At 68.8% G+C, this 219,723-nt stretch carries 230 protein-coding genes, 4 tRNA genes and 1 pseudogene (1 of these 235 cut by a window edge); 90 read left to right on the plus strand and 145 right to left on the minus strand.

Annotated features, from left to right (window positions below; all coding sequences use genetic code 11):
• Nucleotides 1-28: 28 nt before the first annotated feature.
• Both LCF40_RS01850 and LCF40_RS01855 read right to left on the minus strand, forming a co-directional pair.
• On the minus strand, nt 29-382 hold the full coding sequence (locus LCF40_RS01850) for a winged helix-turn-helix transcriptional regulator (RefSeq protein WP_114577366.1): 354 nt from the start codon (nt 380-382) through the stop codon (nt 29-31).
• Nucleotides 383-460: 78 nt separating this feature from the next.
• Nucleotides 461-1,045 (minus strand): DUF8159 domain-containing protein, encoded by a 585-nt coding sequence (locus LCF40_RS01855; protein WP_224827144.1) that lies wholly within the window; start codon nt 1,043-1,045, stop codon nt 461-463.
• 78 nt (nt 1,046-1,123) lie between these two features.
• Between LCF40_RS01855 and LCF40_RS01860 the strand changes: the two genes are divergently transcribed.
• The 7 genes from LCF40_RS01860 (at nt 1,124) to npdG (ending at nt 7,469) form a co-directional block, all read left to right on the plus strand.
• Nucleotides 1,124-2,383: a cation:proton antiporter gene (locus tag LCF40_RS01860; RefSeq protein ID WP_224827145.1), complete on the plus strand. Its 1,260-nt coding sequence runs from the start codon at nt 1,124-1,126 to the stop codon at nt 2,381-2,383.
• Nucleotides 2,384-2,452: 69 nt separating this feature from the next.
• Nucleotides 2,453-2,683: an Rdx family protein gene (locus LCF40_RS01865; protein ID WP_224827146.1), complete on the plus strand. Its 231-nt coding sequence runs from the start codon at nt 2,453-2,455 to the stop codon at nt 2,681-2,683.
• Nucleotides 2,684-2,788: 105 nt separating this feature from the next.
• A complete protein-coding gene (locus tag LCF40_RS01870) occupies nt 2,789-3,670 on the plus strand; it encodes an aldo/keto reductase (protein WP_224827147.1) in 882 nt (293 codons plus the stop codon).
• Nucleotides 3,671-4,378 carry a class I SAM-dependent methyltransferase gene (locus LCF40_RS01875; protein WP_224827148.1) on the plus strand — a complete coding sequence of 236 codons (708 nt, stop codon included), beginning with the start codon at nt 3,671-3,673 and terminating at the stop codon, nt 4,376-4,378.
• A gap of 38 nt (nt 4,379-4,416) precedes the next feature.
• Nucleotides 4,417-5,391 carry a Gfo/Idh/MocA family protein gene (locus LCF40_RS01880; protein WP_224827149.1) on the plus strand — a complete coding sequence of 325 codons (975 nt, stop codon included), beginning with the start codon at nt 4,417-4,419 and terminating at the stop codon, nt 5,389-5,391.
• A gap of 41 nt (nt 5,392-5,432) precedes the next feature.
• Entirely contained in the window at nt 5,433-6,770 is a 1,338-nt protein-coding gene (locus LCF40_RS01885) for a 5'-deoxyadenosine deaminase (protein WP_114577359.1), read from the plus strand.
• 30 nt (nt 6,771-6,800) lie between these two features.
• On the plus strand, nt 6,801-7,469 hold the full coding sequence (gene npdG, locus LCF40_RS01890; protein WP_224827150.1) for an NADPH-dependent F420 reductase: 669 nt from the start codon (nt 6,801-6,803) through the stop codon (nt 7,467-7,469).
• 8 nt (nt 7,470-7,477) lie between these two features.
• Here npdG and LCF40_RS01895 read toward each other — a convergent pair whose 3' ends face one another.
• Nucleotides 7,478-7,858, minus strand: coding sequence for a Rid family detoxifying hydrolase (locus LCF40_RS01895; protein ID WP_224827151.1), 381 nt, complete (start codon nt 7,856-7,858; stop codon nt 7,478-7,480).
• Between the two features lie 99 nt (nt 7,859-7,957).
• Between LCF40_RS01895 and LCF40_RS01900 the strand changes: the two genes are divergently transcribed.
• Nucleotides 7,958-9,355, plus strand: a complete 1,398-nt coding sequence (locus LCF40_RS01900; RefSeq protein ID WP_114577356.1) for an NCS2 family permease — start codon at nt 7,958-7,960, stop codon at nt 9,353-9,355.
• 40 nt (nt 9,356-9,395) lie between these two features.
• Here the strand turns inward: LCF40_RS01900 and LCF40_RS01905 are convergent, their stop codons facing one another.
• The 4 genes from LCF40_RS01905 to LCF40_RS01920 all read right to left on the minus strand — a co-directional run bounded on the left by LCF40_RS01905 (nt 9,396) and on the right by LCF40_RS01920 (nt 11,885).
• On the minus strand, nt 9,396-9,650 hold the full coding sequence (locus tag LCF40_RS01905; protein WP_114577355.1) for a hypothetical protein: 255 nt from the start codon (nt 9,648-9,650) through the stop codon (nt 9,396-9,398).
• A 100-nt stretch (nt 9,651-9,750) separates the two neighbouring features.
• Complete coding sequence (locus LCF40_RS01910) at nt 9,751-10,464, minus strand: DUF1028 domain-containing protein (protein ID WP_224827152.1); 714 nt, start codon at nt 10,462-10,464, stop codon at nt 9,751-9,753.
• On the minus strand, nt 10,461-10,844 hold the full coding sequence (locus LCF40_RS01915) for a TRAM domain-containing protein (protein WP_114577353.1): 384 nt from the start codon (nt 10,842-10,844) through the stop codon (nt 10,461-10,463). The genes LCF40_RS01910 and LCF40_RS01915 overlap by 4 nt, the downstream gene beginning before the upstream one ends.
• A gap of 75 nt (nt 10,845-10,919) precedes the next feature.
• On the minus strand, nt 10,920-11,885 hold the full coding sequence (locus LCF40_RS01920; protein ID WP_114577352.1) for a transcription initiation factor IIB: 966 nt from the start codon (nt 11,883-11,885) through the stop codon (nt 10,920-10,922).
• Nucleotides 11,886-12,147: 262 nt separating this feature from the next.
• Between LCF40_RS01920 and LCF40_RS01925 the strand changes: the two genes are divergently transcribed.
• Nucleotides 12,148-13,275, plus strand: coding sequence for a polysaccharide deacetylase family protein (locus LCF40_RS01925; RefSeq protein WP_224827153.1), 1,128 nt, complete (start codon nt 12,148-12,150; stop codon nt 13,273-13,275).
• A 39-nt stretch (nt 13,276-13,314) separates the two neighbouring features.
• Here the strand turns inward: LCF40_RS01925 and LCF40_RS01930 are convergent, their stop codons facing one another.
• The 13 genes from LCF40_RS01930 to trpD form a co-directional block, all read right to left on the minus strand.
• A complete protein-coding gene (locus LCF40_RS01930) occupies nt 13,315-14,022 on the minus strand; it encodes an HAD family hydrolase (RefSeq protein WP_114577481.1) in 708 nt (235 codons plus the stop codon).
• A 58-nt stretch (nt 14,023-14,080) separates the two neighbouring features.
• On the minus strand, nt 14,081-14,641 hold the full coding sequence (locus LCF40_RS01935) for a methyltransferase domain-containing protein (protein WP_224827155.1): 561 nt from the start codon (nt 14,639-14,641) through the stop codon (nt 14,081-14,083).
• 2 nt (nt 14,642-14,643) lie between these two features.
• Entirely contained in the window at nt 14,644-15,084 is a 441-nt protein-coding gene (locus LCF40_RS01940; protein ID WP_224827156.1) for a DUF302 domain-containing protein, read from the minus strand.
• Nucleotides 15,085-15,203: 119 nt separating this feature from the next.
• Nucleotides 15,204-16,127, minus strand: a complete 924-nt coding sequence (locus LCF40_RS01945; RefSeq protein ID WP_224827157.1) for an SDR family NAD(P)-dependent oxidoreductase — start codon at nt 16,125-16,127, stop codon at nt 15,204-15,206.
• A 110-nt stretch (nt 16,128-16,237) separates the two neighbouring features.
• Nucleotides 16,238-16,379, minus strand: a tRNA-Met gene (locus tag LCF40_RS01950).
• 94 nt (nt 16,380-16,473) lie between these two features.
• Nucleotides 16,474-16,833, minus strand: coding sequence for a DUF5830 family protein (locus tag LCF40_RS01955; RefSeq protein ID WP_224827158.1), 360 nt, complete (start codon nt 16,831-16,833; stop codon nt 16,474-16,476).
• Nucleotides 16,834-16,876: 43 nt separating this feature from the next.
• Complete coding sequence (locus tag LCF40_RS01960) at nt 16,877-17,050, minus strand: HVO_2523 family zinc finger protein (RefSeq protein WP_224827159.1); 174 nt, start codon at nt 17,048-17,050, stop codon at nt 16,877-16,879.
• Nucleotides 17,051-17,103: 53 nt separating this feature from the next.
• Complete coding sequence (locus tag LCF40_RS01965; protein ID WP_114577347.1) at nt 17,104-17,415, minus strand: carboxypeptidase regulatory-like domain-containing protein; 312 nt, start codon at nt 17,413-17,415, stop codon at nt 17,104-17,106.
• A 61-nt stretch (nt 17,416-17,476) separates the two neighbouring features.
• Entirely contained in the window at nt 17,477-20,614 is a 3,138-nt protein-coding gene (locus tag LCF40_RS01970; RefSeq protein WP_224827160.1) for an adenosylcobalamin-dependent ribonucleoside-diphosphate reductase, read from the minus strand.
• Between the two features lie 297 nt (nt 20,615-20,911).
• Nucleotides 20,912-21,556 carry an anthranilate synthase component II gene (gene trpG, locus LCF40_RS01975; RefSeq protein ID WP_224827161.1) on the minus strand — a complete coding sequence of 215 codons (645 nt, stop codon included), beginning with the start codon at nt 21,554-21,556 and terminating at the stop codon, nt 20,912-20,914.
• Nucleotides 21,553-23,232, minus strand: coding sequence for an anthranilate synthase component I (gene trpE / locus LCF40_RS01980; protein WP_224827162.1), 1,680 nt, complete (start codon nt 23,230-23,232; stop codon nt 21,553-21,555). Before trpE ends, trpG begins: the two co-directional genes overlap by 4 nt.
• On the minus strand, nt 23,229-23,903 hold the full coding sequence (locus LCF40_RS01985) for a phosphoribosylanthranilate isomerase (RefSeq protein WP_224827163.1): 675 nt from the start codon (nt 23,901-23,903) through the stop codon (nt 23,229-23,231). Before LCF40_RS01985 ends, trpE begins: the two co-directional genes overlap by 4 nt.
• A complete protein-coding gene (gene trpD, locus LCF40_RS01990) occupies nt 23,900-24,898 on the minus strand; it encodes an anthranilate phosphoribosyltransferase (protein WP_224827164.1) in 999 nt (332 codons plus the stop codon). The genes LCF40_RS01985 and trpD overlap by 4 nt, the downstream gene beginning before the upstream one ends.
• A gap of 156 nt (nt 24,899-25,054) precedes the next feature.
• On the opposite strand from trpD, the gene LCF40_RS01995 reads away from it, so the two are divergent.
• Nucleotides 25,055-25,129, plus strand: a tRNA-Val gene (locus LCF40_RS01995).
• A 344-nt stretch (nt 25,130-25,473) separates the two neighbouring features.
• On the opposite strand, the gene LCF40_RS02000 is transcribed toward LCF40_RS01995, so the two are convergent.
• The 4 genes from LCF40_RS02000 to LCF40_RS02015 all read right to left on the minus strand — a co-directional run bounded on the left by LCF40_RS02000 (nt 25,474) and on the right by LCF40_RS02015 (nt 28,575).
• Nucleotides 25,474-26,592, minus strand: coding sequence for an inorganic phosphate transporter (locus tag LCF40_RS02000; RefSeq protein WP_114577341.1), 1,119 nt, complete (start codon nt 26,590-26,592; stop codon nt 25,474-25,476).
• Nucleotides 26,593-26,644: 52 nt separating this feature from the next.
• A complete protein-coding gene (locus tag LCF40_RS02005) occupies nt 26,645-27,421 on the minus strand; it encodes a YihY/virulence factor BrkB family protein (RefSeq protein ID WP_224827165.1) in 777 nt (258 codons plus the stop codon).
• Between the two features lie 72 nt (nt 27,422-27,493).
• A complete protein-coding gene (locus LCF40_RS02010) occupies nt 27,494-28,222 on the minus strand; it encodes a CAP domain-containing protein (protein ID WP_224827166.1) in 729 nt (242 codons plus the stop codon).
• A 29-nt stretch (nt 28,223-28,251) separates the two neighbouring features.
• The gene (locus tag LCF40_RS02015; RefSeq protein ID WP_114577338.1) at nt 28,252-28,575 is read right to left on the minus strand and encodes a lycopene cyclase domain-containing protein; all 324 of its coding nucleotides are present in this window, start codon (nt 28,573-28,575) and stop codon (nt 28,252-28,254) included.
• 160 nt (nt 28,576-28,735) lie between these two features.
• On the opposite strand from LCF40_RS02015, the gene LCF40_RS02020 reads away from it, so the two are divergent.
• Nucleotides 28,736-29,893 (plus strand): CBS domain-containing protein, encoded by a 1,158-nt coding sequence (locus LCF40_RS02020; protein ID WP_114577337.1) that lies wholly within the window; start codon nt 28,736-28,738, stop codon nt 29,891-29,893.
• 51 nt (nt 29,894-29,944) lie between these two features.
• Nucleotides 29,945-31,840 carry a formate/nitrite transporter family protein gene (locus tag LCF40_RS02025; RefSeq protein ID WP_114577336.1) on the plus strand — a complete coding sequence of 632 codons (1,896 nt, stop codon included), beginning with the start codon at nt 29,945-29,947 and terminating at the stop codon, nt 31,838-31,840.
• A gap of 9 nt (nt 31,841-31,849) precedes the next feature.
• On the opposite strand, the pseudogene radB reads toward LCF40_RS02025, so the two are convergent.
• Together radB and ilvD are read right to left on the minus strand one after the other, a co-directional pair.
• Nucleotides 31,850-32,593 (minus strand): annotated as a pseudogene (radB, locus tag LCF40_RS02030) (DNA repair and recombination protein RadB); the annotation flags it as partial.
• Between the two features lie 10 nt (nt 32,594-32,603).
• Nucleotides 32,604-34,373 (minus strand): dihydroxy-acid dehydratase, encoded by a 1,770-nt coding sequence (gene ilvD / locus LCF40_RS02035; protein ID WP_224827168.1) that lies wholly within the window; start codon nt 34,371-34,373, stop codon nt 32,604-32,606.
• A gap of 81 nt (nt 34,374-34,454) precedes the next feature.
• On the opposite strand from ilvD, the gene LCF40_RS02040 reads away from it, so the two are divergent.
• Nucleotides 34,455-35,426, plus strand: a complete 972-nt coding sequence (locus tag LCF40_RS02040) for a beta-ribofuranosylaminobenzene 5'-phosphate synthase family protein (protein ID WP_224827169.1) — start codon at nt 34,455-34,457, stop codon at nt 35,424-35,426.
• A gap of 1 nt (nt 35,427) precedes the next feature.
• Here LCF40_RS02040 and LCF40_RS02045 read toward each other — a convergent pair whose 3' ends face one another.
• On the minus strand, nt 35,428-36,249 hold the full coding sequence (locus tag LCF40_RS02045) for a histidine kinase (protein ID WP_224827170.1): 822 nt from the start codon (nt 36,247-36,249) through the stop codon (nt 35,428-35,430).
• 84 nt (nt 36,250-36,333) lie between these two features.
• Between LCF40_RS02045 and LCF40_RS02050 the strand changes: the two genes are divergently transcribed.
• Nucleotides 36,334-36,657: a transcription factor S gene (locus LCF40_RS02050; protein WP_114577332.1), complete on the plus strand. Its 324-nt coding sequence runs from the start codon at nt 36,334-36,336 to the stop codon at nt 36,655-36,657.
• A gap of 9 nt (nt 36,658-36,666) precedes the next feature.
• Here the strand turns inward: LCF40_RS02050 and LCF40_RS02055 are convergent, their stop codons facing one another.
• Nucleotides 36,667-36,921, minus strand: a complete 255-nt coding sequence (locus LCF40_RS02055; RefSeq protein WP_114577331.1) for an amphi-Trp domain-containing protein — start codon at nt 36,919-36,921, stop codon at nt 36,667-36,669.
• A gap of 191 nt (nt 36,922-37,112) precedes the next feature.
• On the opposite strand from LCF40_RS02055, the gene ppc reads away from it, so the two are divergent.
• Together ppc and LCF40_RS02065 are read left to right on the plus strand one after the other, a co-directional pair.
• Nucleotides 37,113-39,803, plus strand: a complete 2,691-nt coding sequence (gene ppc / locus LCF40_RS02060; protein ID WP_224827171.1) for a phosphoenolpyruvate carboxylase — start codon at nt 37,113-37,115, stop codon at nt 39,801-39,803.
• Between the two features lie 7 nt (nt 39,804-39,810).
• Nucleotides 39,811-40,002, plus strand: coding sequence for a glycine zipper domain-containing protein (locus LCF40_RS02065; protein ID WP_114577329.1), 192 nt, complete (start codon nt 39,811-39,813; stop codon nt 40,000-40,002).
• Between the two features lie 7 nt (nt 40,003-40,009).
• Here the strand turns inward: LCF40_RS02065 and LCF40_RS02070 are convergent, their stop codons facing one another.
• Complete coding sequence (locus LCF40_RS02070) at nt 40,010-40,960, minus strand: AAA family ATPase (RefSeq protein WP_114577328.1); 951 nt, start codon at nt 40,958-40,960, stop codon at nt 40,010-40,012.
• A 124-nt stretch (nt 40,961-41,084) separates the two neighbouring features.
• On the opposite strand from LCF40_RS02070, the gene LCF40_RS02075 reads away from it, so the two are divergent.
• Nucleotides 41,085-41,169 (plus strand) — tRNA-Ser (locus LCF40_RS02075).
• Nucleotides 41,170-41,328: 159 nt separating this feature from the next.
• Here LCF40_RS02075 and LCF40_RS02080 read toward each other — a convergent pair.
• The 10 genes from LCF40_RS02080 to LCF40_RS02125 all read right to left on the minus strand — a co-directional run bounded on the left by LCF40_RS02080 (nt 41,329) and on the right by LCF40_RS02125 (nt 51,842).
• A complete protein-coding gene (locus tag LCF40_RS02080; protein WP_224827172.1) occupies nt 41,329-42,318 on the minus strand; it encodes a DUF7972 family membrane protein in 990 nt (329 codons plus the stop codon).
• Between the two features lie 70 nt (nt 42,319-42,388).
• The gene (locus LCF40_RS02085) at nt 42,389-42,586 is read right to left on the minus strand and encodes a DUF4177 domain-containing protein (protein WP_114577478.1); all 198 of its coding nucleotides are present in this window, start codon (nt 42,584-42,586) and stop codon (nt 42,389-42,391) included.
• 51 nt (nt 42,587-42,637) lie between these two features.
• Complete coding sequence (locus LCF40_RS02090; protein WP_224827173.1) at nt 42,638-43,993, minus strand: glutamate-cysteine ligase family protein; 1,356 nt, start codon at nt 43,991-43,993, stop codon at nt 42,638-42,640.
• 251 nt (nt 43,994-44,244) lie between these two features.
• A complete protein-coding gene (locus tag LCF40_RS02095) occupies nt 44,245-45,423 on the minus strand; it encodes a redox-regulated ATPase YchF (protein WP_114577324.1) in 1,179 nt (392 codons plus the stop codon).
• Between the two features lie 93 nt (nt 45,424-45,516).
• On the minus strand, nt 45,517-46,248 hold the full coding sequence (locus LCF40_RS02100) for a GNAT family N-acetyltransferase (RefSeq protein ID WP_114577323.1): 732 nt from the start codon (nt 46,246-46,248) through the stop codon (nt 45,517-45,519).
• A gap of 36 nt (nt 46,249-46,284) precedes the next feature.
• Complete coding sequence (locus LCF40_RS02105) at nt 46,285-46,650, minus strand: DUF8055 family protein (protein ID WP_224827174.1); 366 nt, start codon at nt 46,648-46,650, stop codon at nt 46,285-46,287.
• Nucleotides 46,651-46,654: 4 nt separating this feature from the next.
• Complete coding sequence (locus LCF40_RS02110; RefSeq protein ID WP_224827175.1) at nt 46,655-48,349, minus strand: FAD-dependent oxidoreductase; 1,695 nt, start codon at nt 48,347-48,349, stop codon at nt 46,655-46,657.
• A complete protein-coding gene (locus tag LCF40_RS02115) occupies nt 48,346-49,911 on the minus strand; it encodes an electron transfer flavoprotein subunit alpha/FixB family protein (RefSeq protein WP_224827570.1) in 1,566 nt (521 codons plus the stop codon). Before LCF40_RS02115 ends, LCF40_RS02110 begins: the two co-directional genes overlap by 4 nt.
• Nucleotides 49,908-50,774: an electron transfer flavoprotein subunit beta/FixA family protein gene (locus LCF40_RS02120; RefSeq protein ID WP_224827176.1), complete on the minus strand. Its 867-nt coding sequence runs from the start codon at nt 50,772-50,774 to the stop codon at nt 49,908-49,910. Before LCF40_RS02120 ends, LCF40_RS02115 begins: the two co-directional genes overlap by 4 nt.
• 99 nt (nt 50,775-50,873) lie before the next feature.
• Complete coding sequence (locus LCF40_RS02125) at nt 50,874-51,842, minus strand: polymer-forming cytoskeletal protein (protein ID WP_224827177.1); 969 nt, start codon at nt 51,840-51,842, stop codon at nt 50,874-50,876.
• Between the two features lie 83 nt (nt 51,843-51,925).
• On the opposite strand from LCF40_RS02125, the gene LCF40_RS02130 reads away from it, so the two are divergent.
• Nucleotides 51,926-52,123, plus strand: coding sequence for a DUF5800 family protein (locus LCF40_RS02130; protein ID WP_114577317.1), 198 nt, complete (start codon nt 51,926-51,928; stop codon nt 52,121-52,123).
• Here the strand turns inward: LCF40_RS02130 and LCF40_RS02135 are convergent.
• Nucleotides 52,120-52,707 carry a DUF7097 family protein gene (locus LCF40_RS02135; RefSeq protein ID WP_224827571.1) on the minus strand — a complete coding sequence of 196 codons (588 nt, stop codon included), beginning with the start codon at nt 52,705-52,707 and terminating at the stop codon, nt 52,120-52,122. The two genes, LCF40_RS02130 and LCF40_RS02135, sit on opposite strands and share 4 nt — an antisense overlap.
• An 80-nt stretch (nt 52,708-52,787) precedes the next feature.
• On the opposite strand from LCF40_RS02135, the gene LCF40_RS02140 reads away from it, so the two are divergent.
• The gene (locus tag LCF40_RS02140; protein ID WP_114577316.1) at nt 52,788-53,192 is read left to right on the plus strand and encodes a DUF192 domain-containing protein; all 405 of its coding nucleotides are present in this window, start codon (nt 52,788-52,790) and stop codon (nt 53,190-53,192) included.
• A gap of 120 nt (nt 53,193-53,312) precedes the next feature.
• Nucleotides 53,313-54,833: a 2-isopropylmalate synthase gene (locus tag LCF40_RS02145; RefSeq protein WP_224827178.1), complete on the plus strand. Its 1,521-nt coding sequence runs from the start codon at nt 53,313-53,315 to the stop codon at nt 54,831-54,833.
• A gap of 101 nt (nt 54,834-54,934) precedes the next feature.
• Here LCF40_RS02145 and LCF40_RS02150 read toward each other — a convergent pair whose 3' ends face one another.
• The 3 genes from LCF40_RS02150 to LCF40_RS02160 are packed head-to-tail and all read right to left on the minus strand — an operon-like array spanning nt 54,935 to nt 56,997.
• Nucleotides 54,935-55,174 (minus strand): DUF2061 domain-containing protein, encoded by a 240-nt coding sequence (locus LCF40_RS02150; RefSeq protein WP_224827179.1) that lies wholly within the window; start codon nt 55,172-55,174, stop codon nt 54,935-54,937.
• 60 nt (nt 55,175-55,234) lie between these two features.
• Entirely contained in the window at nt 55,235-56,083 is an 849-nt protein-coding gene (locus LCF40_RS02155; RefSeq protein ID WP_224827180.1) for a hypothetical protein, read from the minus strand.
• 53 nt (nt 56,084-56,136) lie between these two features.
• Nucleotides 56,137-56,997: a UbiA family prenyltransferase gene (locus LCF40_RS02160; RefSeq protein ID WP_224827181.1), complete on the minus strand. Its 861-nt coding sequence runs from the start codon at nt 56,995-56,997 to the stop codon at nt 56,137-56,139.
• A 91-nt stretch (nt 56,998-57,088) separates the two neighbouring features.
• Between LCF40_RS02160 and LCF40_RS02165 the strand changes: the two genes are divergently transcribed.
• Both LCF40_RS02165 and LCF40_RS02170 read left to right on the plus strand, forming a co-directional pair.
• Complete coding sequence (locus tag LCF40_RS02165; protein ID WP_224827182.1) at nt 57,089-57,385, plus strand: DUF8152 family protein; 297 nt, start codon at nt 57,089-57,091, stop codon at nt 57,383-57,385.
• Between the two features lie 140 nt (nt 57,386-57,525).
• Entirely contained in the window at nt 57,526-57,972 is a 447-nt protein-coding gene (locus tag LCF40_RS02170; RefSeq protein ID WP_224827183.1) for a hypothetical protein, read from the plus strand.
• A gap of 27 nt (nt 57,973-57,999) precedes the next feature.
• Here the strand turns inward: LCF40_RS02170 and LCF40_RS02175 are convergent, their stop codons facing one another.
• The 6 genes from LCF40_RS02175 to LCF40_RS23655 all read right to left on the minus strand — a co-directional run bounded on the left by LCF40_RS02175 (nt 58,000) and on the right by LCF40_RS23655 (nt 63,583).
• Nucleotides 58,000-58,179: a hypothetical protein gene (locus LCF40_RS02175; protein ID WP_224827184.1), complete on the minus strand. Its 180-nt coding sequence runs from the start codon at nt 58,177-58,179 to the stop codon at nt 58,000-58,002.
• Nucleotides 58,180-58,347: 168 nt separating this feature from the next.
• Entirely contained in the window at nt 58,348-59,469 is a 1,122-nt protein-coding gene (locus LCF40_RS02180; protein WP_224827185.1) for a pyridoxal phosphate-dependent aminotransferase, read from the minus strand.
• Between the two features lie 37 nt (nt 59,470-59,506).
• On the minus strand, nt 59,507-60,271 hold the full coding sequence (locus LCF40_RS02185) for a mechanosensitive ion channel domain-containing protein (RefSeq protein ID WP_224827186.1): 765 nt from the start codon (nt 60,269-60,271) through the stop codon (nt 59,507-59,509).
• A gap of 2 nt (nt 60,272-60,273) precedes the next feature.
• On the minus strand, nt 60,274-61,086 hold the full coding sequence (dacZ, locus tag LCF40_RS02190) for a diadenylate cyclase DacZ (RefSeq protein ID WP_114577307.1): 813 nt from the start codon (nt 61,084-61,086) through the stop codon (nt 60,274-60,276).
• 111 nt (nt 61,087-61,197) lie between these two features.
• On the minus strand, nt 61,198-63,033 hold the full coding sequence (locus tag LCF40_RS02195) for an acetyl-CoA carboxylase biotin carboxylase subunit (RefSeq protein WP_224827187.1): 1,836 nt from the start codon (nt 63,031-63,033) through the stop codon (nt 61,198-61,200).
• A 352-nt stretch (nt 63,034-63,385) separates the two neighbouring features.
• Complete coding sequence (locus LCF40_RS23655; protein WP_380683183.1) at nt 63,386-63,583, minus strand: hypothetical protein; 198 nt, start codon at nt 63,581-63,583, stop codon at nt 63,386-63,388.
• 30 nt (nt 63,584-63,613) lie between these two features.
• Here LCF40_RS23655 and LCF40_RS02200 point away from each other — a divergent pair, with 30 nt between their 5' ends.
• Nucleotides 63,614-64,594: a S8 family peptidase gene (locus LCF40_RS02200; RefSeq protein ID WP_380683185.1), complete on the plus strand. Its 981-nt coding sequence runs from the start codon at nt 63,614-63,616 to the stop codon at nt 64,592-64,594.
• Nucleotides 64,595-64,692: 98 nt separating this feature from the next.
• Here the strand turns inward: LCF40_RS02200 and LCF40_RS02205 are convergent, their stop codons facing one another.
• Nucleotides 64,693-65,001 carry a DUF8022 family protein gene (locus LCF40_RS02205; protein WP_114577304.1) on the minus strand — a complete coding sequence of 103 codons (309 nt, stop codon included), beginning with the start codon at nt 64,999-65,001 and terminating at the stop codon, nt 64,693-64,695.
• Nucleotides 64,998-66,542: an acyl-CoA carboxylase subunit beta gene (locus LCF40_RS02210; RefSeq protein ID WP_114577476.1), complete on the minus strand. Its 1,545-nt coding sequence runs from the start codon at nt 66,540-66,542 to the stop codon at nt 64,998-65,000. The genes LCF40_RS02205 and LCF40_RS02210 overlap by 4 nt, the downstream gene beginning before the upstream one ends.
• 164 nt (nt 66,543-66,706) lie before the next feature.
• Here LCF40_RS02210 and LCF40_RS02215 point away from each other — a divergent pair, with 164 nt between their 5' ends.
• Nucleotides 66,707-68,179, plus strand: a complete 1,473-nt coding sequence (locus LCF40_RS02215; protein WP_114577303.1) for an ABC transporter substrate-binding protein — start codon at nt 66,707-66,709, stop codon at nt 68,177-68,179.
• A gap of 27 nt (nt 68,180-68,206) precedes the next feature.
• Here LCF40_RS02215 and LCF40_RS02220 read toward each other — a convergent pair whose 3' ends face one another.
• The 8 genes from LCF40_RS02220 to LCF40_RS02255 form a co-directional block, all read right to left on the minus strand.
• Nucleotides 68,207-68,911 (minus strand): ABC transporter ATP-binding protein, encoded by a 705-nt coding sequence (locus LCF40_RS02220; RefSeq protein WP_224827188.1) that lies wholly within the window; start codon nt 68,909-68,911, stop codon nt 68,207-68,209.
• Nucleotides 68,911-69,723, minus strand: coding sequence for an ABC transporter ATP-binding protein (locus tag LCF40_RS02225; protein WP_114577301.1), 813 nt, complete (start codon nt 69,721-69,723; stop codon nt 68,911-68,913). Before LCF40_RS02225 ends, LCF40_RS02220 begins: the two co-directional genes overlap by 1 nt.
• Nucleotides 69,720-71,018, minus strand: coding sequence for a branched-chain amino acid ABC transporter permease (locus tag LCF40_RS02230; protein ID WP_224827189.1), 1,299 nt, complete (start codon nt 71,016-71,018; stop codon nt 69,720-69,722). Before LCF40_RS02230 ends, LCF40_RS02225 begins: the two co-directional genes overlap by 4 nt.
• Nucleotides 71,015-72,121, minus strand: coding sequence for a branched-chain amino acid ABC transporter permease (locus tag LCF40_RS02235; RefSeq protein ID WP_114577299.1), 1,107 nt, complete (start codon nt 72,119-72,121; stop codon nt 71,015-71,017). Before LCF40_RS02235 ends, LCF40_RS02230 begins: the two co-directional genes overlap by 4 nt.
• A gap of 139 nt (nt 72,122-72,260) precedes the next feature.
• On the minus strand, nt 72,261-72,449 hold the full coding sequence (locus LCF40_RS02240; protein ID WP_114577298.1) for a multidrug transporter: 189 nt from the start codon (nt 72,447-72,449) through the stop codon (nt 72,261-72,263).
• 75 nt (nt 72,450-72,524) lie between these two features.
• Entirely contained in the window at nt 72,525-73,241 is a 717-nt protein-coding gene (locus LCF40_RS02245) for an SDR family oxidoreductase (protein WP_224827190.1), read from the minus strand.
• Between the two features lie 46 nt (nt 73,242-73,287).
• Nucleotides 73,288-75,045: a DNA polymerase/3'-5' exonuclease PolX gene (gene polX, locus LCF40_RS02250; protein WP_224827191.1), complete on the minus strand. Its 1,758-nt coding sequence runs from the start codon at nt 75,043-75,045 to the stop codon at nt 73,288-73,290.
• Nucleotides 75,045-75,488, minus strand: coding sequence for a DUF5788 family protein (locus tag LCF40_RS02255; RefSeq protein ID WP_224827192.1), 444 nt, complete (start codon nt 75,486-75,488; stop codon nt 75,045-75,047). The genes polX and LCF40_RS02255 overlap by 1 nt, the downstream gene beginning before the upstream one ends.
• A gap of 118 nt (nt 75,489-75,606) precedes the next feature.
• Here LCF40_RS02255 and LCF40_RS02260 point away from each other — a divergent pair, with 118 nt between their 5' ends.
• Both LCF40_RS02260 and LCF40_RS02265 read left to right on the plus strand, forming a co-directional pair.
• Complete coding sequence (locus tag LCF40_RS02260) at nt 75,607-75,786, plus strand: HVO_2753 family zinc finger protein (protein ID WP_114577294.1); 180 nt, start codon at nt 75,607-75,609, stop codon at nt 75,784-75,786.
• A gap of 2 nt (nt 75,787-75,788) precedes the next feature.
• Nucleotides 75,789-76,055, plus strand: coding sequence for an elongation factor 1-beta (locus tag LCF40_RS02265; protein WP_114577293.1), 267 nt, complete (start codon nt 75,789-75,791; stop codon nt 76,053-76,055).
• 333 nt (nt 76,056-76,388) lie between these two features.
• Here the strand turns inward: LCF40_RS02265 and LCF40_RS02270 are convergent, their stop codons facing one another.
• Together LCF40_RS02270 and LCF40_RS02275 are read right to left on the minus strand one after the other, a co-directional pair.
• The gene (locus LCF40_RS02270; protein ID WP_224827193.1) at nt 76,389-77,585 is read right to left on the minus strand and encodes a cystathionine gamma-synthase; all 1,197 of its coding nucleotides are present in this window, start codon (nt 77,583-77,585) and stop codon (nt 76,389-76,391) included.
• Between the two features lie 31 nt (nt 77,586-77,616).
• Nucleotides 77,617-78,162 carry a GNAT family N-acetyltransferase gene (locus LCF40_RS02275; protein WP_224827194.1) on the minus strand — a complete coding sequence of 182 codons (546 nt, stop codon included), beginning with the start codon at nt 78,160-78,162 and terminating at the stop codon, nt 77,617-77,619.
• A gap of 129 nt (nt 78,163-78,291) precedes the next feature.
• On the opposite strand from LCF40_RS02275, the gene LCF40_RS02280 reads away from it, so the two are divergent.
• The 3 genes from LCF40_RS02280 to LCF40_RS02290 are packed head-to-tail and all read left to right on the plus strand — an operon-like array spanning nt 78,292 to nt 79,600.
• Nucleotides 78,292-78,618, plus strand: a complete 327-nt coding sequence (locus tag LCF40_RS02280) for a 50S ribosomal protein L21e (protein WP_114577290.1) — start codon at nt 78,292-78,294, stop codon at nt 78,616-78,618.
• Nucleotides 78,615-78,971, plus strand: coding sequence for an RNA polymerase Rpb4 family protein (locus LCF40_RS02285; protein WP_114577289.1), 357 nt, complete (start codon nt 78,615-78,617; stop codon nt 78,969-78,971). The genes LCF40_RS02280 and LCF40_RS02285 overlap by 4 nt, the downstream gene beginning before the upstream one ends.
• A 47-nt stretch (nt 78,972-79,018) precedes the next feature.
• Nucleotides 79,019-79,600: a DUF655 domain-containing protein gene (locus LCF40_RS02290; RefSeq protein ID WP_114577288.1), complete on the plus strand. Its 582-nt coding sequence runs from the start codon at nt 79,019-79,021 to the stop codon at nt 79,598-79,600.
• A 61-nt stretch (nt 79,601-79,661) separates the two neighbouring features.
• Here the strand turns inward: LCF40_RS02290 and LCF40_RS02295 are convergent, their stop codons facing one another.
• The 8 genes from LCF40_RS02295 to LCF40_RS02330 all read right to left on the minus strand — a co-directional run bounded on the left by LCF40_RS02295 (nt 79,662) and on the right by LCF40_RS02330 (nt 85,966).
• Nucleotides 79,662-80,138 (minus strand): 50S ribosomal protein L11, encoded by a 477-nt coding sequence (locus tag LCF40_RS02295; RefSeq protein WP_224827195.1) that lies wholly within the window; start codon nt 80,136-80,138, stop codon nt 79,662-79,664.
• A gap of 218 nt (nt 80,139-80,356) precedes the next feature.
• The gene (locus LCF40_RS02300) at nt 80,357-80,542 is read right to left on the minus strand and encodes an HEWD family protein (protein ID WP_114577286.1); all 186 of its coding nucleotides are present in this window, start codon (nt 80,540-80,542) and stop codon (nt 80,357-80,359) included.
• A 193-nt stretch (nt 80,543-80,735) separates the two neighbouring features.
• Entirely contained in the window at nt 80,736-81,380 is a 645-nt protein-coding gene (locus LCF40_RS02305; protein WP_224827196.1) for a uracil-DNA glycosylase, read from the minus strand.
• Nucleotides 81,381-81,417: 37 nt separating this feature from the next.
• A complete protein-coding gene (locus LCF40_RS02310) occupies nt 81,418-81,906 on the minus strand; it encodes a DUF7519 family protein (protein WP_224827197.1) in 489 nt (162 codons plus the stop codon).
• Nucleotides 81,903-83,810, minus strand: a complete 1,908-nt coding sequence (locus LCF40_RS02315) for a DUF58 domain-containing protein (RefSeq protein ID WP_224827198.1) — start codon at nt 83,808-83,810, stop codon at nt 81,903-81,905. Before LCF40_RS02315 ends, LCF40_RS02310 begins: the two co-directional genes overlap by 4 nt.
• Entirely contained in the window at nt 83,807-84,469 is a 663-nt protein-coding gene (locus LCF40_RS23660; RefSeq protein WP_224827199.1) for a DUF4129 domain-containing protein, read from the minus strand. The genes LCF40_RS02315 and LCF40_RS23660 overlap by 4 nt, the downstream gene beginning before the upstream one ends.
• Before the next feature lie 83 nt (nt 84,470-84,552).
• Complete coding sequence (locus LCF40_RS02325; protein ID WP_224827200.1) at nt 84,553-85,620, minus strand: Mrp/NBP35 family ATP-binding protein; 1,068 nt, start codon at nt 85,618-85,620, stop codon at nt 84,553-84,555.
• A gap of 43 nt (nt 85,621-85,663) precedes the next feature.
• The gene (locus LCF40_RS02330) at nt 85,664-85,966 is read right to left on the minus strand and encodes a DUF7969 family protein (protein ID WP_224827201.1); all 303 of its coding nucleotides are present in this window, start codon (nt 85,964-85,966) and stop codon (nt 85,664-85,666) included.
• A 74-nt stretch (nt 85,967-86,040) separates the two neighbouring features.
• Between LCF40_RS02330 and LCF40_RS02335 the strand changes: the two genes are divergently transcribed.
• Entirely contained in the window at nt 86,041-86,892 is an 852-nt protein-coding gene (locus LCF40_RS02335; RefSeq protein WP_114577279.1) for an eIF2B alpha/beta/delta subunit family protein, read from the plus strand.
• 206 nt (nt 86,893-87,098) lie between these two features.
• Nucleotides 87,099-88,220: a Gfo/Idh/MocA family protein gene (locus LCF40_RS02340; RefSeq protein ID WP_224827202.1), complete on the plus strand. Its 1,122-nt coding sequence runs from the start codon at nt 87,099-87,101 to the stop codon at nt 88,218-88,220.
• 13 nt (nt 88,221-88,233) lie between these two features.
• Here the strand turns inward: LCF40_RS02340 and LCF40_RS02345 are convergent, their stop codons facing one another.
• The 4 genes from LCF40_RS02345 to LCF40_RS02360 all read right to left on the minus strand — a co-directional run bounded on the left by LCF40_RS02345 (nt 88,234) and on the right by LCF40_RS02360 (nt 91,288).
• Nucleotides 88,234-88,593: an Ig-like domain-containing protein gene (locus tag LCF40_RS02345; protein WP_224827203.1), complete on the minus strand. Its 360-nt coding sequence runs from the start codon at nt 88,591-88,593 to the stop codon at nt 88,234-88,236.
• Nucleotides 88,594-88,887: 294 nt separating this feature from the next.
• Nucleotides 88,888-89,637, minus strand: a complete 750-nt coding sequence (gene psmB / locus LCF40_RS02350; RefSeq protein WP_114577276.1) for an archaeal proteasome endopeptidase complex subunit beta — start codon at nt 89,635-89,637, stop codon at nt 88,888-88,890.
• A 71-nt stretch (nt 89,638-89,708) separates the two neighbouring features.
• Entirely contained in the window at nt 89,709-90,059 is a 351-nt protein-coding gene (locus LCF40_RS02355) for an OB-fold domain-containing protein (RefSeq protein ID WP_198667907.1), read from the minus strand.
• 71 nt (nt 90,060-90,130) lie between these two features.
• Nucleotides 90,131-91,288, minus strand: coding sequence for a thiolase family protein (locus tag LCF40_RS02360; RefSeq protein WP_224827204.1), 1,158 nt, complete (start codon nt 91,286-91,288; stop codon nt 90,131-90,133).
• Nucleotides 91,289-91,434: 146 nt separating this feature from the next.
• Here LCF40_RS02360 and LCF40_RS02365 point away from each other — a divergent pair, with 146 nt between their 5' ends.
• Nucleotides 91,435-93,930: a heavy metal translocating P-type ATPase gene (locus tag LCF40_RS02365; RefSeq protein WP_224827205.1), complete on the plus strand. Its 2,496-nt coding sequence runs from the start codon at nt 91,435-91,437 to the stop codon at nt 93,928-93,930.
• 6 nt (nt 93,931-93,936) lie between these two features.
• On the opposite strand, the gene hflX (LCF40_RS02370) is transcribed toward LCF40_RS02365, so the two are convergent.
• On the minus strand, nt 93,937-95,247 hold the full coding sequence (hflX, locus tag LCF40_RS02370; protein ID WP_114577273.1) for a GTPase HflX: 1,311 nt from the start codon (nt 95,245-95,247) through the stop codon (nt 93,937-93,939).
• A 191-nt stretch (nt 95,248-95,438) separates the two neighbouring features.
• Between hflX (LCF40_RS02370) and LCF40_RS02375 the strand changes: the two genes are divergently transcribed.
• Complete coding sequence (locus LCF40_RS02375) at nt 95,439-95,744, plus strand: FUN14 domain-containing protein (protein WP_114577272.1); 306 nt, start codon at nt 95,439-95,441, stop codon at nt 95,742-95,744.
• On the opposite strand, the gene gfcR is transcribed toward LCF40_RS02375, so the two are convergent.
• The gene (gene gfcR / locus LCF40_RS02380; protein WP_114577271.1) at nt 95,745-96,380 is read right to left on the minus strand and encodes a transcriptional regulator GfcR; all 636 of its coding nucleotides are present in this window, start codon (nt 96,378-96,380) and stop codon (nt 95,745-95,747) included.
• Between the two features lie 277 nt (nt 96,381-96,657).
• Between gfcR and LCF40_RS02385 the strand changes: the two genes are divergently transcribed.
• Genes LCF40_RS02385 through LCF40_RS02395 form a run of 3 tightly spaced genes read left to right on the plus strand, consistent with a single transcriptional unit; the run spans nt 96,658 to nt 99,092 of the window.
• Nucleotides 96,658-97,335, plus strand: a complete 678-nt coding sequence (locus tag LCF40_RS02385; RefSeq protein ID WP_114577270.1) for a helix-turn-helix domain-containing protein — start codon at nt 96,658-96,660, stop codon at nt 97,333-97,335.
• Nucleotides 97,336-97,393: 58 nt separating this feature from the next.
• A complete protein-coding gene (locus LCF40_RS02390) occupies nt 97,394-98,518 on the plus strand; it encodes an acyl-CoA dehydrogenase family protein (RefSeq protein WP_224827206.1) in 1,125 nt (374 codons plus the stop codon).
• Nucleotides 98,519-98,561: 43 nt separating this feature from the next.
• Nucleotides 98,562-99,092, plus strand: coding sequence for an HAD family hydrolase (locus LCF40_RS02395; RefSeq protein ID WP_114577268.1), 531 nt, complete (start codon nt 98,562-98,564; stop codon nt 99,090-99,092).
• Here LCF40_RS02395 and LCF40_RS02400 read toward each other — a convergent pair.
• The 10 genes from LCF40_RS02400 to LCF40_RS02445 all read right to left on the minus strand — a co-directional run bounded on the left by LCF40_RS02400 (nt 99,089) and on the right by LCF40_RS02445 (nt 106,503).
• Nucleotides 99,089-99,322, minus strand: coding sequence for a DUF5822 domain-containing protein (locus LCF40_RS02400; protein WP_114577267.1), 234 nt, complete (start codon nt 99,320-99,322; stop codon nt 99,089-99,091). The two genes, LCF40_RS02395 and LCF40_RS02400, sit on opposite strands and share 4 nt — an antisense overlap.
• A gap of 53 nt (nt 99,323-99,375) precedes the next feature.
• A complete protein-coding gene (locus LCF40_RS02405; RefSeq protein WP_114577266.1) occupies nt 99,376-100,146 on the minus strand; it encodes an alpha/beta fold hydrolase in 771 nt (256 codons plus the stop codon).
• A gap of 50 nt (nt 100,147-100,196) precedes the next feature.
• Nucleotides 100,197-101,018, minus strand: a complete 822-nt coding sequence (locus LCF40_RS02410; protein ID WP_224827207.1) for a hypothetical protein — start codon at nt 101,016-101,018, stop codon at nt 100,197-100,199.
• A gap of 48 nt (nt 101,019-101,066) precedes the next feature.
• On the minus strand, nt 101,067-101,876 hold the full coding sequence (locus LCF40_RS02415; RefSeq protein ID WP_224827208.1) for a hypothetical protein: 810 nt from the start codon (nt 101,874-101,876) through the stop codon (nt 101,067-101,069).
• Nucleotides 101,877-101,906: 30 nt separating this feature from the next.
• A complete protein-coding gene (locus tag LCF40_RS02420) occupies nt 101,907-102,260 on the minus strand; it encodes a hypothetical protein (protein ID WP_114577263.1) in 354 nt (117 codons plus the stop codon).
• The gene (locus LCF40_RS02425) at nt 102,257-103,120 is read right to left on the minus strand and encodes a hypothetical protein (protein ID WP_224827209.1); all 864 of its coding nucleotides are present in this window, start codon (nt 103,118-103,120) and stop codon (nt 102,257-102,259) included. Before LCF40_RS02425 ends, LCF40_RS02420 begins: the two co-directional genes overlap by 4 nt.
• A gap of 55 nt (nt 103,121-103,175) precedes the next feature.
• Nucleotides 103,176-104,240 carry a DNA-methyltransferase gene (locus LCF40_RS02430; RefSeq protein WP_224827210.1) on the minus strand — a complete coding sequence of 355 codons (1,065 nt, stop codon included), beginning with the start codon at nt 104,238-104,240 and terminating at the stop codon, nt 103,176-103,178.
• Between the two features lie 144 nt (nt 104,241-104,384).
• The gene (locus LCF40_RS02435; protein ID WP_224827211.1) at nt 104,385-104,966 is read right to left on the minus strand and encodes a hypothetical protein; all 582 of its coding nucleotides are present in this window, start codon (nt 104,964-104,966) and stop codon (nt 104,385-104,387) included.
• Nucleotides 104,967-105,137: 171 nt separating this feature from the next.
• Nucleotides 105,138-105,737 (minus strand): YIP1 family protein, encoded by a 600-nt coding sequence (locus LCF40_RS02440; RefSeq protein ID WP_224827212.1) that lies wholly within the window; start codon nt 105,735-105,737, stop codon nt 105,138-105,140.
• A gap of 127 nt (nt 105,738-105,864) precedes the next feature.
• Entirely contained in the window at nt 105,865-106,503 is a 639-nt protein-coding gene (locus LCF40_RS02445; protein WP_224827213.1) for an NADPH-dependent FMN reductase, read from the minus strand.
• A gap of 122 nt (nt 106,504-106,625) precedes the next feature.
• Here LCF40_RS02445 and LCF40_RS02450 point away from each other — a divergent pair, with 122 nt between their 5' ends.
• A complete protein-coding gene (locus LCF40_RS02450; protein ID WP_114575867.1) occupies nt 106,626-106,844 on the plus strand; it encodes a hypothetical protein in 219 nt (72 codons plus the stop codon).
• A gap of 29 nt (nt 106,845-106,873) precedes the next feature.
• On the opposite strand, the gene LCF40_RS02455 is transcribed toward LCF40_RS02450, so the two are convergent.
• Nucleotides 106,874-107,812, minus strand: a complete 939-nt coding sequence (locus LCF40_RS02455; protein WP_224827214.1) for an HhH-GPD family protein — start codon at nt 107,810-107,812, stop codon at nt 106,874-106,876.
• Between the two features lie 89 nt (nt 107,813-107,901).
• On the opposite strand from LCF40_RS02455, the gene LCF40_RS02460 reads away from it, so the two are divergent.
• A complete protein-coding gene (locus LCF40_RS02460) occupies nt 107,902-108,225 on the plus strand; it encodes a ribbon-helix-helix protein (protein ID WP_224827215.1) in 324 nt (107 codons plus the stop codon).
• On the opposite strand, the gene LCF40_RS02465 is transcribed toward LCF40_RS02460, so the two are convergent.
• Genes LCF40_RS02465 through LCF40_RS02480 form a run of 4 tightly spaced genes read right to left on the minus strand, consistent with a single transcriptional unit; the run spans nt 108,222 to nt 111,390 of the window.
• The gene (locus LCF40_RS02465) at nt 108,222-108,911 is read right to left on the minus strand and encodes a helix-turn-helix domain-containing protein (RefSeq protein WP_224827216.1); all 690 of its coding nucleotides are present in this window, start codon (nt 108,909-108,911) and stop codon (nt 108,222-108,224) included. The two genes, LCF40_RS02460 and LCF40_RS02465, sit on opposite strands and share 4 nt — an antisense overlap.
• Before the next feature lie 50 nt (nt 108,912-108,961).
• The gene (locus tag LCF40_RS02470; RefSeq protein WP_224827217.1) at nt 108,962-109,999 is read right to left on the minus strand and encodes a dipeptide epimerase; all 1,038 of its coding nucleotides are present in this window, start codon (nt 109,997-109,999) and stop codon (nt 108,962-108,964) included.
• Nucleotides 109,996-111,009, minus strand: coding sequence for an N-acetyltransferase DgcN family protein (locus LCF40_RS02475; RefSeq protein WP_224827218.1), 1,014 nt, complete (start codon nt 111,007-111,009; stop codon nt 109,996-109,998). Before LCF40_RS02475 ends, LCF40_RS02470 begins: the two co-directional genes overlap by 4 nt.
• A 42-nt stretch (nt 111,010-111,051) precedes the next feature.
• Complete coding sequence (locus LCF40_RS02480; RefSeq protein WP_114575861.1) at nt 111,052-111,390, minus strand: DUF5802 family protein; 339 nt, start codon at nt 111,388-111,390, stop codon at nt 111,052-111,054.
• 275 nt (nt 111,391-111,665) lie between these two features.
• On the opposite strand from LCF40_RS02480, the gene LCF40_RS02485 reads away from it, so the two are divergent.
• Nucleotides 111,666-112,220: a hypothetical protein gene (locus LCF40_RS02485; protein WP_114575860.1), complete on the plus strand. Its 555-nt coding sequence runs from the start codon at nt 111,666-111,668 to the stop codon at nt 112,218-112,220.
• 61 nt (nt 112,221-112,281) lie between these two features.
• A complete protein-coding gene (locus LCF40_RS02490; RefSeq protein ID WP_224827219.1) occupies nt 112,282-112,968 on the plus strand; it encodes an ArsR/SmtB family transcription factor in 687 nt (228 codons plus the stop codon).
• A gap of 10 nt (nt 112,969-112,978) precedes the next feature.
• Here LCF40_RS02490 and thiE read toward each other — a convergent pair whose 3' ends face one another.
• Both thiE and LCF40_RS02500 read right to left on the minus strand, forming a co-directional pair.
• Nucleotides 112,979-113,620 carry a thiamine phosphate synthase gene (thiE, locus tag LCF40_RS02495; protein ID WP_224827220.1) on the minus strand — a complete coding sequence of 214 codons (642 nt, stop codon included), beginning with the start codon at nt 113,618-113,620 and terminating at the stop codon, nt 112,979-112,981.
• 22 nt (nt 113,621-113,642) lie between these two features.
• Nucleotides 113,643-114,074, minus strand: a complete 432-nt coding sequence (locus LCF40_RS02500) for a hypothetical protein (RefSeq protein WP_114575857.1) — start codon at nt 114,072-114,074, stop codon at nt 113,643-113,645.
• A gap of 93 nt (nt 114,075-114,167) precedes the next feature.
• Between LCF40_RS02500 and gatD the strand changes: the two genes are divergently transcribed.
• The 4 genes from gatD (at nt 114,168) to LCF40_RS02520 (ending at nt 118,393) form a co-directional block, all read left to right on the plus strand.
• Entirely contained in the window at nt 114,168-115,415 is a 1,248-nt protein-coding gene (gatD, locus tag LCF40_RS02505) for a Glu-tRNA(Gln) amidotransferase subunit GatD (protein WP_224827221.1), read from the plus strand.
• Complete coding sequence (locus tag LCF40_RS02510) at nt 115,412-116,320, plus strand: GNAT family N-acetyltransferase (protein WP_224827222.1); 909 nt, start codon at nt 115,412-115,414, stop codon at nt 116,318-116,320. Before gatD ends, LCF40_RS02510 begins: the two co-directional genes overlap by 4 nt.
• Before the next feature lie 152 nt (nt 116,321-116,472).
• The gene (locus LCF40_RS02515; protein ID WP_224827223.1) at nt 116,473-117,963 is read left to right on the plus strand and encodes a molybdopterin-dependent oxidoreductase; all 1,491 of its coding nucleotides are present in this window, start codon (nt 116,473-116,475) and stop codon (nt 117,961-117,963) included.
• Nucleotides 117,964-118,024: 61 nt separating this feature from the next.
• Nucleotides 118,025-118,393 carry a cupin domain-containing protein gene (locus LCF40_RS02520; protein ID WP_224827224.1) on the plus strand — a complete coding sequence of 123 codons (369 nt, stop codon included), beginning with the start codon at nt 118,025-118,027 and terminating at the stop codon, nt 118,391-118,393.
• 12 nt (nt 118,394-118,405) lie between these two features.
• Here the strand turns inward: LCF40_RS02520 and LCF40_RS02525 are convergent, their stop codons facing one another.
• Nucleotides 118,406-119,017: a translation initiation factor IF-2 subunit beta gene (locus tag LCF40_RS02525; RefSeq protein ID WP_114575853.1), complete on the minus strand. Its 612-nt coding sequence runs from the start codon at nt 119,015-119,017 to the stop codon at nt 118,406-118,408.
• A gap of 45 nt (nt 119,018-119,062) precedes the next feature.
• A complete protein-coding gene (locus tag LCF40_RS02530) occupies nt 119,063-119,446 on the minus strand; it encodes a DUF5789 family protein (protein WP_114575852.1) in 384 nt (127 codons plus the stop codon).
• On the opposite strand from LCF40_RS02530, the gene LCF40_RS23110 reads away from it, so the two are divergent.
• Both LCF40_RS23110 and LCF40_RS02535 read left to right on the plus strand, forming a co-directional pair.
• Nucleotides 119,445-119,573 carry a hypothetical protein gene (locus tag LCF40_RS23110; RefSeq protein ID WP_263623529.1) on the plus strand — a complete coding sequence of 43 codons (129 nt, stop codon included), beginning with the start codon at nt 119,445-119,447 and terminating at the stop codon, nt 119,571-119,573. The genes LCF40_RS02530 and LCF40_RS23110 overlap by 2 nt on opposite strands.
• Nucleotides 119,574-119,756: 183 nt before the next feature.
• Nucleotides 119,757-119,966 carry a hypothetical protein gene (locus LCF40_RS02535; protein ID WP_224827225.1) on the plus strand — a complete coding sequence of 70 codons (210 nt, stop codon included), beginning with the start codon at nt 119,757-119,759 and terminating at the stop codon, nt 119,964-119,966.
• A 16-nt stretch (nt 119,967-119,982) separates the two neighbouring features.
• Here the strand turns inward: LCF40_RS02535 and trpB are convergent, their stop codons facing one another.
• The 7 genes from trpB to rpl7ae all read right to left on the minus strand — a co-directional run bounded on the left by trpB (nt 119,983) and on the right by rpl7ae (nt 123,631).
• Nucleotides 119,983-121,137, minus strand: coding sequence for a tryptophan synthase subunit beta (gene trpB / locus LCF40_RS02540; RefSeq protein ID WP_114575850.1), 1,155 nt, complete (start codon nt 121,135-121,137; stop codon nt 119,983-119,985).
• 38 nt (nt 121,138-121,175) lie between these two features.
• The gene (locus LCF40_RS02545) at nt 121,176-121,541 is read right to left on the minus strand and encodes a VOC family protein (protein ID WP_224827226.1); all 366 of its coding nucleotides are present in this window, start codon (nt 121,539-121,541) and stop codon (nt 121,176-121,178) included.
• A gap of 37 nt (nt 121,542-121,578) precedes the next feature.
• Entirely contained in the window at nt 121,579-121,932 is a 354-nt protein-coding gene (locus tag LCF40_RS02550; protein ID WP_224827227.1) for a DUF7344 domain-containing protein, read from the minus strand.
• 260 nt (nt 121,933-122,192) lie between these two features.
• Nucleotides 122,193-122,657 (minus strand): nucleoside-diphosphate kinase, encoded by a 465-nt coding sequence (gene ndk, locus LCF40_RS02555; RefSeq protein ID WP_114575847.1) that lies wholly within the window; start codon nt 122,655-122,657, stop codon nt 122,193-122,195.
• Nucleotides 122,654-123,031: a 50S ribosomal protein L24e gene (locus LCF40_RS02560; protein ID WP_114575846.1), complete on the minus strand. Its 378-nt coding sequence runs from the start codon at nt 123,029-123,031 to the stop codon at nt 122,654-122,656. Before LCF40_RS02560 ends, ndk begins: the two co-directional genes overlap by 4 nt.
• Nucleotide 123,032: 1 nt before the next feature.
• On the minus strand, nt 123,033-123,257 hold the full coding sequence (locus tag LCF40_RS02565) for a 30S ribosomal protein S28e (RefSeq protein WP_114575845.1): 225 nt from the start codon (nt 123,255-123,257) through the stop codon (nt 123,033-123,035).
• 11 nt (nt 123,258-123,268) lie between these two features.
• Complete coding sequence (gene rpl7ae / locus LCF40_RS02570) at nt 123,269-123,631, minus strand: 50S ribosomal protein L7Ae (RefSeq protein WP_114575899.1); 363 nt, start codon at nt 123,629-123,631, stop codon at nt 123,269-123,271.
• A gap of 286 nt (nt 123,632-123,917) precedes the next feature.
• On the opposite strand from rpl7ae, the gene tmcA reads away from it, so the two are divergent.
• The 6 genes from tmcA (at nt 123,918) to LCF40_RS02600 (ending at nt 130,198) form a co-directional block, all read left to right on the plus strand.
• Nucleotides 123,918-126,158 carry a tRNA(Met) cytidine acetyltransferase TmcA gene (gene tmcA, locus LCF40_RS02575; RefSeq protein ID WP_224827228.1) on the plus strand — a complete coding sequence of 747 codons (2,241 nt, stop codon included), beginning with the start codon at nt 123,918-123,920 and terminating at the stop codon, nt 126,156-126,158.
• 54 nt (nt 126,159-126,212) lie between these two features.
• Nucleotides 126,213-126,611, plus strand: coding sequence for a hypothetical protein (locus tag LCF40_RS02580; RefSeq protein WP_224827229.1), 399 nt, complete (start codon nt 126,213-126,215; stop codon nt 126,609-126,611).
• A 75-nt stretch (nt 126,612-126,686) separates the two neighbouring features.
• Nucleotides 126,687-128,030 (plus strand): alkaline phosphatase family protein, encoded by a 1,344-nt coding sequence (locus tag LCF40_RS02585; protein WP_224827230.1) that lies wholly within the window; start codon nt 126,687-126,689, stop codon nt 128,028-128,030.
• 41 nt (nt 128,031-128,071) lie between these two features.
• Nucleotides 128,072-128,485 carry a DUF371 domain-containing protein gene (locus LCF40_RS02590; protein WP_224827231.1) on the plus strand — a complete coding sequence of 138 codons (414 nt, stop codon included), beginning with the start codon at nt 128,072-128,074 and terminating at the stop codon, nt 128,483-128,485.
• A gap of 49 nt (nt 128,486-128,534) precedes the next feature.
• Complete coding sequence (locus LCF40_RS02595) at nt 128,535-129,380, plus strand: endonuclease III domain-containing protein (protein ID WP_224827232.1); 846 nt, start codon at nt 128,535-128,537, stop codon at nt 129,378-129,380.
• Between the two features lie 53 nt (nt 129,381-129,433).
• Nucleotides 129,434-130,198 (plus strand): hypothetical protein, encoded by a 765-nt coding sequence (locus tag LCF40_RS02600; RefSeq protein ID WP_224827233.1) that lies wholly within the window; start codon nt 129,434-129,436, stop codon nt 130,196-130,198.
• A 1-nt stretch (nt 130,199) separates the two neighbouring features.
• Here LCF40_RS02600 and larC read toward each other — a convergent pair whose 3' ends face one another.
• On the minus strand, nt 130,200-131,579 hold the full coding sequence (gene larC / locus LCF40_RS02605) for a nickel pincer cofactor biosynthesis protein LarC (protein ID WP_224827234.1): 1,380 nt from the start codon (nt 131,577-131,579) through the stop codon (nt 130,200-130,202).
• Nucleotides 131,580-131,780: 201 nt separating this feature from the next.
• Between larC and LCF40_RS02610 the strand changes: the two genes are divergently transcribed.
• Nucleotides 131,781-134,009, plus strand: a complete 2,229-nt coding sequence (locus LCF40_RS02610) for a CDC48 family AAA ATPase (protein WP_114575836.1) — start codon at nt 131,781-131,783, stop codon at nt 134,007-134,009.
• A gap of 206 nt (nt 134,010-134,215) precedes the next feature.
• Nucleotides 134,216-134,485: a DUF8028 family protein gene (locus tag LCF40_RS02615; RefSeq protein ID WP_114575835.1), complete on the plus strand. Its 270-nt coding sequence runs from the start codon at nt 134,216-134,218 to the stop codon at nt 134,483-134,485.
• On the opposite strand, the gene LCF40_RS02620 is transcribed toward LCF40_RS02615, so the two are convergent.
• The 6 genes from LCF40_RS02620 to LCF40_RS02645 all read right to left on the minus strand — a co-directional run bounded on the left by LCF40_RS02620 (nt 134,478) and on the right by LCF40_RS02645 (nt 141,870).
• Nucleotides 134,478-135,377, minus strand: coding sequence for a DMT family transporter (locus LCF40_RS02620; RefSeq protein ID WP_224827235.1), 900 nt, complete (start codon nt 135,375-135,377; stop codon nt 134,478-134,480). The genes LCF40_RS02615 and LCF40_RS02620 overlap by 8 nt on opposite strands.
• A 44-nt stretch (nt 135,378-135,421) precedes the next feature.
• Nucleotides 135,422-136,696 carry an ABC transporter ATP-binding protein gene (locus LCF40_RS02625; protein WP_224827236.1) on the minus strand — a complete coding sequence of 425 codons (1,275 nt, stop codon included), beginning with the start codon at nt 136,694-136,696 and terminating at the stop codon, nt 135,422-135,424.
• Nucleotides 136,693-137,949: an ABC transporter ATP-binding protein gene (locus tag LCF40_RS02630; RefSeq protein ID WP_224827237.1), complete on the minus strand. Its 1,257-nt coding sequence runs from the start codon at nt 137,947-137,949 to the stop codon at nt 136,693-136,695. Before LCF40_RS02630 ends, LCF40_RS02625 begins: the two co-directional genes overlap by 4 nt.
• Before the next feature lies 1 nt (nt 137,950).
• Nucleotides 137,951-138,952: an ABC transporter permease gene (locus LCF40_RS02635; protein WP_114575831.1), complete on the minus strand. Its 1,002-nt coding sequence runs from the start codon at nt 138,950-138,952 to the stop codon at nt 137,951-137,953.
• On the minus strand, nt 138,949-139,995 hold the full coding sequence (locus LCF40_RS02640; RefSeq protein WP_224827238.1) for an ABC transporter permease: 1,047 nt from the start codon (nt 139,993-139,995) through the stop codon (nt 138,949-138,951). Before LCF40_RS02640 ends, LCF40_RS02635 begins: the two co-directional genes overlap by 4 nt.
• A 108-nt stretch (nt 139,996-140,103) precedes the next feature.
• Nucleotides 140,104-141,870 carry an ABC transporter substrate-binding protein gene (locus LCF40_RS02645; RefSeq protein WP_224827239.1) on the minus strand — a complete coding sequence of 589 codons (1,767 nt, stop codon included), beginning with the start codon at nt 141,868-141,870 and terminating at the stop codon, nt 140,104-140,106.
• Between the two features lie 305 nt (nt 141,871-142,175).
• On the opposite strand from LCF40_RS02645, the gene LCF40_RS02650 reads away from it, so the two are divergent.
• The gene (locus tag LCF40_RS02650; RefSeq protein WP_114575829.1) at nt 142,176-142,841 is read left to right on the plus strand and encodes a ribonuclease H; all 666 of its coding nucleotides are present in this window, start codon (nt 142,176-142,178) and stop codon (nt 142,839-142,841) included.
• Between the two features lie 139 nt (nt 142,842-142,980).
• Complete coding sequence (gene gltB / locus LCF40_RS02655) at nt 142,981-147,537, plus strand: glutamate synthase large subunit (RefSeq protein ID WP_224827240.1); 4,557 nt, start codon at nt 142,981-142,983, stop codon at nt 147,535-147,537.
• Between the two features lie 514 nt (nt 147,538-148,051).
• On the opposite strand, the gene LCF40_RS02660 is transcribed toward gltB, so the two are convergent.
• Both LCF40_RS02660 and LCF40_RS02665 read right to left on the minus strand, forming a co-directional pair.
• Nucleotides 148,052-148,456, minus strand: coding sequence for a GIY-YIG nuclease family protein (locus tag LCF40_RS02660; RefSeq protein WP_224827241.1), 405 nt, complete (start codon nt 148,454-148,456; stop codon nt 148,052-148,054).
• Between the two features lie 38 nt (nt 148,457-148,494).
• Nucleotides 148,495-149,565, minus strand: a complete 1,071-nt coding sequence (locus LCF40_RS02665; protein WP_224827242.1) for a phosphotransferase family protein — start codon at nt 149,563-149,565, stop codon at nt 148,495-148,497.
• Between the two features lie 115 nt (nt 149,566-149,680).
• On the opposite strand from LCF40_RS02665, the gene LCF40_RS02670 reads away from it, so the two are divergent.
• The gene (locus LCF40_RS02670; protein ID WP_224827243.1) at nt 149,681-150,487 is read left to right on the plus strand and encodes an SDR family NAD(P)-dependent oxidoreductase; all 807 of its coding nucleotides are present in this window, start codon (nt 149,681-149,683) and stop codon (nt 150,485-150,487) included.
• A 19-nt stretch (nt 150,488-150,506) separates the two neighbouring features.
• Here LCF40_RS02670 and hflX (LCF40_RS02675) read toward each other — a convergent pair whose 3' ends face one another.
• A complete protein-coding gene (gene hflX, locus LCF40_RS02675) occupies nt 150,507-151,802 on the minus strand; it encodes a GTPase HflX (protein ID WP_224827244.1) in 1,296 nt (431 codons plus the stop codon).
• Nucleotides 151,803-152,041: 239 nt separating this feature from the next.
• Between hflX (LCF40_RS02675) and LCF40_RS02680 the strand changes: the two genes are divergently transcribed.
• Nucleotides 152,042-152,203: a DUF1059 domain-containing protein gene (locus LCF40_RS02680; RefSeq protein WP_114575822.1), complete on the plus strand. Its 162-nt coding sequence runs from the start codon at nt 152,042-152,044 to the stop codon at nt 152,201-152,203.
• On the opposite strand, the gene LCF40_RS02685 is transcribed toward LCF40_RS02680, so the two are convergent.
• Nucleotides 152,204-153,127, minus strand: coding sequence for a WD40/YVTN/BNR-like repeat-containing protein (locus tag LCF40_RS02685; RefSeq protein WP_263623565.1), 924 nt, complete (start codon nt 153,125-153,127; stop codon nt 152,204-152,206). It abuts the gene before it with no gap.
• 153 nt (nt 153,128-153,280) lie between these two features.
• A complete protein-coding gene (locus LCF40_RS02690) occupies nt 153,281-154,030 on the minus strand; it encodes a pirin family protein (RefSeq protein WP_224827246.1) in 750 nt (249 codons plus the stop codon).
• A gap of 148 nt (nt 154,031-154,178) precedes the next feature.
• On the opposite strand from LCF40_RS02690, the gene LCF40_RS02695 reads away from it, so the two are divergent.
• Genes LCF40_RS02695 through LCF40_RS02705 form a run of 3 tightly spaced genes read left to right on the plus strand, consistent with a single transcriptional unit; the run spans nt 154,179 to nt 156,835 of the window.
• Entirely contained in the window at nt 154,179-154,610 is a 432-nt protein-coding gene (locus LCF40_RS02695) for a hypothetical protein (protein WP_224827572.1), read from the plus strand.
• 46 nt (nt 154,611-154,656) lie between these two features.
• Nucleotides 154,657-155,691: a lysylphosphatidylglycerol synthase transmembrane domain-containing protein gene (locus LCF40_RS02700; protein WP_224827247.1), complete on the plus strand. Its 1,035-nt coding sequence runs from the start codon at nt 154,657-154,659 to the stop codon at nt 155,689-155,691.
• Between the two features lie 37 nt (nt 155,692-155,728).
• Nucleotides 155,729-156,835, plus strand: coding sequence for a glycosyltransferase (locus LCF40_RS02705; protein ID WP_224827248.1), 1,107 nt, complete (start codon nt 155,729-155,731; stop codon nt 156,833-156,835).
• A 295-nt stretch (nt 156,836-157,130) separates the two neighbouring features.
• Here LCF40_RS02705 and LCF40_RS02710 read toward each other — a convergent pair whose 3' ends face one another.
• Nucleotides 157,131-157,283: a hypothetical protein gene (locus LCF40_RS02710; protein WP_157972304.1), complete on the minus strand. Its 153-nt coding sequence runs from the start codon at nt 157,281-157,283 to the stop codon at nt 157,131-157,133.
• 231 nt (nt 157,284-157,514) lie between these two features.
• Between LCF40_RS02710 and LCF40_RS02715 the strand changes: the two genes are divergently transcribed.
• Nucleotides 157,515-158,324, plus strand: a complete 810-nt coding sequence (locus LCF40_RS02715) for a helix-turn-helix transcriptional regulator (protein WP_224827249.1) — start codon at nt 157,515-157,517, stop codon at nt 158,322-158,324.
• A 29-nt stretch (nt 158,325-158,353) separates the two neighbouring features.
• Here LCF40_RS02715 and LCF40_RS02720 read toward each other — a convergent pair whose 3' ends face one another.
• Nucleotides 158,354-159,550, minus strand: coding sequence for a carboxylate--amine ligase (locus tag LCF40_RS02720; protein ID WP_224827250.1), 1,197 nt, complete (start codon nt 159,548-159,550; stop codon nt 158,354-158,356).
• Nucleotides 159,543-161,492: an asparagine synthase-related protein gene (locus LCF40_RS02725; protein ID WP_224827251.1), complete on the minus strand. Its 1,950-nt coding sequence runs from the start codon at nt 161,490-161,492 to the stop codon at nt 159,543-159,545. Before LCF40_RS02725 ends, LCF40_RS02720 begins: the two co-directional genes overlap by 8 nt.
• A 309-nt stretch (nt 161,493-161,801) precedes the next feature.
• Between LCF40_RS02725 and LCF40_RS02730 the strand changes: the two genes are divergently transcribed.
• Entirely contained in the window at nt 161,802-162,788 is a 987-nt protein-coding gene (locus LCF40_RS02730; protein ID WP_224827573.1) for an NAD-dependent epimerase/dehydratase family protein, read from the plus strand.
• 15 nt (nt 162,789-162,803) lie between these two features.
• On the opposite strand, the gene LCF40_RS02735 is transcribed toward LCF40_RS02730, so the two are convergent.
• A complete protein-coding gene (locus LCF40_RS02735) occupies nt 162,804-163,871 on the minus strand; it encodes a glutamate-cysteine ligase family protein (protein ID WP_224827252.1) in 1,068 nt (355 codons plus the stop codon).
• Nucleotides 163,872-164,054: 183 nt separating this feature from the next.
• Here LCF40_RS02735 and LCF40_RS02740 point away from each other — a divergent pair, with 183 nt between their 5' ends.
• Together LCF40_RS02740 and LCF40_RS02745 are read left to right on the plus strand one after the other, a co-directional pair.
• On the plus strand, nt 164,055-164,966 hold the full coding sequence (locus LCF40_RS02740) for an O-methyltransferase (protein WP_224827253.1): 912 nt from the start codon (nt 164,055-164,057) through the stop codon (nt 164,964-164,966).
• A 40-nt stretch (nt 164,967-165,006) separates the two neighbouring features.
• Nucleotides 165,007-166,065, plus strand: a complete 1,059-nt coding sequence (locus LCF40_RS02745; protein ID WP_224827254.1) for an NAD(P)-dependent glycerol-1-phosphate dehydrogenase — start codon at nt 165,007-165,009, stop codon at nt 166,063-166,065.
• 8 nt (nt 166,066-166,073) lie between these two features.
• On the opposite strand, the gene LCF40_RS02750 is transcribed toward LCF40_RS02745, so the two are convergent.
• From LCF40_RS02750 to LCF40_RS02760, 3 genes are all read right to left on the minus strand, one after another.
• Nucleotides 166,074-166,892, minus strand: coding sequence for an ABC transporter permease subunit (locus LCF40_RS02750; RefSeq protein WP_114575811.1), 819 nt, complete (start codon nt 166,890-166,892; stop codon nt 166,074-166,076).
• Complete coding sequence (locus tag LCF40_RS02755) at nt 166,889-167,827, minus strand: ABC transporter ATP-binding protein (protein ID WP_224827255.1); 939 nt, start codon at nt 167,825-167,827, stop codon at nt 166,889-166,891. The genes LCF40_RS02750 and LCF40_RS02755 overlap by 4 nt, the downstream gene beginning before the upstream one ends.
• 93 nt (nt 167,828-167,920) lie before the next feature.
• On the minus strand, nt 167,921-169,762 hold the full coding sequence (locus tag LCF40_RS02760) for a S9 family peptidase (protein ID WP_224827256.1): 1,842 nt from the start codon (nt 169,760-169,762) through the stop codon (nt 167,921-167,923).
• Between the two features lie 116 nt (nt 169,763-169,878).
• Here LCF40_RS02760 and LCF40_RS02765 point away from each other — a divergent pair, with 116 nt between their 5' ends.
• The gene (locus LCF40_RS02765; RefSeq protein ID WP_224827257.1) at nt 169,879-170,211 is read left to right on the plus strand and encodes a hypothetical protein; all 333 of its coding nucleotides are present in this window, start codon (nt 169,879-169,881) and stop codon (nt 170,209-170,211) included.
• On the opposite strand, the gene folP is transcribed toward LCF40_RS02765, so the two are convergent.
• From folP to LCF40_RS02790, 5 genes are all read right to left on the minus strand, one after another.
• Nucleotides 170,195-172,678 carry a dihydropteroate synthase gene (folP, locus tag LCF40_RS02770; protein WP_224827258.1) on the minus strand — a complete coding sequence of 828 codons (2,484 nt, stop codon included), beginning with the start codon at nt 172,676-172,678 and terminating at the stop codon, nt 170,195-170,197. The two genes, LCF40_RS02765 and folP, sit on opposite strands and share 17 nt — an antisense overlap.
• A gap of 73 nt (nt 172,679-172,751) precedes the next feature.
• Nucleotides 172,752-175,979, minus strand: a complete 3,228-nt coding sequence (gene carB / locus LCF40_RS02775; protein WP_224827259.1) for a carbamoyl-phosphate synthase large subunit — start codon at nt 175,977-175,979, stop codon at nt 172,752-172,754.
• Nucleotides 175,980-176,138: 159 nt separating this feature from the next.
• Complete coding sequence (locus tag LCF40_RS02780; RefSeq protein WP_224827260.1) at nt 176,139-176,669, minus strand: DUF5815 family protein; 531 nt, start codon at nt 176,667-176,669, stop codon at nt 176,139-176,141.
• Between the two features lie 39 nt (nt 176,670-176,708).
• On the minus strand, nt 176,709-177,518 hold the full coding sequence (locus LCF40_RS02785) for a DUF7847 domain-containing protein (RefSeq protein ID WP_224827261.1): 810 nt from the start codon (nt 177,516-177,518) through the stop codon (nt 176,709-176,711).
• 1 nt (nt 177,519) lies between these two features.
• Nucleotides 177,520-177,927, minus strand: a complete 408-nt coding sequence (locus LCF40_RS02790; protein ID WP_224827262.1) for a DUF7124 domain-containing protein — start codon at nt 177,925-177,927, stop codon at nt 177,520-177,522.
• A 221-nt stretch (nt 177,928-178,148) separates the two neighbouring features.
• Between LCF40_RS02790 and LCF40_RS02795 the strand changes: the two genes are divergently transcribed.
• Nucleotides 178,149-179,024 carry a DUF7537 family lipoprotein gene (locus LCF40_RS02795; protein WP_425504224.1) on the plus strand — a complete coding sequence of 292 codons (876 nt, stop codon included), beginning with the start codon at nt 178,149-178,151 and terminating at the stop codon, nt 179,022-179,024.
• A 77-nt stretch (nt 179,025-179,101) separates the two neighbouring features.
• Here LCF40_RS02795 and LCF40_RS02800 read toward each other — a convergent pair whose 3' ends face one another.
• On the minus strand, nt 179,102-180,343 hold the full coding sequence (locus LCF40_RS02800; protein WP_114575802.1) for an NAD(P)/FAD-dependent oxidoreductase: 1,242 nt from the start codon (nt 180,341-180,343) through the stop codon (nt 179,102-179,104).
• A gap of 128 nt (nt 180,344-180,471) precedes the next feature.
• Between LCF40_RS02800 and LCF40_RS02805 the strand changes: the two genes are divergently transcribed.
• The 4 genes from LCF40_RS02805 to LCF40_RS02820 all read left to right on the plus strand — a co-directional run bounded on the left by LCF40_RS02805 (nt 180,472) and on the right by LCF40_RS02820 (nt 184,523).
• Nucleotides 180,472-181,077: a DUF6149 family protein gene (locus tag LCF40_RS02805; RefSeq protein ID WP_224827264.1), complete on the plus strand. Its 606-nt coding sequence runs from the start codon at nt 180,472-180,474 to the stop codon at nt 181,075-181,077.
• A gap of 172 nt (nt 181,078-181,249) precedes the next feature.
• Complete coding sequence (locus LCF40_RS02810) at nt 181,250-182,071, plus strand: aldo/keto reductase (protein WP_224827265.1); 822 nt, start codon at nt 181,250-181,252, stop codon at nt 182,069-182,071.
• Between the two features lie 66 nt (nt 182,072-182,137).
• Nucleotides 182,138-183,154, plus strand: coding sequence for an NAD-dependent epimerase/dehydratase family protein (locus tag LCF40_RS02815; RefSeq protein ID WP_224827266.1), 1,017 nt, complete (start codon nt 182,138-182,140; stop codon nt 183,152-183,154).
• Nucleotides 183,155-183,251: 97 nt separating this feature from the next.
• On the plus strand, nt 183,252-184,523 hold the full coding sequence (locus LCF40_RS02820) for an MFS transporter (protein WP_224827267.1): 1,272 nt from the start codon (nt 183,252-183,254) through the stop codon (nt 184,521-184,523).
• Nucleotides 184,524-184,526: 3 nt separating this feature from the next.
• Here the strand turns inward: LCF40_RS02820 and LCF40_RS02825 are convergent, their stop codons facing one another.
• Nucleotides 184,527-186,002: a M23 family metallopeptidase gene (locus tag LCF40_RS02825; protein WP_224827268.1), complete on the minus strand. Its 1,476-nt coding sequence runs from the start codon at nt 186,000-186,002 to the stop codon at nt 184,527-184,529.
• Between the two features lie 238 nt (nt 186,003-186,240).
• Here LCF40_RS02825 and LCF40_RS02830 point away from each other — a divergent pair, with 238 nt between their 5' ends.
• Complete coding sequence (locus LCF40_RS02830; protein WP_224827269.1) at nt 186,241-187,095, plus strand: DUF7351 domain-containing protein; 855 nt, start codon at nt 186,241-186,243, stop codon at nt 187,093-187,095.
• A gap of 17 nt (nt 187,096-187,112) precedes the next feature.
• Here the strand turns inward: LCF40_RS02830 and LCF40_RS02835 are convergent, their stop codons facing one another.
• Entirely contained in the window at nt 187,113-188,420 is a 1,308-nt protein-coding gene (locus LCF40_RS02835) for an NAD(P)/FAD-dependent oxidoreductase (RefSeq protein ID WP_224827270.1), read from the minus strand.
• A 177-nt stretch (nt 188,421-188,597) separates the two neighbouring features.
• On the opposite strand from LCF40_RS02835, the gene LCF40_RS02840 reads away from it, so the two are divergent.
• Genes LCF40_RS02840 through LCF40_RS02850 form a run of 3 tightly spaced genes read left to right on the plus strand, consistent with a single transcriptional unit; the run spans nt 188,598 to nt 190,129 of the window.
• Nucleotides 188,598-189,476 carry a homoserine kinase gene (locus tag LCF40_RS02840; RefSeq protein WP_114575794.1) on the plus strand — a complete coding sequence of 293 codons (879 nt, stop codon included), beginning with the start codon at nt 188,598-188,600 and terminating at the stop codon, nt 189,474-189,476.
• The gene (locus LCF40_RS02845; RefSeq protein WP_224827271.1) at nt 189,473-189,814 is read left to right on the plus strand and encodes a hypothetical protein; all 342 of its coding nucleotides are present in this window, start codon (nt 189,473-189,475) and stop codon (nt 189,812-189,814) included. Before LCF40_RS02840 ends, LCF40_RS02845 begins: the two co-directional genes overlap by 4 nt.
• 42 nt (nt 189,815-189,856) lie before the next feature.
• Entirely contained in the window at nt 189,857-190,129 is a 273-nt protein-coding gene (locus tag LCF40_RS02850; RefSeq protein ID WP_224827272.1) for a hypothetical protein, read from the plus strand.
• 131 nt (nt 190,130-190,260) lie between these two features.
• Here the strand turns inward: LCF40_RS02850 and LCF40_RS02855 are convergent, their stop codons facing one another.
• The 3 genes from LCF40_RS02855 to LCF40_RS02865 form a co-directional block, all read right to left on the minus strand.
• Nucleotides 190,261-192,588 (minus strand): amino acid permease, encoded by a 2,328-nt coding sequence (locus tag LCF40_RS02855; RefSeq protein ID WP_224827273.1) that lies wholly within the window; start codon nt 192,586-192,588, stop codon nt 190,261-190,263.
• Between the two features lie 291 nt (nt 192,589-192,879).
• The gene (gene pdxS, locus LCF40_RS02860; RefSeq protein WP_224827274.1) at nt 192,880-193,818 is read right to left on the minus strand and encodes a pyridoxal 5'-phosphate synthase lyase subunit PdxS; all 939 of its coding nucleotides are present in this window, start codon (nt 193,816-193,818) and stop codon (nt 192,880-192,882) included.
• A gap of 119 nt (nt 193,819-193,937) precedes the next feature.
• On the minus strand, nt 193,938-194,285 hold the full coding sequence (locus LCF40_RS02865) for an avidin-fold protein (RefSeq protein WP_224827275.1): 348 nt from the start codon (nt 194,283-194,285) through the stop codon (nt 193,938-193,940).
• 130 nt (nt 194,286-194,415) lie between these two features.
• Here LCF40_RS02865 and LCF40_RS02870 point away from each other — a divergent pair, with 130 nt between their 5' ends.
• The 4 genes from LCF40_RS02870 to LCF40_RS02885 are packed head-to-tail and all read left to right on the plus strand — an operon-like array spanning nt 194,416 to nt 197,780.
• Nucleotides 194,416-195,111 (plus strand): DUF1405 domain-containing protein, encoded by a 696-nt coding sequence (locus LCF40_RS02870; RefSeq protein WP_224827276.1) that lies wholly within the window; start codon nt 194,416-194,418, stop codon nt 195,109-195,111.
• Nucleotides 195,112-195,144: 33 nt separating this feature from the next.
• Entirely contained in the window at nt 195,145-196,329 is a 1,185-nt protein-coding gene (locus LCF40_RS02875; RefSeq protein ID WP_224827277.1) for a tRNA sulfurtransferase, read from the plus strand.
• A 45-nt stretch (nt 196,330-196,374) separates the two neighbouring features.
• A complete protein-coding gene (locus LCF40_RS02880) occupies nt 196,375-196,902 on the plus strand; it encodes a DUF5804 family protein (protein ID WP_224827278.1) in 528 nt (175 codons plus the stop codon).
• Complete coding sequence (locus LCF40_RS02885; RefSeq protein WP_224827279.1) at nt 196,899-197,780, plus strand: alpha/beta fold hydrolase; 882 nt, start codon at nt 196,899-196,901, stop codon at nt 197,778-197,780. The genes LCF40_RS02880 and LCF40_RS02885 overlap by 4 nt, the downstream gene beginning before the upstream one ends.
• On the opposite strand, the gene LCF40_RS02890 is transcribed toward LCF40_RS02885, so the two are convergent.
• On the minus strand, nt 197,777-198,775 hold the full coding sequence (locus LCF40_RS02890; protein ID WP_224827574.1) for a PLP-dependent cysteine synthase family protein: 999 nt from the start codon (nt 198,773-198,775) through the stop codon (nt 197,777-197,779). The genes LCF40_RS02885 and LCF40_RS02890 overlap by 4 nt on opposite strands.
• Before the next feature lie 121 nt (nt 198,776-198,896).
• On the opposite strand from LCF40_RS02890, the gene LCF40_RS02895 reads away from it, so the two are divergent.
• Nucleotides 198,897-199,274 (plus strand): TlpA family protein disulfide reductase, encoded by a 378-nt coding sequence (locus LCF40_RS02895; protein ID WP_224827280.1) that lies wholly within the window; start codon nt 198,897-198,899, stop codon nt 199,272-199,274.
• Here the strand turns inward: LCF40_RS02895 and LCF40_RS02900 are convergent.
• Both LCF40_RS02900 and LCF40_RS02905 read right to left on the minus strand, forming a co-directional pair.
• Nucleotides 199,271-201,475 (minus strand): thioredoxin domain-containing protein, encoded by a 2,205-nt coding sequence (locus tag LCF40_RS02900; protein WP_224827281.1) that lies wholly within the window; start codon nt 201,473-201,475, stop codon nt 199,271-199,273. The two genes, LCF40_RS02895 and LCF40_RS02900, sit on opposite strands and share 4 nt — an antisense overlap.
• A gap of 223 nt (nt 201,476-201,698) precedes the next feature.
• Nucleotides 201,699-201,772 (minus strand) — tRNA-Tyr (locus LCF40_RS02905).
• A 130-nt stretch (nt 201,773-201,902) separates the two neighbouring features.
• On the opposite strand from LCF40_RS02905, the gene LCF40_RS02910 reads away from it, so the two are divergent.
• The 3 genes from LCF40_RS02910 to ftsZ all read left to right on the plus strand — a co-directional run bounded on the left by LCF40_RS02910 (nt 201,903) and on the right by ftsZ (nt 204,011).
• On the plus strand, nt 201,903-202,457 hold the full coding sequence (locus LCF40_RS02910; RefSeq protein ID WP_224827282.1) for a double zinc ribbon domain-containing protein: 555 nt from the start codon (nt 201,903-201,905) through the stop codon (nt 202,455-202,457).
• Nucleotides 202,458-202,646: 189 nt separating this feature from the next.
• Complete coding sequence (locus LCF40_RS02915) at nt 202,647-202,829, plus strand: ribbon-helix-helix domain-containing protein (RefSeq protein WP_114575781.1); 183 nt, start codon at nt 202,647-202,649, stop codon at nt 202,827-202,829.
• A 3-nt stretch (nt 202,830-202,832) separates the two neighbouring features.
• A complete protein-coding gene (gene ftsZ / locus LCF40_RS02920; protein ID WP_114575780.1) occupies nt 202,833-204,011 on the plus strand; it encodes a cell division protein FtsZ in 1,179 nt (392 codons plus the stop codon).
• Nucleotides 204,012-204,134: 123 nt separating this feature from the next.
• Here the strand turns inward: ftsZ and ncsA are convergent, their stop codons facing one another.
• The gene (gene ncsA, locus LCF40_RS02925; RefSeq protein ID WP_224827283.1) at nt 204,135-205,100 is read right to left on the minus strand and encodes a tRNA 2-thiolation protein NcsA; all 966 of its coding nucleotides are present in this window, start codon (nt 205,098-205,100) and stop codon (nt 204,135-204,137) included.
• Between the two features lie 42 nt (nt 205,101-205,142).
• Nucleotides 205,143-205,862 (minus strand): alpha/beta fold hydrolase, encoded by a 720-nt coding sequence (locus LCF40_RS02930; protein ID WP_224827284.1) that lies wholly within the window; start codon nt 205,860-205,862, stop codon nt 205,143-205,145.
• A 194-nt stretch (nt 205,863-206,056) separates the two neighbouring features.
• Between LCF40_RS02930 and LCF40_RS02935 the strand changes: the two genes are divergently transcribed.
• On the plus strand, nt 206,057-206,713 hold the full coding sequence (locus LCF40_RS02935; protein WP_224827285.1) for a DUF7095 family protein: 657 nt from the start codon (nt 206,057-206,059) through the stop codon (nt 206,711-206,713).
• On the opposite strand, the gene LCF40_RS02940 is transcribed toward LCF40_RS02935, so the two are convergent.
• Nucleotides 206,710-207,795: an aminopeptidase gene (locus LCF40_RS02940; protein WP_224827286.1), complete on the minus strand. Its 1,086-nt coding sequence runs from the start codon at nt 207,793-207,795 to the stop codon at nt 206,710-206,712. The two genes, LCF40_RS02935 and LCF40_RS02940, sit on opposite strands and share 4 nt — an antisense overlap.
• Nucleotides 207,796-207,949: 154 nt before the next feature.
• Between LCF40_RS02940 and LCF40_RS02945 the strand changes: the two genes are divergently transcribed.
• Complete coding sequence (locus LCF40_RS02945; protein ID WP_224827287.1) at nt 207,950-208,159, plus strand: hypothetical protein; 210 nt, start codon at nt 207,950-207,952, stop codon at nt 208,157-208,159.
• A 14-nt stretch (nt 208,160-208,173) separates the two neighbouring features.
• Here LCF40_RS02945 and LCF40_RS02950 read toward each other — a convergent pair whose 3' ends face one another.
• Nucleotides 208,174-208,986 carry a class I SAM-dependent methyltransferase gene (locus tag LCF40_RS02950; RefSeq protein WP_224827288.1) on the minus strand — a complete coding sequence of 271 codons (813 nt, stop codon included), beginning with the start codon at nt 208,984-208,986 and terminating at the stop codon, nt 208,174-208,176.
• Between the two features lie 106 nt (nt 208,987-209,092).
• Between LCF40_RS02950 and LCF40_RS02955 the strand changes: the two genes are divergently transcribed.
• Nucleotides 209,093-209,527: a hypothetical protein gene (locus tag LCF40_RS02955; protein WP_114575773.1), complete on the plus strand. Its 435-nt coding sequence runs from the start codon at nt 209,093-209,095 to the stop codon at nt 209,525-209,527.
• Nucleotides 209,528-209,545: 18 nt separating this feature from the next.
• On the opposite strand, the gene LCF40_RS02960 is transcribed toward LCF40_RS02955, so the two are convergent.
• Nucleotides 209,546-210,418 (minus strand): deoxyribonuclease IV, encoded by an 873-nt coding sequence (locus tag LCF40_RS02960; RefSeq protein WP_224827289.1) that lies wholly within the window; start codon nt 210,416-210,418, stop codon nt 209,546-209,548.
• Between the two features lie 44 nt (nt 210,419-210,462).
• Complete coding sequence (locus LCF40_RS02965) at nt 210,463-211,281, minus strand: lipoate--protein ligase family protein (protein ID WP_224827290.1); 819 nt, start codon at nt 211,279-211,281, stop codon at nt 210,463-210,465.
• Between the two features lie 165 nt (nt 211,282-211,446).
• Between LCF40_RS02965 and LCF40_RS02970 the strand changes: the two genes are divergently transcribed.
• Nucleotides 211,447-212,355: an RIO1 family regulatory kinase/ATPase domain-containing protein gene (locus LCF40_RS02970; RefSeq protein WP_224827291.1), complete on the plus strand. Its 909-nt coding sequence runs from the start codon at nt 211,447-211,449 to the stop codon at nt 212,353-212,355.
• 84 nt (nt 212,356-212,439) lie between these two features.
• Here the strand turns inward: LCF40_RS02970 and LCF40_RS02975 are convergent, their stop codons facing one another.
• The 5 genes from LCF40_RS02975 to LCF40_RS02995 all read right to left on the minus strand — a co-directional run bounded on the left by LCF40_RS02975 (nt 212,440) and on the right by LCF40_RS02995 (nt 216,954).
• Nucleotides 212,440-213,339 carry a class I SAM-dependent methyltransferase gene (locus LCF40_RS02975; RefSeq protein ID WP_224827292.1) on the minus strand — a complete coding sequence of 300 codons (900 nt, stop codon included), beginning with the start codon at nt 213,337-213,339 and terminating at the stop codon, nt 212,440-212,442.
• Entirely contained in the window at nt 213,336-214,394 is a 1,059-nt protein-coding gene (locus tag LCF40_RS02980; RefSeq protein ID WP_224827293.1) for a glycosyltransferase family 4 protein, read from the minus strand. Before LCF40_RS02980 ends, LCF40_RS02975 begins: the two co-directional genes overlap by 4 nt.
• Nucleotides 214,391-214,768 (minus strand): 6-pyruvoyl trahydropterin synthase family protein, encoded by a 378-nt coding sequence (locus LCF40_RS02985; protein WP_224827575.1) that lies wholly within the window; start codon nt 214,766-214,768, stop codon nt 214,391-214,393. The genes LCF40_RS02980 and LCF40_RS02985 overlap by 4 nt, the downstream gene beginning before the upstream one ends.
• A 214-nt stretch (nt 214,769-214,982) precedes the next feature.
• Nucleotides 214,983-215,969: a zinc-binding dehydrogenase gene (locus LCF40_RS02990; RefSeq protein WP_224827294.1), complete on the minus strand. Its 987-nt coding sequence runs from the start codon at nt 215,967-215,969 to the stop codon at nt 214,983-214,985.
• Between the two features lie 115 nt (nt 215,970-216,084).
• Nucleotides 216,085-216,954: a sulfatase-like hydrolase/transferase gene (locus LCF40_RS02995; protein ID WP_345777840.1), complete on the minus strand. Its 870-nt coding sequence runs from the start codon at nt 216,952-216,954 to the stop codon at nt 216,085-216,087.
• Between the two features lie 106 nt (nt 216,955-217,060).
• Here LCF40_RS02995 and LCF40_RS03000 point away from each other — a divergent pair, with 106 nt between their 5' ends.
• From LCF40_RS03000 to LCF40_RS03010, 3 genes are all read left to right on the plus strand, one after another.
• The gene (locus LCF40_RS03000; RefSeq protein ID WP_224827296.1) at nt 217,061-219,034 is read left to right on the plus strand and encodes an aldo/keto reductase; all 1,974 of its coding nucleotides are present in this window, start codon (nt 217,061-217,063) and stop codon (nt 219,032-219,034) included.
• Nucleotides 219,035-219,076: 42 nt separating this feature from the next.
• Nucleotides 219,077-219,463, plus strand: a complete 387-nt coding sequence (locus LCF40_RS03005; RefSeq protein WP_224827297.1) for a DUF7475 family protein — start codon at nt 219,077-219,079, stop codon at nt 219,461-219,463.
• A 126-nt stretch (nt 219,464-219,589) separates the two neighbouring features.
• Nucleotides 219,590-219,723 carry the 5' portion of a CDP-alcohol phosphatidyltransferase family protein gene (locus tag LCF40_RS03010; protein ID WP_224827298.1) on the plus strand. 616 nt of this gene lie beyond the right edge of the window, so only the first 134 of its 750 coding nucleotides appear in the window; its start codon is at nt 219,590-219,592; its stop codon lies off the right edge, out of view.

A 219,723-nucleotide genomic window follows, 5' to 3' on the forward strand; every position in this document is an offset into this window, starting at 1 on the left:
TGGCCGTCCGTTCGAAACCGCCGAGAAACTACTCGTCGGTTTCGTCTTCGGGTTCGGGTTCGCCGCGGACGAAGGCGGCCTCGGCGCTTTCCTGGCCGGCGTCGGCGGTGGGTCCTTCGAGGAGGGTCGCGAAGTCGTCGACCTCGTCGTACTGGTCCCGGTAGACCAGCGCGGCTTTCCCCGTTTGAGTGATCTCGTAGAGGCCCGAGCGTTCGGCGGGGCCGATCTTTCTGACCAGTCCGTAGTCCTCGAGGACGGGCAGGCGGGTATTGATGTTCTTGCGGCTCTTGTCCGTGTGGGCCTGGAGGTTCGTCGCGACGTTGCGTCCCGTCTCCTCTAAGGCCGCCAGGATCAGGAAGTCCGTGGGTCGTCGGAGTTTCATGGCCGAAAACAGGCGTTCTGATCGAATAGGTCTTCCGGCTATCCACGTCGGGTACCGCCACCGGTTATCGGCGGGCGGTCACTCCGTGGAGGCGCCGACCTCCGGCGGGTGACGTCTCGACTCGATCCCCGCGACCACCAGTTCGGCGTACTCGTCGACGGAGTAGGTCCCCCGGTCGAAGCGCTCGGCCCACGCCGCCTCTACCTCCGCGGTCCCGAACGATTCGGGCGCCGTATCGAGGATCGTGATCTCGAGGAACTCGCTGTCCTCGCCCGCGCCGACGAGCGCCGCGTAGGCGCCCGCGATCGGGCCGATGCCGTGGAGGATCCCCTCCTCGTAGAGCTCCCCGGAGACGTACTCGACCGTCAGCACGTCGGCCGTCCGCTCGATCGTGTGGATCTCGAGGTCCCGGGCCTCGAGGACGGCGGCGAGGTCGTCCTCGTCGACGATCTCCCGGTCGGCGGTCGCCTCGATCCCGTCGGCGACGACGTCCGTCGGTTTCGTGACGGGGAGGTCGGGAAGCCACGCCGAGACGGGCGTCTTCGTGTTCGGCGGGAACTCCTCGCCGACGTCCGCGGTACACCCTGCGAGCGCCGTACTCGCCGCCGCGCCGGCGAGAGCGAGCAGCCGCCGACGCGACGGGGAGCGGTCGAAGCCGTCCATACCTCCCCTTCGTCCGGCCGGCCTTGGGACTGTCCCTGCACGGCCCACCCTTTTGGGGGCCGCCCCGCTACCGGGGGTATGGTCCTCGAGCTGTACGAGGTCGGCCTGGTCGTCGTCGGCGCTCTCCTCTTCGGCGTCGCGGTGCTCCCGCGGTACGTCACCCAACGAGCGATCTCGCTGCCGCTTTTCTTCGTCGGGTTCGGGATGGTCGTCTTCGCGCTTCCGATCGGACTCCCGGCGCCCGATCCCCTGGAACAGGGCGAGACGACCGAGCGGCTCGCGGAGTTCGTCGTCGTCGTCGCGCTGATGGCGATCGGGCTGAAGATCGACCGCCCGCCCGGGCTCCGGGAGTGGGCCTCGACGTGGCGGCTGCTCGCGATCACGATGCCGCTGTCGATCGCCGGTGCGGCCGTCCTGGGCCGGTGGCTCGTCGGCCTCGTCGTCCCCTCGGCGATCCTGCTGGGGGCGGTCATCGCGCCGACCGACCCCGTGTTGGCCTCGGAGGTCCAGGTCGAAGAGCCCGGCGAGGGCGAGGAGGAAGGCGCCGACGTGCCGGCCGAGGAGCGCGGGGACGAGGTCCGGTTCGCGCTCTCCTCGGAGGCCGGGCTCAACGACGGGCTGGCCTTCCCGTTTACGAACCTGGCGATCGCGGTCGCGCTCGTCGGCGCCGCCCCGGGCAACTGGCTCGGCGAGTGGCTCCTCGTCGAGGTCTTCTACCGGATCGTCGTCGGGGTCGTCCTCGGGGCCGGCCTGGGCTGGCTGATCGCGCGCGTGGTCTTCGGGGCCTCGCCGGAGACCCGGATCGCCGAGTCGGTCCAGGGTCTGGAGGCGGTCGCCGGCACGCTCCTCGTCTACGGAGCCACCGAACTCGTCGGCGGCTACGGGTTCATCGCCGTCTTCGTCGCCGCCCTCTCGCTCCGGAGCTACGAGCGCTCCCACGACTACAACGAGGCCCTCCACGAGGTGAGCGAGCTGGCCGAACAGGTCGCGATGGGGCTGCTCATGCTCTTTTTCGGCGGCGCGATCGTCGGCGGGCTGCTGGCGCCCCTGACCGTCGAGGCCGCGCTCGCGGCCGTCGCCATCGTCTTCGTCGTCCGCCCGCTGGCGGGACTGGTCGGACTGATCGGGTTCGATCGGGACCTCCTCGAGCGGGGGACCATCGCGTTCTTCGGGATTCGCGGCATCGGCTCGTTTTACTACCTCGCCCACGCGCTCACCGAGGCCGCCTTTGCCGACGCGGACCTGCTGTGGGCGCTCGTCGGCGCGGTCGTCCTGCTCTCGGTCGTCGTCCATGGGATCACGGCGACGCCGGTCGTCGATCGGCTCGACGGACGCTGACTCCGCCGGGACCCGCGACCGGGTTCCGGAACCCGAACGACTACCCGGACGGGCGACCATCGGGAACGTATGACAACCGTCGAGATCGAATACTGCGTCCCGTGTGGCCACCTCGACCGGGCTCAGGACCTCCAGGAGGAGCTGTTGACGACGTTCGGTCGGGATCTCGAGTCGGTCGCGCTCGTGACCGAGGACGGAGGAACCTTCCGGGTCCACGTCGACGACGAGTTGGTCTTCGACGTCGACGAGGAGGGGTACGACGCCGACGCGATCGTCGACCGGGTCCGCGATCGGCTGTAGGCGGGGTGGCCGGGCGAGCGCCGGTCGCCCGCGGCCGGTGTCGACGCTGGTGACTCCGGACGGGCCCCCGAGACAGCTTTATGCCCGGACCCCGACGCTCGTGGTATGCGAACGCGTCCGCTGGGAGAGACAGGCCAGGAGAGTACCGTCATGACCTTCGGCGCCATCGCGCTCAACTGGCTCGAACAGGAGGGCGCCGACCAGATGGTCGAACTCGTTCTCGATCGGGGGATCAACCATTTCGACGTCGCTCCGACGTACGGCGACGCCGAACTCAAACTCGCGCCGAAACTCGGCGAGTACCGCGAGGAGATCTTTCTGGGCTGTAAGACCCAGGAACGGGACTACGACGGGGCGCGCGAGAAGCTCGAGGCCTCGCTCGACCGCCTCGAGGTCGACCACATCGACCTCTACCAGGTCCACGGCCTCGAATACGAGTCCGAACTCGACGAGATCACCAGGGAAGGGGGCGCGCTCGCCGCCTTTCGCGACGCGAAAGACGAGGGGCTGGTCGACCACATCGGGCTCACCAGCCACGGCAATCCCCAGCTCATTCTCGACGCGATCGACCGGATCGACGATCTGGAGACGCTGATGTTCCCGATGAACCCCGTCGTCGCGGGGAAAGAGGGTCCCGACCACGACTACGCCGCGGTGCTCGAGCGCGCGAGCGAGGAGGGGATCGGAACGCTGGGGATCAAGGCGTTCGCGAAGGGGCCCTGGCCCGAGGACCTTTCCGAGGACGAACGGCCGTACGCCAACTGGTACGAACCCGTCGACACCCCCGAGGAGACGAGAGAACGGTTCGACTTCGCGCTTTCCCAGGGCCTCTCGAGCGTCATCAACGCGGGCGACCCGAAGCTGGTCGCGATGGCGCTGGACGCCGCCGAGCGGTTCGAAGGGGAGATGGACGACCCCGCCCAGCGCTCGCTGATCGAGCGCCTGCGCCACGCCGAGAGCCCGGTTCCCGAACAGCTCCACCACTAGATGGTCCCCACGACCGTCTCGACCGCCCTCGCCGACCGGCCGGTCGCGGGGACGGTCTGTCTCGAGGCGGGCGCCGGAACCGGCAACACGACCGCTGGACTGCTCGCGGCCGGCGCCGACCGGGTGTACGCACTCACGGACGACCCCGAGCACGCGCGACTGGTCGCCGACCGGTTCGCCGACGCCGGGGACCGCCTCGCGACCGTCGAGGCCGACCTCCGGGAGTGCCCGCTCGCCGACGATTCCGTCGAACTGATCACGGCCCACGCGCTCTGTAACCTCCTCGAACCCGTTGCACTCGAGGCCGTCGCCGCCGAGTTGACGCGGGTCGCGGCCCCCGGCGCCCACCTCCTGGTCGACGACTACGCGCCGCCGCCCGAGGACGCCGCCGTCGGGCGGCTGTTCGCCGTAGAGAACGCGGCCGCCTCGCTGGCGACCGGCCGCCCGGCGCTCACCTTCTACCCGTCGTCGGTCCTGCGGGCGGCGTTTTCGGCCCACGGCTGGACCGTCGACCGGGAGCTGACCCTGCTGGATCCGGTTCCCTGGACGGCGAGCCATATCGAAGCCCACGCCGAGGCCGTCCGGTCTGCGGCCGCCTCGCTTTCCCCGACATCGCGGGAGGCGCTGCTCGCCGAACTCGAGGGGGTTCTCGACGACATCGAGCCGGAGTCCGTCGGCGAGATGTACGGGCTCGCGATGCGGTACTGAACGATGGGTTCTTTGGGCCCGCCAGAGGGGAGTGAGGTATGCGATTCGGAATCCTGAGCACGGCCGACATCGCCACCGGCTCGATGATCCCCGCGATCGAGGACTCGCCCCACACGGTCGCCGCCATCGCCTCCCGCGACGAGGAACGCGCCCGGGAGGCCGCCGACGGGATCGACGCCGCTCCTGAAACGTACGGGAGCTACGAGGCGCTGTTCGACGCCGATATCGACGCGGTCTACAACCCGCTTCCCAACGCCCTCCACGCCCAGTGGAGCCGGCGGGCCGCCGACGCCGGCCTCGACGTCCTCTGTGAGAAACCTCTCGCCGTCGATACCGAGGAGGCCGAGGCGCTGTTCGACCACTGTGCCGACGAGGGCGTCGCGCTGATGGAGGCGTTCATGTACCAGTTCCATCCCCGAACCGAGCGGGCCCGGGAGATCGTCCGCGAGGAGCTCGAAACGGTCCGAAACGTTGCCTCGACGTTCACCTTCTCGCTTCGGGGCGACCCCGATGACATCCGGCTTTCCCCGGAGCTCGCCGGCGGGAGCCTGATGGACGTCGGCTGCTATCCTGTCAGCGCCGCGCGGGGCTTCCTCGGCGAGCCGGAGCGCGCGAGCGCCCACGCGCTGGACACCCGCGACTGTGGCGTCGACACCGAACTGGCTGCCCGCCTCGAGTACGACGAGGCCCACGCACAGCTCAGGTGTGGGTTCGACACCCCGCACCGCCAGTGCTACCGGGTGGACGCCGAGAACGGCTGGCTCGCAGCCGAGAACGTCTACAATCCCAGCGGCGCCGACGTCTCGATCACCTACAGCGTCGAGGGCGAGGAGCGCACGGAGGAGTTCGAGGGCGTGGACGCCTACCGTCTCGAGGTCGAGGCGTTCGCCGACGCGGTCGAGTCCGGCGACGAGCCGCCGATCGGCCGCGAGGAGACGCTCGCGAACATGCGGGTCATCGACGCCATCTACGGAAGCGCCGACCGCGGCGAGCGGGTCCCCGTCGACGAGTAGGGGATCGACAGCCGTTTGGGCTCCGACGCCCGTTTTCGGGTATGCTGCTTTCGGGTACGGTGATCGCCGATTCGGAGACGGTGATCGACGAGGGTGGGGTCGTCGTCTCCGGCTCCCGGATCGAGGCCGTCGGCCCCCGCGCTGAGCTTCGGGATCGCTACCCCGACCACGAGGAGCGCTCGTTCGACCTGCTCGCGCCGGGGATGGTCGGTGCCCACGTCCACTCCGTCCAGAGCCTCGGGCGGGGGATCGCCGACGATTCGGAACTGCTCGAGTGGCTGTTCGACCACGTTCTCCCGATGGAGGCCTCCCTGTCGGCGGCGGAGATGGAGGTCGCGGCAACACTGGGCTACCTCGAGATGGTCGAGAGCGGGACGACGACGGCCATCGATCACCTCTCGGTCAACCACGCCGACCGGGCGTTCGAGGCCGCAGGCGAGGTCGGGATCCGGGGACTGCTCGGGAAGGTGCTGATGGACCGACGGTCGCCGGAGGGTCTGTGCGAGGACACCGACGAGGCCTTGGCGGAGAGCGAGCGGCTCATCGAGGAGTACCACGGCGCGTTCGACGACCGCATCCGGTACGCGGTGACGCCCCGCTTTGCGGTCTCCTGTAGCGAGGAGTGTCTCCGGGGCGCTCGCTCCCTCGCAGACCGGTACGACGGGGTCCGAATCCACACCCACGCGAGCGAGAACCGCCGGGAGATCGAGACCGTCGAGGCCGACACGGGAATGCGAAACGTCCGCTGGCTCGACGAGGTCGGACTCACGGGCGAGGACACGGTCCTCGCACACTGCGTCCACACCGACGAGGCCGAACGCGAGATCCTGGCCGAAACCGGGACTCACGTCACCCACTGCCCGTCCTCGAACATGAAACTCGCGAGCGGGATCGCACCGATCGGCGACTACCGGGAGCGGGGGATCAACGTCGCGCTGGGCAACGACGGGCCGCCGTGTAACAACACCCTCGACCCGTTCACCGAGATGCGCCAGGGGAGCCTCCTCCAGAAGGTAGACCGTCTGGACCCGGTCGCCGCCCCCGCCGAGACGCTGTTCGAGATGGCGACGGTAAACGGCGCCCGTGCGGCGGGGTTCGAGGACGTCGGCGCGCTCCGTGAGGAGTGGCGCGCGGACGTGATCGGGCTCACGACCGACGTGACGCGGGCGACGCCGGTCTACGACCCGCTCTCGCATCTCGTCTTTGCGGCCCACGGCGACGACGTCGTCTTCACGATGGTCGACGGCGAGGTCGTCGTCGAGGACGGCGAGGCCCGGACCGTCGATCCCGAAGCGATCCGCCGACGGGCACGGGAGGTCGCCCGCGGGCTCGACGCGGCCGACGGCCCGGATAGGAGCGACGTTTCCCTCGACGGGTAGTTCTATTACGGTGGCCCGGCTCCACTCGCCATGGAAATCGCACTCCTCGGGGGCACCGGGGACATCGGGAAGGGACTCGCCCTGCGGTGGGCGCTTGACACCGACCACTCGATCGTCATCGGCTCGCGAGAGCCCGAGAAGGCGGCCGAGCAGGCGGATCGGTACGCGACGCTGCTGGCCGACCGGGGTCGGGACCCGGAGATCACGGGCGTCGGGAACGGGGAGGCGGCCGCGGGCGCGGACGTCGTCGTTCTGAGTGTCCCGCCGGAGTACGCGAGGTCGACGGTCGAGGCCGTCGCCGACCGACTCGAGCCGGGGACGACCCTCGTCAGTCCCGTCGTGCCGATGGACCGCACCGCTGGCGGGTTCCAGTACGACCCGCCGGGAACCGGGTCGATCGCCGAGGCGATCGCGGCGGCGACTCCGGAGGACGTCCCCGTCGTCGGGGCGTTCCAGAACCTCGCTGCGGGCGCGCTCTCGGATCTCGACAACGACCTCACTGCAGACGTCGTCGTCACCGGCGACGACGCAGAGGCCAAGGACCTCGTGCGGGAGTTGGCCGACGAGATCGAGGGGATCCGCGCGTTAGACGGCGGTCCGCTGGCCGCGACCGCGGTCGTCGAGAGCCTGACGCCGCTGCTGGTCAACCTCGCGGTCAACAACGACGGAATGCACGACCTCGGCGTCCGCTTCCAGTAGCGTCCGTCTCAGTCGGTCGTCGCGACCGCCTCGATCTCGACGCCGACGCCCTTGGGGAGGTTCGCGACCTCGAGGGCGCTTCTGGCGGGGGGCTCGGCCTCGAAGAACTCGGCGTACGTGTCGTTCATCGCCTCGAAGTCGTCGATGTCGTCGAGGAAGACGGTGACCTTGAGAACGTCGCCCATCCCGCAGCCGGCCTCGGTGAGGACGGACTCGACGTTCGTAAGCGCCTGCTCGGTCTGGTCGGCGATCGGCGCGTCGTCGAGGAGGTCGCCCTCCGGCGTCATCGGGATCTGTCCGGCGGTAAAGACGAGGTCGTCGGTTGCTGTCGCCTGGCTGTAGGCGCCGACCGCGGCGGGCGCGTCGTCGGTGCTGATGATCCGTTTCATGCCCCGTCCATCCCGGGTCGGGCGCTTAAACGCCACGGTGGCGACCGATACGACGCCGATGGCGCAGCTATATAACGGCCCGATCTGATAGCCTCGCCTATGGCAGGCTCGAGCGGCGGGCGGTCCCGGTTGGGGGAGTACTTCGGGTTCGACGAACACGAGACGGACCTTCGGACCGAACTGATCGCGGGCGTGACGACGTTCCTGACGATGTCCTACATCATCGTCGTCAACCCGACGATCCTCGCGGAGGCGATCGCCATCGAGGGCTACTCCCAGGGGGAGATCGAACAGATGATCGCGATCGCGACGATCGTCTCGTCGGTCGCCGCGATCCTCGTGATGGCCCTGTACGCGAACCGCCCGTTCGGGCTGGCGCCGGGGATGGGGCTCAACGCCTACTTCGCGTTCACGGTCGTGATCGTCCTCGGGGTGCCCTGGCAGACGGCGCTCGCCGCGGTCTTCGTCGAGGGTATCCTCTTCATGGTGCTGACGGCGGTCGGCGCGCGCCGGTACGTCATCGAGCTCTTCCCCGAACCCGTCAAGTTCGCCGTCGGCGCCGGGATCGGCCTCTTCTTGCTCCTCCTGGGACTGACGGAGATGAACGTCGTCGCCGCCTCCGAGTCGACGCTCGTGCAGTTGAACGACGTCGCGGCCGACCCCGTCGCCCTCCTCGCGCTGTCTGGGCTGATGCTCACCTTCGTCCTCTACGCCCGCGGCACCACCGGCGCCATCGTCGTCGGCATCCTCACGACGGCGCTCGCGGGCTGGGCGCTCACGTTCGCCGGCGTCGTCGATCGGGGCGTCCTCGCGCCCACCGATATCTCCGGGGCCCAGTACGACATCACGCCCCTGGCGGGCGCCTTCCTCGATGGGTTCTCGGGGATCGAGCCCGCGACCTTCCTCCTGGTCGTCTTCACGTTCTTCTTCGTGGACTTCTTCGACACCGCGGGCACCCTCGTCGGCGTCTCGCAGTTCGGGGGCTTTCTCGACGAGGAGGGGAACCTCCCCGAGATGGAGAAACCCCTGATGGCCGACGCCGTCGGGACGACCGTCGGCGCGATGGTCGGCACCTCGACGGTGACGACCTACATCGAGTCCTCGACGGGGATCGAGGAGGGCGGGCGCACGGGGATGACCGCGCTGACGGTCGCCGCCTGCTTCGCGCTCTCGCTCGCGGCGGTGCCGCTGATCGCCGCGATCCCGAACTACGCCTCCTACCTCGCGCTCGTCGTCGTCGGCATCATCATGCTCCAGGGGGTCCGCGACATCGACTGGGACCACCCCGCCTGGCTCATTTCGGGCGGGCTCACGATCACCGTCATGCCCCTCACGGCCTCGATCGCCGACGGCCTCGCCGCCGGGATCATCACCTACCCGGTCATCAAGGCCGCGACCGGCGAGGCCGACGACGTCCACCCCGGGCAGTGGGCGCTGGCCGCCGCCTTCGTCGTCTACTACTACGTCTCCGCGGGCGGCGTGATCGGCGGAAGCTGACCCGTCCGCGTTCCCATCGGGGGGCGATCCCGGCGTGCGATCACGGTTCCCCGATCTCGACCCCGTCCAGGTCGTCGGCGTAGCCGAGCGTCGCCCGCTCCTCCCAGTGATCCCGGACGCGGACCTCGAGGACGATCCGCCACTCGCCCTCGAAGCCGTCGTACCGGCCGACCCGAACCCGCCTCGCTGCCCGTTCGTCCTCCCGGTCCCACACCGGCCACTTGAGGAGGACGTGGTTCTCCTCGTCGGCGTCGCCGGGTCGCTCGCGCCTCCCGACGGTACCGTCGGCGTCCACACCTACACCCATACCTGGTCTTTCGTGGGACGTGACCTGTATCTTTGCCCGATTTTCAGGCTCGGAACACGCTTCGTGGGATAGAACACGATTCGCCCGGTTAGCCCAACTCGCCCATCTCGTCGTCCTCGTAGGCCTCCTCGTAGCGTTCCATCGCGTCCTCGTGGCCCCGGACCGCCAGTTCGTACGTCTCCTGGAGCTCCTCGATCGGGGACTCGGTCGCGTCCACCCGGAGGTCGTTGTACGCCGGCTCGGTCGCCCCGTCGTCGCCCTCGGTCGTGGCGACGCGGAGGGCGGCGCTCTGGACCGAAAGCTCCTCGCGTTTGTCCCCGCCCTCGGCGTGGCCCGCGGCGAGCGCGTCGATCAGCCGCTCGGCCAAGTGCCGGTCGCCCTCCCGATCGGCCTCGTACGCCTCGGCGGTCGCGTCGACGACGGCCTCGCCGGTCAGGAGGTTCCCCGCGACGGTGTAGTTCTCGCCGACGCGGTGGCCGTACCACGGCTTGCACTCCTCGCCGGAGAAGGCATAGGTCCCCTCGCGGTCGACGCCGTGGAGCTGTCGGTTCTCCCGGCCGTCGTCGGCCGCGAGCAGCGCCTCGAGGGCGTCCTCGACGGCCACCCCGTCGGCGAGGTACTCGAGTCCCCGCCGGCCGAGGTCGACGTTGACCAGGCTCTGGGTCGCCACCGCGCCGTCCTCGCTCGCGAACGGACAGAGCCGGCCGACGCCGGCCAGTCGGGTCGTCACCGCGACGCCGAATCGCAGGTGCTCGTCGCCGTCCTCGACGTACTCCTCGCGGACGCAGATGCTAAAGGTCATACGATCCGGGCGAAGGCGACGTTCTCCCGGACCTGTTCGATCTCGATCTCCACCCGGTCTCCCTCCTCGCCCTCGGGGACGATGACCACGTAGCCGCGCTCGACGCGGGCGATCCCGTCGCCCTGGTCGCCGATCGTCTCGATCTCGACGGTGCGTTGCTCGCCGGTCTCGACGGGCGGACCCGACCGCGGGCGGTCGTCACCCGCCGTCTCGACGGTCGACTCCGCCCGCTCGGGGGTGAACAGCCCGACGCGGTAGACCTTCCCCGGCTCGACGTCGCCGAGTTCGATCTCGTGGGCCGGAACCTCGATCACGTACGAGTCGCCCTTGGCGTCGATTTCGGCAGTATACAGACAACTGAGCTGCTCCGAGATTTCCATGATGGGAACGTGTCACCCACTAACTAATGATGGCGCCTTGAGTCTATCGGTCCCGCCGCCGGCGGTCGCCCCCGGTTACGTCGAGAGCCCGACGGCCTCGATCTGTTCTTGATACCGGTTTCGGATCGTCACTTCGGTCACCTGCGCGACGTCTGCGACCTCGCGCTGGGTCTTCTTCTCGTTACAGAGCAGGGCGGCGGCGTAGATCGCCGCGGCGGCGTACCCCGTCGGGGACTTGCCCGAGAGCAACCCTTCCTCGGCGGTGGTCTCGATGATCTCGTTTGCCTTCGCCTCGACCTCCTCGCTTACCCCCAGTCCCGAACAGAACCGGGGGACGTAGTCGGTCGGATCGACCGGCTTCATCTCGAGGGAGAGCTCCTGGGCGACGTAGCGATACGTTCGGCCGATCTCCTTCTGTTCGACCCGGGAGACGTCTGCGACCTCGTCCAGACTCCGCGGAATCCCCTCCTGGCGACAGGCGGCGTACAGACAGCTGGTCGCGACGCCCTCGATCGAGCGCCCGCGGATCAGGTCCTCCGAGAGCGCGCGCCGATAGATCACGCTCGCGACCTCCCGGACCGATCGGGGGACGCCCAGTGCCGACGCCATCCGGTCGATCTCGCTGAGCGCGAACTGGAGGTTGCGCTCGCCCGCGTCCTTCGTCCGGATGCGTTCCTGCCACTTTCGCAAGCGGTTCATCTGGGAGCGTTTCTCCGAGGAGATCGACCGGCCGTAGGCGTCCTTGTCCTTCCAGTCGATGGTGGTCGTCAGCCCCTTGTCGTGCATCGTCTGGGTCGTCGGCGCGCCCACGCGGGACTTGTTGTCGCGCTCGGTCGCGTTGAACGCGCGCCACTCGGGGCCCCGGTCGATGTTTCGCTCCTCGACGACCAGCCCGCAGTCCTCACAGACGAGTTCGCCCTGGTCCCCGCTGGTGACGAGGTCGGTCGAGCCACACTCCTCGCAGGTCCGTTCGTCCGTGTCCTCCGCCTTCGTCGTGGTTCCTTCCGAGTCACGTTCGCGTTGGCGGGTGGGACGTTCCATGATAGGAGTGGTATCGGTCAGAGGGACTTAAGACCTCCTACCGCTGACCGGACAGGTTTCCCGAAAACGGGGGGTGTTTCGTGAGCCCGCCGGAGCCGACGCGTCTCGAATCCTCCCCGCTTGCGGGAGTAGGCCGCGGTTATACGCCGTCGCTTCCGGCCAGCCTCTCGTTAACTATTCGCCGATTCCGCGGACGACAACCATGGCGAACGGACTGTCACGTCGAGCGGTACTGAGTGCGTGCGGCGGCACACTGGCCGGAGTGGTCGGCTCCCTCGAGGGGAGCGACGTCGCGAGCGGCCGGGGACACGCCGCGCCGGCGACCGCCGAACTCCCGCCCGGCGGCTCCGGCGGCGACGGCTGGCAGGACAGAGTCGACGGCGGGCCCGCCGAGCAGGCGACCGCCCCGTCGTCGAGATCGGGCCCGGCGGAGTCCGGAACGGAGGCGTCCGGTTCGGGAGGGTCGGGAGAGCCCGACTGGAACGACGCCGACGGCTCCCGACGATCCGCCCGACCCGAAAACGGGGCGGTGGTGATCGTCTACGACGACGGACCGATCGAGGACTACACGCAGGCGCTCCCGGCCCACCGCGAGTTCGACGTTCCCGCCGTCTCCGGAGTCGTCACCGAGTGGATCGGCCGCGAGGACCACCTCGGCACCGACCGGATGACCCTCTCCCAGCTCGAGGAACTCGCCGACGCCGGCTGGGAGATCGCCTCCCACACGACCGACCACACCGCCGTCGGCACGGCCGCGCTCAGGGCCGACGCGGCCCCCGGCGACGCGCGGCTCTACCCCGACCACGTCCGCCACGGCTTCCACGGCGGGCTGACGGTCGAGGTCGCCGACGGCGACCGGATCGTCCGCGAGAGCGTCGCCGGCCACGGCTCCGACGGCGACGGAGCGTACGTCGAACTCGAGGGGACCCTCGGCGAGGCGTTCCCGGCCGGAAGCGCCCTCAGATACCCCCCCGAGCAGGTGCGAACGACCGTTGCGGAGTCGAAGGGCGAACTCGAGGCCCTCGGGTTCGACGTCGAGACCTTCCTGGCACCTTACGACGTGTTCGACGACTACTCGCGGCCCTTCGTCGCCGAGCGCTACGGCGGCGTCGTCAACGCCCGTCCGGGGTCGCCGATCAACGACCCCGAGGGGTTCGATCCCCTCCGGACCCGCCGGGACTACTTCATCGAGTACACCACGCCCGAGGCCGTCAGGGGACGGCTCGACGAGGTCGCCGACCGGGGCGCCCTCGGCGTGATCGGCGCCCACACGTTCAAACCCGAGGTCACCACCGAACGGATCCGGGAGACGCTGGGCTGGATCGACGAGCGCGACATCGAGGTGCTCACCATGCGAGAGGCCTGCGAGACGTACGCCGACGGCCGGTGATCGGCGGAGCGGCCACCGCGTCTCTCTCGCCAGCCCGGATCACGTCCTCGACGCGGCGTCCTCGATCCACGGGGGTGGAGACAGGTCGGCGACCGAGTCGACCCGGTAGGTCGGATCCTGGCCCCGGGCGTCGGGATCCGCCGACACCCAGACGGAGTCGAGGCCGGCGGCGGCCGCGCCGGCGACGTCGGTCTCGAGGGAGTCGCCGACGTGGACCGCGGTCGCAGACGCCGCGCCGAGGGCACCGAGCGCGCGCTCGAACGGCCGCGGGTCCGGCTTCGGCGGCGTCTCCGCGCCCGCGACGACGACCGCGTCGATCCAGCGTTCGAGGCCGACGGCCTCCATCTTCGTCCGCTGGGCGTCCCGCGCGCCGTTGGTGACGACGCCCAGCCGGTGCTCCCGGCCCAGTTCCTCGAGCACGCGGGCGGCTCCCGGCAGTAGTTCGACGTTCGACTGGTCGCGCTCGTCGGCGAACGCCGCCGCGACCTCGCGTCCGAGGCGCTTCGGGTGGCCGTTGTCGGCGGCCAGCGCCGCGAAGCAGGCCGACCGGAGTTCGGCCATCGAGCCCGAGCGTTCGGCGAACTCGTCGTAGCGCGCGTAGTACTCCTCGACGGCGAAGAGGGGCTCGACACCGACGCTCTCGAAGGCCGCCTCGAGGACCGTTCCGGGCGAGCGCTCGTACCGGAGGAGCGTTCGGTCGAGGTCGAACGTGACCGCCTCGATTCCGCCCGTTCTCTCGACTCCCATCTCGATGTCGTCGGTTCGTCCGTCGACGGCCATCAAGCTACCGGCAAGCTACCGGGGGCTACTCGAGGGTCGCGATCAGCAGGAACGTCTCGGGCCGGACCGCCTCGTGGCGGACGGCGAACCCGGTCTCGTCGAGCGCGCTCGCGGCCTCGTCGGCGCCGTACCGTTCCTCTACGGGCGGGCCGTACTCGCCGGTACCGCTTACCGCCCAGTCGGCGACGACGAGGCGGCCGTCGGGGGCGAGGACCCGCCGGATCTCCGCGAGCGCCGCGTCGCTGGCGAACTCGTGGTAGGTCATCGTCGAGAACGCGACGTCGACGGCGCCGTTCGCGAGGGGCAGGTCGCCCACGTCGCTCGTGACGAGCGAGACGTTCTCGGGGACGCCCTTCTCCCGGTAGTAGTCGTGCATCGCCGCCTGAACGTCGACCGCGTGGACCGTGTCGACGTGTGGGGCGACGTCGTCGGTGAAGAAGCCGGTCCCGCTGCCGAGGTCGGCGACGACGTCCTCCGGTGTGGGCGAGAGCGCCCACAGCAGTTCCTCGGCCGAGAGAAAGCGGTATCGCCGTCCGGCATCCTCCAGTCTGTCCGCCCTTGAGACGTCGAACGTGTGGTGGCCCACCGTTACAGCTCCTCGAACGCCGCGTCGACGAGTTCGCCGGTCTCGGCGACGATGTCGGCCATTTCCTCGTCGTCGGGCGCCATCCCGACCAGCCGCGCGATCCGCATGATCGAGACGTGGTAGACGCGCTGTCGGCCGGGTTCTTCCTCCCAGACGACGACGTTACACGGGAACAGCGCGCCGAGTTGACCGTTGCTGGCGTCGAGGGCGCGGTCGGCGACGGCGGGATTGCACGCGCCGAGGACGTAGTAGGGGTCGCGGTCGGCATCGACTTTCTCGTTGAGCAGGTCCGAGGGAGAGAACTCGACGGGAACGCCGAAGCCGGCGTCGGTGAACACCTCGCGGACGTGTTCGATCGCCTCCTCGTGGCCCATGGAGAGGACGGCCTCCTTCTCGCCGATGTCCTCGGGATCCAGCCGTGCGGGGTCGATTGGGAGCGTCATTCGTGGACAGTTGTGGGTGCGTCACGAAAACCTCTTCCGGATCCGCCGCTCCTCTCCGGTGGAGGGCTACCGTCGATCACGGCCGAGCGAGGGCCGGACCACGGGGTCCCCGACGGAGGCTACGGCCAGTCGGGATCGACGCCGGCCAGGGTCGCACACGTCGACCAGAGCCGAGCCCGGAGTTCGGGGTCACCCACCCGCGGATCGGGTTCCGTCCGTTCGGTCCCGTGGAAGTAGGCGCCCGTCACGTCCTCGACTGCCGTACTGTCGCTCAGGTGAACGATCCCCTCCGCGCCCTCGGCGACGCTCGTCGCGACGAACGGGAGCACGCGGGCGGCGGTGACGACCACTCGGAACAGCGGACCGACGTGGCGGTAGAGTCCGCTTCCGGGCACGAATCCGGGGTGGAAGGCGTTGACGGAGACGCCGACGTCCCCGAAGCGGTCGGCGAGTTCGACCGCAAAGAGGAGGTTGGCGAGCTTCGACCGTGCGTAGGCGTCGAGAGCGTCGTAGTCGCCGGTACAGTCGATCCCCTTCTCGAGATCGAGGTCGCCCCGCGAGTGGACGGCCGAGGAGGTGACGACCACGCGGGCGGGCGCCGACGCCCGCAGGAGGCTGGCCAGCTCGTGGGCGAGCAGGTAGGGCGCGAGCTGGTTGACCGCGAAGGTCTCCTCGACGCCGTCCCACGCGAGCCGACACTCCTCCCGAGCGAGGGCAGCGTTGAGACCGAGCGTGTCGAGCCGATCGGTTCGGTCGCGGACGGTCGCTGCGAGGTCGCGGACGGCGGCGGGCGAGGCGAGGTCCGCCCGGAGGAACTCGGCCTCTCCGCCGGCCGCCCGGATGCGGTCGGCAACCGACTCGCCACGGCGCCGGTCGCGGCCGTGGACGTAGACCTTCCAGCCGCGGGCCCCGAGTTCGACCGCAGCGGCGGTCCCGATCCCGTCGGTCGAACCGGTGAGGAGGGCGGTCGGCGTCCTCTCTACCGTCCGGCCGAGGCCGGTGTCGTCCGCCGATCCCATGGCTCGAGCGAGCGCCTCGCTCATCATATCTCTTTCTCCGGGCCCCGACCGGTTCGTTTCCCGGCGGTGAGGCCGTTTTTCTCGCCCCGCTCGGTGCGTTTCGTGGACGCGTCGCTCGATCGTCGTTTGAGTAGTGCCCGGGGAGGGCTCCGAACCCTCGATCTCCGCATGTCCCAGGTTCGAGGCTCGGCGGTCCTCGAGGGACACGGGGCGGCAACCGCACCGAATCTCTGAACCCTATGAGTGCGGCGCTATGTCCAGCTAAGCCACCCGGGCTCGGTTTCGGGTAGTGCGGTCGCTTTCTTTAAGCTTTGTATTCGCCCGCGGGGTGAAACGGAGCGACACCCGCTCGTGGCTGCCATCGAACCGATCACTCCCGGCCGAGGACCTTCCGGAGACAGGTCGGGCCGAACGGTCCGAGTTCGTCGGTCTCGAGGTCGACGAAGTGGCCCGTCGAGAGGCCCGCGCCACAGCGTCGACACTCGAACTCGCCCTCCCTGTGGACGACCTGGCTCCCGAAATCGACGCGCCGGCGGCTCCCTGGACGGATGATTCCGTCCTCGCGCTCGACGAGCCCCCGGAGTTCGGCCTCGTCCAGGATCGTCCGCGTCACCGTCGGGTCGTTCGTCACGCTCTCGAGCCGGTCGACGGCCTCGGGAAGCGGGAGGCGCTCGTCCTCTGCGTGCGCGAGGAGTGCGAGCCCCAGTTCGACGCGGTCGTCGGTCGCCATCGTTCGGGGGTGGCGTTCACGGGGAGATAAACGTTGTCTCCCGCTACCGGAAGGGGTCGCTGCAGTCGATTACGACCCCGTGGTTCGGACAGACGTACTTGCAGTGGCGTGCGTACATCGCTCGCCCGCAGTGGGGACACGCTGGCGGGCCGCCCGTCCGATCCGTGCTTCCTCTCGTATCGCCGTCCGCACCCCGATCACTACTCCCGTCGGTCATACCCGGTTTTTCGTCGGGAGCATGCTAAGGGATGCGGGTCGGGGGCGACGGCGCTACCGGACGTCGGTCGCGATTCCGGGGAGCCGTCCCCTCGAGGCGGCTTCGGTGACCGCGTGGACGAGCGCCGTCGCCGGCTCGTAGGCGACGTAGTCGTCCGCGGGCTTGAACGCGGCGACCTTCCAGAAGCCCGGCGCTCGAAAGGTCAACTCGCATCGACCCGTCCGGTCGGTGACTGCCGTGTCAGTATGGCTGACGACCCTGACGCCCTCGACGGGTTTGTGCCAGTCTCTGACCCGGAACGCGACCGGATCGCCGACGACGACCTCGCCTGCGGTCTCGAGGACGAGCGGGCGACGATCGATCATGCGACTAGTTGGCGCCCGACGAGCAAAAACCCGTCACCCGAACTCGAAAGCCGTTACCCCGTCAGCACTCGCTCCAGCCACACGACTCGCAGGTCTTACAGCCTTCCGAGAAGTAAAGTGTCATCGAGCCACACTCGGGACACTCGGGGCTCTCGCCGGCGTCGATGAGGTCCTGGGTCGCGTCTGCGGCTTCGTGCTCCTCGGACCCGGGAGCGTCGGGTGCAGCGGTGTCGGTCACTGCGCCGCCGTCGGTCTCGGGTCCCTCGATCCCGTCCGGTGCCACCTCGTCGGCGCCTGCCGACTCCTCTAGGGTCTGCTGGGTGGGGTAGGTTTTGTCGAGTTCGCCGTCGAGATACCGCCGGAGGGCGGTCCCGAAGGCGTCGGGGATCGACTGGATCTGCTCGCCCTTGTCCCAGGCGACCTTCGGCGACCGGATCCCCTCTAACTTGTCTACGATCTCGTAGGGATCGACGCCCGAGCGGAGCGCGACCGAGATCGTCTTCGCCAGCGCCTCCGTAAAGGAGCCGGTGAAGCCGCCGCTGTTGCCCGTGTTCGCGAACAGCTCGAACGGCTGGCCGGTCTCGGGGTCCTCGTTGAGCGTGATGTAGACCTTGCCGTAGCCGGTCTCGATGCGCTGGCTGACCCCTCGGAGGGTGTCGGGGCGCGCCCGCTTTTCTGCGTACTCGACGTCCTCGCCGATCAGCGCCTCGGCGGATACGTCGGCGAGCTCGCGGACGTCCTCGCTCTCGAGGAACGTCTCCATGTCGCCGAAGACCTCCTCGATCTGGGCGACGATCGCTTCTGCGGCCTCGCCCTCGTCGGCGAAGTCGGCGTTGTCCGCCCGGGTCGTGAGCACCTGTTTGGTCCGCGTGCCGTCGCGGTAATAGGTGACGCCTTTCCCGCCGTGGTCGTAGACCCACTCGAAGACGTCCTTTGCGTCCTCCAGACTGGAGTCGTTGGGGGCGTTGACGGTCTTCGAGATGGCCGAGTCCACGCCCTCCTGGCAGGCACACTGGACCGCGGCGTGTTGTTTCGCGGTGAGGTCTCCCGTGATGACGAACAGTTCGCCGATGGCGTCGGGCACGGTTTGGAGCCCTTCGACGCCGTCGAACTCGTTGCTGCTCATCTGCTCTTGGGCTTCCTCCTTGACGGCGTCCACGTCGATGCCGTTCTCCTCTAACACTCTGAGGAAGTAGTCGTCGAACTCCACGAGCATCTCGTCGCCCTGGACGTCGTCGGTGACGTTCTTGTAGTAGGCGACGTTGTAGATGGGCTCGCAGCCGCCGGTGGTGTTGCCGACCATCGACGTGGTTCCGGTGGGCGCGATGGTCGTCACGTTGTGGTTGCGGATCGGGAACCCCTCCGCCCAGTCGTCGGCGCTCTCGCCGGTCTGGCGCTCGAACCACTCGCGGTACTCGGTGGGGTTCGCGTACTTCGACTCGCCCCAGTCGGCGAACGATCCTCGCTCCTCGGCGAGTTCGTGGCTTTTTGCCTTCGCGCCGTGGTTGATGTGGGTCATCAGCTGGCGGGCGACCTCGTTGCCCTCGTCGCTGCCGTACTCGATGCCCAGCTGGATGTAGAGTTGGGCGAGACCCATGATCCCCAGCCCGATCTTGCGCATGTCCCGGACGGTCTCTTCGATCTCCTCGACCGGGAAGTCCGACATCGTGACGACGTTCTCCAAAAAGCGCGTGCCATAGGAGATGCGCTCGTCGAACTCCGACCAGTCGATGGCCTCCGAGAGGAACGCCTCGATGGCTGCCTCGTGGCTGTCGTACTCCGCGCCGTGTTCGTCGGCCCAGACGCGCCAGTCGGGGGCGTCGAGCGCGGCGAGCGTCGAGAGGTTGATGTGGCCGAGGTTGCAGGCCTCGTACTCCTCCAGGGGCTGCTCGCCGCAGGGGTTCGTCGCCAGAATCCGGTGGTCCGGCTCCGCCTCGACGTCGAAGGAGTGTTCCTCGTTGACCCGCTCTAAGTAGATCACGCCGGGTTCGCCGTTCTCGTGGGCGCCCGAGACGATGCGCTCCCAGACGATCTCGGCGGGAATCGAGAGCGGTTCGCCGACCTCGACGTGGTCGCCGAGGTCGTAGCGCTCGTACATCTCCTTGGTCTCGGCGGTCGCGACGTGGGGCTCCTCGGTACGGGGGTTGGTGAACGTGTACTCCTCGCCCGCCCTGAGGGCCTCCATGAAGCCGTCGGTGACTCCCACGGAGATGTTGAAGTTCGAGAGGTGGCCCTCGACGGCGTTCCGGAGGTGTTTGGGGACCTTCCCGTCGTCGTCGATCAGCTCGCGGGCCTCCTCTAAGGCCTCGCCGAAGGTCGTGTAGGTGTAGTCGTCGGGGTCGTTGAGCCGCAGCGAGTGGGCAAGCGAGACGTCCTTGTTCTTGGCGTGGATGAACTCGATGACGTCGGGGTGGGAGACCCGCATGATCCCCATCTGGGCGCCCCGGCGGGTGCCCCCCTGGGCGATGGTCTCACAGAGCTGGTCGTACGTCCGCATGAACGTGATCGGGCCCGACGCGATGCCGCCCGTCGAGCCGACGCTGTCGCCGTAGGGGCGAAGCTGCCAGAAGCCGTAGCCGACGCCACCGCCCGACTGGAAGACCTCGGCGGCCTTCTTTGCGGTCTCGTGGATGTCCGCCAGATCGTCGTCGGGGCTCATGACGAAACACGCCGAGAGCTGCTGGAGCTCGTCGCCGGCGTTCATCAGCGTCGGCGAATTCGGCATGAAGGAGAGGTGCTCCATGCCATCGACGAACGTGTCGGCGACGCCCTCGACGTGTTCCCGTACCTCCGCGGGGAGTTCGGGAACGATCGTCTCGTAGGCGAATTTGTTGACGTTCTCCTCGGTGAGCGCCGTCTCGACGTCTGTGTCCTCGGCGGTGACGCCCTCGCCGAAGACCTCCTCGGCCAACTCGTCCCGGCGCGGATGGTCGGGCTTGAGCTGGTCGGGCGTGACGCTGACTTCGACGCCCTGGCGATCCGCCTCGTAGACGGCTTCGGCGAGCGCGACGTTGCGCCCGACGCGGGTGAACAGTTCCTCCTGGCTCTCGACGAGTTCGCCGTCGCTGTCCTTCCGAAGGTATCGAGCGGGCAGGACGTTGTGGTAGGCATTGTCGGTCATCCGCTCTTCCAGCGTGTCCCCCTCGGTGCGTTTCACCGGCAGGGTGAGTTCGCCCGCGCCGGGGTCGGCGTCGCTCATGCGCGAGCCACCTCGGCGGAAATCCCGGAATTCCCGTCGGTTTCGATCTGAATATAACTACGGCGTCCCATCATCTGTGACGAAGGTTCGGTGTTCATGTGTGATCTTAAAACTGCGGGTTTGGTTGTGTTAGGACAATACTGGTTGCATAGCTGCGGCTGGACTCTCGAATCTCTCCTTCCCTGGGACGGCCGGAGGGCCGTCGCCGCTTCGTGACGGCCTACGCGTCCCCCCGACTTAACGGTTGGTAGAGCGGATCGGAAGTGGTCGGAACGGTCACTTCGACGGGAGACCGGGCTACGGCTCGAGTCCGTCGAGGAAGTTCTCGATCACGTCGTGGCCGACCGCCGTGAGCACGCTCTCGGGGTGAAACTGGACGCATTCGAGTGGGTACTCGCGGTGGCGCACGCCCATCACGAGTTCGGTGCCGTCGTGGTCGGCCGTCGCCGTCACCGTAAAGCACTCCGGCACCGCGGTCGCGATCAGCGAGTGGTACCGGCCCGCGCGAAAGCCCTGCTCGAGTCCCGCGAAGACCCCTTCGCCGTCGTGGTCGACCGCGGAGGCCTTCCCGTGAATCGGTTCGGGCGCCCGTCCCACGGAGCCGCCGTACTCGTAGACCGCGGCCTCCAAGCCGAGACAGACCCCGAGCGTCGGCACCTCCGGACTCACTTCCCGCAGGACCTCCATCGTGAGGCCGACGTCCCGGTCGTTCTTCGGGTGGCCCGGACCCGGACTGATGACGACGGCGTCGGGATCGATTTCCCGAACCGCTTCCAGCGACCCGGTGTTCTTCAGCACTTCCGTCTCGGCGTAGGCGCTGACGTACTCCACCAGGTTGTACGTAAACGAGTCGAAGTTGTCGACGAAGAGGACGGTCCGACGATCCTCGCCGCCGGCGTCGCCTCCCGCCACGTCCTCGAGTTCGTGGGGCGCGGCGCTCATCTTCCCACCTCGGGTTCGGCTTCGGTCTCCCGGTCGGACCCCGCGGGTTCGAACTCCGTCTCGGACCCGCCCTCGCCGTCCTCGATCCGTTCTATGGCCGCGAGCGTCCCGCCCATCTTCTGTTCGGTCTCTTCGTACTCGGCCTCGGGGTCGCTGTCGGCGACCAGGCCCGCGCCCGCGCGGACGGTGATCCGGTCCTCGCTTTCCCCCTCCGGGCCGGCGACCGCTCCGCGTTCGACCGTCGCCGTCCGGATCACGATGGCGAAGTCGGCGTCGCCGGTCCAGGAGTAGTAGCCGACGCCGCCGCCGTACAGTCCACGAGGTTCGCTTTCGAGGTCGTCGATGATCTCCATCGCACGCACCTTCGGGGCCCCCGAGAGCGTGCCCGCGGGGAAGGCCGCCCGGGTCGCGTCGAAGGCGTCGGCATCCGCCGCAAGGGTCCCCGTGACGGTCGATTCGATGTGCTGGACGTGGCTGTATTTGAGGACGTTCATGAACTCCTCGACGCGGACCGACCCCGCCTCCCCGACGCGGCGGACGTCGTTTCGGGCCAGATCGACCAGCATCGTGTGTTCGGCACGTTCCTTCGCGTCGGCGAGCATCTCGCCGGCCAGCCGGCGGTCCTCGACGGGGCTGGCGCCCCGATCACAGGTGCCCGCGATCGGGTTCGAGACGACCGTCTCCCCCCGGACCGAGACGAGCGTCTCGGGACTGGCGCCGACGACCGCGAGGTCGTCGTGCTCGAGGAGATACATGTATGGCGAGGGATTGACCTCCCGGAGCGCCCGGTAGAATCCCAGGGTGTCGACGTCGCCGTACAGCTCTCTGGTCCGCGAGATCACCCCCTGGTAGATGTCGCCGTCGAGGACGTGTTCTTTCGCCCGGCGGACGCTCTCCTCGTAGGCCTCTCGAGGGCCCGCCCGTTCTCCCGACCGGGCGAATCCGCCCGTCTCGGGTTCGGCGGCGTCGGCGAGTACCCCCGCTACCCGTTCGGCCTCCCGTTCGAGGTCGTCGTAGACGCTCTCGGGGTCCGACTCCGGGATGAGGATGGGCGTGAAGACGAGCGAGACGGTGCCCGCGCGCTCGTCGAACGCCAGCGTTCGGGTGGTGAGGACGAACTGGGCGTCCGGAAATCGCGAGTCGGGACGCTCTTTGCCGACCTCGGAGAGCCAGAGGTCGTAGACGGCGTCGTAAGCGAGGAAGCCGACCAGCCCGCCCTCGAGATGCTGGCGGTCGTCGCCGGCCGGGAAGTTCGCTCGCCGGACGTCGGGGAGGGTCGCCCGCAGGGAGTCGACGACGTCGCCCTCCCCGTCCCCCAGGATCCCGACCGGCGCGTCCTCGTTCAGAGCCTCGACCTCGGTTCCCTCGGGACCGACCGTGATCACGGCCTCGGGGTCGTAGCCGACGTACGAAAAGCGAGCGTGGCGGTCGGGCGAGGCCGCGTTCGGCCGGAACGCGCCGTCGGGGTCGCTCGAGGCCGTCTTCTCGGCGCTCTCTAAGAGGAAGGCGTACTCCGAGGGCTCCTCGCCGCCCCCGTCGCGGCCGGTCAGGGCGGCGTACGCTGCCAGAGGGGTCGTCTCGCTTGCGACATCGGCGACGACCCGGACGACGGCGGGGCGCTCGCCGTCGGCGTGGTCGAGAAACGTCGCCCGGTCGAGATCCAGGGCAGGAGTCATCGCTGACCCTCCCCGGGGGCGCCCTCCGCGCCGGTCGCGCGCTCGACGAACGCCTCGACGGCGGCGGGGTCCTTGCGTCCCGGCTCGCTCTCGACGCCGCTGGCGACGTCGACGGCGAACGGCTCGACCGTTCGAACCGCGTCCGTGACGTTGTGGGGCGTGAGCCCGCCCGCGAGCACGACAGGGGCCTCCAGACCCGCGGTCGCCGCCCGCGTGCGCTCCCAGTCGTGGGTCTCGCCGGTGCCGCCGGCGCCCTCCTCGTCGGTCGAGTCGACGATCAGGGCGTCGACTCGCCCCTCGTAGCGCCCGATTCCCTCGAGGTGGTCCGTGCCCACCGAAAGCAGGAGGTCGGCGCCCGCCGCCCGGATCGCCTCGCAGGCGGCGGGGTCGGGCCGGCCGTGAATCTGGATCGCGTCGGGGCCGATCCGCTCGACGAGATCGATCGCGTCCTCCGGATCGTCGGTCATCGTCACGAGAGTCGCAGCTATGAACGGAGGGACGTCCGCGAGGAGGTCCGCCGCCAGTTCGGGGTCGACCTCGCGGGGCGTGTCTACGGGAACCTCCGTGATGACGCCGACCGCGTCGGCGCCGGCCCGGACCGCGCCCGCGACGTCCTCCGGGTGGGTGAGCCCGCAGATCTTCACCCGGGTCCGCGTGCCCTCCCCGTTCATGTGTCGGCTCCCAGTCGGTCGAGGACGGCTCCCGCCCCGCCGGAGTCGATCGCCTCGCGGGCGGCCTCGACGCCCTCCCGGAGGCTCCCCGCTTCGCCGGCGACGTAGATCGCCGCGCCCGCGTTCGCGAGGATCACGTCTCGTTTGGCGCCCCCGAGTTCGCCCGTGACGATCCCCTCCAAGTCGGCGGCGTTCTCTTCGGGAGTGCCTCCGCCGATCGCCTCGATCGGGTGGGTCTCGAGACCGAGATCCGCCGGCTCGACGGTGTACTCCTCGACGTCCTCGCCGTCGAGTTCGGCGACGCTACTCTCGCCGTGGATCGCGATCTCGTCGGTGCCCGAGCCGTGGACGACCAGGGCTCGCTCCACGTCCATCCGCGCGAGCGCCCGGGCGAGCACGGGGACGAGGTCGGGGTCGTAGACGCCGACGACCTGGGCGTCGGCGCCCGCGGGATTCGTGAGGGGGCCGAGCAGGTTGAAGATCGTCCGCATCCCCAGCTCGCGGCGGGGACCGATGACGGCCTTCATCGCGGGGTGGAAGGCGGGCGCGTGCATGTAGCCGATCCCGCGCTCCTCGATGGCGCGCTCGACCGACTCGGGATCGGCCTCGAGATCGACGCCGAGTTCCTCGAGAACGTCCGAACTACCCGACGAGGACGACACCGAGTAGTTGCCGTGTTTGGCGACCGGGACGCCCGCGCCCGCGACGACGATGGCGCTCGTCGTCGAGACGTTGATCGTGTCGTGGTCGTCGCCGCCGGTGCCACAGGTATCGACCAGGGGCTCGCGGTCGGGGTCGATCGTCCGGGCGGCCTCGCGCATCCCCTCGGCGAAGCCGGCGATCTCGGCCTCGGTCTCGCCTTTCGCCCGCAACGCAGCGAGCAGGGCACCGATCTGTGACTCGGTCGCGCCCTCGAAGACCGCCCGGGAGGCGGCCCGAGCCTCCGTCTGTGTGAGGTCGTTGCCGTCGGTGACGTGTTCGACGTGTTCCTGCATAGTGAGACACCAATGTACGTTGTTGTCTTGTAGTGCCCAAATAAGTACATCGTATTAAGCGTGTCGTACCGCGGGGCCGCCTCGCGGGCGTCCGATTCGAAACCTTCAATTACGGCGGCGGCGAATCGAGGGATGCGAAGAACGATACCGGGCGGCGGGTTGGTGGTCTAGTCCGGTTATGACACCTCCTTGACATGGAGGAGATCGGCAGTTCAATTCTGCCCCAACCCATTTTTGGACGATAATTCGAGGAGCGTAGCGACGAGTCCATCGCCCGAAAATGGTAGCCAAAGAATTGAACGACGCGAGTCGCGCGCAGCGAAAGCGCGGTCGCAAAGCGACCGCGAGTGCGAACGGCGAAGCCGTGAGCGAGCACGTCTCGCAGCAGTTCAATTCTGCCCCAACCCACTGATTTTGCGCCGAACGACTCGTGAGGCGCAAATCCGTTACGTTTGGGCGAATTGAACCAGGGAGTGAAGCGGAGCGAAACGACCGTGGTTCGATTCTGCCCCAACCGGTTTCCGGGCGATGACTCGAGGCTCACGGAAGCCGCCGATTCCGGGACGGTGACGCGTTCAGACCAGGAAGATAACCGACGTCACGTAGGCGCCGAACGTCGCGAACGCGGGGATGGTGTGCTGGAGGGCGACGACGCGTGCGGTCGTCCCCGGGTCGAAGTCGATCTCCGCGTCGTCCTCGCCCGGGTTCGGGCCGCTTCCGTCGGTCCGGTGGCCGCCACCGATCATCGAGGCGACGTCCGACCCGTTTCGAAGCGAGCGCCCGAACCCGATGCCGGCGATCGAGAGCGTCGCGATGATGACGAAGCTCGCGGGGATGCCGAGCATCGAAAGGATCACCACGAGGAGCGCACTGACGGGCGCGACGACGACCGCCGCCGGCAGGGGGAGTTCGGTGATCTCGTTGCCGAGCGTCTCCAGGGTCCGGCGGGCGATCGTCAGCGCCCCGGCGGCGACGGCGATCGAACCGAGGACGATCCCGGGGTTGATCTCGACGGAGCCGCTGCCGACCAGCGGCGCGATCACGTTCGCGATGTTCGACGACCCCGAGGAGAAGGCCATCAGACAGCCGACTCCGAGGACGATCCCCCCGCCGACGAGTTCGTCGCTGTGGCTCGCCGAGAGCCGGATCGAGGGGACGGTCCCCGACCGGTCGACCGTGAGGAGGTGGCCGTCGGCCTCGTGGACGTCCATCCACTCCTCGACGCGGGGGTAGTAGTAGCGGCCGATCGCCACGGCGACGCCGAAGCCCACGAGCGGGGCGACGACCCACCAGACGACGATCTCGCCGAGCACCGTCCAGTCGAGGTCGCCGGAGGCCATCCCGAGGCCGGCGATGGCCCCGACGGTCGTCATCGACGTTGAGGCGGGGACCTCGAAGCGGTTGCCGACGAACAGCGCGAGGCCGATAAAGCCGAGGACGACGACGCTGGCCCGGACGGTGAACACGTCCGCGCCCCCGACCAGGCTGTTCCCGAGCGTATCGACCACGCGACGGCCGATCGTCCAGGCGCCGACCCCGAAAAACGCCGCCATCAGCCCACCCGCGAGCCCCTTCGAGACGAGCGAGGCCCCGACGGCCGGCCCGAAGGCGGGTGCCGTCGTCGCGCCGCCGATGTTGAACCCGACGAAGGCGGCCGCGAGGAGGGCGATCGCGAGCAGGAGGAGTTCGCTCATTGATTGCTCTCGATAGCGGGTGCAAATAAGGGTTCGTACCTGCAAGAGCCGGCTACGCCGTCGCGTTGATCGCCCGATCCGAGAGGACGACGTTGACGACGGCACCGAGCGTGATCAGGATGCCGGCGAAGTAGAGCCAGGTGACGAGGACGAGGACCGCGCCGACGGCGCCATAGGCCTCGTACTGGCCGGCGTTGGCTGCGTAGATCTGGAACCCGACCTGGAGGACGACCCAGCCGACCGCCGCGAGTGCAGCACCGGGGAGGGCCTCGCGGACGGTGACCGGGACCGGGGGGAGCCGGTAGTAGATCGGAAGGAAGGCGAAGAAGAGCCCGACGAGTAAGACGGCCCAGCTCAGCAGGCCGGCGAAGGGGATCCGTACGAAACCAATGGCGACGCCCAGCGCGATCATGAGCGCGAGCGCGGCGGCGACCGCGAGGACGGCGATGAGGCCGTCTACGACCTGTTCGACGATCGAGTCGTCGGCCGCGCTCGCATAGACGGTGTCGAACGCCGTGCTCAACCCCCGGAACACCTTGATCGCACCCCAGGCGGCGACCGCGAGCGCGACGACGGTTGCCTCCGCCCGGCCGGACTCGGTGGTCAGGACGTCGGTCAGGAGTTCGTCGCCGGCCGCGGGCATGAGGTCGCCTGCCGACGTGACCAGCCGTTCGGCCAGGTCCTCGCCGCCGACGATCGAGCCGGCGACGATCGCGAGGATGACCAGCGGAATGAGCGAGACGAACGCGTAGTAGGCGAAGCCGGCGGCCAGAAAGGTGATGTCGCGGTCCTGTGCCGTCGCGTAGATCGACGTCAGCGTCTCCCTCATGCCGACGCCTACGCCCCCCCTCGTGATGAGTGTTGGACCTGCATCCCCCCGATGGCCCACGGTGGGCAGTCCTTACCGTACGGTACAGAAGTTGTGTGTCGCGTACACTTCGCCCTCCGCCGAGAGGTAGACGCCGACGCCGCCCCGGTCCCAGCGATCGGAGAGGATCGCCTCGCGGTGGGGCGGGGAGTTCATCCACTGTTCGACGAGGCCCTCCGCGAGCTCCTCGGGCGAGCGATAGCGGACGACGCCACCCTCTGGCTCGCGGACGCGCCGGTCGGCGACGGTCATCGCGATGTTCTCGCCGTAGGCCCGACAGTAGTCGCCGACCTCGCCGAAGCGGTCGAACGGGCTCTCGCCGTCGGGGTTCTCGTGGGCGAAGTACTCGCGCTCGTGCATGTCGGCGCTGTGGGCCCGCGAGACCGAGGCGATCGTCCCGTCCCACTTGAGGGGCTCCAGATCGTGTTCGGCCCGGCGGTCGTTGACGGCGTGGTGGACGAAGTCCTCGACGTCCGCGGAGTCGAAGGTGGCCTGGGTGCCCTCGTAGGCCGAGGCGTTCGGGTCGCCGGGGTCGGTCGTCTCCGGGTTGCGCTCGCCCGCGGGCGGCGGATCGGCGGTGCTGATCGGGTTGGCGTAGGCGTCGAGTTCCGCGACCAGCGTCGGGCCGGCGAGGATCGCGAGGGCGGCGGCCCCGATCAGTGCACAGAGGACGAGCAGCGAGAGGAGGGTTCGGAGGAGGCCGAAGACGCCGAGCAGACCTCGATCGGGGGCGTCGGCCGTCGGTCGGCGAGGACGGTCCATTCGTTCCCAGTTGGTGCCCGTCGAATAAGTCAGTCGTGGTCCGCTTCGTCTCCCGCGACCGAAAACAGCGTCTCGTGAAAGCCGAGCACCAGCCCGGGAACGACGGCCATGAAGAGGTGTTCTTCCAGGGGGATGCCGGCGATCTCGACCCCCGTCCGGAGGTCGATGCTGAAGACGCCGACGGCCAGGGTGTACCGGTCCCAGACGTAGGCGATCGGGTACAGCGCGCCGATCGTGACGGCGGCCCGCCCGAGCGCCCCCGCCCGACGGAGGAGCGAGAAGGCGACGGCTCCCCAGAAGAGTTCGGTGGCGAGGTAGGTGTACCGGCCGAGAACGCTGATGTCGGGTCGCATGGTCGGCGTTCGTTCCGGGGACGAAAAAGCGTGTGCGTCGCGGGTGTGGGGGCGAACGGGGGTCGGCCCGTCCGGGGTCGGCCGGCGGCGTGGCTGGCTCTCCCGTCGACCCAATGGCGGTATCTTAAATATCGTCGCGGGAGTACGTCGAGCCAGATCGATGAATATCTCTGATATCGCGACGACGGAGTACATCGAAGTCGACGTCGGGACGCGGATGGGGAAGGTCCGCTCGACCTTCGAGAACGGCAACCCGAAGGGGATCATCGTCACCGACGACGGCGCCTACGAGGGCGTCATCGGCGAACGGGAGGTCCTCCAGTCCCACGTCGAGGACGACGCGAAGGTCTCGGCGCTCACCAAACCCAGCCGGAACGACCCCGCGCCGAAGGTCGACCGCTACGAGGACGTCCGCGAGGTCGCCCGGATGTTAGTCGAGGGCAACACCAAGGTCGCGCCCGTCTTCGAGAACGACGAGCTCTGGGGCGTCGTCACCGAGGACGCCATCCTCGAGGCGGTCCTCGAGAACCTGGATGCGCTCACGGTCGCCGACATCTACACCGACGAACCCTACACCCTCCGGGAGGACGACGGCATCGGGAAGGCGATCAACCGGCTCCGCGAGCACAACATCTCCCGGATCCCCGTGCTGAACGAGAACGGCTACCTCACGGGAGTCGTCACGACCCACGACATCGCCGACTTCGTCATCCGGGAGAACCACAAGACGACGACCGGCGACCGGGTCGGCGATACCGACCGACTGCTCGACGTTCCCCTCTACGACATCATGGCGAGCCCCGTCGAGACGACGACCGTCGAGACCTCCGGTCGGGAGGCCGTCGAGCGAATGCTCGAGAACGACTACGGCGGGCTCGTGGTCACGCCCGCCGAGGACGACCGGGTCGTCTCCGGCGTCGTCACGAAGACCGACGTCCTGCGGGCGCTCACCTTCACCGAGGAGGAACACATGGACGTCCAGATCACGAACGTCTCCCTGCTCGATACGGTCACCCGAGAGGGGATCGTCGAGGCGATCGAGGAGGTCGCCGACAAGTACGCCGAGATGCAGGTGATGCACGCCCACGTTCGTTTCCACGAACACAAGGAGAAGCTCCGAGGGACGCCGCTGATCCAGTGTCAGATCCGCCTCCGGACGAACAAGGGCCAGATCGCGGGCAGCGGCGAGGGCTACGGTGCCGCCAACGCGTTCCGGGTCGCCATCGACAAGCTAGAGCGCAACGTCTTGGAGAAGAAGGGCGTCCAGAGCGACGAGGAGTACCGGGGCCAGCTCCTCCGGAAGTTAAACGAGCTGTAAGGGCCGCCCAAACGACAAACGATTAGTCGGTCCGGTGACTCGACCCGCTCAATGAGCGACTCCGATCCCGTCGAGGAGCCCGACCGGTCGGGTCCGCCCGATGCGGCCGGCGGCTCCGATTCCTCCGAGCCATCCCCACGCCCCGACCCGGAGCGGGCCCGTTCGAGCGAGGAGGGGACGGTCCGGGACGCCGTCGAACGCTCCAGAAGCGGCGCGCCGGCAGTGGGTGCGGTCGTCCGGGACCGCTTTTCCTCCGACGAGGTCTTCCAGCGCATCGTCGCCGTCGCCGACGAGGAGATCACCTCCGGTGGCCGGGAGCTCTTTTTCAGCGGGCTCGCCGCCGGCTTCGCCATCTCGATTACGTTCCTACTGTACGTCTCGCTGTACGCGTCGACAGACGGCCACCCGATCCTGAGCGCCCTCCTCTACCCTCTGGGATTCGTCTACATCATCATCGGGGGCTACCAGCTCTACACCGAGAACACCCTGCCGCCGGTCGCCCTGACCCTCGAACGGCTCGCGAGCGTTCCCGCCCTCCTTCGCCACTGGCTGATCGTGCTCGCGGGCAACTTCGCGGGCGGAGCCGTCGGCGCGGCCGTGTTGACCTGGGGCGGGGTCTTCGATGAGCCGACGGCGGCGGCGGCGACGTCGATCGCCGAACACGGCATCGAGACGGCGTGGTGGAGCCTCTTTTTCAAGGCCGCCTTCGCCGGGCTGATCGTCGCGGGCGTCGTCTGGATGGTGTACGCCTCCCGCGATACGATCTCGCGGATCGTGGTCGTCTACATGGCCTTTCTCGCGATCCCGGTCGGGAACCTGTTTCACGTCGTGGTCTCTTTCACCGAGATGCTCTATCTCGTCTTCGCGGGGGCGCTCTCGCCGCTGGTCGGACTGACCGAGTTCGTCCTGCCGGTCCTCCTGGGGAACACGATCGGCGGGATCCTGCTGGTCACCGTCGTCAACTACTACCAGACGAGCGAACACCGCCTCGCGTCGGCGCGCTTCGAGGGGGTAGATCGCCGGCTTTCCGTCCAGGAGTGGGTCATGGGAAGCGCCGCCGGCCGGTCGTACGTCCCCCTGATCGACACCGGCGAGACGTCGGTCCCCGACGGCCGATACCGGGTGCTGGTCCCGATCTCGAACCCCCGAACCGAGGCGGGGCTCGTCGAACTCGCCGCCGCCGTCGCCGCCCAGCACGGCCCCGCAGTCGTCCACGTCGCCCACGTCGTCCAGGTGCCCGACGTGAAGTACGGCACCGGCCAGCGCGACCGGATCGTCGCCGAGTCCGAGCGCCTCCTCTCGGAGGTCACCGGGCCGGTCGAGGACCGCGAGGTCGACGTCGAGACGTCGACGGTCGTCTCCCACCGGTCAGTCGAGGAGGTCTTCGAGGCGGCCGACCGCGAGGACGCCGACCTCGTCGTGATGGGATGGGGCCGGGACGACCAGCTCTGGGGCAGCCCCCGCGCCGAGGGCGTCGTCGAGGAACTTACCAGTCGGCTCCCCTGTGACTTCCTCGTGCTCGAGGGATCCGAACTCGACACCTCGCGGATCCTGCTGCCGACCGCCGGCGGTCCCGACTCGGAGTTAAGCGCCGAGGTCGCCCGGACGCTCCGATCCGCGGCGGGATCGGCGGTCACCCTGCTGTACGTCGCAGAGGAGGGCGAACGCGAGGCCGGCGAGGCGTTCCTCGAGGAGTGGGCCGACGACCACGATCTGGCGGACGCCGAGATCGTCGTCGACGACTCCGGGGACGTCGAGCGCGCGATCGCCCGCGAGGCCGAAGCCCACACGCTCGTCCTCCTGGGGGCGACCGAGCGGGGCTTTCTCGCGCGGCTCGTCTCGGAGTCGGTCCACCCGGCGGTCGTCAGCGGCGTCGACTGTTCGGTGTTGCTCGCCGAACGGCCCGGGAACCGGGGCCTGTTCGCGCGGCTGTTCGGCCGGCGGTAGCGAGGGGAGTTACGCCTCGGCGGCGTCGTCGCTCCCCTCGAGGCCCGCGTCGGTGATCCGGAACCGGGCGCTCTCGCCGGCCGGCTTCGAACGGTGTTTTTCCAGCGTCGCCCGGCGGTTCCCGCCCCGAAAGCGCTCGATCCGGAGGATCGTGCCGGTCCAGTGCTCCAAGGTGTTGCCCCCGAGTGCCCGGGTCCGGTCGCTCTCGGAGTCGGGGTCGGCGAACACCTGGTTGGTGAGGACGACCGCGAGGTCGTGTTTGCGCGCCAGCGAGAGCAGGTGGGTGACCTGGCGGGCGACCGCCCGGAGCGCCCCCCCGCCGTCCTCCCTATCGCGCTCGAGGCGGTAGAAGCCGGTCGCGCTGTCGACGACGATCAGGTCCGCCCGGTCGGCGAACGCCTCGCTGTCCCGGACGGCCTCCTCCTGCTCGGCGAAGTCGTGGGCCTCCTCGATGACGATCCGGGACGCGGCGTCGGAGACGTCGTCCGTTCGCGCAGCCAGAAGCTGTTCGAAGCGATCCCCCGAGACGCCCTCGGTGTCGACGAACACCGCGAGCCCGCCGGCGACGGCCGTCTCGACTGCGGCGGCGAGCGCGAGGTTGGTCTTGCCCGCCGCGGGCGGGCCGTAGAGCTGGGTGACGGTCCCGCGCTCGAACCCGCCGCCCAGCAGCGCATCGATCGACTCGCAGCCGGTCGGGATCGCCTCGTCGTTCACGCCCGTCCTTTCGCCGGACCGGGGAAAAAGACCCCGGAACCGGGAGTAGCTATTCCCGTTCGCGAACCAAGCCGGGGTTGGTCACCGCACCGTCGGCCGCCGAGCCGAAGTCCCGGCCGTACTTCGCGAGCACGCCGCCCGCGTAGGCGGGCTCGGGCGGCTCCCACTCCGCTTGCCGGCGGGCGAGTTCGTCGTCGCTCGCATCGACCTCGAGCACCCGTTGTTCGACGTCGATCCGGACGACGTCGCCGTCCTCCAGGAGCCCGATGGGACCGCCGACCGCGGCCTCGGGGGCGACGTGGCCGATCGAGAAGCCGCGGGTGGCACCCGAGAAGCGCCCGTCCGTAAAGAGCGCGACGTCGTCGGCGTGGCCCTGGCCCGCCACCGCGCTCGTGACCCCGAGCATCTCGCGCATTCCGGGGCCGCCGCGGGGTCCCTCGTTGCGGATACAGAGGACGTCGCCGGACTCCACTTTCCCTTCCTGGACGTACTTCATCGCGGGTTCCTCCGCCTCGAACACTCGCACCGGTCCCTCGTGGACCGGGTCCTCCTCGCCCGTGACCTTGATCACCGCGCCGTCGGGCGCGAGGTTGCCCGTGAGGATCCGGATCGCTCCCTGCTCGTCCTTCGGGTCGGAGACGGGATACAGGTAGTCGGCGTCGAGATCCGAGATGGCGGGCGGATCGAGCGCCTCGAGTTCCTCGCCGATCGTGTTCCCCGTGACCGTCATCGCCTCGCCCGCGAGGAGGTCGGCCTCGTAGAGCGCCGACAGGACGACCGGGACGCCGCCGACCTCGTGGAGGTCGTTCATGACGCGCTCGCCGCCGGGCTGGAGGTCGGCGATCTTCGGCGTCCGTCGGGAGATCTCGTCGAACTCCTCGATCGAGAGCTCGACGCCCGCCTCGGCGGCGAGGGCAAGCAGGTGGAGCACGCCGTTGGTCGACCCCCCGACCGCGACCTGGAGGGCGATCGCGTTCTCGAAGGAGGCCTTCGAGAGGAACGTCGAGGGCCGCCGATCGGCCTCGACCGCTTCGACGGCGAGTTCGCCGGCTTCCCGGGCGACCTCCTCGCGTTCTTCGGACTCGGCGGGCGGGCTCGCGCTGCCGAGAGGCGCGAAACCGAGCGCCTCCGAGAGCGAGGCCATCGTGTTCGCGGTGAACATCCCGCCACAGGAGCCGGCGCCGGGACAGGCCTGGCGCTCGAGTTCGTCGAGTTCCTCCGGGCTCATCTCGCCGTCGGAAACGCTCCCGACGCCCTCGAAGACGTTCTGGATCGTCACTTCCCTCCCGTCGTGTTCGCCGGGCATGATCGAACCGCCGTAGAGGAAGACCGAGGGGAGATCCGTTCGGATCGCGGCCATCATCATCCCCGGGAGGTTCTTGTCACAGCCCGCGACGGTAACCAGGCCGTCGATGCGCTCGCCGAAGGCGACGAGTTCGACGCTGTCGGCGATCACCTCCCTGGAGATCAGGGAGGCCTTCATCCCCTCCGTGCCCATCGAGATCGCATCCGAAATGGTGATCGTGCCGAATTCGATGGGCATCCCCCCGCCGCCGTCGACTCCCTCTATGGCGCCGTCGGCGACGTCGTCCAGGTGAACGTTACAGGGCGTGACGTCGGCCGCGGGGTTCGGGACGCCGATCATCGGCGAGCCCATGTCCTCGTCGGTAAACCCCATCGCGCGGAACATCGCGCGGTGGGGCGCGCGCTCGGCGCCCTCGGTGACCTCCCGGCTTCGCAGCTCCTCGGGCTTGCTGTGGTCGAACTCCTCCTCGTCGGCCGGCGGCCCGACCTCCTCCCCGTCCGTGCTCTCGCTCATATCCGGCCGGTGGGTCCCGGGGGACATAAGTCACCCTCCCGAGGCGAAATCCCCTTGCGAGCGGGGGGCCTACGACCGGCAATGACGAGCGTCGCGGTCACGGCGGGCGCGCGGATCCACGTCGGCTTCCAGAACCTCTCGCTTGCCCGCCCGCGCCTCTACGGCGGGATCGGGATCGGGCTTGCCGAGCCCCGGGCCACCGTCCGGGCAGAGCCCGCCGAGGGAGTCGAGGCCGACGACCTCCTCGTGCCCTATGCCCGCCGTGCCGTCGGTCTCCTGAGAGTCCCGGGCGCGGCGGTTTCCCTCGAAGCCGGGCTGGCCCGCCACGCCGGCCTCGGCAGCGGCACCCGACTCGCGCTCGCGACCTACGCGGCCATCGCGCACGCTCACGGGATCGAACCCCGTCCCCGGGAGCACGCCCCCAGTCTCGGCCGGGGCGGGCGAAGCGGCGTCGGCGTCGCGACCTTCGAGGACGGCGGGTTCGTCGTCGACGCGGGCCACCCGACCGAGCGCTTCACGAGCGAGCCGCCCGAGGACGGCGACTGGACGGTCCCCCGGGTCGTCGCCCGCCACGACCTCCCCGAGAGCTGGCGGGTACTCCTCGTGATCCCCGACTCCGAGCCGGGCCGAAGCGGCGAGAGCGAGGACGCGAGCATGCGTCGGGTCGTCGAGCGCGCCGACCCGACCGTCGCCGACGAGATCGCGGGGATCGTCACCCGACGGCTCCTTCCCGCCGCCGCGGAGGGCCGTCTTGAGCCCTTCGGCGACGCCGTGAGCACGATCGGACGGAAGAACGGCGCCTGGTACGCCGACGCCCAGGGCGGGGTCTACCGCCCGCCCGCGGGCGAACTGATCGACGCGCTCGCGGACTGTCCCGCGCTCGTCGGCGTGGGCCAGTCATCGTGGGGCCCCGCCGTCTATGGCTTCGCCGACCGAGAGGAAGTCGGGCGGGCGCGGGAGGCTGCCCGGGAGGCACTCGGGGAGCGAGGTCTCTCGGGACGGGTGCTCGTCTCGGCGGTCGCCGACGGAGGTGCCCGGCTCGAGTCGGGGTGAGCTACAGTTCGCCCGCGATGTGGTCGTCGATCTCCTGAACCGTCTCCGGGTCGGTCGTCCAGAACCCCTCCCAGACCCCCGGCCCGTCCTCGATGGCGACCTGAGCGGCTCCCGTCGGGACCTCCCCGTCGGACTCCTCCACCGTCTCCCCCGTCGGTGGCCGGAAGACGACGAACCACGACCGGCGGTAGGCCGGGCTCGTCCCCCGGTGGACGCTCCCCAGCCGATCGAGGCGCTCGCTCCCGCCCGCGCCGTAGAGGTGGACCGCGAGGTCGGTCCCGGCGAGGGTCTCGTAGGCCTCCCGGGTGCCGACCTCGTCGTCGATCCGCGAGAGCTCCTGGAACGCCGACCGAAGGGTTCCCCTCCCCCGTACCCAGGCCAGGCGCTCGATCCACCGGGAGACGACGATCAACAACAGCTTCTCCTTGCCCGCGCGGGGATATCCCCGCAGACCGAACCGGTGGCCCTCCAGGCCGGCGAACACCGCCGGCAGGCCGACGTCTTCGATCCCGCGGGCGCCGGTCACGAACAGGTCGGAGTTGATCCCCAACACGGCGTCGTACACCGTACTCATCGGCGAGGTCGCCTCGATCCGGTCGCCCTCGAGCAGGACCACCGTCGGCTCGTCCTCGGGGAGCCGGTCGGTCGTTTCGATCCCGTGGGTCTCCGGAGCCGTCTCGACGTCGATCGAGGAGCCGAACGTCTCGGCGAGCATCGCCGCGAGCGGGTCGTCGGCGTCGGCGCCGACGACGACGAGGCGCCGGTCGGGCGGATCGGTACGGGAGACGAACTGCTCGAGGCTCACGCGGATCTCACTCGACACGAACGCCTCTCCCAAAACGTATAAACGTCCCGTCATCCCCTCTCGGGGGAGGGCACTTTTGGGCTTCGACCGCCAACTCCGGCCATGCAGTTTTGCGACGACTGTGGCTCGATGATGAAAGCGGAGGGCGACCGGATGGTCTGTGGCTCCTGTGGCGCCGAAAGCGCCCGCGACGCCGACCGCGAGGCTGAGTTCGTCACCACCGACGAGCAGACGGGAGAGGACGTGATCGAGTCCGAGGAGGGCGCCGATTTCGAGGGCAAACCCCGCGCGACCGACGTCCGCTGTGACGGCTGTGGCAACGAGGAGGCGTGGTACACGATCAAGCAGACCGCCTCCGCCGACGAGGCGCCGACTCGCTTCTTCAAGTGTACCGAGTGTGGGAAGCGGTGGCGCGAGTACAACTGACCTCGCCCGTTACTCGGTCCTCTCCCGGTCGGGTTTCCAGTCCATCCGGATCGTGATCGATTCTCGATTTCCGCGGAGGATCGACCCTCGCTCGCGGACGGTCAGTTCGTAACCGACGTCGTCGGTTGGCTCGAGTTCCACCGTTTTGTTCCCGGTGCGGGCGACGACTTCGCCGCCGGACTCGAACTCCTCGGCCAGGTCGTGGAGGCGGTTTGCGATCTCCTCGCGGGTCATCTCCTCGGGGACCGCGGTCTTCTGTGACATGGCCGCGTCTTGCTCGCGTTTTCCAATAAATCTCCGGCCTACTCGCGACGTCCGACGGAGGGGGAGAGTTCGATCCCATGACTGCGACGAATTCCACATAATCGATGTAGGGCGTCGGAGCGAACCGAAACCGGGCGGCAAACTTTCGCGCGGTAGGGGTATTTTTGATCCGGGGCGCGTAGGGTGCCGGTATGCAACTGCACAACAGGGAGGTACGCCAGGACGTCCGCGAGCTGGGGGCGCTGCTCGGCGACGTACTGGAGGATCAGACCTCCCGGCGGGCGTTCGAGACCGTCGAGTCCTGCCGGACGGCGGCGATCGACTACCGCTCGGGCGAGGCCGACTCGCGTCGCCCGCTCGCGACCGAACTCGAGGGGCTCTCGCCCAACCACCAGCGGGTCGTCGCGCGGGCGTTTACCACCTACTTCGAGCTGATCAACCTGGCCGAGGAACGCGAGCGCGTCCGGTCGATCCGGGAGGGCTCCCAGGAGGACGATCTGGACGATAGCCTCGAGACTGCGGCCGAGGAACTCGCCGAGGAGGACGTCGAGACCGTCGAGGAGATCCTGGACGACGTCCTCATCGAGCCGACGTTCACCGCTCACCCGACGGAGGCTCGCCGAAAGACCGTCAAGGCCAAACTCCGGACGGTCGCGACCCACCTCGAGACCCTCGACGAGCGCCTGCTGACCGACAAGGAGTCGAGCCAGATCTGGCGCGATCTCGACGGCGAGGTCACGAGCCTCTGGCAGACCCCGCAGGTCCGCAAGCGCCAGCCCGAACCCGAAGACGAGGCCAGAAACGTCCAGTGGTACCTCGAGAACACGCTGTTCGACGTCGTCGGCGAGGTGTACGACGAACTCGCCGACGCCCTGGAGACCGAACTCGACGCGACCGTGGACGTCCCCAAGCTGTTCGAGTTCCGGTCGTGGGCCGGCAGCGACCGCGACGGCAACCCCTTCGTGACCCCCGAGGTGACCGCGAACACCCTGGAGCGCCAGCGCGAGGTCATCGTCGAGCGCTACCACGACCAGCTCAAACGCCTTTCCGGAGTCTTGAGCCAGGACGGGAGCCGGATCGACGTCGGCGAGACCTTCGAGGCCTCCCTCGAGGCCGATCGCGAGGACCTCCCGGGGACCGCCCGAACGGCCGAGGAGCGGTATCCCGGAGAACCCTACCGCCAGAAGCTCAGACACATGCGCGAGCGCCTGCGCCGCGTCGGGGACGTCCGGCCCGGCGGGTACGCCGACGGCAAGGAACTCCACGACGACCTGGACGTCATCGCGAAGAGTCTCCGGCAGAACGGCGCGGAGACCGTCGTCGAGGCCCACGTCGATCCGCTTCGTCGACAGGTCGCGACCTTCGGCTTCTCGCTGGCCAGCCTCGACCTGCGGGACCACCGCCAGAAACACACCGACGCGATCGGCGAAGCCCTCGAACGCGACGGGATCGACTACGACGCGCTCTCGGAGGACGAACGCGTCGACCTACTGACCGACGCGATCCTCCAGGACGAGCAGGTGATCGACTTGGAGAACAGGGAGGGACTCACCGAGGAGTCCGCCCGGGTGCTGGAGCTGTTCGACCGCCTCGCCGGCTGGCAGGCCGAGTACGGCGTCCACGCCATCGACACTTACGCCATCTCGATGACCGACGAGCCGAGCCACGTCCTCGAGGTGCTCTTCCTGGCCGACCAGGCCGGGATCGTTTCTCTTCCGGAGCACTGCGGGGTAGACGTCGTCCCCCTGCTCGAGACCGAGTACGCCCTCTCGGGGGCCCGACGGATCATGGGGACGCTGTTCGAGAACGAGGCCTACACCCAGGCCCTGGAGGCCCGCGGGCGAACCCAGGAGATCATGCTGGGGTACTCGGACTCGAACAAGGAAAACGGGTTTCTGGCCGCGAACTGGTCGCTCTACGAGAACCAGCTCCACCTCGCGGAGATCTGTGACGATTACGACGTGACGATGCGGCTGTTCCACGGCCGCGGCGGCTCGATCTCCCGTGGCGGCGGCCCGATGAACGAGGCCCTGCTCGCGTTGCCCAACAGCACGATCACGGGCCAGGTGAAGTTCACCGAGCAGGGGGAGGCCATCGCCGAGAAGTACGGCAATCCACGGATCGCCGAGCGAAACATCGAGCAGATGGTCAACGCCCAGCTTCGGGCGCGAAAGGACGCCATCGAGAACCCCGAAGAGGAGATCGACGAGGAGTGGATCGAGGCGATGGACACGATGGCCGACGCCGCCAGGACGGAGTACCGCGACCTCCTCGAAACGGAGGGGTTCGTCAGCTACTTCGAGGAGGCGACGCCGATCACCGTCATCGAGGACCTCGCGCTGGGCTCGCGGCCGGCCTCCCGGTCGGGCGAGCGAAGCGTCGAGGACCTCCGGGCGATTCCCTGGGTGTTCTCGTGGACCCAGTCGCGGTGCATTCTGCCGGGCTGGTACGCGATCGCCTCGGGGATCGACGCCTATCTGGAGGAGGGAGGCGAGATCGAGACCCTCCGGGAGATGTACGAGGAGTGGCCGTTCTTCCGGACGACGCTCGACAACGCCGCACTCTCGCTCTCGCGGACCGACTTGGAGATCGCCGCGGAGTACGCCGACCTCGCGACCGAGGAGCGCCGGGATCGCTTCTTCCCGCGGCTGACCGAGGAGTACGAACGCGCTGCCGACCTCGTTACCACGATCGGCCGGCGCGAGGACCTCCACACCAGAGACTGGCTCGGCGAGAACCTGGAGCGCCGGAACCCCTACGTGGATCCGCTGAACCTGCTCCAGACCCACCTGCTGGGTCGGACCCACCTGACCGACGTCGAGGAACGGACTCTGCGCCTGACCGTGAAGGGAATCGCCGCGGGGATGAAGAACACGGGCTGACCACCGAATGGCGAACGACACTGACGGCGAACCCGGCGACGCGGACGGCGACACCGATGGGAACGGGCTTGCGGTCGGGATGGGTATCGGGATCGCACTGGGAACCGCGATCGGCGTCGCAACCGACGATCTCGGGCTCTGGCTCGCTCTGGGGGTCGCTCTCGGAGCGGGGATCGGCGCGGCCATGGAGAACGGGTAGTCGGAGCCTACTCGACGGTCGGCACCGGCACCGACTCGAGGACGGAGTCGATAATCCCGCTTTTCTCGACGTTGTTGACGGTCGCGTCGGGGGTAAGCACGAGGCGGTGGGCGAGCGCGGGGCGGGCGACGCGCTTGATGTCGTCGGGGGTGACGTACTCCCGGCCGACGATCGTCGCGTAGGCGCGGGCGGCCTCGAACAGCCGCTGGGTGCCCCGCGGGGAGACGCCGACCTCGACGCGGCCGTCCGCGCGGGTCTCGCGGGCGATTGCGACGACGTACTCCACGAGGTCGTCGTCCACCCGAACGGTCTCTGGCACCCGCCGGAGTTTGGCGACGTCCTCGGGGTCGATGACGGTCTCGACGGTCGGACTCATCGAGTCCCGGCCCCGTCGGCGCTCGATGAGCTCGATCTCGCCTGCCTCGTCGGGGTAGCCCATCGCGGTCTTGACGAGGAAGCGATCGACCTGCGCTTCGGGAAGCGGGAACGTCCCCTCCTGTTCGACGGGGTTCTGGGTCGCGATCACGAAGAAGGGATCGGGGAGCTGGCGGGTCTCGCCGTCGGTGGTCACCTGTCCCTCCTCCATCGCCTCGAGCAGCGCGGCCTGGGTTTTCGGGGGTGCCCGGTTGATCTCGTCTGCGAGCACGACGTTCGCGAAGATCGGCCCCTCGTTGAACTCGAACTCGCGTTCGCGCTCGTTGAAAACGTGGGTGCCGGTGACGTCGGCGGGCAACAGGTCGGGCGTGAACTGGATCCGCGAGAAGGAGAGGCCGAGCGCCGTCGCGAAGCTGTTCGCCGTGAGCGTCTTTCCGGTTCCCGGCACGTCCTCCAGGAGGACGTGGCCGCGGCCGACGACGCCGACGAGGACCGTCTCGAGGAACTCCCGGTCGGCGATCACCGCGGCGCCGATCTCCGAGAGGACGGTCTCGCACTCCGCGCTCGCCTGAGTGACGTCCATGCGAGTGTCTCCGTCTCACGGCGTATAGGTCTTCCCTTCGGTTGTCACGTTCTCCGTGGAGCCGGCTCCCACGCCTGCCCGGAACCGAAACGGCTAACAAGCCGACCCGGCTACCCTCGGGTGAGCCGAGATAGCCTAGCCCGGCCAAGGCGGTAGATTCGAAATCTACTGTCCTCACGGACTCGGGAGTTCAAATCTCCCTCTCGGCGCTTTTCACGACGCACCACGGCGAGCGAAGCGAGCCGCCGCGTCGTGAAAACGCGAACGGCGAGATTTGTACGAAACCGAGGGTCTGCGAACGGAGTGAGCAGGTTCTCGGGGGTGGTTCAAGTCTCCCTCTCGGGGAGCCGTCGGTCGATTCCGTCGAGTCACTCCCGCAGGATCAGCGGCCCGATGGCGGCGGTTCGTTTCGCGATCGTCGCGAGCCGGACGATGTAGCTCGTAAAGAGGAGAAAGGGGAGGACACAGACGGTGTAGGCGAGACAGACGACCCACAGCAGGGCGTCGATCCCGAGGACCGTTCCGGTGACCGTCGAGGTGTCGACGAGAAAGACCATCCCGCCGGCGACCACGATCGCCGGGATCGCCAGCGCGAGGATTCCCTGGGAGAGCTTGACCAGCGACCACTGGAAGTACAGCGTCTTAACGTGCTCGCGGGCGGGCCCGTACATCGCGAGGGCGGTCATCGTCTCCTTGCCCGTCCGGCGTTGCTCGTCGGTCAGGCGCTCGTCGTACTCCGAGAGCAGCCAGCGCAGGTCGTACAGTTTCCGGTCGTAGTTGTAGTTCAACGCCGCGTTCATCACCGAGTACGTCCCGAACTCGGCTTCCTCTAGCTGTTCGGTCGCGGTCTCTGCGTTCTCCAGAAGGTCGGAGACGTAGGCCTCGATCCCCTCGCGAAGCTCCTCGTCGTCGCTTCCCTCGAGCGCGGACTCGAAGGCCCGGGCGCGGTCGCTGGTCGCGTCGATGATCTCCTTCATGAACAGCCCGGGGCTCGCGGGGCTGGGGACGTCGAGGAGGTCGTCGGTGTTCTGGTAGAAGTCCATCGCGCGGTCCATCCGTTCGCGTTGCCCGCCCAGCGGGCCGATCTCCTGGGAGAGCACGAGTTGGTTGATCGAGACGACGAGCGTCGTTCCCGTGATGAGCGCGCCGATCAGGGCCTGGAACGTCGTCTCGACGACGTCCGTCCTCGCCATCAGGCCCCGGATCGAGGGCGACCGCGTGACCCCCCAAATCATCAGCGCGAGGAAGACGCCGGCAGCCAGGGCCGCCGTCAGCAGCCGCCGGTCGGCGTTGAGCACCACCCAGAGGGTGTAGCGGTGTCTGTCGCCGCGTTCGCGCATCGTGTTCGCGGTGCTCATGTCCTTCACGGCGACCGCCCTCCCTCCAGCGATCGGCGACGATCGACTTCCGCTTCCCGATCGAGGACCATTATTCGTCCTCGAGCGGCCGCTCGAAGATCAGGAACTTGGTGCCGCCGCCGTCGTAGGAGACCGTCTCGACGAGTCGCCACCCCTCCCGGCCGAGTTCGGTCATCCGCGTCTCGGGGTTGGCCGACTCCCGCTTCGTGAGCTCGGTCGGCGGCTCGACCGCGCGATACTCCCATCGACGGGGCGCCTCCGTGGACATACCCATCGGTTGGGCGGCCGGGCGTGTGATTCTATCCCTTTCGAGCCGGGATCACTCCGGATCCCGGTCGATGGGCGGATGGAGATAACAGGTATCGACGATCACGAGGATCCCGATGGCCGCCGGAAACAGCAACAGCCCGATCGACCGGAGACCGATCGCGAACGTGACGACCGCCGTCGCCACGAACGCGGCCAGGATGACCCCGAGGGCGACGTCGTAGCGGGTCGCCGTGATCGGTTCCGCCAGAGCCGACAGCGGGTCCGGAACGTCCTCGGGCAGGGGGAGCGCCTCCGACATCGTCACCCGGACCGGGTCACTGCCGGCCGGGACGGCGCGGGGGTCGTGAGAAGGCCGACTTCCCCTTCGAGACGGTCTGCGTACCGGAGCCGGATCCGCCGGGCCTGATGGGTCGTCAGCCGGGAGACGCCCTGGAGATCCATCGAGAGGGGGCGGTAGCTCGCGGGATCGAACCCCATCGCGTCCAGATAGCCCTCGACGGCGGGTGATTCGAGGCCGTCGTCGATCGCCGCTTCCACCGTCCAGCCGGTCGAACTCGGGGACCGTCACGCCGTCGGCGGAAATGCCGAGCTCCCCGCCGATCTCGAGGCCGCCGTCGACCGTCGCCTCCAGGGCGTTCTCGAGGTCGGCGACGAGCCGGAGCAACTGATCGGGCAGGGCGACGTCGGGGCCGCGCCACTCGATCGTGTCGAACTCCTCGCGGACGCGGATCGGCGTCCACGTGGAGTCCTCGGGCGCGAAGTTGGCATCGAAAGCGTCCGGATCGACGCCCTCGGAGAGCGCCGTCGCCCGGAACCCCTCGAAGGAGGCGGCCGTTCGCTCCTCGTGTTCGGCGACGCTCCCGACGTAGGGCCGGAGTCGGCCGAGTTCGGGGTGGTCGCCGTAACAGCCCCGCCGGTAAACGTGGGCGCGCGCGCAGGCGGCGACGTTCTCTCCCCGGTGGTGGGCCGAACTCGAGACGAGCGCGAACGCCGGATCGAGCGCGGTCAGCAGGTTCACCTGGTCGGTCTCGGCGCCGTCGATCCGGTCTACGTGGAGATGGGTGCCCGCACATCGGGTGGCGTTCGCGAAGTCGTCGCCGAGGACCCGGCGCTGGACCTGCGTCCGGGGGCCGTCGTCCGTCCCGATCGGACCCGTGTTGAGCGGCGTCGCGAGGGGAACGAGCCGTCGCCCTTCCTCCCGGGCGACCCGGATCGCCTCCCGGAGCCTGCGGGTGACCTCCCCGCGGAGTTCGGCGACGTCGTCGCAGGGATCGGTGACGACCTCGAGCATCGGATCGGCGCTCTCGGCGTCGAGGTCGTCGATGCGCTTTACGACCGGTGCTGCCGGGGCGAGCGCACCCGTGTCGTCGACGGTCCAGTACTCGAGTTCGAGACTGAGTTGCATTGGTGTGGGTCGGTATGAAACGCGCCTGGCGGTTGCGCCTCGATGCGTCGCCGACGCGGGACCGATCCCGAAAATCGTCGGTGCGTCGTTCGTCTACCCGATCCAACACGAGCCACGGGAAAAGACGCTTGCCTTGAACAGTCAAGCCGATCGCTTCTACGGCGGGTTCGGAGGGGTCAGCGGCGATCTACTGGACGTTCCCGGTCTCTCGCGAGCGGATCGGTCGGCGGAACCGCCTCACGAACGCGCTCTCAGGCCGTACTCACGATCTTGATCACGTCGCCCTCCTCGAGTTCGTACCCCTCGCCGATCTCGCGGGAGGAGCGGGCGTCGACGGCGTGGAGGTAGCCCTCGCCGATGTCGGAGTGGACGGCGTAGGCGAGATCGACCGGTGTCGAGCCCCGCGGGAGCAAGAGGGCGTCGGGGAGGACGGTACCGGTCCCGTCGGTCCACTTCGAGACGTCCTGGACGGGGTAGGCGGTGACGTGATCGAGGAGGTCGTAGACGGCGTAGTCGAGGGCAGCCTGAACCCCCGTCCCCCCGAAGCGGTCCATCGTTTCGGCGAGCCCCGCCAAGGCCTCGCGCTGGGAGTCGCTGACGCCGTCACCGATTACGACCTCCGAATCGCCGGGGTCGTAGTCAACGAGTCCCCCCTCGGCGGCCCGCCGGAGCGCGAGTTCGCCCTCCGCCGTTGTGGGAACGACGGGTTTCTCGAGATCGAGCAGGGCCTCGACGTTTCCCTCGGGCGCGATATCGATCTTGTTGGCGGCGACGACGATCGGCTTCGTCCGTTCGCGCACTTCGCGCGCGAGGGTCTCGCGGTGGTCGTCGGTCCACTGGATCGGGTCCTCGGGGTAGTCGATCTCCCGGAGGACGCGTGCGACCTGGGTCGGTGAGGCGCCGAAGCCCGAGAGCATGTCGGCGAGGGCGTCGTCGATGTCGAAGCCGGGCGAGCGGGACTGGCGTTCGATCCCCTCCCAGTTTCGCTCGACGATCCCCGCGAGCCAGAGGTCCATCTCCTCCTCGATGAAGTCGATGTCCCCCATGGGGTCGTGGCTCCCGACGTCGACCGGCTCCCCTTTCTCCGTGGTCCCCCCCGAGGCGTCGACGACGTTGATGATGACGTCGGCATCCGTGAGCGCGTCGAGAAACTGGTTGCCCAGTCCCTTCCCCTCGTGGGCGCCCGGCACGAGGCCGGCGACGTCGATCAACTCGACGGGGACGTACCGTTTGCCCTCCTCGCAGTTGTCGGCGTCACAGCGCTCCTCGCGCTCGAGGCAGGGACACTCCGTCCGGACGTAGCTCACCCCCCGGTTGGCGTCGATCGTCGTAAACGGGTAGTTGGCGACGTCGACCTCGGCCATCGTCGCCGCGGTATAGAAGGTGGACTTGCCGGCGTTTGGCTTCCCGGCAAGCGCGATCGAGAGCATACTGTCGGTTGCGTACTGGCGGAAAACTGTCTTTCGATCGTCCCACATCCGACGGGCCCACTGGGTTCGACGACGGGAGAGTCCCGATTCCACCTACAGTTCGACCGCCATCATCACCTCGTCGACGTAGTGGCCGTTGAGCTTGTAGTGGTCCTCGCGGACGGCCTCGGTCTTCCAGCCCTGGCCCTCGAGGAAGCCGATCGCGTCCTCGTTGGTCGAGGGCACCGACTGATAGACCTTCTCGTAGCCCCGCGAGCCCGCCCACTCGAGCCCGCGGGCCAGCAGGTGCGAGCCGATCCCGTTCCCGCGGTACTCCTCGATGACGCCGACGGTGAGTTCGGCCGTGTGGGCGAGCTTCTCGAGTTCGGGCGCGTTGAGGTGGACCCAGCCGACGACCTCGCGGCCGACCGTCGCGACGAAGAACATCCGGGACTCGATCTCGTTGTGGCGAAGCAGGGCCTCCTCGTGGTCGACCTCGTCGGCGACGGTCTCGGCGACGATGTACGTTCGTTCCTCCGCGACCTGGCGGATCGCGCCGACGATCCCCGCCAGGTCCTCCTGGCGGGCCGGCCGGATGTGGAACTCGAGGTCGCCCTCGCGGTACTCCTCCTCGGCGCCCGCCTCGAGGGCGACCCGGAGCTTTCCCCCGGCCATCTCGAGGCGACCGTCGCGTTTGAGGATCGCGACGTGGTGGCGAAACCCCCCCGGATCGATCCGGAGTTCGTCTCTCGCCTCGTCGGGATCGACCGCCCCGTGGCGCTCGACGTGCTCGTAGATCCGCTTTCTGTCCTCGTGGCCGAACTCCCGTTCCTCGGCGAACGTCATGCGAGAGGGTACCACCCCACGCTACTTAATCGTTTATCAGGCAGGTTTCCGGGATGGGACCCGCGTCAGAAGCTGTGCCGTATCCCGGACGTTCCGGGTCTCGAGGAGGAGTTTGGCGGCCTCCCGCACCGTGAACTCGGCGTCAAGGTCGACGCCGTAGCAGGCGGCATAACACTCGAGCCAGTCGTTCATCGCCCCTCGAAGCGCCGCGAGTTCGGCCTCCGAGTAGGGGACCAGGCGGCCGCCGGTGCGACCCTCGACGTAGAGCCAGATCGCCCGGCCCGCTCCGTCCCGGAGGTACTCCATCGCGTCGTCGGGGGTAGCGTCCGCGGTCTCCACGGCTGCTCGCTCGCGGTCGGCCCGCCGGGCGAGGGCGGCGATCCGGGGGCCGTAGCGGCTCACTGGGTCAGCCCTCGCGGAACTCGACGCCCTTCCCGCCGCGGGGATGTTCCCACTCGGTGTCGGCGACGACCGCACACGTGCCACACTCGACGCAGGGCTGGGTGTCGAGGCTCACCAGGCGCTCCTCGCTCCCGTTGGTTTCGACGACCTCCGACCGGTAACAGCCGCCGCCGAACTCCTCGGCGCTCACGGGACAGGCGTAGACCGCCGCGCCGCTCGCCTCGAAGGACTCGTCGCGCAGTCGGATGTGGGGGTTGCCGACGTCGGTGTCGTAGGTCAGGTCGCCGATCCGATCAGCCAAGGAAGGGGGTTCGATCTCGTTGTCCCAGTGGATCGTCCGGCCGTGTTCGGCGCCGATGATCGAGGGGAGGGTGACGTAGCCGGTCTCCGTATCGGGGAGCATCCCGACCAGCCCCGGGGAGTTGTACGCCCGCCGGAGCAGCCGATCCGCGATCCGGTTGCCGACCGCGGCCGATCCCACTCGAGAGTTGAGGACGCCCTCGACGGCCCTCGTCGTCAGCGAACGCTCGCTGACCCGGCTCGAGTACTCGTAGCGTTTGGGCCGGAGTTTCTCCATCGTCCCGGACTTCTCGAGCATCGAGGCGTACCGCCGTCCGGCCGCTTCGGCGTCGCCCTCACCCTGGGCGAGCGCGACGGCGTCGGCCGCCAGCGCCCCGGCGGTGACGGCGTGGTTCATCCCCTTGATGATCGGTCCCTGGGCCTGCATCTGGCCGCCGGCGTCGCCCACCAGCAGCAGGCGGTCCCGATAGGGCTCCCGAAGGGCGACCTTCTTCGAGTCCGGAACCAGCTTCGCGGAGTATTCGCGTTCATCGTAGGAGTCCCCGAGCCACTTCGCCAGCAGCGGGTGCGTGAGGAGGGCGTCGAGCAACTCGTGGGGCTCGGCCTCTTCCTCGACCAAGCTATCGAGATGGAAGACGGTTCCAATGGAGAGGGAGTCCTCGTTGGTGTAGAGGAAGCCACCGCCCCGGACGTCGGAGAAGAGATCGCCCGAGAAGAGGTGGGCGGCGCCCTCCCCCTCCGAAATATCGAAGCGGTCGTTGACCGTCTCGGGGTCCATGTCGACCACCGCCTTGACGCCCTGGAACCAGTCCTCTGGCTCCTCCCAGTCCATCAGCCCGGCGTCGCGGGCGAGTTCGGAGTTGACGCCGTCGGCCGCGATGACCACGTCGGCGGTGATCGGATCGATCTCGTCGAAGGTGACGCCGATTATCTCGCCGTTTTCACGCAGAAGGCCGTTCGCGCGAACCCCCGACAGGACGCCGCCGCCCGTCTCGCTGGTCATCTCGTGGACTCGATCCTCGAGCCAGGAGTCCATCGGGCGCCGGAGGACGGCGTCACACCAGTCGGTGTCGTGTTCGTGGAGGCCTGTCAGGTCGTAGCTCTTGACCTGGCGACCCGAGACGTTGTGGATCCGGTAGTCCGTGACCGGCCGTTCGGACGCCTCTTGCCGGAAGTCCGGAAAGAGATCGTCGATCGTGTACGGCGCCGAATCCTCGGCGTAGATCAATCCTCCCGAAACGTTCTTCGAGCCGGCCTCGACGCCCCGTTCGAGGACGAGGGTCTCGACGCCGTGGTCGGCCAGCCGCGAGGCCGCGGCCGCACCCCCCGGACCGCAGCCGACGACGACGGCCTCGTAGTGTTCGTAGCCGGCGTCGTCGGACGCGAGGTCGGTGCTCATCGGTGTTCACCCCCGTCGGCGACGGCCTCGACGTCCAACTCTCCGCTCTCCAGTGCGTCGGTCAGCCGGGGGAGGACGTCGAAGAGGTCGCCCTCGACGAAGTAGTCGCTGAAGTCCCGAATGCGGGCGTCGGGATCGGTGTTGATCGCGACGACGACGTCGGACTCGTCCATCCCGACCTTGTGCTGGACCGCCCCCGAGACGCCCGCCGCGACGTAGAGGTCGGGCGCGACGACCTGGCCGGTCTCGCCGATCTGGCGTTCCTCCTTCGAGTACTGCTCGACGTGGCCCTCGAACTGGTAGGACGAGGTGACGATTCCTCTCGTGATCCCCAGGGCGGCGTCCTCGAAGGCGTCGGCCAGATCGAGTCCGAGCTCCATTCCGAGGGTGGGGTCGTCAGCGATCCCCCGGCCGAGACAGACGACGACCTCGTGGCCGGTGAGATCGACGCCCGCATCCAACCGGTCGTGTTCGGTGATCTCGACGTCGAACCACTCCTCGTCGAGTTCCATGTCGTGTTCGACGACGAGCCCCTCGCGGTCGTAGTCGGGCTCCATCGGCTCGAAGCTCCCCGGAATGACCGAACAGCCCTGCGGATGGAACTCCCGGCCGGGGTTGTCCAGACAGAGGATCGTCGAGTACTCGAACCCGGAGAAGTCCGGGCGCTTCATGTGGAGCACGCGCTCGAACGTCTTCTTGACGCCCGGCTCGCCTGTCTTGACGGGGTTCGAGATCTCGGTCGCCTCGATGTAGAGGTCCGAACAGTCGCTCGCCAGCCCCGAATCGAGTTCGGCCTGGACCTGCGCCGAGAGGTCCCGCCCGTTGTTCGTCGCCGGAAAGAGGACGTAGCGGGGCTTGTCGTACTCGCGCCAGTCGGTGCTTTCGGTGGTTCCCTCCCCGCGGGCCATGTGCGAGGAGACCTCCGTGTAGGGCGTGTGCAGGAAGCGTTCCAGCCTATCGTCGTCGTGGTAGACCGCGACGTCGGCGCCGTAGGCGACGGCCTCCTCGGCCAGCCCCTCGCAGTCGTCGCCCATCAGGAAGGCGACGACGTTCTCTTCCTCATAGTCCTCGGCGTAGTCGTCCATCAGCTCCCGGGCCTTCCCGAGCATCTCCTTCGAGACGTCGAGTAGCTCCCCGCCCTGGGTCTCACAGAACACCCACATGTCCTCGTAGTGGCCGTCCTCCAAGGCCCGGACGTGGCGCTTGTCGGCCGTGGGATGGGAGAGCCCGTCGTCTTCCTCCTCGGCTTCCGCCTCGTCCTCATCCGCATCCTCCTCGTCTACGTCGGCGTCGATCGCCTCGTCGCCCGCTTCGGCCTCCTCGCCGACGGTTTCCTCGGTGTCCTCGTACTCGCCTTCGGTCTCGGTGTCGCCCTCGAGGCCCTCGCTCTCGTCGCCATCCAAGACGTCGATCCGTTTTCGGATCGCCTCCTGGGCCGTTTTGCGATCCTTGCCGGCGCGTTCGGCCTCGAGGACCGCGTTCAACTCCTCGACGTCCTCGACGGTGTCGAGTTCGTCCTCGAGTTCGCGTACGGTGTGTTCGTCGGGATCGACCACGGTCAGTCACCCCTCGCGGCCGCGAACTCGTTCATCTCCCCGAACAGTTCCTCCATCCCTTCCCCGCCGGGTTCGATCACCGTCGCCTCCCGCTCGGATGGGGCCTTCGGGATCGGATCGACCGAGGAGACGATCGTCGGCGAGCCGTCGAGGCCGATGTACTCGGGATCGAGGTTGAGGTCCTGCTGGTTCCAGGTCGTCATGTGCTCTTCGTACTCCTCGGCGCGTTCTCGTGTCTCGGCCCGGAGCCGTTTGTGGGTGAGCCGGTGGGACGCCTTCCGGTAGGTCGGCGAGAACTCCGGGTCCGCGATGACGACACACGGCAGGGGTGCCTCGACGGTCTCGATCTCGTCTCTGTCGCCCTCGACGAGCCGCTTGGCCCGCAGGCGCCGTTCGTCGGGGTCGATGTCGAGTGCGAGAACGTGGGTGACGATCGGCCACTCGAGTCCCCAACAGGTCTGGGGTCCGGTCTGGCCGGTCTCGCCGTCGGCGGTCTTGAAGCCCGCGAAGACGAGGTCGACGCCGCCGATCTCGTCGGCGTACTTCTCGATGCCCGTACAGAGCGTGATCGCCGTCGCCCACGTGTCCGAGGCCGCGAGTTCGCGGTCGGAGAGGAGATAGAGGTCGTCGGCGTACACCTCCTCCATCGCCTCGCCCAGCACCTCGCCGTAGCCCGGCGGGCCCATGCTCATCCCGCTGACGTGGCCGCCGTGGCGTACCTTCGTCTGGAGGGCGGCCTGGAGGGCCTTCTCGTCGTTGGGGTTCATCACCGTCGGGGTCTTTCCCCGCTCGAGGTGGCCGTCCTCGTCGAAGGAGACCGCCCCCTCGCTGAAGTCGGGGACCCCCTTCGTGAGGACTATCGATCGCATCGGTTCCCCCGTCGATCGCGGCGTGGTATGGTTGTCCGACCCATGGCTATCCCGCACATCGTAACACTGACTCTTAAGAATAGGGGTGGATAGTGGCGGCTACTCGTCGGGCCGATCGCCCGTCGCCATCGTGATCTCGCCGCCGGCTCGCATCGTGCCGTCGACCTCGGCGCCGGGGCCGAGTTCGAGGTCCGTACAGGAGACGTCGCCGAGGACGCGGCTCTCGGGACCGAGCGTCACTGACCCGTCCTTGGTCGTGAGGTCGCCGTGGATCGTGGTTCCTTCGCCGACCGTCACGTCGCCGCGAGCCCGGAGGCTCCCGAAGACGTCGTTTCCCTCGCCGACCGCGATCGACTCCGCGCGGACGTTGCCGTGGAGCCGACAGTCGTCGCCGATCGTCGCCGGCGCCGAGACCCGCCAGGCCGTGTCGCTGATCGAGGCCCCACCCGGAACCACGAGCGGGTCGCTTCCGCCGTCGGCCTTCCCTCCGTCCTCTCCGTCGTTTCCCGCGTCGGTGTCGGCCGCGCTCTCGCCGCCCTCGTCCTCGCTTCCCTCGCCGTTCCCGTCATCCCCGTCATCGTCGTCGGGCCCGCTCTCGCCGCCTGCGAGCCGGGAGAGAAGCGTGTTCGCCGTGTCCTCCTCGCCGACGACGAACAGGTGTTTGAGGTAGGCAAAGAGAAAGACCATCGTCGGCATCGGGTTCCGGATGACGATCCAGCCGTTGGCCTCGAACCCCTCCTCGACGTCGACGTCGTCGCCGATGTCGAGGTCGCCCGCGACACGGAGTTCGCCCTCGATATGGGTTCGTTCGCCGACGTAGGCGTCGCCGCCGACGAGGACGTTTTCGGCGACCTCACACCACATGTCCAGCCGGCAGTCGCCCTCGGCCTCGAGGTCGCCGCCGAACTCGACTCCCTCGCCGGCGAGGACGTCTCCCGCTCGAAGCCCGAGATCGATCGTCGAGCGCGCGCCGACGATGGCGTCGCCGTCGGTCGAAAGCGTTCGTTCCCGGGCACGGGTGCCGTCGGGAATCCGTAATTCTTCTAACTGCTCCCTGCTGAACGCCACACCCCCATCCACCCAGTCCCGGCTAATAAATCCCGCGAGGCCGATCCCGCGGGCTTTTGGCTACCCACGGTCTACGAGGTGCCATGACGACGCTCGCGTTCGATGACGAGGGAGTCGACGTGGTCTACGAGGGCACCGAGTTCCGCCTCGAGAAGGTCCTGATCGAGGAGGCCGTAGAGAAGTCCTACTACGACGTCACTGACCACGAGGTCCTCCAGATGGTCGCAGAACACCCCGACCTCGAGGGCGAACCCCGGCGGATCGGCGACATCCTCGATTAGTCGGAGTCGTAGCGTTCGGCGGCGGTCGAGAACTCCCCTTCGGCCATCTCCTTTCCCCGGCGCTCCTCCCGGGCGGCGACGGCCTCGGTCGGCGGCGAGGCGTCGTCGTCGATCCGGGCCCACGAGCCGTGGACCTTCGCGTGACACCATCGACAGAGCGAGACCGTGATCTCGTGGGAGGGGTCGTCGGTCCCGTCGTCGCCGTTTCCGTCCGTAGCGTCCGCGTTGGTTCCGCCGCTCCCGCTGCGGGCGTATGAGAGGTGGTGTTCTTCCAGCAGCGGCCGCTCCTCGGAGAGCCCGGCCGGCCGCTCCGCCAAGCCACACCGAGCACACTCCCGGTCGTCGGCCCGAAAGCGGTAGTGAGGGCAGTCGGCCCACCGGGGCTCCTCGCCAGCGGCCTCCGCGTCGGCGGCGACCGGGCAGGCGTACCCCTCGCGTGCGCGCTCCCGGGCGAACTCGGGGTCGGCCTCGGCGTGCTCGATGGCGTACCGACACCGGCCCTCGCCCGTGAGGTGGTCACAGACCCCGGCGTGGTCGTAGGGGTCGTCGACGCCGACGGCGGTCCCCCGGGGCGTCTTCTCCATCGGGTTTTCGAACGGGGTCCCGGACATTGAATCCTCCGCCCCACCGAGAGCTTTTTGTCCCGACTCCGGGAGGTCCGCCCGTGGAACTCGTACGCGAACCCGAGAACGGGAACGAAGACCGGACGGTGGTCGCGAGCCGCGTCGAGTTCGCGGACTCCCCGCTCGAACGGGCGAGGGGGCTGATGTTCCGGTCGGTCCCCGCCGACTACGCGCTGGTCTTCGACTTCCCGGAGGTCCGCCGGCGCGGGATCCATACCCTCTTCGTCCCCGACACGATCGGCGTCTGCTGGCTCGTAGCGGGGAGCGTCGAGCGCATCGAGCGGATGCGCCCCTTCCGCGGGTTCGGGTTCGCCCGCGCGGACAGGGTGGTCGAACTCCCCGCTGGCGGCGCCGACGGGCTCTCGGTCGGGGATCGACTCGTCCTCGAGGATCGGGCGGACGACGGTCCAGGGGCCGGCAGATGTTTCGACAACCGGCAGGGTTAAGCGAGGGCCGACCCAGGTTGAGGGTAGACATGGCACGAGAGCCCATGGAGGATAGAGGAAGTCGCCACACGGCGGCTGGCCGCGAAATTCGCGGGCAGTAGGAGCAGGGACGATTCTTCAATGTTCGGCGCACACGCGATCGACGACGACCGGCAGGTATCGCTTCTGGACACGACCCTTCGGGACGGCGAGCAGGCCCCCGGAATCTCGCTTTCGCCCGACGAAAAGGCCGAGATCGCGCGCGAACTCGACCGGGCGGGCGTCCCCGTCATCGAGGCCGGCAGTGCCTGTACCGGCCCCGGCGAGCGCCGGACGATCTCACGGGTCACGGACCTCGACCTCGACGCTCGAGTCACCAGCTTCTGCCGGGGAATCCGGAACGACGTCGACCTCGCCGTCGACTGTGGCGTCGACGGGATCCACCTCGTCGTCCCCGCGAGCGACCGCCACGTCGAGGGGAAGGTCGGAAGCACCCGCGGGGACGTCCGGGAGACGACCGCCGATCTCGTCGCCTATGCGAAGGCGGAGGGCCTCTGGGTCGAGGTCATCGGCGAGGACGGCTCCCGGGCCGACCTCGACTATCTCGAGGAGCTGATGGCGACCGCGCTCGAGGCGGGCGCCGACCGGGTCTGTTTCGCCGACACCGTCGGCCACACCGGTCCCGAACGCACCCACGAGGCCGTTTCCCGGCTGTCGGAGTTGGGGCCCGTGAGTGCCCACACCCACGACGACCTCGGGCTGGGGGTCACGAACGCGCTCGCGGCGATCGCGGCGGGGGCGGACCTCGTCCACTGCACCGTAAACGGGGTCGGCGAGCGCGCGGGCAACGTCGCCCTGGAGGAGGTCGCGATCGCGCTCTCGCACGTCTACGGGATCGAGACGGTCGAGCTCGAGCGGCTGTACGACCTCGCACAGCTGGTCTCCCGAACCACGGGGGTCCCGCTGCCCCCGAACAAGGCCGTCGTCGGCGAGAACGCCTTCACCCACGAGAGCGGGATCCACACCGACGGCACGCTGAAGGACGAGGCGATGTACGAGCCCTACCCGCCCGAAACCGTCGGCCGGGAGCGCCGGCTCGCGCTCGGGAAACACGCCGGACGGGCCGGCGTTCGGGCGGCGCTAGACGAACACGACGTCGCCGCGAGCGACGGGGAGGTCGGCGAGATCGCCGATCGCGTGACGGAACTGGGCGACCGTGGCCGGCGGGTCACCGACGCGGACCTGCTGGCGGTCGCCGAGGACGTCACCGGCGGCGACCGCGAGCGCACCGTCGAACTGCTCGACCTCTCGGCGACCAGCGGCGGCCCCGTCCCGACCGCGAGCGTCCGTCTGGACGTCGCCGGCGAGGAGCGAGTCGCAAGCGGCACCGGCTCGGGCCCCGTAGACGCCGCCGTCGCCGCCGTCAGGGAGGCGCTGGGTCCGGCGGGCGACGCCGAACTCGAGTCCTACCACGTCGACGCCGTCACCGGCGGTACCGACGCCGTCGTCACCGTCGAGGTCACCATGGGCCGGGACGACCGCTCGGTGAGCGTCGCCAGAAGCGAGGCCGATATCACTCGCGCGAGCGTCGTCGCGATGGTTGACGCGCTGGACCGACTCCTCGAGACCGAAGGGGAGACTCCGGCGGTCGCCGACGACTGATAGGGTCGGAGACGAGTCATTGCACCGTCGGTCGGAGTACGTCGTCGCGACCGAACGGTAAATCGTCGTCTCCGACCCTATGACACGGGGCCACTCCGCTCTCAGTCCGCGGCCACTCCCCAGGCGATGTGGTCCCAGACGCGCTCGTAGCCGTAGTAGGTGAAGGTCTTGGCGACGTTCGTGACGAGGCCGATGCTGACCGCGTCGGCCGTGTTCCCGGTGACGAAGAGGGCGACGCCGATCGTGATGAGGACCATGAACAGCCGGTAGCAGAGGGTCTTGACGATCGCACGCCGGCGCCGCTGGAACGGCCGCCACGTGACGAGCTCTCGAAGCGACATCGATACTGGCTACGCTCGGCGACGAACGTAAACGTATTCCTCGACCCCGTGGGGAGGAGTCTAGCCGGGCTCCCGGCGACGTCGGGCCGAGGGCCCGGACCGAGCGGCCAGCCCCCGCCAGGCGATCCAGACGAGCCAGGAGAGCGCGAAGCCCGCGAGCAGGCCGACGAAGTGGGGCTCGATCCCGACCACGCCCCGCCGTGGCGGGAAGAGGTCGCTCGCCGCGCCCAGGAAGGTCGCGAGGGCGGTCATCGAGAGGGCGACCTCGAGGACGGGCCGACGTCGGTACGACCGGACGAGAACCCCTGTGCCGTAGGCGAGTGCGGCCGCTCCGAGGAGGGTGGCGACCGCGGCAGGTACCCGGGGAGCGTCGTACCGGATCGCGGGGACCGCGAGCGCGACCGAGAACAGCGCCGGGGCCGCCAGTTCCGGCGGGAGCGGTCCCGCCAGGCGGTCGGCCTGGTGGACGGCGACCGCGACGGCGAGCAGGCCGACGAGCCCGGCGGTCACCAGGGAAAAGCCCGCGCCGCGATAGCTGCCGATCGCCGCCGAGGCGGTCCGGGCGAGCAGCGGTTCCATGACGACCGCCGCGATCGGCGGGACGACCAGAAAGAGGACGGCGACGGAGGCGTAGTAGAGCCGCCGGCGGGGCGCGAGCAGGCAGAGCGCGAGCAGCGAGACCAGGAGATAGCCGGCGACGTTGCCCGCGAGGTGGACGGCGTTGGCGTGGCCCAGCAGGGAGAGGTAGGCCTCCCGGGGCCCGCTCGTGGCGGGCCGGAACAGGAACTCGGTGTAGGGGATCGGCGCGAGGTAGACCCCGATCAGGACGGCGGCGACGGCGGCGTGGACCGCGAGGTCCCCCGGATGGAGGCGGGCCCGGAGGAACGGTCGGACGCGGGGATCGCTCACCGGATGTGGTCCGCAACCCCGACGTATTACCCTGTCGGCGCGAGCGCCGCCGGTCAGCCGAGCGTGGCGAGGGGCTCGAACCGGACCGCGGCGACGAGGACGGCGAGGAAGACGTACGATCCCCGCACTAACAGCATCGTCGCGATCTCGGGGTCGGCCCGGCGGGCGATCGCGGCGACGGCCCCGAAGGCGGCCGCGGCCAGCGCCGCCGTCGGCGGGAAGAGCTCGAGCGCGGCGCCCGCGACGACCGCGAGCAGCGCCGCGGCCATCAACCCGTAAGCGACCGCGTACGCCCGCGAGGGGCCGAGGGCGACCGCGACGGTTCGCTTTCGGATCGAGCGGTCGTAGTCGTAGTCCTGGGCGTCGTCGATCACCTTGATCCCCGAGAGGAGCACGAGGAAGACGACGGCGAACGCGAGGGCGAGCGGACTCACGGTTCCTGCCTGGACGGCAACGCCCCCCAGTATGGAGAGGGCGATCCCGAGGGGGTAGCCCGTCGTCGTCGTCAGCGGGTTGGTGTCGAGTTGGGGCGCGTGGAGGTAGCCGATCGCCCACGTCGGAAGCGTGAGCGCGACGGCGAGCGGGGTCGCGAGGGCCCACAGCGCGAGCACGCAGCCCGAAAAGAGCGCGGTCGAGCCCGCGAGACCGACCCGACAGCCCCGCGCCGTAAGGGGATGGCTCTCGTCCTCGCCGCGGCCGTAGAAATCGACGTAGCCGTCCTTCACGTGGGCGGTGTAGACCGCCGCAAAGATCGCGACGGCGTGGACGGCCGCCGCGAGGGGATCGATCCCGTCGGCGAGGACGGCGCCGAACAGGGAGGCGGCGATCGGCGGCGTCATGAAGACGGGGTGGACCTGCGAGGCGTACGCCCGCAGGGTTGCCCCCTTCCCGGACCCGCCGGTCGCGAGTGCCATACCCCTCGTTCCACGGTCGGGCGTATAATACCGCGGCCTACTTCGCACCTTCCGGCCCAACCGTAACGGGTCTTGACGCCGAACCCCGACCATGGTCCCCGACCACGACGACGGTGGCGACTCCCTCGAACTCCGGCTCAACGGACTGTACGCCGCCCTCGAGGCCACGAGCGAACTGCCGATCGACCGGGAGGCCAACCGCTGGCTCGGCGAGGCCGAGGCGGTCGCCCGCGACGCCGCGATGAACGATCTGGAGACGACGGTCGCCCGCGAGCGGGTCCGGGAGGTCGATCGGCTGCTCTCCGAGGTCGGCGAGGTGGATTCCGAGCGGGCACGCGAACGCGTCGCGGAGGCGAAGCGGCTCTGTGGGGAGATCCTCGAGGGATGAGGTTCGTGAGTCGCCGAGCGACTGCGCTGGATACGCCTGCAAAACACCCTCCGGTGGATCGTATCGAGACGTCATCACCTCAGGGGTCGATAAATCCGTCCCGTAAACTTAACTTCCAGTAAATTGATGACTCGGCAACCGTGCCATCGTACCACGTCGGGCGGCGGGAGGCGCTCGGGGCGTTCGGCGGGTTGTTGGTGACCTCTTCGGGATGTCTGTCTACTGTGGGGTTTCGCTCCGAGAACGGCGGCGTGGTGGTGACGAGGCTATCGATCGAGAACGACACCGAGAACTCGTACGACGTCCTGTTGGAACTGACCGCTGACGGCGATCGAATCCATTCCGACCGGTACGCGATCGGTCCACGGGACGACGGGGCTCTGGGCGGGCAAGTCGTCGACGCGGACCTCCCTGGCGAACCCGGTCCCGTCGTGATCCGTGCAGAGACGGACGGACGAAGTGCGGAGATCGACCTCACGGACCGGTACGACGACCGGTGTGTGGCCGTTCAGACGTGGATCGAGTCGGACGGTGAATTGACGTTCTGGACGGCCGATCAAGGGACCGGTTGTTACGGGGACGACTGAACCCGGCCGTCGGTCAGGCGCGTGTTTTCAGAGGATGAGTCCGAGGATATCCAGGAGAACGACGAACGCCACGTCGACCACGAAGACGCCCGCCGCGTACTTCGCGCCTCCGATCGTGTATCCGAGATAAACAGTCGTGACGAGACAGACGAGTATCATTCCGAGAAGCAACTGTCGCATGACCAGGACGTAGACCAGCAGTACCACGGATACCAGCGCGACGATCGAATCGGTCGCTCTCAGGCTGGGACCGTAAATTCCGTTCCGTTGAATACAGTGATGTGACACGATTCGTGGTCCCGGAGTGATAACCGTTGTGCAACAGGGGGTCGCCGGACGGATCGGCGATCCCTGCCGACCACGAGCGACCGCGGCCTACCGGACCGCCCGCGTCGCGCCGTCGATGATCTCTATGGCCTCCTTCAGCTCCTCGGTCCCCGCCGCGTAGGAGAGGCGGGCGTACCCCTCGCCGGCCGCGCCGAACGCCTCGCCGGGGACGACGACGACGCCCCGGTCGATCACTTCCGAACACCACCCCTCGGGGACCCGGGGCATCGCGTAGAAGGCGCCCTGGGGCGTCGGCACCTCCAGACCGGCGTCGGTCAGGCCGTCGACGACGAGGTCCCGGCGGGTCTCGAAGGCGTCGACCATCTCCCCGACCCGCTTTTGGGGACCCGAAAGGGCGGCCTCGGCGGCGTACTGGGCCGGCGCCGACGCACACGCCTGGGCGTACTGGTGGACCCGAAGCATCCGCTCGATCCGTCGGGTCGAGGCGATCACCCAGCCCAGCCGCCAGCCGGTCATCGAGTACGTCTTCGAGCAGGCGCTTACGACCACCACGTTGTCCGTCTCGGCGAACTCCATCGGCGACCGGTGGGCGCCCTCGTAGACGATGTGTTCGTACACCTCGTCGCTGATACAGAGGACGTCGTGTTCGTCCGCGATCCGGGCGAACTCGCGCATGTCCGCCTCGCTCTGGACCGCGCCCGTCGGGTTCGCGGGGCTGTTGACGACGAAGACCGCGGTGTCGTCGGTGATCGCCGCCTCAACGGCGGCGGGGTCCATCGTGAGGTCCTCGCGGAGTTCGACCGGGACCGGTTTCCCGCCTGCGATCTCGGTCAGGGCGTCGTAGGAGACGAAGCCCGGGTCCGGGAAGATCACGTCCTGACCGGGGTCGACGTGGGCCTGCAAGGCGAGATGTAAGGCCTCGCTTCCCCCCGAGGTCGCGATGGCGTCGCCGGGGTCCACTGAAAGGGAGTGGTCCCGGTCGTACTTCGCGGCGATGGCCTCCCGAAGCTTCCGGGTCCCCTTGTTTGAGGTGTAGCCGTCGACCGCGCCCGAGGCGATGGCGTCGGCGGCGGCCTCCCGGACGTGGTCGGGCGTCGGGAAGTCGGGCTGGCCCAGTCCGAGGTTGATCGCGTCGGCACCCGCGGCCTCGAAGACCTCCCGGATCCCGCTGATCGACACCGCCTCGACTCGCCGGGCGAACTCGGTCATGAGGTATGGCGGGAAGCGGGCCGGGATAACTCTTGGGTCAGTCCCGGACGCGGGCCATCCCGTCCTCGAAGACCTTCCGGTTGGGGACGACGTACTCCTCGGCGTCGCTCTCGATCTTGGTGACGAAGAGGTCGACCTCCTGGACGATCCCCACCTGATCCCCGATTCTGATCTCGTCGCCGATGCCGTACGGTTGGTTGAGAAGGAGGTAGATCCCGACGGCACTAGAGACCAGAAAGTGTCTGAACGCGACGGTGCCGACGACGATGATCCCGGCGGCGTAGACGGCCAGCAGGATCAGGAGCGCGGTGACGTTGACCCCGACCTGGCCCAGAGCGATGACGACGGCGACGTAGAGGATCGAGTACTTGACGACCTGTGGGATCAGGGATACCTCGGGGAGCTTGACGCTCCGGAGGCGTTCGCCGACGACGAGTTCCGCCTTGTCGGCGACGATGAGCCCACCGATGAGGACGATGACGGCGACGAACAGCCGGGGGACGAACTGGGTCAGACGGATCCAGAAGTCGTCGGTGTCGAGGATCTGTGCGATGTGGATCGCCGTCAGGACGGCGATGCCGTAGATGAACCACGAGCTCACCCTGGCGACGAGTTCGACCGTCGAGGTCCCCAGGCTCTGGGCCGATCGCTCGAAGGGAGTGCCCTCGACGGCCTCTCCCAGCCCCGCGGCGGTCAACAGCTCCTTGTTCAGCTTGCCGACGAGGTAGCCCACGGCGACTCCCAGGATCAACACCGCGGCTGCTACCACCACGGGTTCCTCGATGAGGACCTGCAACTCCATCGTCAGTACGCCTCCGGGTCGACCTCCATGATGATCTCCCCTCCCTTGAACGCCCGCACCAGCCCGTCGCTCTCGGAGAGAACGATCGTGATCGCGTTCGTGTCCCGCGTGATCGCGCCACCGGCCATGTGGCGGGTGCCGAGCCCCTTCGGGATGTCCACCCCCTCAGCGGAGGGTTCGAGATATCGGTAGGCCGAGACGATCTTGCCCGCGTCGCTGATGACGAACGCGCCGTCGAGCCGCGAGAACTCCTTGAGCATCACGTTGACGATGGGGTCGCCGACGTGGACGTGGGACTTCTCGAAGGGGTTGTAGGAAAGCGGCCGGGACTTGTTCATCACCTTCCCGGCGTCGCCGACGACGAACAGCGCCCCCACCGGTTTCCCCTTCTGGCCTTTCTTCCCGAGTTCGATCACGAGCTCGAGGACCGACTTGATCACCTCGGGCTCGGCGCGGGACTTCGCGAAGAGGTCGTAGATCCCCAGCCGGTCGTCCTCGTCGGCGCGCACCCGCGAGACGGTGTCGATGCTACCGTCGAAGACCTCCGTCGCACACGCGAGCACGTCGCCGTCGTCGATCAGCTCTTGTTCTAGGGCGCCCTCGATGCCGAACTTGACCCGCTCTTCGACCTCGTCGAACTCGATGGGGAGTTCGACGAAGGCGTCGGCACCGACGTCGTTCTCGGTCGCGAACACGATCACGTCGACCTCCTCGTCGGCGCCGATCAGCCGCTCGTAGTAGGAGCCACTCGGGGAGAACAGCGCGACCGCGTCGACGTTCGCGTAGATGTCGCCGAAAACGTCGTCCAGGGCCATTGGTAGTACAAGCCCGGCGCGCTCGAATAAGCGTTGTGGAGCGTCCGGCGGGCGTCGGCCGTCGCCGGCGGGTAGTTTTCGGGTCCTCTCGGAGCCCGCCCCGCGGGGGCGCTACTCGAGAACGACGAGCGTATCGCCCATGTCGACGCTCTCGTCTTCGCTCACGGCGATCTGTGTCACGGTTCCTCCGCGGGAGGCGACGACGTCGTTTTCCATCTTCATCGCCTCCAGGACGACCAGCACGTCGCCCGCTTCGACCTCGTCGCCCTCCTCGACCTCGACGGAGAGGATGGTCCCCTGCATCTCGGCTTCGACGCGTTCGCCGTCGCCCTCAATCGCGTCGTCGTCGCCGGTGTCGGCCCGTTCGGGCGGGTCGGCACGGCCGCCGCCACCGCCCGCGTCGGCTCCGCCGACCGCGATCGGTCCCGCGCCCCGCTCTTCTAGGTTCACTTCGAAGCGCTTGCCGTTGACCTCGACGGTGAACTCGCGTTCGACGACCTCCTCGTCGTCTCCCCCGTCGGCGGGCTCGGTCCCCCACTGTGCCTGGGCCTCCTCGATCCGGGCCGGGTCGAGTTCCTCGTCTAGATACCTCGTGGTGTGGGTCCCGTCGACGAACGCCTGATCGGTCAGCATCAGCCGGTGGAACGGAACGATCGTCTCGACGCCCTCGATCCCGTACTCTCTGAGCGCCCGCAGCGACCGCGAGATACACTCCTCGCGGTCGCTTCCGTAGACGATCAGCTTCGCGATCATCGAGTCGTAGTCGGTGACGATCGAGTCGCCCTGGCGCAAGGCGTCGTCGAGGCGGACGCCGATCCCGCCCGGCGGGTCGTAGGTGACGAGTTTTCCGCCGGTCGCCGGCTGGAACTCCGCCGCCGCGTTCTCGGCGTTGATCCGGAACTCCATCGCGTGGCCGTCGATCCCCACCTCGTCCTGGGCGAAGCCGAGCTCCTCGCCGTCGGCGACCCGGAGCTGCCACTTCACGATGTCGATCCCCGTGATCTCCTCGGTGACGGTGTGTTCGACCTGGATCCTGGTGTTGACCTCGAGGAAGTAGAAGTTCGTGTCGGGACCGAGCAACTCCCCACCCTCCCGCTCGGGGTCCTCCTCGACCAGGAACTCGACGGTGCCGGCGTTGACGTAGTCCGATTCCCTGACCCCGCGACGGGCCGCCTCGCCGATCCGCTCGCGGAGGGCGTCATCGAGGGCGGGCGAGGGCCCCTCCTCGATGACCTTCTGATGGCGGCGCTGGAGCGAGCAGTCGCGCTCCCCGAGATGGCGGACGTTGCCGTGTTCGTCGGCGACGATCTGGACCTCGACGTGGCGGGGGTTCTCGAGGAAGCGCTCGAGGTAGACCGAGTCGTTGTCGAAGTACGCCTCGCCCTCGCGGCGGGCGCTCTCGAGGGACTCCTCGACCTCCTCCTCGCCCTCGACGACTTTCATCCCGCGGCCGCCGCCGCCGCCTTCGGCCTTGATCGCGACGGGGTAGCCGTGTTCGGCGCCGAACGCCCGGACCTCTTCGGGGTCGGTAACGGGTTCGGTCGTCCCCGGGACGATGGGGACGTCCGCCGCGTCCATCACCCGTCGGGCGTTGGTCTTCTCGCCCAACTGCTCCATCGACTCCCCCGTGGGTCCGACCCAGGTGATCCCTTCCTCGGCCTCGACCTTTCGTGCGAACTCGGCGTTTTCCGCGAGGAAGCCGTAACCGGGGTGGATCGCGTCGGCGTCGGCCTTCCGGGCGGCCTCGATGACCGCCTCGTGGTCGAGATAGGAGTCCGCCGCCCGCGCGGGCCCGACGTTGTAGGCCTCGTCCGCGTACCTGACGTGGCCCGACTCCGAGTCGGCCTCCGAGTAGATCGCGACCGTTCCGACGTTCAACTCCTCGCAGGCCCGCATCACTCGCACCGCGATCTCGCCACGGTTGGCTACCAGAACCTTCCGGAACATTACTGTTCGTTCCGTTGCAAGGCGGCCACCTTACTTTTTCGCAACCCGTATCGTCATCCCGGAGAGCGTTCGGGTTGACGAACGTCGGAACCGTTCCGAATAGACACCGATAGACATGAGTGTACGACATTTTTATCAGCAATTCCGACCGTCTTTCGTACGAACAACTTACCAGATTGGGTTTAATTCTCTAAATATGGTTAATCCATAAATATTACCTGTCCTATCGTCGGAGTGGGTGTGGAGCAATGTCAGACCACACATCGACGCGTCGGCGAGTACTCCAGGGAATCGCGGCCTCCGGCCTCACGGTCGGCTTCGTCGGGACCGGGAGCGCGGGATCGGCGACCACCTACGTCGTCACCGGGGGCTCGCGCCGGAAACTCGAATCGGCGGGCTTCTCGGTCACCCGCGAACTCGCGGGCGGCTCGGTGACCATCGTCTCGGGACCCGAAGACGCCGAGGGCGAACTCGACTCCGTCGGCGGCGTCAGCGGCGTGACGGAGGACTTCGAGGTCGATTTCGCCGAACCGATCGCGGAGGACCACATCACGGACGACGCGGCGTTTACCGACCTCCAGTGGGACAAGGAGATCACCGACACGTTCGAGGCCCACCACCACGCGACCGGCGAGGGAACGCGGATCGTCGTCGCCGACACCGGCGTCGACGGCACCCATCAGGACCTCGCGGGCAACTTCAACGAGGAGCTGAGCGTCTCGTTCGTCAACGGCGGCGAGGAGGGACCACACATCGGCGACAGCGGCGACCACGGGACCCACGCGCGGGGACCGCGGCGGCGACCGGCGGCGTCGGCGTCACCGGCACCGCCCCCGACGCCGAACTCGTCTCCGTGCGGGTGCTCGGCCCGGACAGCAGTTCGTTCGCGGACGTCCTCGCGGGCGCGGAGTACGCCGCCGACATCGGTGCCGACGCCGCGAACTTCAGCCTCGGCGCGGGGCCCTACGAGCCACGAGCCAACAGCGACGGCCTGCGCGTCGCGACCCAGAAGGTGATGCAGGACGTCGCCCGCCGCGGGACGGTCCTGACGGTTTCCTCGGGCAACGCCGAGACCAACCTCCAGCAGGGCGGACGCTTCTACGTCCCGGGGACCGTCCAGGGCGTGATGACCGTCTCCGCGACGGGACCCAACGACGAAATGGCGTTCTACTCGAACTACGGCACCAACGAGATCGAGGTCGGCGCTCCCGGCGGCGGCTACGAGACCCAGGCGAAGACGGTCGATCCCGAGGCGGACGTCGAGTATCTGTATCCGACGAACCTCGTCTACTCAAGCGTGCCCGGCGATGGGTACGGCTGGAAGGCCGGCACGTCGATGGCCGCCCCGCAGGTCGCCGGCCTCGTCGGCCTCGTCCGTGAACTCGAGCCCGATATGAACGTCAAGCGAGTCGAGAGCAACATCGCCCACGGAGCGGACCTCGTTCAGGGTCGTTCCAGTCCGGAACTCGGTGCCGGCCGCATCAACGTCCTCGATACGGTCGAACGCGTCGGCGGGAACGGCGGAAACGGGAACGGCCGCGGCAACGGAAACGGCCGCTAATCGCTCGCGACGGACCCGGCTTCTTTCTCGGAACGACTCGAGCCGACGAGCGTCGTCGATCGCCCCGAACACACCGACCCTCCTGGGGACGACCGCAATCAGAACCGATCGGTCCGTCCCGCCGCTGCCCAGGGATCGGTCGGCGCCTCCCGGGGCACGCGGGCATGGCGGCGCTGCTGGGCGCGGATCCGCCCCGAAAAGGCCCACCGCTTCCCGTCCCACGTCTCCTCCGTGTCGGCGGCGGCCGCCGCTGCCGCGGCCTCCCGATCCCGGAGGTGGGCACCGACGGCGGCGGCGATGGCGGCAGCCTCGTCGTCGCCGGCGTCGTCGGGGATGACGAGATCGTATCTGGGGTCCTCTCCCTCGGTTTCGCCCTCGACTCCGGAGTCGGCGTCGTCCCCCGTCACAGCGGGATGTTCCCGTGTTTCTTGTCGGGGCTCTCCTCGCGTTTCGTCTCGAGCATCTCGAGGTCGTCGATCAGCCGCGGGCGGGTCTCGGTGGGCTGGATGACGTCGTCGAGAAAGCCCTTGTCGGTCGCCGTGTAGGGGTTGGCGAACTCCTCGCGGTACTCCTCGATGAGTTCGTCCCGGAGTCGGTCGGGCTCGTCGGCTTCGGCGAGTTCTTCCCGGTAGAGGATGTTGACGGCGCCCTGGGGGCCCATGACGGCGATCTCCGCGGTGGGCCAGGCGTAGTTGATGTCCGCACCCAGGTTCTTCGAGGCCATCACGCAGTAGGCGCCGCCGTAGGCCTTCCGGGTGATCACGGTGAGGAGGGGCACCGTCGCCTCCGCGTACGCGTAGAGGAGTTTGGCACCGTGGCGGATGATTCCCCGGTGCTCCTGGTCGGTGCCGGGCATGTAGCCGGGGACGTCCACGAAGGTGACGATGGGGATGTTAAAAGAATCACAGAAGCGGACGAACCGCGAGCCCTTCATCGAGGCGTCGACGGTGAGCGTGCCGGCGTTGACCCGGGGCTGGTTGGCCACGAGGCCCACGGAACGGCCGTCGAGGCGGCCGAAGCCGACGACGATGTTCTTCGCGAAGTTCTCCGCGACCTCGAAAAAGGAGCCCTCGTCCACGACCGAATCGATCACGTTCGTCATGTCGTAGGGTTTCTGGGGACTGCTCGGAACGATCGATTTCAGGGCGTCGTCCCGGCGGTCGGGGTCGTCCCAGGGCTCGACGCGCGGGGGGTCCTCGACGTTGTTCTGTGGGAGATAGGAGAGCAGCCGTCTGATGTCGTCGAGGGCCTCCTCCTCGTCCTCGCAGGCGAACTGGGCGACCCCGGTCCGATCGGCGTGGGTCATCGCGCCGCCGAGTTCCTCGTGGGTCACCTGCTCGCCGGTGACCGTCTCGGTGACCCCGGGGCCGGTGATGTACATGTGGCTCGTGTCCTTGACCATGAAGATGAAGTCGGTGATCGAGGGGGAGTAGACCGCCCCGCCCGCACACGGCCCCATGATTCCCGAGATCTGGGGGATTACGCCGCTTGCCTGCTGGTTGCGCTGGAAGATCTCCGTAAAGCCCGCCAGGCTCTTGACGCCCTCCTGGATGCGCGCGCCCGCGGAGTCGTTGAGCCCGACGATCGGCGCGCCGACCTCCATCGCCTGGTCCATCACCTTCGTGATCTTCTCGGCGAACACCTCGCCCAGCGACCCTCCGAAGACGGTGAAGTCGTGGGCGAAGACGAAGACGGTGCGCCCGTCGACCTTCCCGTAGCCGGTGACGACGCCGTCGCCCAGGATCTTGCGTTCTTCCATCCCGAAGTTGCTCTCCTGGTGGGTCCGGAGCTGGTCGAACTCGGTGAAGGTGTCGTCGTCGAGGAAGTAGTCGATCCGCTCGCGGGCGGTCATCTTCCCCTTCTCGTGTTGGCGCTCGATCCTGGCCTCGCCGCCGCCGACGAGCGCCTCCTCGCGGAGCGCCTCGAGTTCCTCGATCCGGTCTTCCATCGTCATGCGACTCGCCCCTCCCGGCTCGCGGTCATTGGCGGGCCAACGGCCACGGGCACAAAAAGCGTTCTGGGACTCCACGACGACGCCGGGACCGGTGCTTGCTTCGCACGAATTCGAACTCCCCACAACTGATTTATGCTATCCCTCTCTCTGTACCGGGTATGGCGCGGAAAATAGACAGACGTGACGTTCTCCGTGGGATCGGTGCTGCGGGCGTGACCGGAACGATCGGGCTCGCCGGCTGCCTCGACGGCGGAGGCGGCAATGGAAATGGCAATGGCAACGGAAACGGCAACGGCGAGGACGAGGAGGCCGCCGACGCCGGCAACGGCGAGGACACCGGCAACGGTAACGACACGGAGGGGACCGAAACCGAAGCGGAAACCGAAAACGGGACTGAGGAGACCGACGGCAACGAAACGGAGGACAACGGGACCGACGACAACGAGTCGGAGGGCAACGAAACCGGCGGCAACGAGACCGCCGAGGACGTCGAGATCGACATCGGCCGCGAGGTCATGGTCGGCGTCCTCCAGCCGACGACCGGCGATCTGGGCGACCTCGGCGGACCCATCCGGGACGGCGCGATCCTGCCGGGCGCCCAGCTCGAGGGCACTGGCCTGGAACTCGACATCCGCGAGGAGGACACCCAGACCGACACCGAGGCCGGCCTCAGCGCGGCCCAGGCGCTCGTCGACGCGGGCTACCCGGGGATCACGGGCGCTGCGGCGTCCTCGACGACGATCCCGGTCGCGACGGACGTCCTCGCGCCCAACCAGGTCGTCGGCATCTCCCCGGCGAGTACGGCCCCGGGGATCACGGACTTGGAGGACGACGACTTCCTGTTTCGGACCTGCCCGAGCGACGCGCTCCAGGGCGAGGTGATGGCCGAACTCGCCGACGAGGAGGGGTTCGAGACCGCCGCCTCCTTCCACCTCAACAACGACTACGGCCAGCAGCTCTCCGAATCGTTCGTCTCGGCGTTCGAGGAACTCGGGGGGGAGGTCAGCCAGACCGTCGCCTTCGAGGCCGAACAGCCCTCCTACTCCTCAGTGCTGGAGACCGCGCTGGCCGACGATCCCGACCTGATGATCGTCATCGGCTACCCCGCGAGCGGCCAGCAGATCTTCCGGGACTACTACGCCGACTTCGACGACGGCGAGACGACGATCATGGTCACCGACGGGCTCCGGGACGACGGCCTTCCGGGCAACGTCGACAACGAGATGGCCAACGTGATCGGGACGGCACCGCTGGCCGCGGGTCCACAGGTCGAGGCGTTCACCGAGATGTACGAGGAGGAGTACGGCTCCTCGCCCGGCGTCTTCACCGCACAGGCCTACGACGCCACCGCGGTCCTGATCCTCGCGAACGTCGCGGCCGGCGAGAACGACGGCACCGCCGTCCGGGACAACATCCGGGCGGTCGCAAACCCCGAGGGCGAGGTCGTCGGCCCGGAGAACCTGGCCCAGGGGGTCTCGATGGTCGCCGACGGCGAGGAAGTCCAGTACGAGGGCGCCTCGAGCGGCGTCGACTTCGACGACAACGGCGACATGCAGGCGGTTACCTACGAGATCTTCGAGTTCAGCATGGACGGCGTCGAGACGGTCGACGAGATCGACTACGAAGCCTGACTCACGGATCCTCGTTTTTTGATTCAGTCAGCCGCCCAGGAACTCCCGGCGGACCTGCTCGTCGGAGAGGAGGGCGTCGCCGCTGTCCTCGTAGCGGTTCTGGCCCTGGACGAGCACGTACCCCCGGTCACAGCGAGCGAGGGCCTCCTTGGCGTTCTGTTCGACCAGCAAGACGGCGGTCCCGTCCGCATTGATCCGGTCGATCCGGTCGAACATCTCCGAGACGAGGTCGGGGGCCAGCCCGGCGCTCGGCTCGTCGAGCATGAGGAGTTCGGGATCGAGCATCAGCGCCCGTCCCATCGCGAGCATCTGGCGTTGGCCCCCCGAGAGCGACCCCGCCTTCTGGCCGGCCCGCTCCTCGAGGATGGGAAACCGGCCGTACACCCGCTGGATCCGGTCTTCGGGGACGTCCTCGAGGATGTACGCGCCCATCTCCAGGTTCTCCCGGACCGAAAGCGACGGGAAGACGTTGTCGTTCTGGGGGACGTAGCCGATCCCGGTCGTGATGATCTCCTCGGGGCGGCGGCCGGTGATTCCCTCGCCGTCGAACGTAATCCGCCCGCCCATCACCGTCGTCAGCCCGAAGACCGACTTCATCACCGTCGACTTCCCCGCGCCGTTCGGGCCGACGATGCTGACGTACTCGCCGTCTTCGACCGTCATGTCGACGCCCTCCAGGACCTGTAACTCGCCGTAGCCCGCGTCCAGATCGGCGACCTCGAGGGCGGCCATCAGTTCTCACCCCCGAGGTAGGCCTCGATCACCCGTTCGTCCTCCTTGATCGCGGCGGGTTCGCCCTCGGCGAGGACCGAGCCCTGGTGCATGACGATCACTCGTTCGCAGTGGTTCATGATGACGTCCATGTCGTGTTCGACGATGAGGAAGGTGTATCCCCGCTCCTGGAGGTCGTGGACCCGCTCTAAGAGCTTCTTCTCCAGCGAGGGGTTGACGCCGGCCATCGGCTCGTCGAGTAGGAGCATCGAGGGCTCCGTCTGGAGGGCCCGCGCGAGCTCCAGGAGCTTTCGCTGGCCCCCCGAGAGCGTGCCGGCGTACTCGCGGGCGAGGTGATCGATCTCGAAGAACTCGAGGGTCTCCCAGGCCTGTTCGACGAGTTCCTCCTCCTGTTCGACGACCTCCCGGCGAGCGATCGGGGCGACCGAGCGCCACAGCGACTCGCCGAGCTGGTCTTTGGGCGCGAGCAACACGTTCTCCAACACGGTCATCTCGGGGAACTCCCGGGCGATCTGGAACGTGCGGACGAGCCCGCGGTCGGCGATCGCGGGGGGTGACCGGCCGGTGATCTCCTCGCCGTCGAAGGTGACGGTGCCGGCGTCGGGCGTGTACACTCCCGTAATGCAGTCGAAGGTGGTCGACTTCCCCGCGCCGTTGGGTCCGATCAGCCCGGTGATCGTCCCCCGCTCGACCGAGAAGCTGGCGTCGTCGACGGCGACGATCCCGCCGAAGGTCTTCCGGAGGTTCTCGACCGCGAGCAGCGCCTCGCCGGCATCTCGCTGCTCGGCCGGGGCCTCGCTCGTCTCGCTCATGGGTCTCCCCCCTCCTCGACCCCTTCCCGTCCGGCCCGCCGGGAGGGCCGCGAGAGGTCGGTGGCGGCGGCGATCTCCTTGCGGTGGCCGAGCAGGCCGTCGGGACGCCACAGCATGAGGACGACGAGGACGATCCCGACGATCATGAAGCGGATCTCGTCTAAACTCCCGACGAGGTAGCCCACGAGCGGGAGCACGTCCAGATCGGCGAGCGGAAGCAGGGCGTCGTAGATCGTCGTCGGGGTGCTCACGTCCATGTTCGCCCGGATGATCCGGCGGACGAACGGTGGCCCCTCCCAGAGCGCGGCGGCGAAGACCAGACCGCCGACGATGCTGCCGGCGTTCGAGCCCGAGCCGCCGACGATGAGCGCGACGAAGACGTAGAAGGTGACGATCGGCATGAACTGGCTCGGCGTCACCGTCCCGCGGCTTCCCTGCCAGAGCATCCCCGCCAGGCCCATCAGCGCACAGCCGAGCATGAAGACCTTGATCTTCGCCGTGTTCGTGTGTTTCCCCAGGGATCGGGCGGCGACCTCGTCCTCGCGGATCCCCTTTAGTACGCGGCCGAACGGGGAGGCCCCGATCCGCGAGAGGACCAGGTAGAAGGCGATCACGAAGACGACCAGCAGGGCGGTGTAGACACTCGAGCGCACGACCGAGGGCTGGATCCCGACGGTTTCGGCGAGCGGGAAGAGCAGGCTGCCGAGCAGGGCGGGGTCGCCCCCGCGCTCGGCGCCGGCGTAGAGGACGTAGTCGACCACGCCCTCGGTCGCGGGAAACCCGATCCCGCTGCCGCCGCCCGTTCCCAGGCTCTGCCCGCCGATTTCGAACTCCCGGAGCGACGAGGAGAGCAGTGCCCGCCGTATGATTTCCGAGAGCCCGAGGGTGACGATCGCGAAGTAGTCCGCCCGGAGGCGCAGGGCGGGCAGGGCCGCGAGCAGTCCGACGAGGGCGGCCGCGATCATCCCCCCGACGACGCCGATCCACAGCGGGAGCCCGAACCCCTGTTCGGCCGAGGAGAGAAGTCCCATCGCGTAGACGCCGACGGCCATAAAGCCCGCGACGCCGATGTTGAACAGTCCCGTATACCCCCAGTGGAGGTTGAGCGCGAGCGCGAGCAGGGCGTAGACCGCCGCGAAGAAGGTGACCCGCTGGAGGGTGCTCACGATCCCGTTTACGTCGAGGCCGAGGACCAGCCCGAAGACGGTGAAGACGGCGTACGTCGCGAGCAGGGCGCCGCCGATCAGGAGCGCGTCGGTCACCCACTGGGGCCGCGAATCCCCGTGCTCGCTCATGCCGTCTCCACCCCCCCGAACAGCCCCTGGGGACGGACGAGCAAGACGAGGATCATCAGCCCGAACGCCGCGATCTCGTTCATGTCGCTCGGGATCCAGACCAGCGAGACGTTGATCGTGAGCCCGATGATCAGGGCACCGACGATCGCGCCGTAGATCGAGCCGATCCCGCCGAGGATGACCGCGGCGAAGATGAGGAGGAGGAGAAACCAGCCGAGGTTGATCGTGATTGTTCCCCGATCGAGGACGATCAGGTAGCCTGCGACGCCGGCGAGGCCGGCGCCGATCATCCAGGTCGCACGGACGACGCGCTCGGTCGGGATCCCGGTGATCAGCGCGAGGTCCCTGTTGTCGGCCATCGCCCGCATCGAGGTCCCCAGTTTCGTGTACTGGAGGAGGAGGTGGATCCCGACCATCAACACCGTCGCGGAGACGACCATCGTGAGTTCGTGGACGTTGACCCCCTCGGTCCAGAAGAAGACGGGCGAGCTCCACTCGGGCGAGGAGGCGGTGACCGCCCGGTTCTGGGAGGTGTAGACCAGCGCGATGAAGTATCGCAAGGCGAGGGCGACCCCGACGCTCGCGATCAGCAGCGGGATCCCGCCGGCGTCACGCAGTGGGCGGTAGACCACCCGGTCGATCGCGAGGGCGATCAGGACCGTGAGGAGGGCGGCGACGACCAATCCGGCGAGGATCGCGATCGGCTCGCCGAGGATCTGGAGATCGAGTTGGCCCGGCGGTGCCCCCCCGTCGGCCCGAAGCAGGAGCCGGCTGCTCGTGTCGGCGATCCCCGCACCGGCGATCAGGTACGCGACCGTCCACCCCGAGAACGCCCCCGTCGTCAGCAGGTCTCCGTGCGAGAAGTTCGCAAACCGGAGGATGCTGTAGGTCATCGAGAGCCCGATCCCCGCCAGCCCGAAGACGAGGCCGTCGACGATCCCGTTCCAGAGGTAGAACCCGAGCGTTCCGAGCGTCAGCGAGCCGGTGTAGATGCGACGGACGAGATCGAGCGCGAGGACGACGGCGGCGACGACGACGAGCGCGCGAACCGTCCGCTCGGACGTCAGCCTCGAGATCCCCCCTCCGAGATCGACTGTACTCATACTCGTGCGGAGTGTGAGCCGGAGCCGCCATATAGTTCACGCACTCCAGGGCCCGAAGACCGATCATACGTCTATCAGAACCCGCGAGAACGGGTATCGTCGGATGTCCGCTGGCGCGCGCCTTCGGCCCCCGGACCCCTCAGCCCGACAGCCGGCGGAGAACGGCCACGACGGCGATCCCGGCCACGACGACGCCGACGAGCGTCGGGACGAGCTGCCCGGAACCCCATTCCCAACCCAGAACCTGCGTGCCGACGATCGCGACGACGGCGACGGCGAGTCCGAACGCGGCGACCAGCGGCGATCGGTCGCGGTACCCGAGTGCCATACCGTCGTGTTGGCGCGCCGTCGTGAAAAGCGTGTGTGACGATGTTCTCCGTCGGAAACCCGGTTCCAACCCCACTCAGTAGGCGTCGCCGTACACCGGCACCGCCGCCCCGCTGGTCACGGCCGTCGCATCGCTACAGAGCGCGAGCATGGTCTCGCCGATCTCGCCCGGATCGACCCACTCGTCGTGGTCGGCGTCGGGCATCATCTCCCGGTTCGCCGGCGTGTCGATCACGCTCGGCATGACGCAGTTCGCACGCACGGAGCCGACGTTCTCGGCGGCGATCGTCTCCGTCAGCAGCCGGATTCCGGCCTTCGTCGCCCGGTAGAGTCCGTCACCCTCCCCGCCGGAGAGCGAGGACTTCGCGCTGACGCTCACGATCGACCCCTCTCGCTCCTGGAGGTGGGGGAGGGCGTGTTTCGAGGCGAGAAACGCCGTTTTGAGGTTGACGTCGACGAGGAGGTCGAACGTCTCGAGGGCGGTCTCCTCTACGGGGTCGCCGCCGCGCCAGGTGCCGGCGATGTTGAGCAGGTGGTCGATCCCGCCGTGGTCGTCTGCGATTTCCTCGACCACTCTCTCGACTTCCCCCTCGTCGGTGAGGTCCGCCTCCCGGAAGTCGATTCCCTCCGCGGACAGGAGGGCGTCCTCGTCGTCGGGGGCGACGACGTCGATCGCACACACCGTCGCGCCCGCCGCGTCGAAGCGCTCGGCGACCGCGCTCCCCAGCGCGCCGCTCGCGCCCGTCACGACTGCGACCGATCCCTCGAAGTCGAAGCTGGCTGTCGGGGCCATACCGACGCTTCGACTCGCGAGGGGATCAAACCGGGGGCTCCGGCAGTCACTCGAGGAACGCCCGAAGCTCCCGTTCCTCGAAGCAGTTGATGACGTCGCCGGGTTCAGCCCACCCGCGCCGGGCGGTGTGGACGCCCCAGCGCATGTACTCCTGGGTCGCCGGCCGGTGGGCGTCCGTGTCGATAGCGATTTTTGCCCCCGCCTCGATCGCCGCCTGGACGGCGCTTCCCCAGAGGTCGAGCCGGCTCGGGTTGGCGTTTACCTCCAGTGCCGTCCCGTGGTCGGCTGCGGCCTCGCCCAACACCGAGGCGTCGAACGAAAGCCCCTCGCGCTGGTTCAGGAGTCGGCCGCTGGGATGGCCGATAATGTCGACCGCGGGGTTCTCGATCGCCGCGAGCAGCCGGTCGGTCGCCGCCCCCGAGTCCTGATCGAGGGCGCTGTGGGGGGAGGCAACGACGAGGTCCAGTTTCTTGACGATCTCTTCGGGAAGGTCGACCTCGCCCTCGGCGTCGACGTTCGCCTCGATCCCCGCGAACACCGTGATCTCCCGCTCTGCGTCCACCGCCCGGATCTCGGCGATCTGGTCGTCGATCTCCGCGGGCGAGAGGCCGACGTCGGCGACGACGCCCGGCCCCTCGGCGTGGTCGGCGATCGCGTAGTAGTCGTACCCCCGATCGGCGGCAGCCTCGACCATCTCCTCGATCGGGGTGGTCCCGTCCGACCAGTCGGTGTGGGTGTGGAGGTCACCCCGGACGTCCTCGCGAGTAAGGAGGTCGGGAAGCTGGCCTGCAGCGGCGGCGGCGATCTCTCCCCGATCCTCGCGGAGTTCGGGCGGGATCCACGGGAGGTCGAGGGCCTCGTACATGCCCTCTTCGGTCTCGCCGGCGACGCGCTCGCCGACTCGTTGTCCGGAATCGGGATCCTCGACCCCGTTGACGTCGAAGGTGCCGTACTCGTTTACCTTCAGCCCCCGGTCAATCGCGTAATTTCGGAGTCGGACGTTGTGGTCCTTGCTCCCCGTGAAGTACTGCAGCGCGGAGCCGAACTCCTCGGGGACCACCACCCGGAGATCGACACGGACCTCGCCCACCCGGACGGAGGCCTTCTCGGGACCGGATTCGATCTCGTCGTCCACGGAGTCCCAGCCGACGAACGCGCCGACGACCGCCTCGCCGTCCTCACTGGCGACAAGGACGTCGACGTCGCCGATCGTCTCGCGCCACCGGCGGATCGAGCCCGCGACGTCGAGCCGAGAGACGGCGTCGACGCCTTCGAGGAAGGCGAGCACGTCGTCGGCCAGTGGCCGTGCCTCCCCAAGCAACTGACGTTCCCCCACCGTCCGGGCGAACTCGATACCCTCCGCGATGTTTCGTTCGGTTTTCTCGCCGAACCCCTTCACCTCCCGGATCTCGCCGGCCTCGGCCGCCGCTTCGAGGTCGTCTAAATTTCGTACGCCCAGTTCCTCGTAGAGCGTGCCGACGGTCTTCGGGCCGACGCCCTCGACGCGGGTCAGGGCGGCCATATCCACGGGCAACTCCTCGCGGAGGCCCTCGAGTTCCTCGATCTCCCCCGTCTCGACGTACTCCTCGATCTTCGCCGAGATGGCGTCGCCGACGCCCTCGATCCCCTCGACGGCCTCCTCGTTGCCCGACTCAATCAGGTCCGCGATCGGTGCGGGATGGGCCGCGACCGCCTCCGCCGCCCGGCGGTAGGCTCGGGGCTTGTACTCGACGTCCTGTGCCTCCAGCAGGTCGGCGAACTCCTCGAAGCGGGCGGCGAGTTCGGCGTTGGTGGCGCGGGCCATCACCGCCCCCGCCGGCTCGGGCCGTCGTCTCTCCCCAGCGCCTTCTTCAGGAACGAGGTCCAGCGCTTCTTGTCGGCTGCCTCCTGGGCCTTCGACTCGGCCTCGAGGTCAGTCGGTCCCAGGCTCTCTAAGGCGTTCAGCGCCCGGTCGATGCCGATGATCGAGCCCGCGAGTTCCTCGCCCTCGGCGCGGTCGATGTCGCCCTCTTCGATGCGCTCGACCCGGCGCAGGCGCTCCCGGCGGAGGTTGCGCTTTGCGTGCTCGACGCGCTCGCGCTCGCGCTCGCCCTCCGGAACCGTCTCTCGGCGTTTGATCTCGAAGACGAACTCTTGGAGGTCTATCTCCTCGCCGGCGATCTCGATCCGGTCGGGGATCTCCGCGCCGACGGTCGCGCCCTCGCGCTCGACGCGCTCGAGGAGCTGTTTGCGTTCGTACGCTTGCACACCCCAACTGGGTGGCGGGGAGCCAAAAATGTACGTCCCCCCGGGGCCGACCGCGGCGCCGGCCCGCCGGGACGCGCCGAAAGACAACCGTTAAAAGCGAACGGACGAACGGAAGGGTATGAGCACGACCGACGAGCAGGGCACGCGTTCGTGTGTCTCCTGTGGGATCAGCGTCGCCGGGACGAACGCCGCCCGGTTCAAGTGTCCCGACTGTGGCACCGTCATCTACCGCTGTGCGAAGTGCCGAAAGCAGAGCAACCTCTATGAGTGTCCCGACTGCGGCTTCCTGGGTCCCTGACCATGGCGAAGGTCGCAGCCAAACTCAAGGTGATGCCGACCAGCCCCGAGGTCGACCTGGACGCCCTCCAGGAGCGACTCGAGACCTCCCTTCCCGAGGGCGCGAAGATCAACGGCGTCGAACGCGAGGAGGTCGCCTTCGGCCTCGTCTCGCTTCACCCCACCGTGATCGTCCCCGACGACGCCGGCGGCACCGAAACCGTCGAGGAGGAGTTCGCGGGCCTGGAGGACGTCGAGAGCGTCGAAGTCGAGAACGTCGGCCGAATCTAAGCCGTTCTCGATCCGGACACCCATCAGTTTTGTAAACAATCGCGCTCTGTACCGTTGGGGAGGCTATCGGCTTCTGCGAACGAATCGAACACCCTCGTTACGTAGAGGGGAGACGGCTATCAGTACTCCTGCTGTGGGCGCTGCCGGTGTCGGTCTCCAAAAAACCGTTTCAATGCCAGCGTTGTTCCAGCGTATGACGCGACAACCACACCTACGAGTGACAACACCCCGAGGAAAATACTCGTACTGAGGAGCGCTTCTAATATCATGGGAGATAAACATATTTAACCAACAAAAGACTACTGGTCGTTTAGTTCACGGTTGGGACCGTCTCTACTCGAGCCCCGACTCGATCGCGCCCTCGAGGTCGGCGACCAGATCGTCGGCGTGTTCGATCCCGACCGAGACGCGGATGAGGGCGTCGCTGAGCCCGGCGGCAAGGCGCTCTTCGCGGGGGATCGCGGCGTGGGTCATCGGCGCGGGCTGTTCGATGAGGCTCTCGACGCCGCCGAGACTCTCGGCGAGGGTGAACACCTCGGTCGCGGAGACGACCTCGCCCGCCTCTTCCAAGGTCGCGTCGAGTTCGAAGCTGAGCATCCCGCCGAAGTCGTCCATCTGCTCGGCGGCGAGGTCGTGGCCCGGGTGAGAGTCCAGGCCGGGGTAGTGGACCCGATCGACGTCGGGGTGAGAGTCGAGGAATTCGGCGACCCGGTGGGCGTTCTCGCAGTGGCGGTCCATCCGGACCGGGAGGGTCTTGGTGCCCCGGAGGACCAGGAAGGACTCGAAGGGACCCGGCGTCGCGCCCACGGAGTTCTGGTAGAAGCCGAACCGCTCGTCGAGGTCGGGGTCGTTCGTTACGAGCGCGCCGCCGACGACGTCGGAGTGGCCCCCGAGGTACTTCGTCAGCGAGTGCGAGACGATATCGGCCCCGAGATCGAGCGGCCGCTGCAGATAGGGGGTCGCGAACGTGTTGTCGATCGCACAGAGCGCGTCGTTCGCGTGGGCGATCTCCGCGGCGCCCTCGATGTCGGCGATCGACATGAGCGGGTTGGTGGGCGTCTCGAGCCAGAGCAGTTCGGTCTCCTCGCGGAACGCGCCTTCGATCGCCTCCAGGTCGGTCATATCGACGAACGAGAACTCGAGGTCGTACTCCTCGTAGACCTGCGTAAAGAGGCGGTGGGTGCCGCCGTAGACGTCGTTGCCGGTGACGACGTGATCGCCCGCCTCGAGGAGGTTACAGACGGTGTTGATCGAGGCCATCCCGCTGGCGAACGCGCGGCCGAAGTCGGCGTTCTCCAGGTCGGCGAGGTTCGCCTCCAGATCCGTCCGGGTCGGGTTCCCCGTTCGGGAGTATTCGTAGCCCCGATGGGCGCCGGGGGCGTCCTGTTCGTACGTCGAGTTCGCGAAGATCGGCGTCATCAGCGCGCCGGTCTCGGGGTCGGGGGCCTGACCGGCGTGGACCGATCGGGTCTCGATCCGGAACCGCTCCGTGGGGCCGTCGCGTTCGGGGTCGGCGTCGTGGTCGTCCATACCGGGCCGAGGCAGCGGAGGTAGGTTATCCTTACCCCTTCTCCCACTCCTCGCGGCCCAACCCGTAGACCGCACAGTCGACGTGTGCGCCGTCGACGTACATGAACCCGCGGAGGACGCCCTCCTGGGTGAAGCCGAGCGACTCCAGCAGCCCGCGGGAGGCGTCGTTGGGCGCGTACGCCCGCGCGCTCACCACGGGGGTGTCGTACGTTCGGAAGGCGTACCCGACGGCCAGGGAGACGGCTTCTTTCCCGTAGCCCTCGCCGTGGACCTCCGGGACGAGCCAGTAGGTCAGTTCGGGGCGCTTCCAGCCGGCGTCCTCGACCGTGACCGCGCCGATCGGCCGGGTGTCCCCTTCAGGCTGGCCGGGACCGGCGTCGGAGTCGTCGAGACAGACCAGAAACCGGTCGGCCTCGTCCTCGAGCGACGCTTCGATCTCCTCGCGACTCCGGAGACGGGCGCCCATCGGGTACCTGATCTCGGGGTTTGCGGACCCGCGCTGGAGGAAGTCCCTGTCCTCGCGTTCGACCGTCCGGAGGGTGACCCGGTCGCCGACGGCGGCGCGTGCTCCCGGCATGTCGACACCGACTCGAGGCCCGGGGATAAGCGTGGTCCCGGTCAGGGACGGACCCGCACGCCCATCGCCCGCGACGCCCGTGGAACGTGTCTTTTATAGTCGTTACCGGATAAGAGGGGGCCAACGACCATGCCCCACTCCGACGGACCCCGCCAAGGAACCAGGGAAACGCTCTCGAACGACCCCCGCGACCGGGGGACCTCGCCGCCACAGCGCGCGATCCAGGAGTACGAGGTCGGCCAGAAGGTCCACCTCAAGATCGATCCCAGCGTCCCCGACGGCCGCTACCACCCCCGCTTCGACGGCCAGACCGGCGAGGTCCTCGGCAAGCAAGGGAAGTCGTTCAAGGTCTCGATCACCGACGGCGGCAAGGAGAAGACCCTGATCGTCTCGGCGGCCCACCTCCGGGGACAGGATCCCGACGCGGTGAGCCTCCAGAGCCAGGACCAGGAATGACGATCTTCAAGGAGATCAGAAGCGAGGAGTACCTCACCATCCCCGAGACCAAGGAACTGCTCGCCGACCTCGAGGCCGAACGCTCCGTAGACGAGGACCGCGAACTCCCCTACGAACTGGCCCGAGCCATCGAACACGCCAACCGGTTTTCGGTCCTCTCGCCCGAGGAGTCCCGCGAACTCGTCTCCGAGCTTCGCGACATAGAGAAGGTCGACGAGCCGACGGCCTACAAGATCGCGAACCTGCTTCCACGCGACCGCGACGAGCTCCGATCCGTCTACGCCCAGCAGCGCTACACCCTCTCGGGTGACGAACTGGACGAGATCCTGAACGTCGTCACCCGGTACGCGTAGGCGGGCCGGCAGACTCTTTAAGTAGACGGTCGCCGTATCCGCGGGCAATGACCGACGCCGAGAGCGACGAGCCGACCGTACGTCACGCCGTCGTGTTGGACTACCTCCCCCACGGCCTCTCCGACGACGGCCGTCCCCAGTACCAGAAGTCGCCCGCGGGGTACGCCCTCGGCCTCGAGAACTTCCGGCTCTACGAGGTCGCCTTCGACGAGGACGAGCGGCTCACGATCGGGACCCGGGTCGTCGTCGAGCCGGCCGAGGAGCGGGACGTGGTCGTCGATTTCCGAGAGGTCACGTACGACGACCTGACCTCGGGAGCCGAGTCCGAACTCGAGTACGTCGTCGCCGACCTGGTCGAGGAGGAAGAAGAGCGGTTCGTCGGCTTCTACAACGACGCCCAGCCGATCACGCTCCGGCTCCACCAGCTCAACCTCCTCCCGGGGATCGGGAAGAAACTGCGCAACTCGATCCTCGACGAACGAAAGCGCAAGCCCTTCGAGAGCTTCGAGGAGTTAGAGGAGCGGGTCTCGGGCCTCCACGACCCCGCCGAGGTGTTAGTCGAGCGGATCCTCGAGGAACTGCGCGACGAGGACCTGAAGTACAAGACGTTCGTCGGTCGGGAGGCATAGGGGTCGCGGCGCCGTCGGTGAGGCTACTCTCGAGGCCGGGTCCGGGAAAAACGGGAGCCGATCAGGCCGCGAGCCGGTCGTCGTACTCGCCCGCGTCCACTTTCGCTTTGAACTCGCGGGCGTCCTCGCCCTCGATGGTGACGCCCAGCGAGGCACAGGTGCCGACGACCTCCTTGGCGGCGTTTTTCGTGTCGTAGGCGAGCAGGTCGGGTCGTTTCTGCTCGGCGATCGTCTTCACCTGCTCGATCGAGAGGTCGGCGACGAACTCCTTTTGGGGCTCGCCGCTGCCCGTCTCGAAGCCGGCTTCGTCCTTGATCAGCGCCGCCGTCGGCGGGACACCGACCTCGATCTCGAAGGAGCCGTCGTCCTCGTAGGTGACGGTGACGGGCACCTCGGTGCCGTCGAACGCTTCGGTCTGGTCGTTGATCTCGCCGACGACCGCCTGGACGTCGACGGGCGTCGGTCCGAGCTCGGGGCCGAGCGGCGGGCCAGGGTTGGCCTGGCCACCCGGGACGAGCACTTCGATGGTTCCAGCCATATCCCAACGAACCGCCGCGCGCGTGTTAAGGGTTGCTTTTTCGGGCAGTTCGACGGCCTCGTGTGGCGGCGACTCCGACGGATCACCCGCCGGCCGCTGTCGCCGACGGGTTCCTCCTCACGCCGCGATCGCCGTGGAGACGTCCCCGCCGTCCTCTCGGATGCCGGACGAACCCGACCGAACACGGAGAGCCCCTACGGATCGGGTCGAACCCGCGGCTAGCTGTCCGAGATCGGGTTGAACGATCCGTTGATGTCCCACTCGTGGATGCAATGTGGGTTTCCCGCCCGCCGTTCCCCCTCGACTCGACCGATCTGCCAGGCCCCGAGGTCGCCGTCCCAGCGCTCGAGGCGACCACAGAGTTCGCATTCCCGGGCGGTAGGCCGGTTTACGCGCACGCTCATTGGTGGAGGTAGGCGGCCCCACCCTCATAACGGTGTCCGTGTGCGGCAATCTCTGCCACGATCGTTCACGATCGTTGTGGCGGGATCGCCGGAGACCCACTCGTCGTGTTGGATGCACAGGATGCACAATCCGAAGGGCGCCGGAGGCACGCATCCGCTAATAGCCGCCGTGTTCCCGATGATTCCGGCAGCGTTACCGGCTCCGACGCCCCTTGGTCTGGCGGTAGTCGCCGGCCATCAGCGCCGAAAACTCCTCGACCCACTCCTGGGTCCGGTCGTCGCTTTGGTCGGCGGGGTCGACCATCGGAACCAGTTCGAACCCGCGCCCGCGGATCGCCCGCCCGTGATCCGCGACGATATCGAGGTCGGAGGCGGGCGTCGTCGTGTACTCCTCGCCGAGTTCCGCCAGGGCGCGTTCGCCGATCGGAACCAGGATCTCGGGGTTTATCATCCTGATCTCGGCGTTGAGGTAGGGTTCGCAGGTCGAAATCTCCTCGTCGGTCGGCGCCCGGTCGGGGTGGCGACACCGGGTCAGGTTCGTGACGAAGGCGTTTACGATCTCGGGGCGTTCGGGATCGGAGTCGGCGACCAGAAGCCCCAGCCGTCGGAGGATCGACTGGAGCTTCTCGCCCCGCTCGTCGCCGTCCTCGCCGCCCGGGAAGGGCACGCCGATCTCGTCGGCGCCGGGACCGGGGCGCTCGCCGACGAACAGGAAGTCCGCGCCGACGTCGCCGTAGCCGTGGACGACCTGGCTCCGGCTCTCGACGAGCGCGGGGCAGTTCGGACACTCCTCGTCCATCCCGAAGGGGTTCTCCCGGGTCTCCTGGTTCGCGTCCACGGGCGGGGTTCGGGCGAGAGCTACAAAAACGGCGCGCTCACGCCCGCCGGGCGAACAGCAAGGCGAGAACGCAGCCACAGAGTAAGAGGACGGCAAACGCCGGGAGGGCGACCGAAAGCGATCGAGAAAGGCCGTAGGCGATCCCGACGCTGAACGCGCCGACGGCCCCGCTCGCGGCCGCGTGGTGGAGTTCGAGCCGGAGCGCGTCGGCCTCCCGGCCGAGCTGGACCCCCAGCGTGATCGATCGCCGGCCGGCGTCCCACGCGAGGACCGCACAGAGGGACCCCAGGAGGACGGGCTCGGTCGGCGTGCCGGCGATCGCCCCGGCGGCGATCGCGACCACGAACGCCCCGAACCCGACGCCCGGGAGCGACCGCGAGCGCCGGTACAGCCCCGCGGCCACGCAGGCCGTTCCAAGGAGAGCCGCCAGAGACGCCACCGGGTGCCAGGTCGTCGCCAGAACCGTGAGGAGGGCGCTCGAGCCGAGCGCGATCGCCGCGCTCGCCCGCGTCGGCCGCCCGGTCATCTCGACCACCGGGTCGTGGCCCGCCGGAGGGCGGTCTCCAGGGGGTCGTCGGCTCCCCAATCGACGACCCGAACCCCCGCGCGCCGGAGGTCGTACAGCCGGACGCGGCGCTCCAGGTCGGCGACCCGTCCGCCGGGGGTCGAACTTCCTGTGGAATCCGGACTGAGCACCGTCACCGGGTAGCCGTAGGCGTCGAGCGACCGCGCGAGGCGGGCCGCCTCGGCGTCCCGGAGCGGCGAGACGAACAGGACCTGGGCGGCGGGGGTCCGGGCTCGAAACGACTCGAGCCACTCGCGGGTGTCACAGTAGTCCTCGGGCGGGCGCTGGCCGAAGGCGGGATGGGTCGAAAGCGCCTCCTCGAGCCGTGGCCCGGTCTCGCCCGCGGCGCTCGGCGCGAGCCAGCAGGGCGTCGGCGAGAGCCCGGCCAGCCCGACGGCGTGGCCCTCGGCGAGCAGCGCCGGGAGGAGCCGGGCCGTCGCGGCCACGCCCCGATCGCACGCCGGCTCACCCCCCTTCGGCGCAGCGTACGCCGGAGTCCGGCAGTCGACGACGGCGACGACCGTGGTCGCGCGCTCCTCGCGGAAGGCGACCGTCGAGAGTTCTCGAGTCCGAGCGAGGCGCCGCCAGTCGATTCTGGCCATCGGATCGCCCCGACGATACTCCCTGGTCGAGTGGAACTCGATGCCGTCGCCGCCCGCCTCCGTCGGGAGCGCCCCGACGAACCGCGTCACCGCCGGCTGGAGCGAGAGCTCGGCCGCCGCCGCGGACTCCGGCCGGCAGACGAGTTCGGTCTCGGCCGGCACGGTCAGGTCGTGTTCGACCGTCTCGGCCGCGTCGCGGGCGAGCACCCGGACCGGGCCGAACCCGTGGCGCCCGCGCCGGGCCCGCACCGTGTACGCGAGCGTCGTCTCGCCTCCGGCGGGCAGCGGGGTGCCCCGGCGGGGCGAGCCCGCGACGACCTCCAGAGTCTCGGGGACGCCGTCGATCAGCCGCACGTCGGGGAGGGGGGCCTCGCCCTCGTTTCGGACCGTGAGGGTGACCGTCAGCTCCTCGCCCGCAGCGGGCTCCTCGGGATCGACCGATCGCGTCGCCGAGAGCTGCGGGACGCCCCCAAGCTCGCTGCGGGCGTAGGCCGCGTAGCCGACACCCGCCGCGGCGACCAGGGCGAGCGCCGGCTCTCCGACGGCGACCCCGCCGCCGAGGCCGACGAGCGCGAGCGCGCTCACCCCGTGCCATCGGTCGGTCGCCCTGACCGTCGCTTCCGCCGGCTCGACGGTGTACCCCGCCGGCTCCGGCTCCCGCGGTCGGAGCCGGTCGAGCAGCCGGCGCCCGATCCCCGCCGCCGGCTCCCGCGAGGGTATCCGGCCGGTCGCCCGGACGAGTTCGTCGATCGTCCGTTCGACCGCCTCGCGGACATCGCTCGCGCCGTCGCGGATCGCCCTGGCGTCGGCCAGGTCGTCGGACGCGTGGCCGAGGAAGGCGGCCGCGACGGGGTCGTCGGTCCACGACCTGCTCTCGAGGCGCTCCGTGGCTTCGGCCGGCGTGAGCCGCCCGTGGGCGACGAGGGTCTCGACCGCGACCTCCCGCAGCCGTCCGTGGAGGCGCTTCAGCGCGTAGGAGGTCCGGCCGCGCTCGATGGCGGCGTCCGCGAGCAACGAGTCGACGCGCTCGCCCGGCGTCTCGACCGGGGCCCGGCGTTCGGGCGTCGGGAGCGACGGCCGCTCGGTCTCGCGGCCGATCCGCCGGACGAACAGGAGGGGGATCCCGACGCCGACCGCGAGGAACAGAAAGACCAGGGCGGTCCCCGCGGGGGGAGTCGGATCGACGTAGCGAGGCCCGAGGAGTCCGGCGAGGCCGAGCGCGGCGGCGATCCCCACCGCGACCGAAAACCGGCACCGGCTCACGACCGATCACGCTCGTCGGCGCCCTCGATCCGGCGGAGCGCCTCGATCGCCCGGCGCTCGTCGTCCTCGGTCGGCTCCCGGCCGCCGTACCGGACGTCCTCGAAGAGTTCCGTGAGGACCTCCACGTCCCGCTCGTCGATCCCGGCCCGGACCGCCGCTCGGGCGAACTCCCCGGTGGTCCTCGCCCGCCGGTTCGACACCGAGAGCGCCCGCGTCATCTCCCGCCACGCGCGATGGACGTCGTTCTCGACGGCGTCGCCTTCGAGACGGTCGGCGGCGGCTCCGGCGGCCTCCGCGACGGTCTCGAGCGGTTCCTCGTCGTCCGGATCGTCGGATTCCTCGGATCCGTCGAGGGGGTCGGGACTCCCTTCGACCGAGACGTCCTGATCGGCCGGCCGGCGGAGCATCCGGTAGACGGTCGCCAGGGCGAGGAGTCCGGCGAACAGGAACGCGATGGGGAGGAGGAGTTCCCAGGGTACGAGTCCGGTGGCCCCGACGGGTTCGCGGGAGTCGTCGTCCTCCGGGTGGACGTCCGATCCGTCGGCGGTCACGTCGGGGCCGTCGGCCGGGACGTATGCCGGAAGGGACGACGCGACGACGGCGAGGACGACCAGCGAGACCAGCGCGATAACGGCTCCCGTCGCGTTATCGCGGCCCATGGCGTGGTCGTGTCAGCGGACGGTATTAATAACCATCCATACGTATCTTGCCGGGAGAACGCGCTCGGGGTCTTCGAACGATCTCACTCGGTCGGCGGGCTCCGCTCGGCGACCGCCGCCGACGCGGCCCGCCGGTGGACGATCCCGGTGTTGTTCGCGACGGTTTCCGTGAGTTCGCGGAGCGCGTCGCCGGTTTCCCCCTCCGCGAGGACGGAGGGCTCGCCCTCGTCGCCGCCCTTCCGGATCGCCGGGTCGAGCGGGATCGAACCGAGGAACGGGAGGTCGTGCTCGTCGGTGAACTCCCTTCCCCCGCCCTCGCCGAAGATGTCGTGTTCGCTCCCGCAGTCCGGACAGACGAACGTCGCCATGTTCTCGGCGATCCCCAGCACGACGGTGTCGTGGCGTGCGAACATCTGGAGCCCCTTCCTGGCGTCGTCCAGGGCGACGTCCTGGGGCGTCGTGACGATCACGCTCCCGGTGACGGGCATCGTCTGGAGCATCGTCAGCTGGGTGTCACCGGTTCCGGGCGGGAGGTCCACGACGAGGTAGTCGAGGTGACCCCACTCGACGTCCTCCGTCAGTTGAGTGATCACCTTGTGGACCATCGGCCCCCGCCAGATGACGGGGTCGTCCTCGCCGACCAGAAAGGCCATGCTCATCAGCTTCACGCCGTGTTTCTCCGGGGGAACCAGGGTATCGGACTCGGTCGTCATCGGCGGCTCGTCGGCGTCGACCATCCGGGGGACGTTCGGGCCGTAGACGTCGGCGTCGAACAGGCCGACGCGAGCACCCAGATCCGAAAGCCCCGCCGCGATGTTGACCGCGATCGTCGACTTCCCGACGCCGCCTTTCCCGCTCGAGACGGCGATCACGTTCTTGACGTTCGGGAGGACCGCCTCCTCGCCGCCCGAATCGCGGTCGGGGACGCTCGCCGAGAGCTCGGGATCGATCCCCTCCTCGCCGAGGACCGCCCGGACCTCGCCGGCAATCGCCGTCTCGGTCGGGGAGTACGGCGCCCCGAGCGCGAGGTCGATCGCCACGTCGTCGCCGTCGACGGTGACCTCGTTTACGAGCCCCAGCGAGACGATGTCGTCGCCGAGATCGGGGTCCTCGACGGTCCGAAGCAGGTCGAAAACGGCGTCGTCGTCCATGGCGGGGATGGGCGACGGCCGTCGAAAAGGGTTGTGCTGTGGGTCAGGGCCGGAAGTCAAAGCGCGGTCCGCCGAACTCGGCGGGATCGGGCTCGAGTTCGACCCCGCTCTCGAACCGAACGAAGTTGAGGTAAAACGGGCGGCCACATCCCTCCGTCCGTTCTCGCTCCCCGCACTCGAAGACGATCCCGTCGGCGGCCTCGCGCGCTTCGAGGGGGTCGTCGAGGGTCGCGTACTCCCACCCCGGCTGGGCCGTAAGCGTCACCGACCGGTCGGCGATCTCGGGCGGGCGCTCGACATCGATCACGGCCCCGCAGTGAGGACAGGTGTAGCTGACCGAAACCATACCCCTCCTACCCGTCGACGGACCCTAAGCCCTCGCACCAGAACACCTTTTGCTCGCCCCGCGGAGACCCTCGTATGATCGACGAAACGGTCGAGGAGCTCCGCGAGATGCAGACCCACAGCTCCTCGGTCGTCGCCGTAAAGGCGACGCGCTCGCTCGAGGAACTCCTAGAGCGGGAGTTCGCCACCGTCGAGGAGTACGTCAGGGACCTGGAGCGAAACGGCGCGGTGTTGCGCCGGTCGAACCCCTCGCATGCCTCCCTCCAGAACGCCGTCCGCGAGGTCGTCGAGACGGTCGCCGACGCCGACTGTGGCTCCGTCGAGGAGGCCAAGGAACTCACCCGGGAGCGGATCGACGCCGTCGTCACTCGCGTCGAGAACGGGAAGGAACGCGCCGCCGAAAACGCTGCCGACTTCCTTGCCGACGGCGCGACCCTGTTGACCCACGACTACTCCTCGACGGTCGAGGCCGCTCTCGCGGGCGCGACCGCGGACGGAAAGAGCTTCGAGGTCTACGTCACCGAGGCCCGCCCGCGCTACGTCGGCCGCAAGACCGCCCGCAAGCTTTCCGCGATCGACGGCATCGACGTCACCCTCATCACCGACAGCGCGAGCGGCTACTTCCTCGAGGACTGTGACCGGGTCGTCGTCGGAATGGACTGCATCGTCGGCGAGACCCTCTACAACCGGATCGGCACCTTCCCGATCACCGCCGCCGCGAACCAACTCGAGGTGCCGGTGACGGTGCTCGGCTCGGCCGCGAAGATCATCACCGACGGGTTCGCGTTCGAAAACGAGTTTCGCCCCCCGAGCGAGGTCATGTTAGAGCCCACGGAGGGGTTTTCGATCGAGAACCCCAACTACGACGCGACGCCGATCGACCTGCTCTCGGGCGTGGTCACCGACGACGGTTACCTCTCGTTTTGACCGTCGAAACCACTGGTTACTCGCGGGCCGAACGGATCGGTAACCGAACAGTCACTGATCTTCACAGAAGATCAGTCACAACCCTTATTCCGGTCGGATCCTCCAGTTCTACCAATGAAGCGTCGGCACAGTTCTCGAACGACAGTACAACTGACGATTGGCTGCTCTCCGCTCTCCCGTCGACCGAATAAATCGGAGGTTTCGTCGTGAAATTCGACGACATCGGCGTCGGGGTCGTCGGCCTGGGGGGGATGGGGCAACTCCACGCCAACAGCATGCACGATCTCGGCGCGAGCGTCGTCGCGGGCGCCGACGTCTCCCCGCCCCAGCGCGAGCGCTTCGGACGCGAGTTCGGGGTCCCGACCTACGAGGACCACGACGACCTCGTCGCCGACGAACACGTCGACGCCGTCGTCGTGACGACCCCGAACCGGTTTCACGAGCCGATCGCCGTCGCGGCCCTGGAGGCCGGTCGCGACGTCCTGGTCGAGAAACCCCTCGCACACACCTTAGAAAGCGCCGAACGGATCGTAGCGGCCGCGAGAAAGGCCGACGCCGAGTGCATGGTCGGTTTCCACAACCGCCACACGGCCGGAACGACGATGCTCACCGAACAACACGCCCGCGGGCGCTTTGGCCCCCTCACCCACGTCGAGGCGAACTACGTCCGCCGCCGGGGAATCCCCGGTCCCGGCTCGTGGTTTACGAACGCCGACCTCGCGGGCGGGGGTGCACTGATCGACATCGGGGTCCACGCGTTGGACCTCTCGCTGTACGTCCTCGGCTTCCCGGAGGTCGTCGAGGTCAGCGCCACGACCCGTTCGACGTTCGGCGGGGAGGAGAGCTATGCCGACCCGGACGGCTTCGGGGAGAACTGGTCGGCCGACTCCGGAACCTACGACGTCGACGACTCCGTCTCCGCGTTCATCCGGTGTGCGGACGGCCGGACGATCAGTCTCGAAGCCGCGTGGGCGACCAACCGCGAGCCCAGTTCCGAACTTCACGTCCGGGGAACGCAAGCGGGCGCACGCATGGAGATCGGCGGCACCGACCTCTCGATCCTCGAGACCGGCACCGTCGGCTGTGACCACTACGCCGACACCGACCTGACCGGGGACGCCTCGATCACGGGCTATAAGCAACAGGACCGCGAGTTCCTCGCCTGCGTCGCCTCCGGCCACGAGCCAGCGACGAACACGGTCGGGGAGGCTCTGACCGTCCAGCGCGTGATCGACGCCATCTACCGCTCGAGCGAAACCGGGCGGGCCGTCGAGGTCGAACGCCGCGAACACGAGGCCGCGCCGACGATCCGCCGGGAGTCCTCCTGATCGCCGTCGCCCATCACATGTGGCCGGCTCTATTGCTGGACAACTCCCCTGACTCGGAGATTCCGATGATCCACCCCGGGCCACCCTCTCCCACGTACCGTTCTTGGAGCGTCCACGTTTCTACGATCGTCTCCGAACCGGATAGCGTCGCCCGTATGGTATACTTCCCGGAGCGATCGAAGACGTCCTCCTCCACCGTCGTATCTCGTGGTGCAAGCGAGAGATCATCCGCGTATACAGTCTCGGCGTCTTCGAACACGACCTCTATCGAGAGGTTCTGAGACTCACCCCCGTCGTTGATCAGCTCTAAATCGGCCGGGTGGGTACTGACGTAACATTTCGGGACGTTCGGATCGACGCCGTCCGGGTACACGCAGTCCTCGTCTTCCGGAGGATCATCCGGATACCCGTATGGACTCCCGATACATCCGGCTCCGACTACCAATAGCAGACAGAGACAGACCCGGATGGTACGTCTTGGCACGTATGATGGTCCCGGACGGTCCCCATCATTTTTGCGGTGGCTGAGGTACTCGCAGCGGCCTCGCCATGGTTCGGCGGTCGCCGTCGCCGTCTCCGAGGTCGTCACTACCGCTTTCCGGACCCATCGATGCCGTCCTCGAAAACGAACCCATCCGAAATCCCGCGGGAACTGACGCCGGACCGTCTACAGGACGTCGTCGAAGTCGCTGTGGCCGTGGATGTCGACGCCATCCTCGGTGATTTCACAGAGGAAGACGCCGTTGCCGCTGCCGGTGTCGCGCTCGACGGCCGACTTGATCCCGCGGGCGGCGATCTCCATCGCCTCCTCGTTCGAGAGTCCCTCCTCGTACTCCTGTTCGAGCAGGCCGTAGGCGAGTTGCATCCCGCTGCCGGTGACGGTGTAGTCGTCCTCCATCACGCCGCCCGCGGGGTCGATGCTGAAGACGTGGCTGCCCTCCTCGTCGACGCCGCCCAGGATCGGGTGGATCGCGAAGAACGGGCCGCCGCGGGCGAAGTTGCCCGCGAGCGTCGCCAGCGCCTCGATGCTCAGGTTCTCGCCGTTGCGGGCTTCATAGAGGTTGACCTCCGCGCGGAGGCTCTTGATGAACGACTGGGCGCCGCCGACGCTGCCGACAAGGGTGAGCGCCGCGGTCGGGTGGATCTGCTCGACCTTCTGGACGTTCTTGTTCGAGACGAACCGGCCGCCGAGGCTCGCGCGCATGTCCGTCGCGATGACGACGCCCTCCTCGGTCGTCAGCCCGATCGTCGTCGTCCCGGTCTTGTTGACGTTGTCGAGGTCCGCCCGGCTGAACTCGTTTTCGGGCAGCTCCCCCAGTTCGGGCTCGTAGGGGCTCGTCGCCCGCTGGCCGGAGGTGTCGCCGTCGAGTTGACCGATCCGGTCGGTCGGGTCGGAACCGTGGGTAGGCGTTCGCATTGGCAGTCATTACGCTCGGGCGCATATAAATCATCGGCGTTCCGTTCCGACGGGCCGGAACCCTGGCCCTTTTAAACCGGCTCGAACCGGTAGCCGTCCCACTCCTGGCTCTCGGGTTCCTTGATTCCCGCCCCGGGATCGCGAAGTTCCTCGGCGTAGACCGGCCGAACTTCCGTCCCGCTCTCGACCGGTTCGGTCAGTTGGCCGATTGCGCGGACCGGCTCGCCCTCTACAGTGAACTCGACGATCGCGACGTGGTTCGGTTCGCGGACGCCCGGCGGCGTCGCGTGGGAGGTCGTCCAGGTGACGACCCGCGCGGTGTGCTCGCTCAGATCGACGGTGCCGACGGGCTCCTCGCCGTCGGGCCCCAGCGGGTGGGGCGGGTAGCCGAGCGAGCCATCGGCGTAGCGGGCGGCCGCCATCGGCGGCTCGCCGTTCTCGCTATCGTCCGTCCCGTCGGCACCCGCGGCCTCCCCGCTCTCGCCGGCGCCGCTCATACGCCCGCCTCCATGATCGTCGTGATGACGCAGTTGCCGAAGCCGCCGACGTTACAACAGAGGCCGACGTCCGCCTCGACCTGGCGCGGGCCGGCCTCGCCGACCAGTTGCTCGTAGACCTCGACCGCCTGGGCGACGCCGCTCGCTCCGAGGGGATGGCCCTTCGATTTGAGCCCGCCGGAGGTGTTGATCGGGAACTCGCCGTCACGGTCGGTGTACCCCTCGTCGACGAGTTGCCAGGACTCGCCCTGCTCTGCGAAGCCCAGCCCCTCCATCTGGAGGAATTCGAGGATGGTGAACATGTCGTGGAGTTCGGCGACGTCGATCTCCTCGGGACCGTAGCCGCTCATTTCGTAGGCCTCCCGGCCGCTCTCGACGACCCCTCCCATCACCGTCGGGTCGGGCCGTTCGTGGACGACGTGGGTGTCGGTCGCGCCCGAAATGCCCGAGATCAGGGCGTAGTCGTCCGTGTACTCCCGGGCCACGGATTCCGGGCACAAGAGGAGGGCGGCCGAGCCGTCGGTGATCGGACAGAAGTCGTAGAGTCTGAGGGGATCGGCGACCATCGGGCTCTCGAGGACGGTCTCCAGATCCACTTCCTTCCGGAACTGGGCGTTGGGGTTGTCCACCCCGTTTCTGTGATTTTTCACTGCTACTTTCCCCAGGCTCTCGCGAGGTGCGTCGAACCGTTCGAGGTAGTGCCTGGCGGTCATTCCCGCGAACGACGGGAGGGTGAGCCCGTGTTTGTACTCGCAGGGATGGGTGATCGAGGCGATGACGTCCGTGCTCTCGCCGGTCGTCCGATGGGTCATCTTCTCGCCGCCCACCAGCAGGGTCATCTCGCTCGCGCCGCTCGCGATCGACTGCCAGGCGGCGTGGATCCCCGCGCCGCCACTCGAACTCGTCTGATCGATCCGGGCGGCATAGGCCGGCATCGCTCCCAGGTCGTGAGCGAGGGCGTTCATCGTCCCGCCCTGGCCCTCGAACTCGCCGCTGGCCATGTTCGAGACGTAGAGGTGCTCGAGTTCCCCGGGCTCGACGCCGGCGTCCTCGAGACAGGCGACCCCGGCCTCGGCGAGCAAGTCGAGGATCCACTCGCCCTCCCGATTCCCGAAGGGGGTCATCGAGGCACCGATCACTGCGACTGGTTCCATACTCGACGGCACTCGGGTCAGCGATTTATAGGTGAGGGTCGGGCGGGCCGCCGCCGGTGAAAACCTGCTTATTCCTTCGGGGCCAACGCCGCCCCATGGAACGGAGAGCCGGGGATCCTGCCGCCGTCTCCCGGAGGGGATAGCCCGTGTCCGGACCCGATCGGGACGCGGACGCCTCCGTGGACGCCACGTGTTATCTGTGTGGCCGCACGATCCCCTCCTCCGGGGTCGAGGACGGGGAGAGGACGTTCTGTTCGACCGGCTGTCTGGACGTGGCGACGACGCTCGGGGCCCCTGCGACGACCGGGGAACCGAACACTGACGATAGCGGTGATCCCGACGGGGACGAGGGCACGCGGGAGGACCTCGCCCGCACCTTCCTCCGGATCGACGGCATGCACTCGGCGACCTGCGAGGCGTTCCTCGAGTCGGTCGCCGAGGGCTGCGAGGGCGTCGTCGACGCCGAGGCGAGCTACGTGACGGAGACGATGCGGGTCACGCACGACCCCGACCGCGTCTCGGACGCTGAACTCCGGGACGCGGCGAGCACGCTCGGGTACACGGCGTATCTCCGGTCGGAGGCGACCGAGGAGGGGGAGTCGGCCGGCGCGACGCGCCGGTCCCGGGAGATGACGGGCATGCGGAAACGCCGGGACGACCGGTTGCTCGAGCTTCGGTACGCCGCCGGCCTCCTCTTCGGCGCATTCCTGTTGCTCCCCTACGTCGCCGTCCTCTATCCGGCCCATCTCGCCTCGGTTACGGAGCTGGCCCTGCTCTCGGGGTTCGAGCGGTCCTTCCGGCTGAACGGCGCCGGCGGCCTCATGTTTCTGCGGCTCTCGCTCGTCCTGGCCGGGATCGTCCTCCTCTTTACCGGGTTGCCGGTGTTGCGCGGGGCCTACGTCGGCCTCCGAATGCGCCGGCCCAACACGGACCTGCTCGTCGCGACGACGGTGACGGCCGCCTTCGTCTACAGCACGGCCGCCGCGTTGCTGGGCCGAACCGACGTCTTCTACGACCTGGCGGTGGTGGTCGCCGCCGCGGTGACGGCCGCGACGTTCTACGAGTCCTCGGTCAAGCAACGCGCCCTCGAGGAACTCACCGACCTCACCGTCTCGCAGGTCGAGGCCGCCCGCCTGTACGAACCCGACGGGACGACAGCGGAGATCCCGGTCGAGGAACTCGAGGCGGGCGATCGCGTGCTCGTCCGTGCCGGCGAGCGAGTTCCGGTCGACGGGGTCGTCGAGAGCGAGTGTACGGTCGACGAGGCGATCGTGACCGGCGAGTCCCTCCCGGTGGGCAAGGAGGAGGGCGACGACGCGGTCGGCGGCTCGGTCGTTACCGACGGTGCGGCGGTCGTCCGGGCCGGACCAGAGGCGACGAGCAGCATCGACCGGATCACGACCGCCCTCTGGAGCCTCCAGAGCGGGAATCACGGCGTCCAGCGCCGGGCCGATCGGCTGGCAGCCCGTGCCGTCGCGGTCGTCGCCAGCGCGGCCGTCCTCGCCGGGCTCGTGGCGGCCGCGAGCGGGTCGGGGGCCACGAACGCCGCCCTTCGTTCGCTGACCGTCCTGCTCGTGGGGTCCCCGTGGCTCATCGGGTTCGCGACGCCGCTGTCGGTCGCGACCGGCATCGAGGAGGCCCTCCGGCGGGGGATCGTCGTCTTCGACGAGACCGTCCTCGAGCGGCTCCGGGGCGTCGATACCGTCGTCTTCGACAAGACGGGAACGCTCACGACCGGGGAGATGGAGGTCGTCGAGGCCGACGCGCCCCCGGGCCTGCTGGACGCTGCCGCGGCGCTCGAGGCGCGGGCGTCCCATCCCGCCGCGGCGGCGATCGTGGCGGCGTTCGGCCGCAATTCTGACTTTCACGACGGAAGAGGAGGCGACGAGTGCGGCGACGACCCGACCGACCGGATGAGCGAATTCGACACCCATTTGAGCGGGGTCGAGGGGGTCGTCGACGGGACGCCGGTCCTGGTCGGCGATCTCGACCTCTTCGCCGATCGGGGGTGGGCAATCGAGGAGGGTATCGAGTCGCGAGTCGCCGAGGCCCGCGGCTTCGGCCGCCTTCCGGTCGTCGTCGGCCGGGACGGCGCCGCCGAGGGCCTCGTCGTCGTCGGCGACGAGCCCCGCGAGGGGTGGGCGGGGACGATCGCCGGTCTCGGGGAGCGGGGGATCGAGGTCGTGGTCCTGACCGGCGACGACGAGGCGGCCACGGAGTTCTTCGCCCGCCACGAGGACGTCGCGCACGTGTTCGCGGGCGTCCCGCCCGAGGGAAAGACCGCGACGGTCGAGCGCCTCGCGGGCCGGGTTGCGATGGTCGGTGACGGCACCAACGACGCGCCGGCGCTGGCCGCGGCCGACCTCGGGCTCTCGCTGGGCGGCGGGACCGACCTGGCGGCCGACGCGGCCGACGTCGCGATCGCCGACGACGACATTGGGTCGGTCGAGACGGCGTTCGATCTGGCGAGCGCGGCCCGCCGGCGAGTCCGGCAGAACAACCGGCTCGCGCTGGGGTACAACGCGATCGCGATCCCCGCCGCCGTGGCCGGCGTCTTCAACCCCCTGACGGCCATGTTCGCGGCAGTCGTGGGCGGGGCGCTCGTCGGGGCGAACTGTCTGCGGGATCTGGCCGACGAGTAGGGCGGGTCAGGCGGATTCGGCGGCCGTCGGCAACTCGCCGGCCCGCGAACGGGCCTGCGAGATCACCGCGGGGCGGGCCGAAAACGAGACCTGTACGTCCTCGTCGCCGTAGGTGACGTCCTCGACGCGGGCGTTGTCGTGGAGCCAGGAGACCAGGCTCATCGTCTCCTCGGCCATCGGGAGCACGAGTCGTTCGTCCTCCCAGTCGGGGAGTTCGGCGTCGATCCGCTCTCTCAAGGCCTCAAGCCCGGTCCCCTCGCGGGCGCTGACCGCGACCGGGTTCGGCGCGAGCGCCGACAGCGCCTCGCCTTTCTCCTCGAGTTCCGCCTCGCTCACCCGGTCGGTCTTGTTCAGAACGGTGACGATCGGTGCCTCGTTTCGCTCGTAGAGGGTGTCGTGGGAGGTGACGAGTTTCTCGTGGATCTCGTCGATGGGCTCGCTGACGTCCACCACCAGAAGCACGAGGTCGGCCCGGTAGACCGAGTCCAGCGTCGACTTGAACGACTCGACGAGCCAATGGGGCAGATCGGAGATGAACCCCACCGTATCCGTGACGAGCACGTCCCGAGGCTCCATGTCGGCCCGCCGGGTCGTCGTCCCGAGGGTGGTAAACAGCCGGTCCTGGGACTCGGCGGTCGTCTCCAAGTCCTCGTGGCGCTCGTCGTTTTCGTCGACGGAGTGGTCGGCCGCGAGCCGCCGGAGCAGGGTCGATTTTCCGGCGTTGGTGTAGCCCGCGAGCGCGACGAGGTCGAACCCCGAATCGCGCCGGCGTTCCCGGCGGTCCTCTTCGGTGCGCTCGATCGTCTCGAGTTCGTCGGTGATCCGGCTGATCCGCGCTTTGATGTCGCGTTCGCGGCTCTCGTCGTACTCCCCCAGGCCCATGAACCCGGGGTGTTCGCCGCGCTTTGCGAGGCTCGTCTTCGCCTCCGCCCGCGGGAGTTCGTACCGCAGTTCGGCGAGTTCGACCTGGAGCTGGGCGGTCCTGGTTCGAGCGCGCTGGCCGAAGATCTCGAGGATGAGGGTGAAGCGATCGAGGACCTCGACGTCCTCGGGAAGCTTCCCTCCGAGGTTGTACATCTGGTAGGGACCCAGCCGGTTGTCGAAGATCACCGCCGACGCCTCGGCGGACTCGACCGTCCGGGCGAGTTCCCCGGCTTTCCCCTCGCCGATCTGGAGGGCGGGATCGGCCTCCCTGGTCTGGGTGAGTTCGCCGACGACGTCGTAGCCGGCGGACTCCGCGAGGTGGATTATCTCGCCGGTGTCCGCAGTCCCGGAATCGACCCGTTTCGCGACGATCGCGCGCTGTGGTGGGCTCATGTGAGGTGGGTGGTGAGCGCCCGACCCGACGGCCCGCGACACCCGAACGCCGAGTCGCTACGGACGCCGGCCGGTCACCTCCGGCGCGAGTGGGACGCTCATGGGCGCCGGTAGGTCCCCCAGTATCTTCAATCCAGTGGCGCTCGTGGGACGACCGGAAGGATCATACTCCCCCGCGAGAACGGGCCCATATGCTCGATCTCGACCCGGCCACCATCGGCCTCGAGTTCGGTGGCGGGGCCACTGCCGGATTCATCGGGGGTTACGTGGCGAAGAAGGCCACGAAGCTCGTCGCCGTGCTCGTCGGCCTCCAGCTTGCGGGCCTGCGATACCTTGAGAGCGAGGGGATCCTCGCGGTCGACTGGGAGGCGTTGGGGTCGGAGATCGCCGCGCTCTCTGCGTACGCCGATCCGGCCTACCTCGAGGGCGCCGTTTCGACGCTCTCGATCGGCGCCGGCGTCACGGGCGGGTTCGTACTCGGCTTCCGCCGTGGATGATCAGTCGTCTTTCCTGACGCTGATGACCTGCAAAAGCGAGTAGACCGGGACGCCCTCAAGCTCGTCGATCCCCTGTTTGTCCGCGAGCACGATACAGGCGAGAGGGTCGCCGTCCTCCGCGCGAACGGCCTCGATCGTCTCGCGCATCGTCGTCCCGCTGGTGATCGTGTCGTCGACGATGTAACACTCCCGGTCGCGGATGCCCGCGAAGTTCCGGGAGAAGGTTCCCCCGAGGTCGGCGATGTCGCCTTCCTCCCACTGGTGTTTCGCGGGCGTGTAGCTCCCCAGGTCGGTCTCGAGTTCGCGGGCGATCAGCGTCGCGATCGGCGTCCCCGCCTTCTCGATCCCGATGGTGAGATCGACGCCCTCGCCGTGTTTGGCGAGCATGTCCGCCATCGCGGTCGCGATCGCGCTCATCCGTTTGCTGTCCCGGCCGACCGCGGACCAGTCGACGTGGATGTCCCCCGGACTGCTCGCCGGCTCCTCCCGGTTCGCCGTCGGCGCGCCGCCGCTTCGCTCGACGAGCCAGCTCGCCGTCTCCCGGGAGACGTTGAGTTCGTCCGCGATCTCGCCCTTGGAGAGGCCGCGATCGGCGAGATCGGCCGCGCTCTCGATCAGGTCGTCGACGTCCTTCATGCCTTCGAGTTCGGAGGCCGTTTTTATAGTCGTATCGTCACCGACCGCCGACCGTGTCGTCGCCGGGCGCTATCTCACCCTATATAAACCGCTGGAACAGTCAGGGCCACAAGGCAACCGAGCGGGTAGCGTATCGAAAGACAGGATCGATCCGGGTGGCCACGCGGTGTCGGCCCGGCAACCTATCCGTTCCAACCATGATCCACACTGATATAGTCGACAGTCGAGGTCCGTCGCTCGCGCATCGGTCATCCGGTCGAACGGAGGGTGAGACGGCGTGACGACCGTCACCGAACTCGCGCTTACCTCCGAGGACGTCGCGCTCGCCGAGACGTTCGAGGCCCTGCCCGACCTCGAGATCCGGATCAAAAGCGTCGTCGCCGAAGGCCCCCTCCAGACGATGCCGCTGGTCTGGATCGCCGGCGAGCCCCGGGCGGAGATCGAAGAGGCGCTCGAGGCGGACTCCTCGGTTTCGGAGTTCGACCGCCTCCTCGAGGACGACGGGGGCTCCGAGTGGCTCTACCGCATCGAGTACGCCGCGGGCGTCGGCAACATGTGTTCGGCGATCTTCTCGAACGACGGGACGATCCTCGACGCGCAGTGTTCGGCCAGCAACTGGACGTTCCGCCTCCTGTTTCCCCAGCGGGACCTCCTCTCGGAAGCCGTGGGCGAACTCGAGGATCAGGGGATCACCGTCGACGTCAAACGGATGGTCGAGGCCGGCCGCAACGCCGACCTGGAGGCGACCGCGGCGCTCACCGAGCCCCAGGAGGAGGCGATCAGCGAGGCCTACGACCGCGGCTACTACGACGTCCCGCGCCGGATCTCGCTCGAGGATCTCGCGACCGAACTCGACATCTCCCACCAGGCGCTCTCCGAACGCCTCCGCCGGGCGAACAAGGTCCTGGCGAGCGAGCAGATCGGCGAACCCGGCCAGGACGGCATCGTTCACTGATCTCTCCTCCCGCTGGCGCCGGACCCACCTTTTTGCCCTCCCCTCCCCCAGACGGGGTATGGATTCCGACTTGACGGACGAGCAGGCCGCCGTGGGCGACGTCGTCCGCGAGTTCGCCCGCGAGGAGATCCGCCCGCTGGCCGCCGAGGCCGACCGCGAGGAGACGTTTCCCGAGACGGTCTGGGACGGGCTCGCCGACCTCGATCTCACGGGATTGACCGTACCGGAGGAGTACGGCGGCTACGACGCCGATCCGGTCACCTACGCCGTCGTCAACGAGGCGGTCGCCGGCGGGATGCTCGCCGTCGCGACCGCCCTCTCGGTGCACTGTCTGGCGACCGCCTGCATCGCCGAGTTCGCGGGCGAGGGCGTCCGCGAGGAGTGGCTTCCGGAGATGGCCGAGGGCCGTCCCGTCGGCGCGTTCGCGCTCTCGGAGCCGGGGGCGGGCTCGAACCCGGCGGAAATGACCACCCAGGCCCGAAAAGAGGGCGACGCCTACGTTCTCGACGGCGAGAAACAGTGGATCACGAACGGCAATCGGGCAGGGGCGATCGTCTGTTTCGCGAAGGTCGACGGGGACGACGGGGTCACCCAGTTCTTGATTCCCGGCGACGTCGACGGGCTCTCGGTCGGCGACCCCGAGGAGAAACTCGGGCTCCGCGCGAGCGACACGACCTCGCTCACCCTCGATGGCGTCCGGGTCCCCGCGGAGTACCGCCTGACGCCCGTCGGCGACGGGCTCTCGGCGGCGTTTCACGTCCTCACCGACGGCCGGATCGCCATCGCGGCCCAGGCCGTCGGCGTCGCGTCCCACGCCCTGGAGGAAGCCCGCGGGTACGCCGGCGAGCGCGAGCAGTTCGGCGGCCCGATCGGCGACATCCAGAGCGTCCAGCACACGCTCGCCGAGATGGCGACGGAAACCGAGGCCGCCCGGCAGCTGACCCGCTACGCCGCCCGCCGGCGGGCGGACGGCGAGGGCGCGATGGCCGCGAGCATGGCGAAGTACTTCGCGAGCGAAACCGCGACCGAGGTCGCGGGCGAAGCCGTCCAGCTCCACGGCGGCTACGGCTACGTCACGGAGGGCGGGGTCGAACGCCTCTATCGCGACGCGAAGATCACCGAGATCTACGAGGGAACCACACAGATCCAGAAGACGATCATCGCCAGACACCTCCTCGAGTGAGACGACCGAAGCGGCTATACCGCCGTCGTCCGACCAAAAACGCATGTCCGGAGCCGACTACGACGCCGTCGTCTACGACCTCGACGGCACCCTTGTCGACCTCGACGTCGACTGGGAGGCGACCGCCGTCGATGTCCGCGAGGTGTACGCCGCCGCGGCGGTCGACGTGCCGGCCGGCGATCTCTGGGAGTTGCTCGCGGCTGCCGCCGACCACGACCTCGCGCCCGAGGTCGAGGCGGCGATCGCGGCCCGCGAACGCGAGGGTGCCCGGAGGGCCGCCCGGCTCCCCCTTGCCGAGGAACTCCTCGCGTGTTCGGTGCCCGCGGGGATCTGTTCGCTGAACTGCGAGGAGGCCTGCCGGATCGCTCTCGACTCCCACGACCTCCTCGAGGCGGTCGACGCGGTCGTCGGCCGCGACACGGTTGGGAGCCGCAAGCCCGACCCCGAGCCGCTGCTGGAGGCGGTTTCCCGCATCGGCGCGACTCCCGGGCGGACGCTGTTCGTCGGCGACTCCGAGCGCGACGCACGCACTGCCGAACGGGCGGGGACCGCGTTTGAGTACGTCGACGGTTAGCGGTTTCGGCGATACGCGTAGACGTAGACCGAAAGCGCTGTCAGGATCCAGATCACCGCGCCGACCCGGACCGCGAAGCCGACGCGGGCGTTCCAGGTCGGCAACGTTGCCGTCGTCGAGAGGACCGCGACCGTCGGCGCGCCAAGCAGGATCGTCGTCACGAACGTCACCTGCATCACCCAGCCGTAGTCGACTCCCTCGGGGTCGGTCCGCTCGACGCGTGTCGGCACGGGCGTTTCTCTCGGCGCAGCGCCCTTAAGCCCGCCGTTGCCCGGTCGGGTCGTTACTCGACGTCGGCGAGAAAGGCCTCGACGCGGTCGGCGAACGCCCGCGGCCGCTCGACCATCGCCAGGTGGGCCGCCTCCGGAACCGCCGCGAGGCTCCCCTCGGGGACCTCCTCGGCGATGTACTCGTGGTACCACGGCGGCGTCAGCTGATCGCGTTCGCCGTAGACGGCGAGGACCGGCACGTCGATCTCCCCGAGGCGATCCCGGACGTCGAACCGGTGGCAGGTCAGAAAGTCCCGGCGGACGACCTTCTGCCCACAGGCTCGCATCTTCGCTTTCGAGCGCTCGACGGCCCGCTCGTCGGGATCGTGAAAGAGCCGGTCGGGGCCGTGGAGGAACTCGAGCGCGCGCTCGAAGTCCTCCTCGAGCCAGTCGAGGAGATCCGAGAGCACGCCCATCCGCGCGCCGGTCCCCGCGAGGACGACCGCGTCGGGGGACCAGTCCGCGCGCTCGACCAGGAGGTGGAGGGCGACGGCGCCGCCCAGCGAACTCCCGACGAGGACGTCCGCGTCGGTCGCTTCCGCGACCGCGAGGGCGTCGTCGGCGTACGCAGAGAGAGTCGTGTAGCCGGGCTCGGCGTCGATATCTTCCGAGTCGCCGTGGCCCGAGAGGTCGAGGGCGGCCGTCGGCCGCTCGGCGAGGCGGCGCTGGGCCGACCAGAGCTCGTGGCTCCCGCCGCTGCCGTGGACGTAGAGCACCGTTTTTCCGTCCTCACTCTCGTCGTGAACGTAGGCGATCCGGCGGCTCCCGGTCGAGGCGGTGTTCATGCGGTCGTGCTAACACTGGACGGGAATCGCCATAAATGCCGGCGCCCGCGTCAGCGATCGGGCATCGTCGAGTGTCGCGTCGACGCCCCCATGTCCGCCCGCCTCGACGGCGAGGGCGCCATCGTCGAGTGCATCGTTCCCCGGGAACGGGGCCGTGAGTCCGAGCCGAGGGGGGTGTCCTCACCCTCCTTTTGCTCGCTCCCGTCGTCGGCCTCGCCTGCCTCTTCCTCGTCGGTGTCCTCCTCGTCCGTCTCGTCGCCCTCCCTGAGTTCGTCGAGGCGTTCCCGTGCCTCGTCGAGTTCGTCGCCGAACCCCTCGAGCTTCGAGCGCATCGCCGACTCGAGCTCCGCCTCGACGAACCCTTCTTCGTCGCCCTCTCCACCGCCGACGGCGTCCCCGACCGCCTCGGCCGCCGACTCCGCGAGCGACTCCTCGGCTTCGTCTTCCCCGTCGGTCTCCTCGCTCTCGCCGTCCGTCTCGTCCTCCCCGAGGGCCCCGATCCGTTCCTCGACTGCCTCCTGGAGCTCCCCGACCTCCGTGGGGAGTTCCTCGTCGTCGGCCTCGGCGACCTTCGCGAGTTTCACCAGCACCCGGAGGTCGCCGATCTGCTCCTCGCGTCCCTGGGCGATCGCCTCGAGCAGGGAGTCGGGTTCGGTGCCGTCCTCGAGCTCGTCGAGCCCGAGCGCCTCGAGGAGGGCGTCGGCGTCCTCGGCTTCGATCAGCTCGTTTGCCTCCTCGGCGATCCCGCCGAGGCCGCTCGCGTCGAGTTCGCCGGGGAGGTCCTCGCTTCCCTCGGGCGCTCCGAGCCCGTCGATCGCGTCCTCGGTCTCCTCTAACAACCGGTTCGCTCGGTCGGCGATCGAGTCGCTCATTGGATCCGTTTGGGTGGGACGGGGTATCAGGTTGGCGCTCGTCCGGCGCTACTCCTCGCTTTCGCTTACCGTCTCGATGATCTCCTCGGTCATCTCCTCGCGGCTCAGGTTCGCCTTCACGTCGATATCCTTGGCGACCGACTGGAGGTCCCGGTAGGACATCACCTCGAGGAAGTCCTCCAGGGTCTCGCGTCTGAGTCCCTCGAGGTCTTCGGGCGCGGGCGTCCCGTCGCCCTCGGCGAGGAGGTCGGGCGTGGCCTCGTCGGCTTTCTCGGTGAGGCCCCCGCTCTCGTCGTCGCCCTCCTCGTCGCCGTCCTCGGCTTCCTCCGTCTCCTCGCCCTCTTCGTCTTCTCGGGCTTCCTCGTCACCGTCGCTCTCCTCGTTGGCGATATCCGGCGTCGCCTCCTCGACCTCGTCGGTCGCTTCCTCGATGGCGCCGTCGACGGCGTCTCCGGCACTCTCCTCGGGGATCGCCGCCCGGACCCCGTCGCCGAGCTCCTCGCTGCCGATCGCCTCGGCCGCGGAGGCGATCGCCTCCCGGCTCGCCAGCCGGGAGACGACGCCGACGATCGCCTCGCGGATCGCGGTTTTGACCTCGCCTGCGATCTCTCCGAACTCCGCGCCCCGCTCTAACCCGGAGTCGATCGTCTCGTGGACCTCCCCGCCGATCGCCTCGCCGAACTCGCGGCCGGCTCGGGCGCCGAACTCGCGGCCGACGGAGGCGCCGAGCGCCCCGGCGTCGACCTGGTCCTTGATCGAGCCGCCGCCCAGCAGCTCGCTCGCGTCCAGTTGCTCGGTCACCTCGTCGGTGACGATCTCGGCGAGGTCGAAGCCGCCGTCGCCCTCGTCGTCGCTCATTGGTCCCACCTCGCGAGAGAGGCGGGAGGGCTACTCGTCGCCCCCCTCATCGCTTCCCTCCTCGTCGTCCTCGCTTTCCGATTCCTCGCCGTCCTCGCTTTCGCCGTCGCTGCCCTCGCTCTCCTCGCTCCCGTCGGACTCCGCCTCGTCACCGTCGTCGTCCGCGAGGAACTCCTCGACCAGCCTGTCGCCGACGGTCCGCCCGACCGCCTCGCCGATCACGCGCCCGAGGGACTCGCCGATCAGGCGGCCGATCGCCGCGCCGGTGTTCTCGGCGTCGTCGAGTTCGCCCTCCCACTGGGTGCCCTCGAGAAGCTCCGCGACGTCGATCGACTCGGCGAGGCGCTCGTAGTCGATCCGGTCGGTGATCGATTCCTCGCTCATTCGCCGTCCTCCTCGTTTCCCTCGTCCTCTTCGCTTCCGTCGGATTCCTCGTTGCTCTCCTCACTTTCCTCGTCCTCGTCGTCACCGAGGGGGCCCGCGTCGGACAACCCGGAGCTCCCGTCGCCGAGCAACTGGTTGACGAGTTCGCGGGCGAGCTGGCCGACGAACTCCTCGATCGGGAGCTCGCTCAGGACGTTCGCCGCGCTCTCGCGGGCCGAGCTTGCCGCCCCCGAGAGGGGTCCCTCACCCTCTTCGCCCTCCTCGTCCTCGCCACCGCCCAGCAGGCCGCCGAGGCCGCCACCGAGCAGGTCGCCGAGACCGCCATCGAGGAGGTCACCGAGGCCGCCGTCGCCGAGCCCCGCGACCGCCGACAGCAGGTTGCCGAGCAGGTTGCCGTCGCCCGGACGCGCCGAGAGATCCAGGTTCACGTCGCCCAGATTGACCTCGAGGCCCAGCAGATCGAGGTAGAGCCCGTCCAGGTCGAGGTGAAGCACGCCGGTCGCGTCCTCGTCCTCGTAGACGTCCTCGGGGCTCTGGTCGTGGCCGCCCTCTCCTTCCTCGCTTCCCTCGCTCTCATCGTCTTCGCTCTCCTCTCCGTCCTCGTTTTCCTCGCTCTCATCGTCTTCGCTCTCCTCTCCGTCCTCGTTTTCCTCGCTCTCATCGTCTTCGCTCTCCTCCCCGTCCGCTTCTTCGCTCTCCTCTTCGTCCTCGTCGGCTTCGGGTTCTCCCTCACCCTCCTCGTCGGCCTCTTCTTCTTCGCCGCCGTCGGTCATCAGTCGCCGGGAGTCGTCGCCGGTCGCCTCGAGGACGTCCCGTGCTCTCTCCTCGTCGGTCTCGTCGGATCGCGTACGATCGGCCATAGACACTCGAACGACGGACGGACGAAGGGTGGTAGTTTGGCTTGCATGTGCGCCGCTACGGCCCCGAGCCGGCGATACCGTCCGGTTCGAACGGCTCGTGGCGGACCCGGTACCCCTCCGGGCTCTCCTCGATCCGGTCGACCTCATAGAACGCGATTCGCTGCTCCATCGCTGTCATCACCGGCACGTCGTAGCGTTCGGCTCGGTACTCGAGGTCCTCCCCGTCGGCCCGCCGCTCGGAAACGAACTCCCGGTGGTCCTCGAGGCGGCGCCGGGCGACCGACCGCGAGAGGTCGGCCACCTCGCCGACGTGCTCCTCGAAGGCGGAGACGAACCCCTCCTCGAGCTCGTAGCCGACCGAGTTCCGCCCGGCACAGATCGCCGCCAGCGTCGTCGTTCCGGTCCCCCAGAAGGGGTCGAGGACGGTGTCGCCGTAGGCGGAGTACATACACAGGAGCCGGTAGGGGATCTCGAGGGGGTAGGCCGCCGAGCGGTCCCGGAGCTCGTCTCCCGAAAGGGACTGCAGGCGCCCCCGGACGTCGCTCCAGAGGTCCGAGAACCACCGGTTTCGCTCCTCCCAGAAGTACGCGGCCTCGTATCGCCGCTCGGCTCCGGGTTCGAACGACCGCGACTCGCCACCGTTGCGAAAGACGAGAACGTGCTCGTGTTCCAGGGTGACGTAGGCGTTCGGGGGGACCATCCCACTGCCCATGAACTTCGCGGCGCTGTTCGTCGGCTTTCGCCAGAGGATATCGGGGAGAGGGTCGAACCCCCGGTCGGCGAACGCCTCGACGATCCGCGCGTGGTTCGGATAGACCCGGAACCGGTCGTCTACGGTGCGGGTCGCGTCGCCGACGTTGATACACGCGATGCCCCCATCGACGAGCACCCGGGAGAGCTCGTCCCAGACGCGGTCCAACTGGGCGTGCATCGCTTCGAACGCCCGCTCGGCCTCGCCCGCCTCGAGAGCCGCCCCAACCGCCGGATCGAGCTCCGAGAAGAGGTCGTCCCAAAGCTCGATCATCGGGTACGGCGGCGACGTGACGACGAGTTCGACCGAGTCGTCGGCGAGCGAGAGGTCGCGTGCGTCGCCGACGCGGACGCGGTGGGTCGTCTCCATTCGTCTCCTCGGTTCGCCGTCCGTCCCTTAGCTCCTTCGTCGCGGCTCGAATGTCCTCTCGGGACGGTCGGCGAAGAACACCGACGAGCCGCCGGCTCGCGGGTCGGCGGTCGCGAAAAAGACGAACTCCGCCCGAAGCGCCGGTTACTCGGCCTCTTCTTCCTCGACTTCGGCCTCTTCCTCGTCGTCGTCGGCCTCCTCCTCATCGTCCTCGTCGTCGTCGGTTCCGAAGTCGTCGTCGAAGTCGCCGCCGAACTCGTCGTCCTCGTCTGCGGTCTCGAACTCCTCGATGGGCTCCCACTCGTCGTCTCCCGACTGGAGCTTGCGCCGGATCAGGGCGACGGCCGCGACGAGGCCGAGGCCGACCAGGATCGGCCGGAGCCGGCTGCCGGAGGGCTCCTCGGCGTCCTCTTCTGCGTCCTCACTCCCCTCGTCCTCGCCGCTTACGACGTCGTCGATCACGTCGGGCTCCTCGAAGTCGTCGATCGGAACGTCCTCGGCGTCGATGTCGACGTCGCGGGCCCCGAGCAGGTAGCCCGCGGCAGCGCCCAGCCCGAGGAGGGCGCCGGCCATCGGGACCGTCCGCGAGGGGTCTTTCTTCCCCTCGCCCGCCTCGTCGATGGCGTCGAGGATCGGCTCGCGCATCGGGGTCTCCAGGCCGACGGTCACGGCTTCTTTGACGACACGTTCCGCGAGGGGTTGTGCTTCGTCTTCGTCTGCGGGCATGTCTCACCAGAGAACGTCCCCACTGATAGGTCTGTCCAATATTGATATCGTGTCTTTTCGAAGCGTAAAATTCCTTGGCGGCGCGCTGACGCCCTCTCGGCGGCGGTTCGATGTGGGTCGTCGTTCGTCGAGAGCGGGTTCGACGCCCTTCGCTGGCGCGGTGGTCCCGGCCTATAGAGCGACCCCGATCCCGAGGTCGCCGGCCGCCGCGAACCCCCGGAAGCCGTAGCCAAAGAGGAGCGTCGCCGGGATCGCCCCCGCCAGCGCCGCCCGTATGCGGGAGGTGTCGTGGATGACGACGAGCCCGAGGACGAGAAGCGCCGCACCCCACGTCGTACAGAGGAGCCGAAGCGCGGGCACCGGGACCCCCGCGAGCGCACAGGGCGCGGCCGCGTAGCCGATCACCTGCACGGTCTGGCTGATCCCCGCCCGATCGGGGACGAGGACCATCAGACAGAGCGTCTGGATCGCCGCGATGGCGTGGAGAGCGAGGGGAGCGACCAGCAGGACCACCAGTCCGAGCCAGAACGCCGCGGCCAGCGCCGGGGCGACCCCGAGATCTGGATAGGCTCCCGGCTCCAGGGCGTAGCGGGTCGCCTCCGCACAGAAGACGACGACCACGAAGAAGACGAGTCCGGGCGCCTGATCGCCCGGGGCGACCCCGGCCTCGAAGAACCGCCGCGGGCGAACGAGCACCTCGAGCCAGGCGCGCGCGATCGCCCGTGGACCCCGCTCCCGGCCGCCCTCGGGCTCCTCGATCCAGGTCGTCATTCGTGGCGAACTCGGGATGGCGGCCTCAAGCGTCTGCCGATTCGGGTTCATACTACGGCGATACGTCTTTCAAGGTTCTCGGCGCCCCGTATTGCCGAGAATCTTCACGTAGTTACAGCCAGCAGTATCACCTCCCGCGGGCGCCGACGTTCTGCTCGCTCTCGAAGGAGTCCGGGTCGGGCTCGATCCGGGCGTACTGGACGGCGTGGCGGCCGAGCGTCGCGACGCGCTCTTCTAACTTCTCGTCTACGAACTCGCCGTCCTCGAAGGCGGTCCGGGCCGTCGGGATCGCGGCCTGATGGGGGATCACCCAGGCGTTCAGCGACCGACAGACCGACCGCAGATGTTCGAGGGTCGTCACCGGAAACGAGCCGCCGGCGACCGCCAGCAGCCCCACGGTCTTGTCCTCGAACTCGTCGAACCCACAGTAGTCCAGTGCGGTCTTCAGCGGTGAGGAATAGGAGCCGTGGTACATCGGCGACCCGAGCAGGATCGCGTCCGCATCCCGAAGCCGGGCGGCGACCTCCCCGGCGTCCCCGGCCTCCGAGCGATCGACGTCGGCGTCGAACGTCGGCACCTCGAGCTCCCGGAGGTCAATGAAGTCGGTCTCGGCGCCGCCACGGCCGGCTTCCTCCAGGGCTCGCGAGAGCGCGAGGGCGGTGTAGCTCTCCTCCCGTAAACTGCCACAGAGGCCGGCGACCCGGATCGGCTCCTCGCCGCCGTCGGCTTCGACGCGGGTCCGTCCCTCCGACTGCGTCGGGTTCATGCTCCCTTCGTTGGCGGGCCGGGCCAAAAGGATACTGTCGGCGCCCAGGCGCCCTCGTTTCTCGGCCGACGCGTGGCGTCCAAAAATCTATATTTTTGATACGTGGGCGCGATGGCCGTCTCATGTCGGCCGCTCGCTCTGAGGAGGGGATCCCGCCCCGGTACGGGATCGGCACGTTCCTCGTCGTGCTCGTAGCCCTCGCGTGCGCGGTCCTGGTCGGCCAGTCGTTTCTCCGGCTCCGGACCGTCCTCGCGGTCGCCGCCCTCGGTCTCCTCTCGGTCGTGGTCTCCCTGTTCTACAGGTTGGTGGTCGCAGTCGAGCGGATCGCGTACGAACCGTAATTCCCCCGCTCTCCCTTCGAGGGTCCGATCTACCGCCGGAGGCGCGCGACCGTCCCACCCTCCCGGTTCTCGATCTCGACCAGTTCGTCCTCCGAGAGGTCCGCCAGGATCCCCTGCAGCCATTCCTTGCCGTATTCGCCCTCCGGCGCGTAGTCGATCCGGATCCGGTGGCCGAGGTCGTCGATCGGGAGATCGTCGTACTCTCGGAGCGTCGAGAGCACCCGTCCGCGGAACTGCCGGCGGCTCCCCTCGAACGCCGGCTGGGTGGGGACGTCCGGCGCCGTAAAGTCACCGGTCGCGTAGGCGTCACACCATCGGCGCCAGGGACAGCCCGACTCCTCGCAGCGGGGGGTCTGGGTGCAGGCCACGCCGCCGAGTTCCATGATCGCGTTGTTCCAGACCTGCGACTCGCCCTCGGGCATCAGTTCGGACGCGGCGTCCTCGAAGGCGGCGTCGTCGTCGGGCACCGAGAACGCCCGATAGAGCACCCGCTTGACGTTCGTATCGACGACGGCGTCGCCGTTGTCGAACGCGAAACTCGCGACGGCGTTGCCGGTGTAGGGCCCGACGCCCATGAGTTCCTGCAGGCCGTCCGGACTCCTGGGAAACTCCCCTCCGAACTCCTCTTCTACCTGTCGGGCGGCCTCGTGGAGGTACTTCGCGCGGTTGTTGTACCCCAGGCTGTGATCGGTCCAGAACCCCACGACGGCGGATCGGTCGGCGGCCGCCAACTCCGCCGTGGTGGGCCACCGCTCTATGAACTCCGCCCAGGCCTCCTCGACCCGGCCGATCTGGGTCTGCTGGCTCATCACCTCGCTGACGAGGATCGCGTAGGGGTCGTCCGTCTCCCGCCAGGGGAACTCGCGGTGGTCTGCCTCGTACCACTCGATCAGGGCAGTTCGGACCGCCTCGCGATCGACGTCGGCGAACGGCTCGGGCTCCCCCGCCGCATCCGTACCCTCGCTCATCGCTCGCCCTAACGAACCCCGCCGTTTACCGCTACCGGTTCGGCCGGCGGCGACGAAAGGCCTATACTCCGGGCTCGTCACCCCTCCCTATGAGCTTAGAGGAGTTGAACGACGACGTCTCTACCACCTACTCCGATCTCGGCGACGAACTCTCGATATCGCTCGACCGCGAGACCAGAAACGAACTCGCCCTCCTCTCGTCGGCCCTGGGACCCGACGAGAGCGACGAACTCGTCCGGCGGGCGATCCACATGCTGTTCCAGTCGGCCGTCGAGACCGGGAACCTCGACTTTCACCTCCGGTCGGGCTACGACGTCACCTACGACGAGTACCTCTCGGGGATGACCTACGAGGAGATGACCGGCGGCGACCAGTATCCCGCGATGGACGACGAACGGCGCTACCAGTTCTAGGCTTCCCGCTTCTCGCGCTCGTTCTCGGTGCCGTCTTCGCGCCCGATGACGACGGTGTTCTCGACTAACGCCTCGTGGCCCCGCCGGAGGCGTTCGGACAGCGCCTGGTGGGAGACGTCCATTTCCTCGGCGAGTTCGGTCATCGAGGTGTCCCTAGGGATCTCGTAATACCCTCTCTCGAAGGCCGAAAGCAGGGTGTCCTGCTGGCTGTCGGTCAGGCCGAAGCGGCCCTTTCGGCCGTCATCGACGTTGTAGATCGTGTAGATGTCCATCCGCAGGCCCTGGTCCTCGCAGTAGTCGTGGGTCCGCGAGAGGGCGTCCCGGGTCGGAAACAGGATGCGGAGCGTCCAGTCGTCGCCGTTGCCCTGTGCGGAAAGGATCGCCCCGTCCTCCTCGACCAGGATCTGCACCAGGGTGTCGATCTGATCGACCCACTCCATCCGGTACAGTCGTTCTTCCTCCAGATCAGCGAGCCGGTCGAACTCCTCGACGCTGTCGTCGTCTTCCAGTACGGACTCGATCTCGCCGACGCTCGGCCCGTCGATCCAGACGTAGGGCATGACGTGATCCGTGTCGTGAGCGACGACCCGCTCGATCTCGTACTGGAGGTCCTCGAACCGCGCTGCGGTCTGGCTCAGTGCGAACTCCTCGGCTGCCAGTCCGATCTCGACGACCGTTCCTCCCATGGCCGGGGCGTCGGCTTGCGTGCGTAAGTACCCTGCTCTTTCCGATCGTCTCACCGCGGCCGGACGCCCGTTCCCGGCCGCTCCGCCTCGAGGTCGATCCGTCCGCCCTCCATCGGGACCCCCTCGTATGGGTCGTCGGCGAGCAGCAGGGAGCCGTCGAGGTCGGCATAGTCCAGCAGGGGTGCGAGCTGACACGCCGCCGCGATCGAGGCGTTCGACTCGGTCATACAGCCGGCCATTACTTCGAGCCCGTGGGCGCGGGCGGCGTGAATCATCCGGAACGCCTCCCGGAGCCCGCCACACTTCATCAGCTTGATGTTCGCGACGTCGCATCGCCCCGCGACCCGCGGAACGTCGGCGAGGGTGACACAGGACTCGTCGGCGGCGATCGGTAGCGCCGACCGCTCGTAGACGAAGCGGAGGCCCTCGGGGTCTTCGGCCGGAACGGGCTGTTCGACGAACGCGACGTCTTCGTCCGCGAGCCGGTCGATCTTCCGGACGGCCTCCCGGGGAGTCCAGGCCTCGTTTGCGTCCACGGTGAGGGTCGCGTCGGGAGCGACGTCCCGGACCGTCCGGACGATCTCCCCGTCGCGGTCGGTGCCGAGTTTGACTTTCAACCTGCCGTGGCCCCGCTCGATGGCGGTCTCGGCTTTCTCGCGCATCCGCTCGGCGTCGTCGATCCCGATGGTGTAGGAGGTCTCGACGGTCTCCGTCGGGTCGAGTCCCCAGTAGCGATGGAGCGGGAGGTCGAGGCGCTTTGCGACGAGGTCGTGGCAGGCGATGCTCACCGCACAGCGGGCCGCGGGATTCCCCGCAACGGTCTCGCGCATCCGGCGTTCGATCCGCGCGAGTTGGTGGGGATCGCCGACGTCCTCGACGGCCGCGAGCAGGTCGGGGAGCACCGCCGCGACGGTGGCGACGGTCTCGCCGTAGTGAGTCGAGGGGGCGCCGGCACCGATCCCTACCGTCCCGTCCCCGTCGGTGATCCGGACGACGACGGTCTCCGCGGTCGTCTGGGTCCCCCGGGCGATCGTAAAGGGGTACTCGAGCGGGAGGGCCACTCGCTCGAACTCCGTCTCGAGGCTCACAGCACCGCCTCCAGCAGGTCGGCGGCGTCCCGGCGGATGGGGTCGGTCGCTGGGGCGTCGAGTTCGGCCTCGTAGGCCGCGATGGCCTCGCCGGCCGCGCCCTCCTCGAGGCCGGCGGTGTTCAGCGTGCCGGCGACGACGGGGGCCGGCGCGACGGGGGCGGCGAGCGATTCGTAGAGATCCACGTACTCCGATATCGGCGGAAGCTCGAATGATTCGTAGCCGTGGATCGCTTCCCGGCCGGCCTCGTGACAGAGCACCAGCAGATCGGGCGCGGCGCCGTGGAGGATGCCACAGGTGACCGCCGAATAGGCGGGGTGGACGATGCTGCCCTGGCCCTCGACGAAGAGGTAGTCGTACTCCCCGCCTCGCTCGACGACCATCTCTTCGACGGCGCCCGCGGTGAAGTCGCTGACGACGCGGTCGACCGGATTCCCCCAGCCCTCGATCATGATCCCGGTCTGGCCGGTCGGGATCACGCAGGCGTCGTGGCCCGCCTCCCGGGCGGCGCGGGCGAGTTCCATCGTGGCCGTCATCTTCCCGACCGAGCAGTCGGTACCGACCGTCAGAACGACCTCGGCGTCGACCTCGCCCGCGATCCCCTCCGCGACCGAGAGGTCCTCGGGGGGTTTGCGGACGTCCCACAGGTCGGCGCCGTACTCCGCGGCGAGGGCCGCGAACTCCTCGTCGTCGGCGAGGAAGTAGTGGAGCCCGGAGATCACGTCACAGCCCCGCTCGAGGGCGGCGCGGACGTCCCCGCGCCAGCTCTCCTCGAACCCGCCGCCGATCGGCGAGATCCCGATCAGGAGGGCGTCGGCCGCGGGGACCTCGTCCATGCCCGCGACGATCGGGGCGTCCCGTACGTCGCCCGCCAGGTGGTCTTTGACCCGCTCGCCCGCCCGGTCGCGGTCGATGACGGCGACGACGTTCCGGTCGCCGTAGCGGAGCACTCCGGTGGCGGTCTTCGCCAGGTCGGGGAACTTCTCGTGTGCGAGGATCGCGACGTCCATGGCGGGCTATCGTCGGTTCCCGGGGTAAACGTAGCGGTCGGATCAGCCGGCGCCGTAGGCCACGAGCTGTCGGGCCCGCTCGCGCCGCGCGAGCAGGACCTCCCGGAGCTGTGGGGGATTTCTGATCCGCGAGTCCTCGAGGAGCGCCTCGGGGATCTCGAGGGTGTTCGCCGGGACGGCCTCGTCCCCGTGGACCCGGAAGTGGGTCGCGTCGAGTTTCATCACGACCGGGGTGTCGAGGGGCTCGACGCCCTCGCCGGTCGCGTACAGCTCCCGGTTGACGCGTTCGTGCTGGCCGTCGTCCATCAGGACGCGGTCGCCGTCGGTCGGCGTCACGTAGAGACGGCCGAGATAGTAGCCTCCCGAAAAGGCCTCGAACATGATATCAGTACCCATGGGTCGAAGTAACATAACAGTTGGCCGGACGAGTTAAGCCCGAGCGCTATCAGCGTCCTTTCGGCCGCCACCGCCGCCGGCCCCGGTTCGACGACTGCTACTCGCCGTCCCGCCTGCCGTCAGCCGCCGAACGCGTCTCAAACGGTCGGGCGACACAACGGTCGTGAACGGTTCGAACGGAGCGAAAGGGGCGACTGAGACGGGTAAACGATCCGAACGGAACTCCGGGTTTTTTACATTGGGCGACATGATCGCGACCGATGACCACGATCCGCTCCGCTCTTCTCGTCTTGGCCGTCCTGAGCGTGGTCGTCGCCAGTGCGGGTTCGATCGCCGTCGCCGACGGTGACGACGGGACCGACGAGCCGGCCGGCGCCGAGCGCCCGATGGGAACCGAACTCTCGACGTTCCTGCAGTCGAGTACGGCCGACGCCGGCGCGGCGGTCACGACCGGCATGTTCCTCGCCGGCTACGAGAACGGCGACGCCGACCGCCGCGAGGCCGCCGTCGCCGAACGAACGGCCGAACTCGAGGCGAAGCTCTCGACGCTCCGGGACGAACACGACCGGCTCTCCGATCGCACCAACGCCTCCTCGATCGCCGACCGGCCCGAGGCCGCCTCGCTCGCCTACACCGCGCAGTTGACCCGCCTCGAGGCCGAAATCGAGACCCTCGAGCGAGCGATCGACGAGCTCGCGCCCCGGGCCGACGAGGTCGGCATCGAAAGCGAGAGCGTCGCGGAGCTTCGGACGGGGGCGGCGGAGTTGGCCGAGTCGAACCGTACGGACGCCGGGATCGCGACTGGAACGTCCTGATTCCTGTCGGATCGCTGTCGGTCAGACACCCTTTTGAGCGCCCGGCTCCTACCGTCCACCGATGGACTCTGCGGCGCTTCTGGACCTTCTGGGCAACGAGAACCGCCGCCGGATCCTCCGACTGCTAGCGCACAAACCCTGTTATGTCACCGAGATATCCGATTACCTCGGCGTGAGCCCGAAGGCGGTGATCGAACACCTCCGGAAGCTAGAGGAGGCAGGGTTAGTCGAGAGCCGCACCGACGACCAGCGCCGCAAATATTTCCACATCGCCCGCAACGTCCGCCTCGAGGTCAGCGTCTCGCCGTACGGCTTCGGCGCGAAAAGCGCCTACCCATCGAACAACAGCTTCGACATTACCACCTGTCGGCACCTCTCGCTGGACGTCTCCTACGACGATTCGAGCGAACTCGACGAACTCCTCCGGGCCCTGGAGGACCTAGAGGGGCTCGAAAACGAGCTTTCGCTGGCCCAGCGGTGGGTCCAGGGCCGGCTCTGTGACGTCCTCGATCGCATCTCCGAGCACGTCGGCACCGGACCCGAGAGCCGGATCTATGCCGACGTGCTCGCGAGCATCCGCGAGGAGCCAAAGGGAGTGGGAACGCTCAGCGACCAGGTCGACGCCCCGCGGGAGGTCATCGGCGAGCTCCTCGAGGAGATGGCCGACGAGGGGATCGTCCGGCGCTCGGAGCGGGGCTGGGAGCTGGCGACCGGCGAGGCGGAAGCCGAGACCCCCCCGACCGACTGATCGTCATCGGTCACTCGCTTTCGATTGCCGCCCGAAGCCCCCGTGTCGCGCCCTCGGGATCCGAGCTGGCGGCGATGGCGCCGACGACGGCGACGCCGGCGGCGCCGGCCTCGACGACGCTCCCGGCGTTGTCGGCCGTGATCCCGCCGATCCCGACGACGGGGATCGACGTCGCCTCCGCGATCGCCGCGATCCGTTCGGGGCCGATCCCGTCCTTGCGGTCGGCGACGTCCTTCGAGTCGGTGCCGTAGACCGCGCCGACGCCGAGGTAGTCCGCGCCCGCCTCCTCCGCGCGCCTCGCTTCCGGGGCCGTCGAGGCCGAACAACCGACGATCCGGTCGGGGCCGACCAGCTCGCGGGCGACGGGGACGGGGAGGTCCGACTGGCCGACGTGGACGCCGTCGGCGTCGATCGCCCGCGCGAGGTCAGCACGGTCGTTGACGATCAGGGGGACGTCCGCCTCGCGAGTGAGCTCCCGGAGCTGCCGGCCGAGTTCGTAGCGGTCGACGGCCGCCGTCCCCTTCTCGCGGAGCTGGACGGCGTCGATGCCGCCGGAGAGCGCGCGGCGGACGACCTCCGGCGTGGAGCGATCCGAGACCGATTCCTGGGTGACGAGGTAGGTCGTCCAGGTGTCGGGTGGTGTCTGCGTCATGACTGTGGGGTCGGCGGTCGGCCTACGACCCTCCGATTCCCAGCCGGGAGCGAGCGAGCCGCCCGAGGTAGTAGCCGGTGAGACAGACCATGAGGCCCGTCGAGAACCCGACGGCGGCCATCGATTCGCCCGACCCGGCGGCCAGTAAGGCGTGGTTGAACAGCGCCGAGATGCCGCCGATGGCGATCCCGGCGGTCACGACCTCCGCGTACAGGCGCCGCGGGGCGAGGGCGCCGATCGTTACCGCGACCGCGGCCAGCCCGGTGAGCCGTCCGGCCGGGAGCGTCATTCCCCCGAGGAGGATGCCCGCGCCGACCGCGAGGGCGATCCCGACGGTCGCACGCAGCGAGAAGTAGCTCTCTGCCCCCGGCATCGAGGGCATCGCGGACAGCGACGCGAGCCAGGACTCGCCGTCCGAACTCCCGCCGGCGGTCGATTCCGTTCGGTCGCTCATGGTGGTGGCGTGGTCGGCGGGCCCTATGGGTCTTTGGCTCGCGGGCGGGGCCGAACGGATGGCTTGAAGTCCGGCGGGCCCGACCCTCCAGGCATGAATCCAGGCGACCGAGTTCGTGCCGACCGCGGGGACCGAACCTACGAGGGGGTGGTGCTTCCCTCCAGCACCGACGCCCACCTCGTCGTCAAACTCGACGGCGGTTACAACGTCGGCATCGACCGGGAGGCCGCGTCGGTCGACGTGCTGGCGGAGGGCGTCCACGATATCGGGGAGGCCCGGGACGCGGAGGGCGAGCGTTCGGCCGTCGAGTTCGACGACGAGCTGCCGACGATCGCGCTGATCTCGACGGGGGGAACGATCGCCTCGACGGTCGATTACCGGACCGGCGCCGTCACCGCCCGCTTCGACGCCGAGGACGTCCTCCGGGCGGTGCCCGACCTGGCGGGCCGGGCGAACTACCGCGGCCGGGTCGTCGCGAACATCCTGAGCGAGAACATGGAGGTCCCGATCTGGCAGGAGCTCGCGAGCGCGGTCTCCGAGGAGATCGAGGCCGGCGCCGACGGCGTCGTCATCATGCACGGCACGGACACGATGCAGTTCTCCGCGTCGGCGCTTTCCTTCATGCTCGAGACGCCGGTCCCGATCGTCTTCACCGGCTCCCAGCGCTCGGCCGACCGCCCGTCCTCGGACAACGTGATGAACGCGGTCTGTGCGGTCGAGGCCGCCAAAGCCGACTGCGCGGAGGTGCTGGTCTGTATGCACGCCACCGGGAGCGACGACCGCTGTGCGCTCCACCGGGGGACCCGCGTCCGGAAGAACCACACGTCGCGCCGGGCGGCCTTCGAGACCGTCGGAAGCGGCCCGCTGGGAACCATCGATTACGACACCGAGGAGGCGGTCTTCCACCGCGATCACCAACGACGAAACGAATCGGAACTCGCCCTCTCGCCCGCACTCGCCGACGACGTCGACCTCCTCAAGTTCACTCCCGGGATGGACCCCGCGCTCCTCGACGCGATGGCGGGGAAGTCGGGAGTCGTCATCGAGGGCACGGGATTGGGTCACGTCCACACCGACCTCATCCCGCGGATCGAGGAACTGGTCGACGACGGGACGACGGTCGTCATGACGAGCCAGTGTCTCGACGGTCGGGTCTGCGATCGGGTCTACGACACCGGCCGAGACCTGCTCGATGCGGGCGTGATCGAGGCCGGCGACACCCTCCCCGGGACGGCGAAGGTCAAGCTGATGTGGGCGTTAGCGAACGCCGACGATCCCGCCGAGGCGATGGAGACCTCGCTTTCGGGCGAACTCCGCCGGCGGTCGACTCCGTGGGCATGAGCGTCTCGGACGTGCGGATCCGTCGGGCGACCCACGACGACTACGACGCCGTCGTCGCGATGGTCGAGGACGTCTGGGCCGATCGGGGCGGCGACTACCTCCCCGAGATCTACCACGACTGGCTCGAGGAGGAGGGCGCAGAGGACACGAAGACATTCGTCGCGGAGGTCGGCGACGACGTCGCGGGGATCGTCCAGGCCGTACTGGTCGGCCCGGAGGAAGCCTGGTTCCAGACGATGCGGGTCGACGCCGACTACCGCAGGCAGGGGATAAGCGGCCGGCTCAACCGCGCCTCCTTCGACTGGGCGCGCGACCGGGGAGCGACCGTCGGTCGGGTCATGATCTTCTCGTGGAACGTCGCCTCGCTCGCCGCCGCGCGCTCGAGCGGGTTCGAGCCGATCACGGAGTTCCGGTGGGCCCACCCGGAGCCCGACCCCGACGCGGCGATCCCCGAGGGGTACGACGTTCTCGAAAAGCCCGCGGCGGCGTGGCGCTACTGGACCGATAGCCCCGCCCGCGAACACCTCCGGGGGCTCGGGCTGGCCCCCGAGGAGAGCTGGGCACTCCGGGAGCTCACCCGCGAGGACCTGACGGAACTGCCGGCGCTCGCGGTCGCCGACGGCGACGGCCTCCGGGGCTCGGCCTACCGGAGCCGGGTCGACGAACGGACCGGCGACGACGGCGAGGTCCGGACCCGGGCGGAGTACGCCGGCGCGGCCTGGGCCGACCTCGAGGGCGCCCGCGCGCTGTTCGGGGCGATCGCCCGGGACGCCGCCGCGGTCGGCGCCAGCGAGGTCCGGGTCTGTCTCCCCGAGACCGCCGAGACGGTGAGCGACGCCGCCTCCGTCGCCGGCGCGGTCAGCGAGGAGCCCGACTTCGTCCTCGGGATCGACCTCACTCGGTAGACGGGACGCGATTCGCTTCGTTCCCACCCTCCTCGGACGGCCCCGATCCATCACTGTTCGGCGTCGCGCTTTTCCGTCCGGCGTCCTCCCCGGTATTCAAGGGGGAAACTCCGCGGAAGCTATCACGGGGCATCCCCAAGCCAATACGTATCATGAACACGGCCTCGACGCGGTTCGAACGGGCGGCGACCGGGATCGTCGTCGCGGCGACGTGGATCGCCGCGTCGTTCGTCGTCTCGCCGCTCGTCGGCGGCTTTGCGGTCGTGACCGTCGCCGAGGCGGTCATCGTTCGCTCGCCGGGCTGGCTGTCGTCGTCGGCGATCGGCCTCCTCGGCTTTGCCGCCCAGCCGGCGCTGGTCGCCGGCGTCGTCGCTGCGGTTCTCGCCGCGGCCGCGATTGCGGAGATCGTCCGACCGCGGGCGCCCGACGTGCTCACCCCGGCGTACGCCGTCGCCGTCGCCGTCGCGACGGCGTGGCTGTTTCTCGCGACCGGCGGCGGCCTCTCGATCGGGGTCGCCGTCGCGTTCGTCGTCGCGGTCGGCGCGCCGTATCTCGCGGCACAGTACCTGACGCGCCCGCCGGCACCGCCGAACCGCAGACGGTTCCTCCGCCGGATCGGCGGGGTCGTGGCCGCCGGGGCGGTCTCGGCCGCCGGGCTCCGCGCGCTGTTCTCCCGGTTCGAGTCTGAAGGCGGCGATCGGGCCGGCGAGCCCCTGTCACGGTCGATCTCGCCACCCTCCGGCGACCCCGCCTTCGACTTCGAGGGGATGCCGGCCGCCGTCACGCCTCCCCGGAACCACTACACCATCGACATCAGCGTCGACGACCCCGACATCGACCCGGAATCGTGGAGCCTCGGGATCGACGGCGCGGTCGAGGAGCCATACGAACTGGGCTACGAGGAGCTACGCGGCCACGACGACAGCGTCGAGCAGACCACGACGCTGATCTGTATCTCGAACCCGGTCGGGGGCGACCTGATCGGGACCGCCCACTGGACCGGCGTCCCGCTGTCGTCGCTTGTCAAGGCGGCCGAGCCGGCGGAGGGGGCGGTCGATCTCGTGACCCACGCCGCCGACGGCTACAGCGAGGCGATCCCGCTCGAGCTCGTCGAGCGCGAGGACGTCCTGATCGCCTACGGGATGGGCGAGCAGGCGCTCCCGCGGAGCCACGGGTTCCCGGCGCGCCTGCTCGTCCCGGGCCGCTACGGGATGAAGATGACCAAGTGGATCACCCGGATCGAGGTCGCCGAGGCCGAACACGAGGCCTACTGGGAGCAACGCGACTGGAACGAGCGGGCGATCGCCAACACGATGTCGTACGTCCGCGCCGCCACGCGCGAGGGCGACCGGGTCACGGTCGGCGGCGTCGCCTTCGGCGGGCTCGAGACGGGCGTCGAGGAGATCGCCGGGGTCGAGGTCAGCGTCGACGGCGGCGAGACCTGGAACGAGGGCGAGTTGGAGGCCCAACTGGGCCCCCACGCGTGGCGGCGGTGGCGATACGCGTTCGACGCGCCCGAGGGCTCGGAGTTCGAGGTGGTCGTCCGCGCGATCGAGGCCGACGGCACCGTCCAGACCGACGAGGAGGCGGATACGCTCCCCGACGGGGCGACGGGATGGCATCGCGAGACCGTACAGGTCTGACCGCCCGCGGGAGCCCGCCAACATGGGTGAGGACTATGGGCCCCGCGACCGATCGTCCGCCATGGGCTATCACGTCATCGACCCGGACGACCTCGATCCGCTCCCGGACCGCCCCTCGTCGGCGCGTTCGATCACCGACGCCGCGGGCCTGGACAACGTCGGCATCCGGCGCTACGACGCCGAGCCGGGCGAACAGCTCCCGCTTGCCTACCACGTCCACGGGGAACAGGAGGAAGTCTTCTACGTCCTCGAGGGGACCCTCCACGTCGAGACCCCCGAGCGGGAGTTCGTCGTCGGACGCGGGGAGGCGTTCGTCGCCGACCCGGGGAGCCCCCATCGGGCGCACAACCCGGCGGGCGCCGACGCTCCCGTCTCGGTCCTCGCGGTCGGCGCGCCGGCGGTCGACGACGCCGAACCGTACGACCCCTAACCTCTCGCCCGACTACGCCAGTCGCGAGAACGCGAGGTTGCCCGAGATGTTCTCGACGTAGATCTCGACGACGTCGCCCTCCTCGGCGCCGGGGACGAAGATCGTGTACTCGCCTTTCTCGGCGACGCCGTCGCCTTTCCGTCCCGTCCCGGTGATCTCGACGGTGTACGTCTTCCCTTCCTCGACGGCCTCCTTCTGCTGTTGTTGCTGGCCGCCCGACCGGCCCTTCGTGACGGGTCGGAAGGCCCCACAGGCGTCACACCGTAACATAGGGGTGCGGTCCTCCCGGACGAGGCGGGTGTCGGGGAGGCCACACTCCGAACAGAGGACGTACTCCTCGACGTAGGCGTCGATCGCCGCGCCGAACTCGGTGCCAGAAAAGGAGCCGTTGTAGCGGGCCCGTCCGTCGGCGAACTTCCCGCTGGTCCCCAGTTCGCGCTGGACGAACCGGTGGACGTGTTCGGCTTCCCGCGAGAGCACGTCGGCGATCTCCCCCAGGTTGGTAAACCGGGTAAAGGCGCCGTCTTTCTGTGCGGTCGGGTCGGGGATGTCGAGACGCTCCTGGTCCCCGCCGATGTCGGGGACCTCCTCCATCGCACGGTCGAGACTCGAGCTATAATCCATACCCTTAGTGGGGGTCGGCGACGTAAATCCGTTCTGCTCTCGTCCTCAGTGCTGGTCGCCGCCCGCGTCCGACAGCGACCCCTGACTCTCCTCCTCTATGCTCTCGAGGTCGCGTTCGGGGTTCGCTTCCGCCGGACCGCCGGCCTCGCCGGTGATCTCGCCATGGACGGCCTCGCGGGCCTCCTCGGGGGTCTCGAACTCCTCGTTTGCCAGCCGGTCGAAGACGCTTCCCAGCGACTCGGTCTCGTTGGGCAGGTCGATCGGATCGTTGGCGTACTCGACCGCCAGCTCCTCGCCCGTGACGGGGTACTCCAGGCCGCCGAGGTGGGATTCGACCTCCTCCAACACCGCCTCGGTCCGGTCGGCACGTTCGGACTTCCGTGCCTCCGCTCGATCCTGGGCGCGGTCGCGGCTGGGTCCGTCGCTCATGGCCGACGGTACGGCGGCCGGCCCGAAAAACGGGCTGCCGGCGAACGCGGGGCTCGTGGGGGTCGGCGACGGGACCTCCAGCGGCGGGGCCTCCCGGTCGGAGGAATCCACGACGGACTTATCATGAGCTATTAACTAGTAACACACATGACCCGGACGCACGCCTGGATCGCGGCGATCGCGCTCGGCATCGGCGTCGCCGGAGTTGCCTTCCTGACCGCCGGCGCCCCTCTGCTGGCCGTCTACGCCGGAGGGTTCTTGGGCGATCGGGGCGGGACTGGCCGTTCACAACGCGGACTCGATCCCGGGATTGCTACGGAGCGATTCCGACTGGGGATCGGGCCCGCGGCTCTGGTCGGGCGCGTTCGGCGGGCTGTCGGCGCTCGCCGTGACCGGCCTGATGGTGCCCCAGGTGCCCGTAGCCGTCGATCTCGCGTTCGTCCTGGGGCTGTTCGTCGTCGGCGTCTCGGTGACGATGGCGAACGTCGGCACCGGCCTCGCGCTCGCACTCGCCGAGTAGTCGTCGGCCGGCGGAACTACTGGAAGGAGAACTTCTCGGCCGCGGTCGCCATGTCCTTGTCGCCCCGTCCCGAGAGGTTGACGAGGATCGTGTCGTGGGCTCCTTCCTCGGCGAGTTCGATCGCCCGCGCGACCGCGTGGCTCGACTCCAGTGCCGGGATGATCCCCTCGGTCTCGGCCAGTTCCCGGAACGCCGCCAGCGCCGCCTCGTCGGTGACTCCGGTGTACTCACACCGCCCGACGGCCCGGAACATCGCGTGCTCGGGGCCGACGCCCGGGTAGTCCAGTCCCGCCGACACCGAGTGGACCTCGACGTCGTCGTCGATGACCCGGGTTCGCATCCCGTGGATCGTGCCGTCCTCGCCCCGCGCGAGGGGCGCGGCGTGGCGATCCGACTCGCTTCCCTCGCCGCCGCCCTCGGCGCCGTAGAAGTCGACGGGATCGTCCCGGAAGGCGTGAAAGAGGCCGATGGCGTTCGAGCCGCCGCCGACGCAGGCCACGGCGGCGTCGGGCAATTCACCTACTCGCTCGCGGAACTGTTCTCTGGCCTCCCGGCCGATCACGCTCTGGAAGTCCCGGACCATCCGCGGGAACGGGTCGGGGCCGACGACGCTGCCCACGAGGTAGTGAGTGGAGTCGACGTTCTCGGCGAAGTCCTCCAGGGCGGCGTCGACCGCATCCGCGAGCCCCGCGCCCCCGCGAGTGACCTCGGTTACGTCCGCGCCCATCAGGCGCATCCGGAAGACGTTCATCTCCTGGCGGGCGACGTCCTTCTCGCCCATGTAGATCTCCGTCTCCAGGCCCAGCAGGGCGCCGACCATCGCGGTCGCGACCCCGTGCTGGCCGGCGCCGGTTTCGGCGATCAGGCGCTCTCGGCCCGCCCGTTTGGCGAGCAGCGCCTGGCCCAGGCAGTTGTTGATCTTGTGGGCGCCGCCGTGGAGGAGGTCCTCGCGCTTGAGGTAGATCTCCGCTCCGTAGCGCTCGCTCAGGTTCGCCGCGTGGTACAGCGGGGTCGGTCGGCCCGCGAAGTCCTCCAAGTATCCCCTGAGTTCGGTCTGGAACGCCTCGCTGTCGCCGACCTCGTCGTAGGCGGCCGCGAGCGTCGCGAGCGGTTCGAAAAGTGGCTCGGGAACGTGTCGGCCGCCGTAACCCTCGAACTCTCCCTCGGACATGCCCGGAGAAGGGGAGCCGACCGTCATAAATCCGCCCGCTACTCCTCGATCAACTCGACGACGTAGCCGTCGGGATCGGCGACGAACGCGACCCGAACGTCTCCGAACTCCGTGGGCTCTTCCTTTAGCTCCCCGCCGTAGTCGGCGACGAGTCGATCGACGGCGTCGTCGATATCGTCGACGGCGATCGCGGTGTGATCGAACCCCTCCTTCGGGCTCGGGCCCGCGGAGACCCCCTCGCCGTACTTGAACTGGATCTCGGTGTCGCTCTCGCCGGCCAGGAAGTAGTTCGTGACGCCGTTTCGCTCGAACTCCCGGCTGCGCTCCAAGCCCAGACCCTCGGTGTAGAACGCTTTCATCGCCTCGACGTCGTCGACCCGGATCGCCGCGTGCAGGACGTCCATGCGGGCCGCTCGCCCGGGGCTCTCAAAAGCCTGCCGGCTACGAACGCTCCTTGTACCGGGCGTGCTCCAGCCACTCCTCGATCGAGGGCTGGCGCCAGTAACGCACCGTCCCGGATCTCGCGTCGTGTTCGATCACGCCTGCATCGGCCAGTTTCGGGAGGTGGACGTGTTCGAGCGCGGCCCGGACCGACGCCCGCCCCGGCTCGCCCGGACCGTCCTCGAGACGGGAGACGTGTTCGACGAGGTCGTCTACGGTCGCGACGCCGTCGCGGGCCTCCGAGAGGTAGTACAGCGCGTACCGCCGCTGGCGGTCGGCGAGCAGATCGAAGACGAGATCGAGCGACGGCGCCTCCCGCACGAGGCGCGCGGTCGATCGCTCGGTCTCACGCATCCACACACCACCTACCGTGAGTTACCATTCGTGACCACCGATGCGGGCTACTCCCCCATCGACATTAGTTGTTGTGTCCCTCCAACATACAATATGTCCGGTCGGCGCCAGGAGTCGACGGAGGCCGATCGGCCGGCGAACCGGCGACAGCTCTCACGAGACAGTCCTTCTCGCTCCCGAGAATCGAGTAATACAACCGACCGGTCCGGGAACCGACCGGACGACGGCGCCCTCCGGCCGCGAGGCTCAGTGCAAGCTCGTTACTCGTAGAGCCACTCGGCGTCGTGGGCGTCGTACTCCGTCAGTTCGTCCTCGTCAAAGTGGAGTCCGATCTCCCGCTCGTTGGCGCCCTCGTCGGCGTGGTCGGCGGCGTGGACGACGTTCCGGCCGAGGTCTAACGCGTAGTCGCCCCGGATCGTGCCGGGGTCAGCCTCCGCGGGATCGGTGTCGCCGATCATCCGGCGGACCTGCCGGGTCGCGTCCTGGCCCTCCCAGACCATCGGGACGACGGGACCGGAGGTGATGAACTCGACGAGGTCGTCGTAGAACGGCTTGTCCTCGTGTTCGCCGTAGTGCTCTTCGGCGCGCTCGCGGGGCATCGTCTCGACTTTGATCCCGACGAGTTTCAGACCACGCTCCTCGAGCCGGGAGATCACGTCGCCGACGAGCCCGCGCGCGAACGCGTCGGGCTTGACCATCACGAACGTGCGCTCGTGGTCGCTCACTGGTCTCCGTCCTCCTGGGCGTCGATCCCGTCTGCGTCCTCGCCGCCGTCGCCCTCCTCGCTCTCGTCGTCCTCGTGGACCTCGTCCTGGGGCTCGGTCTCGGCTTCGACCCGGTCGCTGGTCGCCGTCTCGCCGTCGTCGTCGAACTCGCTTTCCTCGGCACGGTCCGGGTCGGTCGCGGCGTCGGCGGGGCCTTTCCCGCGACGGCCCTCCTCGGTCCACTCGAGGTCTCTGGGCTCGCGGCCGAGCTTGTAGTTCTTCTCGGCTTTCGAGTCGACGAAGTGGAGGATCGAGCCGTCGGTTTGGACGTACATGATGCCCGTGCCGGGCTCGATCTCCTCGCCGGTGTAGTCGCAGGTGCGGTGTTCGACCATCCTACTGGCCCCCGATGGAGTCGGCCTCGCGGGCGGTCTCTCGGAGCTGGACGATGTCGCCCTCGCGGACCGGCCCGAGGCAGTTCCGGGTGATGATTCGACCCTGGTTCTCTCCCTCCTGGATCCGGCACTTGACCTGCATCGCCTCGCCGTGCATGCCGGTCTTGCCGACGATCTCGATGACCTCGGCCGGCGTGGATCCGCTTTCGCCCTCTTCAGCGCTCATCTCAATTCACCTCAGTCGAGGTCCTCGAGTTTGCTTGCGATCTCGGAGACGTCGTCGTCGGCCTCGCCGGGATCGACGATGGCCGCCGCGGCCGAGCCGACCTCGAGGCCGGCGGCGTGGCCGACGTCGTCCTGGGTCTCGACGAAGACGACCTCGATCCCCTTCTCCTCTGCGAGTTCGGGAAGGTGCATGACAATCTCCTCGGGGGAGACGTCTTCCGCGACGTAGACGAGGTCGGCGTTGCCTCGCTCGATCGCTTTGGTCGTTTCGTTCGTTCCTTTCTTGACCGTTCCTGTGTCCCGGGCGACCTCGAGGGCCTCTAAGGCGTCCTCGGCGAGGTCGGCCGGCACGTCGGTGGTTACGTAGACTGGCATTGTGGTCACCTCCCGCGCGTGGGCTCGCGCTCCCCTGCCGTCCGGGCGCGTCCCGGGCCGGGGTACCGGCGGAGTTCCTGTAGGGCTAGGAGCATCATCAACCCCGCGCAGGCTGTACGACCACGTAGCGTATCACCCTTTAAAAGCGTGTTCAAACGGACGAGGGGGTGAGAGCCCCCCGCACGCCCGTTTCGTTCACGATCCGTCCCTTTTTCGCCCCGATCCGTCCCGTTGGGTCCCGAGGAAAACCGAGGAGGCTTTTCGCCCGCGCCGACAACTGGACGGTATGGACGTCGAACGTGCCGCCCTCGCCCTCTCGGCGGAAGCCCGGGAGGTAACCGAGCGGCGGCTGCTCGTGCTCGCAGGCGACCGCGAGCGGGGGTACGACGCCCTCGAAACCGTCCTCGAGGCGCTCCCGGTCGGGATCGGCGAGACGACGCTCGTCGGTCCCGACGACCGGCTCCGGTGTGAGCACCTCAAAACGGCCGAAAGCGGCCGGCTTCTGGGGGCGACCCGGTCGGTCGTTGCCGTCGACGCCCACGCGACGCTCCGGCCGAACGCCCTGGGTAGCGTCGTCGGGGCAGTCGACGGCGGCGGCCTGTTGATCCTGCTTGCGCCCGCCCTCGAGGGCTGGCCCGACCGCCGGGACGGGTTCGACGAGTCGCTCGCGGTTCCGCCGTTCGGCCTCGAGGACGTGTCGGGTCGGTTTCGCGAGCGCCTCGTCTCGACCCTGGGGGCCCACCGCGGGGTCGCGATCGCCGACGTCGATCGCGACCGGCTCCTCCGGGACGGCCTGACCCATCCGACCCCGCGGCTTCCCGACGAGGGCTTCGAGCTCCCCGACGATCACCTGTTTCCGACGGCGGCCTACGACGCCTGCCTGACGGGGGATCAGGCCGACGCGCTCGCGGCGTTCGAATCCCTCGTCGAGCCGGAGCCGAGGGCGGTCGTCTGCGAGGCCGACCGCGGCCGCGGGAAGTCGAGCGCTCTCGGGCTCGCCGCCGCCTGCTTCGCCGCCCGCGGCGAGGACGTTCTCGTGACCGCGCCGGCGTTCCGGAACGCCCGCGAACTGTTCGATCGGGCCGAGGAGTTCCTCACGGAACTCGACTCGACGACCGAGCGCCCCGAGCCGGGCCAGGTCGACGCGGGCGACGGCTCCGTCGAGTTCCGCCCCCCCGAGGAGGTGGTCGAGGCGGCCGGGGCGGGCGAGCCCGACCTCACCTTCGTCGACGAGGCCGCCGCCGTCCCGGTCCGACGGCTCACCGACCTGCTCGCGGCCGACCGGCTCGCGTTCGCGACGACGGTCCACGGCTACGAGGGCGCGGGCCGGGGGTTCTCGGTTCGCTTCATGGACCGGCTCGCCGAGAGCCGCCACGACGTCCGGGAACTCGCCCTGGCCGAGCCGATCCGGTACGCCGCGGGCGACCCCGTCGAGGCCTGGGCCGGCCACGCCCTCGAGCTCGGCGCTCGCCCCGCGGTCGGCCAGGTCGTCGCCGACGCGACCCCCGAGACCGCGAGCTACCGCCGGCTCGACCCGGACGAACTCGCGACCGACGAGACCCTCCTCGGGGAGGCGTTCGGCCTGCTCGTCCTCGCACACTACCGGACCGAGCCCGACGACCTGGCCAGAGTGCTCGACGCGCCGAACCTCCACGTTCGGGCGCTGACCCACGACGGTCACGTCGTGGCTGTCTGTCTGCTCGCCCGCGAGGGCGGGCTCTCCGCCGAGTGGCGCGCGGGGATGTACGAGGGCGAGCGCATTCGAGGAAACATGATCCCGGACGTGCTCACGAGCCAGCTCAGAGACGAGGAGGCGGGCCGGCTCCGGGGGCTGCGCGTGATGCGGATCGCGACCCACCACGCCGCCCGCTCGAGGGGCCTCGGCTCGCTGCTTCTCCGCCGGGTCCGCGAGGAGTTCGGGGACGCCGACTGGCTCGGAACCGGCTTCGGCGCGACCCCCGAGTTGGTTTCCTTCTGGGACGAGAACGGCTACGGCGCGGTCCACTGTTCGACGACCAGAAACGACGCCAGCGGCGAGTACTCGACGATCATGCTCGCGCCGACGAGCGAGGCCGGCCGAGAGCTCGCCGACCGCCACGGAGCCCGCTTCGCCCGGCGCTTTCCGGCGATCGCCTCCGACTCGCTGTCGGATCTCGACCCCGACGTCGCCCGCGGTCTACTCGAGAGCATCGACATCGATCCGCCCGCCCTCTCGCTTTCCGACGGCGAGTGGCGGATCGTCGCCGGCAGCGCCTACGGTCCCGGCCTCTTCGACGTCGACCCCGGCCCCTTTCGGACGCTGGTCGTCCGCTACTTTCTCGACGGGCGGGAACTGGGGCTCTCCGCGCGCGAACGACGCCTGCTCGTCGCCCGCGTCCTCGAGGCCCGCGAGTGGGCCGCCGCCGCCGACCTCCTGGGGTATCACTCGACGGGCCAGTGTATGCGGGCGCTCGGCGACGCGCTCTGCCCGCTGGTCGATGCCTACGGCGGCGAGGCCGCCCTCGCGGTCAGGGACCGCTTCGAGTGAAGGCTTGGCCCTGCAACCAGGGGTTCTTTTCGGGGCCGCCCCCGAGTGAGGGGTATGGGAGACACCGAGGACGACCTCGAGCTCGACCGCGACGTCGGAGAGGCGACGATCGTCTACGAGACCCCCGAGGGGGAGGTAGACGACTGGACCGTGCCGAACGAACACATCGCGTACTTCCAGGACCACTGGATCATCAAGACCGGCGAGGACGAGGAGGGCCGGGACCTGGTTCGGCGGATCCCCGCCGAGCGGGTCTACCACGTCGAGCGGACCGTAGAGGAGTTCAAAGAGGAGGTCAAGACGATCCGCGACCAGGTCCAGTCGTTTGCCTCCGAGCTCAGGACGAAGATCCCGGGGGGCGGCGAGAGCGGGCGTGGCGGGGGCCGAGAGGACGGGAGCGCGGTCGATCCGATCGACATCGACATCGACGACGGCGGCGACGAGAACGACTAGGGGCCGGCGGCCGCCCTCACCGAAAACAGTGTCCGGAAACGAACCTTCTTGTATCCGGTCGGACTACCGGGCTCCATGGGTCTGTTCGACCGATTGCGGGGCGACGGCGATCCCCGGGTCGCGTTCATCGGAATCGACGGCGTGCCGTACAGTCTACTCTCCGACCATCCCGAGGAGTTCCCCAACATGGCCGCGATCGCCGGCGACGGCTCGGCCGGCGAGATATCCAGCATCGTGCCGCCGGAATCGAGCGCCTGCTGGCCCTCGCTTACCACCGGCGTGAACCCCGGCGAGACCGGCGTCTACGGCTTCCAGGACCGCGAGTCAGGAACCTACGACACGTACGTCCCGATGGGCCGGGACGTCCAGGCGACCCGCGTCTGGGACCGGGTCACGCAGGCCGGTCGGAAGGCGACCGTGATGAACGTTCCCGTCACCTTCCCCCCACAGCGCGACGTCCAGCGAATGGTCTCCGGGTTCCTCTCGCCGGACCTCGAGAAGGCGGCCTATCCCGACGACGTCCGCGATACCTTGGAGGGGATGGACTACCGGATCGACGTCAACCCGAAACTCGGCCACGACGCGGACAAGTCCGAGTTCATTCAGGACGCCCGCGAGACGGTCCAGGCCCGATACAACGCCTTCCGGAACTACATCGAGGCCGACGACTGGGACCTCTTTTTCGGCGTCTTCATGACGACCGACCGGGTCAACCACTTCCTGTTCAAGGACTACGAGCGCGACGGCGAGTACAAGGAGGAGTTCATGGAGTTCTACCGGACCGTCGACGACTACCTCGGCCGGATCCGGGAGGCCCTCCCCGAGGACGTCACCCTCGTCGTCGCCTCCGACCACGGCTTTACGAGCCTCGACTACGAGGTCCACTTCAACGCCTGGCTCGCCGAACAGGGCTGGCTCTCCTTTTCGACCGACGAGCCCGAGGAGCTCGGCGACATCGCCGACGACACCCGGGCGTACTCCTTCATCCCCGGTCGGTTCTACATCAACCTGGAGGGCCGCGAGCCCCGCGGATCGGTCCCCGAGGAGGAGTACGACGCGGTCCGGGACGAACTCGCGGGGATGCTGGAGGACCTGGAGGGTCCCGACGGCCGGAACGTGGTCGATCGGGTCGTCGAGAAGGAAGACGCCTTCCGGGGCGACCACGACGAGATCGCCCCCGACCTGGTCGCGATCCCGGCCAACGGGTTCGACTTCAAAGCCGGCTTCAAGGGCGACGTGGACGTGTTCGCGACCGGCCCCCGAAACGGGATGCACAGCTTCGACGACACCTCGCTGTACGTCGACGAGCCCGGCGTCTCGACCGACGGCGCCGACCTCTTCGACATCGCGCCGACGATCCTCGACCTGATGGACGTCGAGTACAGTCGCGGCGAGTTCGACGGCGCGAGCCTGCTGTAGTCGATCGAGCCCGTTTTCCGGCCGGCGGAACCCGAGGAGATATGGAAGAGGTCATCCACGCACGCGGCCACGAGAACGTTTCTGCCACCCATGCGAGTACGTTCGAGGTGACGACCGACGACTACCTCACGCCCGCGGGCGACTGCATCCTCGCCGTCGAGGCCGACCGTGCCCCCGCCGACTTCGACCCCGCGTTCGTCGCGGCCTGCCGGGATCGCGAGGCCGAGATCACCGTCACCGTCGAGGCTGGCGGACGCAGTCAGTCGGTCGTCGGCCGGGGCGACCCCGACCTCACCTTCGAGAGCGAGCGAAGCGCAGTGGGTCGGACCAGCGACTACGTCGACGACCGGACGGTCGTTCTCGAGTGCGACGCGGCGGCCGAGGGGTTCGGTCGGGAGCTCGTGGCGGCGCTCGCGGACGGAGCGGAGGCGACGGTGACCCTCTCGGTGGAGTGAGTTCGCCGAGTTCCCCGGTCGTTTTGGCGCCCGAATCCCTACTCCAGCTATGAGCGACGAGTCCGACCGAGAGCCCGCCGAGAACATCAGCGGCGGGAGCGCGGGCGGGGGCACTCCCGCAGAGTTCGATCCGGCGACCGCCGACACCCGCGCGGAGGCCGTGATCGACCGTCTAGGTGAGCTCTACTGGCAGAAAACGTACGGCGGCCAGGACGCCTTCGAGTGTCTCGTTCGCACCATCCTGAGCCAGAACACGAGCGACAAGGCGAGCCAACCCGCCCACGACAACCTGATGGCCCGCTACGGCGGGGACGGCCCGGCGGCCGGCGCGGACGGCGACCTCGTGGCGGCTCTCGCGGAGGCCGACCGCGAGGAACTCGCCGAGACGATCAGCTCCGCGGGGCTCTACAACCGGAAGTCGGAGGTGATGATCGCCGCCGCCGAGGAGATCCGGACGGACTTTGGGTCCGAGGAGGGATTCGACGAGTTCGTTCGGGAGGGCGAACCCGAAACGGTCCGCGACCGCCTACTGGAGATCGACGGCGTCGGTCCCAAGACGGCCGACTGCGTCCTGCTGTTTTCGGGCGGTCGCGGGGGAGTCTTCCCGGTTGACACCCACGTCCACCGGATCTTCCGTCGCCTGGGGATCGCGCCCGCCGACGCCGACCACGAGGAGGTCCGTGCGGTCGTCGAGCGCGAGGTGCCCGCGGAGAAATGCGGGTTCGGCCACACGGCGACGATCCAGTTCGGCCGGGAGTACTGCACTGCGCGGAAACCGGCCTGCCTGGACGACCCCGAGGCTTGCCCGATGGCCGACCTCTGTGCGCAGGTCGGCGTCTATCCCGACACCGAAGAGGTCGTCGATCCCGCCGAAGCACCCGAATCGGATGCCTGATTTCCGCCCGTGCCATCGCCCATGTTTATTCGCCCGCGCCGCGTAGAACGGGCGTGATCGTCGTCGCGACAGGGGACTTCGAGGTCTACCACGGGGTCGTCACGGAGCTTCGCGAGCGCGGCGCCCGTTTTACGACGATCGAACCCGACCAGGAACTTCCCGAGGGGGCGACCGCGGTCGTCACCGCGGCCGACGACCGGATCGAGACGGATCTCCCGAGAATCGTCGCCGACCCCGACGATCCCCGGCGGGCGGTCGAGCGCGCGCTCGCGGCCGTCCGTGGTGGAGGCGGGCGGACGATCGTCGGTGTCGATCCGGGCCGGCGCCCGGGGATCGTCGTCTGTGCCGGCGAGGTCGTCGTCGAGGCCTTTCACGTACCTCTCGGTGACGCCGTTTCGACCATTCGGGAGGCGGTCGCCGACGCCCCCGACCCAGTGGTTCGGGTCGGCGACGGCGCCCGGATCCAGGGCGCCCGGATCGTCAACGATCTGGAGGACGTTCGGGTCGAACTCGTCGACGAGACGGGGACGACGCCCGCCCTCGGCGCCGGTGCACGCGGGATGGGCGACGTGCTCGCGGCGGTCAACATCGCCCGGATCGACGGCGAGGTCCGCGAGGAGCGCATCGTCGAGCCCACCGCCGGGGAGATCCAGACGATCAAGGACCGCTCCCGGGAGCGAAGCGAGGGCAACCGGGCGATCGACGCCGCCCTCGCCCGGCGGGTCGCTTCCGGCGAGTTGACGATCGAGGAGGCCCTCGACGTCCACCGCGAGGGCGGCGAAAGCGAGAGGTCAGACGGGACAGACGGGAGCGGCTGACTCAGGCGTCGAAGGACCGCTCGGCCCGCGCGAGGACCTCCCGGACCGCCAGGCCGGTCTCGCGGGCGACCGCGAGCGCGTCGTCGTACTCCGCGCTGACGTCGTAGACCGCACCGTCCTCGTCGCTCGCGACCTTCACCGCCACCTCGTAGCGCTCGCCGTCGATCTCGAGGGCGACCTCCTCGACCCGTCGGGAGGCGATCCAGCGATGGGAAGCGCCGGCCTCCCGGACGCCGAGGGTACCCGTCTCGCGCGCGAGGCGGGAAGCGACCCGCTCCCGGTCTTCTGGTTTGCAGATCACCTTCACGAGGTGGCCCGGCCGGGACTTCTTCATCGTCGTCGGGACGATCGAGACGTCCCGGGCGCCGACGTCGGCCAGCCGGTCCTGGAGCCCACCGAGGATCTCGGGGCTGACGTCGTCGACGTTCGTCTCGAGGACCGCGATCTCCTCGCGGGCGAGTTCGCTCTCGGTCTCGCCGACCAGGACCCGAAGGGCGTTCGGGTGGGGAGAGATATCGATGCTCCCCGCACCGTAGCCGCTCGCCTCGACCGCGATCGGGGGAAGGCTCTCGACGCCCTCCGCGACCTCGGCGAGGATCGCCGCGCCCGTCGGCGTCAGCAGTTCGCGCTCGACGGGTCCACCCTTCAGGGTCCAGTCGGCGCCTCCGGCGATCTCGACGACCGCGGGCGCGGGCACGGGGTACTCGCCGTGGCTCATCGAGACCGTCCCGCCGCCGACCGCGAGGGGGGTCGTCACGATCCGGTCGGCGTCGAGGTCGGCGAGCAGGACGGCCGCGCCGACGACGTCCGCGATCGCGTCGTCGGCGCCGACCTCGTGGAAGTGGGTGTCGTCGAGTTCGGTGCCGTGGACCGCCGCTTCGGCGCGCCCGAGGCGTTCGAAGATCGCGAGAGCCGTCCGTTCGATCGCGGGCTCGAGTTCCAGGTCCTCGACGAGTTCAACGACCTCGGCGTACGAACGGCTCGGACCGTGGCCCTCGGCGGGGACGGCGCCGGAGTGGTCAGCGTCCCCGTGCTGGTGATCCCCCTCGTGACCGTGTGCATGGTCGTGGTTGCCGTGACCGTCGTGGCCACCCTCCTCGTCCCCGTGGTGATGGTCGTGACCGTGTTCGTGATCGTGGTCGTTTTCGTCGCCCTCGTCGTGGTCGTGGCGGCGGTCCTCGTCGGTTCCGTCGTCCGGGAGAAGGACGTCGACGGTCGTCGCGGCGATTCCGCAGGTCGTCGTCGATCCGATCCGGTACTCGGCACCGAGGGCGTCCTCGACCGGTCTTAGACGGGCGGGGTCGGCGCCGGAAGCGAGCAGCGCCCCGAGAACCATGTCGCCGCTCGCACCCGACCGGCCGTCGAACGCCAGGAGTCGCATACTCGAGAGAGGACGTCGCCGGCCAAAAAAGCCATCTATCGACTCTTCGGACCCCTTCTAAGGGGTCGCCCGCCGGTAGTTCTATGTCGCTTCTACCCGAACGGTACGGCGAGGGAAAGGCCTCGAAATGATGGCTCACCACAGCAAAACATCTATCCGAGTCCGAGTCGGAGAGAGAGCTAACCCCGCCCACCCCAACCAATGAACGAAGTCCAACTGGAGGTCGCAAAGGCGTACCCGAACGACTCGGGTCGGGGGATCGCCCGACTCGATCCGGACACGCTGTTGCACCTGAAGCTGTCCCCGGGAGACATCATCGAGATCGAAGGCGCCGACACGACCGCCGCGAAAGTCTGGCGTGCCGACCGCCAGGACTGGAACACCGACACCGTCCGCATCGACGGATTCACCCGCCAGAACGCCGACGTCGGCATCGGCGAACGCGTCACGATCCGGAAGGCCGAAGCGACGAAAGCCGACAAACTGACTCTCGCGCCGCCCGAGGAGGCGTCCGTCCAGTTCGGCAGCGACGCCGCGGGAATGGTCAAACGCCAGATCCTGAAACGGCCGGTCGTCGGCCGCGACATCGTTCCCGTCATGTCCTCGACGAACCACCCCTTCATGCGCTCGCCCGGCCAGGCGATTCCGCTCATTGCGGTCGAGACCGAGCCCGAGGGCGTCGTTCTCATCACCGAGGACACCGAGGTCGAGTTGCGAGAAGAGCCGATCAGCGGGTTCGAGAAGACCGGTGGCGGGATCACCTACGAGGACATCGGCGGCCTCAGCAACGAGATCCAGCGAGTCCGGGAGATGGTCGAACTCCCGATGAAACACCCCCAGATCTTCAAGAAGTTGGGGATCGAGCCCCCCCAGGGCGTCCTGCTCCACGGGCCGCCGGGGACGGGCAAGACCCTGCTCGCGAAGGCGGTCGCAAACGAGACCAGCGCCAGTTTCTTCTCGATCGCCGGCCCCGAGATCATCTCGAAGTACTACGGGGAAAGCGAACAGCAACTGCGGGAGATCTTCGAGGACGCCACCGAGGAGTCGCCGTCGATCATCTTCATCGACGAACTCGACTCAATCGCGCCCAAACGCGAGGACGTCACCGGCGAGGTCGAACGCCGGGTCGTCGCACAACTGCTGACGATGATGGACGGGCTCGAGTCCCGGGGCCAGGTCATCGTCATCGCCGCCACGAACCGCGTCGACAGCGTCGATCCCGCGCTCCGGCGGCCGGGCCGGTTCGACCGCGAGATCGAGATCGGGGTGCCCGACGAGGTGGGCCGCGAGGAGATCCTCCAGATCCACACCCGCGGGATGCCCCTTTCCGACGACGTCAGCCTCTCGCATCTCGCGGACGAGACCCACGGCTTCGTCGGTGCCGACATCGAGAGTCTGACGAAGGAGGCCGCGATGAAGGCCCTCCGGCGCTACCTCCCCCAGATCGACCTCGACGAGGAGGACATTCCCCCCAGTCTCATCGACCGGATGATCGTCAAACGGGAGGACTTCCGGGGCGCTCTGAACGAGGTCGAGCCGTCGGCGATGCGGGAGGTGCTCGTCGAACTCCCCAAGATCTCCTGGGACGACGTCGGCGGGCTCCACGACGCGAAGGACCAGGTCAAAGAGAGCGTCGAGTGGCCTCTCTCGAACCCCGGCCGGTTCGACCGGCTGGGGATCGACCCGCCTGCGGGCGTCCTGCTCTACGGGCCGCCGGGGACGGGCAAGACCCTGATGGCCAAAGCCGTCGCCAACGAGACCAACGCCAACTTCATCTCCGTCCGTGGCCCCCAACTCTTGAGCAAGTGGGTCGGCGAGAGCGAGAAGGCGATCCGCCAGACGTTCCGGAAGGCCCGCCAGGTCTCCCCGACGGTGATCTTCTTCGACGAACTCGACTCGCTTGCCCCGGGCCGTGGCGGCGACGTCGGAAGCAACGTCTCCGAGCGCGTCGTCAACCAACTGCTCACCGAACTCGATGGGTTAGAGGAGATGGAGAACGTGATGGTGATCGGCGCGACCAACCGTCCGGACATGATCGACCCCGCACTGCTGCGGTCGGGGCGGTTCGACCGGCTGGTGATGATCGGCGAGCCCGACGTCGAGGGCCGCGAGCGGATCCTCGAGATCCACACCGGGGAGACGCCGCTGGCCTCCGACGTCAGCCTGAGAGAGATCGCCGAGATCACCGACGGCTACGTCGGCAGCGACCTGGAGTCGATCGCCCGCGAGGCCGCCATCGAGGCCCTCCGGGAAGACCACGAGGCCGACATCGTCGAGATGCGCCACTTCCGACAGGCCCTGGAGAACGTCCGCCCGACGATCACCGACGACATCCTCGAGTACTACGAGCAGATCAAAGAGGAGTTCCGGGGCGGCCAGACGACCGAACCCGGTGCCGGCCGCCGCGGGAGCCGGATCGGCTTCCAGTAGCGCCCGGTTAATCCCTCGTTTCTCCACCCGCCGCGAGCAATGGCCCCGTCGGGTCGCCCGAAGGGGTTCGGAAGGCGGTCCCTAACCCGCGAGCGGGTCCGTGCCCGGAGCGTGAATCGGGATTGAGTCGCCTAAACGGTCGCCGATCCGCGCGAACGCTCGGCGAGCTATATGTGACCCGCCGTGGACTGACCGGGCGTGGTTCGATGACCGATTCCCACTCCACCCGCGACCGCGCCTCGGGGTACTCCGCCGACGGCTATCCCGGACGTGGGGGGTTAGAGCGGTACCTGCCGACGCTCGCGAAGCCGATCCGGGTCGCGAGCTTCTGGTCCGCGATCGTGCTCCCCTTCCTCTACGTTCCCCTTCTCTTTACCGGGCTCTCGGGCGCGCTCGAGACCGCCCTCTTCCTCTGTCTGCTCTGTTCGAACGCGCTCGCGCTCTACGTCGGCCACTCCCACCGCCGGGTCAACTGAGCGCGTTTCGCAGTGCGCGACGCTTGACGAGCGCGAAGCCGGCGGCGATCACGAGAAACCCCCCCGCGGTCGTCGCGCCGACGATGTCGCCCAGGTAGAGCCAGCCGACGACGGCGGCGGCGACCGGCGCGACGTAGGACACCATGTTGATCTCGACGGCGCCCAGCCGGTCGAGCAGGTCGAAGTAGAGCAGGAAGCCGAGGGCGCTGGCGACGACCGCGAGGTAGGCGAGCGCGCCGAGAGCCTCGGGGTGGGTCCAGGCCGCCGGCTCTACGGGTTCGTCCATCGCGGCACTGATCGCGTGCATGAGGAGGGCGCCGCCGAGCATCGACCAGGCCTCCATCGTCTCGACCGGGAGCGAGCCGTCGATCCGGCGGGTGAGGACGGCCCCGAGCGCGAAGGAGGTCGCCGCACAGACGATCAGGAGTCGGGCGACGGCGTCAGTCGCGAGCGGGTCCGAGAGGTCTGGGCCGACGACGATTGCGACCCCACAGAGTCCGACGAGGAGGCCGACGGTCCCGGCCGGACCGAGCGCGTCGGCGGGCGTGAGGACGCGGGCGAAGACGGTCGTCAACACCGGCGAGAGACTCACGAGGACGGCCGCCGCTGCGGCGGTCGTGTGTTGCTGGCCGACGAACAGGAAGACGTGGTAGGCCGCGATCAGGAGCGTCGAGCCGACGGCGACCTCCGCCCAGTCGGCCCGGCTTTCGGGAACCCAGTCCTCGACGGCGACGGCGGCGTAGCCGAGCATCAGGAGACCGGCGACGTCGTAGCGTAAGGCGGCGAAGAGGACGGGCGGGAAGTGTTTGAGGCCGGCGCTGATCGCGACGAACGCCGATCCCCAGATCGAAGAGAGCACGAGGAAGGCCGCGAGGTTCCGGTAACGGGTCACGGCGACGATCCGAACCCGTGGTCCCTATCGGTTCCGTTTTCGGCTCAGTCGCCGACGTTGTCGGCGTCGTCGAGGTCGCCGTAGAGGTGACAGGCGACGGGGTGGGCGCCCTCGCCGAGGGCGGGGTTCTCGCGCTCGCAGACGCTTTCGTAGCGTTCGCGGAGGGTCTCTTCGGACCGCTCCCACTCGCCGTCGGCCGCGAGTTCCAGCGCCGACGTGATCGCCCGCTCGTCGTCGCCCGACGGCGGCTCCTCGAAGAAGCGCTTTTTGACAGACTCGACCGTCGCCGTTCCCGCTCCGGCCTCTTCCTCGGCGGCGATGGTGAGCTCGCGGCTCTCGACGCGTTCGCGGAGGTCCATCACCGAGCGGTAGGTCTCCCGATCGATGTCGAGGCCTTCCGGCGGGATCACCTCGGGACACCGGGTCCGGAACCGACAGCCCGAGGGCGGATCCCTGGGAGAGGGGACGTCCCCCGACAGCGTCTCGCGCTCGCGGTCCTGTTCGTCGGTCGAGGCCCGCGGGACGCTCTCGAGGAGGGCCTGCGTGTAGGGGTGTTGGGGGTCGCCGAACAGCTCCTCGGCGGGACCGATCTCGACGATCTCGCCGAGGTACATCACGGCGACGCGGTCACAGACGTGGCGGATCACCGAGAGGTCGTGGCTGATCAGGAGGTAGGTCAGGTCGAGTTCGTCCTGGAGGTCGTCCAGCAGGTTCAGGACCTGGGCCTGGACGCTCACGTCGAGCGCGCTCGTGGGTTCGTCGAGGACGAGGAAGTCGGGCTCCAGGGCAAGCGCGCGAGCGATGCCGATGCGCTGGCGTTGCCCGCCGGAGAACTCGTGGGGGTAGCGATCGAGCTGATCGACCGCGAGCCCGACGCGTTCGAGCAACTCCCTCACGCGCTCGCGGCGGGTCTCCTTCGTGCCGACGCCGTGAACCCGCAGGGGCTGGGCGACGATCTCGCCGACGGTCATCCGCGGGTCGAGACTCGAGAACGGGTCCTGGAACACCACTTGAGCCTCCCGGCGGAAGGCGGTGAGTTCGTCGCCCGAGAGCTCGAAGACGTTCTCGCCGTCGAACGCCACCCGACCGCCGGTGGCCTCCTGGAGCCGGAGTACGGTCTCGCCCGCGGTCGATTTCCCGCAGCCGCTCTCGCCGACCAGCCCGAGCGTCTCGCCCCGGTGGATCTCGAAGTCGACGCCGTCGACCGCCCGGACCGCCGTCGGCTCGGACCCCATGAGCCGGTCGAGGACCGAGTCGTCCTCCCAGAAGTACTTCTCCAACCCCTCGACCCGGACCAGGGGCTCGGTCGGGGTGCTCATTCGTTCTCACCCCGCTCGCGGGTCCCGCCGGCGCCGTCGGGTTCGATCTCGGCGCCGTGGGGTTCTGCCTCCCGGTCGGCCGCCGGCCGCTCGCCCTCGCCGAAGTAGCCTTCGGGGAGCGCCCGGGACTCGTCGTAATCCATCTCGGCGAGCACGCAGCGAGCGGCGTGTTCCTCGCCCCTGGCGTCGTAGGAGGGCGGGTGGTCGAGGCAGGCGTCCATCGCCTTCGGACAGCGGTCGGCGAAGTAACAGCGATCGTCCATCTCGTCGTCGAGCAGGCTCGGGACGTTCCCCGGGATCGGCCGAAGCCGGTCGCCCACCCGCTCCAGATCGGGGACGCTGCCGAGCAACCCCTCGGTGTAGGGGTGGACGTGGTCGTCGAAGACGTCCGCCAGGGTCCCGCGTTCGACGATCTCGCCCGCGTACATCACGCCGACGCGGTCGCACATCCGGGCGATCACGCCCAGGTTGTGGGTGATCAGGAGGATCGTCATCCCGGTTTCCTCCTGGAGGTCCGCCAGCAGATCCAGTATTTGGGCCTGAATGGTGACGTCCAGCGCCGTCGTCGGCTCGTCGGCGACGAGGACGTCCGGCTCGCCCGCAAGCGCCTGGGCGATCATCGCCCGCTGGAGCATCCCTCCCGAGTACTCGTGGGGGTACTCCTCGGCGCGCTTTACGGGGTCGGGGATGCCGACGAGCTCGAGCAACTCGATTGCGCGCTCGCGGCTCTCCGCGGTGACGAACTTCTTCGACCCGAGGACCGTCGACGCCATGAGCGATGCAAACGAGTACTCGACGCCCCGGGACAGCCGCGGCGTCGCGCTGGCCCGGCGCTGTACCTCGACGGCCTCGGCGATCTGTTCGCCGATGGTCAGGGTCGGGTTGAAGCTGCTCTCGGGGTCCTGGAAGATCATACTGAAGGCGGTCCCGCGCAGCGACCGGCGGACCGACGACGTCACTCCGAGCAGGTCGACGAACTCGCCGTCGACGGCCTCGGGGTGGTCCTCGCGGACGTCCGCGGCGAGGTCGGCGTTGCGGTACTCGATCGAGCCGGCGGTGATCTCCCCCGGCGACTCGACGAGGTCCATGATCGAAAGCGCCGTGACGCTCTTCCCGCTGCCGCTCTCGCCGACGATCCCGAACACCTCGCCGCGTTCGACCGTCGCGTCGAGGTCCGATACCGCGTTCACCTGGCCCTCGTCGGTGAAAAACCGGGTCGAGAGCCCCGTGATGCGGAGGAGGTCCTCGCTCATCTCAGGCCCCCCGTTCGCTCCCCTCGATGTTGGGATCGAGGGCGTCCCTGAACCAGTCGCCGAGCAGGTTGACGCTGATGACCGCCAGGACGATGCCGATACCGGGGACCATCGCGACCCACGGCCGGGTCCGGAGCACGTCCTGCCCGGTTTCGATCTCGTAGCCCCACGAGAGCGTCGTCCCGGTGAACCCCAGATACGCGAGCGAGGCCTCGATCAGGATGATGATCGCCATCTGGATCGTCGCGAGGACGATGATCGGCGTGAGGCTGTTGGGCAGGACGTGCTTGAGCAGGATCCGCCAGTCGGCGGTCCCGAAGCTCTTGGCGGCCTTGACGTACTCCTCGTTGCGGATCGATAAGGCCTCGCCGCGGGCGACGCGGGCGAACCAGACCCACGTCACCAGCGCGACGACGACCGTCACGCTCCCGGGGATCGGGATCGACTCGGGCATCCCGTCGGCAACGCCCGCGAGGACGATGGGGTCGGGTACCTGGATGGGCTGTGATCCGAACACGCCGATCAGCGCGAGCGCGAGCACCAGCGCCGGGAACGCGAGCATGACGTCGGCGAGCCGCATCAGTCCGTCGTCGATCCGGCCGCCGTAGTAGCCCGCGACGAGCCCGAAGGGTACGCCCATGAGCAGCGCCAGGCTCACGCCGAAGAGGCTGACCAGAAGCGAAACCCGGGCTCCATAGAGGAACCGCGAGTAGACGTCCTGTCCGACCGTGTTCGTCCCGAGGAGGTGCTCGCTCGTCGAGGTGACCTCTACGTCGCCGATCTCGCCGTCGGAAGCGACCGTCGTCGTGTACTCGAATCCGGGGGGCGGGTACGGCCCGCCTTCCTCGTGGAAGTATCCGGTCCGGGTCGGGTCGTGCGTTGCGAGGATCGGCGCGAACATGGCCATGACGACGATCACGACTAGCAACACCAGTCCCAGCTTCGGTAGCATGCTCTCCCGGAACGTCCGTGTCAGGTTCCGCTTGACGCGATCCGAGATCATTCGACGCTCACCTGCGGATCCAGATACGTGTAGAGTGCGTCGACGACGATGTTGATGGTGACGAACATGATTGCGATAAAGAGGATGATCCCCTGCATGAGCGGCCAGTCGCGGACGCCCAGCGCGTCGATCAGCCGAAGCCCGAGCCCCGGCCAGTTGAACACCGTTTCGGTGATGACGGCCCCGCCCATCAGCGTCCCCATCTGGAGGCCGAGGACGGTGATGATCGGGATCATCGTGTTCCGGAGCACGTGCTTGTACCGGACGAGCACGCCCGGTAGCCCCTTCGACTGCGTCGCGGTGACGTAGGGCTTGCCGAACTCGTCGATCATGCCGCTCCGGGTGAGTCGCGTGATCAGCGCCGTGAAGTACGTCCCCAGCGTGATCGCGGGGAGCGTGATGTGTTTCAGCCAGAGCCCCATCTCGCCGAACGATCCCTCCTGGACGATCGCCATGAGGGCCTCGCCGAAGCCGACCGCCCGGCGGCCGGTCGGCAGGTCGACGAAGCCGACCCCGATCGGGACCGACCCGCTCCCGGAGAGCGACGGATACGGGATGCCGTACCAGACGCCCAGCACGAGGATCAACATCAGGCCGAGCCAGAAGTTGGGCGTGCTGATCCCCAGCAGGGAGAACAGCGTCGCGCCGTAATCGGAGGCGGTCCCGCGGCGCGTCGCCGAGACGACGCCGAGCGGGACCGCGATCAGCAACGCGATTACCGTCGCGGCGACGGCGAGTTCGATCGTCGCGGGGACGCGCTCTAGGACCATCATCTCGACCTCGCGCTCCGAGCGCCAGGAGTATCCGAGATCGCCCCGAACCAGGCTACCGAGGTAATCCGCGTACTGGACGTATATCGGCTCGTTCAATCCCTCGACCTCCCTGACCCGTTCGACGAGTTCCTGGGTCGCCCCCTGTCCGAGCATCAGTGACGCCGGGTCGCCGGGCGACACGGCCCTCAGCCCGAACAGAACGGTCACGACGCCCCAGATGACGAAGACGCCCTGGAGCGTCCGCCGGAGCAGGAACTTCAGCATCGACATTGACTATCCCAAAACCGTGTAACGACTATCATGACGTTTTCGTTTCCCGTAGTCGGGTTCGCGTCCGCCCGCCGAGGTCGCGTGGCCGATCGTGGGGCCGCCTCACTGTCAGGCGTCCATGCCCCAGACGTAGACGACCTCGTCGGGACGGGGCTCCCACTGGATGGCCTCGTTGACCCCGTAGATGCTCTCCTGGACGTGGAGGAACAGCCACGGCGCCTTCTCGTGAGCCAGTTGCATCACTTCCTGGAGCTGCTGGGTCCGTTCCTCGGGGTCTTCCATCTGCTGGCTCTCGATGATCGCGTCGCTGAGCTCCTCGTCCTCGAACGTCCTGCTCGGGTTGTCCGGGATCGTGAAGAACCCCTGGGTCCCGTAGTCGGCGTCACCGGTGATCGTTCCCCATCCGATCATGTAGAAGGGGTGTTCGATGTTGTTGGGCTCGACGCCGGCGTTGTTCTCGTCGGAGACGACCGGGAACTCGACGATGTTCGCCTCGCAGCTGACGTTGCCGAGCTGATCGATCTGGTCAGCCGCCGTCTCGGCGACCTGGGCGTCGTTGAGATACCGGCCCTGCGGGGCGGTCAGCGTGATTTCCATGCCGCCGTAGCCGCTCTCCTCGACGAGGCTCTCGGCCTGCCCGATGTCCTGTTCGTACGCTTCGATGTCGGAGTTGTAGCCATTTATCGCGGGTGCGACCGGCTGTCCGACCGGCTCGCCGAACCCGCTGAGCACGTTCTCGACGATGCCCGCGTTGTCGACGGCGTAGTTCATCGCCTGGCGGAACTCCTGGCTGTCGTAGGGCTCGACGGTGTTCTTCATCGGACAGAACACCGTCCGGAAGCTCGTCACGTTCCGAACCTCGACGCCCTCGGCGTCCTGGATCGTCCCGACGTCCTCGGGGAGGATGTTGATCGTGAGGTCGGTCTCGCCGGCCTCGAGGGCTGCAGCACGGCCGCTGGATTCGCTGTTGGCCCGGAACGTGACCGTCTCGAAGGGCGGCTGCTCGCCCCAGTAGTCGTCGAACCGCTCTAAGACGATCTCCTCGCCGGAGGTGAAGTCGACGACCTCGTAGGGTCCGGTCCCGTTGAACGCCTCCGGATCGGATCCGGAGATCGCCGAGTTCTCGGCGTCGTAGTTGTCGATCGCCCACTGCTCGTTCATCGCCCGGCCATAGTTGCCGTACTCGAACTCCGCGAGGCCGGGTGCGGCGCCGTAGTTGACCGCGACCGTCAGGTCGTCGACCGCCTCCGCGCTCTCGATCGAGCCGAGGCCGAAGGTGCCGATCGGGCTCTCCACGCCGATCTCCGGGTCGAGCGTCCGGTTGATCGTCCAGGCGACGTCCTCGGCCGTGAGGTCGTCGCCGTTGTGGAAGACGACGTCGTCGCGCAACATCAGATGGGTCGTCCCCTCCCCCTGGACCTCCTGTTCCTCGACGACTCTCGGGAAGATCCCCTCCCCGGGCTCGAAGTCGAACAGCGGCTCGTAGATGTGATCGAACACGTCGAAGTAGTCCCCGGTGATGTGATCGAGCGGGTCGATCGTGTCCGGGAACTGCGAGAGTGTGATCGTGATCTCGTTCAAACCGCTTCCGCCGTTGCCGCTTTCGTTACCGTCGCCCTCGCTTTCGTTGCCGTTCCCGTTCCCATTTCCGTCACCGCTCCCGGTTTCGTTGTCGTCGTTCCCGTTTCCGTTCCCATTGCCGTTTCCGTTCCCGTTTCCATTTCCATTCCCGTTCCCGTTTCCATTGCCGTTTCCGTTCCCCCCGTCGTCGCCCATACAGCCCGCAAGCGCCGCGAGAGCTGCGGTGGTCGACGTCGTCCCCGTCATCCGGAGGAGCGTTCTGCGGTCTACCGTCAGTTCGTTCCCATCTGACATACCCCGTAGGTGGACTGGGCATTATTTATAAATTGCCCTCGTTCAGTAGACGTATATCTATTCCCACGAAGAATTGAGGAAACCCATCCACTAATGTACAGATATGGGCGGCCGAGGAAACGGCCGTTCGTCCACTTCCTTCGGATCGGTCCGCGAGGCGGCGACAGCCGGGGGCCGAGCCGGCGCGCGCGCGGATCGAAAGCAGAATCGATCCACCGGGAGCGGTCGGCCCGTATCCCGGTTTTCGCCCGCACGTCACGCGAGCCGGCAGTACAGTTAAACCGCTGGATTGCCTACCGTTTGGTATGGCCGCCCACGGCCGCCCTGCGCTGCGGGACCTGTTCGACGAGTCGCCGACGCCCCACATCGCCCACCCGCCCCGAACCCACCACCGTGACTTCTACGTCGCGACCGACGGCTCCTTCCGGGAGGCCGGCGGCGGGCTCGGTGCCGTGATCGAAACGCGCGACGGGACCCGGGTCGCGCGCCTCTCGACGACCGACACCCCTCCCGACAACAACGTCGCCGAGTACCGGGCGCTCCACCTGGGCCTCGACGTGCTGGCCGCCCGCGCGCCGCCCGAGGCGCGGGTCGGCGTCCTCGTCGACCACGACGCGCTCGCGAGCAACGTCAACGGCGCCGTCCTCGCCGCCGACCATCCCGACGGGCGGTCCCCGCATCCGGTGGACGTACCGCCCGCGAGCGCGAACCACTGGCGGGGGATCCGGGCCCGGCTCACCGGCTTCGCCGAGGCCAGAGCCGCCCGGATCGAGAGCGACCGCAACCCCGCTCATCCCCTCGCGAACGCGCCCGGCCGGTACGAACATGTCAACCGCACGCCCGACCGGTGCGTGCTCCCGGAACTGCCCCGTTCTTCGCCGGCGAGCGCGGACGGCGCCGACGGCGAGATCCCTCCGCCCTCGCGGGCCAACCGCGGACGTTCTGGCGGATCGGGACGTGCCTCCGACTGACCGGCGATCGTTTTCCGAGAGCCGGGATTCGATGGACGAACGCCCGATATACGAAGTCCTATTATCTCCTTGTATGCGTTTATAATACACTTAGCCATTATGGGATAACCTCTTATGCAGTGTCCGTTCAGTAGGTGGCATGCAACAGCCATCGGGAGTGGATTCCACCGGCAGTCCGCGGGGCCTCGCGAGCCCGGCGGACGAACGGTCGAACTGCGGCGTCGGCGTCGTCATGGACCTCGAGGGGGGATCGGGCCACGACGTCGTCGCCGACGGACTCGAGCTTCTCACGAACCTAGAGCATCGCGGCACGACCGGCGCAGAAAAGAACACGGGCGATGGCGCCGGCGTCATGCTCCAGACGCCCGACGCCTTCTTCCGGGAGGTTCTCGATTGCGACCTGCCCGAGAGCTACGCCGCCGGCTCCGTGTTCTTTCCTCGGGACGACGAGGCTCGCGAGGAACTGGTCGCGCTCGTCGAGGACGCGCTGGCCGACTACGACCTCGAGGTCGCGGCCTGGCGGGACGTCCCGACGGACAACGACGGGCTCGGCGAGACGGCCCTCGACTCCGAGCCCGACGTGTGGCAGGCGTTCGTCGCGGCCACGGACGACGTCTCCGGCGAGAGCTTCGACCGCCGGCTCTACGTCGCCCGCCGGGCCGTCGAGAACGCGGTCGAAGCGGCCGACATCGAGGGGAAGGAACGCTTCTACGTCTGCTCGCTCGACGCCGACACGGTCGTCTACAAGGGACTGCTGAAGGGCGTCCAGGTCCCCTCGTACTACCCCGACCTGACCGACGAGCGCGTCGCGTCGAACTTCGTGATGGTCCACGAGCGGTTCTCGACGAACACGCTCGGCGCCTGGCACCTCGCCCATCCCTACCGCAACATCGTCCACAACGGCGAGTTCAACACGATCCAGGGCAACATCAACTGGATGCGCGCCCGCGAGACCGACATCGAGAGCGAGGTGCTGGAGGATCTCGAGGCGGTCAAGCCGATCATCGACGACCCCGACCAATCGGACACCGCGAGCGTCGACAACGCCCTCGAGCTCCTCATGGCCGACGGCCGGGACCTCGCTCACGCCCTCCGAATGCTCGTCCCCGAGGCCTGGCGGGGCGACGAGACGATGGACGAGGCTCGCAGGGACTGGTACGATTTCCACGCCTCGCTGATCGAGCCCTGGGACGGGCCCGCCCTCGTCGCCGCCACCGACGGCGAGCGCGTCGGCGCCGTCCTCGACCGCAACGGCCTGCGACCCTGCCGGTACGACGTCACGACCGACGACCGGCTCGTGATGGCGAGCGAAGCGGGTGCGGTCGAAACCCCGCCCGAGAAGATCGCCGAACGCGGCCGGCTCCAGCCCGGCCAGCTCTTCCTCGCCGACCCCGAGGAAGGGCGCGTCATCCCCGATGAGGAGGTCTTCGAGGGCCTCACCGACGACCGCTACGGCGAGTGGGTCGAAGAGAACCAGCTTCTTCTCCCCGAGATCACGACGACCGCGGACCCGACGACCCAGGCGCCCGTCTCGGGACTCCGGGACCACCAGGCCGCGTTCGGCTACACCCACGACGAACTCGAGAACCTGATCGAACCGATGGCCCAGAAGGGCAAGGACCCGGTGGGGTCGATGGGCGACGACACCCCGCTCTCGGTGTTGACCCCCTTCAACCGTCCGCTGTTTACCTACTTCAAGCAGCTGTTCGCCCAGGTGACGAACCCGCCGCTGGACTACATCCGCGAGGAACTGGTCACCTCGCTGGAGAGCCGGCTGGGCCACCAGCGGAACCTCCTCTCGGAATCGCCGGCACACGCCCGCCAGCTCGTCGTCGACTCGCCGGTGCTGACCGACGCCGAACTCGAGGCGATCCGGGAGAACGAGGAGCGGGACGTTACGGCCCGGACGGTCGACATCACCTACGAGCGTCCCGACGAGGCCGACGGGGAGGCCCTCGAAGCCGCGATCGAGCGGGTCCGCGAGGACGTCGTCGAGGCGATCGAGTCCGGCGCCGAGGTGTTGATCCTCTCGGACCGCGCGACCGATCCCGACCGGCTCGCGGTCCCGAGCCTGCTGGCGACGGGGGCGGTCCACCACCACCTCGTTCGCAACGGGCTTCGCAACCACGTCGGCCTCGTTGTCGAGTCGGCGGACCCGCGTGCGGTCCACCACCTCGCGACGCTCGTGGGCTACGGCGCCGGCGCCGTCAACCCCTACCTCGCCTTCCAGACGATCGAGGACATGACCGCTGGCCCCGACGGCGCCGACGCCGACGAGGCGATCTCGGCGTACATTACCGCCCTCGAGGACGGCCTCCTGAAGACGATGGCGAAGATGGGGATCTCGACGGTCGAGAGCTACCAGGGCGCCCAGATCTTCGAGGCCGTCGGCCTCGATAGCGATCTCGTCGCCGAATACTTCGAGGGGACCGAGAACCGGACCGAGGGCATCGGTCTCGCGGAGATCGAGCGCGACGTCGTCGAACGCCACGAGCGGGGCTTTCACGACGACGGCGAGGAGACCACCCTCGACCGACAGGGCGAGTACGAGTTCCGCTCGGGGGGAATCTTCCACCAGTGGAATCCCCAAACCGTGGGCGCGCTCCAGCAGTCGGTACGAGCGAACGACGCCGAGCGCTACGGCGAGTTCGCCGAGATGATCAACGACCAGAACGAGGAGCTCCAGACCCTCCGGGGATTGCTCGAGTTCGACTCCGATCGCGAGCCGATCCCGATAGAGGACGTCGAGCCCGTCGAGGAGATCGTCCGGCGCTTCTCGACGGCCGCGATGAGCCTCGGGAGCCTCTCGCCGGAGGCCCACGAGAACAACTCGATCGCGATGAACCGGATCGGCGCGAAGTCGAACTCCGGCGAGGGCGGCGAGCCCCCCGAACGCTTCGGCACCGAACGCGAGTGCAACGTCAAGCAGGTCGCCTCCGGCCGCTTCGGCGTCACCTCGACGTATCTCTCGAGCGCCGACGAGCTCCAGATAAAGATGGCCCAAGGGAGCAAGCCCGGCGAGGGCGGCCACCTGCCGGGCTCGAAGGTCAACGAGATGATCGCGCACGTCCGGAAGTCCACGCCGGGGGTCGGGCTGATCTCGCCGCCGCCGCTCCACGACATCTACTCGATCGAGGACCTGAAACAGCTGATACACGACCTGAAAACGGCGAACGAAGAGGCCGACATCAACGTCAAACTCGTGAGCGAGGCCGGCATCGGAACGATCGCGGCGGGGGTCGCAAAGGCCAACGCCGACGTCGTCCACATCTCGGGCGATTCGGGCGGGACGGGCGCTTCGCCCAGGACGTCGATCAAGAACGCGGGCCTGCCCTGGGAGCTCGGCCTCGCGGAGGCAAACCAGATGCTGTGTGAGACCGGCCTGCGCGACCGGATCCGGGTCTCGACTGACGGCGGGCTGAAGACGGGTCGGGACGTCGCCGTCGCCGCCCTCCTGGGCGCAGAGGAGTACATCTTCGGCACTGCGAGCCTGGTGACCTCGGGCTGTGTGATGGCCCGCCAGTGTCACAAGAACACCTGTCCGGTCGGCGTCGCGACCCAGCGCGAGGACCTCCGCAAGCGGTTCCCCGGCGAGCCAGACCACGTCATCAACTACATGACGTTCATCGCGGGGGAGCTACGAGAGATCATGGCCGACCTGGGCTTCGAGACCGTCGAGGAGATGGTCGGCCGGGTCGAGGTCCTCGAACAACGCACCGACGTCGATCACCCGAAGGCGCGCAACGTCGATCTCTCGGCGGTGCTCGCCGAACCCGCGGGCGAGGTCCGCACGAAGATCAGCGAACAGGACCACGAACTCGGCGACAAACTCGACCGGCGCCTGATCGAGGAGGCCGAGGCGGCGATCGAGGACCACGAGCCGGTGACGCTCTCGGCGGAGGTCACCAACGTCGATCGGACGATCGGCGCGATGGTCTCGAACCGGGTGACCGACCGCTACGGCGAGTCCGGGCTCCCCGAGGGGACCCTGACGGTCGACCTCGAGGGAACTGCCGGCCAGAGCTTCGGCGCGTTCCTCGCCAGCGGGATCTCGATACGGCTGACCGGCGGCGCCAACGACTATGTCGGCAAAGGGCTCTCGGGCGGGAAACTCGCCGTCCGGACGCCCGACAGGGCCGCCTACGAGGCCGCGGAGAACATGGCGATCGGCAACGTCGCTCTTTACGGCGCGACCGACGGCGAGTGCTACGTCAACGGCGTCGCCGGCGAGCGCTTTGCCGTGCGAAACTCCGGCGCGAAGGCGGTCGTCGAGGGCGTCGGCGACCACGGCTGTGAGTACATGACCGGCGGCGTCGTCGCCGTCTTAGGCGAGACGGGGAAGAACTTCGCCGCCGGGATGAGCGGCGGGGTCGCCTACGTCTACGACCCCGACGGGACGTTCCCCGACCGGACGAACACCGGGATGGTGACCCTCCACGAGGACCTCGACGAGACCGACGAGGCGATGCTCCGCCGCCTCGTCGAGAACCACGCGGCCTACACCGGCTCCGACCGGGCCGACGCGCTCCTGGCGGAGTGGGAGACCGAACTCGACTCGTTCGTGAAGGTGATGCCCGACGCCTACCACGACGCGATCAGCGAGGAGGGCCGCGACGACGTCCGCGAGCTCCTCCCCGGCAGCGCCGAGGCCGACGTCGAGGCCCGCGCGCCCGACTACGCCGCGAGCGACGACTGATCGTACGCCGATCGTCGTCCCGGGGACCGCGCTCTATTCGTCCTCGAACGCGAACGCCGGGACGACGATCGCGCCCATCGTGCCGATGAACCCCGTCACCAACAGCCCCAGGTGGGGATCGGGCGAGCTCACGAGCAGGGCGAACGACCCGATGTCCCGCCAACCCGACCACGAGAACGAGGTCGGACCATCGGTTCCAGACGTCCTCGAGCCTGCGCTCGAGGTTCGCGAGCCACCAGTCAGCCGTTTCGCCCTCGCCGTCCCCGGTCGGTCGGTCCCGGCCGAACGCCTCCCGGATCACCGATGGGCCGGCGACGAGGACGAGAGTCCCAGTGTCGACGGCGAGCAGTGCCCCGAGAACGGAGCGGGGTATTCCGCCGATCCGACCGAGCAGGAACGCGAGAACCGCCACCCCGGAACCGATCCCTCGAGCGGCCCCGGCGATCGACGACTGTGTCACGTGCGGTACTACCGGTGGATCGGCCGGGTCGAATTCGAACGTTCGCGCGTTCGATCAGCCGACGACGCCGCCCTCGCTCTCGAGGGCCTCCCGGAGCCGCCCGACGTCGGGGACCGACAGGAGGTGGGCCGGACAGTCACAGTCCGAGGCGCCGACGCCCCCGACTGGCTCTCCGGGAAGGCTCTCGGCGAGTTCACACTCGCGGTCGGCCCCGGGAAAGCGCGCGACGGCCGCGAGTTCGCTCTCGGGGTGGCCGAGCAGGTAATCGACGTGCCAGTGGCGGACCTCGCGCTCGCCAGCGGCGAGGTCGCGGTGGCGCTCGATCCGCGAGAAGCCGCCCGGACCGAACGCGCTCCCGACGTAGGCGTAGGGTCCCTCGAGGCGGTACTCGCCTGCGGCGCCGATCTCGACCTCGATCGGGGGGACGTCGATCGCGAGGACGTAGGTGCCGCGGGCCATCGGTCGGGAGTATCGGGAGCTGAGGCATAAGGGGCCCGCTACCCGTCGCGTCCGCCGCGTCCGTCGCCGGCGATTCCCTCGGCGACCCGTGTCATGTACTCGATGTACGGTTCCCGGTCGGAGTCCTCGCCGGCCTCGACCCGATACCGGTGGAGGTCCGCCCAGACCGCTGCGAGCATGAAGGCGGCATGGGCTCGGTAGTACCGGTCGTTCTCGACGGCGATTCCCGTCCGCTCCTCGTAGCGGGCGATCAGTTCGGATCGGTCGGGGCTCCCCTCCCTGCCCGTAAACGGCGCGAGTCCGGCCTCGTTCGACTCCCGCAGGTCCCGAACCGCCTCGGAGTCCGGATACCGGGTGTCGATCCCGTCGAGGGAGGGAACCGGATCGCCGTCGTCGCGCCACCGAAGGAGGAGGTAGCCGAGTTCGGTCCGCGGGTCGCCGAGCATGGCGGTCTCCCAGTCGATGACGCCCGTGATCCCCCGTCGGTCGTCGAGGAGGACGTTTCCCGGCCTGAAGTCGCCGTGGACGAGCGTCGTCTCCCGTTCGTCGGGCGCCGTCTCCCGGAGCCGGTCACCGACGGTCCGGAGGTCGGCGAACTCCCGGCCCGTCACCGCCGTCGCCCGGTCGAGCCGTGTGGTCGCGTGCTCGACTTGCGTTCGGGGGGTCTGGCGCTCGCAGACGTCCTCGAACGGCTCCGTTTCGAGCCGATGAACGTCGGCGAGGACGTCGATCAGGTCGCGAGCCACTGCCCGACGCCCCTCCGGAGTACGGAACCCCTCGGGGAGACCCGATCCCAGGGGAACGGTCTCGCCCTTGAGATACGTCGTGACGAGGACCGGGTCCTCGCCCCCGCGGAACGCGACCGGCTCGGGCGCGGGAATTTCGGTCGCCTCGAGGCGTTTCAGGAGCCGATACTCCCGTTCGAGATCGTTGAAGAGATCGGTATCCCGTAGCTTGTTCGGTCGTCGGAGGAGATACCGATCTCCGGGTGTCGAGACGGCGACCATCAGGTTGATCCCGTCGGCGAGCACGTCGAAGCCGGTCGCCTCGATCCCCGCCTCCGAGAGAACCCCCTCCACCCCGTCGATTCCCAACCCGTCATGGGCCATGCCCGGCCGTACGGATCGGTTCGTATAGTCTTCGGGGGGCGTGTGTCCGGGTTCACATGAACCGATCGAACTCTCGATGCCCTCGCCGCTCCCACTCTGCCGCGACGGTGGAACTATGTCCCGATCACCCTTTCCGCCGGACGTGCCACTCGAGTACTCACACACGCCGATCGACGTAAGCGAGCAGACCGTCGTCGCGATCGGTGCGACCAGCGGCATCGGTCGCGCGATCGCGCTGGGGTTCGCCGCGGAGGGCGCCGACGTCGTCGCGACCTCCCGATCCGCCGACCGCGTCGAGCGGACGGCCGACGAACTCCGCGAGCGGGGCGCCGACACGATCGAACGGACCTGTGACGTCACCGTCCGGGAGGACCTGGTCGAACTCCGGGAGGCCGCCCTCGAGACTTTCGGCGGAGTCGACGTCGTGGTCTACGCGCCGAGCTACATCGCCCGTGCGGGCGTTCTCGAGGTCACCGACGAGGAGTGGGAGCGGGTCTTCGACGTCCAGCTGACCGGCGCCCGCCGGGCGACCCAGCTCTTCGCCCGGGAGATGGACGGGGGGTCGATCCTCCACATCGCCTCGGCCTCGGCGGAGACGGCGATCCCGAACCTCGCGGCGTACTCGGTCGCGAAGGGCGGGCTCGACACGCTGATCCGGGTCGCCGCCGAGGAACTCGGCCCCGAGATCAGGGTCAACGGGATCCGCCCGGGGTTCGTCCGCAGCGAGCAGACCGAGGGCACGTACACCGAGGGCGAACCCCGCTTCGAGACGATCCGAGAGCGAACGACGACCGGCCGGCTGGGCCGACCGGAGGAGATCGTCGGCGCGGCACTCTACCTCGTGAGCGACGCGGCCAGCTACACGACCGGGGAGATCGTTACGGTAGACGACGGGTTCACTTCGGCGACGTTCGACGAGTGACCGTTCGTCGACGACGCGTTCACCCGTCGATAGCGTCCGCCCGCGCCCGAAGCCGCTCGATCACCGTCGGCGGACCCCGGCAGACGACCGTCACACGATCGCCGTCGTACGCCACGTTTTCGACGGTCGTCCGGTCGTAGGCCTGCGAGACGATCGACATCGCCTCGTCGCAGTTCGGCATCCCCAGCCGCGCTTCCTCGGTCGGTAACCGATCGCCGACCACCGACCGCAGGCGATCGAGGCCCGTCCCCTCGCGGGCGCTCGTCGCGACCGCTTCCGGCGCGCGTTCGGCGGCGATTGCGAGACGCCGTTCGCGCTCCCCTGCCGGGAGCAGGTCAGTCTTGTTGCAGGCCGTGACCACGTCCTCTCGATCGACGCCCTGGTCGGCGAGGAGCTCGAGAGAGATCTCGAGTTTCTCCCGGAAAACCTCGGGGGGATCGCTGGCGTCGGCGACGAGGACGACGGCGTCGGCCGCGGCGGCCTCCGAGAGGGTCTCGCTGAACGACGAGACGAGCCAGTGGGGGAGGTCGGAGACGAATCCTACGGTATCGGTCGCGAGGACCGGCCGACCCCCTACCGTTGCCCGCCTGGTCGTCGTCTCGAGGGTTTCGAACAGTCGATCGGCTGCCGAGGCGGTCGCGTCCTTGTTCGGTCCCTCGCGCTCGCCGTCGGTCGCCTCGTCGACCGAGAGATCGTCAGCGAGGCGGTGCAACAGCGTCGATTTCCCCGCGTTGGTGTAGCCGGCGATCGTCACGAGGTCGAACCCCTCCTCGCGGCGACGCCGGCGGAACTCCTCGGCGGGATCGGGAAGCGAGTCGAGTTTGGCCTCGAGGCGGTCGATCCGGTCGCGGACGTCGTAGACGGGCGAGCCCTTCTCGGTGCGCTTGTTGAGCATCCCCTCGTCGGCGGACTCGACGATTCTCGGGAGTTCGTAGCGCAGCCGGGCGAGTTCGACCTGGAGTCGTGCCCGGCGCGTGCCGGCGCCCCGTTCGAAGATGGCGAGGACGAGCCGGTAGCGATCGAAGAGTTCGGTTCCATCGGGCAGTTCGGCCCGCAACCCGTGGTGCTGGCTCGGGGTCAGGTCGCCGTCGGCGACGACGAGGGAGGCGCCGGTTTCGGCGACGGCGGCGGCGAGTTTCTCGCATTTCCCCCGGCCGAGGTAGGTACCCGGGTCCTCGGGGCCGGCCTGGGTGACGGTCGCGGCGACGTCGTAGCCACGGGCCGCGGCGAGGTCCTCGATCTCGGTCGTTTCGACGGGCGGGTCGGTCGATCTGGCGGCGATGACGGCGGTCGATTCGGTTCGTGTCTCTTGCATGGATGTCCGTTGCTGGGCGGTCGAAAACGGTACGCTGGCCGTGTGGCTTCCTCCGGTTCGGGGGCCGCTCAGAAACGGATCGAGGTCTCCATTCGCCTGCCGGGATCGTCCCTGCGCGGACCGAAAGCCGTTCCGGTCGTGTGAGATCGATTCGCACGTCCCGGCGACGCGGACGGCCGGGATAGCTGGCAGTCGCTGACAAGCACCAGCGATAGGGGCGCCTCCGGCGTACCCGTCCCATGGCCTATCAGGTCGAGTGCGTCCAGTACGGCTGCGAGTTCGAGACCCGCGCGGAGACCGAACGGGAGGCCGCCGACGCGATGCGACATCACACCGACGAGGAGCACGCGAACATGGACCTCGCCGACGAGGAGATTCGCGAGGCGATCACCGAACTCTGATCAGACCGCGGACAGCGACCGGATGCCCGCCGGGAGGTGCCCGCCGGTCTCCCAGCCGTCATCGGTATCGACGAGCACCCGCCCCTCGTTGGTCCCAGCGACGACGGTCCCCTCTTCGACCGTCCAGGCGAGGATCACCTCCTCCGGCTCGCCGGGGTAGGAGTCCCGCCGAAAGCTCTCTCCGTCCTCGGAGACGAACAGCGCGCCGTCGGCGCCGTCCGCCCCGCTCCAGGTCCCCGGCGACGATCGGGCCGCCGCCGCGTAGAGCCGCCCGTCGTGGATCAGTGCCTCCCGGAAGTACCGGTGGGAGAGCGCCCCGTCCAGTCGATTCCATGACTGTCCGGCATCGCGGGTGCGGTAGAGCCCGTCGCCACACGAGGCGACGAACTCCTCGGGACCCCGAACGAGGACGTGGTGGACGTCGTCCTGGAGGCCGTCCCGGCGCTCCGTCCAATTCTCGCCGCGGTCCTCGCTGACGTGGACGCCGCCGACCTCGACGCCGGCGACGACCCGGTCGGGCGCGTCGGGGTGGGCGCCCAGACTCCTGATGTGGGCCTCGTTCCGGTGGCGGGGCGTGAACCACTCCTCGCGGGAGGGGAGGTCCTGAAAGCCCTCGAGTTCGCGCCAGCTTTCCCCACTATCGTCGCTGACGTAGAGGTGAGCGGGGTGGGTCCCGGCGTACAGCCGCTCGCCGTCGGGGCTCGCCAGCACGGAGTAGACCTCCTCGCGGGGGACCTCGATGTCCGTCCACTCTCCGCCACTCGAGCGGTAGAGTCCGGCCTTCGAGCAGGCGAAGACGCCGTCGGTGCCGGCGAACTTCCGGACCCTCATTACACGGCCACAGTCCAGTTCCCGGGTCGCGTCGTCGAAGGAGGGTCCGGAAGCGCGATACACGCCGTCGTCGGTTCCGATCACGAGGGTCATGTCTCTTCCTACCACCCTCGTCCTCCTCAAAGTGTGGGGGCTGATTATCGAGTCCCGTTCGGTCGGTGTGGACCCGGTAGGACAGCGGTGGAGACGACGGTGAAATTCCCAGGCGATTTTTCGGTCGGCTGTCCTCGAGCTACCTACGACGGGCTACCGACCGATGGTCCCCTGGCGCGTGACCGGCGCGTCGGGATCGATCAGGAAGGCGACGACGACCGACTCCTCGGTCGCCCGGATCGGCTCCGATCCCCCGCCGACGAGCAGGGCGCTCTCGCCCTGGCCCAGTCGGGCGTCGCCGACCCCGATCTCGCCCTCGAAGACGTAGACGTAGGCGTCCCTGCCCGCCATCGCCGGTAGCTCCGTCTCGCGACCCCTTTCGAGCCGGACGTCGTAGAGATCGACGTCGTTGCGGACCGAAAACGGCGCGCCGGAGCCCTCGGGGCCGAAGAGGTGGCGCCACTCGCCGCTCGTGGGGTCGGGAACCGGACCGTGTTGGATTCCCGGCTCGAGATCGAGTTCCCGGGGCCGGACGAAGATCTGGAGCATCCGCAGTGGCGGATCGTCGTCGGTGGTCCGCTCTTCGTGCCAAAAGCCGCTGCCGGCGTTCATCACGAGCAGGCTCTCTGGGTCGGTGACGAGCCGGTTTCCCTCGCGGTCGTCGTGGCGCATGACGCCCGCGGGAACCCAGGAGATTATCTCCTCGTTTCGGTGGGGGTGCATCCCGATCAGCGTCCCGGGATCGAGGACGGACTCGACGACGGTCGCGAGCGGGCCGTAGCCGTGGTCGTCGTGGCCGGGCAGGTTCCGTCCGGGGAAGTCGAAGGCCGTCCGGAACCCTCCCTGGTCCCGGATCACGTCGGTCCGCGGTGCCGTGTGGATCTCGGTCGTGGACTGAGTCACTGCTTCGGGTAAGGGATGGAGGGTATATGTCTCCCGGGGACGGCCGGGCCCGTTCGGACTCGCGGCCGGGTCCACAACGCATTTGACCTCCGAATCGCTATCTCAACCCGTGTCGACGAACGCCGATCCGAACCCCGCTCTCTCCTGGATGACCCGCTTCCGTCGGCGCGTGCTCCCGACCGTCCACCGGATCAAGGAACCGCTCGGCGGGTTCGCTCAGTGTATCACCCACCCCTCCGAGTACGTCGGGACCGTTCGGCGGGATCTCGCCTCCTTCCGTGCCGATCTCCGGGCGATGGAGTTCACACCCGAACCGATCGCCTCGCTCAAGACCCACCCCGACGGCCGCCGGTCGGCCGGCAGTTGGGTCCACAGGGCCTCCATCGGTGCCGACTGGCAACTCCACGTCACGCTCTTCGTGGGCCAGCACGATACCGTTGAGGTCTTCGCCCACCGCGAGTACTCCTGGCTGACACACCCCTACAAACACTACGTCTCGGAGGGGTGGGACACCGCTGGCGGCGTCTCCCGGATGCGGTCGCTGCTCGCCGACAACGGCGTCGCGTTCTCGATCGAGTGAGCCGTCGACCCGCAGGACTTTCCGACCCACCGTCGTATCGGCCGCCGTGACATCCCCCGACCTCGGACTGGCGACGGTCGTCGGCGGCTTCGTCGCCGCCGTCGCCCTTCTCTCGGTCGTCCTCGCGGTCGTCGGGCTCGAGCCGACGGTCTCGGTCCTCGTGGGCGCCGACCGGCTCGGCCTCGCGGCGCTTTGCTGTGCGGTCGCCCTCTGGGCCGTGGCCTGGTCGTACACGCTCTCGATCGTCCTCTCGGTCCTCGGGGTCGCCCACGGTCCCGTCGAGGCCGGACTGCTGTTCGGCAACCTCGTCTTCGCCAACAGCGTCGCGCCCTCGACGTACCTCGGGGGGGAGCCGTTCGCGGCGTTCCTGTTCTCGCGGCGGACGGGGACGGGCTACGAGACCGGGTTCGCCGCGGTCACGAGCACCGATCTCCTGAACTACGCGCCGATGGTGCCCCTGGCGGGGGTCGGACTCCTCTACGTGACGACGACGGCCGTCGTCGGCGGGCGGACCGAACTCGCCCTGGCCGCGGTCTTTTCGGCCCTGCTCGCCCTGATCGCGGTCGTCGTCGCGGGCTGGCGCCGGCGCGACCGGGCCGCCGTCGCCCTCGCGACGACCATCGGCGGGCTCTCGACGCGGATGAGTGGGGTCGTCCCGGGCGTGCGCCCGGTCCGGCCGGCGCCCCTCGAGGCCCGGATCCGAACCTTCGTCCGGGAGGTCGAGTCCGTCGCCGACGACCGCTCGAGCCTGGCGCTCGGGCTCGGCTACTCGGCGCTCGGCTGGCTCTCGCTGTCGGCAGCGCTGTGGTTCGCGCTGTACGCGGTCGGCCACGCGACGTCGCCGGCGGTCGCCCTCTTTGCCGTCCCCATCGCCGCGGTTTCGAACGTCCTCCCGGTTCCCGGCGGGATCGGCGGCGTCGAGTCGGTCCTCATCGTCCTGCTGGTCGCCGCCGCGGGGGTGCCGGCGCCGACGGCGGCCGCGGCGACCCTGCTCTACCGGGGCGGGACCTACTGGCTCCCGCTCGTCGTCGGCGGCGGGACGGTCGTCCTCGCCCAGGGTCCTCGTCGCGGGCCGATCTGACCCCACGTATTACGGCCCGACCCGACGAAGGGTGCCCATGTCCCACACGGAGACCGTCGGTGCCTTCACCGATCTCTACCTGCCGACGGTCAACGGCGTCACCTCCACCGTCGGGCTCTGGCGCGAACACTGGTCCGCCCGCAGGGGACCGATGTCGGTCGTCTACCCGCGGGTCGAGGGCTACGAGCCCGCGGAGGACGAACACCCCGTGCGGAGCGTCCGCGCACCCTTCTTCCCGCGATACCGACTCGGCCTCCCGCTGGTCCCCGACGGGCTCGCAGCGCCCGACCTGGTCCACGTCCACACGCCGTTTACCGTCGGCTACGCGGGCCTCCGCTTTGCCCGCGAGCGGGGGCTGCCGGTCGTCGCCTCCTACCACACGCTGCTGGGCGAGCGCGCCGACCGGATCGCGCCGCGGCCGTTCTCGGACGGGCTCCGCTCGGTCTGTCGGGGCTACGAGCGTGCGTTCTTCGAGCGGGCCGACCGCGTCATCGTCCCGACTGCCTTCGCACGCCGGCACCTCCTGGAGACGGTGGGCGCCGACGTCGACGCCCGCGTGGTCTCGAACGGGATCGACACCGACCTCTTTCGCCCCGTCGATCCCTCGAGGCTCCGGAGCCGGTACGACCTCCCCGACTCCCCCCTGGTCGGCTACACCGGTCGCCACGGCCCCGAGAAGAACCTCGGGGAGGCGATCGACGCCGTCTCCGGCACCGGCGTCTCCCTCGCAATCGCCGGCGACGGCCCCGCTCGCGGGGAGTGGGAGGCCCGGGCCCGCGAGGCCGACGCCGACGTTCGCTTCCTTGGCTTTCTCGACCGGGCGGAGCTCCCCGCGTTCTACTCCGCGCTCGACGCCTTCGTCTTCCCGAGCCCCGTCGAGACCCAGGGCCTGGTCGCCCTCGAGGCGACGGCCTGTGGGACGCCCGTCGTCGCCGTCGACGCCGGCGCGCTCACCGAGTTCGTCATCGGCGGCGAGACCGGCTACCGCTACCGCCGGGGCGACGTCGAGGACTTCCGGTACGCAATCCGGCGCGCCCTCGCCGAACGCGACCGTCTCTCCGATCTCTGCGTGCGCCGCCGGTCGATGCTCTCGGTCGAACACTCCGTCGGACAGCTCGCCGGGATCTACGACGAACTCGTGTAGCGTTCGACCGGGAGTCGTCCCTCGAGCGTCGTCGGTTCCCGGCCCGATCGGTTCCCGCCGCTGCAGGGTTCGATCCGGTGTCGTGGCCCTCGGAGTCAGCGGGCCCGATACGGGAATCCGAATAATGGTCGGCTCGGGGGTCCCCCACCACCGTTCTCGCCTCCTTCCCCCGGATCGCTCCTCCGTGGGCCTCCTACTTTGCGTCACCTCCTGATCGAGCGAGCGGGGGCTGGAAACCCCTATAAAACTCGTTTGGCCGATCCGCGGGAGGTCGGTCGACCGTCGCGCCCTCCGATCAGAGGACGTCGACCTCGCTGACCGACAGGATGGTTTCACAGGCCGGGCAGATCCACGTCCCGCCCGAGACCCCCTCGCCGCCTCCCTCCGGCGTCGCGGACTCGTCTCTGACCGGCGTGATCTCCTCCCCGCAGTGTGGACACTCCCCCATCAGTCCCACCGCCCCGACTGCGTGCTCGCCTCGAGACCGTTCATACGCCCTTTCCCGACACCCAGCCGCTTTAGCTCACGGTCCGTGCACCCTCTCGCGACCTGCGTTCCCGTACAAAAACGTACCGAACGATCCACGCTGCCGTCCGAATAGTTCAACCGTCTTTCGGGGAGTATTTTCCCGAACTGCTAACTGTTCGTACGGTCCACCGTACTCCCGGTGGGTGATCGCATGGACACCGAGATCCTGTCCGTCGTTCTCCAGCGATGGGAGGTCGTCGACAGCCTGCGCGAGGAACCGAAGGACAAGCGGGCGCTGGTCGGGGACGTCGACTGTTCCCGATCGACGGTCGACCGGGCGGTCCGGGAACTCGAGTCCATCGGCGTCGTCGAGTACCGCGAGGGCGACCACGGGGTCACGCCGCTTGGCGAGACCGTCGCGAGCGGGCTCGAGGCGCTGGTGGAGACCGTCGAGCGCCGGATCGAACTCGAGCCGTTCCTCGAGTGGATTCCGGAAGGCGAGTTCGATCTCGGCCTCGAACATCTCTCGGGAGCGGAGCTGTGGGTGCCCGAACCCGGCGACCCCTGGGCCATGGTCAACCGACACGTCGCGGCCCTGGAGGCGGCCGACGACGTCCGGTGTGTGCTCCCCCTGACCGGGTTACACGCCTACGAGGCGGTGTACGAGGGGGTCGTGGCCGGCGGGCGTGCCGAGTTGATCGTCAGCCCCGACGTCGCCCGGACGTTCCGGACTGATCCGGCCTATGCCGACATGACGGCCGAGCTTGCGACGACCGGCCGGTATCGGCTCTCCCGGTACGACGGCTCGATCCCGTACTTCGTCGGACTCCTCGACGATATCGTCCAGATCGGCGTCGACGAGGCGGGCGAGCCGCGGGCGTTACTGGAGACTACCGACCCGGAGGCCCGACGCTGGGCCGAAGGCGAGATCGAGGCCTACGAGCGGGACGGGACCCGGGTCGATCTCTCCGTCGACCTCCCGGCGGACCCCTCGACTGACTCCCCCCGGACCGGGTCGTAGCACGGGGCCCGGCGACACCGAACGGGACGTCAGCCGCCACGTCGCCGGATCGCTCGCTCGAGTTCGGTCCGTGCCTGGCGGGCGACCGGCCGCGGGTCGTCGGGGTGGAGCATGTCGAACGCCGGAACCTCACAACAGGAGCGACCGATCTCCGCCGCCCGGGCGAGCAGCGACGGGCGCTCGACGAGCGCCGACTCCTTCCGGCGGACGCTCACGAGGTGTTCGACCTCGCCGTAGAGGTAGTGGCTGCCGACGCCGGGCTCGTAGCCGGCGTCGATCCCGTCCGTGCGTCCGGTGACCGACAGCCAGTACCACCAGGGGAACTCCGAACCGGCCCGGGTCGCACACGCCAGCGACTGCCACATGCGAGGGTTGATCTCGACCAGCGAGAACTCGCCGGTCTCGTCTCTGACGTACTCGATGCAGGCGAGGCCGTGCCAGTCGAGTTCGTCGAGGATCGCCCGCCCGGCGGCCTCGAGCTCCGGGATGTCGACGGACTCCCGGAAGACGCCGCCGCTGCCGGTGTAGGAGTCGCCCCGGATCTGGCGGTGCTGGAACGTTCCCAGGGGACGGCCCTCGTCGTACAGCGCGCCGAACAGGTACTCCGTTCCGGACACGTACTCCTGGACGATCGGCTCGTGGCCCATCGTCGAGAGGAGCCCGTCGACGTCCGGCCGCTCGCCGGCGGGCACGTGTTCGATCGATTTGGCGATCCTCGACTCTCCGGGCTCGAGATCGTCGAGATACGCCTCCGTGAGGAGGTTGTACCGCGATTTGACGATCCGGTCGCCACGCCAGTCGTCGACCGCGGTCAGGAGTCGGGTCTCCGGAACCGCGACGCCGGCCGACTCGGCGACGTCTGCGAGCCGTTTGCGGTCGTGGACGGCCCGCAGGGTCTCGAACGGCGGGACGGTGACGTCGATATACCGCTCGAACTCCTCGCGGTACCGCGAGAGCAGGTAGGGGTCCTGCGGGCGGTGGGGAACGATCGTCCGGACGTCCGGGCGCGCGGCGAGGGCCAACAGCGCGTCCCTGTAGGCGGGGAGATCGCTCGGCGGCGGGATCAGTACGGAGTCGTCGCAGTACCGCGAGGCGGAGGTCCCGAGGTCGGGGTCGTCGACCGCGGCGATCGTTCTCACCCCCTGCTTGCCGAGCGACCGGACGGAGGCGTAGCCGTGTGGATAGCGCGACGCCGTGACCACGGCGCCACCCTTCCGGTCAGTCATCGGCGATCACCCGACGCGGGGGACGCACCGGTGGCTCCGCCGACGAAGTTCGGTCCGGTGTGCCGGGGTCGCCCGCGAGGACCCGTGCCGTGGCCGGCATCGTCAGGAGGGTCACGAGGGTGTAGAGCTCGCCGACGTGGTTTTCCCCGTTGCAGTGCTCGTCGTACAGCCGCCGTACTTCCCCGGCGCTCATGCCGGGTACCGCGTCGGCGAGCGCGCGGTTCTCCGTCAGAACCTCGGTTACGAACCGGCTCGAGCGGAGCAGTTCTGCGTCGTCGAGCCACGGACCCTGGGTCAGATACGGCTCCGGCGGAGCCCGGGTCGAGTCACATTTCCGGCGCAGTTCCGTCAGGTGCTCGCCGGCGTACTTCACCGCGAACGGCCGCGAGAGCGCGACGCCGGTGCTCGCGTGGGCGATTTCCGCGAGGTCGGGGGCGAGCCGGGCGACCGCCCGGTCGATCACGTTCCGCCGGAGCCGGTAGCCGACCGGCATCGACAGGGAGAGCTCGAGGAGGCGGTTGTCAAGGTAGGGGGTTCGGTAGGGACGCAGTTTGCGGAGCCCGGTCTGAAAGCGCACGTCGTCGTCGTTCGAGAGCGGGTAACAGCCGCCGTAGTAGACGAGGTCGTCGAGCGAGTCGTAGACGACGCCGTGGTGGCGAATCTTCCCGCCGTCGCGGTGGATCTCCTCGTCGAGCACGCTCCGGAGTTCCGTCGGCAGGTCGTAGCCGTCGTGGGCCCGCTCGACGAGGAGGTCGACGTAGCCGTCGATCGAGTCGACGGGCCGTTCGACCGGGAGCGTCACCGATCCCAGCCCGCCGAGCGGGACCGTCGGCGACGGTACGCCGTAGCCACGGAACAGCGAGTCGCCGTAGAGCCCAGAGAGCAGTCCGTCGACCCGCCCGGTTATCTCGGCTTCGAACCCGCTCGTGTACGGCTGGCTGAACCAGCCGTTGAACGTCGTCGCCCACCGGTTTCGCTCGGTCGCCCCGATCCGGTAGCCCGGTCCGCGACGGAGCCACTCGAAGGGCGTCCCGGTCTCCATGGCGACCCGCTCGGCGGTCCGTGCCTCCCTGTTCATCCAGTCGTTCATGTGAAACGCCGTGGCGTCGGCGCCGGCGTCACAGAGCCCGGCGAGAGCGAGCCGGGAGTCGCTCCCGCCCGACAGGAGCACGCCGTACTCCCGATCCTCGCGGAGCCACTCGTCGAGCACCGCCCGGAACCGGCCGACGAACTCGTCGACGAACCGCTCGAACGGCACCTCACAGGGGCGGTATCGGGGGCGCCAGTACTGGTCGGCAGAGACGGTGCCGTCGGTGAGGTCCATCGTCGTGACCGTTCCCGGGCGCAGTTTTTCGACGCCCTCGAGGGGCGTTCTCACGCCGAAGGTCCGGCGGAACGCGAGGTATTCGTGGAGGTAGCCGGGGTGGAACGCAGTGTCGACCGCCGGGTGGTAGGGCAGGGTCTGGACGTTGGTCGAGAAGACGACCGTCCCGTCGTCGGGGCGGGTCCAGTACAGCGGCACCGTCCCGAACCGGTCGGTCGAGAGGAGCAACTGGCCGCGCTCGGGGTCGTGGATCGCGAGCAGGAAGTTCCCGTTGAGCCCGCACACGAACGACCTCCCGTACCGATCGTAGAGCGCGAGCGCGTAGTTCGCGGAGGCGACGGAGGCAGGTCGCGGCTCGTACGCCCTCGAGGGGCCGACCGTCTCGGAACCGTCGGGACCTCCGGAACCATCGGTGTGGGCGGCGCCGGCGTCGTGGCCGTAGAGTTCGCCGAGCACCCAGCACGTTCGTTCGTCCGTCCCGGGAGATCCGTCGCGGGGGTATCGCGAGCCGGCGGCGATCGAGAGGCCGTCGGCCTCGTGGACCGTCCCCCCGACTCCGATCCAGTTGTCGAACGCGCCCGGCGCGTCGGCGCCGACCGTGCCGTGGAGGTCGCTCATCTCCCCACCCCGGTCGCGGGCGCGCCGTCGTCGGCCGGACGCACCGTCACGACTCCCCGCCGGTCTCTCGATACCCCACCGCTCCGGCCCACGGCTCCCGATCGAAGGCGTCTCATTCGGTGGCCGACACCTGTGACGTCCCGGGCAATCAATGCGGGAGCCCCCTTCCAGAACCTGAGAGCCGACCTGCAGCGCCTGAGAGAGGCGGCCCGGTTCGAGCCGGAAGCCAGGGGAACCCGCCTCACCGCCGTCCTCTCGGACGGGCCCGCCACTCGAGGGTTTTTCACTCCCGCGGACCGACCCTCGCGCATGACCGGCGCCTTAGTGATCGGCGGTACCCGCTTCATCGGTCGACACCTCGTGAACGACCTTCTGGACCACGAGTACGACGTCACCGTCTTCAACCGCGGAAATCACGGGAACCCGTTCGCGGACGACGACCGAGTCTACCGGATCGAGGGCGACCGGACGAACGACTCGGCGCTCGAACTCGCCCGCGAACGAGCGGCCCCCGACATCGTCTTCGACATGGTCGCCTACGAGCCACGGGAGGTGCGGGCGGCGACGCGGATCTTCGCCGACTCGGCGTACGTCTACGTCTCCAGTGGCGCCGCCTACGCCGACGAGGAGATCCCCAAACGCGAGGGCGAGACCGCCCTCGAGCCCTGCACCAACGAGCAGGCGACCGACGACTCGGGGGAGACGTACGGCAACCGGAAGGCAGAGGGCGACCGGACGGTCTTTGCGGCCGCAGAGCGGGGCGTTCGGGCCATGAGCGTCCGTCCCTGTATCGTCTACGGCCCTCACGACTACACCGAACGGTTCGACTTCTGGATCGACCGCGTCCGCGAGTACGACCGCGTGATCGTCCCCGGCGACGGCACCACCCTCTGGCACCGCGCTTACGTCGGGGACGTCGCGAGCGCACTCCGGGTCGTCGCCGAAGCGGGTGAAGCGGGCGAGGCGTACAACGTCGGCGACCGGCGACTGGTCACCCTGGCGGAGTCGATCGAGCTGATCGCCGACGCCATGGGCGAGGAAGTGGAGGTCGTCCACGCCGGCTCCCGCGAACTCGCGGCGGGCGGGCTCTCCCCCACGGACTACGTCCTCTACCGGGAGTACCCTCACGTGCTATCGACGGCGAAGCTCGCGGCTCTCGGCTGGGACTCGACGCCCGTGGCCGAGGCGATCGACCGAAGCGTCGCAGACCACGTCGACAGCGACCGCGACGGGAGCGAACACGCCCCCGACCGGGCGGCCGAGGAGCGCGTGCTCGGGGTTCTGGACACGCTGTGAGCCCGCTCGGCGGAGTCAGCCGGTCAGTCCGGCGACGTCCTCGCGGAGCCGCTCTGCGTACTCGAGCCGGAGCCCTCGAACGTCCTCGCGTTCGATCCGGTCGGCCTCGAACTCGTGGGTCAGCGGGCCGTACTCCCCGACCCGAAATCCCATCCGTTCCAGATAGGCAGTGACGGCCAGCGACGCCAGACCATCGTGGATGGCGCGTTCGACGTACTCGGAGAGCGCCTCGAACCGGGGGAGGACGATTTCGTCCTCAGTACGTTCCCCCTCTTCGCCCTCGATGCGGACCACGCTGGTGTGGACGTCATCCATCACCTCTCGGACCCCCTCGACTAGCCGGAGCAGTTCGCTCGGCAGCGTCGCGTCGGGCGCGCGCCACTCGACGGTCGGCATCTCCCGGCGGAGCCTGATGGGAGTCCAGACGGCGTCGAACGGCGAGAACTCCGTCTCGACGCGCTCGCGGTCGATCCCCCGTTCGACCGCCCGCTCGACGAACTCCGCGTAGCGCTTCTCGAGGCGGCGTTTCCACTCGGCGACCGTTCCGGTGTAGGGCCATAGCCGGCCGTGATCGGGGAGGTCGGCGTAGCTCCGCCCGCGATAGCAGCGGGCGCGTGCGGAGGCGGCGACCCGCTGTCCCCCGCAGTACGGCGAGGAATGACACAGCGCGAGCGCCGGGTCCAGTGCCGTCAGGACGTTCAGCTGGTCGGCGACGTTTCGCTGCTCGACGTGGACGTGGGTCCCCGCACAGTGTTTCGTGTGGGCGAAGGGGTCGCCGACGACCACCTCCTGGATCCGGGTCCGGTCGGAAGGCAGCGTCTCGATCGGACCGGCGTCGATCGGAGTTCCGAGGGGGACGAGCAGCCTGTCGCGTTCCGCGGCGGCCTCGAGAGCGAGCCGGAGCCGATCGGCGAACGTCTCCCGAAGCTCCTTGATCGTCGCACACGGCGGCGTCTTCAGCTCGAAGAGGGGCTCGACGAACTCCTCCTCGGCGAAGGGGAGGTCCGCGGCGAGGGGCGCCGCCGGAGCGAGCGCGCCGTCCGGGTCGATCACCCAGTATTCGACTTCGACGCTCGTTTTCATACGACTCCGCCTCCTATACTGGATTCAAGCGTAGTATCGGCCAACATAAGACTATTTTAGTGGACGAACGGCTGATAACGGGATAAACGTTCGCATGGTTTGGAACCGCTACGATCGGATGGCTCCCGACCCGGTGGGGAGAAGGACGCAACCGTTTTCACGGGGTGCGCTCGATCGGGGAACGTGTTGCCGGATCTCCAGCGGGACGTAACGAGGGCGCGAGAACTCCTCGAGGACGGCGAGTACGGACGCCTCCTCGAGGGCGCGGCCGGCCGGCTGGCGCGGCCGGTCGCCGACGAGTACCAGATCCGCCGCGGGCTCTCGGAGCTGGCGCGAGCGCGCAATCCGTCGGTCCGGGCGGTCGAGCGAGCGCTTCGCTGTGTCCACGAGGACGGGTTTCTTCCCTACGAACGCTCGCAGCTGGCGGCCGTCGAGAAGCGCCGGCAGGCCCTCGCGGCCGACGAGACGCCCGTCGAGTACCACCTCCACGGGCCCAGCGACGAGGGACTCACGGAGGAGGTCTACGAGGGCTACCGCCACGAGGTCCGGGTGAGCGACTTCCCGGGGGCGAAGCCGGAGTACGGCCCCCTGCTGTACGCGCTGGCGCGCGAACTCGACCCCGATCGGGTGCTCGAGCTGGGCACCTGTCTGGGGATCTCGGGGGCCTACATCGCCGGTGGCTTCCGCAACGACAACCGGCTGCTCACCGTCGAGGGCGGCGAGCCCCAGGTCGGGATCGCTCGCGAGACGTTCGCGGAACTGGGGGTCTCCGACCACACCACGGTCCGCCACGATCGCTTTCAGGACGTGCTCCTCGAGGGCGGGGAGAGCCCCCGCTTCGAGATAGCCTTCCTCGACGGCCACCACAACCGCGAGGCGACCCTCGAGTACTTCGAGGCGCTCTACGAGCTCGCCGAATCCGGCGCGGTCGTCGTCTTCGACGATGTCGTCGGCTACTCGGAGGGGATGGACGGCGCCTGGCGAACGATCGCGGCCGACCCCAGGGTCGAGCTCTCGGTGACGACCGAGCGCTACGGGATCGCGGTCCTCAAGGCCGGAATCCCGGAGAAACGAGATTTCAGCGTCCCCGTCTGAGGCCCGCCACAGGTAAATGGGCTCGCGGGGAAGGGGCCCCATGTTCGAGAAATCGACGTGGATCCGCCTCCCCCGGAACGTCGTCGTCGGCCACGAGGTGTTGGGCCGGACCCTCGAGGTGGTAGACGACGTCCACCTCTCGGGGCGGCCGCTGCTCGTGACGAGCCCGACGCCCCGCGAGCTGGCGGCCGACCCGATCGCCGCACAGTTCGAAGAACGCGGGATCGACCCCCTGGTCGTCACGGTCGAGACCGCGAGCTTCGACGCCGTCGAGGAGGTGATCGCGGAGGCAGAAGCCGGCGACGCCGCCTACCTCGTCGGGGTCGGCGGCGGGAAGCCCATCGACATCGCGAAGATGGCGAGCGACCACCTCGGGATGGGCTTTCTCTCGGTGCCGACGGCGGCGAGCCACGACGGGATCGTCTCCAACCGGGGGTCGGTGCCCGACGGCGACACCCGGCACAGCGTCGCCGCCGAGCCCCCGCTGGCGGTCGTCGCCGACACGGGGATCCTCGCGAACGCGCCCTGGGAGCTGACGACCGCGGGCTGTGCGGACATCATCAGCAACTACACCGCGGTAATGGACTGGCGGCTCGCGAACCGACTGAAGAACGTCGAATACTCGGAGTACGCCGCCGCCTTAGCGGAGATGACGGCCGAGATCCTCGTGGACAACGCCGACCTGATTCGGCCGGGGATCGAGGAGTCGGCTTGGATCGTCACCAAGGCGCTGATGTCCTCTGGCGTGGCGATGAGCATCGCCGGCTCCTCGCGGCCCGCCAGCGGCGCCGAACACCTCTTCTCTCACCAACTCGACCGGCTCGTCCCCGGCGCCGCGCTCCACGGCCACCAGGTCGGCGTCGGCGCGATCATGACCGCCTACCTCCACGGCGGCGACCGCGGGATCTGGACCGACATTCGGGACGCGCTGGCGAGCATCGACGCGCCGACGACCGCCGACGAGCTCGGCATCGACGCCGACACCGTCGTCGAGGCGCTTTCGACCTGTCACGCGATCCGGGACCGCTACACCATCCTGGGCGACGGGATGGAGGAGGAAGCCGCCCGACAGGTCGCGCGCCAAACGGGCGTGATCTGACGACCGGTTCAGAGGTCCGCGCGGCCGAACCACACGGTTCCCAGCGCGAGCGGGACGACGAGCCAGGCGAGCATGACGACGACCATCACCTCGCCCGCGAGAAACCACGGGAGCTCCTCGGGAATGGTCCTGAACCCGTCGGGGAAGGCGAGGCCGGTCGAGTTGACGTACGCCGTGGTCGGACTGATCAGCGACTGGACGAACAGGATCTGCTCGGACGAGATTTCGAGCCCCGCCAGGTCGTTCGCGAGGTAGTCGATGGCGAGCTGGAGCGGACCGAGGACGTTCAACACGCTCGTAACGAAAAAGAAGGCGATCGAGCCGCCCATTGCCCGGGACCGGGAGTCGGTCGCGGCGGAGATACCGATCGCGACGGCGACGTACGTCAGCGCGTAGAGCAGCGTCAGCGCCGCCATGATGGCGATGACGTCCATCGCCGGGGACGGGTAGAGCGCGAGCGCGAGCGCCCCGCCGACGAGGAACGCGACGGCGATCGACGCGCTGACGACGACCGTTCGGGTGAGGAACTTGCCGAGAACGACGTCGCGTCGGGAGTTCGGAATCGACAGCAGGTACTTGATGGCGCCGGACTCGCGCTCGCCGGCGATCGCGAGGTAGGCCGTCACGAGCGCGATCAGCGGGATGAACAGCGCGCCGACGGCCGTCAGGTTCCACAGCGCGTCGCGGACGTTTGGCTCCGAGACGCCGTACTGGCCGAAGTAGACGAGCAGCGCCATGAACACGACGTACAGCGCGCCGACGAACCAGACGATCTTCGCTCGCCGGACGTCCAGGAAGTCCTTCCGTGCGACGTCGAGCGTGCTCATGCCGACGCCTCCGACGGCGTCTCGGCATCCGGGTGGCCGCCGTTCGTGTACGTGTTGAACAGTTCCTCGAGGGAGACGTCCTCGGAGAGGACGTCGGTGACGGCGGTCGCGTCGGCGACCGTACAGACGACGTCGGCTTTGACCGAGGGGTCCACGCAGGTCGCGGTGATCGTCGTCCCGTCGACGGCCACCGACCGGACGCCTGCGATCGCCTCCAGGTCGAGATCCGCGGGGACGGCGTCGACCTCGAGCGTGATCGGCGCCCCCAGATCGAGATCACCTTTGAGGGCGTCGGGCGTTCCGGTCGCGACGAGGCGGCCCTCGTTCATGATCCCGATGCGGTCGCAGACGGCTTCGACCTCCCCGAGGACGTGACTCGAGAAGAAGACGGTGGTGCCGTCGTCGGCCTTCGCGCGGATGATCTCGCGCATCTCCTGCATCCCCGTGGGGTCGAGCCCCGAGGAGGGTTCGTCCAGAAGCAGGAGGTCGGGATCGCCGGCTAACGCCATCGCGAAGCCGAGTCGCTGGGTCATCCCCTTCGAGTAGCCACCGGCGGGCCGGTCGCCATCGTGTCCGAGGCCCACCCGTTCGAGCAGGGCCGTCGGGTCGTCGTCGGCGTCTTTGGTCTCGATCACCCACCGGAGGTGTTCGCGACCCGTGAGGCGATCGTAGACGCTTGCGCCCTCCGGAAGGACGCCGATGCGCCGACGGATCTCGTCGGTGTCAGCCTGGGCGTCGAGGCCGAGCACGCGCACCGTCCCCTCCGTCGGGCGAACGAAGTCGAGCAGGACGTTGATCGTCGTCGACTTGCCGGCGCCGTTGGGTCCGAGGAAGCCGAATATCTCGCCCTCCTCGACCGAGAGATCGACCGAATCGACCGCGAGGACGTCCTCGCCGAAGCGTTTCGTCAAGGCGGTGGTTTCGATCGCTGCCATATGTTCGGATCATCCACACAAACGTATTAACCCACCGACACCAACGCCCCGCCCATCGAGCACGTTCCGTTCCCGATTCGCCGCTGGGGACGCTCAGACGTGTTCGGCCAGGAACTCCGCGATCGCCGAGTAGGCCTCGATGCGGTTCTCGAGCTTCGAGAAGCCGTGGCCCTCGTCCTCGAAGATCAGTTTCCGGACGGGGACGCCCTGTTCGCGGGCCCGTTCGACGATCCGTTCGGCCTCGCCGACGGGGACTCGGGGATCGTTCGCGCCGTGGAGGACGAACAGCGGCGCCTCGATCGACTCGATGTTGTTCGTCGGCGAGATCGACTCGAGGAACTCGCGGTCCTCCTCTAGGGAACCGTACTCGGCCTCCCGGAGCGCGCGGCGCCAGTCGCCGGTGTTCTCGAGGAAGGTGACGAAGTTCGCGATGCCGACGATGTCGACGCCGGCCGCCCAGAGGTCGGGGTATTCGGTGAGGGCGGCGAGCACCATAAACCCGCCGTAGGAGCCCCCCATCGCGACGATCCGTTCTTCGTCGACGTCGGGCCGGTCGGCCAGCCACCCGACGCAGGCCTCGATGTCGGCCACGGAGTCCATCCGGTTTTCGACGTCGTCCAGGCTCGCGTACTCGCTTCCGTACCCCGACGATCCCCGGACGTTCGGTTCGAAGTAGGCGTAGCCCCGGTCGACGAAGTACTGTTTGATCGACGAGAAGGAGGGACGGCGCTGGCCTTCGGGGCCACCGTGGATGTCGACGATCACCGGGATCTCGCCGTCGTTCCCGTCGTCACCCTCGGCTTCGCCGCCGTCGGGCAACGTGAGAAATCCGGGGATCTCGAGCCCGTCGAAGCTCTCGACGTGGACCAGTTCGGACTCGTCGAAGGTCTCGGTGGGGATCCCCGCCGTCGGCGCGGCGGTCCAGCGTTCGGCCTCGCCGCTTTCGATGTCGACGACGAAGACGTTCGTGTTGACCGCATCGCCGGCCGTAGACAGCGCGAACCGCTCGGCGTCGGGGCCGAAACTCACCCCGCCGGAGACCCCGCCCGGAAGCTCCGGTTCAGGGAGCGTCTCGTAGGCCGTCGGCTCGTCGCCCGCGAGTTCGCCGACGGTCAACTCGGTGTAGCCATCGACGTTTCGCGAGTAGACCAGGCGGCCGGTCTCGTCGTCGAGTGCGATCCCGTCGACGTTCCACTCGCCGCCGCCCTTGACCGTCTGCAGCTCTCTCGTCTCGCGGGCCCCGCACTCGAGGTAGGCCAGGTAGAGCGTGTCGCTGTCGCCGTGGTCGGTGACGAGATAGATCCCCTCGCCGTCGGGCGCCCAGCACGCGCTTTGATACCGGACGTCGCCCTCGTGGGGCGTGAGGTGCGTACGCTCGCCGGTCTCGACGTCGAGCACGGAGAGATCCTGGTCGAAGTTCGAGTACGACTGCGTGACCAGCAGCCGGGAGTCGTCGGGGCTCCAGCCCGACAGCGAGAGCCAGCCGTCGCCCTCGCAGACGAGTTCCGCGTCGTCGCCCGCCTCCTCGCGGCCCTGGACGTAGACGTCGAACACTGACTCGTCGCGGCGGTTGGAGGTAAAGGCGAAGCGGTCGCCGTCGTGGCTCCAGCCGCCCCAGCGGTGTTTGGCGTCGGTCATCGCCGTCCACTCGTCGATCTCGCCGCTCTCGGTATCGAGGCGGTAGAGCTGGGCGCGCTCGTTGCCGCCCTCGTCCATCCCGAAGGCGAGTTCGGGCCGCTCGGGCGAGAAGGAGGCGAAGGTGATCCGCTCGTCGTAGAACGTGCGCTGTTCGGGCCACTCCCGGGGCCCGTCCAGCGTCCAGATCTGGGGGACGCCGGTCGTGTCCATCAGGAACGCCAGGCGGTCGCCCTCGGGACCGACGGAGGCGCCGTAGGCGCTGCGGACGTTCAGGTAGCGCTCGATATCGTAGCTCACACCGGTCCCGTCTCGACCGACCGGCTAATGGGTTTGGATCGCGGAAGTCGGCGGTAGGCCCCGCCTACAGCCCGTCGCTTCCGGATAACAAAGCCGCTCGGGATCTCCCGGTCGCCATGGACGACGCCCTCGAGTCGGACGGGGAGCCGATCGGGACCGGGACCGTGCTGGCGGTCATCGCGGCCACGATGATCGGGTTCGCTGCCGTCGTCGCGGTCCTCGCCGTCGGCGTCCTCGACGACGAGACGACTGGACTCCCCGAGATCAGGGACGACGGCACCGGCGGCGACGGGATCCCGAACGCCGATCCCACCGGTTTCGAAGGCGAGACGAACGCCTCCGAGGACAGTCGGGTGAACCCCGACGGCGCCGGAAACGGCTCGACGATCGACCGCAGGAGTCCGGTCTCCCCCGGACTCGACCCGTCCCGGGTCAGCGGTCGGTCCTGAACGCCGCCCCCTCGCGGGTCGCCAGTGCGGTCCTGACCGCGGCGACGTTCTCTGGGACGTCGTGGACCCGGACGATGTCGGCGCCCCGGTCGGCGGCGAGCGCGGTCGCGGCGACGGTCGCCACACCCCGGTCGTCGGGGCCACAGCCCGCCCGCTCGAACATCGACTTGTGAGAGTGACCGACGAGGATCGGACAGCCCAGCGCCCGGAACTCCCCCAGTCGGTCGAGGAGTTCGAAGCTCTCCGCGGCCGATTTCCCGAACCCGATCCCGGGATCGACGACGATCCGCTCGCGGTCGAGGCCCGCCTTCTCGGCGAGCAGGATCCGTTCGCGGAGCTCGTCGATGGCGTCCCCGACCACGTCGTCGTACTCGATCGTCTTTCCCGGAACGACCGGGGCGTCGATGCTGTGCATGACGATCAGGGGCACGTCGTGGTCGGCCGCGACGAAGCGCATCCGGGGATCCTCGAGCCCCGAGACGTCGTTGATGACGTTGGCGCCGGCGCCGACTGCGGCCTCGGCGACGGCCGCCTTCCGGGTGTCGACGGAGACCGTCGCCCGATCGCCGATCCCCTCGATCACCGGGACGACCCGCTCGATCTCCTCGTCGACGGACACGGGATCGGCCCCCGGCCGGGTCGACTCGCCGCCGACGTCGATCACGTCCGCGCCGGCTTCGACCATCGCCTCCGCGCGGGCGAGGGCGTCCTCGCGGGTCTCGTACTCGCCGCCGTCGTGGAAGCTGTCGGGGGTCGTGTTCAGGATCCCCATTACGGCCGTCCCCTCCCCCTCCCAGGGGTAGCCGGAGGCGGAACTCCGGTTCGAAACCGAACCGGGGTTTTCCGCCACCGTCGCCCGGACCTCGCGGGCGATCTCGCCCAGTCCGTGGGGCTCGGATTGGAGGGCAGCCACGAGGGCCGAGAGTTCCGAGTCGGTTCCCATCAGGACGACGTCGACGAGCTCGTCGTCCCGTTCGAACCCGGAGATCGCACACTCGCCCCCGAGACGCGCAAGCTCCCGCTCGAGGGTCGTCGCCTGGCGGTACTGGACCCGGGTCGTGAGGACCCGATGGATAGCGCTCTCGGTCGCCCGCTCGACCCCCGCCTCGGAGACGCTCGCGGATTCGAGGACGGTGTGGGCCTCCTCGCGATTTCGGACCCGTTTCGGGGTCGTCGTGTGCGTGTACCGCCGTCGGGCCTCCGCGACGGCGAACAGCGAGCCGGTGACGACCACGGCGTCGCCCTCGTCGGCGTCGTCGAGCGCGCCGGCGAGCGCGTCCGCGACCGCCGACTGCTCTGCGATACGGCCGGCGTCGACCCCCGCCCGCTCGAAGACTCGCGCAAGGACCGCCCGATCCTCCGCGCGCGGGAGGTTCGGCTCGCAGGTTCGGACGGAGTCGGGATCGGGAAGCGCCCGCGCCATCCCCCGGTGGTCCTTGTCGTGCATCGCGCCGAAGACGAGGTGGAGATCGTCGTACGCGAAGCCCCCGAGGGTCTCGGCGACGCGCTCGCAGGCGCCGGGGTTGTGGGCGCCGTCGAGGACCACGAGGGGGTCGGTGTCGATCACCTCGAACCGGCCGGGCCAGTGGGCGTTTCCGAGCCCTCGAGCGATCGTCGATGGGGGGATATCGAGGTCGAGTTCGCCGGCGACCTGGCGGGCGACGACCGCGGCGATGGCGGCGTTTTCGGCCTGGTGGGCGCCCAGCAGGGGCAGGCGGGCATCGACGTCCCAGCCGTCGCCGTCGATCGAGACGGCGGCCTCGACGCGGTTGGTCCGGCCGCCGTAGGCGACGCTCACGTCCCGGTCGCTCCCGCGGCCGACGGTCTCGACGGAGCCCGCGACCTCCCGGAGGGCCTCGAGGACCGATTCCTCATCGACGCCGGTCACCAGGGGCCGCCCGTCGGGGGCGACGTGGGCCTTGTCGCGGGCGATCTCCTCGTGGGTGTCCCCGAGGACGCTCGTGTGCTCCAGGGTGACGCTCGTGACCGCGCTCGCGACCGGGTCGACGACGCTCGTCGCGTCGTACTTGCCGCCGATGCCGACCTCGAGGACGGCGACGTCGACGTCGGTCCGGCCGAAGCGCCAGAGCGCCAGCGCGGTCATCGCCTCGAAAAAGGTCGGCGAGTCGTCCTCCGCGGCCCGGTCGACGGCGTACTCCTCGATTTCCTCGACGAAGTCGGCGACCGCCGACCGGGGGATCTTCCGTCCGTCGACCCGGACCCGCTCGCGGAGGTCCTCTAAGTGTGGCGAGGTGTAGAGTCCCACCGAGAGTCCCGCCTCCCGGAGGACGCGCTCGACCATTCGCGCCGTGCTCCCCTTCCCGTTCGAGCCGGCGATCTGGACGCAGACGAGGTCCTCGTGGGGGTCGCCGAGTTCCTCCAACAGCGCTGCCGTCGAGGCGGTTCCGGGGCTTGGCCGGAAGCGACGCAGATCGAAGAGCAGGTCCGCCGCCTCGTGGTACTCCATATCCGACACAGAGAGCCCGCTCGCTTTAGCGTGTCGGACTCTCCGATCGCTCAGTGAGCGAGGATCCGATCTCTCAGGGAGAGCGGCCCCACTCCGCGCTTCGCTTGGGGCGATCGCTCACCGCCTGGACGTCGATCGGCTCTTCTTTGGCCTCGAGGGCTTCGAGCGCCGCGGCGGCGCTCGCGGGCGTCGAGAAGTAGGTGATCTCCTCCTCGACGGCGACCTCCAGGAGGTCGCGGTCCCGGGAGACGATGAGATCGACCTTCCCCTCGCGGACGGCCCGGACGAGATCGACCTCCTCACAGAGCTCGAAGTGGTCGGTGAAGCCGGCGACCAGCCGGTCGCCTTCTTCGGTGTCGGGGTCGGGGAACTTCCCGTCCGAGAGGTCGATGATCGCCGTCCCGGAGTCGGGGATCGGCTTTCCGGTCGCGTCCTGGGCCTTGTCGTAGGCCTTCCCGAAGCCGTCGGCGCTGCCCATGACCTCCCCGGTCGACTTCATCTCGGGACCCAGACGCGGATCCGAGCCCGGCAGCCGGTCGAAGGGAAGGACGACCTCCTTGATCGAGGTCTGCTCGGGGATCCGCTCGTCGACTCCGAGTTCGTCGATCGACTCGCCGGCCATCACCCGCGCCGCGAGTTTGGCGATCGGGACGCCCGTCGCCTTCGAGATGAACGGCACCGTCCGGGAGGAACGGGGGTTGGCCTCGAGGACGAACACGTCGCCGTCTCTCACCGCGAGTTGGACGTTCAACAGTCCCACGGTGTCGAGGGCGCTCGCGATCTCTTCGGTGACCTCGCGAACGCGCGCGAGAGTGTCCTCCGAGAGCGACCGGGGCGGGATCATACACGCCGAGTCGCCGGAGTGGACGCCCGCGCTCTCGACGTGTTCCATGATCCCGCCGATGAGGACGTCCTCGCCGTCGGCGACGGCGTCGACGTCGAGTTCGACGGCGTCTTCCAGGAACTCGTCCACCAGGATCGGCTTGTCCGGGCTGACGCGGACGGCCTCCTCGATGTAGCGCTCGAGTTCCTCGTCGTCGTAGACGACCTCCATCGCGCGCCCGCCGAGTACGTACGACGGTCTGACGAGCACCGGGTAGCCGATCCCGTGGGCGAGTTCCATCGCCTCGTTCTCGCTGTAGGCGGCCCCGCCATCGGGCTGGGCGATCCCCAACTCGTCCATCAGGGCGTTGAAGCGGTCGCGGTCCTCCGCCAGGTCCATCGCCTCGACGCTCGTTCCCATCACCGCACAGTCGAGGCCGCGACGATCGATCTCGTCCTGGAGGGGTTCGCCGATGTTCACCGAGGTCTGGCCGCCGAACTGGACCATCACGCCGTCGGCGTCCGCGGCCTCGGCGACGTCTGCGACCTCCTCGGCGGTGATCGGCTCGAAGAACAACCCATCCGAGGTGTCGTAGTCCGTCGAGACCGTCTCGGGGTTGTTGTTGACGACGTGGGCGTCGATCCCCTGCTCGCGCAGGGCCTGGACGGCGTGGACCGAACAGTAGTCGAACTCGACGCCCTGGCCGATCCGGATCGGGCCGCCGCCGACGACGATGACGCTCTCGACGTCGCGATCGACCTCGAGTTCGCCCGCCGCGGCCGCCCCCAGCAGCGGCCCGGAGTCGAACTCCGACTTGCGCGCCGAGTAGTAGTACGGCGTCTGGGCGGCGAACTCGCCGGCGCAGGTGTCGACCTGTTTGTACGTGCGTCCGGGGACCTCGCTCTCGACGGTGTCGACGTCCGTCCCCGCAGTGGTTGCGATCGAGGCGTTGGTGTGGCCGGCGATCGCGGCCTCGGTGAAGTCGCCGTCCTGTGCGGCACGGGTCGAGTCGGCGATCCGTTCGAACCGTTCCGCGTACCACTCGAAGATTCCCGACAGCGAGACGACCTTCTCGAGATCGTAGCCCCGCTCGAAGGCCTCGAACATCGCGTACGGCCGGTCGGGCGAGGGACGTTCTAAGTACTGTTCCTCGAGCTCGTCGTCGCTCACGTCGGCCCACTCGACGTCCGGGTCGTACTCCGAGGAGCGAAGCGCCTTCAGCAGCGACTCCTCGAAGGTCCGGCCGATCGCCATCGCCTCGCCGGTGGACTTCATCGCCGTCGTCAGCTCGAAGTCGACGTCCTCGAACTTGTCCTTGGGCCAGCGCGGGACCTTCGTGACGACGTAGTCGATCGCGGGCTCGAACGCGGCCGTGGTCTCGCCCGTGATCTCGTTCGTGATCTCGTGGAGGCGCTTTCCGAGGGCGACCTTCGCGGTGACGCGGGCGATCGGATATCCAGTGGCCTTCGAGGCGAGAGCCGAGGACCGCGAAACCCGGGGGTTGACTTCGACGACCCGGTACTCGCCGCCGGGGGTGCCGTCGTCGCGCCAGGCGAACTGGATGTTACAGCCACCTTGAATCCCGAGTTCGCGGATGACGTCGAGCGCGGCGGTGCGCATCTCCTGGTGGCCCTCGTCGGGGACGATCTGGGAGGGGGTGACGACCGTGGACTCACCGGTGTGGATGCCCATCGGATCGATGTTCTCCATGTTGCAGATGATGATACAGGAGTCGTCCGCGTCGCGCATGACCTCGTACTCGTACTCGACCCAGCCCGCGATGGACTCGGTGATGAGGACCTCGCTGTTCCGGGAGAGACGAAGCCCCTTGCGGACCCGCGAGAGGAGCTCGTCGAACTCGCTTACGACGCCCGACCCCGACCCGCCGAGGGTGTACGTCGTCCGGGCGATGACGGGGAGCCCGCCGACCTCGTCGACGGCCTCCTCGACCCGTTCTTCGAGATCGGCCTCGGTCAGTTCCGACACCGACTCGCCCTCGTCGAGCGAGATGGTCGTCGAGGCGGGAACGGGCTGGCCGATCGACTCCATGCGCTGGCGGAACAGATCACGGTCCTCGGTCGCGTAGATCGTCTCGAGGGGGGTGCCCATGATCTCGACGTCGTACTCCTCCAGGACGCCCTCCTCGGCGAGTTCTGCGGTGACGTTGAGCCCCGTCTGGCCGCCCAGGCCGGCGATGACGCCGTCGGGCTCTTCCTTCCGGATGATCTCCCCGATCGCCTCGGTCGTGATCGGCTCGATGTAGACCCGGTCTGCCATCTCCGGGTCGGTCATGATCGTCGCGGGATTCGAGTTGACTAGCACGACCCGCGCGCCCTCCTCCTGGAGCGCCCGGCAGGCCTGTGCGCCCGAGTAGTCGAACTCCGCTGCCTGTCCGATCTGGATCGGGCCGCTCCCGATGAGCAGGATCGTGCGTCCGTCCGCCGTGGCGTCCCCGTCGCCCTGGATGTCCGCGCTCATTTCTCTGTTCGTCCCGAGTTCGCTCATCGTAATAAGAGCCACGAAACGATACGATTCTCGTAACTCGATTTCGAATTTCGTATGCCAGCCCGCGGTGGACGCCCGGCTCGTGGGATCGATCTCAAGGGAGAGGACGATACCGACGGGCGACGACTGCCTTCAGACCGGGCGATCGTGTTCGCTCTCGAACTCGCGGGCCTCCCGGTACTGATCGACGAACTCGCTTACGTCGAACTCGAGCATCTGGGACTCGAACTCCGAGGCGGCGCCCTCGTCGGCGTGGCTGATCGCGTGCTCCATCAGTTCGACGACGAGTTCGACGACGATCTCGTGGAGCCGGCGGGCGTCGAAGCCGGTCATCCAGAGCACGCTGTAGCCAAGCGACCCGCTCTCGCTCGCGTCGTAGACCGCGACCTCCTCGGGGAACTCCTCCATGACGACGCCCAGCAGGTGGGCGGTGCCGAACTCCTCGAAGTCGTCGTCGGTCTCGATCGTCTCCCGCAGGACCGCCACGAGCGACTCCGGGACGAACCGCGAGGGCGGGTGGACGTCGGTCACGACCGCGTGGCGTTCGCCACAGTCACACGAGTACTCGCGCATCCCGAGGTCGATCGAGCGGGGGTCGACGGTCTCGCCACACGGAAGCTCCAAATCCTCCGCCTCGCCGCCCGGAACGCGGGGTTCGGCCATCGCCGGCGCTTCGGCCGCCGCGCCCATAAGGGCCGCGGCTCAGGGGAGGAGTTCGTCGTCGATCCCCTCCCACTTCGCCTCGCGTTCGGCCCGGTGCTCCTCGACCCGGTCGAAGGCGGCCGCGAGGATCGAGAGCGCGACCAGCCAGCCGACGGCCCCGAACGCGACGTTGACGAGTTCGGCGGCGACGGGGATTCCCCCGACCGCGACCGCGAACAGGGCGCCGACGGTCGTCACCGCGTAGAACGCGAGGACGGTCACGGCGAGGATCGCGAAGACCCGGATGCGGTGTCCCTTCGTCAGCTCGTAGCTCCGGCCCATCGCCTCGACGACCCCGAGGCGATCGGTCGCGATGTAAGGGTGGGTGAACGCGAAGAGGGTCGCGACGACGAGTCCCGGCACGACGAGCGCGGCCAGTCCGATCCCGACGGCGAACAGCCCGACCATCGACGCGGCGACTCCCGAGAGGATCATCCCGACGAGCGCCCCCGCGTCGAGCGGTTCTCGCTCGCGGCCCTCGCCCTCGGTCGGCTCCCCGCCCGGGCCGGCGCGTTCCGAGAGCGCCCGGAAGGCCAGCAGCGAGACGGCGACGAACGAGACCACGCCCGCGAGCCAGACGAGCCAGGCCGCCCCCAGCGAGAGGTCGACCGCGAGGGGCAGCTCTTCTACGAACGCGTCGGTCACGAGCGGGACGTCCGCGATCACGTCGGGCGACTGGGCGGCGAGCTGGCTCTGGGTGCCGACCTGGACGAGGAGGATCACGGCGAACAGCCCGAGCAGGTGCGGGATGAGCCGTCCGCCGAGGCGGTCGAGCCCCTCCGAGATCGAGCCCCCGACGGCGAGGACCATCCTACGGCCAGTCCTCGCGGACGGGTTCGGACTCCGCCTCGTCGCCTCCCTCGCCGGCGAGTTCCCAGCCGGCGGCCTCGGCGGCGTCCTCGAGAGCGAGGTACTCCCAGCCGACCGCCTCGGCCAGGTCCTCGTCATCGGGGCCAGTGCCGACGAAGACGTGGCGGTCGGTATCGAACTGGTCGCCGACGCTCTCCAGGCTCTCCCGTTTCCCGCGCGGGCCCGAGAAGAAGTCCTGGCGGATCCGGTTCTTGCGCGTGAAGTTGGTGACGACGTAGGTGGGTTTCTCCGAGACGACCCCGACGTACGTGCTCCACTGGCGGGCGTCGCCGAAGACGCCCTCCGGGGAGGCCAGTCCCTGGAGCGCCTCGAGCTCGAACGCGAGGATCATGTCACTGCCGCCGTTCATGGCCGATATTGGGGCAGGACGGGGGAAAACGGCTTCGATCGTACCGCCTTAGAACGGTCCCCGCACGCCGTCCGCCACCAGCCCCGTCACGCTCAATATAGGGTGCTTACGTCGCACTTGGTTTTCAACTGGTGGAGTTTCCGTGAACGCAATTTCCTCCAAACACCGATGCTAGTAGTTAATGAGAAGACATTTATCGAATCAGCCCCCACCTATCCCGCGTGTCGCGTCTCGGGATCGTCCTCCTTGTCCTCCTCGTTCTCATGGCAGGTTGTAGTGGCTTCTCGGACGGAAATGGCGCGCCCGACCGCGAGCCGTACGGCGTCGACGAACAGATCAACGCCTCTATCGATGAGGACGAAGAAGAACTCCTTCCCGGGCTCACGACGGAAGGAGTGACGAACACGAACTCACTTCGCGAGGTCCATGAAGAGGCGATCGGAAACCAATCGTATACGATCGAGAGCAAAACCGAATACTTGACCGAAGACGGAAACGAGACAATACGTGAGCAGGTCGAAGTGACGACATACGTTGATCCCGAGGCTGAGGTCATCTATGAGGTTCAAGAGTATTACACTAATGATGGCGAGACGGACGGGTACGTTGGAATCCAACGGAATCAAACCATCAAACAGTGGATTGGAGAGAAAGTCTTCGTCCGGATAGAGTACGAGGACGGGACCATCGAGTACATGCCGGCCCCAAGCGACCCGGTTTCGGTCGAGGACCGCCTCGATCAGACGTCTATACGACTTCTTGATCCGTTACAATACCCCCAGGAGACAACAACTATCGGGGTTGTCGATTCCGAAGAGGGAACCTACTACGTCGTCGAGGACCGCGAAAACCGTTCGAACGAGACTTCGCAGGTGATCGGTGGCCAACTCGAAGAAATCGACGTACGTACGCTCGTTCGCGACGACGGACTCATACGCCAGACCATAGCAGAACGGCTCATCACCCAAAACGACGAGCAGACCACCATTGAGCAGACGATCGAGATCACTGCGATCAACGAGACGACCGTTGAACGGCCCAACTGGGACGACGAGGCCCTCAAGGCTCAATCTCAGAACTCAACACAAAATCGTTAGACTTGCACTTGAAGTGAGCACACGGTACACCGAGTACCCCGTGAAAACAAACCCGAGTGGTTCTATGATGCCCTGGACTAGGACTGTTCTTGAACCGGCGCAAGCTCCTCGAGATCGACGGTCTCGGCGAGCAGGACCTCCTTCTGGTCGGCGACCGACCGCTGTTCGCGCATCAGCTGCTTGAACTTGCTCTGGGGGGCGAGGTCGCCGATGAGGACGCCGCCGACGATCTTGCCGTCCTTGAACGCGACCCGGCGCCACTCGGTGTCGCTGTACTTTCGCTCTGCGTGGTCGTCGCCCAGCGTGGGGTGGCCAAAGGAGAGGAAGGGGAAGTCGAAGTGCGTGATCGAGTACGAGGAGACCCACTCGAAGCCCTCGCTTTCGTCGCCGGCGGCCATGTTGACGCCGGCGATCCGCCCTTGCTCCTTGGCGGAGCCCCACGAGCCGTTCTGGGCGTGTTCGCCGAGCAGAACGTCGTAGAAGCGGGTGATGTCGCCCGCGGCGTACACGTCGTCGAGATTGGTCTGCATGTACTCGTCGACGACGATCCCGTTGTCCATCTCGAGGGGGACGTCGTGGAGGTACTCGGTGTTGAAGTCGAGGCCGATCGCGACGCCCGCGAAGTCACACGGGAAGCGGTCGCCGTCCGGGGCGACCGCGGCGGCGACGCGACCGTCGTCGTCTACCTCGAAGCGATCGACGCCGCTGTCGAAGACGGGTTCGACGCCGACCTCGCGCATGCCCTCGTGCATGATCTCGGCGCCCTCTCCCGAGAGCGCGTAGCGCCACCACCGATCGCCCCGCATGAGGTAGCTGCCGTCGATCCCCTGGGCGCCACAGACGGCGGCGAAGTCGATCCCGAGCAGGCCGGCGCCGACGATCGCCGCCCGGTCTGCGTCCTCGGCGTACTCCTTGATCGCCCGGGCGTCCTGGAACGTCCAGAAGTGGAGGACTCCCTCGGCGTCGCTGTTGTCGACGGGGAGCTGGGTCGGGGTCCCCCCGGTCGCGATCAGGAGCTTGTCGTAGGGAACGTCGGCCCCGTCGTGGACCCGGACGACCTTCCCGTCGGTGTCGACGGTCGTGACGTGGGTGTTCAAGGAGAGCTCGATGTCCCGCTCCTCGTACCACTCCTCGTCGTGGATCGAGATGGGCGCCTCGGGAAGCTTCCCCTTCGCGTGTTCTTTGATCAGGATGCGGTTGTAGAGAGCTTCCCCCTCATCGGTGATGACGGTGATCGACGACTCCGGGTCCTCCTCCCGGAGCGTCTCGGCAGCCGAGCTGCCCGAGATGCCGTCACCGATGATGACGTACTCGGTCATGTACGGTCCGTTCGTAACGAGGGGTAAAGTGGATTGCTATCTCGTCTATTCTCCGCGAACGGTGTACGAACGTCTATCCCCTCCCGGCGGCCGAACCGCTCTTTACGGTGGCGCCCCCAGCCTCACGCATGAAGATCAGCCAGAACGCACGCCATTTCGCCTCCCGGAAGGCCCTCGAGACGCCCGTCGTCCGCTCGCTCGCCGTCGCCGGCCTCGTCCGTCTCCACACCCGAGTCTTCACGAAGAAGGCAGACCCCGCCCACGCCGAGGAGCGCAAGGACCACCTCGACGGCCTCTTCGAGGCGACGATGGACACCTACCTCGAGGCCCTCCGTGCGGGCTACTCCGAGGCCGAGGCCCGCGAGATCACCCACGTCCAGGCGAACTTCGACTTCTACAACCACGGCTGGACCGAGATGATGGAGTTCCCCGGCGACGAACTCGAAGAACACTACGACCGCCACGCCGAGTTCTTCTCGACGTGGGGGATCACGATCGCCGACCCGTTGGGCGAGTTCGAACCCGAGGGCGGGATTCCCGAGGCGCCGTCGACCCCCGAGAAACTCGACGACCCCGAGCACCCACACGCCGAGGGCGGGTTCGCCGACGACGTCTACGTCGAGACCGAGGACGGCGACCTCGTCGTCGGCGGCCAGGAGGGTCCGGCGGAGGTGGACGTCTCGAGGGCCGTCGGCGTCGACGGTGACGACGTGGGCGATCGCCCCTCGAAGTGACTCGTAGGGTCGGAGACGGCGATGTCCCGTTCGGTCGGGGTACCGTCGCGACCGATGGCGCACTGACTCGTCTCCGCCCCTCTCACACCCGGCCCGCCGGACTTGAGGACAGGTCGGGGCGCGATCGACCGGGACCCAAAGAGCCACGTCCCGGCGGACGCCCCCGTCGAGTATGCCACTCGAGGAGCTACCCAAGATCGGACTGGGAACCTATTCGGAGGGAGACCGCGAGCAGTGGGGCGAACGCGTACGGACCGCACTCGACCTGGGATATCGCCACGTCGACACCGCCCAGGACTACGGAAACGAAGCCTATCTCGGCGAGGGGATCGAGGCTGCCGACGTCCCCCGCGAGGAGCTCTTTCTCGCGACGAAGGTCTCGTCGGGCGCTCTCGCGTACGACGACGTGCTCGACACCGTCGAGCGAAGCCTCGAAAACCTGCGGACGGAGTACCTCGATCTGCTCTACGTCCACTGGCCGACCGACGCCTACGACCCCGAGGAGACGCTGTCGGCGTTCGACGAGCTCCGCGATCGGGGAGCGATCCGACACGTCGGCGTCTCGAACTTCGAGTCCGACCAGCTCGACCGCGCCCGCGACGCTCTCGACGCGCCGATCGTCGCGAACCAGGTCGAGTGCCATCCCTTCCTTCCTCAGGAGGAGCTTCGCGCATATGCCCGCGAACACGACCACTGGCTGGTCGCCTACTGTCCGCTCGCCCAGGGTGCGGTGTTCGAGGACGCGGAATCCGGGGACTCGGTCGTCGCCGAGATCGCCGAAACACACGACGTCTCGCCCGCCCAGGTCGCCCTGGCCTGGCTGATCGGGAAGGAGAACGTTGCGGCGATCCCGAAAGCGAGCAGCGAGAGCCACATGCGCGACAACCTGTCATCTCAGCGCCTCGAACTCACCGACGAGGAGGCGGCGCGCATCGACGCGATCGAACGCGAACACCGCGTCATCGATCCCGACTTCGGTCCCTGGAACCGGTAGATCGTGTCGATCGGCCGATCCGGCCGGTTCCCGAGGCGTTATCCGTTCCCGGTATAGACCCCTGCCATGGACGTACTCGTCATCGGCGGCACGGGCCTGATCAGCACCGGCATCGTCCGCCAGCTGATCGGTGAGGGACACGATGTGACCGCCGTCCACCGCGGGGAGACCGACGCCGACCTTCCCGGCTCGGTCGACCACCTGATCGCCGATCGGACGGAGTACGCCGCCTTCGAGTCCCGGATGGCCGACCTCGCTCCCGACTGCGTGATCGACATGGTCTGTTTCGATCCCGCCGACGCCGAGAGCGCGATCCGCGCGTTCGAGGGCCGGACCGACCAGTTCGTCTTCTGTAGCACCGAGTCGGTGTACAGCCGGCCGGCCGACTCGCTCCCGATCGACGAGGACGGCCCGCGCTCGCCGCCGACCGACTACGGCACCAAGAAAGCCCGCTGTGAGGACCTGTTCATGGAGGCCCACCGCGAGGAGGCCTTCGAGACGACGATCCTCCGTCCGTGGTCTACCTACGGCGAGGGCGGGACGATCCTCCACACCCTCGGGAGCGACACGGCCTACATCGACCGGATCCGTCGCGGGAAGCCGATCGTCGTCCACGGCGACGGCTCGGGACTGTGGGGCCCCTGCCACCGGGACGACGTCGCCCGTGCGTTCGTCAACGCGGTCGGCAACGAGCGCGCCTACGGCGAGGACTACCTCGTCACGAGCGAGGAGGTGATGACCTGGGAGGTCTACCACCGGAAGGTCGCCGACGCCCTCGACGCCCCCGAGCCCGATCTCGTCTCGATCCCGACCGACGTCCTCATCGAGGCCGCGCCCGAGCGGACGGATCTCCTCGAGGACTTCCTCCAGTACAGCACGCTGTTCGACAACTCGAAGGCCGAACGCGACCTCGACTTCGAGTACACGATCGACTGGGAGCGCGGCGTCGAGCGAACCGTAACCTATCTCGACGAGCACGACCGGATCGACGACGCCGAGGCGGATCCTTTCTACGACCGTCTGATCGAGGCCTGGCGGGGATCCCGAGAGGAGTTCCTCGAGTCGTTCGACGGCGGTTCGTAGCCAGGTGCCGGCCACGAGCCGGTCGGCCCCCGAAAGCGCCGCCGGCTATCCGAGCCGCTAAGTAGTTCCGGGGGCGTTTCTGGCCCAAGACCCACTCGTGGCACTCGATTCGAACGACCGGTCGATCGCCGGCTTCACGATGACGGGCCACGCGCTCGTCCACTGGTTCGAGACGTCGATCCCGATCTTCCTGGTCGTCTGGCTCGCCGAGTTCGACGTCGGCGTCGCCCTCGTCGGGGTCGTCGTCGCGCTCGGCTACGCCCCCTTCGGCCTGGGCGCGCTCCCCGGGGGGATCCTCGCCGATCGCTTCGGCACCAAGCGGCTCATTCTCTCGTGTCTCGCCGGAATGAGCCTCGCCTTCCTCGCGATCGCCGCCGCCGCTCTCGTGGAGTCGATCTACGCGATCGCCGTCGGCCTCGTGCTGTGGGGAGTCGCCGCCAGCGTCTACCACCCCGCCGGCCTCTCGCTGATCTCGACGGGGGTCGAAGAGCGCGGGACGGTGTTCGCCTGGCACGGGATCGCCGGCAACGTCGGCATCGCCCTCGGCCCGTTCGTCGCCGCGACGCTCCTGATCGTCCTCGAGTGGCAGTACGTCGCCGCCCTCCTCGCCCTTCCGGGGCTGGTCGCGGTCGCCTACGGGCTACGAGCCGAGTTCGACCCCCAGGCCGCCGCCGAGACCACCGACGAGGAATCGACCAAGTCGCTCTCGCCCGCGGAACTGCTCGGGAGCTCCCGGGCGCTCTTTGCGAGCGCGTTCGCGATCGTCTTCGTCCTCGTCACCTTCGAGGGCCTGTTCTACCGCGGGACGCTCACCTACCTCCCCGAGATCCTCCAGGGGCTGCCCGCGATGGACGGCGTCGATCTCGGCGCCGGCCTCGAGGGCATCGAACCCGGCCAGTACGTCTACGTCGCCCTCCTGGTCGTCGGGATGGCCGGCCAGTACGCGGGCGGGAAGCTGACCGACCGGGTCCGGGCGGCCCGCGGACTCGCCGCCATCTTCGCGATCCTCGCTCTCCTCGCGCTCGCGTTCGTCCCCGTCTCGGGGCTCGGACTTCCCGTGATCGTGGCCTACTGTGCCGTGCTGGGCTTCTTTCTCTTTGCCATCCAGCCGTTCTACCAGGAAGCCGTCGCGGTCTACACCCCGCCGGACGGCCGCGGGCTCTCCTACGGTTACACCTATCTCGGCGAGTTCGGCTTCGGCGCCGCGAGCATCGCCATCGGCGGCTTCGTCCTCGGGAGTTCGCTCGAACTGTTCTTCGCGATGCTCGCGGGCTTCGCACTCGTCGGCGCCTCGCTGGCGGTCGCCCTCGCCGCCGGCGTCGATTGGGTGCTCTGGAGCGTCGGCGAGGAGGCGACGGCCGACGACTGATTCCTATGCGTTCGATCCCGCTCGTCGTCGGGATTCCCGGGCCGTCTCGCCGGTCCCGAAGGCCCGTTTCAGCCGGTAGCGATCGACCGTCGCGACCAGCGTGTAGACCGCGAACCCGGCCAGGACGAGCCCGGCCGGCGACCGGACCGTCGCCGGGCCGACCGTCCAGAGCGCGGCGACCAGCCCGAGCCCCAGCGGGGCACCGAGCCCGCCGGGTCGCCGGACCCGATCGGTCCCGGCGAGGACTCGGATGGCGAGGCCGACGACCGCGAGCCCGGCGAGCCCGATCCCGACCGCGATCCTCGGGACGGCGAGGCCGGCTGCGAACGCTACGACGCCGCCGACGGCGACCCCGAACGCCGCCCGCTCCGCGGCGGCGACGGCTTCGCGTCCGGCCGTCGTCGCGCCGTCGACGTCGTCCTCGGGGCCCTCGTCGGCCCTCGAGGTCACGCGCTGTCCGGCAGTGATCGTGGTCGCGTCGTCGGGAGGTCTCTCCCCGTCGGGACCGGCGGCGGACGCTCCGGCAGCGTCGTCGGTCCACGGCGACTCGACGGTGACGTTCTCGAACAGCGGGGGGTGGCCGGCGGCCATCTCGAAGACGGGGTGGTCCTGGAACTGGCAGTGGAGGTGTGGCTCCGAGGAGTTCCCGGAGTGGCCGACCCGCCCGACCGGCTGGCCGCGGGCGACGCGCTCGCCGGGGGAAGCGGCGACGCTGCCGGGGACGAGGTGGGCCAGACAGCTGTACTCCTCCGGGCCGTGCTGGATCGTGACGTAGTTGCCCCGGATGTCCCGTTTCAGCGGGTGAGCAAACCCCCCCGCACGCGCCGGCTCGAGGTCGGTGTCGAGGGCGTCGACGACGACGCCGTCCGCCGGCGCGAGGACGGGTTCGTCGTAGCAGTAGTAGTCGGCCGTCGCCGGGTCGGTTCCCTCGGGGCGCGTCCGGCCGTCGTCGTCGGTGACGACGAGGTCGTAGGCGTAGCGCTGGTTCGCGGGGAACCAGGAGTGGGAGTGGTCCTTCTCGGTACTGCCGTTGACGACGGTCCAGGTGCCGGCAACGGGGAGGCGATACGCCGACCGCGGGCTCGCGGGGATCGACCCGCGATACCGCACGATGGCGACGGCCGACCCGGCCAGCTGAAACAGGTCCTGGACCATCGCGAGGGGGTTCAGGACGGCCAGCGGGATCGAGAGGTAGGCGACGAGCCACTCCCGGCCGTCGCCCATGTGGATCCAGTCGGTCGGCTCTGCCGGCCCGTCGGCGCGGCGTGCCAGAGCGTAGTCGACGAGCGGTCCGATCCACACCCAGAAGAACGCGAGGAAACAGAGCGCCAACGGCCGCATGAACTTGAGCGACTCGAACAGGTAGCCCGGTGCCGAGAGCACGCCCAGGAAGCCGACCCGGGCGGGGTCGAGTTCCCGGAGCCGCCGTCGAACTTCGGTCGCCCGGTCTCCCGACGGCTCCCTGTCGGCACCCGTCATCGCCGCCTCCCCCCGTCCGGTTCCCGGCCAGTCCCGTCCAGTCGAGTTCTCGGTTCTCCCTCCACGCTCGTCCGACGCGACGGCCGATCTGCGCGTCCGGGCCGTCCGTGCGGTTCCCGCCGGTTCATGGGTCGACGGACGACGGTCGGCAACGTAACCGTTCTGTGAACTCCGTTTCACGTGAGGCCGTGTCACGACGATCCGGAATCGTCATCCGGATCGCGGCGTATCGCCGCGTATGGGAACGGACGAGGACCTCCTCGCGGACGCCCGCGAGGCGTTCGCCCTCCTCGGGCACGACCTCCGCCTCGAGATCCTGCTGGCCCTGCTCGCCGAGTGGGAAGCGATCTACACCGAGCCCGTGGGGTACGCCGAGTTGATGGCCGCCGTCGGGGTCGAGGACAGCGGCCGGTTCAACTACCACCTCCAGCGGCTGCGTGGCGCGTACGTCCGCAAGGTCGAGGGCGGCTACGTCCCCACCGCGAGCGCGACGGCGCTCTACCGGGCGGTGCTGGCCCACCGGCCGACCAGTTCTATCGAACCCGATCCTGGCTCGATCGACGCCGCCTGTCCGGCCTGTGGGTCGGCCCTCGCTCTCGAGTACGAGCGCGGGTTCGCCTCGCTCGACTGCGACGCCTGCGAGCGGTGGCCGGGGTTCACGTACCCGTTCCCGCGAAACGGGTTCGAGGGCCGGGACGGCGAGGCGGTGCTCGAGGCGCTCTCCGATCGCGTCCGCCACCACCTCGAACTCGCCCGCGGGGGCCAGTGTCCTCACTGTGCGGGATCGACGACCGTCGATCTCCGCCCGGATGCGGTCGGCTCGGAGGCCCACTACGTCGGGATCGCCTGCGACGTCTGTCCGTTCGTCGTCGGGATCGACGCCCTCGCGGCGATCCGGGGGGACGAACGGGTCGCCTCCGTCCTCCGGGAGGCGGGCGTCGAGACCGGGAGGTACTGCTGGGAGCTCCCCGAGACGACGGCGCGGGTCGAGTCCCGGGAGCCGCCGCTGCTCGCCGTCGAGATCGAGGCGGCGTCCGTGACGGTCGTGATCGACGAGGCTCTCGCGGTCCGCGAGGTTCGGTCGGCGGAGTAGGCGTCCGTCCCGCGCCTTTAGTGCCCGAGGATCCGATCCGCACACGCAAACCCCGCCTCGATCGCCCCGTTCAGGCTCCGCTCGGGATACTGCGCCCGGCTTGCCATCCCGGCGTAGTAGACGCCGTCTGCGACCTCTTCCGCGAGGTCGTACGGAACCACCCGGTCGAGATAACCCAGGTCGTAGATCGGCGCGGTTTGGGGGTTCCTCGCGGTCCGAACCCAGTTCGTGCTCTCGGGATCGAACTCGGGAAAGAGGTCGGCGACGCCGCGGAGCCACCGGCGCTCGACTTCCCTGTTCGAGAGCCCCCAGAGCTCCTCGTCGGGGTTCTGGACGTAGCTCGCGAGGTAGTAGAGGTGTTCGCCGCCGTAGCGCTCGGGCGGGATGAAGTTCGTGTGCTCGACGAAGAGGCCGAAGGGGGTTTCGTCGGCGAGGTTGAGCCAGTAGGTATCGGTGAGCGACTGCTCGGCGCTCACGACCGAACAGATCGTCCCCTGGAACTCGATCCCGCACTCGTAGCCCGTCAGGCTCTCGAGGACGGAGGGCATCGCGGCGATGATGACCCCGTCGACCTCGTGGCGTTCCCGCTTCCCGCCGCGCTCGACGGTCAGGGATTCGACCGCGTCGCCAGGAGAGAGGCAGGTCACTCGCGCGCCCGTCTCGATGGTCTCCCGGCCCACGGCGTCGATCAGGGCGTCGACGAGGACGCCGATCCCGCCGTCGGGATAGCCCAGGATCTCGCCCCGGAGGAGGTCCCGCTCGCCCCGGAAACGGACCCGGCCGAGCAGCCAGGCCGCGCTCACTTCGCCGGCCCGCGAGCCGAACTTCGCCTCGAGGAGGGGCGCCCAGAAGTTCTCGTAGACCCGGTCGGTGGTCCGCTCGCGGAGGAACCGTTCGGCGGGGACGTCGTCGTACTCCTCCAGGTCGCCGTAGCGCTCGACTCTCGGTACCATGCCGTCGAACCGGACGTCGATCTCGCTCACGAGCGCGGCGAGGTGAAGCTTGTCGATCGTCGAGAGCCGGGGGTAGGCGAGGATCTGCCAGGGCGTGTCGAGGGGATGGACGACGCCGTCGGCGTACGTCGCCGTCCGGCCGACGCGCCACTCGACCTTGACGCCGAGCCCGTCGGCGAGCTCGAGGATCGTCTCCTCGGCCCTCGAGAGGTGGTGATAGAAGGCCTCGATGGGGTCGCCGGCGGTCTCGTAGCTCCGGGCGAGGCCGCCGATCTCGTCGCCGGCCTCGAACACCCGGACCTCGCGGCCGGCTTCCCGGAGGCGGTAGGCCGCCGCGAGCCCCGCGAGGCCGCCGCCGACGACGCCGATCATGGTCGCCGTTTCGGGGGGCGGTCCTTGGGGGTTGCGAAGCGGGGGCGCCGCCGGGGCGGGAGCCGCCCAGTGTTTGGCGGGGATCGTCTCCGGGACTCCGGGAGGCGGTAGCGACGCCCGGAGCCGAAGTTCGGCCGCTGTCGCTACCTTTTTTGCCACACTGTCTGAACAGCGGGTATGCTCACCGTGCGGGCCCCCGCGACGAGCGCGAACCTCGGAAGCGGCTTCGACGTCTTCGGGATCGCGCTCGACCGGCCCGCCGACGTGATCCGGGTCGAACGCGCCCCCGAGACCACGATCACGGTCACCGGGGTCGGCAGCCAGTACATCCCCGAGGACCCCGCAAAGAACACCGTCGGGGCCGTCGCCGACGCCCTTGACGCGCCGGCCCACATCGAGATCGACAAGGGCGTCAGACCCTCCTCCGGGCTGGGCTCCTCCGCCGCAAGCGCGGCGGGCGCCGCGGTCGCGCTGAACGAACTCTACGATCGGGGACGCTCGCGGGAGGAACTCGTCCCGATCGCTGCCGAGGGCGAGGAGGTCGTCTCGGGGATCGCCCACGCCGACAACGTCGCGCCCGCCCTGCTCGGAGGGTTCACGATCGTCGCGGGCGGCGAGGTCGTCCGCGTCGACGCCTCGCTCCCGATCGTGGCCTGTCTCCCCGAGGCATCGGTCTCGACTCGGGACGCCCGCGAGGTCGTCCCGCGGTCGGCGCCGATCGAGGACGTCGTCGAGACGGTCGGCCACGCCTCGACGCTCGCGGTCGGGATGACCAGGGACGACCCGAAGCTCGTCGGCCGCGGGATGGACGGCGGGATCGTCACTCCCGAACGGGTCGCGCTGATCGAGGGCTACGGGGACGCCCGCGAGGCGGCCCTCGACGCGGGGGCGACCGGCGTCACCGTAAGCGGCGCGGGCCCGACCCTGCTCGCGGTCTGCCGGGAGGGAAACCGCCGGAGCGTCGCCGGCGCGATGCTCGATGCGTTCGACGCCCGCGGCGTCGAGAGCCGGGCCTACCAGACCGCGATCGGCGAGGGCGCCCGGCTCTACGAGTGACCGCCCGGCGGGACGCCGCCCTCGCCGGGGCGGTGCTGGTCGCGGCCGTGGTCGTCCTCGCCGCCGTCGGGGCCAGGCTCACCCCCGGCTGGCTGGCCCTCGGCGCGCTCGGAACGGTCGGCTTCGAGCTCGTCGCGTCGCGGGACCCGGAAGCGGTCCGGCGTCGCTGGGAGCGCCCGGTCGTGCAGGCGGCCTCGGTCGTTCTCGCGCTTTCGGGCGTCGCTCTCGGGGCCGTCCTCGCGCCGTCGGTGGTCCTCCCTGCGGTCGTCGGGGCGCTGGCGGCGTATCTCCTCGTTCTGGCCGGGAGCGCCGCGGTCGGACGTTCCGGTCGACGCTGAGAGCGGGCTGAGTTATTTACCGGAGGCGATACGAGTCGGCGTATGGCGGATCGCTCGATTCCCCGGCCGAACGCTTACGGCACGATCGCGCTCGTCTGTCTGGTCGGAAGCGTCGTTTCGGCGTTCCTGGGAGCTCCCCTCTCCGTCCGCGGCGGGTTCGGCGCGCTCGCGGTCGTCACGGTCGCCGCCGCGATGTACCGGTCCCGCTCGCCGCGCCCCTCGCGGGACGAGGATGCCGATTCCGGCGATGGCGACGATGACGACGAACGGGAGGGCGAACTCGAGGGACAGAAAGGCGCGACGGGGTTCAGCTAGCGACGAAGCGGGGAAAGAGAACCGCCCCCGTGAGTGGCATGTCGGGGGCGGTCGTGCGACGCGAGAGTGACGCCGGCCGCAGCGGGCCGACGTATGGTACATAGTGCCACGGACGCATAAGCGTATCGCCCCTACTCGTCGTCGCTCTCGAGGGCGGCCGCCGGGGACTCTCCACCGGCGGTCTCCGGGGGGGTCTTGGTTCGTCGCCCGGAGCCGACGAGCCGGTCGATCATGCCACGGTCGTGTTTCTTCTCGGCGAGCAGGACCGAACAGTCGACGTCCTCGAGGACGCCGAGTACCAGCGAGCCCCGGAACAGCCGGGAAAGAAAGCCGGTCTCGGTCGCGCCGATGATGAGCAGGGTCGCGTCCTCGGCGGCCCGTTCGATGTGGCGCTCGACGTCGCCGGTCTCGACGCGGAGCTCGGCGTCGGGGAGGCCGTGTTCGCCGGCCCACTCCGAGAGGAACGCCCGGCCGTCGTCGGCGTCGTCGGCGACGTGCAACAGGGTCACCTCGGCGTCGAACTCGGCGGCGAGGGTGCGGGCGATCGCGGCCGAGAGGTCGGAGTCGGGGCCGCCGGCGGTCGGAACCAGGATCCGGGAGGGGTCGAAGCCCCGATCCCGGACCACGAGGAAGTCGGCGGGCAGCGAGTGGGCGAGTTCGTCGATCGCCGACTCCGCACGCCCGGGCGCGCCGTGGGAGTCCTCGCCCCACCCCATCACGACGAGGTCGGCGCCGTAGGTGCGTGCCGCGTCGAACACCTCCTCGAACGTGCGGTGAGAGAGGACGACGTGGGTCTCGACGTCGACGCCGAACGTCTCGGCGTCCGCCTGGGCCCGCTCGAGGAGGTCGCGGGCGGCGTCGTGTGCGCCCCGGTCGCGGGCGGCCGAGAGCGTCGTCTGATCGGGGACGTTCGCGACGTTGACCGCGACGACGGTCCCGTTTCGCCGGCCGGCGATCGCCGACGCGAGCGTGATGAGGTGTTTCTCCGTCGCCGGGTTCGAGAGCGGCACCATGACGCGGTAGTCGTCGCCGCCGGGCTGGACGGACGTCGTCACCGACACCGCGGGGTCGGGGAGGTCCTCGGAACGGTCGAGCACCCAGCCCGCGAGCACGCCCGGGCTCTCGACGCGAGCGCGGGCGTAGACGAAGTACCAGAGCGCGGCGAAGCCGACGAGTCCCGCCGAGAGCCCGATCACGAGGGGTTCGATGTACGCGATCAGCGCGAACGACGTCACCGCGCCGACGATCGGGACGACCGGGTACAGCGGCACCTCGAAGTCGGGATCGTAGCCCGCCGGATCGGCCTCCCGCATCACGATCAGGGCGAGGTTCAACAGGCCGTAGACGATCAGGTGGAGCACGGAGCCCGCCGTCGCCAGCAGCTCGAGGTTGCCGACGAGCAAGAACAGGAGGATGAGCGCGCCCGTGATCGCGATCGACTTGTAGGGCGTGCCGAATCGGGGGTGGATCTCGTTCAACGACGGCGTCACGATCTTCTCGCGGCCCATCGCGAAGTTGATCCGCGACGACGAGAGGATCGAGGCGTTCGCCGAGGAGGCCGTCGCGAGCAACCCGCCGAACAACAACAGCGCCCAACCGACGGCGCCGAAGTCGAACCCGAAGAGGCTGTACTGCCCGAACAGCAGCCGTGCGGCGTCGACGACGGCGGTCTCGTTGTTCGCGACGAGGTCGGTCGGCACCGCCGCGAGGAGCACGACCAGAAACAGCGCGTAGACCGCCGTGACGATGAGGACAGAGCCGATGACCGCCCGGGGGAGGTTGCGTCCCGGATCCTTGATCTCCTCTGCGACCGAGGTGATCTGGACGAACCCGAGGTAGGAGACGAAGACGACGGCGGTCACCGGCAGCACCTCCCCGGTCGCTCCCGGCGGCGCGATCGGGGTGAGGCTCTCGAGGTCGGCGTTCGCGAGCCCGATAACGGTGAATATCGCGAGGATCGCCATCAGGAGGGTCACGATGACGATCTGGAGGCCTCCCGTCTCCTTGGCCCCGAAGTAGTTGACGGCGATGAAAACCAGGGCTCCGACCAGCCCGATGAGCTGGGCGGCCTGGAGGACGACCGGGCCGAGTTCGAGCGCCGAGAGGCCGACGAAGCTGTTGACGTACTCACCGAGGCCGTACATGTAAAAGGCGGAGGCGAAGGCCAGTCCCAGCCAGTTGGCCCAGCCGCTGATCGAGCCGAACAGCGGCCCGAGCGCGTGGTTGATGTAGAAGTACGCGCCGCCGGATTTGGGCATCGCCGTCCCCAGCTCGGAGGCCGAAAGCGCCGTGAACAGGGCGATGACGCCCCCGAGGACGAACGTGGCCGCCGCCAGCGGGCCGGCCCGGGCGACCGCCGTCCCGGGGAGGACGAAGATCCCGGCGCCGATCATCGTCCCGATCCCGATCGTCAGCGCCGCCAGCGGGCCGAGGTCCTTGGCGAGTTCCTCGTCGCTCATCGCGCGGCGTTCCGTCTGAGGGGGTTCGTGTCGCGGAACACGCGTCTCACGGGCGCGATTGCCCGGGTGACGTCGGTTTCGGGGTAACTCGAGCTACGCGGTGATCCGTCATGCGTCGTGGTCTCGGCTCGGAGGCCATAAGTGGGGCTGGTTCACCCGCGAGCACGGTTTCCTCCGCCTAGTGGGAGGACGTCGACTCCGGAACCCGACTCATACGGACCGGTATAAGTCATTACCGGCGAAACCGTGACCGTTCCGCGTTTCGCCGGTAAATCGTTACAGCAATCCGTATCAGACGCCCCGCCCCTGGAGCTTCTCCTCCTCGGGAAGGTCGACGTTCGCGTCGCCGCGCATTCCCTTGCCGAGGCCCGCCGAGATCTCCGCGAGGGCCTCGGGGTCGTCCCAGGAGTTCACCGCCCGAACGATTGCGTCGGCCATCGCCTTGGGGTTCTCGGCGCCGAAGATGCCGCTGCCGACGAAGATGCCGTCACACTGGTGGTGCATCATCAGCGCCGCGTCGGCGGGCGTCGCGATCCCGCCCGCGGCGAAGTTCACCACGGGGAGCCGCCCCATCTCGCTCGCCTCGTGGACCAGTTCGGCGGGCGCCTCGATCTCGCGGGCGTAGGCTTCCCGTTCCTCGTGGCTCTTGCCCTCGAGTTCGGCGATCGCTCCTCGAATGGTTCGCTGGTGGTGGACCGCCTGGTTGACGTCGCCGGTGCCCGCCTCGCCCTTGGTGCGGATCATCGCCGCGCCCTCGCCGATCCGCCGGAGGGCCTCGCCCAGATCGCGGGCGCCACAGACGAACGGCGCGGTGAACTCCCGCTTGTCGATGTGGTAGGCGTCGTCCGCCGGCGTGAGGACTTCGCTCTCGTCGATCATGTCCACGCCCACGGCCTCGAGGATCTCGGCTTCCTTCCGGTGGCCGATCCGGGACTTGCCCATCACCGGAATCGAGACCTCCTCGACGATTTCCCTTACTTGCCCGGGGTCGGCCATCCGGGCGACGCCGCCGCGCTTGCGGATGTCCGCGGGCACCGCCTCCAGGGCCATTACCGCGACCGCACCGGCGTCCTCGGCGATCCGGGCCTGTTCGGGGGTCACGACGTCCATGATGACGCCGCCTTTCTGCATCCGGGCGAACCCGCGCTTGACGAGGTCGGTCCCGCGTCGCAGCCCCTCGAGATCCAGGTCGGAGTCGGCGTCGGCGCCGGCGCCGGTTTCCTCTGACATACCTACGGCTTGGACCGGGCGCACTTACGCGTGTCCGTTCCGTGCGTGTCAGGATCATCCGTTCCGTCGATCGGGGGAAACGGCGTTTTGCGGTGGTTTCCGGCTCCCTTGCCCGGTCGCTACGCCTCGATCTCCTCGTGGACCGAGGTTCCGCTGCCGGACTTCGACTCCCACTCCCACTCGTCCTCGACGCGGACGCGGCCGTCCTCGAGCCGGGAGACGACCCCGACCGAGTGTCCGGTCGCGGTCTCGCCGTCGGCGGTCACCTGGACGTACCGGACGTCCCATCGGTCCTCCTCGATCGTTCCGAGGAGGTGGCCCTCGACGACGCTCCCTCCGGAGTAGGTGGCAGAGAGGCGGTTTCCGTCCTGTTCGAACTCGAATACGGTGTCCGGACCGACGTTCCCCGCCGCGTCGTTTTCGACGGCGACGAGGGTCCGTCCGTCCAGCGAGACGGGTTCGGCCATCGACACGCGATTTCCGCCGGGGGCTGATACGGGTTCGGTCTCACGCCGTCGGCGGTTCGATCTTCGGCGGGGGTTCCCCTCGAGCGCCCAATCGCCATCGTTTTGGCCCGACCCGTCCTCGCTCCCGACGATGCAGGTTCTCGACGGACGGGTTCCCGACCGGGACCCGCTCCCGCGATACCTCGCTCCGGTCCCGAAACGTATCGAGGACCTCGGGCTTCGCCTGGTCTGGCTCGTCGTCGCGATCAACCTCGCGGGGACGGCCTTCGGCTTCTGGTACTACCGGGCTCAGTTCGCCGCCGAGCCGGCGGTGATGTGGCCGTTCGTCCCCGACAGTCCGCTGGCGACGCTGCTGATCGCCTGTGCCTTCGCGGCCTGGCGCCTGGGATACGACCTCCCCTGGCTGGCCGCGCTCGCCTTCTTCGGGAACGTCATCCTGGGGCTGTGGACCCCCTACACCCTGCTGGTCTTTTACGAGACCTACACCGCCCAAACGCATCCTCTCATGTTCCTGTTCCTGTTCTGTAGCCACCTCGCGATGGTCGTCCAGGCGCTCGTGCTCCACCGGATCACCGACTTTCCGGTCTGGGCCGTCGCCGTCGCCCTCGCGTGGTACGCGACCGATCTGGTCGTGGACTTCTTCGTCCCGATCGTTGGCAGCTACCACCACACGGCGATCCCGGTCGCCCGCGAGACGGAGATGGGGTTCGGTGCGACCGCCCTCGGTGCCGTCGCCGCGGGCGCGACCCTCTTTACGCTGCTGGCGCTCTTTCTCGCGCTCGCGACTCGAGTGAAGAAGCTCGAGGCTCGCGGCACGAAGCCGTGACCCCCTTATAGCTCCCACCGTCTATCGCTCTCCATGTATCCGCCGGGAGCCGACACCGTCCTCGTCCGTCACGGGGACGTCAACACGAAGAGCCGCCGCGTCAAGCGGCGCATGGAGGGGTTCCTCGCGGAGAACGTCGAAGCGCTGCTCGCCGATCGGGGGATCCCAGGGGAGGTCGAACGCCGGTGGAATCGTCCGCTGGTCCACACCGATCCCGACCGGGTTGCCGAGGCCCGCGGGGCTGCGAGCGACGCCTTCGGCGTGGTCTCGGCGAGCGCCTGTCTGACCACCGAACCCGATCTCGACGCGATCACCGACGCGCTCGCGGAGGTCGCCCGAGAGCGCTACGAGGAGGGGAGCTTCGCGATCGACGCCCGCCGGGCGAACAAGGAGCTCCCGTTTACGAGCCAGGACGTCGCCCGCGAGGGCGGCGACGCCGTCTGGCGAGTAGTCGAGGATGAAGGCGAGTTCGAACCAGAGGTCGATCTCGACGACCCGGATCTCACGTTCGCGGTCGAGGTCCACGGCGACGTCGCCTTCCTCTCGCTGGACGTCGAGGAGGGTCCCGGCGGACTCCCGCTTCGGACCCAGGCACCCCTGGTCGCGCTCGTCAGCGGCGGGATCGACTCGCCGGTCGCGGCCTACGAGGCCATGCGCAGGGGGAGCCCCGTCGTCCCGGTGTACGTCGATCTGGGCGACTACGGCGGCCCCGATCACGAGGCCCGCGCGATCGAGACCGTCTCCCGGCTCGCGGAGTACGCGCCCAACACGGACCTGAGCGTCTACCGGGTTCCCGGCGGCGAGACGGTCGCCCACCTCGCCGAGACGATGGAGCAGGGGCGGATGCTCTCTCTCAGACGGTTCTTCTACCTCATCGCCGAACGGGTCGCCGGGCGGACGGGCGCCCGCGGGATCGTCACCGGAGAGGCGATCGGCCAGAAGTCGAGCCAGACGGTCCGGAACCTAGCCGTGACCGACGAAGTGACCGACCTCCCGATCCACCGGCCGCTGCTGGCGTGGGACAAACAGGAGATCATCGCCACGGCCCGCGAGATCGGCACGTTCGAGGAGTCGACGATCGACGCGGGCTGCAACCGGATCGCGCCCGACCAGGCCGAGACCAACGCCCGCCTCGATCGGCTGCTCGAGGTCGAACCCGACGACCTCGCGGCGCGCGCCGAGCGGGCGGCCAGCGAGGCCACCGTCGTTGAGCCCTGACTGGCGAGCGAAACCCCCATTACGCCGCCGGCCCCACCTCGGGGCGTGACGCGCGTCTGTCTCCTCGGGAAGGACGATCTCGATCTGCGCTACGAACTCCTCTCCCGAGAGACCTCGCGGGAGGCGCTTGCGACCTATGGCCGCTCCCGTCCCTACGAGAACTCGATCGCGGTCCGGACGGTCAGCGTCGGTGGCGCGGTCTCCTTTCTCAACGACCTCGACTGGTACCTCGTCAGGTTCGTCGAGGAGGCGATCGTCCAGGAACCGAGCGTCGACCCCGACGAGTGGCTCTCGCGGCCGCTGGCGGAGGCGCTGCGGGACGGCCGAATCGAGCCCGGGGAGACGGGGGAGTACTTGAAGATCTACGGCGTCGAACGCGCCGACAACGGGGCGGACGGCGACGGGAGACGAGAGGACGCGGGTGAGGCGGCCGGAACGGTCGTCGAGACGGCCCCGCGGCTCGTCGAACCGCTCTACGTCCGCCGAACCGACGGCGACCTGCCGGAGTACGACCTCCGGGAGGTCGAGGACACCCTCGTCGTCCGGCTCACCGAGGAGGAGTTCTCCCAGTGAGCCGCCCGAACGACGGCGCCGCCGGCGACGGACCAGGCGTCGGTAGCGGCACGACCACGATCGACGGGGCGCGACTGGCTTACCGGCGCGCGGGGACCGAGGGACCGCCCGTCGTCCTCCTCCACGGCGGCGGGATAGACGACGCCGAGCTCTCCTGGCGCCACGCGATCGACGACCTCGCGGCCGACCACCGTGTGTACGCCCCCGACTGGCCGGGCTACGGCGACAGCCCGGATCGGGAGGAACACTCGACTGTGGCCTACGCCCGGCTTCTGGAGGGATTTCTGGAGCGGGTCGTTCCCGACGAGCCGGTCGCCCTCGCGGGGATCTCGATGGGCGGGGCGGCCGCGCTCGGCTACGCTCTCGAGAATCCGGGGCGGGTCGATCGGCTCGTCCTCGTCGGGAGCTACGGGCTCGGCCCGCGGGTCCCGGCGGGATCGCTCTGGAAGTCCCTCGCGCACGTTCCCGGAGCGAACGCCGCCGGCTGGGCGGCGCTTGGCACCTCGCGGGCGGCCGCCCGGATGGGCCTCGGCAACGTCGTCGCGGATCCCGGCGGGCTCCCGCCGGAGTTCGTCGAGAGCGTCGTCTCCCGCGCCCGCGAGCCGGGTGCGGGCCGGGCGTTCGAGGCCTTCGTCCGGGCCGAACTCCGCCCCGATGGAAGCGTCGGGACCGACTACACCGACCGCCTCGGCGACCTCCGGGTTCCGACGCTGCTCGTCCACGGCCGGGCGGACCCGCTGTTTCCTGTCGCCTGGTCGGAGCGTGCGGCCGAACGGATCCCGGACGCCAGGCTCGAGACCCTCGATTGTGGCCACTGGGTGCCCCGCGAGCGGCCCGACGAGTTCGTCGGGATCCTTCGGACCTTCCTCGAGCCCTAATCGAACATGCCCGTCGAGAGGTAGCGCTCGCCGCTGTCCCAGAAGACGGTGACGACCAGCGGGCAGTCCTCGACCTCCCCGCCGTCGGTCTCCGTTTCGGTCCCCGTCCCTGGCCCGCCCGCAGCGCCCATCGCCTCGTAGGCGTCGGGGACCTGCGGACACTCCCGTTCGGGATCGGCGATCGCGTCGGCCTCGCTTCGGGCGACGAGGCTCGTCGCGCCGCTCGATTGGCCCACGAGGACGCCCTCGTCGTGGGCTAGCCGGCGACACTCGGCCTCTGCGTCCTCCAACTTCACCGTCTCGACGCGGTCGATGAGCGAGGTGTCCAGGTTCTCGCTGACGAACCCGGGACCCATCCCCTGGAACTCGTCCTCGCCGGACTCGCCCGTCGAGAGAACCGGGTTGCGGGCGGGTTCGACCGCGACGATCTCCATCTCGGGGAACTCCTCGCGCAGGCGACGGCCGACCCCAGTGAGGGTGCCGCCCGTTCCGACGCCCGCGACGAAGGTATCGACCTCGCGCTCGCCGACCTGTTCGACGACCTCCTCGCCGGTCGTCCGGTAGTGGGCCTCGGGGTTGGCGGGGTTCTCGAACTGGCCGAGTTGGACCGCGCCCGCGGCCTCGATCTCGTCGGCGCGCTCGCGGGCGGCGTCGATCCCGCCCTCGACGAGTTCGATCTCGGCGCCGTAGGCCGCCATGATCCGGCGGCGTTCCTCGGACTTCGAGGCCGGCATCACGACCGTGAGGTCGTAGTCCCGGGCGGCGGCGACGAGCGCCAGCCCGATCCCCGTGTTTCCGCTGGTGGGCTCGACGAGGCTGTCGCCGGGCTCGAGACGGCCCTCGCGCTCGGCGGCGCGGATCATCGCCATCGCGGGCCGATCCTTCGCCGAGCCGCCCGGGTTGAACGACTCGATCTTCGCGGCGACCGTCGCGCCCTCGGGCGAGCCGACCTCGACGAGGGGCGACCCGATCGTCCCCAGAATGCTGGCGTCCATCGCCGCCGGGTAGGCGGTCGAAACGGAAAGCCGTGGCGGACCCCGGCAGGGCGTGCCGGCGTCGGCGTTCGCCGGCGTCGGGAGCGTCGCGGTTAAGCCAGCACGGCGAGAAGACGGTGACATGAGCCTCGAGACGATGCGTCCGACGCCGACGTGGGACGCCACGGCCTACGAATCGACCGTCGATACCCTCGCCGCCCACCGCGAGGACCTCACCTACCGGATCTGGGGCGGCGACTGGTGCAAGGACTGCCGGGCGCTCCTTCCGGACTTCGGCGCCGCCCTCGCGGCGGCCGAGATCCCCGACGATCGGATCGTCGAGATCGATCTCGACCGGGAGAAACGCGGCGAGGGCGTCGAGGAGTACGACATCGAGTACATTCCGACGATCGTCGTCGAGGACGACGCGGGCCGGGAGGTGACCCGGTTCGTCGAGGAGGAGGAGCTTCCGCCGGCGGTCTGGCTCGCCGAGGAGATCGACGCCGAGCTCGAGGGTTAGAACGGACTTTCGGGACCGTCCTCGCTCGGATCCTCCCCGCTCGCGTCGTCGCCCGGTCCGGCTCCGCCGCCGACGTCGATTCCGCTCTCGGCCCACTCGAGAGCGTCCCCGACGTCATGCAGGGGCGCCGAACAGGTCCGGTCGCGGCAGGCGTAGATCGTCGCCCCGCCCTCGCGGGCCTCCCGCCCGGCCCAGATCGGCGGCGTCTCCGAGAGTCCGAGGTCGTCGAGCCACGCCTCGAGGCCCTTCTCGGTGGGGGGCCGCCGGGTGAGCAGCCGGTCGGGGAGGTAGGTTTCGCCGATTCGGCGCCGCCATTCTTCGGGTACGGCGTCCGCGGCGACGGTCAGCTCGAGGGCACCCTGCTCGAGGCGGTCGGCGACGAGCGAGAGCGTGACGTGTTCGAGGGAATTGGCCTCCAAGCGATTCCGGTGGGTCGCGAGGACGGTCTCGGCGATCCCCGAAAAGTCGTCGTCAGCGAAGGGATCGAGCGCGCACAGGAGCTCGCAGGCGACGCCGGTCGCCGACGGGGTGGACTGGTCGCCCAGTTCCTGGGGTCGGGTCACCAGCGACTCGCCGCTCTCGGGGGTGAAGTAGAGCGTTCCCCGGTCGGCGTCGAAGAACTCCGCCTCGATCGTCCGGGCGAGGTCGAGGGCGAAGGCCAGGTGCTCGGGGTCGCCAGTGGCCTGATAGCAGTCGAGTGCCCCGCGTCCGAGGAAGGCGTAGTCCTCGAGGTAGCCGTCGATTCCCACGGACCCGTCCCTGTATCGTCTGGCGAGCCGGCCCGTGTCGGCGTTCCAGAGCTCCTCACGGACGAACTCGCAGGCCTCGACGGCCCGATCGACGAACTCCTCGGCGTCGAGGGCGAGGCCCGCGTCGGCGAACGCCGAGATCATCAGGCCGTTCCAGCCCGCGAGCACCTTCTCGTCGCGGGGCGGTCGGGGTCGGTTCTCGCGGGCGAGAAACAGCGTCTGGCGGGCCGACTCGAGGCGTTCCTCGACCTCCGTAGGCGTGAGGTCGAACTCCTCTCCGAGCTCCTCGACTCCCTTCGAGATCGTCAGCACGGTTTGACCCTCGAAGTTGCCCGACTCGGTGATCCCGTAGCGGGCGCAGGCGAGGTCGGCCTCGAGGTCGTCCTCGATCGCTTCCCCGACCGTTTCAGGCGTCCAGACGTAGAAGGCGCCTTCCTCGCGGTCGCCGCTCTCGTCCTCGCTCTCGGCGTCGAGGGTGCTGAAGAAGCCCCCGTCGTCGTGGCTCATCTCGCGTTCGACAAACTCGAGGCTCTCGCGGACGACCTCGGCGTACCGGCGCTCGCCCGTCAGCCGGTAGCCCTCAACGAACGCCCGGGGGATCTCGGCGTTGTCGTACAGCATCTTCTCGAAGTGGGGCACCGTCCAGTCGGCATCCACGCAGTAGCGATGGAAGCCGCCGCCGACGTGGTCGTAGAGTCCCCCGGCGGCCATCGCCTCTAAGGCCTCGAGACCCACTTCCTTGAAGGGCTCACGGCCGGTCCGCTCGGAGGCGCGAAACAGCGCCCGGATCCGGGCGGGCTGGGGGAACTTCGGGCCGCCCGAGGAGAAGCCGCCGTGCTCGCGGTCGGCGCTCTGCAGGGCTGCCTCGGCGACGGACTCGAGCAGGTCGCTCGTCGGCGGTTCGGTGCCGTCGTCGGCGCCGGGGGTCTCCTCCAACCGGTCGCGGGCCGCGTCGGTCCACTGCTCGGCGCGGTTCTCGACCTCCTCGCGCTCTCGCTCCCAGGAGCGGCCGATGTCGGAGAGGAGCTCGAGAAAGCCCGGTTGCCCCTGGCGGGCCTCCTTCGGGAAGTAGGTGCCGACGTAGAACGGCTTTCTCTCGGGGGTGAGCCACGCCGAGAGCGGCCAGCCGCCCCTGCCGGTGACGAGCTGACAGACCGTCATGTAGATCGAATCGACGTCCGGCCGTTCCTCCCGATCGACCTTGATCGGGACGAAGTTCTCGTTCAAAGCGTCGGCGACCTCGTCGTCCGAAAAACTCTCCTCCTCCATGACGTGACACCAGTGACAGGCCGAGTAGCCGATCGAGAGGAAGATCGGGACGTCGCGCTCGCGGGCGGCTTCGAAGGCCACCTCGTCCCAGGGCTGCCAGTTCACCGGGTTGTCGGCGTGCTGGCGCAGGTAGGGGCTCTCCTCTTCGTCGAGGCGGTTCCGGTCGGTCGGCGAGGATTCCATGGCCGGCCCTACGACCGTGGTACCCAAAAGCCCGCGGCCGACGGGATCGTTTGGGACGCTTGCCGTTGCTCCCGATATCTATTCAGCCTTTCGTTGACTGTAGTGAACCGCCAGACGGCGTTGACGCGGGCCGGGTAACATGGTCAACTCTCCGAGCGATAGCGGGCCACAATCCACCGAAACCCGACGTCGTCCCGTCAATCGGAATCGACCGGAAACGGAGTCCGCTCTCCCCGATTTGAACGGGGGACAAGTCGATCTACAGTCGACTGCTCTACCAGGCTGAGCTAAGAGCGGTCACCCACAGCTAACCGGTGAGACGGACATAAGGGTTGTCATTCGAATCGACGACGATGTGTTACGAACGTCGGACGCGAGAGAATGATTGATATGGGAGGCGCTGAAATGGAGGGGTATCGAACCGCCGATGAGTAAGATCACGTTCCGCGCGGACGACGACCTCGTCGAGGGGATCGAGACCTTCGACGCCTCCAAAAGCGAGGTCATGCGCGAGGCGCTGCGTGCGTACCTCGAGGACGCCTCCCGCGTGGAATCGCGCACGGAGGTCGGCACGTCGCCGTCGATCGACGACCTCGTCCGCGAGCGCGTCGACGAACGCGTCGAGGACCGCCTCGACGAACGGGTCGGACGACGTGCGCCCGACGTCGACGTCTCGATCTCCCTGGAGGGACTCGAGGGGGTCGTTCGCGAGGACGCTGCGGGTGGGGAGACGAACACGACCGTGCGTAAGACGGAGCCCGCCGACGAAGCGTCCGACGGCGCGACGCCGGTGGGGTGTACCCAGTGTGGGGAGACCCTCGCCGGGGATCACGTCTACTGTCCCAACTGCGGCGAGAAGGCGTCCCGTCGGGCGTTCTGTGAGTGTGGAGACGAGCTCAGATCGGACTGGTCGTTCTGTCCGGGCTGTGGGCGTCGGACGCCGGCGGCGGACGTGCTCGACCCGGACCGCCGGCCCGGGTGACGGTGTAAGACACGGACGTTCACCGGGGCCGAAACGTTTATTATGTATGACGGAGTTGTGGGTATCAGCGTAAGACGATTGTCTTACAGACCGATCATGCACGGTACAGGGGAGCGCCTTCGTGCGATTCGGGCGTAAGACAGAACGCGTCTGACAGGGCGCGCGTCTTACCCAACAGGGTATACAACAATGGAGCGTGTGACACTGCGGATTCCGAAACAGCAGATCGAGGAGGTCGAACGGATGGTCGAGACGGGCGAGTACCCCAACCGGAGCGAGGCGATCCGGGCGGCCGTCCGCGAGATGATCAACGAACAGGAGGGTCGCCGGGAGGAGTCCCAACCGGGCAAACGCGGCTGGGCGAAGGCATAATCCATGCAGGATATCGTCCAGGACGCCCTCGAGAACGCCGAGGAGGAGGCCCGCGAGATGGATGCGGCCCTCGACGACGAGGAGTTCGGTGACCCCCGGATCGTCATCGTCGGCTGTGGCGGCGCCGGCAACAACACCGTAAACCGGCTGTACAACATCGGGGTCGACGGCGCCGACACCGTCGCGATCAACACCGACAAGCAGCACCTGAAGATGATCGAGGCCGACACCAAGGTCCTCGTGGGCAAGTCGCTCACGAACGGGCTCGGTGCCGGCGGCGACCCCCAGATGGGCGAACGCGCGACCGAGATGGCCCAGAGCACGATCAAGGAGGTCCTGGGCGATGCGGACCTCGTCTTCGTCACCGCCGGGATGGGTGGCGGGACCGGCACCGGCGCGGCGCCGGTCGTCTCCCGGATCGCCAAAGACCAGGGTGCGATCGTCGTCGGGATGGTCTCGACGCCGTTCAACGTCGAGCGTGCCCGCACGGTGAAAGCCGAGGAAGGCCTCGAGAGCCTCCGCGAGGAGGCCGACTCGATCATCGTGCTGGACAACAACCGGCTGCTCGATTACGTCCCCAATCTCCCGATCGGGAAGGCGTTCTCGGTGATGGACCAGATCATCGCCGAGACGGTAAAGGGGATCAGCGAGACGATCACCCAGCCCTCGCTGATCAATCTGGACTACGCGGACATGACCTCGATCATGAACCAGGGCGGGGTCGCGGTCATGCTCGTCGGGGAGACCCAGGACAAGAACAAAAGCGAGGAGGTCGTCAAGGACGCGCTGAACCACCCGCTGCTCGACGTCGATTACCGCGGGGCGTCCGGCGGCTTGGTCCACATTACGGGCGGACCCGACCTCACCCTGAAGGAGGCAGAGGGGATCGCCGACTCCATCACCGAACGCCTCGAGGCGAGCGCGAACGTGATCTGGGGCGCCCGGATCCGGGAGTCCTACAAGGGCAAGGTCCGCGTGATGGCGATCATGACGGGCGTCCAGAGCGCCCAGGTGCTGGGTCCGACGACCCAGAAGCAGGCCGACCGCTCCCGGGAGAGCCTCGAGAGCGAGACCGAGTTCGACGCCAGCGAGCGCGCGGCGGAGTCGGCGACCGGCGTCGCCCAGAGCGACGGCGGCCGCGACGAGGCCGGCCGCGAGAACGGCGTCGACGTCATCCGCTGACGTTCCATCGCCCCGGTCCCCCGGCCCTCCACGAACGCGACTGACGCACGGACGGACCCGGCCAGTTCCCGGCGGGAAGGCCTTTTTCTCCGCCAGAGAGAGCGATCCCGCTCTCGAGGGGGTTCATACGGCCTCGATCGACTCGAGCAGCGAACACTTCCGGCAGATCTCGCGGGTCGTCGTCGAGCCACACTCCGCACAGTCCCGGAGATCGGCGCCGCCCTCGCTGTTGTATTCGCCGGCGGCAATCCCGGCGAGTTCCTCGTAGCCCGAGATGATCGAGTGGCGGGTGCCGGGATGGTTCTCCTCGAGTCCGTAGAGCAACTGCTGGATCTCGCCCCTGTAGGCCTCGCTGGCGTGGGGACACTCGGTGATGTGGGCGGGCAGGTCCCGGAGGTGGGCGTAGAGGGCGACTTCCTTCTCGGGGACGTCCCTGAGGGGTTTGGCGCGGGGGACGAACTCCTCGCTTTCCTCGCGCTCGGAGAGGGGACCGAGGCTCGCGTCGAAGTGTTTGGCGATCTGGGCGACGTCACCTTCTAGAATATTCATCAGGGCGGTCTGGGCCTCGTCGTCGAGATTGTGGCCCGTCAACAGGAGGTCGGCGCCCAGCTTTTCGGCGTACTCCGAGAGGAGGTCCCGTCGGAAGACCCCACAGTAGGCACAGGCGGCCATGTTCTCGGGGTCGTCCTCGACGACGTCGTCCATCCTGATCCCGAACTCCTCTTCGTAACTCACGAGTTCGTGGCGGATTCCGAGGTCGTCGGCGAGTTCGACGCAGGCCTCGACCGATTTGTCGCGGTAGCCCTCGATCCCCTCGTGGATCGTTAACCCTACTAGTTCGATCCGGGGATCCTCGGCGAACGTCTCGTGGAGGACCTGCGTGAGGACGACGCTGTCCTTTCCTCCCGAAAGGCCGATCACCCAGGTCTGGGGGTTCTCGGGGGTCGCCTCGCGGGAGACGAGGTCGTCCCGGCGGACCCGGCGGCGCACCCGCTTTTCGACCGACTCCCGGAGGTGGTCGCCACAGAGATGAGCGCCCGAGTAGGCGGCGTGGACCACCGCCTCCCCGCCGCAGCGATCGCAATCCATCGCCTCCCGATAGCGGGGGAGCGCGGAAGGGGGTTTCGCTCCTCAGACCGCGACCAGGGGCCGTTCCTCGACGGCGCTCGCGCCTGCCTCGAGCGCCGAGAGGACGGCGTCTACGTACTGGTCGCGGGCGGAAGAGGAGAACAGTTCGTGGCCGCCGTCGTAGAGGACGACGTGGGAGGCGGGGACGCGCTCGCCGATCGGGCGAAGCGAGATCACGGGGTCGCGAAGCGAACAGAAGACGACGGCGTCGTGGTCGATCGCGAGCAGGTCCCGTTGGGCGTGGCGGGTTTCGCGGACGAACGCGGGCGAGATCCACCCCGGCGCCGTCGAGAGCTGGTGGTCGGTCGTCCGTTCGCCGAGGTCCTCGCGGTCGAATCCGCCGGTGGGGAGGAAGGGGAAATCCGTTCGAACCCGGCCGACGAGGTCGAGCAGGCGGTCGGGGAAGGCGTCGCCGTAGCCCCACCACGGGCTCAGATAGACGTGGTTCTCGGCGCCGTCGAGGAAGGGGGCGACGAGGGCACCCGCGCTGTGGGCCAGCAACTGGTAGGCATCGAGATCGCGGACGTATTCGGCGATCGGCTCGAGCCAGTCGGCCTTGAAGTCGTCGATGTTGGTGGGAAGCTCGAAGGCGTGGACCCGGTAGCCGGCGTTCGCACAGCTCCCGATCAGCCAGCTCACGTTCTCGTGGGTCCAGCGGTTGCCCCAGCCCATCACGAAGACGAGGTCCTCGTCGGCCTCGTCGTTGAAGATCCGGTGTCTCATACCTCCGCGTTCGTCGTGTGGGGTCAAAAACGTGCCTGAGCGAACCGGACTCCCTCGAGAGGGCGGAGTCGGTAGACCGCGTTTACACCGTCGACCTCGTCAATGGAGACCGTCCACGTGATCGATGCGACGAGAACGGGCCTCGCGTCGCGACTGAGAAACCGCTTTGGGCGTCGGCGCCGTACGGTCGCCGGATGAGCGAACTCGCCCGACACGACGCCGTCGATCGCCTCGAGGAACTCGTCGAACGGGTCGAGGACGAGCGGATGCCGGTCCCGGTCCGCGAGATCTGGGCCTACGGCGACGTCACCCTCGGCGTGGACCCGGTCGAGCGCCTCGATGTCTACCTCACGAAGGACGTACTCGTCGGCGAGGACGACCCGGATGCCGGCGAGGCGTTTCGCGATTCGCACGGAATCGCCGGCGTCGGCAAGTCGGTCCGGGCCGACTGGGCGAGAGCGTATCCCGACTCGCTCCGGGCGAACGCCAACGGCCACGCCGCCCCCGAGAAGTGCCTCGCGGCCCACCTGCTGGTGGAGGACGAACCGATCCACCTCGAGGTCTGTAACGCCTCCTTCGAGGACAACGTGACCCAGCGCCTGCGGGGCGCGCGGATGCGCGAGGACTACACCCAGTTGTTGGACCCTCGTGGAGCCTGTCTCTGGGTCGATGGCACCCGAAGCGACGAAGCGTTCCGCAAGCTCCGGGAGAGCGAACTCGCGCTCCCGACGCTGTCGGCGGCCCTCGAGATGCTCGGGATGGACGACGACGAGGCCGGCGAGGCCGCCCGCGAGGTCCACGCCTGGCGGGAGAGTCAGGAGGGCGTGACGGTGCGGGGCGACGTCGTCTAGTTGTCGTCCTCGAAGACGAAAGTTCCGTCCTCTTGGACGACATCTCCGTCGACCTCGATTTTCGAGTCCTCGCTCATGTCGACGATCATGTCGACGTGGACCGCGCTCTCGTTTCCGGATCCGCCGTCGGGAACCGTCTCGTCGATCGTTCGGCCGACGGCCATATGGACGGTGTCGCCCATCTTCTCGTCGAACAGCATGTTGTGCGTGAAACGGTCGATGCCGCGGTTCATCCCGATCCCGAGTTCGCCCAGCCGCCGGGCGCCGTCGTCGGTCCCGAGGATCTCGGTCAGCAGCTCCTCGTTTTTCGCCGCCGAGTGGGCGACGACCTCGCCCGCTTCGAACTCGAGGGAGGCGTCGGTGATCTCCCGGCCCCGGGTCACCAGCGGCTTGTCGAAGAGGACCTCGCCCTCGACGCTGTCGGGGACCGGCGCGGTGAAGACCTCGCCGCCGGGCAGGTTCTTCTCGCCGTAGTCGTTGACCGCGACCATCCCCTCGACGCTCATCGTCAGGTCGGTGGTGTTGCCGCTCTCGATGCGCACCTCGCTTGCGGGGTCGAGGAGCTCGACGAGCCGGGACTGGAACTCCCGCTGGGCCTCCCAGTCGCGGTTTACCGCGTCGTAGACGAACTCCTCGTAGGCTGCCGTGCTCATCTCGGCCTCCTGGGCGTTTCCCGGCGCGGGGTACTGCGTACCGACCCACCGTTTCTCGGTGTACTCGTCGCTGATCGGCTTCTGGACCCGGCCGAAGGCCGCGATCGTTCCGGGGTCGACGTCGCCGAGTTCGTTCGTGTTTGTCCCGCCCCTGATACCGATCGCGACGTCGGTCTCCTCGATCCGTGCGAGCGAGTGTTCGTTCAGTCCGAACTCCTCGGGGTCGCTCGCGCGCAGGAACGCGCGCCTGGCGCGGTCAGAACGCATCGACAGCGTCGGCCGGGCGCCGATCTCGCCGAGTTTCTCGTAGAGGGCGACGACGAGGTCCTCGGCGACCGGGGGCGCGGAGACCAACACCTTGTCCCCGGGCTCGACCCGGGTCGAGTGCTCGACGAGTATCGACGCGTGGCGTTCGATCCGTGGATCCATACGCCCACGATACCCCGCGGGGAGAACAAACTGTTGGAACTTCGACTCCGGCCGATCACGCGAACGAGGGGGCCGGCCCGATTCGGCATTGTGGTCTCAGTGGGTTGCGTGAGACGGCACCAGGGTTTCCCCTGTTTCGCTCGAATCGGTCCGTATGGGTGATATCGGAAACCCCTTCGGCGTCGATCTGGCGACGACGATCTTCGGCGCGGGGGTTTCGCTGCTCGTTTCGGCCGGGGTGATGCGCTATGGCTACCGGATCCCCGAGTGGACCTCGGCGGAACTGATCGGGATGGCCGGGGCCGGCCTGGTCGTGATCGGCGCGCTCTTCGGGGTCGTCATGGTGCTGTCGGGTCTCCGGTAGTCGGCCGCGACCGGTTACTCCCCGGGCGAGGCTCCCGCAACCCGCCCGACGGTGACGTGGAACGGGACGACCTCCCGACGACGGTACGCCCCGTCGCCCATCCGATCTATCACCTCTCGCCCCATCTCGCGCCACTCCCCCCGGAGCTCGTCGTAGTCCTCCTCGTCCATCGGCCCCGAAAGCAGCGTCGCCCGGTCGCTCTCGAGCCCTGCCCCCGTCGCCTTCCGGCGGGCGTCGGCGAGGGCCGCCTCGCCGTAGGGTGGCTCGATCCGGCGCTCGTGGTCGTACCGGCGGCTCTCGAGGACCTCGAGGGCCGCCTCTGCGAAGAGTTCGCGGGCGTCGGCGCCGAGGGAGACGTCGGTCTCGACGCCCTCGACGTAGGCCTCTCGGGCGCGGGCCGAGAGGGCGGACTCGCTCGCGACGCTCGACTCGACTCTCACCTGGGCGTTGTCGGGTTCGATCGCCGCGACGAGCTCCCGGGAGACGCGGGCAAACTCGGAGAGGGCGGCCGCAGGCTCCGGGAGGTTGATCAGCAGGGCCTGGCAGACGACGAGATCGAAGCTGTCGTCGGGAAAGGGAAGTCTAAGGGCGTCACCCGCGACGACGGAGACGTGTTCGCGGGCGGTCGCGAGCAGGTCCCGATCGACGTCGCAGCCGACGACGGTTCCGGGACTCTCCTCGACTATCACGCGGCTCAGCTCTCCCGTCCCACAGCCGACGTCGAGGACCGACTCGCGGCTCTCGAGCCTGAGGGGAGCCAGTGCGGCCCGGTCGTCCCACATCCCCTCGCGGGTCCGGCGGAGGTACTCCGCGGAGAACTCGCGCACGGCTTCGGATTCGAGGGATCCGAGTAAAAACGGGTCGGTTTCCCGGGGCTCTCGGGCGGTGAAATCGACCCCGAACCCTTTCGGCTCGCCCGTCGTAGCCGGTCGAGTGACCTCCCGATCCGCGACGAGTTCCGTTCGCCCGGCGGCCGTCGTCTATCCCTTGGGGCTCTGGATCGTGATGGCGGTCGTCGCCGTCGCGAACGGCGTCTTCAGGGAGGTGGCCATCGTCCCGCGGATGGGCGACTACTCCGGTCACCTCCTCAGCACCGCGCTGTTGATCGCCGCGATCCTCGCTCTCTCCTATGGCTACTTCTCGCGCAGTCGAATCGACTACCGACGAGCGGAACTCCTGGCGGTCGGGGTGATCTGGGTCGTCCTCACGGTCGGCTTCGAGTTCCTCGTCGGCCATCTCGAGGGGATTCCCGTCGAGGACACCCTCGCCCAGTACGACGTGCTCGCGGGGCAGGTGTGGGTGCTCGTCCCGCTGGCGCTGTTTCTCGCGCCGCTGGTGTTCGGCTCCGGGGCGCGTAATCCGGCGTAAACGCTCTCGAACAGCCTTTCAGTTCTCCTCGCGCAACTCCTTCGTTCGCGCGATGTTCCAGGCAAAGCCCTTGCCGTCCTCCGTGGGCGTCTCAAGCGCGAACGGAAGTTCTCGAAGATCGGGGTGGGTGACGATCGCCCGGATCCCATCTTCACCGATGTAGCCCTCGCCGATGAGGGCGTGTTCGTCCTTGTGGGTTCCGACGTCGTGTTTCGAGTCGTTCAGGTGGATGTACTTCAGGTACTCCAGGCCCACTTCCTCGTCGAACCGCGAGACGGTCTCCTCGACGGCATCGGGCGTCGTCAGATCGTTGCCCGCGACGAGCGTGTGGGCGGTGTCGATACAGATCCCGATCTCCTCGTCGGTTCGATCGATGATCCCCGCGAGATGCGAGAACTCCCCGCCCAGTTTGGTTCCGCTGCCGGCGTCGGACTCGATCAGGATCTCGACGTCCTCGGGGACGTCGAGTTCGTCGATCGCGCTCGCGGCGTTGTCGAGGCCGCCCTCGACGCCGGCGCCCGTATGCGCCCCGAGGTGAGTGTTTACGTACGGGATCCCCAATTTCTCGGCGGCGTCGAGTTCGGCCTGCATTGACGCCAGCGACTTCTCGCGGAGGTCGTCCTTGGGCGTACAGAGGTTGACGAGATACGAGGAGTGAATCACCCACGGGCCCTCGAGTTTTTCGTCGCTCTCTTCTCGAAAGCCCGCGGCGGCCGCCTCGCTTATCTCGGGTTCGGCCCAGACCTGGGGCGAGGTCGTAAACACCTGCCCGCAGTTGCCCCCGAAGGCGAGCTGTCGGGAGACGGCGTTCCTGATGTCGTCGTACGGTGGAGTCTCCTCGTCGGAGGAGACGCGCGAGCCCGAGATCGAGACGTGTGCGCCGACCTTCATGGCCGGAAGTCGGCATCCCCCCGGCATAGGTACTTCGAACTCTCCTATCCCTCCCGGTCGCGGATCCAGCCCTCGCTCCCGTACTTCCGGTCGGCGAGGTCTCGTGCGGCCTCGAGCTCCTCCTCGCGCCACTCGCCCTCGACCGCTCCACACCACTCCCCCAGCGCGTCTCCCAGGATCTCGACGGCCTCCTCGCGGTCGATCCCCGCCTGTTCGCGGATGCTCGTCACCCGCCTCTCGAACATCTCGGAGGCGACGTCGCCCTCGAAACAGCCGACGTGACGGACCGGTTCGAGATCGAACGATATCGAACCGTGCTGGATGACCACGTCGCGCCGGCGGTACTGGGCGTTGCCGCTGATCTTTCTCGCCTCGGTACCCGACCCCGCGGGCGCGACGATGTCGTGGGCGGGATTGATGTCTCGAAGGTAGCAGGAGGGGTAGTAGATCGCCTCTCGCTTTTCGCCCGCGAAGTCGGCATCGACGCCCATCCGGCCGAGGGCTGCGAGGATCGGCTCACAGAAGAGGGCATAGCACGCCATCAGATCGCCGGGAACCTCGTCGGCGGGTGCGACGATCGTATACGAGATGTCCCCGTGGCGGTCGTGGTAGATTCCGCCGCCGCCGGTCTGTCTGCGGGTGACGTCGATCCCCTCCCGGTCGCAGAAGTCCCAGTCAACAGTGTCGGGTTCCTGTCGGTAGCCGAGCGAGAGGGTGCTCGGCTCCCAGGAGTACGTTCGAACGGTCCGCACTCCCTCCTCGACGGCCGTCCGTCCGGCGACCTCCTCGATGGCCATCTGGGTCGCCCCCTCGCGTGGGTCGTCCCGGATCAGGCGCCACTCGCGGTCCGCGAGGTCGGTCATGGCTCGTCGGAGGTTCCACGGGAAGAAAGCGATTGTGACGGGCGGGAGAGCGCCGGTGTTCGCTCGCCACGGCAATTTCATATCGCGCCATACGATTTATTGGCCGTGCTACGGGCCGGCTACCGGACGGGAACCCCTTTTACGTCCGCGCAGGCTACCCCGCCCATGGTGCGGAACGTCGCCGATCTCATGCCGGAACTCGAGCAGGACGACTTCTATCTCCTCTCGGGCGTCGAACAGGGAATGCGCTTCTCGGAGTGGGTAAACCGGGGGAAGCTTCCGGAGTTTTCGGGACTCTCGCCCGAGAACGTCGAGTACCGACTCGAGCGCGCGCTCAAACGCGGACTGGTCGAGAAGAAAACCCTCCAGTACGAGGGGTACACCCTCCAGTTCGAGGGGTACGACGCCCTGGCCCTGCGCGCGCTCGCCGAACGCGAGACGATCAGCGAGTTCGGCTCTCCCCTCGGGGTCGGCAAGGAAAGCGACGTCTACGAGGTCAAATCCTACAAACCGCTGGCGCTGAAGTACCACCGCGAGGGGTACACCAACTTCCGGGCGGTCGACAAGGAACGCGACTACACCTCCGACAACGACCACGTCTCTTGGATGTACACTGCCCGGAAGGCCGCCGAGCGCGAACTCGAGATTCTAGAGGAGTTATACCCGGAGGTCAGCGTCCCCCGACCGATCGACGGCAACCGTCACGCCATCGTGATGGAGAAGATGGCCGGGGTCGAGCTCTCGCGGGCGAAACTCGAGGACGAGCAAGTGGTCGGCGTCCTCGACTTGATCCTCCGGGAGATGGCAGGCGCCTACGACGCGGGCTACGTCCACGCCGACATGAGCGAGTACAACGTCTTCGTCGGCGAGGAGGGAGTCACGGTGTTCGACTGGCCCCAGGCGGTTCCCACGGATCACGACCACGCCGCGGAGTTCCTCGTGCGCGACGCGGAGAACCTGATCGGCTACTTCCGCCGGAAGTACCCCCAGTCCGTGCCCGAGATCGACGCCGAGCGGGTCGCGAACGCGATTTCGGAGGGGTCGTTCGAGTCGGTGCGGGCACTAGCTCGATAAACTCCTGGGTGCTATACGGAATGGATGGGGCCGAGAGCCGGCGAGGTCGAGACGGGTTCGTTCGAACCACGGCGTTCGAGGGCGCTATCGGTTCCTGACCTGACCCAGGAAGTCGAGTTGGTGGGTGAGATAGCTCAACTCGCCCGCCTCGAGCTGGTCGCGTCTCGCGTTCATCCACGACGACAGGGGTTCGTCTCCATCGATCGTCTCCCCGACGGCGGACTCGACGGTATCGAGGATGTGCCCGAGGAAGTACGCCTCGTCGGCGGGGTAGGCGCCGTCGGACGGCCGGACGATCCAGTCCGATCCCGCGACGCCGGTCAGGGCCATCCCCTCCATCGCCCGGAGTCTCTCGAGGACGTCCCCGCCGGCGCGAGCGCTTCCTCCGGGTTTGTGGTCCATGTGTTCGTGGTAGCGACGTTCGATCACGCCGTCGTCGGGGTGGGCCGGGCGAAACCGCGTCGCCCCGTCGAACGTGATCGGGAAGTAGTAGTATCCTCCGGGGGCGACCGCTCTGAGCAACGGCTCCAACCCACTGAGGTCGAAGACGTCGAGCAGCGCCGCCCCGATCAGCAGGTCGTGGCTCCGGTCGTCGCGCTCGACGAACGCGAGGGCGTCGGCGGCGACCGCCTCGACGGCGACCCGCCGGTCGGCCGTCTCGACGACGATTCGATCTCCACGGGTCTCGACGGTGGCGGCGTCCCCGCGAGCGTACTCCCGAAGATGACTCGTGACGTCCGCGGCCGTCTCCTCGCGGACGTCGACCGCCGTGTAGACGGTCTCGCCGGGCGGGAGCACCTCCCACTCGAGCAGGCGCATCACCATCGTCCCGATGCCGGCACCGACCTCGAGGACCGAAAGCGGCCCCTCCCGGTCGGCTCGCGCCGCGAGCCCCTCCCGGAGGGCCGAGAGCAGGCGCCGGTCGAGCGCCCGGTCGTCGACGGTTCGTTTCGCCTCGAGATAGCGCCGGAACGAGCCGCTCACGTCGCGGCCCTCGCGACGCCGGCCAGGAGGTCACGGACGCGATCGGTCGTCTCGCTCCATCCGGGGTGGGCCTCGTAGCGCCGTCGGGCGGCCCGCCCCATCGCGGCGAGTTCCCCGCGGTCGGTCGCCAGTTGATCGAGGGCCGCCGCGACGGCCCCGGGATCGTCCGGGGCCACGAGGAACCCGTTCTCGCCGTCGGTGACGACGTCGCGTGCGCCCCCCGCGCTCGACGCCACCGCCGGGAGGCCGAAGCTCATCCCCTCGAGATAGACGATCCCGAACCCCTCGTGGCGCGAGGGCACCGCAACGACGTGTGAGCGCGCGAGGGTCCCGGCGAGGCGCTCGTCTGCGAGTTCGCCGGTCATCCGGATGCGATCGCCGAGGCCCTGCTCGCGGATCGTACGCGCGACCGCCCGGAAGTGGTCCGTATCGACCGGTCGGCCGACAACGGTCACCTCCATCGGGGCGTCCGCGCGGGCGACGGCCTCGACGAGCGTGTCGAGGCCCTTCCTGGGGGCGACGTTCCCGACGAAGACGACCCGGAGGGGCCCCTCCTCGGCTCGCTCCTCGATGGTCCGGTCGGCGATCTCCGGATCGAACCGGTCGCCCGCCGGCGGGGCCACGACGCAGGCCCGAGGATCGACGCCGAGATCGACGACGCTGTCGCGGGTCGGGGCGCTGTTACAGATCACGGCGTCTACGGTGTCGAGGTATCGCCGCTCGACGGCACGGTACAGGGGCGCCAGTCGCCGGGGTTCGCTCGCGCGCAGGTGGTGGACGATGCTGACGATCGGCTGGTCGAGCCGGCGGTTCGTCGAGACCAGCGAGGGATGTGCGAGTTCGTCCTGGAGCAAGACGTCGGCGCCGGTCTCGAGACGTCGCCGGAACCCCGGGGAGGCGTTGTCCGCCAGCCCGCGGCCGTACCCCCGCCAGGGCAGTTCGATGACGGTGACGGTATCGCCGGCCCGCCGGAGCCCGGAGACGAGCCGCCGGTCGTACCGAAACCCCCCCGAACGCCCGTCGATGCTCCCGTACAGCGCCAGGCCGACCCTCATACGCTCGCTTCGTAGGCGCCACTCGCCACGTCGTCCTCCCGGACGGTGACGCCGAGACCCGTGACGGTTTCGTCGCCGACGCGCTCGGTCACCGCCTCGAAGATCACGCGCGCGAACCGCTCGACGCTGGGGTTCGTGCCCTCGAACTCGGGGTGGTCGTTGAGCAGTTCGTCGCGGTAGCGATCGGCCAGCGCCGACAGCGTCGCCTCCGCGTCGTCGATGTCGACGAGGTAGTCGTACTCGTTCAACTCGGGGCCCGAGAACGTCAGTTCCACCTCGTAGCGGTGGGAGTGTGGGACGCCTTCCGGCCCGGGATCGGGCACGGTGAGGTAGTGCTGTGCGACGAACGCCACGGACACCGTCGTTTCGTACACGTCCGAACGGAGGGAGGCCACACACCTAAATCCTCCAGGCGGGGTGGCTACGGCGTCCTCGGACGGATCGACCGGCTCCTGTTGGCCCTTCGAGGGCAGCGCGAAGCGGCCGGTCCCGTTCTCCGACCGTCTCATAGGGACGGAGACGAGTCAGTGCACCGTCGGTCGCAATACGGCGCTGCGGCCGAACGGTAACTCGTCGTCTCCGACCCTATCACTCGTACCTGAACGCGGCCTGTATCACGCCGTCGCGGCGCTCGTCGACCACCCGGTAGGCCCGCTTTGCGTCCCCGATCTCGAACTCGTGGGTGAGCACGGGAGAGAGGTCGGCGTCGGCCAGCCAGGAGGTGACGTACTCCATCCGGCGCCGTTTGTCCCACCGGTCGGCGTGGTCCGGGTCGATCCGGCTCACCTGGCTCGAGCGGACCCTGACGTGGCTGCGGTGGTACTGTTCGTCCAGCCGGAGGCTGACGTCTTTCGTTTCGTACCACGAGCCGACGATCACCCTCCCCGCGAACCCGGCGACGTCGATCGCCTCGCCGAGCGCCTCGGGATTGCCCGACAGCTCGAGGCTGACGTCGGCCGGTTCGGAGAGCACCGACTCGACCGCGTCGGGCGAGACCGCCCGATCGGCGCCGAAGGACTCCGAGACGGCCCGCCGTTTCTCGTCGTAGTCGACCGTGACCAGCTCCGCGAGGGGGAACTCGGCGAGCAGCGCCGTCGTCAGGCCGATCGATCCCTGGCCGAAGACGACGACCCCGCTTCCGATCCGTGGCCGGGCGTCCATCACGAAGTTGACCGCCGCCTCGACGGTGGGGACGAACAGCGCCCGTTCGGGTGCGAGCGTCGTCGGGACGAGCGCCTCCGGGTCGGCCGTGAAGTGGCTCTCGTGGGGATTGAACGCGAACACCCGCCTGTCGAGCCACTCCTCGCCGACGTCCGCGCCCGTCTCGGCGACCCGCCCGACGGCCGCGTACCCGTACTGGAGCGGGTACGAGAACTCGCCGTCGAGGGCCTCGATCGTCTCGTCGGCCGCCGCCCCGGCGGAGATCTCCCCGCGGTAGACGAGCAGCTCCGTCCCCGGGCTCATCGCGGTGCGCTCGGTTCGGACGAGCACCTCCCCCGCCTCGGTCTCGGGCACCGGCCGATCGCGGACCTCGACCGACCGCTCGCCGGTGAAGAAAAGCGATCGCCGGCTCATCGGTCGAGGGGCCTCGGCGGCGCTGTTCGGCCCCTTCGCGGGCGTCTCCGGCGGCGTTCCCGGATTCTCACGTCACCACCGCGGGAGCGTCCCGGAATAAGTCTGTTCCCAACCATCAGCGGTATCCGAGCGCCGCCAGGCGCTCGCGGTCGGTCGCCTCGCCGTGGACGCGGGAGACGGGCAACGGTTCGGGGGGCACAAGCGAGGGGCTCCGGGTCGAGCGGTCGGTGCCGGTCGTCACCGCCCAGGGAACCTCGAGCAGGGCGGGGACGGGCGTGTACATCGGATGGCCGTACAGCCCCCACTCCCCGAAGAGGTTGCCGTGGTCGGCAGTGATCGCGACCCGTCCCTCGACGTTTTCGAGCAGGACCTCGACCTCGCAGAGGACGTACCGGAGGTTCGCCTCGTAGGCCCTCCGGACGCGGCGGCTCCCGATCTCCCCCCGGCGAAGCGAGATCCAGGGGTTCGCCGGGCTGCTCTCCTCGCCCGACCGGACCATTCCCTCGTCTCCCTCGAGGGGGTCGGGAACGAACGGGTGGTGGGGCTGCATGTAGTGGACGACCAGGAACTCGGGGTCGCGTTCGCGGGCGAGTGCGATCGCCCGGTCGGTCACCGCCCGCGCCGGGATCGTCCCCGACTCGTCGTCCCAGGCGTACTTCCAGACCTCGTCCATGGCGGCGAACGCGCCGGCATCGAGGTAGCGGTCGGTCCAGGTGTTGCCGGTGACCATCGCGGTTCGGGCGGTCTCCGGGCGCCCGGGGAACGTGTTCTCGAGCCACTCCGACGAACAGCTCCCGACCGACCGCACCGTCTCGACCTCGCCCAGAAACGGGACGTGGGGCGCGACCGACGCGAGCAGGTCCGCCCGGCAGGCGTCGAGGACGACCAGCACGTCCCACTCGCGCTCGAAGACGTTCTCGCCGTAGTCGAGTCGGCGGCCGACGGCCTGGAGCGTGCGCAGATACGCCGTCCCCAGAGGTCCCATTCCCGGTTCTCTCACGGCCGTCGTTGGACGGCCGCGGGCAAAACCGCTCCGGCGACATCCCGTTCCCGCCGAACCGTATTTGTCCCTCGGGACCTCCCCTCGGAACGTGCACTGCCTGTTCGTCGGAGCCGGGTCGATCGCCGGGGCCTACGCCGACGGCCTCGACGGGAGTCGTCTCGACCCCGCCGGGGTCTGTGACCTCGACGCCGACAGAGCCGAGACCCTCGCGGCCCGCCTCGGCTGTCCGTCCTTTAGCGACCTCGACGCGGCGCTGTCGGCCGTCGAGGCGCCTCTCGTCGTGAATCTGACGAGCCACCGCGCCCACGCTTCGGTGACGCGGACCGCGCTGTCGGCCGGGCGCCACGTCTACTCACAGAAGCCCCTCGCGCTCTCGGCGGAGACGGCCATCGACCTCGTCGAGACGGCCGAGGACCGCGGCCTCGCGCTCGGGTGTGCGCCGGAGTCTCCACGGGGTCCCTCACAGCGCCGGGCGGCGGGCCTGCTTGCCGACGGCCGACTCGGGGCGGTCCGGCTGGGATACGCCCACGCCCACGTCGGACGGGTGACCGACTGGCACGACCGCCCCGAGTCGTTCCTCGAGATCGGGCCGCTGTACGACGGCGGCGTCTACCCGCTCACGCTGCTCGTCTCGTGGTTCGGTCCGGTCGAACACGTACGGGTCGCCGACGCGCTCTCCCCCTGGCCCGGACGCGAGTCCCGGCGGCCGTCGGTTCCCTCCCACGTCGAGGCGACGCTGTCGTTCGCCGACGGCCCGACGGTCAGGCTGACCGCGAGCTTCTACGCCCCACACCGGGCCAGGGAGTTCTACGGGCTCGAGCTTCACGGCGACGACGGCTCGCTGTATCTCGCGGGCAGCGGCGCGATGGACACCGACGAGGACGACCTCCGGTTCGGCCGCCTCGGCCGCGAGTACACCTCCGTTCCCTCACAGTGGCCGACGGAGCCGGCGCGCTACATCGACGGTCCCGACCGGCTCGCGGCGTCCGTCGAGGCAGGGACCCCCGAGCGAGCGACCGGACGCCGGGGCGCCCACGTCGTCGCGGTCTGTAACGCCATCGAGACGGCCGCCGACTCGGGGGGGCCGGTCCCCGTTGCGGGCGTCGGGGCCGCGGCCGACCGGCGCGTCGCTCCGGTGGGGGCGACACCCGCGTCGGGAGGGCACTCCTCCGAGCGGAGCGCACTCCGTCTCCCGGCGGTCGGCTTCGGCTGTTCGCGCTATCGCGACGGGACGTACGTCGATCGCCGGGAGTCGATCGCGACGGCCCTGGATGCGGGCTATCGCCTGCTCGATGGCGCCGAGCTCTACGGCAACGAACGCCGGATCGGCGACCTGCTCGCGGCGCCGGGTTCTCCCGACCGCGAGGCCGTCTTCCTCGTCGGAAAGGTCTGGCGGACGAACCACCGTTCCGATCACCTGCTCGCCGCCTGCGAGGGCAGCCTCTCGGAGCTCGGGATCGACGCCTTCGACTGCTACGCCCTCCACTGGCCGGGGGCCTGGGCCCACCGCGGCCCGCTCGAGCGCCTCGCGGACCTGCCCGTCGCGGAGGCCGAACGGCTCGCCTTCCCCGAGACCGACGACGGCGACCCCGAGACGGCACCGATCGCGCTGGCCGATGCCTGGCGGACCCTCGAAGAAGTCCACGAACGGGGATGGGCGCGAACCCTCGGAATCTGCAACGTCTCGCGCGAGCAGGTCGAGACGGTGCTCGAGGCGGGAACGATCGACCCCGCGCTGGTCTCGGTCGAGCGCCACCCCTACCGGCCGCGTTCGGAGCTGATCGAGTTCTGTCACGAGCGCGGGATCCGGGTCGTCGCCCACGCGCCGCTTTCGGCCCCCGGACTGCTCGATGAGCCCGTACTCGCCGAGATCGGCGCCGAGTACGGGCTGTCGCCCACCGGCGTCGTCGTCGCCTGGAACCGGAGCGAGGGCGTCGTTCCGATCCCCTCGAGCACCACGACCGAACACGTCGTGGCGAACCTGGCCGCAGGGGCCACCCGGCTCTCCGACCGCGACCGCGACCGCGTCGCCTCGCTCGCCGATCCCGGCTTCGAGCGGTGAGCCGACGGTGTGACTATGTGTCCCTACCACGTTGTGGGTGCCATGAGCACGGCCACGACCCGCGAAACGGCATCCGGTATCGACGCACTCGGCGCGATCCACTGGCTCGGCGTCCTCGCTGCCCTCGTCTCGGCCGGCGTCCACCTCCTGTTGGGGGTACGAATGATCCCCTCGGCGCTCGGCATCAGTTTCGTCCTCGCCGGCCTCGGCTTCGTCGGGGGGGTCGTCCTCGTCCTCGCCGGCGTCCGGCGCCGGGCGGTGTACGCCGTCGGCATCCCGTTCACCGCGATCCAGATCGTCCTCTGGTACGCGGTCAACTTCGCGGGGACGGACGCCTCGATCCCCGGCGACGTCGGCACCCTGGGCGCGGTGGACAAGATCGCACAGGTCGTCCTCCTCGCCGTGTTGGTGGTCCTGGTGCGCCGATAACCGGCGCCCGCGTGCTTATGGCTCTCCGGTCCTCGACGTGGGGACGAACGTGTCGATGGCGCCGGCGAACCGGGGTCGTGTGAACGGCGAGGGTCGGTCGCGCGAGCGCCGCCTGGGGGGAGGGTGATGGCCAACAGCGAGCCCAGCGCCCGCGTCCGGTCCGGCGTCTTCCTCGTCGGGCCGGCGGTCGCCGCGGGCTGTCTGATGGCTATCCTCTGGCCGCTGTTCGCTCTCGGCGACACACCGACGATCCTCCCGGT

The sequence above is a fragment of the Saliphagus infecundisoli genome (assembly GCF_020177375.1).
GTDB lineage: Archaea > Halobacteriota > Halobacteria > Halobacteriales > Natrialbaceae > Saliphagus > Saliphagus infecundisoli.

Excerpts from the sequence above, each read along its gene's own strand:
- LCF40_RS02840 (WP_114575794.1), top strand. The coding sequence starts at position 188,598 with ATGCTCACCGTGCGGGCCCCCGCGACGAGCGCGAACCTCGGAAGCGGC.
- LCF40_RS02635 (WP_114575831.1), bottom strand. The coding sequence starts at position 138,952 with ATGATCTCGGATCGCGTCAAGCGGAACCTGACACGGACGTTCCGGGAG.
- LCF40_RS02415 (WP_224827208.1), bottom strand. The coding sequence starts at position 101,876 with ATGAGCGACGACGAGGGCGACGGCGGCTTCGACCTCGCCGAGATCGTC.
- LCF40_RS02335 (WP_114577279.1), top strand. The coding sequence starts at position 86,041 with ATGATCGACGAAACGGTCGAGGAGCTCCGCGAGATGCAGACCCACAGC.
- LCF40_RS02425 (WP_224827209.1), bottom strand. The coding sequence starts at position 103,120 with ATGGCCGATCGTACGCGATCCGACGAGACCGACGAGGAGAGAGCACGG.
- LCF40_RS02660 (WP_224827241.1), bottom strand. The coding sequence starts at position 148,456 with ATGGCCCGCGGCACCTACGTCCTCGCGATCGACGTCCCCCCGATCGAG.
- LCF40_RS02875 (WP_224827277.1), top strand. The coding sequence starts at position 195,145 with ATGTATCCGCCGGGAGCCGACACCGTCCTCGTCCGTCACGGGGACGTC.
- LCF40_RS01930 (WP_114577481.1), bottom strand. The coding sequence starts at position 14,022 with ATGGGAGTCGAGAGAACGGGCGGAATCGAGGCGGTCACGTTCGACCTC.
- LCF40_RS02515 (WP_224827223.1), top strand. The coding sequence starts at position 116,473 with ATGAACACGGCCTCGACGCGGTTCGAACGGGCGGCGACCGGGATCGTC.
- LCF40_RS02630 (WP_224827237.1), bottom strand. The coding sequence starts at position 137,949 with ATGAGCGAGGACCTCCTCCGCATCACGGGGCTCTCGACCCGGTTTTTC.
- dacZ (WP_114577307.1), bottom strand. The coding sequence starts at position 61,086 with ATGGCCCTGGACGACGTTTTCGGCGACATCTACGCGAACGTCGACGCG.
- LCF40_RS02460 (WP_224827215.1), top strand. The coding sequence starts at position 107,902 with ATGAGCTTAGAGGAGTTGAACGACGACGTCTCTACCACCTACTCCGAT.
- LCF40_RS02500 (WP_114575857.1), bottom strand. The coding sequence starts at position 114,074 with ATGAGCGACCGAACGGAATCGACCGCCGGCGGGAGTTCGGACGGCGAG.
- LCF40_RS02240 (WP_114577298.1), bottom strand. The coding sequence starts at position 72,449 with ATGGCACTCGGGTACCGCGACCGATCGCCGCTGGTCGCCGCGTTCGGA.
- LCF40_RS02625 (WP_224827236.1), bottom strand. The coding sequence starts at position 136,696 with ATGAGCACCCCGACCGAGCCCCTGGTCCGGGTCGAGGGGTTGGAGAAG.
- LCF40_RS02455 (WP_224827214.1), bottom strand. The coding sequence starts at position 107,812 with ATGAGCGAGGGTACGGATGCGGCGGGGGAGCCCGAGCCGTTCGCCGAC.
- LCF40_RS02485 (WP_114575860.1), top strand. The coding sequence starts at position 111,666 with ATGACCACGATCCGCTCCGCTCTTCTCGTCTTGGCCGTCCTGAGCGTG.
- LCF40_RS01910 (WP_224827152.1), bottom strand. The coding sequence starts at position 10,464 with ATGACCTTTAGCATCTGCGTCCGCGAGGAGTACGTCGAGGACGGCGAC.
- LCF40_RS02090 (WP_224827173.1), bottom strand. The coding sequence starts at position 43,993 with ATGCAACTCAGTCTCGAACTCGAGTACTGGACCGTCGACGACACGGGT.
- LCF40_RS02865 (WP_224827275.1), bottom strand. The coding sequence starts at position 194,285 with ATGGCCGAACCCGTCTCGCTGGACGGACGGACCCTCGTCGCCGTCGAA.
- LCF40_RS02890 (WP_224827574.1), bottom strand. The coding sequence starts at position 198,775 with ATGGACGCCAGCATTCTGGGGACGATCGGGTCGCCCCTCGTCGAGGTC.
- LCF40_RS01855 (WP_224827144.1), bottom strand. The coding sequence starts at position 1,045 with ATGGACGGCTTCGACCGCTCCCCGTCGCGTCGGCGGCTGCTCGCTCTC.
- LCF40_RS02150 (WP_224827179.1), bottom strand. The coding sequence starts at position 55,174 with ATGTCGCTTCGAGAGCTCGTCACGTGGCGGCCGTTCCAGCGGCGCCGG.
- LCF40_RS02645 (WP_224827239.1), bottom strand. The coding sequence starts at position 141,870 with ATGTCAGATGGGAACGAACTGACGGTAGACCGCAGAACGCTCCTCCGG.
- trpE (WP_224827162.1), bottom strand. The coding sequence starts at position 23,232 with ATGACTCCTGCCCTGGATCTCGACCGGGCGACGTTTCTCGACCACGCC.
- LCF40_RS02755 (WP_224827255.1), bottom strand. The coding sequence starts at position 167,827 with ATGGCAGCGATCGAAACCACCGCCTTGACGAAACGCTTCGGCGAGGAC.
- LCF40_RS02735 (WP_224827252.1), bottom strand. The coding sequence starts at position 163,871 with ATGAAAACGAGCGTCGAAGTCGAATACTGGGTGATCGACCCGGACGGC.
- larC (WP_224827234.1), bottom strand. The coding sequence starts at position 131,579 with ATGCGACTCCTGGCGTTCGACGGCCGGTCGGGTGCGAGCGGCGACATG.
- LCF40_RS01920 (WP_114577352.1), bottom strand. The coding sequence starts at position 11,885 with ATGGAACGTCCCACCCGCCAACGCGAACGTGACTCGGAAGGAACCACG.
- LCF40_RS02015 (WP_114577338.1), bottom strand. The coding sequence starts at position 28,575 with ATGCGACCCGACATCAGCGTTCTCGGCCGGTACACCTACCTCGCCACC.
- LCF40_RS23655 (WP_380683183.1), bottom strand. The coding sequence starts at position 63,583 with ATGTGGTCCTCCGCGATCGGTTCGGCGAAATCGACCTCGAAGTCCTCC.
- LCF40_RS02520 (WP_224827224.1), top strand. The coding sequence starts at position 118,025 with ATGGGCTATCACGTCATCGACCCGGACGACCTCGATCCGCTCCCGGAC.
- LCF40_RS02670 (WP_224827243.1), top strand. The coding sequence starts at position 149,681 with ATGTCCCGATCACCCTTTCCGCCGGACGTGCCACTCGAGTACTCACAC.
- LCF40_RS01970 (WP_224827160.1), bottom strand. The coding sequence starts at position 20,614 with ATGAGCGACGCCGACCCCGGCGCGGGCGAACTCACCCTGCCGGTGAAA.
- LCF40_RS01850 (WP_114577366.1), bottom strand. The coding sequence starts at position 382 with ATGAAACTCCGACGACCCACGGACTTCCTGATCCTGGCGGCCTTAGAG.
- LCF40_RS01915 (WP_114577353.1), bottom strand. The coding sequence starts at position 10,844 with ATGGAAATCTCGGAGCAGCTCAGTTGTCTGTATACTGCCGAAATCGAC.
- LCF40_RS02065 (WP_114577329.1), top strand. The coding sequence starts at position 39,811 with ATGGCGAACGACACTGACGGCGAACCCGGCGACGCGGACGGCGACACC.
- LCF40_RS02080 (WP_224827172.1), bottom strand. The coding sequence starts at position 42,318 with ATGAGCACCGCGAACACGATGCGCGAACGCGGCGACAGACACCGCTAC.
- trpD (WP_224827164.1), bottom strand. The coding sequence starts at position 24,898 with ATGCAGGAACACGTCGAACACGTCACCGACGGCAACGACCTCACACAG.
- LCF40_RS02940 (WP_224827286.1), bottom strand. The coding sequence starts at position 207,795 with ATGGATCCACGGATCGAACGCCACGCGTCGATACTCGTCGAGCACTCG.
- ncsA (WP_224827283.1), bottom strand. The coding sequence starts at position 205,100 with ATGGATTGCGATCGCTGCGGCGGGGAGGCGGTGGTCCACGCCGCCTAC.
- LCF40_RS02945 (WP_224827287.1), top strand. The coding sequence starts at position 207,950 with ATGGGTGATATCGGAAACCCCTTCGGCGTCGATCTGGCGACGACGATC.
- LCF40_RS02800 (WP_114575802.1), bottom strand. The coding sequence starts at position 180,343 with ATGACCGAGTACGTCATCATCGGTGACGGCATCTCGGGCAGCTCGGCT.
- LCF40_RS02590 (WP_224827231.1), top strand. The coding sequence starts at position 128,072 with ATGGAAGAGGTCATCCACGCACGCGGCCACGAGAACGTTTCTGCCACC.
- LCF40_RS02780 (WP_224827260.1), bottom strand. The coding sequence starts at position 176,669 with ATGGCCGAACCCCGCGTTCCGGGCGGCGAGGCGGAGGATTTGGAGCTT.
- LCF40_RS02375 (WP_114577272.1), top strand. The coding sequence starts at position 95,439 with ATGCTCGATCTCGACCCGGCCACCATCGGCCTCGAGTTCGGTGGCGGG.
- folP (WP_224827258.1), bottom strand. The coding sequence starts at position 172,678 with ATGGAGTACCACGAGGCGGCGGACCTGCTCTTCGATCTGCGTCGCTTC.
- LCF40_RS02355 (WP_198667907.1), bottom strand. The coding sequence starts at position 90,059 with ATGGCGGCCGCCCGCTACGCCGATGGCTCGCTCGGCTACCCGCCCCAC.
- LCF40_RS02805 (WP_224827264.1), top strand. The coding sequence starts at position 180,472 with ATGAAGATCAGCCAGAACGCACGCCATTTCGCCTCCCGGAAGGCCCTC.
- LCF40_RS02480 (WP_114575861.1), bottom strand. The coding sequence starts at position 111,390 with ATGTTCGAGGCCTTTTCGGGAGGCTACTATCTCGGCCGTCTCTACGTG.
- LCF40_RS02595 (WP_224827232.1), top strand. The coding sequence starts at position 128,535 with ATGAGCGACGAGTCCGACCGAGAGCCCGCCGAGAACATCAGCGGCGGG.
- LCF40_RS02070 (WP_114577328.1), bottom strand. The coding sequence starts at position 40,960 with ATGGACGTCACTCAGGCGAGCGCGGAGTGCGAGACCGTCCTCTCGGAG.
- LCF40_RS02680 (WP_114575822.1), top strand. The coding sequence starts at position 152,042 with ATGGCCTATCAGGTCGAGTGCGTCCAGTACGGCTGCGAGTTCGAGACC.
- LCF40_RS02835 (WP_224827270.1), bottom strand. The coding sequence starts at position 188,420 with ATGATCGGCGTCGTCGGCGGCGGCCTCGCGGGGCTCGCGGCGGCCTAC.
- LCF40_RS02185 (WP_224827186.1), bottom strand. The coding sequence starts at position 60,271 with ATGGAGTTGCAGGTCCTCATCGAGGAACCCGTGGTGGTAGCAGCCGCG.
- polX (WP_224827191.1), bottom strand. The coding sequence starts at position 75,045 with ATGGCCCGCGCCACCAACGCCGAACTCGCCGCCCGCTTCGAGGAGTTC.
- LCF40_RS02995 (WP_345777840.1), bottom strand. The coding sequence starts at position 216,954 with ATGGGACCTCTGGGGACGGCGTATCTGCGCACGCTCCAGGCCGTCGGC.
- rpl7ae (WP_114575899.1), bottom strand. The coding sequence starts at position 123,631 with ATGCCAGTCTACGTAACCACCGACGTGCCGGCCGACCTCGCCGAGGAC.
- LCF40_RS02020 (WP_114577337.1), top strand. The coding sequence starts at position 28,736 with ATGAATATCTCTGATATCGCGACGACGGAGTACATCGAAGTCGACGTC.
- LCF40_RS02475 (WP_224827218.1), bottom strand. The coding sequence starts at position 111,009 with ATGGACGTCGCGATCCTCGCACACGAGAAGTTCCCCGACCTGGCGAAG.
- carB (WP_224827259.1), bottom strand. The coding sequence starts at position 175,979 with ATGAGCGCGGACATCCAGGGCGACGGGGACGCCACGGCGGACGGACGC.
- LCF40_RS02965 (WP_224827290.1), bottom strand. The coding sequence starts at position 211,281 with ATGACCGACCTCGCGGACCGCGAGTGGCGCCTGATCCGGGACGACCCA.
- gfcR (WP_114577271.1), bottom strand. The coding sequence starts at position 96,380 with ATGAAGGACGTCGACGACCTGATCGAGAGCGCGGCCGATCTCGCCGAT.
- LCF40_RS23660 (WP_224827199.1), bottom strand. The coding sequence starts at position 84,469 with ATGGGCCGCGATAACGCGACGGGAGCCGTTATCGCGCTGGTCTCGCTG.
- LCF40_RS01965 (WP_114577347.1), bottom strand. The coding sequence starts at position 17,415 with ATGATCGATCGTCGCCCGCTCGTCCTCGAGACCGCAGGCGAGGTCGTC.
- LCF40_RS02695 (WP_224827572.1), top strand. The coding sequence starts at position 154,179 with ATGACCCGCTTCCGTCGGCGCGTGCTCCCGACCGTCCACCGGATCAAG.
- LCF40_RS02465 (WP_224827216.1), bottom strand. The coding sequence starts at position 108,911 with ATGGGAGGAACGGTCGTCGAGATCGGACTGGCAGCCGAGGAGTTCGCA.
- LCF40_RS02915 (WP_114575781.1), top strand. The coding sequence starts at position 202,647 with ATGGAGCGTGTGACACTGCGGATTCCGAAACAGCAGATCGAGGAGGTC.
- LCF40_RS02295 (WP_224827195.1), bottom strand. The coding sequence starts at position 80,138 with ATGGCTGGAACCATCGAAGTGCTCGTCCCGGGTGGCCAGGCCAACCCT.
- LCF40_RS01860 (WP_224827145.1), top strand. The coding sequence starts at position 1,124 with ATGGTCCTCGAGCTGTACGAGGTCGGCCTGGTCGTCGTCGGCGCTCTC.
- LCF40_RS02265 (WP_114577293.1), top strand. The coding sequence starts at position 75,789 with ATGGCGAAGGTCGCAGCCAAACTCAAGGTGATGCCGACCAGCCCCGAG.
- LCF40_RS02435 (WP_224827211.1), bottom strand. The coding sequence starts at position 104,966 with ATGCCCGCAGACGAAGACGAAGCACAACCCCTCGCGGAACGTGTCGTC.
- npdG (WP_224827150.1), top strand. The coding sequence starts at position 6,801 with ATGGAAATCGCACTCCTCGGGGGCACCGGGGACATCGGGAAGGGACTC.
- LCF40_RS02765 (WP_224827257.1), top strand. The coding sequence starts at position 169,879 with ATGGACGACGCCCTCGAGTCGGACGGGGAGCCGATCGGGACCGGGACC.
- psmB (WP_114577276.1), bottom strand. The coding sequence starts at position 89,637 with ATGCGAACGCCTACCCACGGTTCCGACCCGACCGACCGGATCGGTCAA.
- LCF40_RS02165 (WP_224827182.1), top strand. The coding sequence starts at position 57,089 with ATGGTCCCCGACCACGACGACGGTGGCGACTCCCTCGAACTCCGGCTC.
- LCF40_RS02580 (WP_224827229.1), top strand. The coding sequence starts at position 126,213 with ATGGGAGACACCGAGGACGACCTCGAGCTCGACCGCGACGTCGGAGAG.
- LCF40_RS02195 (WP_224827187.1), bottom strand. The coding sequence starts at position 63,033 with ATGTTCCGGAAGGTTCTGGTAGCCAACCGTGGCGAGATCGCGGTGCGA.
- LCF40_RS02160 (WP_224827181.1), bottom strand. The coding sequence starts at position 56,997 with ATGGCACTCGCGACCGGCGGGTCCGGGAAGGGGGCAACCCTGCGGGCG.
- LCF40_RS02405 (WP_114577266.1), bottom strand. The coding sequence starts at position 100,146 with ATGAACACCGCCTCGACCGGGAGCCGCCGGATCGCCTACGTTCACGAC.
- LCF40_RS02870 (WP_224827276.1), top strand. The coding sequence starts at position 194,416 with ATGCAGGTTCTCGACGGACGGGTTCCCGACCGGGACCCGCTCCCGCGA.
- LCF40_RS02330 (WP_224827201.1), bottom strand. The coding sequence starts at position 85,966 with ATGGTTTCGGTCAGCTACACCTGTCCTCACTGCGGGGCCGTGATCGAT.
- LCF40_RS02895 (WP_224827280.1), top strand. The coding sequence starts at position 198,897 with ATGAGCCTCGAGACGATGCGTCCGACGCCGACGTGGGACGCCACGGCC.
- LCF40_RS02790 (WP_224827262.1), bottom strand. The coding sequence starts at position 177,927 with ATGAACGGCGGCAGTGACATGATCCTCGCGTTCGAGCTCGAGGCGCTC.
- LCF40_RS02450 (WP_114575867.1), top strand. The coding sequence starts at position 106,626 with ATGTCGGCCGCTCGCTCTGAGGAGGGGATCCCGCCCCGGTACGGGATC.
- LCF40_RS02230 (WP_224827189.1), bottom strand. The coding sequence starts at position 71,018 with ATGAGCGAGCACGGGGATTCGCGGCCCCAGTGGGTGACCGACGCGCTC.
- LCF40_RS02225 (WP_114577301.1), bottom strand. The coding sequence starts at position 69,723 with ATGAGCGAGACGAGCGAGGCCCCGGCCGAGCAGCGAGATGCCGGCGAG.
- LCF40_RS02025 (WP_114577336.1), top strand. The coding sequence starts at position 29,945 with ATGAGCGACTCCGATCCCGTCGAGGAGCCCGACCGGTCGGGTCCGCCC.
- LCF40_RS01985 (WP_224827163.1), bottom strand. The coding sequence starts at position 23,903 with ATGAACGGGGAGGGCACGCGGACCCGGGTGAAGATCTGCGGGCTCACC.
- LCF40_RS02830 (WP_224827269.1), top strand. The coding sequence starts at position 186,241 with ATGGGAACGGACGAGGACCTCCTCGCGGACGCCCGCGAGGCGTTCGCC.
- LCF40_RS02665 (WP_224827242.1), bottom strand. The coding sequence starts at position 149,565 with ATGGCCCATGACGGGTTGGGAATCGACGGGGTGGAGGGGGTTCTCTCG.
- LCF40_RS02050 (WP_114577332.1), top strand. The coding sequence starts at position 36,334 with ATGCAGTTTTGCGACGACTGTGGCTCGATGATGAAAGCGGAGGGCGAC.
- LCF40_RS02310 (WP_224827197.1), bottom strand. The coding sequence starts at position 81,906 with ATGACCGGGCGGCCGACGCGGGCGAGCGCGGCGATCGCGCTCGGCTCG.
- LCF40_RS02525 (WP_114575853.1), bottom strand. The coding sequence starts at position 119,017 with ATGGATTATAGCTCGAGTCTCGACCGTGCGATGGAGGAGGTCCCCGAC.
- LCF40_RS02285 (WP_114577289.1), top strand. The coding sequence starts at position 78,615 with ATGACGATCTTCAAGGAGATCAGAAGCGAGGAGTACCTCACCATCCCC.
- LCF40_RS02910 (WP_224827282.1), top strand. The coding sequence starts at position 201,903 with ATGAGTAAGATCACGTTCCGCGCGGACGACGACCTCGTCGAGGGGATC.
- LCF40_RS02280 (WP_114577290.1), top strand. The coding sequence starts at position 78,292 with ATGCCCCACTCCGACGGACCCCGCCAAGGAACCAGGGAAACGCTCTCG.
- LCF40_RS02585 (WP_224827230.1), top strand. The coding sequence starts at position 126,687 with ATGGGTCTGTTCGACCGATTGCGGGGCGACGGCGATCCCCGGGTCGCG.
- LCF40_RS02900 (WP_224827281.1), bottom strand. The coding sequence starts at position 201,475 with ATGGAATCCTCGCCGACCGACCGGAACCGCCTCGACGAAGAGGAGAGC.
- LCF40_RS02270 (WP_224827193.1), bottom strand. The coding sequence starts at position 77,585 with ATGGACGACCACGACGCCGACCCCGAACGCGACGGCCCCACGGAGCGG.
- LCF40_RS23110 (WP_263623529.1), top strand. The coding sequence starts at position 119,445 with ATGGCCGACGGTACGGCGGCCGGCCCGAAAAACGGGCTGCCGGCGAAC.
- LCF40_RS02815 (WP_224827266.1), top strand. The coding sequence starts at position 182,138 with ATGGACGTACTCGTCATCGGCGGCACGGGCCTGATCAGCACCGGCATC.
- LCF40_RS01870 (WP_224827147.1), top strand. The coding sequence starts at position 2,789 with ATGCGAACGCGTCCGCTGGGAGAGACAGGCCAGGAGAGTACCGTCATG.
- trpG (WP_224827161.1), bottom strand. The coding sequence starts at position 21,556 with ATGAGCGCCGCGCCCCACGAACTCGAGGACGTGGCGGGAGGCGACGCC.
- hflX (WP_224827244.1), bottom strand. The coding sequence starts at position 151,802 with ATGCAAGAGACACGAACCGAATCGACCGCCGTCATCGCCGCCAGATCG.
- LCF40_RS02440 (WP_224827212.1), bottom strand. The coding sequence starts at position 105,737 with ATGACGACCTGGATCGAGGAGCCCGAGGGCGGCCGGGAGCGGGGTCCA.
- ftsZ (WP_114575780.1), top strand. The coding sequence starts at position 202,833 with ATGCAGGATATCGTCCAGGACGCCCTCGAGAACGCCGAGGAGGAGGCC.
- LCF40_RS02420 (WP_114577263.1), bottom strand. The coding sequence starts at position 102,260 with ATGAGCGAGGAATCGATCACCGACCGGATCGACTACGAGCGCCTCGCC.
- LCF40_RS02395 (WP_114577268.1), top strand. The coding sequence starts at position 98,562 with ATGTCCGGAGCCGACTACGACGCCGTCGTCTACGACCTCGACGGCACC.
- LCF40_RS03005 (WP_224827297.1), top strand. The coding sequence starts at position 219,077 with ATGAGCACGGCCACGACCCGCGAAACGGCATCCGGTATCGACGCACTC.
- LCF40_RS02430 (WP_224827210.1), bottom strand. The coding sequence starts at position 104,240 with ATGGAGACGACCCACCGCGTCCGCGTCGGCGACGCACGCGACCTCTCG.
- LCF40_RS02990 (WP_224827294.1), bottom strand. The coding sequence starts at position 215,969 with ATGAGCCGGCGATCGCTTTTCTTCACCGGCGAGCGGTCGGTCGAGGTC.
- LCF40_RS02510 (WP_224827222.1), top strand. The coding sequence starts at position 115,412 with ATGAGCGTCTCGGACGTGCGGATCCGTCGGGCGACCCACGACGACTAC.
- LCF40_RS02855 (WP_224827273.1), bottom strand. The coding sequence starts at position 192,588 with ATGAGCGACGAGGAACTCGCCAAGGACCTCGGCCCGCTGGCGGCGCTG.
- LCF40_RS02715 (WP_224827249.1), top strand. The coding sequence starts at position 157,515 with ATGGACACCGAGATCCTGTCCGTCGTTCTCCAGCGATGGGAGGTCGTC.
- LCF40_RS02145 (WP_224827178.1), top strand. The coding sequence starts at position 53,313 with ATGTTCGGCGCACACGCGATCGACGACGACCGGCAGGTATCGCTTCTG.
- LCF40_RS02730 (WP_224827573.1), top strand. The coding sequence starts at position 161,802 with ATGACCGGCGCCTTAGTGATCGGCGGTACCCGCTTCATCGGTCGACAC.
- LCF40_RS02725 (WP_224827251.1), bottom strand. The coding sequence starts at position 161,492 with ATGAGCGACCTCCACGGCACGGTCGGCGCCGACGCGCCGGGCGCGTTC.
- LCF40_RS02110 (WP_224827175.1), bottom strand. The coding sequence starts at position 48,349 with ATGAGCACCGACCTCGCGTCCGACGACGCCGGCTACGAACACTACGAG.
- LCF40_RS02290 (WP_114577288.1), top strand. The coding sequence starts at position 79,019 with ATGACCGACGCCGAGAGCGACGAGCCGACCGTACGTCACGCCGTCGTG.
- LCF40_RS01945 (WP_224827157.1), bottom strand. The coding sequence starts at position 16,127 with ATGAGCGAGGCGCTCGCTCGAGCCATGGGATCGGCGGACGACACCGGC.
- LCF40_RS02980 (WP_224827293.1), bottom strand. The coding sequence starts at position 214,394 with ATGAGGGTCGGCCTGGCGCTGTACGGGAGCATCGACGGGCGTTCGGGG.
- LCF40_RS02850 (WP_224827272.1), top strand. The coding sequence starts at position 189,857 with ATGGCGGATCGCTCGATTCCCCGGCCGAACGCTTACGGCACGATCGCG.
- LCF40_RS02210 (WP_114577476.1), bottom strand. The coding sequence starts at position 66,542 with ATGGAAGACCGGATCGAGGAACTCGAGGCGCTCCGCGAGGAGGCGCTC.
- LCF40_RS02750 (WP_114575811.1), bottom strand. The coding sequence starts at position 166,892 with ATGAGCACGCTCGACGTCGCACGGAAGGACTTCCTGGACGTCCGGCGA.
- hflX (WP_114577273.1), bottom strand. The coding sequence starts at position 95,247 with ATGAGCCCACCACAGCGCGCGATCGTCGCGAAACGGGTCGATTCCGGG.
- LCF40_RS02930 (WP_224827284.1), bottom strand. The coding sequence starts at position 205,862 with ATGAGACACCGGATCTTCAACGACGAGGCCGACGAGGACCTCGTCTTC.
- LCF40_RS02130 (WP_114577317.1), top strand. The coding sequence starts at position 51,926 with ATGACGACGCTCGCGTTCGATGACGAGGGAGTCGACGTGGTCTACGAG.
- LCF40_RS02000 (WP_114577341.1), bottom strand. The coding sequence starts at position 26,592 with ATGAGCGAACTCCTCCTGCTCGCGATCGCCCTCCTCGCGGCCGCCTTC.
- trpB (WP_114575850.1), bottom strand. The coding sequence starts at position 121,137 with ATGTCCGAGGGAGAGTTCGAGGGTTACGGCGGCCGACACGTTCCCGAG.
- LCF40_RS02005 (WP_224827165.1), bottom strand. The coding sequence starts at position 27,421 with ATGAGGGAGACGCTGACGTCGATCTACGCGACGGCACAGGACCGCGAC.
- LCF40_RS01960 (WP_224827159.1), bottom strand. The coding sequence starts at position 17,050 with ATGACCGACGGGAGTAGTGATCGGGGTGCGGACGGCGATACGAGAGGA.
- LCF40_RS02180 (WP_224827185.1), bottom strand. The coding sequence starts at position 59,469 with ATGACCGAGTTCGCCCGGCGAGTCGAGGCGGTGTCGATCAGCGGGATC.
- LCF40_RS02550 (WP_224827227.1), bottom strand. The coding sequence starts at position 121,932 with ATGCGTGAGACCGAGCGATCGACCGCGCGCCTCGTGCGGGAGGCGCCG.
- LCF40_RS02095 (WP_114577324.1), bottom strand. The coding sequence starts at position 45,423 with ATGCTCTCGATCGCGCTTGCCGGGAAGCCAAACGCCGGCAAGTCCACC.
- LCF40_RS01865 (WP_224827146.1), top strand. The coding sequence starts at position 2,453 with ATGACAACCGTCGAGATCGAATACTGCGTCCCGTGTGGCCACCTCGAC.
- tmcA (WP_224827228.1), top strand. The coding sequence starts at position 123,918 with ATGGACGTCGAACGTGCCGCCCTCGCCCTCTCGGCGGAAGCCCGGGAG.
- LCF40_RS02120 (WP_224827176.1), bottom strand. The coding sequence starts at position 50,774 with ATGCGATCGATAGTCCTCACGAAGGGGGTCCCCGACTTCAGCGAGGGG.
- LCF40_RS02935 (WP_224827285.1), top strand. The coding sequence starts at position 206,057 with ATGAGCGAACTCGCCCGACACGACGCCGTCGATCGCCTCGAGGAACTC.
- gatD (WP_224827221.1), top strand. The coding sequence starts at position 114,168 with ATGAATCCAGGCGACCGAGTTCGTGCCGACCGCGGGGACCGAACCTAC.
- LCF40_RS02100 (WP_114577323.1), bottom strand. The coding sequence starts at position 46,248 with ATGACGTTCGCCGAGGAACGGGAGTTCGGCCACGAGGACAGAAAGCGG.
- pdxS (WP_224827274.1), bottom strand. The coding sequence starts at position 193,818 with ATGTCAGAGGAAACCGGCGCCGGCGCCGACGCCGACTCCGACCTGGAT.
- LCF40_RS02260 (WP_114577294.1), top strand. The coding sequence starts at position 75,607 with ATGAGCACGACCGACGAGCAGGGCACGCGTTCGTGTGTCTCCTGTGGG.
- LCF40_RS02810 (WP_224827265.1), top strand. The coding sequence starts at position 181,250 with ATGCCACTCGAGGAGCTACCCAAGATCGGACTGGGAACCTATTCGGAG.
- LCF40_RS02530 (WP_114575852.1), bottom strand. The coding sequence starts at position 119,446 with ATGAGCGACGGACCCAGCCGCGACCGCGCCCAGGATCGAGCGGAGGCA.
- LCF40_RS02565 (WP_114575845.1), bottom strand. The coding sequence starts at position 123,257 with ATGAGCGCTGAAGAGGGCGAAAGCGGATCCACGCCGGCCGAGGTCATC.
- LCF40_RS02545 (WP_224827226.1), bottom strand. The coding sequence starts at position 121,541 with ATGGACGTCCTGCACGCGGCGATCCGGGTCGACGACGTCGAGGCGATG.
- LCF40_RS02970 (WP_224827291.1), top strand. The coding sequence starts at position 211,447 with ATGGTGCGGAACGTCGCCGATCTCATGCCGGAACTCGAGCAGGACGAC.
- LCF40_RS01900 (WP_114577356.1), top strand. The coding sequence starts at position 7,958 with ATGGCAGGCTCGAGCGGCGGGCGGTCCCGGTTGGGGGAGTACTTCGGG.
- LCF40_RS02010 (WP_224827166.1), bottom strand. The coding sequence starts at position 28,222 with ATGGACCGTCCTCGCCGACCGACGGCCGACGCCCCCGATCGAGGTCTG.
- LCF40_RS02055 (WP_114577331.1), bottom strand. The coding sequence starts at position 36,921 with ATGTCACAGAAGACCGCGGTCCCCGAGGAGATGACCCGCGAGGAGATC.
- LCF40_RS02245 (WP_224827190.1), bottom strand. The coding sequence starts at position 73,241 with ATGGCCCCGACAGCCAGCTTCGACTTCGAGGGATCGGTCGCAGTCGTG.
- LCF40_RS02705 (WP_224827248.1), top strand. The coding sequence starts at position 155,729 with ATGTCCCACACGGAGACCGTCGGTGCCTTCACCGATCTCTACCTGCCG.
- LCF40_RS02215 (WP_114577303.1), top strand. The coding sequence starts at position 66,707 with ATGGCGCGGAAAATAGACAGACGTGACGTTCTCCGTGGGATCGGTGCT.
- LCF40_RS01955 (WP_224827158.1), bottom strand. The coding sequence starts at position 16,833 with ATGGCGACCGACGACCGCGTCGAACTGGGGCTCGCACTCCTCGCGCAC.
- LCF40_RS02960 (WP_224827289.1), bottom strand. The coding sequence starts at position 210,418 with ATGAAGGTCGGCGCACACGTCTCGATCTCGGGCTCGCGCGTCTCCTCC.
- LCF40_RS02745 (WP_224827254.1), top strand. The coding sequence starts at position 165,007 with ATGTTCGAGAAATCGACGTGGATCCGCCTCCCCCGGAACGTCGTCGTC.
- LCF40_RS02490 (WP_224827219.1), top strand. The coding sequence starts at position 112,282 with ATGGACTCTGCGGCGCTTCTGGACCTTCTGGGCAACGAGAACCGCCGC.
- LCF40_RS02300 (WP_114577286.1), bottom strand. The coding sequence starts at position 80,542 with ATGAGCGTGCGCGTAAACCGGCCTACCGCCCGGGAATGCGAACTCTGT.
- LCF40_RS02825 (WP_224827268.1), bottom strand. The coding sequence starts at position 186,002 with ATGACGGGTGCCGACAGGGAGCCGTCGGGAGACCGGGCGACCGAAGTT.
- LCF40_RS01885 (WP_114577359.1), top strand. The coding sequence starts at position 5,433 with ATGCTGCTTTCGGGTACGGTGATCGCCGATTCGGAGACGGTGATCGAC.
- LCF40_RS02235 (WP_114577299.1), bottom strand. The coding sequence starts at position 72,121 with ATGAGTACAGTCGATCTCGGAGGGGGGATCTCGAGGCTGACGTCCGAG.
- ilvD (WP_224827168.1), bottom strand. The coding sequence starts at position 34,373 with ATGAGCGAGAGCACGGACGGGGAGGAGGTCGGGCCGCCGGCCGACGAG.
- LCF40_RS02615 (WP_114575835.1), top strand. The coding sequence starts at position 134,216 with ATGACCGATTCCCACTCCACCCGCGACCGCGCCTCGGGGTACTCCGCC.
- LCF40_RS02360 (WP_224827204.1), bottom strand. The coding sequence starts at position 91,288 with ATGGAACCAGTCGCAGTGATCGGTGCCTCGATGACCCCCTTCGGGAAT.
- thiE (WP_224827220.1), bottom strand. The coding sequence starts at position 113,620 with ATGACGCAGACACCACCCGACACCTGGACGACCTACCTCGTCACCCAG.
- LCF40_RS02135 (WP_224827571.1), bottom strand. The coding sequence starts at position 52,707 with ATGGAGAAGACGCCCCGGGGGACCGCCGTCGGCGTCGACGACCCCTAC.
- LCF40_RS01895 (WP_224827151.1), bottom strand. The coding sequence starts at position 7,858 with ATGAAACGGATCATCAGCACCGACGACGCGCCCGCCGCGGTCGGCGCC.
- LCF40_RS02685 (WP_263623565.1), bottom strand. The coding sequence starts at position 153,127 with ATGACCCTCGTGATCGGAACCGACGACGGCGTGTATCGCGCTTCCGGA.
- LCF40_RS02785 (WP_224827261.1), bottom strand. The coding sequence starts at position 177,518 with ATGGTCCTCGCCGTCGGGGGCTCGATCTCGGAGGGGCTCGACCGCCTC.
- LCF40_RS02610 (WP_114575836.1), top strand. The coding sequence starts at position 131,781 with ATGAACGAAGTCCAACTGGAGGTCGCAAAGGCGTACCCGAACGACTCG.
- LCF40_RS02640 (WP_224827238.1), bottom strand. The coding sequence starts at position 139,995 with ATGTCGATGCTGAAGTTCCTGCTCCGGCGGACGCTCCAGGGCGTCTTC.
- LCF40_RS02220 (WP_224827188.1), bottom strand. The coding sequence starts at position 68,911 with ATGGCCGCCCTCGAGGTCGCCGATCTGGACGCGGGCTACGGCGAGTTA.
- LCF40_RS02410 (WP_224827207.1), bottom strand. The coding sequence starts at position 101,018 with ATGAGCGACTCGATCGCCGACCGAGCGAACCGGTTGTTAGAGGAGACC.
- LCF40_RS02710 (WP_157972304.1), bottom strand. The coding sequence starts at position 157,283 with ATGGGGGAGTGTCCACACTGCGGGGAGGAGATCACGCCGGTCAGAGAC.
- LCF40_RS02040 (WP_224827169.1), top strand. The coding sequence starts at position 34,455 with ATGACGAGCGTCGCGGTCACGGCGGGCGCGCGGATCCACGTCGGCTTC.
- LCF40_RS01940 (WP_224827156.1), bottom strand. The coding sequence starts at position 15,084 with ATGACGCTCCCAATCGACCCCGCACGGCTGGATCCCGAGGACATCGGC.
- LCF40_RS02275 (WP_224827194.1), bottom strand. The coding sequence starts at position 78,162 with ATGCCGGGAGCACGCGCCGCCGTCGGCGACCGGGTCACCCTCCGGACG.
- LCF40_RS01875 (WP_224827148.1), top strand. The coding sequence starts at position 3,671 with ATGGTCCCCACGACCGTCTCGACCGCCCTCGCCGACCGGCCGGTCGCG.
- gltB (WP_224827240.1), top strand. The coding sequence starts at position 142,981 with ATGCAACAGCCATCGGGAGTGGATTCCACCGGCAGTCCGCGGGGCCTC.
- LCF40_RS02390 (WP_224827206.1), top strand. The coding sequence starts at position 97,394 with ATGGATTCCGACTTGACGGACGAGCAGGCCGCCGTGGGCGACGTCGTC.
- ppc (WP_224827171.1), top strand. The coding sequence starts at position 37,113 with ATGCAACTGCACAACAGGGAGGTACGCCAGGACGTCCGCGAGCTGGGG.
- LCF40_RS02560 (WP_114575846.1), bottom strand. The coding sequence starts at position 123,031 with ATGGTCGAACACCGCACCTGCGACTACACCGGCGAGGAGATCGAGCCC.
- LCF40_RS02325 (WP_224827200.1), bottom strand. The coding sequence starts at position 85,620 with ATGGACGACGACGCCGTTTTCGACCTGCTTCGGACCGTCGAGGACCCC.
- LCF40_RS02445 (WP_224827213.1), bottom strand. The coding sequence starts at position 106,503 with ATGAACCCGACGCAGTCGGAGGGACGGACCCGCGTCGAAGCCGACGGC.
- LCF40_RS01880 (WP_224827149.1), top strand. The coding sequence starts at position 4,417 with ATGCGATTCGGAATCCTGAGCACGGCCGACATCGCCACCGGCTCGATG.
- LCF40_RS02650 (WP_114575829.1), top strand. The coding sequence starts at position 142,176 with ATGGCCGCCCACGGCCGCCCTGCGCTGCGGGACCTGTTCGACGAGTCG.
- LCF40_RS02720 (WP_224827250.1), bottom strand. The coding sequence starts at position 159,550 with ATGACTGACCGGAAGGGTGGCGCCGTGGTCACGGCGTCGCGCTATCCA.
- LCF40_RS02085 (WP_114577478.1), bottom strand. The coding sequence starts at position 42,586 with ATGTCCACGGAGGCGCCCCGTCGATGGGAGTATCGCGCGGTCGAGCCG.